This window comes from Streptomyces sirii (genome assembly GCF_045690365.1).
GTDB lineage: Bacteria > Actinomycetota > Actinomycetes > Streptomycetales > Streptomycetaceae > Streptomyces > Streptomyces sirii.
The window spans coordinates 7,072,166-7,300,876 of sequence record NZ_CP147982.1 but is presented as its reverse complement, the minus strand read 5'-3'; the positions used below and the strand labels follow the sequence as shown (position 1 = coordinate 7,300,876).

General features: G+C 72.2%; 196 protein-coding genes and 4 pseudogenes (2 of these 200 only partly in view). 93 read left to right on the top strand and 107 right to left on the bottom strand.

All coding sequences use genetic code 11. From position 1 onward, the window contains the following. The 3 genes from WAB15_RS32425 to WAB15_RS32415 all read right to left on the bottom strand — a co-directional run. Positions 1 to 339, bottom strand: the 5' end (the start) of a protein-coding gene (locus WAB15_RS32425) for a transporter substrate-binding domain-containing protein (protein ID WP_407288414.1). 489 nt of this gene lie to the left of the window's left edge; 339 of the gene's 828 nt are visible here — the first part of the coding sequence; its start codon is at positions 337 to 339; the stop codon falls past the left edge of the window. 208 nt (positions 340 to 547) lie between these two features. Then, positions 548 to 1,216, bottom strand: a complete 669-nt coding sequence (locus WAB15_RS32420; RefSeq protein ID WP_407288413.1) for a bifunctional 4-hydroxy-2-oxoglutarate aldolase/2-dehydro-3-deoxy-phosphogluconate aldolase — start codon at positions 1,214 to 1,216, stop codon at positions 548 to 550. A gap of 307 nt (positions 1,217 to 1,523) precedes the next feature. Continuing rightward, positions 1,524 to 1,973 (bottom strand): ribonuclease domain-containing protein, encoded by a 450-nt coding sequence (locus WAB15_RS32415; protein WP_399148810.1) that lies wholly within the window; start codon positions 1,971 to 1,973, stop codon positions 1,524 to 1,526. Positions 1,974 to 2,202: 229 nt separating this feature from the next. Between WAB15_RS32415 and WAB15_RS32410 the strand changes: the two genes are divergently transcribed. From WAB15_RS32410 to WAB15_RS32395, 4 genes are all read left to right on the top strand, one after another. Continuing rightward, complete coding sequence (locus tag WAB15_RS32410; protein WP_399148809.1) at positions 2,203 to 2,829, top strand: helix-turn-helix domain-containing protein; 627 nt, start codon at positions 2,203 to 2,205, stop codon at positions 2,827 to 2,829. A 20-nt stretch (positions 2,830 to 2,849) separates the two neighbouring features. Further along, entirely contained in the window at positions 2,850 to 3,044 is a 195-nt protein-coding gene (locus tag WAB15_RS32405; protein WP_407288412.1) for a DUF6126 family protein, read from the top strand. 146 nt (positions 3,045 to 3,190) lie between these two features. Then, positions 3,191 to 5,869 (top strand): beta-N-acetylglucosaminidase domain-containing protein, encoded by a 2,679-nt coding sequence (locus WAB15_RS32400; RefSeq protein ID WP_407288411.1) that lies wholly within the window; start codon positions 3,191 to 3,193, stop codon positions 5,867 to 5,869. A 112-nt stretch (positions 5,870 to 5,981) separates the two neighbouring features. Continuing rightward, positions 5,982 to 6,659, top strand: coding sequence for a transcriptional regulator (locus WAB15_RS32395; protein WP_399148806.1), 678 nt, complete (start codon positions 5,982 to 5,984; stop codon positions 6,657 to 6,659). 44 nt (positions 6,660 to 6,703) lie between these two features. On the opposite strand, the gene WAB15_RS32390 is transcribed toward WAB15_RS32395, so the two are convergent. From WAB15_RS32390 to WAB15_RS32370, 5 genes are all read right to left on the bottom strand, one after another. Then, positions 6,704 to 7,237: a GNAT family N-acetyltransferase gene (locus WAB15_RS32390; RefSeq protein WP_399148805.1), complete on the bottom strand. Its 534-nt coding sequence runs from the start codon at positions 7,235 to 7,237 to the stop codon at positions 6,704 to 6,706. Positions 7,238 to 7,295: 58 nt separating this feature from the next. Further along, positions 7,296 to 8,426, bottom strand: a complete 1,131-nt coding sequence (alc, locus tag WAB15_RS32385; RefSeq protein WP_407288410.1) for an allantoicase — start codon at positions 8,424 to 8,426, stop codon at positions 7,296 to 7,298. Beyond that, the gene (allB, locus tag WAB15_RS32380) at positions 8,423 to 9,763 is read right to left on the bottom strand and encodes an allantoinase AllB (RefSeq protein ID WP_407288409.1); all 1,341 of its coding nucleotides are present in this window, start codon (positions 9,761 to 9,763) and stop codon (positions 8,423 to 8,425) included. The genes alc and allB overlap by 4 nt, the downstream gene beginning before the upstream one ends. Before the next feature lie 177 nt (positions 9,764 to 9,940). After that, positions 9,941 to 11,491 (bottom strand): NCS1 family nucleobase:cation symporter-1, encoded by a 1,551-nt coding sequence (locus WAB15_RS32375; protein WP_407288408.1) that lies wholly within the window; start codon positions 11,489 to 11,491, stop codon positions 9,941 to 9,943. 42 nt (positions 11,492 to 11,533) lie between these two features. Continuing rightward, positions 11,534 to 12,328 (bottom strand): aspartate/glutamate racemase family protein, encoded by a 795-nt coding sequence (locus WAB15_RS32370; RefSeq protein ID WP_407288407.1) that lies wholly within the window; start codon positions 12,326 to 12,328, stop codon positions 11,534 to 11,536. Between the two features lie 268 nt (positions 12,329 to 12,596). Here WAB15_RS32370 and WAB15_RS32365 point away from each other — a divergent pair, with 268 nt between their 5' ends. Next, a complete protein-coding gene (locus tag WAB15_RS32365) occupies positions 12,597 to 13,400 on the top strand; it encodes an IclR family transcriptional regulator (RefSeq protein ID WP_399148800.1) in 804 nt (267 codons plus the stop codon). Between the two features lie 17 nt (positions 13,401 to 13,417). On the opposite strand, the gene WAB15_RS32360 is transcribed toward WAB15_RS32365, so the two are convergent. Together WAB15_RS32360 and WAB15_RS32355 are read right to left on the bottom strand one after the other, a co-directional pair. Further along, positions 13,418 to 13,753, bottom strand: coding sequence for a DUF5955 family protein (locus WAB15_RS32360; RefSeq protein WP_407288406.1), 336 nt, complete (start codon positions 13,751 to 13,753; stop codon positions 13,418 to 13,420). A 553-nt stretch (positions 13,754 to 14,306) separates the two neighbouring features. Then, positions 14,307 to 16,181, bottom strand: coding sequence for a serine/threonine-protein kinase (locus WAB15_RS32355; RefSeq protein ID WP_407288405.1), 1,875 nt, complete (start codon positions 16,179 to 16,181; stop codon positions 14,307 to 14,309). A 362-nt stretch (positions 16,182 to 16,543) separates the two neighbouring features. On the opposite strand from WAB15_RS32355, the gene WAB15_RS32350 reads away from it, so the two are divergent. From WAB15_RS32350 to WAB15_RS32330, 5 genes are all read left to right on the top strand, one after another. Further along, positions 16,544 to 16,768: a hypothetical protein gene (locus tag WAB15_RS32350; RefSeq protein WP_399148797.1), complete on the top strand. Its 225-nt coding sequence runs from the start codon at positions 16,544 to 16,546 to the stop codon at positions 16,766 to 16,768. A 142-nt stretch (positions 16,769 to 16,910) separates the two neighbouring features. After that, the gene (locus WAB15_RS32345; RefSeq protein WP_407288404.1) at positions 16,911 to 17,489 is read left to right on the top strand and encodes an NTP transferase domain-containing protein; all 579 of its coding nucleotides are present in this window, start codon (positions 16,911 to 16,913) and stop codon (positions 17,487 to 17,489) included. A gap of 325 nt (positions 17,490 to 17,814) precedes the next feature. Further along, a complete protein-coding gene (gene aceB / locus WAB15_RS32340) occupies positions 17,815 to 19,443 on the top strand; it encodes a malate synthase A (protein ID WP_407288403.1) in 1,629 nt (542 codons plus the stop codon). A gap of 184 nt (positions 19,444 to 19,627) precedes the next feature. Continuing rightward, entirely contained in the window at positions 19,628 to 20,206 is a 579-nt protein-coding gene (locus WAB15_RS32335) for a TetR/AcrR family transcriptional regulator (protein ID WP_407288402.1), read from the top strand. Positions 20,207 to 20,356: 150 nt separating this feature from the next. Continuing rightward, complete coding sequence (locus WAB15_RS32330) at positions 20,357 to 21,232, top strand: chitosanase (RefSeq protein WP_407288401.1); 876 nt, start codon at positions 20,357 to 20,359, stop codon at positions 21,230 to 21,232. A gap of 127 nt (positions 21,233 to 21,359) precedes the next feature. Here the strand turns inward: WAB15_RS32330 and WAB15_RS32325 are convergent, their stop codons facing one another. The 8 genes from WAB15_RS32325 to WAB15_RS32290 all read right to left on the bottom strand — a co-directional run bounded on the left by WAB15_RS32325 (position 21,360) and on the right by WAB15_RS32290 (position 28,788). Next, a complete protein-coding gene (locus WAB15_RS32325; protein WP_407288400.1) occupies positions 21,360 to 22,880 on the bottom strand; it encodes a nucleobase:cation symporter-2 family protein in 1,521 nt (506 codons plus the stop codon). Positions 22,881 to 23,178: 298 nt separating this feature from the next. Then, the gene (locus tag WAB15_RS32320) at positions 23,179 to 24,564 is read right to left on the bottom strand and encodes an 8-oxoguanine deaminase (protein WP_407288399.1); all 1,386 of its coding nucleotides are present in this window, start codon (positions 24,562 to 24,564) and stop codon (positions 23,179 to 23,181) included. Positions 24,565 to 24,648: 84 nt separating this feature from the next. After that, positions 24,649 to 26,025, bottom strand: a complete 1,377-nt coding sequence (locus WAB15_RS32315) for a nucleobase:cation symporter-2 family protein (RefSeq protein WP_399148791.1) — start codon at positions 26,023 to 26,025, stop codon at positions 24,649 to 24,651. 83 nt (positions 26,026 to 26,108) lie between these two features. Beyond that, the gene (gene pucL, locus WAB15_RS32310; protein ID WP_399148790.1) at positions 26,109 to 27,032 is read right to left on the bottom strand and encodes a factor-independent urate hydroxylase; all 924 of its coding nucleotides are present in this window, start codon (positions 27,030 to 27,032) and stop codon (positions 26,109 to 26,111) included. Between the two features lie 7 nt (positions 27,033 to 27,039). Beyond that, on the bottom strand, positions 27,040 to 27,453 hold the full coding sequence (uraH, locus tag WAB15_RS32305) for a hydroxyisourate hydrolase (RefSeq protein ID WP_399148789.1): 414 nt from the start codon (positions 27,451 to 27,453) through the stop codon (positions 27,040 to 27,042). Next, complete coding sequence (uraD, locus tag WAB15_RS32300; RefSeq protein ID WP_399148788.1) at positions 27,450 to 27,971, bottom strand: 2-oxo-4-hydroxy-4-carboxy-5-ureidoimidazoline decarboxylase; 522 nt, start codon at positions 27,969 to 27,971, stop codon at positions 27,450 to 27,452. Before uraD ends, uraH begins: the two co-directional genes overlap by 4 nt. Positions 27,972 to 28,141: 170 nt before the next feature. Continuing rightward, positions 28,142 to 28,522: a helix-turn-helix domain-containing protein gene (locus WAB15_RS32295; protein ID WP_399148787.1), complete on the bottom strand. Its 381-nt coding sequence runs from the start codon at positions 28,520 to 28,522 to the stop codon at positions 28,142 to 28,144. Continuing rightward, positions 28,519 to 28,788: a hypothetical protein gene (locus WAB15_RS32290; RefSeq protein ID WP_407288398.1), complete on the bottom strand. Its 270-nt coding sequence runs from the start codon at positions 28,786 to 28,788 to the stop codon at positions 28,519 to 28,521. Before WAB15_RS32290 ends, WAB15_RS32295 begins: the two co-directional genes overlap by 4 nt. 136 nt (positions 28,789 to 28,924) lie before the next feature. Here WAB15_RS32290 and WAB15_RS32285 point away from each other — a divergent pair, with 136 nt between their 5' ends. The 7 genes from WAB15_RS32285 to WAB15_RS32255 all read left to right on the top strand — a co-directional run bounded on the left by WAB15_RS32285 (position 28,925) and on the right by WAB15_RS32255 (position 35,827). Next, positions 28,925 to 29,776 (top strand): TIM barrel protein, encoded by an 852-nt coding sequence (locus tag WAB15_RS32285; RefSeq protein ID WP_407288397.1) that lies wholly within the window; start codon positions 28,925 to 28,927, stop codon positions 29,774 to 29,776. A gap of 51 nt (positions 29,777 to 29,827) precedes the next feature. Further along, entirely contained in the window at positions 29,828 to 30,724 is an 897-nt protein-coding gene (locus tag WAB15_RS32280) for a 2-hydroxy-3-oxopropionate reductase (protein ID WP_407288396.1), read from the top strand. 4 nt (positions 30,725 to 30,728) lie between these two features. Continuing rightward, positions 30,729 to 31,805: a thiamine pyrophosphate-binding protein gene (locus WAB15_RS32275; protein ID WP_407288395.1), complete on the top strand. Its 1,077-nt coding sequence runs from the start codon at positions 30,729 to 30,731 to the stop codon at positions 31,803 to 31,805. A 196-nt stretch (positions 31,806 to 32,001) separates the two neighbouring features. After that, on the top strand, positions 32,002 to 33,459 hold the full coding sequence (locus WAB15_RS32270) for a catalase (RefSeq protein WP_399146401.1): 1,458 nt from the start codon (positions 32,002 to 32,004) through the stop codon (positions 33,457 to 33,459). A gap of 553 nt (positions 33,460 to 34,012) precedes the next feature. After that, entirely contained in the window at positions 34,013 to 34,762 is a 750-nt protein-coding gene (locus WAB15_RS32265; RefSeq protein ID WP_407288394.1) for a hypothetical protein, read from the top strand. Positions 34,763 to 34,880: 118 nt separating this feature from the next. Further along, a complete protein-coding gene (locus WAB15_RS32260) occupies positions 34,881 to 35,405 on the top strand; it encodes a GNAT family N-acetyltransferase (protein WP_407288393.1) in 525 nt (174 codons plus the stop codon). Between the two features lie 41 nt (positions 35,406 to 35,446). Further along, a complete protein-coding gene (locus WAB15_RS32255; RefSeq protein WP_399146398.1) occupies positions 35,447 to 35,827 on the top strand; it encodes an MmcQ/YjbR family DNA-binding protein in 381 nt (126 codons plus the stop codon). An 82-nt stretch (positions 35,828 to 35,909) separates the two neighbouring features. On the opposite strand, the gene WAB15_RS32250 is transcribed toward WAB15_RS32255, so the two are convergent. Beyond that, positions 35,910 to 36,950: a hypothetical protein gene (locus WAB15_RS32250; protein WP_407288392.1), complete on the bottom strand. Its 1,041-nt coding sequence runs from the start codon at positions 36,948 to 36,950 to the stop codon at positions 35,910 to 35,912. Positions 36,951 to 37,094: 144 nt separating this feature from the next. Between WAB15_RS32250 and WAB15_RS32245 the strand changes: the two genes are divergently transcribed. Beyond that, complete coding sequence (locus WAB15_RS32245) at positions 37,095 to 37,616, top strand: NUDIX hydrolase (RefSeq protein ID WP_407288391.1); 522 nt, start codon at positions 37,095 to 37,097, stop codon at positions 37,614 to 37,616. 25 nt (positions 37,617 to 37,641) lie between these two features. On the opposite strand, the gene WAB15_RS32240 is transcribed toward WAB15_RS32245, so the two are convergent. The 7 genes from WAB15_RS32240 to WAB15_RS32210 all read right to left on the bottom strand — a co-directional run bounded on the left by WAB15_RS32240 (position 37,642) and on the right by WAB15_RS32210 (position 46,623). Then, on the bottom strand, positions 37,642 to 39,282 hold the full coding sequence (locus WAB15_RS32240) for an AMP-binding protein (RefSeq protein WP_407288390.1): 1,641 nt from the start codon (positions 39,280 to 39,282) through the stop codon (positions 37,642 to 37,644). Then, positions 39,279 to 39,488, bottom strand: coding sequence for a hypothetical protein (locus tag WAB15_RS32235; RefSeq protein WP_407289375.1), 210 nt, complete (start codon positions 39,486 to 39,488; stop codon positions 39,279 to 39,281). The genes WAB15_RS32240 and WAB15_RS32235 overlap by 4 nt, the downstream gene beginning before the upstream one ends. A gap of 282 nt (positions 39,489 to 39,770) precedes the next feature. After that, positions 39,771 to 40,898, bottom strand: a complete 1,128-nt coding sequence (locus WAB15_RS32230) for a tetratricopeptide repeat protein (protein WP_407288389.1) — start codon at positions 40,896 to 40,898, stop codon at positions 39,771 to 39,773. After that, complete coding sequence (locus tag WAB15_RS32225; RefSeq protein WP_407289331.1) at positions 40,895 to 42,283, bottom strand: AAA family ATPase; 1,389 nt, start codon at positions 42,281 to 42,283, stop codon at positions 40,895 to 40,897. Before WAB15_RS32225 ends, WAB15_RS32230 begins: the two co-directional genes overlap by 4 nt. Before the next feature lie 1,269 nt (positions 42,284 to 43,552). Next, a complete protein-coding gene (locus WAB15_RS32220; protein WP_407288388.1) occupies positions 43,553 to 45,094 on the bottom strand; it encodes an AMP-binding protein in 1,542 nt (513 codons plus the stop codon). Between the two features lie 242 nt (positions 45,095 to 45,336). Next, a complete protein-coding gene (gene dmpI, locus WAB15_RS32215) occupies positions 45,337 to 45,519 on the bottom strand; it encodes a 4-oxalocrotonate tautomerase DmpI (protein WP_393500510.1) in 183 nt (60 codons plus the stop codon). A gap of 180 nt (positions 45,520 to 45,699) precedes the next feature. Beyond that, positions 45,700 to 46,623: a LysR substrate-binding domain-containing protein gene (locus tag WAB15_RS32210; RefSeq protein WP_407288387.1), complete on the bottom strand. Its 924-nt coding sequence runs from the start codon at positions 46,621 to 46,623 to the stop codon at positions 45,700 to 45,702. Between the two features lie 78 nt (positions 46,624 to 46,701). On the opposite strand from WAB15_RS32210, the gene WAB15_RS32205 reads away from it, so the two are divergent. Beyond that, positions 46,702 to 47,250, top strand: a complete 549-nt coding sequence (locus WAB15_RS32205; RefSeq protein ID WP_407288386.1) for a GNAT family N-acetyltransferase — start codon at positions 46,702 to 46,704, stop codon at positions 47,248 to 47,250. Positions 47,251 to 47,562: 312 nt separating this feature from the next. Here WAB15_RS32205 and WAB15_RS32200 read toward each other — a convergent pair whose 3' ends face one another. The 7 genes from WAB15_RS32200 to WAB15_RS32170 all read right to left on the bottom strand — a co-directional run bounded on the left by WAB15_RS32200 (position 47,563) and on the right by WAB15_RS32170 (position 57,275). Continuing rightward, positions 47,563 to 48,825: a GNAT family N-acetyltransferase gene (locus WAB15_RS32200; protein ID WP_407288385.1), complete on the bottom strand. Its 1,263-nt coding sequence runs from the start codon at positions 48,823 to 48,825 to the stop codon at positions 47,563 to 47,565. Between the two features lie 234 nt (positions 48,826 to 49,059). Then, positions 49,060 to 50,184 (bottom strand): winged helix DNA-binding domain-containing protein, encoded by a 1,125-nt coding sequence (locus WAB15_RS32195; protein ID WP_407288384.1) that lies wholly within the window; start codon positions 50,182 to 50,184, stop codon positions 49,060 to 49,062. Between the two features lie 222 nt (positions 50,185 to 50,406). After that, on the bottom strand, positions 50,407 to 51,600 hold the full coding sequence (locus tag WAB15_RS32190; protein ID WP_399146385.1) for an XdhC family protein: 1,194 nt from the start codon (positions 51,598 to 51,600) through the stop codon (positions 50,407 to 50,409). 40 nt (positions 51,601 to 51,640) lie between these two features. Beyond that, positions 51,641 to 53,128, bottom strand: a complete 1,488-nt coding sequence (locus tag WAB15_RS32185; protein ID WP_399146384.1) for an NCS2 family permease — start codon at positions 53,126 to 53,128, stop codon at positions 51,641 to 51,643. Positions 53,129 to 53,374: 246 nt separating this feature from the next. Further along, complete coding sequence (locus WAB15_RS32180; protein ID WP_399146383.1) at positions 53,375 to 55,783, bottom strand: xanthine dehydrogenase family protein molybdopterin-binding subunit; 2,409 nt, start codon at positions 55,781 to 55,783, stop codon at positions 53,375 to 53,377. 2 nt (positions 55,784 to 55,785) lie between these two features. Next, positions 55,786 to 56,397 carry a (2Fe-2S)-binding protein gene (locus tag WAB15_RS32175; RefSeq protein WP_407288383.1) on the bottom strand — a complete coding sequence of 204 codons (612 nt, stop codon included), beginning with the start codon at positions 56,395 to 56,397 and terminating at the stop codon, positions 55,786 to 55,788. Next, positions 56,388 to 57,275: an FAD binding domain-containing protein gene (locus tag WAB15_RS32170; protein ID WP_399146381.1), complete on the bottom strand. Its 888-nt coding sequence runs from the start codon at positions 57,273 to 57,275 to the stop codon at positions 56,388 to 56,390. Before WAB15_RS32170 ends, WAB15_RS32175 begins: the two co-directional genes overlap by 10 nt. 261 nt (positions 57,276 to 57,536) lie before the next feature. On the opposite strand from WAB15_RS32170, the gene WAB15_RS32165 reads away from it, so the two are divergent. From WAB15_RS32165 to WAB15_RS32155, 3 genes are all read left to right on the top strand, one after another. Then, positions 57,537 to 59,198: a PucR family transcriptional regulator gene (locus tag WAB15_RS32165; RefSeq protein WP_399146380.1), complete on the top strand. Its 1,662-nt coding sequence runs from the start codon at positions 57,537 to 57,539 to the stop codon at positions 59,196 to 59,198. Positions 59,199 to 59,518: 320 nt separating this feature from the next. After that, complete coding sequence (locus WAB15_RS32160; protein WP_399146379.1) at positions 59,519 to 60,373, top strand: hypothetical protein; 855 nt, start codon at positions 59,519 to 59,521, stop codon at positions 60,371 to 60,373. Positions 60,374 to 60,768: 395 nt separating this feature from the next. Then, on the top strand, positions 60,769 to 61,644 hold the full coding sequence (locus WAB15_RS32155; protein WP_399146378.1) for a hypothetical protein: 876 nt from the start codon (positions 60,769 to 60,771) through the stop codon (positions 61,642 to 61,644). 112 nt (positions 61,645 to 61,756) lie between these two features. Here the strand turns inward: WAB15_RS32155 and WAB15_RS32150 are convergent, their stop codons facing one another. Further along, positions 61,757 to 62,455, bottom strand: coding sequence for a GntR family transcriptional regulator (locus WAB15_RS32150; protein ID WP_399146377.1), 699 nt, complete (start codon positions 62,453 to 62,455; stop codon positions 61,757 to 61,759). 174 nt (positions 62,456 to 62,629) lie between these two features. Between WAB15_RS32150 and WAB15_RS32145 the strand changes: the two genes are divergently transcribed. Both WAB15_RS32145 and WAB15_RS32140 read left to right on the top strand, forming a co-directional pair. Next, positions 62,630 to 63,469: a (2Fe-2S)-binding protein gene (locus tag WAB15_RS32145; protein ID WP_407288382.1), complete on the top strand. Its 840-nt coding sequence runs from the start codon at positions 62,630 to 62,632 to the stop codon at positions 63,467 to 63,469. 196 nt (positions 63,470 to 63,665) lie between these two features. Beyond that, positions 63,666 to 64,760 (top strand): DUF2637 domain-containing protein, encoded by a 1,095-nt coding sequence (locus WAB15_RS32140; RefSeq protein ID WP_399146375.1) that lies wholly within the window; start codon positions 63,666 to 63,668, stop codon positions 64,758 to 64,760. Positions 64,761 to 64,800: 40 nt separating this feature from the next. Here the strand turns inward: WAB15_RS32140 and WAB15_RS32135 are convergent, their stop codons facing one another. Beyond that, positions 64,801 to 65,160 (bottom strand): ATP-binding protein, encoded by a 360-nt coding sequence (locus tag WAB15_RS32135; protein ID WP_407288381.1) that lies wholly within the window; start codon positions 65,158 to 65,160, stop codon positions 64,801 to 64,803. A 335-nt stretch (positions 65,161 to 65,495) separates the two neighbouring features. On the opposite strand from WAB15_RS32135, the gene WAB15_RS32130 reads away from it, so the two are divergent. Continuing rightward, a complete protein-coding gene (locus WAB15_RS32130) occupies positions 65,496 to 68,630 on the top strand; it encodes an alpha-mannosidase (RefSeq protein ID WP_407288380.1) in 3,135 nt (1,044 codons plus the stop codon). Positions 68,631 to 68,632: 2 nt separating this feature from the next. On the opposite strand, the gene WAB15_RS32125 is transcribed toward WAB15_RS32130, so the two are convergent. After that, positions 68,633 to 70,375 (bottom strand): pyruvate dehydrogenase, encoded by a 1,743-nt coding sequence (locus WAB15_RS32125; protein WP_407288379.1) that lies wholly within the window; start codon positions 70,373 to 70,375, stop codon positions 68,633 to 68,635. 126 nt (positions 70,376 to 70,501) lie between these two features. After that, positions 70,502 to 71,641 (bottom strand): protein phosphatase 2C domain-containing protein, encoded by a 1,140-nt coding sequence (locus tag WAB15_RS32120; RefSeq protein WP_407288378.1) that lies wholly within the window; start codon positions 71,639 to 71,641, stop codon positions 70,502 to 70,504. A gap of 150 nt (positions 71,642 to 71,791) precedes the next feature. On the opposite strand from WAB15_RS32120, the gene WAB15_RS32115 reads away from it, so the two are divergent. Further along, the gene (locus WAB15_RS32115) at positions 71,792 to 72,274 is read left to right on the top strand and encodes a DUF456 domain-containing protein (RefSeq protein WP_399146370.1); all 483 of its coding nucleotides are present in this window, start codon (positions 71,792 to 71,794) and stop codon (positions 72,272 to 72,274) included. A 32-nt stretch (positions 72,275 to 72,306) separates the two neighbouring features. Here WAB15_RS32115 and WAB15_RS32110 read toward each other — a convergent pair whose 3' ends face one another. Next, complete coding sequence (locus WAB15_RS32110; protein ID WP_407289330.1) at positions 72,307 to 73,893, bottom strand: bifunctional transcriptional activator/DNA repair enzyme AdaA; 1,587 nt, start codon at positions 73,891 to 73,893, stop codon at positions 72,307 to 72,309. A 97-nt stretch (positions 73,894 to 73,990) separates the two neighbouring features. Further along, positions 73,991 to 75,118 (bottom strand): ribosome small subunit-dependent GTPase A, encoded by a 1,128-nt coding sequence (gene rsgA, locus WAB15_RS32105; protein WP_407288377.1) that lies wholly within the window; start codon positions 75,116 to 75,118, stop codon positions 73,991 to 73,993. A 474-nt stretch (positions 75,119 to 75,592) separates the two neighbouring features. Here rsgA and WAB15_RS32100 point away from each other — a divergent pair, with 474 nt between their 5' ends. The 4 genes from WAB15_RS32100 (at position 75,593) to WAB15_RS32085 (ending at position 80,260) form a co-directional block, all read left to right on the top strand. Next, positions 75,593 to 76,309: a Crp/Fnr family transcriptional regulator gene (locus WAB15_RS32100; protein ID WP_399146368.1), complete on the top strand. Its 717-nt coding sequence runs from the start codon at positions 75,593 to 75,595 to the stop codon at positions 76,307 to 76,309. A gap of 116 nt (positions 76,310 to 76,425) precedes the next feature. Then, positions 76,426 to 77,217, top strand: coding sequence for a hypothetical protein (locus WAB15_RS32095; protein ID WP_399146367.1), 792 nt, complete (start codon positions 76,426 to 76,428; stop codon positions 77,215 to 77,217). A gap of 14 nt (positions 77,218 to 77,231) precedes the next feature. Next, positions 77,232 to 79,385, top strand: coding sequence for a hypothetical protein (locus WAB15_RS32090; RefSeq protein WP_407288376.1), 2,154 nt, complete (start codon positions 77,232 to 77,234; stop codon positions 79,383 to 79,385). Then, positions 79,382 to 80,260 (top strand): hypothetical protein, encoded by an 879-nt coding sequence (locus tag WAB15_RS32085; protein WP_407288375.1) that lies wholly within the window; start codon positions 79,382 to 79,384, stop codon positions 80,258 to 80,260. The genes WAB15_RS32090 and WAB15_RS32085 overlap by 4 nt, the downstream gene beginning before the upstream one ends. Before the next feature lie 16 nt (positions 80,261 to 80,276). Here WAB15_RS32085 and WAB15_RS32080 read toward each other — a convergent pair whose 3' ends face one another. Beyond that, the gene (locus WAB15_RS32080) at positions 80,277 to 80,828 is read right to left on the bottom strand and encodes a hypothetical protein (protein WP_407288374.1); all 552 of its coding nucleotides are present in this window, start codon (positions 80,826 to 80,828) and stop codon (positions 80,277 to 80,279) included. A 106-nt stretch (positions 80,829 to 80,934) separates the two neighbouring features. Here WAB15_RS32080 and WAB15_RS32075 point away from each other — a divergent pair, with 106 nt between their 5' ends. Both WAB15_RS32075 and WAB15_RS32070 read left to right on the top strand, forming a co-directional pair. Further along, positions 80,935 to 82,215: an OmpA family protein gene (locus WAB15_RS32075; protein WP_407288373.1), complete on the top strand. Its 1,281-nt coding sequence runs from the start codon at positions 80,935 to 80,937 to the stop codon at positions 82,213 to 82,215. A gap of 62 nt (positions 82,216 to 82,277) precedes the next feature. Then, on the top strand, positions 82,278 to 83,537 hold the full coding sequence (locus WAB15_RS32070; protein ID WP_399146362.1) for a hypothetical protein: 1,260 nt from the start codon (positions 82,278 to 82,280) through the stop codon (positions 83,535 to 83,537). 15 nt (positions 83,538 to 83,552) lie between these two features. Here the strand turns inward: WAB15_RS32070 and WAB15_RS32065 are convergent, their stop codons facing one another. After that, positions 83,553 to 85,088 carry a long-chain-fatty-acid--CoA ligase gene (locus WAB15_RS32065; RefSeq protein WP_407288372.1) on the bottom strand — a complete coding sequence of 512 codons (1,536 nt, stop codon included), beginning with the start codon at positions 85,086 to 85,088 and terminating at the stop codon, positions 83,553 to 83,555. Between the two features lie 251 nt (positions 85,089 to 85,339). On the opposite strand from WAB15_RS32065, the gene WAB15_RS32060 reads away from it, so the two are divergent. Together WAB15_RS32060 and WAB15_RS32055 are read left to right on the top strand one after the other, a co-directional pair. Continuing rightward, a complete protein-coding gene (locus WAB15_RS32060) occupies positions 85,340 to 88,210 on the top strand; it encodes a SpoIIE family protein phosphatase (protein WP_399146360.1) in 2,871 nt (956 codons plus the stop codon). A gap of 108 nt (positions 88,211 to 88,318) precedes the next feature. Next, the gene (locus WAB15_RS32055) at positions 88,319 to 88,807 is read left to right on the top strand and encodes a hypothetical protein (protein ID WP_407288371.1); all 489 of its coding nucleotides are present in this window, start codon (positions 88,319 to 88,321) and stop codon (positions 88,805 to 88,807) included. A gap of 10 nt (positions 88,808 to 88,817) precedes the next feature. On the opposite strand, the gene WAB15_RS32050 is transcribed toward WAB15_RS32055, so the two are convergent. Beyond that, a complete protein-coding gene (locus WAB15_RS32050; protein WP_407288370.1) occupies positions 88,818 to 89,291 on the bottom strand; it encodes a DUF4118 domain-containing protein in 474 nt (157 codons plus the stop codon). Between the two features lie 264 nt (positions 89,292 to 89,555). On the opposite strand from WAB15_RS32050, the gene WAB15_RS32045 reads away from it, so the two are divergent. Beyond that, entirely contained in the window at positions 89,556 to 91,526 is a 1,971-nt protein-coding gene (locus tag WAB15_RS32045) for an amino acid transporter (protein WP_407288369.1), read from the top strand. 47 nt (positions 91,527 to 91,573) lie between these two features. On the opposite strand, the gene WAB15_RS32040 is transcribed toward WAB15_RS32045, so the two are convergent. Next, the gene (locus WAB15_RS32040) at positions 91,574 to 91,795 is read right to left on the bottom strand and encodes a hypothetical protein (RefSeq protein WP_399146356.1); all 222 of its coding nucleotides are present in this window, start codon (positions 91,793 to 91,795) and stop codon (positions 91,574 to 91,576) included. Between the two features lie 190 nt (positions 91,796 to 91,985). On the opposite strand from WAB15_RS32040, the gene WAB15_RS32035 reads away from it, so the two are divergent. After that, positions 91,986 to 92,813: a TetR/AcrR family transcriptional regulator gene (locus WAB15_RS32035; RefSeq protein ID WP_399146355.1), complete on the top strand. Its 828-nt coding sequence runs from the start codon at positions 91,986 to 91,988 to the stop codon at positions 92,811 to 92,813. Here WAB15_RS32035 and WAB15_RS32030 read toward each other — a convergent pair. After that, on the bottom strand, positions 92,789 to 93,976 hold the full coding sequence (locus WAB15_RS32030; RefSeq protein ID WP_407288368.1) for an acyltransferase family protein: 1,188 nt from the start codon (positions 93,974 to 93,976) through the stop codon (positions 92,789 to 92,791). The genes WAB15_RS32035 and WAB15_RS32030 overlap by 25 nt on opposite strands. After that, on the bottom strand, positions 93,973 to 96,381 hold the full coding sequence (locus WAB15_RS32025) for a glycosyltransferase (RefSeq protein ID WP_407288367.1): 2,409 nt from the start codon (positions 96,379 to 96,381) through the stop codon (positions 93,973 to 93,975). The genes WAB15_RS32030 and WAB15_RS32025 overlap by 4 nt, the downstream gene beginning before the upstream one ends. A 676-nt stretch (positions 96,382 to 97,057) precedes the next feature. Here WAB15_RS32025 and WAB15_RS32020 point away from each other — a divergent pair. Beyond that, positions 97,058 to 97,783, top strand: coding sequence for a transcriptional regulator (locus WAB15_RS32020; RefSeq protein ID WP_399146352.1), 726 nt, complete (start codon positions 97,058 to 97,060; stop codon positions 97,781 to 97,783). Positions 97,784 to 97,868: 85 nt separating this feature from the next. On the opposite strand, the gene WAB15_RS32015 is transcribed toward WAB15_RS32020, so the two are convergent. Next, positions 97,869 to 99,461 carry a solute carrier family 23 protein gene (locus WAB15_RS32015; protein ID WP_407288366.1) on the bottom strand — a complete coding sequence of 531 codons (1,593 nt, stop codon included), beginning with the start codon at positions 99,459 to 99,461 and terminating at the stop codon, positions 97,869 to 97,871. 387 nt (positions 99,462 to 99,848) lie between these two features. Here WAB15_RS32015 and WAB15_RS32010 point away from each other — a divergent pair, with 387 nt between their 5' ends. Genes WAB15_RS32010 through WAB15_RS32000 form a run of 3 tightly spaced genes read left to right on the top strand, consistent with a single transcriptional unit; the run spans position 99,849 to position 103,715 of the window. Next, positions 99,849 to 102,188 carry an FHA domain-containing protein gene (locus WAB15_RS32010; RefSeq protein ID WP_407288365.1) on the top strand — a complete coding sequence of 780 codons (2,340 nt, stop codon included), beginning with the start codon at positions 99,849 to 99,851 and terminating at the stop codon, positions 102,186 to 102,188. A 16-nt stretch (positions 102,189 to 102,204) separates the two neighbouring features. Further along, positions 102,205 to 102,765, top strand: a complete 561-nt coding sequence (locus WAB15_RS32005) for a hypothetical protein (protein WP_399146349.1) — start codon at positions 102,205 to 102,207, stop codon at positions 102,763 to 102,765. Further along, positions 102,762 to 103,715, top strand: coding sequence for a serine/threonine-protein kinase (locus WAB15_RS32000; protein WP_407288364.1), 954 nt, complete (start codon positions 102,762 to 102,764; stop codon positions 103,713 to 103,715). Before WAB15_RS32005 ends, WAB15_RS32000 begins: the two co-directional genes overlap by 4 nt. Before the next feature lie 18 nt (positions 103,716 to 103,733). Here the strand turns inward: WAB15_RS32000 and WAB15_RS31995 are convergent, their stop codons facing one another. Next, complete coding sequence (locus WAB15_RS31995; protein WP_399146347.1) at positions 103,734 to 105,038, bottom strand: streptophobe family protein; 1,305 nt, start codon at positions 105,036 to 105,038, stop codon at positions 103,734 to 103,736. A gap of 287 nt (positions 105,039 to 105,325) precedes the next feature. On the opposite strand from WAB15_RS31995, the gene WAB15_RS31990 reads away from it, so the two are divergent. Together WAB15_RS31990 and WAB15_RS31985 are read left to right on the top strand one after the other, a co-directional pair. After that, entirely contained in the window at positions 105,326 to 106,501 is a 1,176-nt protein-coding gene (locus WAB15_RS31990; RefSeq protein ID WP_407288363.1) for a DUF6777 domain-containing protein, read from the top strand. A 188-nt stretch (positions 106,502 to 106,689) separates the two neighbouring features. Then, the gene (locus WAB15_RS31985; protein ID WP_407288362.1) at positions 106,690 to 107,868 is read left to right on the top strand and encodes an Ig-like domain-containing protein; all 1,179 of its coding nucleotides are present in this window, start codon (positions 106,690 to 106,692) and stop codon (positions 107,866 to 107,868) included. Between the two features lie 91 nt (positions 107,869 to 107,959). Here WAB15_RS31985 and WAB15_RS31980 read toward each other — a convergent pair whose 3' ends face one another. The 4 genes from WAB15_RS31980 to WAB15_RS31965 form a co-directional block, all read right to left on the bottom strand. Then, positions 107,960 to 109,015, bottom strand: coding sequence for an aldo/keto reductase (locus WAB15_RS31980; RefSeq protein WP_399146344.1), 1,056 nt, complete (start codon positions 109,013 to 109,015; stop codon positions 107,960 to 107,962). 208 nt (positions 109,016 to 109,223) lie between these two features. Further along, a complete protein-coding gene (locus tag WAB15_RS31975) occupies positions 109,224 to 111,281 on the bottom strand; it encodes a phosphocholine-specific phospholipase C (protein ID WP_399146343.1) in 2,058 nt (685 codons plus the stop codon). Positions 111,282 to 111,539: 258 nt separating this feature from the next. Next, a complete protein-coding gene (locus WAB15_RS31970) occupies positions 111,540 to 112,829 on the bottom strand; it encodes an MFS transporter (protein WP_399146414.1) in 1,290 nt (429 codons plus the stop codon). A 5-nt stretch (positions 112,830 to 112,834) separates the two neighbouring features. Continuing rightward, the gene (locus tag WAB15_RS31965; protein ID WP_407288361.1) at positions 112,835 to 114,043 is read right to left on the bottom strand and encodes a PLP-dependent cysteine synthase family protein; all 1,209 of its coding nucleotides are present in this window, start codon (positions 114,041 to 114,043) and stop codon (positions 112,835 to 112,837) included. 314 nt (positions 114,044 to 114,357) lie between these two features. On the opposite strand from WAB15_RS31965, the gene WAB15_RS31960 reads away from it, so the two are divergent. After that, a complete protein-coding gene (locus WAB15_RS31960) occupies positions 114,358 to 114,540 on the top strand; it encodes a hypothetical protein (protein ID WP_407288360.1) in 183 nt (60 codons plus the stop codon). A gap of 200 nt (positions 114,541 to 114,740) precedes the next feature. On the opposite strand, the gene WAB15_RS31955 is transcribed toward WAB15_RS31960, so the two are convergent. The 6 genes from WAB15_RS31955 to WAB15_RS31930 all read right to left on the bottom strand — a co-directional run bounded on the left by WAB15_RS31955 (position 114,741) and on the right by WAB15_RS31930 (position 120,651). Continuing rightward, complete coding sequence (locus WAB15_RS31955) at positions 114,741 to 115,175, bottom strand: hypothetical protein (RefSeq protein ID WP_407288359.1); 435 nt, start codon at positions 115,173 to 115,175, stop codon at positions 114,741 to 114,743. A 193-nt stretch (positions 115,176 to 115,368) separates the two neighbouring features. Then, complete coding sequence (locus WAB15_RS31950; RefSeq protein ID WP_407288358.1) at positions 115,369 to 115,905, bottom strand: ATP-binding protein; 537 nt, start codon at positions 115,903 to 115,905, stop codon at positions 115,369 to 115,371. 177 nt (positions 115,906 to 116,082) lie between these two features. Next, positions 116,083 to 118,194 carry a xanthine dehydrogenase family protein molybdopterin-binding subunit gene (locus WAB15_RS31945; protein WP_399146338.1) on the bottom strand — a complete coding sequence of 704 codons (2,112 nt, stop codon included), beginning with the start codon at positions 118,192 to 118,194 and terminating at the stop codon, positions 116,083 to 116,085. 84 nt (positions 118,195 to 118,278) lie between these two features. Further along, positions 118,279 to 119,301, bottom strand: a complete 1,023-nt coding sequence (locus WAB15_RS31940; RefSeq protein ID WP_407288357.1) for an FAD binding domain-containing protein — start codon at positions 119,299 to 119,301, stop codon at positions 118,279 to 118,281. Then, positions 119,298 to 120,017, bottom strand: a complete 720-nt coding sequence (locus WAB15_RS31935) for a (2Fe-2S)-binding protein (protein ID WP_407288356.1) — start codon at positions 120,015 to 120,017, stop codon at positions 119,298 to 119,300. Before WAB15_RS31935 ends, WAB15_RS31940 begins: the two co-directional genes overlap by 4 nt. Positions 120,018 to 120,264: 247 nt before the next feature. Then, positions 120,265 to 120,651: a hypothetical protein gene (locus WAB15_RS31930; RefSeq protein ID WP_399146335.1), complete on the bottom strand. Its 387-nt coding sequence runs from the start codon at positions 120,649 to 120,651 to the stop codon at positions 120,265 to 120,267. A 333-nt stretch (positions 120,652 to 120,984) separates the two neighbouring features. On the opposite strand from WAB15_RS31930, the gene WAB15_RS31925 reads away from it, so the two are divergent. Further along, entirely contained in the window at positions 120,985 to 121,803 is an 819-nt protein-coding gene (locus tag WAB15_RS31925; protein WP_407288355.1) for a lipase family protein, read from the top strand. On the opposite strand, the gene WAB15_RS31920 is transcribed toward WAB15_RS31925, so the two are convergent. Then, positions 121,775 to 122,176: a VOC family protein gene (locus WAB15_RS31920; protein WP_399146333.1), complete on the bottom strand. Its 402-nt coding sequence runs from the start codon at positions 122,174 to 122,176 to the stop codon at positions 121,775 to 121,777. The two genes, WAB15_RS31925 and WAB15_RS31920, sit on opposite strands and share 29 nt — an antisense overlap. A 101-nt stretch (positions 122,177 to 122,277) precedes the next feature. Next, positions 122,278 to 123,006, bottom strand: coding sequence for an isochorismatase family protein (locus WAB15_RS31915; RefSeq protein ID WP_407288354.1), 729 nt, complete (start codon positions 123,004 to 123,006; stop codon positions 122,278 to 122,280). 347 nt (positions 123,007 to 123,353) lie between these two features. Between WAB15_RS31915 and WAB15_RS31910 the strand changes: the two genes are divergently transcribed. Further along, entirely contained in the window at positions 123,354 to 124,547 is a 1,194-nt protein-coding gene (locus tag WAB15_RS31910; protein WP_399146331.1) for a serine hydrolase domain-containing protein, read from the top strand. 15 nt (positions 124,548 to 124,562) lie between these two features. On the opposite strand, the gene WAB15_RS31905 is transcribed toward WAB15_RS31910, so the two are convergent. Next, positions 124,563 to 125,114: a MarR family winged helix-turn-helix transcriptional regulator gene (locus WAB15_RS31905; protein ID WP_407288353.1), complete on the bottom strand. Its 552-nt coding sequence runs from the start codon at positions 125,112 to 125,114 to the stop codon at positions 124,563 to 124,565. 174 nt (positions 125,115 to 125,288) lie between these two features. Here WAB15_RS31905 and WAB15_RS31900 point away from each other — a divergent pair, with 174 nt between their 5' ends. Beyond that, positions 125,289 to 125,540, top strand: coding sequence for a hypothetical protein (locus WAB15_RS31900; RefSeq protein ID WP_399146413.1), 252 nt, complete (start codon positions 125,289 to 125,291; stop codon positions 125,538 to 125,540). A gap of 84 nt (positions 125,541 to 125,624) precedes the next feature. On the opposite strand, the gene WAB15_RS31895 is transcribed toward WAB15_RS31900, so the two are convergent. After that, on the bottom strand, positions 125,625 to 127,070 hold the full coding sequence (locus WAB15_RS31895) for a hypothetical protein (protein WP_407288352.1): 1,446 nt from the start codon (positions 127,068 to 127,070) through the stop codon (positions 125,625 to 125,627). Positions 127,071 to 127,256: 186 nt separating this feature from the next. Here WAB15_RS31895 and WAB15_RS31890 point away from each other — a divergent pair, with 186 nt between their 5' ends. Both WAB15_RS31890 and WAB15_RS31885 read left to right on the top strand, forming a co-directional pair. Continuing rightward, positions 127,257 to 128,510: a molybdopterin-dependent oxidoreductase gene (locus tag WAB15_RS31890; protein ID WP_407288351.1), complete on the top strand. Its 1,254-nt coding sequence runs from the start codon at positions 127,257 to 127,259 to the stop codon at positions 128,508 to 128,510. A 116-nt stretch (positions 128,511 to 128,626) separates the two neighbouring features. Further along, positions 128,627 to 129,094: a hypothetical protein gene (locus tag WAB15_RS31885; protein WP_407289329.1), complete on the top strand. Its 468-nt coding sequence runs from the start codon at positions 128,627 to 128,629 to the stop codon at positions 129,092 to 129,094. Here the strand turns inward: WAB15_RS31885 and WAB15_RS31880 are convergent. The 4 genes and pseudogenes from WAB15_RS31880 to WAB15_RS31865 all read right to left on the bottom strand — a co-directional run. After that, on the bottom strand, positions 129,022 to 129,774 hold the full coding sequence (locus tag WAB15_RS31880; RefSeq protein ID WP_407288350.1) for a methyltransferase domain-containing protein: 753 nt from the start codon (positions 129,772 to 129,774) through the stop codon (positions 129,022 to 129,024). The two genes, WAB15_RS31885 and WAB15_RS31880, sit on opposite strands and share 73 nt — an antisense overlap. A gap of 8 nt (positions 129,775 to 129,782) precedes the next feature. Beyond that, positions 129,783 to 130,457, bottom strand: coding sequence for a DUF2064 domain-containing protein (locus tag WAB15_RS31875; RefSeq protein WP_407288349.1), 675 nt, complete (start codon positions 130,455 to 130,457; stop codon positions 129,783 to 129,785). Further along, on the bottom strand, positions 130,454 to 131,209 hold the full coding sequence (locus WAB15_RS31870) for a glycosyltransferase family 2 protein (protein ID WP_407289328.1): 756 nt from the start codon (positions 131,207 to 131,209) through the stop codon (positions 130,454 to 130,456). Before WAB15_RS31870 ends, WAB15_RS31875 begins: the two co-directional genes overlap by 4 nt. Then, positions 131,195 to 132,247 (bottom strand): annotated as a pseudogene (locus WAB15_RS31865) (NAD-dependent epimerase/dehydratase family protein); the annotation flags it as partial. The pseudogene WAB15_RS31865 and the gene WAB15_RS31870, both read right to left, overlap by 15 nt. 323 nt (positions 132,248 to 132,570) lie before the next feature. Here WAB15_RS31865 and WAB15_RS31860 point away from each other — a divergent pair. Then, complete coding sequence (locus WAB15_RS31860) at positions 132,571 to 133,575, top strand: PP2C family protein-serine/threonine phosphatase (protein ID WP_399146410.1); 1,005 nt, start codon at positions 132,571 to 132,573, stop codon at positions 133,573 to 133,575. 7 nt (positions 133,576 to 133,582) lie between these two features. Here WAB15_RS31860 and WAB15_RS31855 read toward each other — a convergent pair whose 3' ends face one another. The 4 genes from WAB15_RS31855 to WAB15_RS31840 all read right to left on the bottom strand — a co-directional run bounded on the left by WAB15_RS31855 (position 133,583) and on the right by WAB15_RS31840 (position 137,362). Further along, the gene (locus tag WAB15_RS31855; protein ID WP_407288348.1) at positions 133,583 to 134,770 is read right to left on the bottom strand and encodes a 4-hydroxybenzoate 3-monooxygenase; all 1,188 of its coding nucleotides are present in this window, start codon (positions 134,768 to 134,770) and stop codon (positions 133,583 to 133,585) included. Positions 134,771 to 134,836: 66 nt separating this feature from the next. Beyond that, the gene (pcaG, locus tag WAB15_RS31850; protein WP_407288347.1) at positions 134,837 to 135,490 is read right to left on the bottom strand and encodes a protocatechuate 3,4-dioxygenase subunit alpha; all 654 of its coding nucleotides are present in this window, start codon (positions 135,488 to 135,490) and stop codon (positions 134,837 to 134,839) included. Beyond that, positions 135,490 to 136,227, bottom strand: coding sequence for a protocatechuate 3,4-dioxygenase subunit beta (pcaH, locus tag WAB15_RS31845; RefSeq protein ID WP_407288346.1), 738 nt, complete (start codon positions 136,225 to 136,227; stop codon positions 135,490 to 135,492). Before pcaH ends, pcaG begins: the two co-directional genes overlap by 1 nt. Positions 136,228 to 136,330: 103 nt before the next feature. After that, positions 136,331 to 137,362 (bottom strand): YihY/virulence factor BrkB family protein, encoded by a 1,032-nt coding sequence (locus WAB15_RS31840; protein WP_399146322.1) that lies wholly within the window; start codon positions 137,360 to 137,362, stop codon positions 136,331 to 136,333. Positions 137,363 to 137,380: 18 nt separating this feature from the next. Here WAB15_RS31840 and WAB15_RS31835 point away from each other — a divergent pair, with 18 nt between their 5' ends. Further along, a complete protein-coding gene (locus WAB15_RS31835; protein WP_407288345.1) occupies positions 137,381 to 139,030 on the top strand; it encodes an acyl-CoA dehydrogenase family protein in 1,650 nt (549 codons plus the stop codon). A 154-nt stretch (positions 139,031 to 139,184) separates the two neighbouring features. Here WAB15_RS31835 and WAB15_RS31830 read toward each other — a convergent pair whose 3' ends face one another. Beyond that, on the bottom strand, positions 139,185 to 139,613 hold the full coding sequence (locus WAB15_RS31830) for a hypothetical protein (RefSeq protein WP_407288344.1): 429 nt from the start codon (positions 139,611 to 139,613) through the stop codon (positions 139,185 to 139,187). A gap of 268 nt (positions 139,614 to 139,881) precedes the next feature. Between WAB15_RS31830 and WAB15_RS31825 the strand changes: the two genes are divergently transcribed. The 14 genes from WAB15_RS31825 to WAB15_RS31760 all read left to right on the top strand — a co-directional run bounded on the left by WAB15_RS31825 (position 139,882) and on the right by WAB15_RS31760 (position 152,493). After that, positions 139,882 to 141,171, top strand: coding sequence for a GAF domain-containing protein (locus tag WAB15_RS31825; RefSeq protein WP_399146319.1), 1,290 nt, complete (start codon positions 139,882 to 139,884; stop codon positions 141,169 to 141,171). Positions 141,172 to 141,297: 126 nt separating this feature from the next. Beyond that, on the top strand, positions 141,298 to 141,972 hold the full coding sequence (locus WAB15_RS31820; protein WP_407288343.1) for a class F sortase: 675 nt from the start codon (positions 141,298 to 141,300) through the stop codon (positions 141,970 to 141,972). A gap of 159 nt (positions 141,973 to 142,131) precedes the next feature. Further along, positions 142,132 to 142,734: a GNAT family N-acetyltransferase gene (locus WAB15_RS31815; RefSeq protein ID WP_407288342.1), complete on the top strand. Its 603-nt coding sequence runs from the start codon at positions 142,132 to 142,134 to the stop codon at positions 142,732 to 142,734. A gap of 92 nt (positions 142,735 to 142,826) precedes the next feature. Then, positions 142,827 to 142,910, top strand: coding sequence for a putative leader peptide (locus WAB15_RS31810; RefSeq protein ID WP_350257049.1), 84 nt, complete (start codon positions 142,827 to 142,829; stop codon positions 142,908 to 142,910). Positions 142,911 to 143,125: 215 nt separating this feature from the next. After that, entirely contained in the window at positions 143,126 to 144,847 is a 1,722-nt protein-coding gene (locus WAB15_RS31805) for a nitrite/sulfite reductase (protein WP_407288341.1), read from the top strand. Next, complete coding sequence (locus WAB15_RS31800; protein WP_399146315.1) at positions 144,844 to 145,044, top strand: hypothetical protein; 201 nt, start codon at positions 144,844 to 144,846, stop codon at positions 145,042 to 145,044. Before WAB15_RS31805 ends, WAB15_RS31800 begins: the two co-directional genes overlap by 4 nt. Then, positions 145,041 to 145,730, top strand: coding sequence for a phosphoadenylyl-sulfate reductase (locus tag WAB15_RS31795; protein WP_407288340.1), 690 nt, complete (start codon positions 145,041 to 145,043; stop codon positions 145,728 to 145,730). The genes WAB15_RS31800 and WAB15_RS31795 overlap by 4 nt, the downstream gene beginning before the upstream one ends. Positions 145,731 to 145,753: 23 nt before the next feature. After that, a complete protein-coding gene (cysC, locus tag WAB15_RS31790) occupies positions 145,754 to 146,287 on the top strand; it encodes an adenylyl-sulfate kinase (protein ID WP_399146313.1) in 534 nt (177 codons plus the stop codon). Next, on the top strand, positions 146,284 to 147,234 hold the full coding sequence (cysD, locus tag WAB15_RS31785) for a sulfate adenylyltransferase subunit CysD (RefSeq protein ID WP_399146312.1): 951 nt from the start codon (positions 146,284 to 146,286) through the stop codon (positions 147,232 to 147,234). Before cysC ends, cysD begins: the two co-directional genes overlap by 4 nt. 2 nt (positions 147,235 to 147,236) lie before the next feature. After that, positions 147,237 to 148,580 (top strand): sulfate adenylyltransferase subunit 1, encoded by a 1,344-nt coding sequence (locus WAB15_RS31780; protein WP_407288339.1) that lies wholly within the window; start codon positions 147,237 to 147,239, stop codon positions 148,578 to 148,580. Positions 148,581 to 148,803: 223 nt separating this feature from the next. After that, positions 148,804 to 149,907 carry an aliphatic sulfonate ABC transporter substrate-binding protein gene (locus tag WAB15_RS31775; protein ID WP_407288338.1) on the top strand — a complete coding sequence of 368 codons (1,104 nt, stop codon included), beginning with the start codon at positions 148,804 to 148,806 and terminating at the stop codon, positions 149,905 to 149,907. 37 nt (positions 149,908 to 149,944) lie between these two features. Continuing rightward, entirely contained in the window at positions 149,945 to 150,772 is an 828-nt protein-coding gene (locus WAB15_RS31770) for an ABC transporter ATP-binding protein (RefSeq protein WP_407288337.1), read from the top strand. Next, positions 150,759 to 151,709: an ABC transporter permease gene (locus WAB15_RS31765; protein WP_407288336.1), complete on the top strand. Its 951-nt coding sequence runs from the start codon at positions 150,759 to 150,761 to the stop codon at positions 151,707 to 151,709. The genes WAB15_RS31770 and WAB15_RS31765 overlap by 14 nt, the downstream gene beginning before the upstream one ends. 4 nt (positions 151,710 to 151,713) lie before the next feature. Continuing rightward, positions 151,714 to 152,493, top strand: coding sequence for a sirohydrochlorin chelatase (locus tag WAB15_RS31760; RefSeq protein WP_407288335.1), 780 nt, complete (start codon positions 151,714 to 151,716; stop codon positions 152,491 to 152,493). A gap of 78 nt (positions 152,494 to 152,571) precedes the next feature. Here WAB15_RS31760 and WAB15_RS31755 read toward each other — a convergent pair whose 3' ends face one another. Next, positions 152,572 to 153,501 carry a LysR family transcriptional regulator gene (locus tag WAB15_RS31755; protein WP_407288334.1) on the bottom strand — a complete coding sequence of 310 codons (930 nt, stop codon included), beginning with the start codon at positions 153,499 to 153,501 and terminating at the stop codon, positions 152,572 to 152,574. A gap of 162 nt (positions 153,502 to 153,663) precedes the next feature. Here WAB15_RS31755 and WAB15_RS31750 point away from each other — a divergent pair, with 162 nt between their 5' ends. The 3 genes from WAB15_RS31750 (at position 153,664) to WAB15_RS31740 (ending at position 157,529) form a co-directional block, all read left to right on the top strand. After that, positions 153,664 to 154,908, top strand: a complete 1,245-nt coding sequence (locus WAB15_RS31750; protein ID WP_407288333.1) for an MFS transporter — start codon at positions 153,664 to 153,666, stop codon at positions 154,906 to 154,908. A 137-nt stretch (positions 154,909 to 155,045) separates the two neighbouring features. Next, positions 155,046 to 155,459 carry a hypothetical protein gene (locus WAB15_RS31745; RefSeq protein ID WP_399146304.1) on the top strand — a complete coding sequence of 138 codons (414 nt, stop codon included), beginning with the start codon at positions 155,046 to 155,048 and terminating at the stop codon, positions 155,457 to 155,459. Between the two features lie 216 nt (positions 155,460 to 155,675). Then, positions 155,676 to 157,529, top strand: a complete 1,854-nt coding sequence (locus tag WAB15_RS31740) for a glycoside hydrolase family 35 protein (RefSeq protein WP_407288332.1) — start codon at positions 155,676 to 155,678, stop codon at positions 157,527 to 157,529. 180 nt (positions 157,530 to 157,709) lie between these two features. Here the strand turns inward: WAB15_RS31740 and WAB15_RS31735 are convergent, their stop codons facing one another. After that, positions 157,710 to 158,387 carry a macro domain-containing protein gene (locus WAB15_RS31735; RefSeq protein ID WP_407288331.1) on the bottom strand — a complete coding sequence of 226 codons (678 nt, stop codon included), beginning with the start codon at positions 158,385 to 158,387 and terminating at the stop codon, positions 157,710 to 157,712. Positions 158,388 to 158,471: 84 nt separating this feature from the next. Here WAB15_RS31735 and WAB15_RS31730 point away from each other — a divergent pair, with 84 nt between their 5' ends. Then, positions 158,472 to 160,421, top strand: a complete 1,950-nt coding sequence (locus WAB15_RS31730; protein ID WP_407288330.1) for an ADP-ribosyltransferase domain-containing protein — start codon at positions 158,472 to 158,474, stop codon at positions 160,419 to 160,421. 46 nt (positions 160,422 to 160,467) lie between these two features. On the opposite strand, the gene WAB15_RS31725 is transcribed toward WAB15_RS31730, so the two are convergent. From WAB15_RS31725 to WAB15_RS31710, 4 genes are all read right to left on the bottom strand, one after another. Further along, entirely contained in the window at positions 160,468 to 161,565 is a 1,098-nt protein-coding gene (locus WAB15_RS31725) for a glycosyltransferase family 2 protein (RefSeq protein ID WP_407288329.1), read from the bottom strand. Between the two features lie 383 nt (positions 161,566 to 161,948). Beyond that, positions 161,949 to 162,947, bottom strand: a complete 999-nt coding sequence (gene gap, locus WAB15_RS31720; RefSeq protein WP_407288328.1) for a type I glyceraldehyde-3-phosphate dehydrogenase — start codon at positions 162,945 to 162,947, stop codon at positions 161,949 to 161,951. 108 nt (positions 162,948 to 163,055) lie between these two features. After that, positions 163,056 to 164,012 carry a GlxA family transcriptional regulator gene (locus WAB15_RS31715; protein WP_407288327.1) on the bottom strand — a complete coding sequence of 319 codons (957 nt, stop codon included), beginning with the start codon at positions 164,010 to 164,012 and terminating at the stop codon, positions 163,056 to 163,058. Positions 164,013 to 164,225: 213 nt separating this feature from the next. Further along, entirely contained in the window at positions 164,226 to 164,636 is a 411-nt protein-coding gene (locus WAB15_RS31710; RefSeq protein ID WP_407288326.1) for a MerR family transcriptional regulator, read from the bottom strand. Between the two features lie 71 nt (positions 164,637 to 164,707). Between WAB15_RS31710 and WAB15_RS31705 the strand changes: the two genes are divergently transcribed. Next, a complete protein-coding gene (locus tag WAB15_RS31705) occupies positions 164,708 to 165,847 on the top strand; it encodes an alkene reductase (protein WP_407288325.1) in 1,140 nt (379 codons plus the stop codon). Between the two features lie 261 nt (positions 165,848 to 166,108). Here the strand turns inward: WAB15_RS31705 and WAB15_RS31700 are convergent. Both WAB15_RS31700 and WAB15_RS31695 read right to left on the bottom strand, forming a co-directional pair. Further along, positions 166,109 to 166,431 (bottom strand): annotated as a pseudogene (locus WAB15_RS31700) (ISAzo13 family transposase); the annotation flags it as partial. Positions 166,432 to 166,491: 60 nt separating this feature from the next. Further along, on the bottom strand, positions 166,492 to 167,235 hold the full coding sequence (locus tag WAB15_RS31695; protein WP_407288324.1) for an SDR family oxidoreductase: 744 nt from the start codon (positions 167,233 to 167,235) through the stop codon (positions 166,492 to 166,494). 494 nt (positions 167,236 to 167,729) lie between these two features. Here WAB15_RS31695 and WAB15_RS31690 point away from each other — a divergent pair, with 494 nt between their 5' ends. The 3 genes from WAB15_RS31690 (at position 167,730) to WAB15_RS31680 (ending at position 172,475) form a co-directional block, all read left to right on the top strand. Continuing rightward, on the top strand, positions 167,730 to 170,240 hold the full coding sequence (locus WAB15_RS31690) for an SCO7613 C-terminal domain-containing membrane protein (RefSeq protein WP_407288323.1): 2,511 nt from the start codon (positions 167,730 to 167,732) through the stop codon (positions 170,238 to 170,240). 228 nt (positions 170,241 to 170,468) lie between these two features. Then, on the top strand, positions 170,469 to 171,128 hold the full coding sequence (locus WAB15_RS31685; protein ID WP_407288322.1) for a GPP34 family phosphoprotein: 660 nt from the start codon (positions 170,469 to 170,471) through the stop codon (positions 171,126 to 171,128). 252 nt (positions 171,129 to 171,380) lie between these two features. Beyond that, complete coding sequence (locus WAB15_RS31680) at positions 171,381 to 172,475, top strand: NAD(P)-dependent alcohol dehydrogenase (RefSeq protein ID WP_407288321.1); 1,095 nt, start codon at positions 171,381 to 171,383, stop codon at positions 172,473 to 172,475. 166 nt (positions 172,476 to 172,641) lie between these two features. Here the strand turns inward: WAB15_RS31680 and WAB15_RS31675 are convergent, their stop codons facing one another. Then, positions 172,642 to 173,388 (bottom strand): phosphotransferase family protein, encoded by a 747-nt coding sequence (locus WAB15_RS31675; protein WP_407288320.1) that lies wholly within the window; start codon positions 173,386 to 173,388, stop codon positions 172,642 to 172,644. 209 nt (positions 173,389 to 173,597) lie between these two features. Further along, a complete protein-coding gene (locus WAB15_RS31670) occupies positions 173,598 to 174,200 on the bottom strand; it encodes a TetR/AcrR family transcriptional regulator (RefSeq protein WP_407288319.1) in 603 nt (200 codons plus the stop codon). A 24-nt stretch (positions 174,201 to 174,224) separates the two neighbouring features. Here WAB15_RS31670 and WAB15_RS31665 point away from each other — a divergent pair. After that, positions 174,225 to 174,476, top strand: a pseudogene (locus WAB15_RS31665) (hypothetical protein); the annotation flags it as partial. On the opposite strand, the gene WAB15_RS31660 reads toward WAB15_RS31665, so the two are convergent. From WAB15_RS31660 to WAB15_RS31630, 7 genes are all read right to left on the bottom strand, one after another. Continuing rightward, complete coding sequence (locus WAB15_RS31660; RefSeq protein WP_407288318.1) at positions 174,462 to 175,877, bottom strand: MFS transporter; 1,416 nt, start codon at positions 175,875 to 175,877, stop codon at positions 174,462 to 174,464. The pseudogene WAB15_RS31665 and the gene WAB15_RS31660 sit on opposite strands and share 15 nt — an antisense overlap. Further along, on the bottom strand, positions 175,874 to 176,464 hold the full coding sequence (locus WAB15_RS31655; protein ID WP_407288317.1) for a TetR/AcrR family transcriptional regulator: 591 nt from the start codon (positions 176,462 to 176,464) through the stop codon (positions 175,874 to 175,876). Before WAB15_RS31655 ends, WAB15_RS31660 begins: the two co-directional genes overlap by 4 nt. Before the next feature lie 198 nt (positions 176,465 to 176,662). Further along, positions 176,663 to 177,874 carry a S8 family serine peptidase gene (locus tag WAB15_RS31650; protein WP_399146288.1) on the bottom strand — a complete coding sequence of 404 codons (1,212 nt, stop codon included), beginning with the start codon at positions 177,872 to 177,874 and terminating at the stop codon, positions 176,663 to 176,665. Between the two features lie 279 nt (positions 177,875 to 178,153). Next, a complete protein-coding gene (gene mgt, locus WAB15_RS31645; protein ID WP_407288316.1) occupies positions 178,154 to 179,365 on the bottom strand; it encodes a macrolide-inactivating glycosyltransferase in 1,212 nt (403 codons plus the stop codon). 200 nt (positions 179,366 to 179,565) lie between these two features. Then, positions 179,566 to 180,900, bottom strand: coding sequence for an extracellular solute-binding protein (locus tag WAB15_RS31640; protein WP_407288315.1), 1,335 nt, complete (start codon positions 180,898 to 180,900; stop codon positions 179,566 to 179,568). Next, on the bottom strand, positions 180,900 to 181,730 hold the full coding sequence (locus WAB15_RS31635) for a carbohydrate ABC transporter permease (RefSeq protein ID WP_407289327.1): 831 nt from the start codon (positions 181,728 to 181,730) through the stop codon (positions 180,900 to 180,902). Before WAB15_RS31635 ends, WAB15_RS31640 begins: the two co-directional genes overlap by 1 nt. A gap of 101 nt (positions 181,731 to 181,831) precedes the next feature. Next, positions 181,832 to 182,770 (bottom strand): carbohydrate ABC transporter permease, encoded by a 939-nt coding sequence (locus WAB15_RS31630; protein ID WP_399146285.1) that lies wholly within the window; start codon positions 182,768 to 182,770, stop codon positions 181,832 to 181,834. Positions 182,771 to 182,997: 227 nt separating this feature from the next. Between WAB15_RS31630 and WAB15_RS31625 the strand changes: the two genes are divergently transcribed. After that, the gene (locus WAB15_RS31625; protein WP_399146284.1) at positions 182,998 to 183,888 is read left to right on the top strand and encodes an aminoglycoside phosphotransferase family protein; all 891 of its coding nucleotides are present in this window, start codon (positions 182,998 to 183,000) and stop codon (positions 183,886 to 183,888) included. A gap of 90 nt (positions 183,889 to 183,978) precedes the next feature. On the opposite strand, the gene WAB15_RS31620 is transcribed toward WAB15_RS31625, so the two are convergent. After that, positions 183,979 to 184,704 (bottom strand): exonuclease domain-containing protein, encoded by a 726-nt coding sequence (locus WAB15_RS31620; RefSeq protein WP_407288314.1) that lies wholly within the window; start codon positions 184,702 to 184,704, stop codon positions 183,979 to 183,981. Between the two features lie 209 nt (positions 184,705 to 184,913). On the opposite strand from WAB15_RS31620, the gene WAB15_RS31615 reads away from it, so the two are divergent. After that, positions 184,914 to 185,741, top strand: a complete 828-nt coding sequence (locus tag WAB15_RS31615) for an SDR family NAD(P)-dependent oxidoreductase (RefSeq protein WP_407288313.1) — start codon at positions 184,914 to 184,916, stop codon at positions 185,739 to 185,741. 27 nt (positions 185,742 to 185,768) lie between these two features. Here WAB15_RS31615 and WAB15_RS31610 read toward each other — a convergent pair whose 3' ends face one another. The 4 genes from WAB15_RS31610 to WAB15_RS31595 form a co-directional block, all read right to left on the bottom strand. Continuing rightward, positions 185,769 to 189,113: an AfsR/SARP family transcriptional regulator gene (locus tag WAB15_RS31610; RefSeq protein WP_407288312.1), complete on the bottom strand. Its 3,345-nt coding sequence runs from the start codon at positions 189,111 to 189,113 to the stop codon at positions 185,769 to 185,771. A gap of 20 nt (positions 189,114 to 189,133) precedes the next feature. Further along, the gene (locus tag WAB15_RS31605) at positions 189,134 to 190,375 is read right to left on the bottom strand and encodes an SAV2148 family HEPN domain-containing protein (protein WP_399146280.1); all 1,242 of its coding nucleotides are present in this window, start codon (positions 190,373 to 190,375) and stop codon (positions 189,134 to 189,136) included. A gap of 100 nt (positions 190,376 to 190,475) precedes the next feature. Further along, a complete protein-coding gene (locus WAB15_RS31600) occupies positions 190,476 to 191,810 on the bottom strand; it encodes a copper amine oxidase (protein ID WP_407288311.1) in 1,335 nt (444 codons plus the stop codon). A 55-nt stretch (positions 191,811 to 191,865) separates the two neighbouring features. Beyond that, positions 191,866 to 192,675 carry a Tat pathway signal sequence domain protein gene (locus WAB15_RS31595; protein ID WP_407288310.1) on the bottom strand — a complete coding sequence of 270 codons (810 nt, stop codon included), beginning with the start codon at positions 192,673 to 192,675 and terminating at the stop codon, positions 191,866 to 191,868. A 241-nt stretch (positions 192,676 to 192,916) separates the two neighbouring features. Between WAB15_RS31595 and glgX the strand changes: the two genes are divergently transcribed. Then, positions 192,917 to 195,130 (top strand): glycogen debranching protein GlgX, encoded by a 2,214-nt coding sequence (gene glgX / locus WAB15_RS31590; RefSeq protein ID WP_407288309.1) that lies wholly within the window; start codon positions 192,917 to 192,919, stop codon positions 195,128 to 195,130. Positions 195,131 to 195,145: 15 nt separating this feature from the next. On the opposite strand, the gene WAB15_RS31585 is transcribed toward glgX, so the two are convergent. After that, on the bottom strand, positions 195,146 to 196,189 hold the full coding sequence (locus WAB15_RS31585) for a HEAT repeat domain-containing protein (RefSeq protein WP_399146276.1): 1,044 nt from the start codon (positions 196,187 to 196,189) through the stop codon (positions 195,146 to 195,148). 169 nt (positions 196,190 to 196,358) lie between these two features. Here WAB15_RS31585 and treY point away from each other — a divergent pair, with 169 nt between their 5' ends. After that, complete coding sequence (gene treY, locus WAB15_RS31580; RefSeq protein ID WP_407288308.1) at positions 196,359 to 198,908, top strand: malto-oligosyltrehalose synthase; 2,550 nt, start codon at positions 196,359 to 196,361, stop codon at positions 198,906 to 198,908. 7 nt (positions 198,909 to 198,915) lie between these two features. On the opposite strand, the gene WAB15_RS31575 is transcribed toward treY, so the two are convergent. Continuing rightward, positions 198,916 to 199,833: a LysR family transcriptional regulator gene (locus tag WAB15_RS31575; protein WP_407288307.1), complete on the bottom strand. Its 918-nt coding sequence runs from the start codon at positions 199,831 to 199,833 to the stop codon at positions 198,916 to 198,918. 120 nt (positions 199,834 to 199,953) lie between these two features. Here WAB15_RS31575 and lpdA point away from each other — a divergent pair, with 120 nt between their 5' ends. From lpdA to WAB15_RS31560, 3 genes are all read left to right on the top strand, one after another. Then, positions 199,954 to 201,390: a dihydrolipoyl dehydrogenase gene (gene lpdA, locus WAB15_RS31570; RefSeq protein WP_407288306.1), complete on the top strand. Its 1,437-nt coding sequence runs from the start codon at positions 199,954 to 199,956 to the stop codon at positions 201,388 to 201,390. Positions 201,391 to 201,566: 176 nt separating this feature from the next. Continuing rightward, positions 201,567 to 203,498 carry a tetracycline resistance ribosomal protection protein Otr(A) gene (gene otr(A), locus WAB15_RS31565; RefSeq protein ID WP_407288305.1) on the top strand — a complete coding sequence of 644 codons (1,932 nt, stop codon included), beginning with the start codon at positions 201,567 to 201,569 and terminating at the stop codon, positions 203,496 to 203,498. A gap of 223 nt (positions 203,499 to 203,721) precedes the next feature. Then, positions 203,722 to 204,315 (top strand): hypothetical protein, encoded by a 594-nt coding sequence (locus WAB15_RS31560; protein WP_407288304.1) that lies wholly within the window; start codon positions 203,722 to 203,724, stop codon positions 204,313 to 204,315. Positions 204,316 to 204,398: 83 nt separating this feature from the next. Here WAB15_RS31560 and WAB15_RS31555 read toward each other — a convergent pair whose 3' ends face one another. After that, positions 204,399 to 204,812 (bottom strand): winged helix-turn-helix transcriptional regulator, encoded by a 414-nt coding sequence (locus WAB15_RS31555; protein WP_407288303.1) that lies wholly within the window; start codon positions 204,810 to 204,812, stop codon positions 204,399 to 204,401. 85 nt (positions 204,813 to 204,897) lie between these two features. Between WAB15_RS31555 and WAB15_RS31550 the strand changes: the two genes are divergently transcribed. Beyond that, positions 204,898 to 205,710, top strand: a complete 813-nt coding sequence (locus WAB15_RS31550) for an NAD(P)H-binding protein (RefSeq protein ID WP_407288302.1) — start codon at positions 204,898 to 204,900, stop codon at positions 205,708 to 205,710. Between the two features lie 152 nt (positions 205,711 to 205,862). On the opposite strand, the gene WAB15_RS31545 is transcribed toward WAB15_RS31550, so the two are convergent. Continuing rightward, a complete protein-coding gene (locus WAB15_RS31545; protein ID WP_399146268.1) occupies positions 205,863 to 206,408 on the bottom strand; it encodes an FHA domain-containing protein in 546 nt (181 codons plus the stop codon). A gap of 199 nt (positions 206,409 to 206,607) precedes the next feature. Between WAB15_RS31545 and treZ the strand changes: the two genes are divergently transcribed. The 4 genes from treZ to WAB15_RS31525 all read left to right on the top strand — a co-directional run bounded on the left by treZ (position 206,608) and on the right by WAB15_RS31525 (position 211,745). Beyond that, positions 206,608 to 208,380: a malto-oligosyltrehalose trehalohydrolase gene (gene treZ, locus WAB15_RS31540; protein ID WP_399146267.1), complete on the top strand. Its 1,773-nt coding sequence runs from the start codon at positions 206,608 to 206,610 to the stop codon at positions 208,378 to 208,380. Positions 208,381 to 208,443: 63 nt separating this feature from the next. Beyond that, positions 208,444 to 210,075 carry a PucR family transcriptional regulator gene (locus WAB15_RS31535; protein ID WP_407288301.1) on the top strand — a complete coding sequence of 544 codons (1,632 nt, stop codon included), beginning with the start codon at positions 208,444 to 208,446 and terminating at the stop codon, positions 210,073 to 210,075. 63 nt (positions 210,076 to 210,138) lie between these two features. Further along, on the top strand, positions 210,139 to 211,089 hold the full coding sequence (locus WAB15_RS31530; protein ID WP_399146407.1) for a metallophosphoesterase family protein: 951 nt from the start codon (positions 210,139 to 210,141) through the stop codon (positions 211,087 to 211,089). Further along, positions 211,086 to 211,745 carry a 4'-phosphopantetheinyl transferase gene (locus WAB15_RS31525; RefSeq protein WP_393488802.1) on the top strand — a complete coding sequence of 220 codons (660 nt, stop codon included), beginning with the start codon at positions 211,086 to 211,088 and terminating at the stop codon, positions 211,743 to 211,745. The genes WAB15_RS31530 and WAB15_RS31525 overlap by 4 nt, the downstream gene beginning before the upstream one ends. A gap of 110 nt (positions 211,746 to 211,855) precedes the next feature. Here the strand turns inward: WAB15_RS31525 and msrB are convergent, their stop codons facing one another. From msrB to WAB15_RS31505, 4 genes are all read right to left on the bottom strand, one after another. Then, positions 211,856 to 212,266 (bottom strand): peptide-methionine (R)-S-oxide reductase MsrB, encoded by a 411-nt coding sequence (msrB, locus tag WAB15_RS31520; RefSeq protein WP_399146265.1) that lies wholly within the window; start codon positions 212,264 to 212,266, stop codon positions 211,856 to 211,858. A gap of 21 nt (positions 212,267 to 212,287) precedes the next feature. After that, a complete protein-coding gene (gene murC / locus WAB15_RS31515) occupies positions 212,288 to 213,691 on the bottom strand; it encodes a UDP-N-acetylmuramate--L-alanine ligase (protein WP_407288300.1) in 1,404 nt (467 codons plus the stop codon). A gap of 138 nt (positions 213,692 to 213,829) precedes the next feature. Beyond that, on the bottom strand, positions 213,830 to 214,507 hold the full coding sequence (locus WAB15_RS31510) for a response regulator (RefSeq protein WP_407288299.1): 678 nt from the start codon (positions 214,505 to 214,507) through the stop codon (positions 213,830 to 213,832). Next, the gene (locus WAB15_RS31505) at positions 214,504 to 215,739 is read right to left on the bottom strand and encodes a sensor histidine kinase (RefSeq protein WP_407288298.1); all 1,236 of its coding nucleotides are present in this window, start codon (positions 215,737 to 215,739) and stop codon (positions 214,504 to 214,506) included. Before WAB15_RS31505 ends, WAB15_RS31510 begins: the two co-directional genes overlap by 4 nt. A gap of 184 nt (positions 215,740 to 215,923) precedes the next feature. Here WAB15_RS31505 and WAB15_RS31500 point away from each other — a divergent pair, with 184 nt between their 5' ends. Together WAB15_RS31500 and WAB15_RS31495 are read left to right on the top strand one after the other, a co-directional pair. After that, positions 215,924 to 217,024, top strand: coding sequence for an ABC transporter permease (locus WAB15_RS31500; RefSeq protein WP_407288297.1), 1,101 nt, complete (start codon positions 215,924 to 215,926; stop codon positions 217,022 to 217,024). Next, positions 217,021 to 217,707: an ABC transporter ATP-binding protein gene (locus WAB15_RS31495; protein ID WP_407288296.1), complete on the top strand. Its 687-nt coding sequence runs from the start codon at positions 217,021 to 217,023 to the stop codon at positions 217,705 to 217,707. Before WAB15_RS31500 ends, WAB15_RS31495 begins: the two co-directional genes overlap by 4 nt. A 133-nt stretch (positions 217,708 to 217,840) precedes the next feature. Here the strand turns inward: WAB15_RS31495 and WAB15_RS31490 are convergent, their stop codons facing one another. Continuing rightward, complete coding sequence (locus tag WAB15_RS31490) at positions 217,841 to 218,314, bottom strand: indole-3-glycerol phosphate synthase (RefSeq protein ID WP_393488789.1); 474 nt, start codon at positions 218,312 to 218,314, stop codon at positions 217,841 to 217,843. 155 nt (positions 218,315 to 218,469) lie between these two features. Next, positions 218,470 to 219,294 (bottom strand): pyrimidine reductase family protein, encoded by an 825-nt coding sequence (locus WAB15_RS31485; RefSeq protein ID WP_407288295.1) that lies wholly within the window; start codon positions 219,292 to 219,294, stop codon positions 218,470 to 218,472. Positions 219,295 to 219,361: 67 nt separating this feature from the next. Here WAB15_RS31485 and zapE point away from each other — a divergent pair, with 67 nt between their 5' ends. Continuing rightward, positions 219,362 to 220,486, top strand: a complete 1,125-nt coding sequence (gene zapE / locus WAB15_RS31480) for a cell division protein ZapE (RefSeq protein ID WP_407288294.1) — start codon at positions 219,362 to 219,364, stop codon at positions 220,484 to 220,486. 39 nt (positions 220,487 to 220,525) lie between these two features. Here the strand turns inward: zapE and WAB15_RS31475 are convergent, their stop codons facing one another. Further along, positions 220,526 to 221,512 (bottom strand): hypothetical protein, encoded by a 987-nt coding sequence (locus tag WAB15_RS31475; protein ID WP_407288293.1) that lies wholly within the window; start codon positions 221,510 to 221,512, stop codon positions 220,526 to 220,528. Between the two features lie 52 nt (positions 221,513 to 221,564). On the opposite strand from WAB15_RS31475, the gene WAB15_RS31470 reads away from it, so the two are divergent. Then, the gene (locus WAB15_RS31470; protein WP_407288292.1) at positions 221,565 to 222,218 is read left to right on the top strand and encodes a TetR-like C-terminal domain-containing protein; all 654 of its coding nucleotides are present in this window, start codon (positions 221,565 to 221,567) and stop codon (positions 222,216 to 222,218) included. A gap of 88 nt (positions 222,219 to 222,306) precedes the next feature. Continuing rightward, the gene (locus tag WAB15_RS31465; RefSeq protein ID WP_407288291.1) at positions 222,307 to 223,683 is read left to right on the top strand and encodes an alkaline phosphatase PhoX; all 1,377 of its coding nucleotides are present in this window, start codon (positions 222,307 to 222,309) and stop codon (positions 223,681 to 223,683) included. Positions 223,684 to 223,776: 93 nt separating this feature from the next. On the opposite strand, the gene WAB15_RS31460 is transcribed toward WAB15_RS31465, so the two are convergent. The 3 genes from WAB15_RS31460 to WAB15_RS31450 all read right to left on the bottom strand — a co-directional run bounded on the left by WAB15_RS31460 (position 223,777) and on the right by WAB15_RS31450 (position 225,684). After that, positions 223,777 to 223,974: a hypothetical protein gene (locus tag WAB15_RS31460; protein WP_399146254.1), complete on the bottom strand. Its 198-nt coding sequence runs from the start codon at positions 223,972 to 223,974 to the stop codon at positions 223,777 to 223,779. 85 nt (positions 223,975 to 224,059) lie between these two features. Then, on the bottom strand, positions 224,060 to 224,728 hold the full coding sequence (locus tag WAB15_RS31455; protein WP_399146253.1) for an ABC transporter: 669 nt from the start codon (positions 224,726 to 224,728) through the stop codon (positions 224,060 to 224,062). A 14-nt stretch (positions 224,729 to 224,742) separates the two neighbouring features. Continuing rightward, the gene (locus tag WAB15_RS31450) at positions 224,743 to 225,684 is read right to left on the bottom strand and encodes an ATP-binding cassette domain-containing protein (RefSeq protein WP_407288290.1); all 942 of its coding nucleotides are present in this window, start codon (positions 225,682 to 225,684) and stop codon (positions 224,743 to 224,745) included. A gap of 255 nt (positions 225,685 to 225,939) precedes the next feature. Between WAB15_RS31450 and WAB15_RS31445 the strand changes: the two genes are divergently transcribed. Both WAB15_RS31445 and WAB15_RS31440 read left to right on the top strand, forming a co-directional pair. Then, positions 225,940 to 226,695, top strand: a complete 756-nt coding sequence (locus tag WAB15_RS31445; protein WP_407288289.1) for a peptidyl-tRNA hydrolase — start codon at positions 225,940 to 225,942, stop codon at positions 226,693 to 226,695. 139 nt (positions 226,696 to 226,834) lie between these two features. Continuing rightward, positions 226,835 to 227,218 (top strand): annotated as a pseudogene (locus WAB15_RS31440) (serine hydrolase); the annotation flags it as partial. A gap of 366 nt (positions 227,219 to 227,584) precedes the next feature. Here the strand turns inward: WAB15_RS31440 and WAB15_RS31435 are convergent. Further along, positions 227,585 to 227,932, bottom strand: a complete 348-nt coding sequence (locus WAB15_RS31435; RefSeq protein ID WP_407288288.1) for a DUF1330 domain-containing protein — start codon at positions 227,930 to 227,932, stop codon at positions 227,585 to 227,587. A 148-nt stretch (positions 227,933 to 228,080) separates the two neighbouring features. Between WAB15_RS31435 and WAB15_RS31430 the strand changes: the two genes are divergently transcribed. After that, positions 228,081 to 228,711: the 5' portion of a VOC family protein gene (locus tag WAB15_RS31430; protein WP_407288287.1), read on the top strand. Its footprint extends 110 nt past the window's final position; 631 of the gene's 741 nt are visible here — the first part of the coding sequence; the start codon lies at positions 228,081 to 228,083; its stop codon lies off the right edge, out of view.

Below are 228,711 nucleotides of genomic sequence, written 5' to 3'. Positions count from 1 at the left end.
GTCGCAGCGGCCGGCCGACAGGTCGGCGACGAGCCGGGACCAGGTCGTGGCGACGTAACGGGGCGTGGCGTCCAGGCTCTTGGCGAGGTCCTGGGCCATCTCGATGTCCACTCCGCGGTACCTGCCGGTGGTGGGGTCGAGGTGGGTGAAGGGGCGGTAGTCGCCGGTGGTGCAGACGCGCAGTACCCCGCGCCGCGGGACGGCGTTGAGGGCCGAGGCCTTCTTGCCGGCCCCGGACAGCGCTCCCTGGGACGCGGCGGGGGCCTCGGAGGCTGCCGGGGCGGCGGCGGTGACGGCGAGCAGACAGGCGAGGGCGGACAGGGTGGCGGCGCGCTTCATACGGGCTCCTGTGGCTGCTGGGGCTGCTGTGACTCCTGGTCGGGCGGTCACGCGCTCAGCCACTGTGCGCGCCGGGCGGGAGACGGCACGCACGGCGGCGTGATCACATGACCGAAGCGCTCAGCGTGGCAGAGCCGATGGCCGTGGTGTACCCCTCGGCCGGGCGGTGAGGCGGGGCCGCCACGGAGTCCTGGGCCGGGCGGGGCCGTCAGTCGTCGTAGAGGCCCGCGGTGGCGCTGCCGGACTCCTGGTGCGGAGTGGCATCGGCGAGGCGGGTGAGGAGTTCGGCGGCGCGCTTGGCGACGGTGTCACGGTCGCCTTCGGAGAGCGCCGAGCCCATGCCGACGGCGACGGCGCCGGCGGCTATCCACTCCGGCGCGCTGTCCAGCGTCACCCCGCCCGTCGGCAGCAGCGGCACCTGCGGCAGGGAGGCGCGGATGTCCTTGAGCCAGGACGGGTGGTGCGCCGAGGCGGGGAACAGTTTGAGGGCGTCGGCGCCCAGTTCGAGGGCACGGACCATCTCCGTCGGCGTCGACACTCCGGGGAAGACCGGGACGCCGTAGCGGTGGCCCGTGCGGATGACCTCGGCGTCCAGGATCGGTGAGACCAGATAGCGCGCGCCGGCGTCGACCGCCATCCGGGCCGACACCCCGTCAAGGACCGTGCCCGCGCCGATGACCGCGTCATCACCCAGCTCGCGGGTCAGCGTCGTGACCGCCTCCAGCGCGAAGGGGGTGGTCAGGGATATCTCCAGGCTCGTGATGCCGGCGGACAGCAGGGTGTCGGCGGTGGCGCTCGCCTCGTCATACGTCGTGCTGCGGACGATGGCGAAAACGCGCTGCGCCAGTGCGGCCCGGGTGATCTCCCAGCGATACACGGCAGTTCGCCGTCCTTCCTTTTCTCCAGCGCCTCATGCCGACTCGCCATGACCACGGCGGATACGGCCTTTACGGGGCGTGCCGCAGCAGCTGACCGCACATGGTCCCTTGTCCGCCGATGCCCGCCCGCTCCTCGTTTCTACCGAAACGCTACCGGGAACCACTGACAATCCTGCCTCGGGGGTGCGCCCCACGCGCCCCTTCTGCCAAGAAGGCGAGAATTGGCAGGTAAAAGGGGGCGCACAGCACGGCGGCGGCCGGGGTGCGTGTGCACCCCGGCCGCCGCGGGTAGTTGGCGGGCCGCTCTCAGCAGCCGCGGTCGACGAGGTCGAACGACTTGTAGTGGTCGGCGGTGTAGTAGTCCTCGTTCTGCTTCTCACCGGTCACGATGCGACGCGCACCGCGGTCCGGCGAGCCCGGTGTGACGACGGTGTACTCGTGGTAGTAGCCGGAGCTCTGGGCCGGGAGGATGCCCTCGCGGTTGGTGAACACCGTCCCGTCCTGCGGGTACGGGTAGGGCCCGCCCTTGTCGATCAGATCGAGGGTGTCATGGGCCTGCGCGGGCAGCTTGGAGTAGCAGATGTCTCCGACGGCCTGGACGTGCACGGCCGTGGCGTGCGCCGTCGCGGCGTACGGGGCGGCCGGGCGCGCGGTGGCGACGGAGGGCGTGGCGGCGACCGCGGTCCCGCCGAGGAGAAGGGCCGAGGCAAGGGCGCCGGCGGCGCCGATCCTGGTGATCCGTGGGGGGATTCTCATGCCTCCCAGAATGACGCGCGTAGACATGCCCCTGTCAATGCCAAACGGCGGAAGTTTCCCGGGAGTTCACAGGGGCACCCCGGTCCGCCACCCCGAAAGTCCGGATTCCGACCGGTGCGGCCCGGGGCCGCCGCGGAGAGGCGCCGCGAGCCGCTTCGCCCCTCGGGAGGGCATTTGCCTCTGAGGCAAAACTTTTGCCCGAGAGGCGAAGGATGGCTATACCGGGGATATGACCGAGCTCCCCGACGAGCCCGCCGGCGCGCTGCCGGAGGACCTCCCCACCGTCGCACCGCGCCTTCGTGACCTGCGACGACGCAGTGGTCTCACGCTGGAGACCGCGGCCCGGCTGGTGGGGCTCTCGCCCGCGCACCTGTCGCGGCTGGAGACCAACCGGCGCCAGCCCTCGCTGCCGATGCTGCTGGCGCTCGCGCGGACGTACGGCACCACGGTATCCGACCTGCTCGGCGAGACCGCCCCCGAGCGGGACCCGATCGTGCGGGCCGGCCGCGCGGAGCCGTCGGAGGCCGGCGGCTGGACGTACTGGACCGTGGGCGGCGCCGGGCGGGCGATGCAGGCGCTGCGGGTCCATGTGCCGCAGCGGGCGCAGGGCGAGCTGGTCCGGGTCCACCCCGGCGAGGAGTGGCTGTACGTCCTCAAGGGGCGGCTGCGGCTGACGCTCGGTGCGGCGGTGCAGGTGCTGGACCCGGGCGACGCCGCGCACTTCGACTCGCTGACCCCGCACCGTATCGCCGCCGCCTCCCGGGGCGGAACGGAGCTGTTGTTCGTCCACACGCTGCTGCAGAGCGGCGCCGCCGAACTGTGCCTGGGCGGCGACGTGCCGCGCCGTGGCCTGTGACCAGGGAAGGATCGTAGGCCGTGCCCGACCACTCCACTCCGCACCCGGCGGATCGCCCGGACGAGGCGATCCCCGCCGAGACACTCCCCACCCGCCGCTACGTCGAGAACAAGCCACCCCGCGGGGTGTATGTGCGGGTGTTCATCTACGTCGTGGCGACGCATGTGCTGCTGGCGTTCATGAGCCTGCTGGTGGTCGTCGCCAAGTCGCGCTAGCGGCAGGCCCGCGCGGCCCGTGGGGCCGTCCATCCGTCCGGTCCGAAAGTCCATTGCCCCGGCACGGCCACGGGGTGGAGCCTGCTGCCGCAAGGCGTTCGCAGCAGGCTCCACCCCGTATCCCGTCGCACGAGGAGGACCGAAGGATGCACCGTACGCGCACCGCGGCGGCCACCGCGCTGGCCCTGGCTCTCGCCGCGATCCCCCTGACGGGCATGTCGGGGCCGCCGGGCGCCGCCGGGCGCCAGGACCCCGCCCGGGAGGCCCGGGACAGACCCGCCGGGGCGATCTCCCCCGCCCCGCAGTCCGTCCGCCCCCGCTCCGACCGGGTCACCATCACCCCGGCCGTGACCGTCGTCGCCGACCCCAAGGCCGATGCCACGGCGCTGGCGGTGGTGTCGAAATCGCTCAGGGACGCCGGCGCGGACCGGGTCGTACGGGCCGAGCAGGCACCGGCCGGGCGGCGGCTGACGGTCTACGTCGACGGTGCGGGCGCGGCATCGGCGCTGCGGGACCTGGGCGCGCGGGGCACCGGCGGGCTGCCCGCCGAGGGCTATGCGCTCGCCGTCGGCGACGGCCGGATCGCGCTGGCCGGCAAGGACGCCACCGGCACGTACTACGCCGCGCAGTCGCTGCGGCAGTTGCTGCCGCGGCGCGACCGCCCCGGCGCCCAGGTGCGGGGCACCGCCGTACGCGACTGGCCGGCCACCGCGCTGCGCGGGGTCATCGAGGGCTTCTACGGCACCCCCTGGTCGCACCGGGCCCGCCTCGACCAGCTCGACTTCTACGGCGAGCACAAGATGAACCTCTACGTCTACTCGCCGAAGGACGACGCCTACCTACGGGAGAAGTGGCGCGACCCGTACCCCGCCGACCGCCTCGCGGAGCTCAAGGAGCTGGTGGACCGGGCGCGGCAGCGGCATGTGGAGTTCAGCTACGCGCTCTCTCCCGGGCTCTCCGTCTGCTACAGCTCCGAGGCCGATCTGCGGGCGCTGACCGCCAAGTTCCAGACGCTGTGGGACATCGGCGTACGGACCTTCGCCGTGCCGCTGGACGACATCAGCTACACGGACTGGAACTGCGCGGCGGACAAGGACCGGTTCGGCACCGGCGGCTGGGCGGCCGGGACCGCGCAGGCGCATCTGCTCAACCGCGTCAATCAGGAGTTCATCGCCCGGCATCCGGGCGCCCGGCCGCTGCAGATGGTGCCGACCGAGTACTACGACGTCGAGCCGTCCCCGTACAAGAAGGCGCTGGCCGCCCGGCTGGACGGCAATGTGCTGGTGGAGTGGACGGGCGTGGGGGTGATCGCGCCGACGATGACCGTCGCCCAGGCCCGGCGGGCCCGGGAGGTCTTCGGGCACCCGATCCTGACCTGGGACAACTATCCGGTCAACGACTATGTGACCAACCGGCTGCTGCTCGGGCCGTTCAGCGGCCGTGAGAAGGGGCTGCCCGGGCAGCTGGCGGGGATCACCGCGAACCCGATGATCCAGCCCGCGGCGTCCAAGCTCGCGCTGTACACGGTGGCCGACTACGCGTGGAACGACGCGGCCTATGACGCGCGGGCCTCCTGGGGCGCGGCGATCGAGGAGCTGGCCGGCGGCGACGCCCGTACGGCGCGGGCGCTGCGGGCCTTCGCCGACGCCAACTACTCCTCGGCGCTCAACCCCCGGCAGGCTACCGAACTCGCCGCCGCCATCGAGGAGTTCGACCACGACGGGGACGCACGGCGGCTGGACGCGGCGCTGCGGGACCTTCAGGACGCTCCGGCGGTGCTGCGCGAGCGGCTCGCCGACCGGGGCTTCGTCGAGGACGGTGCGCCCTGGCTGGACGCCGCGCACGCCTGGGGCGGCGCGGCGCGTACCGCCCTCCGGCTGATCGAGGCGACCAAGGCGGGCGACGGCGCGCGGGCCTGGGAACTGCGGCAGCGCATACCGGAGTTGGTGCGCACCGCCCGGTCGTTCGTGTATGTGGACATGACCGGCAGGAAGATTCCGGTGCTGGTGGCCGACGGAGTGCTGGACACCTTCGTCGAGGACGCCCTCGCCGCGCACGACGAGGCGCTGGGTGTCATCGGCCGCCCCAAGGCGTCGACGGATCTGCCGGTCCATCAGGACAACGCGGTCTCCCGGATGACCGACGGCGACGACGCCACGTACTTCTGGAGCGGCGCGGCACCGCGGGCCGGTTCGTATGTCGCGGTGGATCTGCACGCCGAGCGCCCGCTGGGCACCGTCACCCTGAGCATGGGAAGGAGCGGCAGCCCGGACGACTATCTGCACCACGGCGTGCTGGAGTACTCCTCGGACGACAAGACCTGGCGGCGGTTGGCCGCCTTCGACGCCACACCCGAAGTGCGCGTCACTCCACCGGCCGGCACCACCGCCCGGTATCTGCGCGCGCGGGCCGTGCAGGCGCAGGACAACTGGCTGGTGGTGCGGGAGTTCACGGTCGCCGGGGCCGATCGGGTGGCGGTGTCCGGTGGCCCGCCCGCCGCGCCGGGCAGCGCCCTGCGGTCGGCGGCGGACCAGGATCCGGCGACCGCCTACCGGGCTGCGCGGGCGGCCGAGCAGGGTGAGGCGCTGGAGTTCACACCGGACGCGCCCCGTTCGGCGCGGTCCGTGACGGTGCTGCGGCCGCAGGGCGCACCGGCCGGGGAGGCGAGCGTCGAGGTCCGCAGGGGCGGTGTCTGGCGCCCGCTCGGCACGCTGTCCGGTGCCTATACGCGCCTGGCGGCGGGCGACGGCGCGATCGAGGGCGTACGGCTGGTGTGGCGGGGCCGGGCGGCGGCGCCCGCGGTCAATGAGGTGATTCTGCGCTGAGCGGAGGTGCCGGGGCGCCGGGGCGCGGTTCGGTGCCCGCGCGGGCGGCGTCCCGGTGCCTAGTCTGGGCCCCCGGCACCGCCTCGCGCCCCGCACGGAGGAGACCCGTCCCATGCGACCCGATCCCGACGCCCCTCGGCCGACCGCGGCCGCCGTGCTCGACGACGCCGTACGCGAGCTCGCCCCGGACACCGGCGCCAACCGGCTGGTGTCGCGGATCGAGGCGGGCGAGGCCCCGCGCTCCGTCTTCGCCACCTTCGCCCTCGAACAGCACCAGGTCATCGCCGCCGACCGGCTCAGCTTCCAGCATCTGGCACGGCGGGCGGACGGCGACCCGCCCGTGGCCGACTTCTTCGACCTGCTCGCCCAGGGGGAGGCGCTGGCCCTCAAGCAGTTGGCCGGGCTGGCGGACGCCTGCGGGCTGACGGATCGGGACCTCGCCGGCTACCAGCCGCGGCCCGGCTGCCAGGCCTACCCGTCCTACGCGGCGCGGCTGGCCCTCGGCGCCGAGCCGACCGACGTGGCGATCGCGCTGACCGCCAACTTCGCCGCCTGGGGCGGCTACTGTCGCGTCGTCGAGGCCGCGATGCGCGACCACTACGCCTTCCCGGACGCGGCCCGCGCCTTCTTCGCCTTCTTCGCCGAACCGGCGCCGGCCGTCCACGAGCGGGCGCGGGCCGCGGTGCAGCACGGCCTCGACACCGGCCAGGCCCGGCCTGCCGCGGCACACCGCTACGGCCGGCTCCTCCAGGCGTATGAACTCATGTTCTGGAACTCGGTCGGCGACTGAACTCTTCGCCCGACGGCACCGGAGGGGCGCCCGCCAGGCGCGGCTCACATGGGCAGCGAGAGCAGCCGAACCGGCTCCGCAGGAGGCTGTACGCCCTCCCGCAGGGGCGTCCACATGGTCCGCAGCGGCATGACGACGGGGCCTTCGGGCTGCTCGACCTGTACGTCCCCGTGGAGGAGGTGGAAGCCGAGCCGCTGGTACAGAGCGACGAGCGGCGGGCGGCAGAAGAGCAGCCCGTGGCGCGGTCCCATCGTGCGGGCGTGCTCCACGGCGGCCGTGACGACCCGCCGTGCCAGCCCCTGTCCCCGCAGGTCGGACGCGACGGCCACCCCGCCGACGCCGATGAACCGCGTCTCCTCCCCGCCGACCGAGACCGGGATCGGCAGCAGACCCGCGTGCGCCACCAGCCGGCCGTCCTGCCGGACGGCGAAGTGCTCCTCCTTGGGCAGCCAGGTCAGGCCGACCTCCGCCACACCGAAGGGGTCGGCGCCGTCCCCGAGGATCTCGCTCTGGTCCGCGGGCGTGTACCGCGAGAGCCGTATCACCGCCGGCGCCGCGGAAGAGGTGTTCCCTGTCATCCCCTCATCATGCCCGGTGGCCCTGACGGGGCGGTCGGGGCCACCGGGTGAGACGGCGTCAGCCGGTCGACTCCCCGTAACGGGCGGTCAGTCGGCGCGCGCCGTCCTCGGTGAGCGAGCCGTGCAGCCGCAGGCGGGCGATGCCGCCGTCGGGGAAGATGTCGATCCGGGCGTGGGTGACGGCGGGGGCGTCGTCGAGCAGGAAGCGGTGGACGGTGTCCGGCTGCAGCCGCGTACGGGGCAGCAGTTCGATCCACTCGCCGCTTTCGCCGTCGCGGCCGAACAGGCCCGCCCAGCCCGCCGAGTTGCCCTTGAGGTAGCCGGTGTCGATCTCCACCGCCCGGATCACCGACTGCTCGGTGAGGCGGTAGCGCACCCAGTCGTTGCCGGTGCCGCGGCGGCGCCGGGTCTCCCAGCCGTCGTCCATCTTGCGGGAGCGGCCGGGCTGGATGGTGTGGGTAGGCGAGGAGTAGAAGCGGTCGGAGGCGTCCTCGACCTGGCCGCCGTTCTCCAGCGCGGCGACGTCGAAGGTGCCCAGCGCGGCGAGCCAGCCGGGCGCGGGGACGACCTCGCCGTGGACGCGGAGGCGGGCGACGCCGCCGTCGGGGTGCTGGTTGAGCCGCAGGTGGGTGAAGCGCCGCTCCGCCTGGACGGCGAAGCCGTTGGCGGCGTGTCCGCCGATGGCGGTGCGCGGGACGAGGGGGGTCCATACGACGTCGTCGGCGAGCAGTTCCGCGGGCGAGGGCGAGCCCTCGACGCAGGCGCCCTCGACGCTGACGGACTGGGGGTAGTTGCCGCGGAAGTGGGCGGTGTCGACGACGATGCCGCGGATCACGCCGGGTGCGCCGAGGCGTATCAGCGCCCAGTCGTGGTCCTCGTCCGCCGGGAACGGGTGGGCGCCGTCGGTGCCGCGCCGTCTGCGGGTCTCCCAGCCGTCCATGATCTTGCCCTTGTGGCCGAAGGCCTCGGGGTCGAAGTGGGCGGGCTCGGGCTTGAGGAGGTTCTCCCGCTCGGCGAAGAACTCGTCGTTGGCGGCGATCACGCCCGCGCCCAGCCGGCGGTCGGCGAGGTCGGGGAGGTGAGTGAAGGCGAATCCGGTGGCGCCGGGGGTGCGGTAGTCGGCGTAGGGGTCGCCGCCCTGGTAGGGGCTGGCGTCGCCGGTGTAGCGGGGGAGGTCGGCGGTGGTCATGCGCGCGGCCTTTCCAGGAGTTCGCCGGTGGGCTCGGCGAGGGTGGCGCCGTCGTTGATCTGACGGCCGCGCAGCCAGGTGGACCGTACGACGCCGTACAGGGTCCGGCCGGCGTATGCGGTGATCTTGTTGCGGTGCTGGAGGGCCTGCGGGTCGACGGTGAAGGTCTCCTCGGGGGCGAGGACGGCGAAGTCGGCGTCCCGGCCGGGCTCGATGGCGCCCTTCTGGTGGAGGCCGACCAGCGCGGCCGGGGCGGTGGCCATCCAGCGCACGACGTCGTCGAGGGAGTGGCCGCGTTCGCGGGCCTCGGTCCAGATGGCGGGCAGGCCCAGCTGGAGGGAGGAGATGCCGCCCCAGGCCGCGCCGAAGTCGGCGGTCTTGAGGTCGGCGGTGGACGGCGAGTGGTCGGAGACGATGCAGTCGATGGTGCCGTCGGCCAGGCCTTCCCACAGCGCGTCCTGGTTGGCGGCCTCGCGGATCGGCGGGCAGCACTTGAACTCCGTCGCGCCGTCCGGGACCTCCTCGGCGGTGAGCGTCAGGAAGTGCGGACAGGTCTCGACGGTGATCTTGACGCCCTCGCGCCTGGCGGCGGCGATCAGCGGCAGCGCGTCGCTGGAGGACAGATGCAGCACATGCACCCGGGCGTCGAGCCGCTGGGCGAGGACGATCAGCCCGGCGATGGCGTCGTTCTCGCAGATACGGGGGCGGGAGGCAAGGAAGTCGGCGTACTTGGGGCCGTGCGGCACGGGGGCCGCACCCAGATGGCCCGGGTCCTCGGCGTGCACGATGAGCAGCCCGTCGAAGCCGGCGATCTCCCCGAGGGCGGCGGCCAGTTGCTCCTGGTCGACCTCGGGGAACTCCTCCACGCCCGAGGGCGACAGGAAGCACTTGAAGCCGAAGACCCCGGCGTCGTGCAGCGGACGCAGGTCTTTGACGTTGCCCGGGATGGCGCCGCCCCAGAAGCCGACGTCGATATGGGCCTTGCTGCGGGCGACCTCGCGCTTGGTGTCGAGGTGGGCGGCGGTGGTGGTGGGCGGGAGGCTGTTGAGCGGCATGTCCACGAGGGTGGTGATCCCGCCGGCCGCGGCCGCGCGGGTGGCGGTCCAAAAGCCCTCCCACTCCGTGCGGCCGGGGTCGTTGACGTGGACGTGGGTGTCGACGAGGCCGGGCAGCAGGACGTCGTCGCCGAAGTCCCAGACCCGCACTCCGGCCGGTACCTCGGCGTCGTGCGGCAGCACCGCGTCGATCCTGCCGTCCTTGACGGTGACGGTCGCGGCGCGCGTCCCCTGCGGGGTGACGACGCGCGTGGAGCGCAGCACCAGCTCTCTTTCGGACACCCGGTCCCCTCCTCGTATCGTGTCTTCATCGTTGCCCGGCGGCGCGGGAGGCGCACGGCCACCGGGGCCGCGGCGCCCCGGGCGCACCTTCCGCACCGCACACGGGCATCGGAACGGAATGCGGAATTCGGAATTCAACAGTCTGTTGAATGAGTCTTCATGCCGGACCCCGGCCCGTCAAGACCCCTCCACGGGCACCGGCGCGGCAGCCACGCCGGACCCCCGCGCGATCCCGGGCTCCTCACCGGCAGCCGTCCTGACCTGCGACGGGATGATGTCCTCCGGGATCGGCCCGGCATCCGAAGCGACCCGGTCACCGCGACAGACCAGCGCGTAGAGCCCGCCGGCGAGCGCCATTCCGAAGATCCAGGAGAACGGCGCCACCACACCGAAGGCCGGGACCAGGGCGAGCGCGGCGGCGACCGCGGCGGCCGGCAGGAAGGCGATCACCGCCTTCGGGTTGTAGCCCCTGCGGTAGTAGTACGCGCCCCGGGCATCGGCCGAGAACAGCGCGTCCACATCGATCCTGCCGCGCCGCACCCGGTAGTAGTCGACGAGCAGAATCGCCACCAGGGGACCGAGGAAGGCGCCCAGCGCCCCCAGGAAGTACTGGATCACCAGCGCCGAGGAGTACAGCTTCCAGGGCATCACGACGACGGCCAGCACCGCGGTGATCATGCCGCCGCGCTTGAAGTCCAGATGCTTCGGCGCGAGGTTGGCGAAGTCGTAGGCGGGTGAGACGAAGTTGGCGACGACGTTGATGCCGATGGTGGCGACGATGAAGGACAGCGCGCCGATGACGGTGACCACCGGGTTGTCGATCTTCTGGATCACCTTCACCGGATCGTAGATCGCCTCACCGAAGACCGCGATGGTGCCCGCGGTGACCAGCACGGCGACCACCGCGAAGGCGGTGAAGTTCACCGGCAGCCCGATCAGGTTTCCGCGCCGGTAGGAGCGGTGGTCCGGCGTGAAGCGGGCGAAGTCGGCGTAGTTGAGGACCAGGGTCAGGAAGGTGGCCACGGTCAGGCTGACCGCGATCAGGCTCTGTTCGACCTGCTCGGAGCCGCTGAGGCCGTTGAGGCTGCGGGTCAGTGAGATATCACCGCCGGCCTTGACGACCAGGTACACCGCGAGCGCCAGCACCACGAGCCAGACCACCGGGCCGGTCGCGAAGTCCTGGACCTTGCGGATGAACTCCATCCCCCGGGTCAGCAGGACGGCCTGCAGCCCCCACATCAGCAGGAACGCGATCCAGCCCAGGGTGGACAGCCCCAGCACCGAGTTGTGGTGGTAGGCCTCCAGACCGGGCGCGATCTGCAGGGTCAGCAGGACGACGGCCGTCGAGGCCAGCCAGGTCTGGATGCCGTACCAGGCCACCGCCATGATCGCGCGCAGCAGGGCCGGGATGTTGGCGCCGTACACGCCCCAGCTGGCGCGGGCGAGCACCGGGTAGGGGACGCCGGTCCGGTGGCCCGCGTGCCCCATCCGGTTCATCAGCCAGTAGACGATCGAGATGCCGACCAGCAGCGCGAGGAACACCTCCCAGGCCGGCAGACCGAGCACGAACAGGCTCGCGGCGAAGGCGTAGTTGCTGATCGCGTGGGTGTCGGACATCCACAGCGCGAAGATGCTGTAGGTGCCCCATTTGCGCTCGGGGGCCGGCGCGAGGTCCTCGTTGAAGAGCCGCGGGTCCGGCCGCAGGGGCTGCGGTGACGGGGTTTTCACGTGTCCTCCCAGGCAGATTGGGTGGAGCTTAGGGGTCAGTTATCAGATGTCTGATGTCTGTACGGAAAATTCGGTGTTACGCAGAGCGCCCTCAGCGCGCCCCTGGTACGGCCGCAGGTGCGTGCTGAGCGGCCAGGATCCGATGGCCTTCGGGCGGGGCGGTGCGAAGCTGCGCCCCTTGCTGGTGGCCAGCCGCAGTCCGACGACCGCCTCGGCGAACTTCACCGCCGCGGCGACGCCGTCGACAACGGGCACCCCGAGCGCCGCCGCCACCTTCTCCTGGAGCCCGGCCATCCCGCCGCACCCCAGGCAGATCACCTCGGCGCCGGCCCGCACGGCCTCGCGGGCGGTCTCGACGATCACCGCCACGGTCCGCTCCGGATCCTCCTCCAGCTCCAGGACGCCGAGCCCGGTGCCGCGGACGGCGGCACAGCGCTGGAGCAGCCCGGCGGTCAGCAGCCGGTCCTGGATCTGCGGTACGGCGCGGTCGAGGGTGGTGACGACGCCGTAGGCGTGGCCGAGCATCATCGCCATCTGGGCGGCGCTCTCGGTGATGTCCAGTACGGGTACGTCCAGCAGCTCCTGGGCACCCTCCCGGCCCGGCTCGCCGAAACCGGCCATGACCAGCGCGTCGAAGGCGGTGTCGAGAGTGGCGAGCCGGTCCAGCACGGCCGCGGCGCTGAGATAACCCTCGAAGTGCCCCTCGATGGACTCCGGGCCCCACAGGGGTTCGGTGGCGATGATCTCGGTGCCCGGGGCGGCCGCCGCGGTGGCGGTGGCGCGGATCGAGTCGGTCATGGAAGCCGTGGTGTTCGGGTTCATGACGAGAATGCGCATGACGCTCCAGCAATTTGGAGGATTCCACAGAATGGACAGTAGGTTTCGCGCAGCAGAACGTAGCTACGGCCACTGGCACCGTCAAGGGATCGCGGCTAGGAGCTTGACCGACGTCTCGCGCCCTGGGACAAAGAGGGCCTGACCGGCGCGAACGAGTGTGCGAGAGACCGTGTGTCAACGTAGGGGGACCGGTAGGCTGCTCCGGTCGGGCCCGGCGCCCGCAAGCCCCAGCCGAGACCGATCCGCCCCGCCCCGAAAGGAACGCGCCGTGCCGCCGTCCAGCGCCAGCACCTCCGCCGCCGAAGCCAAGCCCGCAGGCGCCAGCGGCGGCGTCCAGTCCCTCGAGCGCGCCTTCGACCTGCTGGAGCGGATGGCCGACGCCGGCGGCGAGGTCGGCCTGAGCGAGCTGTCCGCCAGCAGCGGACTGCCGCTGCCTACCATCCACCGCCTGATGCGCACGCTCGTCGCCTGCGGCTACGTACGCCAGCAGCCCAACCGCCGCTATGCGCTCGGCCCGCGGCTGATCCGGCTCGGCGAGAGCGCCTCACGGCTGCTGGGGACCTGGGCCCGGCCGTATCTGGCCCGCCTGGTGGAGGAGACCGGCGAGACGGCCAATATGGCGCTTCTCGACGGCGACGAGATCGTGTACGTCGCCCAGGTGCCCTCCCGGCACGCGGTGCGGATGTTCACCGAGGTCGGCCGCCGGGTGCTGCCGCACTCCACCGGCGTCGGAAAGGCCCTGCTCGCCGACCACCCGCCGGAGGAGGTGCGCGCGCTGCTCGGCCGTACGGGCATGCCCGCCGCGACCGAGAAGACGATCACCGACCCGGAACACTTCCTGGAGGCGCTCTCCGACGTCCGCCGGCTCGGCTACGCCGTCGACGACAACGAGCAGGAGATCGGCGTCCGCTGCCTCGCGGTACCCGTGCCCAACTCCCCCACCTCGGCGGCGATCTCCATCTCCGGCCCGACGGGGCGCGTGACGGAGGCCGCCACGGACAAGATCGTGCCGATCCTGCAGGACGTCGCGGCGCAGCTGTCGGTGGCACTGGCGAACCAGACGCCGGCGTAGCCGCCGCGCGCTCCCGGTCACCGGGCGCGCGGCAGCTCCCCGAAGCAGTCGATGCGCTCGCGCACCTCGGTGAGCGCGGGCGACAGCGCGCTCACCGAGCCGACCGCCCCGGCGATCAGCAGCAGCGAACGGCGCAGCCGGGGCACCTCCGGCAGCCCGTGACTGACCATCGCATCCAGTGCGGCCAGCTCGTCATCGGCGGCCGCCCGGTCCGGCAACTCCGCCGGGAGCACGGCCAGTTGGCGGCGCAGCCGGGCCACCGCCCCGCGCAGCTCCTGGACCCGCGGGTCGCCGTCGACCCCGGTCACTCGTCGATACTTCTGCAGCTGTTCCACAACGACGGCGTCCTCCATGGCCGTTGCCCCTCCGCAATGCGGGACAGTTAACGCCACTCTGCGCTGCCCGCGCCATACGGAGAGCGAAAAAATCCGATCACCGGGTTGTTCCGGGGTGGGCCGCGGGATCGTCGGGGAGGCGGCCGCGGGGGCGCTGCGGGGCGAACCATCGGGTTGCTCCGGGGCGCGTGGACAGGTCGTTCCAGGGCGAACCGCCAGGTCATTCCGGGGGGAGCCGCCAGGCTGTTCCGGGGGGAACGGGGTCGTGGTGGGGGTTGGCTGTCGCGTGCCTCCCCTCTTGTTTTTTCCCTCCCGCCCACCCCCCTACGGGGGGTGGGCGGGTACATGTGCGCGGCACCCCCTAAGGGATGCGCCCCCGGCAGGCCGTATACGGCCTGCCGGGGGCGCATCCCTTAGGGAACTGGGGGGCTGGTGGTGTGCCGCAGGCGCGGCGGGGCGTATCGCCCTCGGCGCGCCCCGGGCTCAGCGCCCGCCCAGGGCCCACAGCCCCGCGCTCAGCACTCAGCACTCAGCACTCAGCACTCAGCACTCAGCACTCAACTCTCAACGCTCAGGAGTTCTCCTTGGGCTGCACCGCGTTGCGCCACACCCGTACGTCGACGGTCATGTAGCTGCTGGGGTCCGACTTCGGCGCGTAGCCCTTGAAGGTGATCAGGGCGACATGGCCGTAGTCGGTGGTCAGGCACATCTGCGCGCCCTTGGAGAGCTGCTTGGTCAGGATGGTCTCGGTGAACCGGGTCTCGCTGCGGCACGTTTCGAGCGAGCCCTCCTGGCCGGGGGTGAGCAGCACCAGCTTGCCGTTCTCGGTGGCGACCTGGTCGTCCGAGTAGCTGTTGTCGTCGTACGAGAAGTCGACGTCGGTGTCGGTGTCCGAGTTGCTCGGCTGCACCGGCTCGTCGGCCATCGACAGGTGGTACTCGTCGGGCAGGTTGATGCCCTTGTAGTCGACCGGAGTCGGGTCCTGCGCGGGGGCGGCGGGGGCGTTGCTCTCATCGCCGCCGGGGGTCGCCGTCGGGTCCCCCGCGGGCGTCGGCGACGCGGCGCTGTTCTTCCCCTTCTTGCCGTCGGCGGCCTGGTCGTTGGTCTTCTTGCCGTTGTCCTTCATGAAGGTGTAGACGACACCGCCGCCGGCGCCCGCGAAGGCCAGCAGGCCGACCAGCACCAGAGCGGTGATCAGCCCCTTGCGCTTCTTCTTCGGCGGCTCGGGGGCCGGCGCCACGGCGGCGGGGTAGGCCGCGGTGGGGCCGGTCGCCGTCGGGCCGGTGGCGGCCGCCGGGCCGGCGTTCATCGGCGCGCTCTGTGCGGTGGCGCCGACGGTCGGCGCGTAGGCCGCGGGCCCGAAGCCGGGCGGCGGGGTCTGCGGGTGGTTCAGCTCGGTGGCCACCGGCGGGACGGCCGGGGCGGACGGCGGCTGCACGGGCTGGGTGGGCGGCTGCGCGGGCGCGGTCGGCGGCTGGGCCGGTGCGCCCGCGGTGGGCGCCTCCAGCGGGGGCGGCGGCGTCTGCGCGGGCGCCGGCGCCGCGGCACGCGTGGTGATGTCCGCGGCCACGGCGGTGGGCAGCCACTCCTCGGGGCGGCGCAGCTGCGTCTGGCCGGAGGCCGCCCCGCACAGCTCGATGACCTCCGAGACGGACGGCCGCTCCGAGGCGTCCTTGGCCAGGCATCGGGTGACCAACTCCCGCAGCTCCTCGGGCAGTCCGGACAGATCCGGCTCCTCGTGGACGATGCGGTAGAGCACCCCGTGCGAGGTGCCCTCGCCGAACGCCGGGGTGCCGATGGCCGCGTACGCCGCGACCTGGCCGAGCGCGAAGACGTCGGTGGCGGGGGTGATGGTGCTGCCGGCGGCCTGCTCGGGCGCCATGAAGGTGGGGGTGCCCACGGTGACGCCACTGCTGGTCAGGGACGTGGCGTCGGCGGCGCGCGCGATGCCGAAGTCGATGACGCGCGGGCCGTCGGCGGCCAGCAGCACGTTGGACGGCTTCAGGTCGCGGTGCACGATGCCGGCGCCGTGGATGACCTGCAGCGCCTCGGCGATCCCGGCGACCAGCAGCAGCACGGTGGGGACCGGGAGCCGACCGTGCTCGGCGACCGCCGCGGCCAGCGAGGGACCGGGGACGTAGGCGGTGGCGAGCCAGGGGCTGGTGCCCTCGGCGTCGCTGTCGATGACCGGCGCGGTGAACAGTCCCTGCACCCGCTGCGCGGACTGCACTTCCTGCTTGAAGCGGCGCCGGAACTCGTTGTCCTCGCTGAACTCGGGGCGGATCACCTTGATGGCCACCGGGCGGCCGCCGGGCGTGTAGGAGAGATACACCTTGCCCATGCCGCCGGCGCCGAGCTTCGCCGTGAGACGGTAACCCGCGATCGACCGCGGGTCGTCGCCTTCCAGCGGCTGGAAAATCCCGGAAGAGCCCACACTGTTCACCACGACGTCCCCCGACTCAGAAGTACGGCTCCGCCCGCCAGATGGGCGGGGAGCCATGTTGTCCGCAACGGGGCAGAACCTTATCCGGCCAGGCGCCGCACCGTGACATCGCCGGTGGACGTACGTCACGCATGTCCGAAGAGCCGGTTTCGCGCCCGGATTTGACTGCCTTTCCGGGCCACCTCCCGACCACCGGCGCACGCCCCCGCGATGCCCGGGCGGTCGCCTGATCATGCGTCAGCACGTGCGTTCCCACCGGCACCCGTTGGCATGGGCGTACGGAAACCGATGCGTATGCGGGGGCAGAGTGGAGCATTCTTCACTCCAAGGAAAATATCCGGCATATCACTGAATCGGAGAACGCCATGGAGCCCGACACCGGCCCCGGCACCGGTCCCGACCGCCACGGCGTCAGCGTCGTACAGCTCATCTGCCGCGCGTACGGACTGTCCGATGCGTCGGAGATCACCTTGGAGCACATACACCGTTACGTCGCCGAGCGGGGCCGCGTGGAGGAGCGCACACATCATCTGCGGGAGCGGTTCCGGCCGAACATCCCCCGCCCGCGGGCGTCCGACGACGCGGCCTGACCAACGGGCCGCGCCACGCGGTGCCATGAGGTAAGCAGTCCTCATGGCACCGACACCACCCGCACCACCGACACCGCCGGCACCCCCGGGAGGAACAGGCGACCCGGGAGTCCCGGCAGCCTCGACGCGGCCCGAGGGGAGGGTGGCCGGCCTGCTGCTCGCCGCGGGCGGCGGGCGGCGCCTGGGGGGCCGGCCCAAAGCGTTGCTCGACCACCGGGGACGGCCGCTGGTCGAGCACGCCGCACGCGCCCTACGGGACGGCGGCTGCGACCCGGTGCACATCGTGCTGGGCGCGGCCGCCGATTCCGTACGCGCGCGAGCCGAGCTCTCGGTGTACGGCACCTCGGACAATCCGGACTGGGCGCAGGGCATGGGCTCCTCGCTCCGCGTGGGCCTCGCCGCGCTGGCCGATTCGGGCGCGGACGCGGTCGTGGTGTCCCTGGTGGACCAACCGGGCATCGGCGCCGCGGCGGTGGCACGGGTGCTGGCCGCGTACGAGGGCCGCGGCTCGCTCGCCTCCGCGGCATACGACGGCCGCCGCGGTCATCCGGCCCTCTTCGGCGCCGACCGCTGGCCGGCCATCGCGGCGAGCGCACAGGGCGATCGCGGCGCCCGCGCCTACCTCCAGGAGCACGCCGACGCCCTCACCCTGGTGGAGTGCGCCGACATCGCCGAGCCGTACGACATCGACACGCCGGAGGACCTGCACCGGTTGGAGTGACACCCGGCCGGGCCGACGGGGGGCGGACGCGGGGCCGGAACCGGCCCGACGCGAGGCCGGTCGGCGCCCCTGCGGCGACGGATCGGGCGTAATGGAGAGTGACCGAGGTGGCACCGAGAGCCAATCGATCACCACTTCTGTCGACCCAGAGAATCTCGACATCAACAAACCATTGAAGTTCCGCAATAAGGAAACTAGTCTCCACTGGTCAGAAGCGCCCTGAACCCAGACGGCGCCCGCGACCGTTTCTCGGAGCCCGCGGCACCCCGTGCCGCTCGACGCACCGGCGGCCGCCAGGCACCGCCGCTGAATGGAGTGACAGCTCATGTCCGCACCAGCGCCGTCCCCGCTGGCCATCGCCGAAGTCGACCCCGCCCACACCCCGGATCGGCAGGGCGAGGTCCTGACCGACGTCGCGCTCGCCTTCGTCGCCGAGCTGCACCGCCGGTTCACCCCTCGCCGGGACGAACTGCTCGCCCGCCGCGCCGAGCGCCGCGCCGAGATCGCCCGGACCAGCACGCTGGACTTCCTCCCGGAGACCGCGCGGATCCGCGCCGACGACAGCTGGCGGGTCGCCGAGGCGCCGGCTGCGCTCAACGACCGCCGGGTGGAGATCACCGGCCCCACCGACCGCAAGATGACCATCAACGCGCTCAATTCGGGTGCCAGGGTCTGGCTCGCCGACTTCGAGGACGCCTCCGCTCCCACCTGGGAGAACGTCGTCACGGGCCAGCTCAACCTGATCGACGCCTATGAGCGCCGGATCGACTTCACCGACCCCAGGTCCGGTAAGTCCTACGCCCTCAAGCCCGCCGAGGAGCTCGCGACCGTCGTGATGCGCCCGCGCGGCTGGCACCTGGAGGAGCGCCACCTGCAGTTCGAGGGCCGTCCGGTCCCCGGCGCCCTGGTCGACTTCGGCCTGTACTTCTTCCACAACGCCAAGCGTCTGCTCGCCCTCGGCAAGGGCCCGTACTTCTACCTCCCGAAGACCGAGTCGTACCTGGAGGCCCGCCTCTGGAACGACATCTTCGTCTTCGCGCAGGACTACGTCGGCATCCCGCAGGGCACCATCCGCGCCACGGTCCTGATCGAGACCATCACCGCGGCCTACGAGATGGAGGAGATCCTCTACGAGCTGCGCGACCACGCCTCGGGCCTGAACGCCGGCCGCTGGGACTACCTGTTCTCCATCGTCAAGAACTTCCGCGACGGCGGCGCCAAGTTCGTCCTGCCCGACCGCAACGCGGTGACGATGACGGCCCCGTTCATGCGCGCCTACACCGAACTCCTGGTCCGCACCTGCCACAAGCGCGGTGCACACGCGATCGGCGGTATGGCGGCCTTCATCCCCAACCGCCGGGACCCCGAGGCCAACGAGCAGGCCCTGGCCAAGGTCAAGAACGACAAGGACCGTGAGGCCGGCGACGGTTTCGACGGCTCCTGGGTCGCCCACCCCGACCTGGTCCCGATCGCCCGCGCCTCCTTCGACGCGGTCCTGGGCGACAAGCCGAACCAGAAGGACCGCCTGCGCGAGGACGTCTCGGTGGCCGCCGCCGACCTCATCGCCATCGACTCCCTGGACGCCAAGCCCACCTACCAGGGCCTGGTCGACGCCGTGCAGGTCGGCACCCGCTACATCGAGGCCTGGCTGCGCGGCCTGGGCGCCGTCGCCATCTTCGGCCTCATGGAGGACGCCGCCACCGCCGAGATCTCCCGCTCCCAGATCTGGCAGTGGGTGGACGCCGGCGTGGTCTTCGAGAACGGCGAGAAGGCCACCGCGGATCTGGTCCGCAAGGTCGCCGCGGAGGAACTGGCCGCGATCCGCACCGAGGCCGGCGCGGAGGCCTTCGCCGCCGGCAAGTGGCAGCAGGCCCACGACCTGCTGCTGAAGGTCTCCCTGGACGCGGACTACGCCGACTTCCTGACCCTCCCGGCGTACGAGCTGCTGGGCTGACGTCCGTCCATCGAGCCCGAAGGGCCCTTGCGTAGCGCCGGGTCGCGCTGCGGAGGGCCCTTCGGGCGTTTCGTCACGGGCGCGGTGGCGCGAGCCGGCCGGACGGCGCCGCACGGAACTGTGTTTACAGTGGGTCGGCACTATAAACGTAGTGCGAACGGGTGCGACGAGAGAGGCAGACGCAGTGGCACGACGGCGGGAGCAGGTCCTGGACGCGGCGATCCAGGTCCTGGGGGGCGAGGGCGCGCGGCGGTTGACCTATCAGGCCGTGGACGCCGCGGCCGGGGTCCCGACCGGCACCACGTCGAACTACTTCCGCAACCGGGCGGCACTGATCGACGGCCTCGTCGACCACCTCCAGGCGCTGGAGCGCCGCGACTGGGAGGCCTTCGCCGCGGAGGTCGCCCCCGCCGACATCGGTGAACTGGCCGATGCCGTCAGCCGGTTCCTGCGGTACGCGACCGGGCCCGAGCAGGCCAGGACCGCCGCCCGCTTCGCCCTCTACCTGGAGTCCACGGCCCGGCCCGAGCTCCGCCCGGCGCTCACCCGAGGTCGCGAGGGCGTCGTCGACTGGGGTGCGGACTGGCTGGAGCGCTTCGGTTCGCCGGTTCCGCGCCGGCACTGCGAGATTCTCTTCGACTACATGGACGGCGTGGTGTTCCACCAACTCGCCTTCCCCGTCCCGGACTTCGATCCGGGTCCGGGCATCCGTGAGCTGCTGGGCAGGCTGCTGGACCGAGCAACCGCGGTCCGGGACCGATGAGTTGGGCCGACTCGTGGCCCCGTCCCGCCCTGCCGACCGGCCCGCGCGGCCTCGGCCCGACGGGTATACGCCGCACCCGGAGTCTGGTAGGAAAGCTTCCTAACGATTGGGGAATCCCCCACGGCTCGCTCCGAACTGGAGGCTGACTCCATGCGCACCCGATCGATAGGCACGGCCCTGCCCAAGACCGCCACCCGCATCGCGCTGGGCCTGGCGCTGCTCGCCGTACCGGTCACCGCCGTCGCCGCCACGGCGGGCCCGGCGCAGCACCCGCGACCGGCCGCCACCGGCTCCGCGCCGCACACCCTGCGGGCCGCGACGGGCCTGGACGACCCGGCCAAGAAGGAGATCGCCATGCGGCTGGTCTCCAGTGCGGAGAACTCCTCGCTGGACTGGAAGGCCCAGTACAAGTACATCGAGGACATCGGCGACGGCCGCGGTTACACCGGCGGCATCATCGGCTTCTGCTCCGGCACCCACGACATGCTGGAGCTCGTCGAGCTCTACACCCAGCGCAAGCCCGGCAACGTCCTCGCCAAGTACCTCCCCGCGCTGCGCGAGGTGGACGGCGGCGACTCGCACGAGGGGCTGGACCCCGACTACCCCGAGGACTGGCGGAAGGCCGCCCAGGACCCCGCGTTCCAAAAGGCCCAGAACGACGAGCGGGACCGGGTCTACTTCAACCCCGCGGTCAAGCAGGGCAAGGCCGACGGCATCGGCGTGCTGGGCCAGTTCGCGTACTACGACGCGATCGTGATGCACGGCGACGGGGACGACAAGACCAGCTTCTCCGGCATCCGCAAGCGCGCCCTGGCCAAGGCGAAGCCGCCGGCCCAGGGCGGGGACGAGAAGACCTACCTCAACGCCTTCCTCGACGCCCGGGTCTGGGCGATGAAGCAGGAGGAGGCGCACAGCGACACCAGCCGGGTCGACACCGCGCAGCGGGTGTTCCTCAGGAACGGCAACCTGGATCTGCACACTCCGCTGGACTGGAAGGTCTACGGGGAGAGCTTCCACATCGACTGACCCGCCGCCCGCGCCCCGGCCACACCGGGCGCCGCATGCCCAACGGCCCGTACGGGAGCAGCAGTTGCGCTCCCCTACGGGCCGTTGCCAGGCGCAGGCGGTGTTCGTGCCTCAGTGCCTCCGTGCCTCAGTGGGCGGGGGTGGCCGCCGGCTCGCCGCTGTCGTCCACGGCGCCGCGGTCGGGCTGCTGGGGGATGTGCGGGTCGGCGGGGCCGTCGGCGGGCGTCGCCCCGGCCGTCTCCCCGTCGGCCGCCGGTCGGCCTTCCGCCGTACTCCCGTCAGCGGTCTCCCCGTCAGCCCCCTCCCCGGCCGCCTTTCCGCCGAAGTGGTTGAAGGCGAGGTTGAGGGCGATGGCGACCAGGCAGCCGGTGCTGATGCCGGAGTCCAGGACGACCAGCAGGTCCTTGGGGAGGTGGTGGTAGAAGTCCGGCGCGGCGATCGGGATCAGGCCGACGCCGACGGAGGCCGCGACGATCAGGGCGTTGTCGCCCTTCTCCATCGCGGCGGTGGCCAGCGTCTGGATGCCGCTGGCGGCCACCGAACCGAAGAGCACGATGCCGGCACCGCCCAGGACGGGCAGCGGGACCAGCGAGATGACCGAGGCGGCCACCGGGCACAGGCCCAGCACGATCAGGATCAGACCGCTGGTGGCCACGACGTAGCGGCTGCGGACCTTGGTCATCGCGACCAGGCCGATGTTCTGCGCGAAGGCGCTGTTGGCGAAGCCGTTGAACAGCGGACTGATGGCGGTGCCGAGGGTGTCGGCGCGCAGTCCGCCCTCGATCGTGCGCTCGTCTGCCGGCCGGTCGACGATCTTGCCGAGAGCGAGCATGTCGGCGGTCGACTCGGTCATGCAGACCAGCATCACGATGCACATGGAGACGATCGCGGCGATCTCGAACTGCGGGGCGCCGAAGTGGAAGGGCGTCGGGAAGCCGATCAGATCCGCCTCGGCGAGGGCGGAGAAGTGGGTGATGCCGACGGGGATCGCTATCAGGGTGCCGGCTATCAGGCCGAGCAGGATGGCGATCTGCTGGAGGAAGCCGCGCAGCACCCGGCGCAGCACCAGAACGATCAGAAAGGTCAGCGCGGCCATTCCGATGTTCGTCAGGGAACCGTAGTCGGGGGCTTGGGAGTTGCCTCCCTGGGACCAGTTGAACGCGACGGGCAGCAGCGAGACACCGATGAGGGTGATGACGGTGCCGGTGACCACCGGCGGGAAGAAGCGTACGAGCTTGGAGAAGTAGGGGGCGACGAAGAAGCCGAGCACACCGGCGACGATCACCGCACCGAAGATGATCGGCAGCGCGTTGTCGGGGCTCTGGGCCTTGCCGATGGCGACCATGGGGGTGACGCCGGCGAACGAGACGCCGTTGACGAAGGGGAGCTTCGCGCCGACCTTCCAGAAGCCGAGGGTCTGCAGGAGGGTGGCGATGCCCGCGGTGAACAGGCTCGCGCCCATCAGGAACGCGGTCTCGGTGGCGCTCAGCCCGCAGGCCGGCCCCACGATCATCGGCGGGGCCACCACACCCGCGTACATCGCGGCCACGTGCTGCAGGCCGCTGGTGAACATCTTGAAGGGCGGGAGGGTCTCGTCGACCGGATGCTTCCGGTCCTCCTCCAGGGTCTGCCCGGGAGTTGCGGCCACTGCGGGCCTCCTTCGATTTCTGCGTCACCGGGGGCCGGCGAGTGCGAGGCTGTCACGGAGGTCTTGCCATGTGGTGCGTGGTACGAGAAGACGCCTGGTGGGCGATGCTGCGGGAAGGCGCGCTTGTGGCGCGTGGACGACGGTGGGGAGGGCCGGCGGCCCGGGGGTACAGGATCGATCCCGCACCCCCGGGGTCCGGCGCTTGTGGATCCCGCTCGGATCCACAAGCCCGGCCGGGAGCCGTCCCTCCCGGCCGAGTCTGTGAGCTGCGTCGGCCGCGTGTGCCGCGCCGCGGGGGTCAGCCCTCGGCGGCGATACGGGCCAGACGCTGCGCCTCGGCCCGCGTGGTGCGGGCGATGGCGTCCTCGTCGGCGTGCAGCAGACGGCCGTTCTCGACGACCGGCTTGCCGTTGACGAGGGAGAGCGTGACCGGAGCCGCGGCCCCGAAGACGAGGGCGGTCACCGGATCGGCGATGGAGGCGTGGGCGAGCGTGTCCAGCTTCCACAGCACCAGGTCGGCGAGCTTGCCCGGCTCCAGGGAGCCGATCTGGGTGGCACGGCCGAGGACCTGCGCACCACCGTAGGTCCCCAGGCGCAGTGCCTGGCGGGCGTTGAGCGCGGCTTCGCGGTGCGCACCGAGGCGGTTGATCAGCAGCGCGTTGCGCAGCTCGGTGTGGAGTTCGCCGGACTCGTTGGAGGCGGTGCCGTCGACGCCGAGGCCGACCGGGACGCCGGCGGCGAGCATGTCGGGGACCCGGGCGATGCCGGCGGCCAGTCGCGCGTTGGACGACGGGCAGTGCGCGACACCGGTCTTCGTCCGGGCGAAGGCCGCGATGTCGGAGTCGTTCATGTGGACGCAGTGCGCCATCCACACGTCCTCGCCCAGCCAGCCGGTGGACTCGAAGTAGTCGGTCGGGCCCATGCCGAACAGCTCGTGGCAGAACTTCTCCTCCTCGACCGTCTCCGAGCCGTGCGTGTGCATCCGCACGCCGAGCCGGCGGGCGAGCTCCGCGCCCTGCCGGAGCAGCTCGGTGGAGATGGAGAAGGGCGAGCAGGGGGCGACGGCGACCTGGGTCATCGCGTCGAAGGAGGCGTCGTGGTGCTTGTTGACGGTCTCCTCGGTGCCGGCCAGCGCGCCTTCGAGGGTCTCCACGGCGAAGTCCGGCGGCAGACCGCCGTCCTTCTCGCTGCGGTCCATGGAGCCGCGGGCCAGGGTGAAGCGGACGCCCATGTCGGAGGCGGCCTTGATGATGGCGCCCGACAGGTCGCCGGAGCCCTTGGGGTAGACGTAGTGGTGGTCCATCGCGGTGGTGACACCGCCGCGGGCCATCATCGCCAGCGAGCCCTGCGCGGCCGAGTGCACCATCTGCTCGTCGATGCGCGCCCAGGTCGGGTAGAGCGCCACCAGCCAGTTGAAGAGGTTGTGGTCGGTGGCCAGCCCGCGGGTGATCCACTGGTAGAAGTGGTGGTGGGTGTTGACCAGACCCGGAGTCACCAGGTGGCCGGTGGCATCGATGCGACGTACCACGTTCTCCAGGCCCTCGGGGGCCTTGCCGGCGCCGATCGACTCGATCTTGTTGTCGGCGACGACGAGGTATCCGGAGGCGTACTCGGTGTCCTGGGCGTCGACGGTCGCGATCGCACAGTTCTCGATGACGACGCGCTGGGCTGCCGATGGTGCCATCGTGCTTCCTCTTCTCTGTGGTGGCGATGGGGCTCCCCCTTGCTCGAACGAGTCTGGGAGCTCGGGGGCGGGCACGGCAGGACCCTAGGAGGATTTGAGTGCCGGAACCGTCGAATGGCTCCGGGTGCCGAGATGGTGGAAGAACAGATTGAGCAGGACCGCGGCCAGGGCACCGGCACTGATCCCGGAGCCGAGTACGGTCTGCGCCCAGGCGGGGAAGTCCGCGTAGAAGGTCGGCGCGGCAAGCGGGATGATGCCGGCGCCGAGCGACACGGCCACCAGGATGATGTTGGAGCTGTCGTCGAGCCCGGCCTCGGCGAGCGTACGGATACCGCTGACCGCGATCGAGCCGAACAGGACGATACCCGCACCGCCGAGGACCGGCATCGGCACCAGCGAGACCACGGCGCCCAGGACGGGGAAGGCACCGAGGACCAGGAGCGTGCCGCCGGCGAGTGCGACGACATAGCGGCTGCGTACCCTCGTCAGCGAGACCACTCCGACGTTCTGCGCGAAGGCGCTGGTCGGGAAGCCGCCGAAGACGGGGCCGAGCAGGGTGGCCAGGCCGTCGGTGCGCAGTCCGCGGGTGATGGTGGCACTGGTGGTGGGGCGGTCGCAGATCTCACCGAGGGCGAGCATGCCGGCCGACGACTCCGTCATCAGCACCAGCATCACCAGGCACAGCGAGAGGATCGCGGCCGGCTGGAACTCCGGCGCGCCGAAGGAGAACGGGGTGGGCAGCGCGGCGACCGGGGCCGAGCGCAGCCCGTCGAAGCTCGCCATCCCGAAGGGGATCGCGGCGACGGTGCCGACGACCAGGCCGATCAGCAGGGCGATCTGCTTGACGAAGCCCTGGGTGAAGCGCTGGACGAGCAGGATCACCACGAGGGTGAAGGCGGCGAGCGCCAGGTTCGGCATGGCGCCGAAGTCGGCGGCGTGCTCGTCGCCGCCCTGCGCCCAACCGACCGGCACGGGCATCAGGGTGACCCCGATGAGGGTGATGACGACGCCGGTGACCAGCGGCGGGAAGTAGCGCAGCAGTCTCCCGAAGAACGGACCGATCGCGAGGCAGAAGACTCCGGCGACCATGACCGCCCCGTAGATGGCGGGGAGTTGATGGCCCTTCGCGGTGGTCTCGGCGATGGCGAGCATCGGGGTGATTCCGGCGGAGCTGGCCGCGTTGACGAACGGCAGCCGGTTGCCGGCGAAGCGACGGATGCCGAGCGTCTGCAGGAGCGTGGCGAGCCCGGCGACGAGCAGGCCGGCGGCGATCAGCCGGGTGCGGCCCGCGGCGTCCAGGCCGACGGCCTGGCCGATGATGAGCGGAGGGGTGACGACACCGGCGTACATCGCGGCGATGTGCTGGAGCGCGGCAGGGACGAGCCGCTTGGCCGCCGGCTTTTCGTCCACCGGGTGGACCGGGGACGGAAGGTGGTGCGGGTCGTGCGATGGCTGTGCCATGGGTCGTTCCCCTCAGGATCCGCGCCCCCTCCCCGCTGTCGGGTGAGGAGGGGACGCGAGGCACGGCGTGGCGTCAAAGGCGCTCAGAGGTTCGTCAGATCCACCGGGATCCGGGCTTCGACACCGTCGCGCAGGACAGTGGCTTCGATCAGGCCGTACGGGCGGTCCGCCGCGTAGTAGACCTCGTTGTCGTTCTTCAGCCCGAACGGCTCCAGGTCCACCAGGAAGTGGTGCTTGTTCGGGAGGGAGAACCGCACTTCGTCGATCTCGGAGCGGTTGTTGATGATGCGCGAACCCATTTGGTACAGGGTCTGCTGGAGGGAGAGGCTGTAGGTCTCGGCGAAGGCCTGCAGCATGTGCTTCTTCACCTGCTCGTACGAACGCTCCCAGTTGGGCATCCGCTGCTCGTCGTCGGTCCAGTTGAACCGCCAGCGGGCGGATACCTGCGTGGCGAGGATGCGGTCGTAGGCCTCCTTCAGCGTCGTGTACTTGTCCTTGATGTAGCCCCAGAACTCCGAGTTGGTGGAGTTCATCACCACGAGGTCCTTCAGACCGGAGATGACCTGCCACTGCTCACCGTCGTAGACGATCTCGGTGAGCCGGGTCTCCTGGCCCTGGCGGACGAAGGAGTGCTTGACCTCTTCGGCGCCGATGAAGCGGGAGTTGGCGTCGGAGGTCTCGATCCGCTCCCAGGCGTACTCCTCGATCCGGATCCGCGCCCGCTTGATCGGCTCCTGGCTGGTCACGAAGTGCCGGGCCAGGTGGATGCCGAACTGCTCGGCCGACTCGATCCCGTACTCCTTGGCGAAGGCGTACACGGTGTTCTTGGTCGTGTCGGTGGGCAGGCAGTGGGCGTTGGAGCCGGAGAGGTGGACCTCCTCCAGGTCGCCGGAGAGGGCGACGGAGACGTTCAGGTCCTTGATGTGGTGGGTGTCGCCATCGCGAACGATCTTGACGACGCGGTTTTCCGCTTTGCCGTACTGGTTCTGGCCGAGAATCGTGGGCATGTCGGTGCTAGCTCCCTCGGTATACGGAGTAGCCGAACGGGTTGAGCAGCAGCGGTACGTGGTAGTGCTCGCCCGGCTTGACGGCAAAGGTGATTGCCACCTCCGGGAAGAAAGCTCCGCTGTCCCTTACGCGGGGGGCGTCCTGCTGTTCCTCGGCTTGCTGGTGTGTGCTGTGCTCTTCTGCGACGAAGTACTCCTCGACGGCGAAGTCGAGGCGTACGTGGGTGGTGCCCTCCGGCAGCGCCGGCAGATCCTTGCAGCGCCCGTCCGCGTCGGTCTTGGACGCGCCGTGGGCGGTCCAGGCACCGTCGCCGCCGGAGCGCACCGAGAGCGTGAGGGCGACGCCCTCCGCGGGGCGGCCCACGCTGGTGTCCAGGATGTGCGTGGACACCGACGTCGGTGCAGCCGTCTCGCTGCTCATGCTGCGTCTCCTTCCGCGTGCTCCGCGATGCGGGTCAGGCGAATCCGGTTGATCTTGCCGAGCTCCACGCGAACGATCTCTCGTTCCTGTTCCGGCGTGTTGTCGATCCGGTTACGGACCGCATCGCGCATCTGCTCTCCGGTACGGCCGGAGGCACAGATCAGGAAGACATGGCCGAACTTCTCCTGGTAGGCCAGGTTGAGTTCGAGCATCTCCGCCTTGAGCTCGTCGGAGGCGCCGGCCATCCCGCTCTGCTCGCGGTTCGAGGTCGGGTCCCCCGGCTTCGGCCGGCCGATGGGCGGGTGCCCGGCCATCGCCTCGGCCAGGTCCTGTGCGGTCAGCTCGGCCATGGCGGCGTCGCTGGCGGCGAACAGGGCGTCGGTGGTGGCGTAGGGGCGCTGGGCGAGAACCTTGTTCCCCCATGCCCGGCTGGCACACACCTCGTGCAGTGCGGCCCGTGCCGCACTGTCGTCGGCGGTGTTGAACCGGGTGAGCCCCGGGGTCTTGCTCGAAGACACGGGAAGCCTCCGTGGCCTGGTGCTGGACAGCTCTGGTTGGCTGGAAACAGCTAAGACCTCCGGCAACATCACGTCAACACTTTGTTGAAAAGTCGGTGACACAAAAGCCGCCGTCCAGGTGATGCGGGACGGCGGCTTCGGCAGTCGGGGGACTCTTCGTCCGGATCGCCTCAGTCGGCGCCCTTCGCGGCATTCTCCCTGTTCAGATAGTTGTAGACGGTGAAGCGGCTGACGCCGAGGGCACCCGCGACCGTCTCGACGCCGTGCCGGACCGAGAAGGCCCCGCGGGCCTCCAGAATCCGCACCACCGACTGCTTGGTCTTGCGGTCCAGCTCGGCCAGCGGCATACCGTGCCGGCGCTCCAGCTCGGCCAAGATGTGGTCGAGCGAATCCGACAGATGCGGGAGCCGTACGGCGACCCGCTCCTGCCCCTCCCAGGCCAGCACGACATCGTCGCCCTGGGCCAGGTCCGGCGCGACCATCTGTCCACCCATGGCGTCCACCAGCGGCTTGACCGCCTGGACGAACGGGTGGTCGGCAGGCTCGGTCACGTCGCGTCCCCCTCGCCCCGCGCGGCCTCCCCGATCACGTTGACCTGCAGGGAGACCCGGGTGGCGCCCGCCCGCAGGGTTTCGCGCAGCAGCGCGGACACCGCACCGAGCACCTGATCGGCGTCGCCCTCGGCCGTATTGCCGAACGGACCGACATCGACGGCGTCCAGCTCGGCGCCGGTGACGATGTCGCGCGCCACCACCGCATGCGCCGGCGCCTCATCCAGGTCGAACGGCTCCGTCGTGAACTCAACTCTCAATCGCACGCCGCTCAACCTACGCGCGGTTCGGCCCGGCCACCAGAAATTGCCCCGGGGCCCCCTTGACAGCCTCGGAACCCGCCAGGCAATGTTCCATTAAGCAGAAAAACAGTTCCACTATCCGGAAGGAGCGCCGGCCTTTATGGGTTTCACGGACACGCGCTTCAACGTCAATCTGTCGATCCTGTTCACCGAGCTTCCGTTGCTGGAGCGGCCGGCGGCCGCGCGGGCGGCGGGGTTCACGGCGGTGGAGCTGTGGTGGCCGTGGGTGGACGCCCCGGTACCGGAGCAGGCGGAGCTGGATGCGTTGCGGGTCGCGCTCGAGGACGCCGGGGTGCAGCTGGTGGGGCTGAACTTCTACGCCGGTCGGCTGCCGGGCCCCGACCGCGGCGCACTGTCGGTGCCGGGTGAGGAGTCGGAGCGTTTCCGCGCCAATGTGCCGGTCGCGATCGCCTTCGCCACCTCGCTGGGCTGCACCACCTTCAACGCCCTGTACGGCAACCGCGTCGAGGGTGTGGACCCCGCGGAGCAGGACGAGCTGGCGCTGGCCAATCTCGCCTTCGCCGCGCGGGCGGTGGGCGAGGTCGACGGGACGCTGCTGATCGAGGCGCTCAACGCGCCCGAGTCGCCCCGGTGCCCGATCGTCTCGGCGCCCAGGGCCATCGAGGTGATCGACGCGGTCAACGCGGCGACCGGGCTGGACAACGCCCGGTTCCTGATGGACCTGTACCACCTGTCGATGAACGGCGAGGACCTCGACGAGGTCATCGACCGCTACACCGCCAAGACCGCGCATGTGCAGATCGCCGACAACCCCGGCCGCGGCGCCCCCGGCACCGGCGAACTCGACTTCGACGGCCTCATCGACCGCCTGAGGAAGGCCGGCTACGACGGCTTCATCGGCCTGGAGTACAAGCCCGGCGAGGGCCCCAGCGCCGGCGCCTTCGAATGGCTCCCCGCCCCCCTGCGCGCCGCCACCCCCACCACCTCCTGACCTATCAGCCGACCTGCCGGCTGACGCACCTGCTTGAAAGAGGCATTTCCAATGAGCAATCTCCCCAAGATCGCATGGGTCGGGCTGGGCATCATGGGCTCGCCCATGGCCGAGAACCTGATCAAGGCCGGCTACACCGTCACCGGCTACACCCTCGAAGCCGACAAGCTCCAGCGCCTCGCCAAGAACGGCGGCACCGCGGCCGGCTCCATCGCCGAAGCGGTCAAGGACGCCGACATCGTCATCACGATGGTCCCGGCCTCCCCGCAGGTCGAGGCCATCGCCTACGGCCCCGACGGCATCTTGGACAACGCCAAGCGCGGCGCCCTGCTGATCGACATGTCCTCGATCACCCCCCAGACCTCCATCGACCTGGCCAAGGCCGCCGCCGACAAGGGCATCCGCGTCCTGGACGCCCCCGTCTCCGGCGGCGAGGCCGGCGCCATCGAAGCCGTCCTGTCGATCATGGTCGGCGGCCAACAGGACGACTTCGACACCGCCCGCCCCGTCCTCGAAGCCCTCGGCAAGACCATCGTGCTCTGCGGCCCCCACGGCTCCGGCCAGACCGTCAAGGCCGCCAACCAGCTCATCGTCGCCATCAACATCCAAGCCTGCGCCGAAGCCGTGGTCTTCCTGGAGAAGTCCGGCGTCGACCTCGCCGCCGCCCTCGACGTCCTGGGCGGCGGCCTGGCCGGCTCCACCGTCCTGGCCCGCAAGACCGACAACTTCAAAAACCGCGACTTCAAGCCCGGCTTCCGCATCGACCTGCACCACAAGGACATGGGCATCGTCACCGACGCCGCCCGCACCGTCGGCGCGGCCCTCCCCGTCGGCACCGTCGTCGCCTCCCTCGTCGCCTCCCTGCGCGCCCAAGGAGACGGCGGCCTGGACCACTCCGCCCTCCTGCGCGGCGTCGAACGCCTCTCCGGACACACCACCGAAAGCTGAGTCCATGGCGGCGCAGCGGATCCCCGCCATACGGGCGGCAGTCCAGATCATGAAGGACGAGGGCGTCGACATCGCCTTCGGCTGCCCCGGCGCCGCCCTCCACCCGCTGTACGCGGCGATGGAGGAGGTCGGCGGTATCGGGCATCTGCCGGTGCGCCGCGAAGAGGCGGCCGCACACATGGCGTACGGCTGGACCCGTACCAACGAGCGGGCAGGCGTCGCCGCGGTGCCCGCGGGCCCGGGGGCGGCACGGCTGGTCACCGGCCTGTACGCGGCCCAGCAGGACGCCGTCCCCCTGGTCTGCATCACCGGCCGGGCGGAGACCGGCCCGCTGCGCCACACGGCCTTCCGGCCGCCGGATCTGATCCGGCTGGCCGGTCCGGTCACCAAGCGCGCCGAACGGATCGTGGATCCCGAGCGGATTCCGGGGGCCTTTCGCGAGGCCTTCCGCATCGCACGGGAGGGCCGCCCCGGACCGGTCCTGATCGATGTCCCGGCCGATCTGGCCGCGGCGGAGATCACGTATGACGCCGAGCGAGGCGTCGGGACCGGCCCGCGGCCCTCTGGGGCCGGATCCGTAAGCGGTACGGCGCCGCGACCGCCCGCCCCGGCGGACCTCGGCGGCCTCGACGGCCTGCGTGCCCCGGTGTCCGGGGCCCTGGCGGAGATCGCCGGACTCTTCGGACCGGACCCGTATGTCATCAGCGGCTCGGCGGGCGGCTACGCCCGCAGCGGCCCTCCCGGCTGGGAGGTGCCCGCCGCGATCGGCGTCCGCAAGGCGCTGGACTCCCGGGGCGAGCCGGATGCCGAGGTCGTGGCGGTCATCGACGGCCAGGCCCTGCCGTACATGGCCGAGGAACTGGCGGCCGCGGTGCGGCACGAGGTGCCGTTCGTACTGATCATGCTCACCCCACTCGACCACGAGGCCGACTTCACCGACCACGTGAAGCTCGCCGAGGCGTACGGCTGTGCGGGCCGCGACGTCCTCGATCCGGCGGAGCTCCGCTCGGCGGCCGAGTGGGCCCGCAAGGAAGCCGTCTCCACGCGGCGGCCGGTCCTCATCGAGGTCCGGGCCGCGTAGGGCTCTTCCCACCCGCTTCCGGGCGGTGGCCGCGCCGACACCTGTCCTGTCGCGCCCAGGCACGGCCGCCGTCCGGAATACCCACCCGCACACCCACCCCAGGTTTGTTTCAACAAACTGTTGACGTTTGGTCGGGGCTGTTCTTACGCTCCGACATGCGGAAGCCAACTTCCGCGCTCTCGTACGGAAGGTCACCATGTCGAAGCCCACGCTGACGACCGAGTCCGGCGCCCCGGTCGCCGACAACCAGAACTCCTCCACCGCCGGCGTCGGCGGCCCGATCATCCTCCAGGACCAGCACCTGCTGGAGAAGCTCGCGCGCTTCAACCGCGAGCGCATCCCGGAGCGTGTCGTGCACGCCCGTGGCTCCGGCGCGTACGGCTACTTCGAGGTGACCGACGACGTCACCGGCTTCACCCGGGCCGACTTCCTGAGCACCGTCGGCAAGCGGACCGAGACGTTCATCCGCTTCTCGACCGTCGCCGACAACCTCGGCGGCCCGGACGCGGCCCGCGACCCGCGCGGCTTCGCCCTGAAGTTCTACACCGAAGAGGGCAACTACGACCTCGTCGGCAACAACACCCCGGTGTTCTTCATCAAGGACCCGATCAAGTTCCCCGACTTCATCCACTCGCAGAAGCGCGACCCCTTCACGGGCAAGCAGGAGGCGGACAACGTCTGGGACTTCTGGGCGCACGCCCCCGAGGCCACCCACCAGATCACCTGGCTCATGGGCGACCGCGGCATCCCGGCGTCCTACCGCCACATGAACGGCTACGGCTCGCACACCTACCAGTGGACGAACGCCAAGGGCGAGGCCTTCTTCGTCAAGTACCACTTCAAGACGAACCAGGGCATCCGCAGCCTGAGCAGCGAGCAGGGCGCCGAGCTGGCGGGCAAGGACCCCAACAGCCACCAGACCGACCTGCTGCAGTCCATCGAGCGGGGCGTGTACCCCTCCTGGACCCTGTACGTGCAGATCATGCCGGCGGCCGAGGCGGCGAACTACCGCTTCAACCCGTTCGACCTGACGAAGGTGTGGCCGCACGCCGACTACCCGCTGCAGCGGGTCGGCCGCCTGGTCCTGGACCGCAACCCCGACAACGTCTTCGCCGAGGTGGAGCAGTCGGCGTTCTCGCCGAACAACTTCGTGCCCGGCATCGGCCCGTCCCCGGACAAGATGCTCCAGGGCCGGCTGTTCGCCTACGCCGACGCGCACCGCTACCGCCTGGGCGTCAACCACACCCAGCTGCCGGTGAACGCCCCCAAGGCGACTCAGGCCAACAACTACGGCCGGGACGGCCTCATGGCGGCCAACGGCTACGACCGGCACGCCAAGAACTACGAGCCGAACTCCTACAGCGGCCCGGTCCAGACGAACGAGGCGCTCTCCGCCCCGCTCGCCGTCACCGGCTACACCGGCACCCACGAGGCTCCGGCGCACACCAAGGACGACGACTTCTTCCAGGCCGGTGAGCTCTACCGCCTGATGTCACAGGACGAGAAGAAGCGCCTGGTGGACAACATCGCCGGCGGTCTCTCCCAGGTCAGCCGGGACGACGTGATCGAGAAGAACCTCGCGCACTTCCACGCCGCCGACCAGGACTACGGCAAGCGCGTCGAGGCCAAGGTCCGCGAGCTGCGCGAGGACTGATCCGCGCGCGGAAAAAGCTGCGCCAGGGCTGACGGGAGGTCAGTTCCCTTGCGCATCCGTGCCGGCCGGCCCGTTGAGGGGTGGTCGGCCGGCACGGAGAGGTAGCGCGGGCTCCGCGGTATGGGGAGATCCCAGTGCGGTGGCAGTGCTCGCCCAATAGGGAGGGCGAGCCATCTCCCCCACCGCGGAGCCCGCCTCCTCCCCCACAGACTCCGTCCGGCGGTGCGATGTCCTGTCGCGCCCAACCCTCGCGCTGTCGGACGGGAACCACTGCACAGGGCCTGGAATCCGTACGGTCACGGATTCCGGGCCCTGTGCGTCGTCGGGCCGGTGCGTCGTCGGGGACGCGGCCCGGCCCCCGGCGCGTCCGGGGTACCGGATGCCGGCGGCGTGCGCCTGCCATACGCCCCGCGTGCGCCCTGGCTCCCCTCACCTTTCTCTCTGCGACCTGGCGCTGTCAGCGGAATTCGTCCCCCGGCGGCCGACTTTGGAGAGACGATGGGTCCGCAGCAGAATCGACCCGTCTGCCGTCCCAACCCGCCAGGAGCCGACCATGGCCGACAGCGTGCCGGTGCGGTGCCCCACGTGCCGCCGCGAGAACGCCTTCACCCCGCCCACCTTCCCGTGTGCCTGCGGTGCGCCGTTGACCGTGCCCGTACTGCGCGGCGGGGTGCCCGTCGAGATACTCCACCGCACCTGGCAGTCCTCCTGGGTCGAGGTGCGCTGCGAGGTCTGCGGCCGGCAGGACGAGTGGCCGGCGCCGGAGTCCGGCTGTGCCTGCGGGACGGTCGTACGGGTCCCGGTGGTCCCGGCTCCGGCGCCGCCCCCGCCGAACTTCCCCTCGCCCGGCAGGACCGTGCCCCAGTCCGCAGCGCCGTGGGCCACCGACACCGACACCCCGCGCGCCGTCCTGCGGCCCGCCTTCCGCCCGGTCACGATCCGGACGGCCCGCGACTGCGTCACCGCCGCCGAGCAGTATCTGAAGTGGCTGGGCTACGCCGATGTCGCCCGGACCCAGGAGCGCACCGCCTCCGGCGTGGATCTGCGCGGTACCGGCGTCGTCGCCCAGGTCGACCCCTCGACCCGCTCCACCAAGCTCCGCGAGATCGAGTGCGTCTGGCTCAACGGCCTCAACGACTCGGCCATCGCGGTCTTCTTCTCCCTCGCCGGCTACGCACGCGACGCCCGGGCCCGCGCCGACGATCTGCACATCCCGCTGTTCGTCATGGACCTCACCGGCACTCCGCAGCCGGTCAACGACCCGGCCGACGAACTGATCAAGTACGGCGCGGCAGGTCGGTGAGGGCCGCCCACTGTCCCGCGTCGCACCGCCGCCGGTCCACGGAGCCCCGTTGCGCCCTCGCCGGGCCGGGCCGGGAAATCCGGTCGCCGCGCCGGGTGGAACCGGCGACACTGGCCCGGTGATCATCGACATACCGGCCCCCGCCGAGCTGCCCGTGCTGCGCGCCGTCGAACGGGCCGCCGGGGAGGCGTTCCGGGAACTGGGCATGGCATCCGTCGCGGACGACGAGCCACCCCCGTTGGCCCAGTTGGCCGAGTACCAGCGCGCCGGGCGGGTGCTGGCCGCATACGACGGCGGTCTGCCCGTCGCCTATCTGCTGTGGGAGCCGGTCGACGGCGCCACGCATATCGAGCAGGTCTCGGTGCATCCGGACCATGCCCGCCGCGGCATCGGCCGCCGGCTCATCGACCGGGCGGAGCGGGCCGGTGGTCCGTTCGCGCTGACGCTGACCACGTTCACCGAGGTGCCGTGGAACGCGCCGTACTACGAGCGGATCGGCTTCCGAAGGATGGCCGACGCCGAACTCACGCCCGGTCTGCGGGCCATTCGCTCCCAGGAGGCGGCACTCGGCCTGGATCGCTGGCCACGGGTGTGCATGCGGCGCACGGCCGTCCGGCCGGTGCGGGAGCCAGGGGCAATATGACGGGCAGTCAGGTCACCGGACGGGCCGCCTATATTGGCGGGATGATCAACGCGAGAGCGCTCCGTGCCGCCTGTCTGGACTTCAACGGCGCGACCGAGGAGTTCCCCTTCCCACGGCATCCGGACGTGTCGACCTTCAAGGTCGGCGGCAAGATCTTCGCGCTCTCCACACTGACGGATCTGCCGCTGACCGTGAGCCTCAAGTGCGAGCCCGAGTTGGCCGAACGGCTGCGCGCGGCGCACTCGGAGGTGGTGCCGGGCTATCACCTCAACAAGCGGCACTGGAACACGGTGTCCCTGGAGGGCTCCCTCACCGACCGGTTGGTCCTCGACATGATCGAGGATTCCTACGACCTCGTGGTGGCCTCGCTCCCCCGCGCCCAGCGGCTGCTGCTGGACTGGCCGGGCGAGCGGCAGCGCTGAGCGACGGGCCGGGGCGGCGGGGCCGCGGGCGAGCTGGGGCGGAAGGACCTGCGGGCGGGCCCCAGCCGGTCCTATCCGGCTCTCATCCGGTCTTCAGCCCCAGGCCGTAGAACGTGACGTGGTACCCGCCCATGTAGGTGGCCTCGCCACCGACTATCAGGTCGGCGGGTGTCCGCACCCCCGCGGCCCGTGCGGTGGCCACCAGCGTCTCGGCCAGCGCCCGGCCCTTGGGCTCACCGGGGCCGCCGGCGTCGATACGCCAACGCGGGTCATCGTCGTCGGGCCACAGCTCCCCGGTCCCGGGATGCTCGGCGACGGTGCCCCACCCCAGGGCCGCCGGGTCCACGGCGTCCGAGGCGAAGCAGCCCAGCGAGAGCCGGTCCTGGCAGGTGATGTCGAAGAGGATCGGGGCGCCGCCCTCGGCCAGCCGCCCGTAGACCGGCATGGCCAGGGACGTGCCGAGCGCGGTCGTCTCGGCGGGCAGGGTGTCCAGGAAGTCGGCGAGCGCCCTGGTCACCGTCTCCCAGCTCTGGGCGTACCAGCCGCCGGGGAAGCCCAGGCCCGCGTTGGACGCGTCGTTGCGGCTGCCGAAGAAGCCGGTGATGGAGTGCTCCTCGCCGACGCCCTGGCGCCAGAACCAGTTCTCCACCGGGTCGGTGGGCTGGAGGACCAGCTCGGGGCCGGTCTTTCCGGCGCGGAGTTCGAGGGTGTCGGGCCGGTCGCGCCAGCGCACGAACGGGGTGCCCCACAGCGGCCCGGAACCGTAGAACGGCCCCAGGTCGCCGTACACGCCCATGATCGACGGCTCGCCGAGGGCCGCGGTCAGCTCCTCGCGCACCGCGCGGAAGGCGGCGGCCTGACCGGCCGCGTCCGGCTCGGCGGGCCTTACCGGAACGGCGAGTTCGAGATAGCTCTGCCCGCCGGCGTAGCGTTCCTCGATCGAGCCGACCGGGCGCAGCCGGGCGTCGCCCTCGGCGCGCCCCGTGCCGACGACCGGCCCCGCACCGGAGTCCTGCCAGGTCCAGCCGAGCCCGGCGACCAGCGCCCGCGCCCCCTCCGGCGTCCAGCCGCCGGCGTCCGCGCTCCTGAGCCGCCGTGCCAGCTCCGCCACGCTCTCGGTCATGGTCTCGTCCCCGCTTCCCCGTGGTGCGTGCCCAGCGGCACTGTCCCGCTGTCCGTTCACCTTTTCATCTTGCCGGGTGGGTCTGACAATCGATCGAGGCGGCCCGGCGTCCGGCCGTCCGCGGGCGCGGCGTACCCTGCTGCGATGCGAACTCCCCGGCAGGCGGCGCGAGTCGCCGTCCTCGACCCCGACGGCGCGCTCTTCCTCTTCCGGTACGAGAACGAAGAGGTCGGCGTCCACTGGGCGATGCCCGGTGGCGGGCTGGAGCCCGGTGAGACACCCCGCGCGGGGGCCCTGCGCGAACTGCGGGAGGAGACCGGCTGGCGCGATCTCGCACCGGGCCCGCTGCTGTGCACCTGGGAGCACGACTTCACCCTGCCCCCGGCTGCCGGCTCCCCGACCGGCGTCCCCGTACGCCAGCACGAGCACATCTACCTCGCCCACGGGCCGCGCAGGGAACCGGCCGAGGGGGTGGCCGCGGCGCACGCGGACGACCGGATCCTGGAGTGGCGGTGGTGGGGCCCGGCCGAGCTGGCCGGGACCGCGGACGCCCTGTGGCCTCCCCGGCTGCCCGGCCTGCTGGCCCCGTGGCGCGGCACCGCCGACCGGACCGCGGTCCCCGAGCCGGTCGATCTGGGCTACGTGGCGAACCCGGCGGTGCGGTGAGCCCGCCCACCGCACCGCACTCGCCTCACTGCGGTACCCGCCCCAGTTCCTCGGCCAGCCGCTCGCGCAGCTCGACCTTGCGCACCTTGCCGCTGACGGTCATCGGGAACGCGTCGAGGATCTCCAGGTACCGCGGCACCTTGTAGTGGGCGAGCCGGGAGCGGCAGTAGCGGGCCAACTCGTCGCGGGTGAGGGAGTCTTCGGGGTCGCGGAGGATCACACAGGCGGCGATCTCCTCACCGTATTTGCCGTCGGGGACGCCGACGACCTGGACGTCGGCGATCTTGGGATGGGAGTAGAGGAACTCCTCGATCTCGCGCGGGTAGACGTTCTCGCCGCCCCTGATGATCATGTCCTTGATGCGGCCGACGATCCGGACGTAGCCGTCGTCGTTCATCACCGCGAGGTCGCCGGTGTGCATCCAGCGCGCGGCGTCGATGACCTCGGAGGTGCGCTCGGCCTCCTCCCAGTAGCCGAGCATCACGCTGTAGCCGCGGGTGCACAGCTCGCCGGGCGTGCCGCGGGGCACGGTCACCCCGCTCGCCGGGTCGACGACCTTGACCTCGATGTGCGGCAGCACCCGTCCGACCGTCGCGGTGCGGTGCTCCAGGTCGTCGTCGCGGCGGGTCTGGGTGGACACCGGCGAGGTCTCGGTCATGCCGTAGCAGATGGACACCTCGGCCATGTGCATCTCGGCGACCACCCGCTTCATCACCTCCTCCGGGCACGGTGAGCCCGCCATGATGCCCGTGCGGAGCGAGGAGAGGTCGTACGAGCCGAAGTCGGGGTGGTTGAGCTCGGCGATGAACATGGTGGGGACGCCGTAGAGGGAGGTGCAGCGTTCGTCCTGGACGGTCCGCAGGGTGATGGCGGCGTCGAAGGCCGGGGCCGGGATGACGATGCAGGCACCGTGCGAGGTGATGCCGAGGTTGCCCATCACCATGCCGAAGCAGTGGTAGAAGGGCACCGGCAGGCACACCCGGTCGTGCTCGGTGTAGGCGATGGTCTCGGCGACCCAGTAGCCGTTGTTGAGGATGTTGTGGTGCGAGAGGGTGGCGCCCTTGGGGAAGCCGGTGGTGCCCGAGGTGTACTGGATGTTGACCGGGTCGTCGGCGGTCAGGGCCCGTTCACACTCCGCGAGCCGGGTGTGCGGGACGGCCGCGCCGGCGGCCAGCAGTCCGCCCCAGGTCGGGTCGCCGATGTAGACCACGTCGCGCAGCGCCGGGCTCTCGGCGCGCACCTGCTCGATCATCCGGCGGTAGTCGCTGGTCTTGTGGTGGATCGCGGAGACCAGGACGGTGATGCCGGCCTGTTGGAGGACGTAGGCCAACTCATGCACCCGATATGCCGGGTTGACGTTGACGAGGATCGCGCCGATCTTGGCGGTGGCGTACTGCACGAGGACCCATTCGGCGCAGTTGGGCGCCCAGATACCGACCCGGTCGCCCTTGCCGACTCCTTTGGCGAGCAGGCCGAGGGCCACCTCGTCGACGGCGCGGCCCAGTTCGGTGTAGGTCCAGCGGCGACCGCTCGCCACCTCCACCAGCGCCTCGCGGTCGCCGAACCGGGCGATGGTGCGGGCCAGGTCGGCGCCGATGGTGTGCCCCAGCAGCGGCCGCTCGGCGGCCCCGCTGGCGTACGACAGCTCCTGGTGCGACGGGCTCATCGGTGGTTCTCCTCCAAGTACTCGGCGCCGCCGTCGCCCTGCGCGGTGCGCTCGCGCAGTTCGCTACGGCGGATCTTTCCGGAGACGGTCTTCGGCAGGTCGGCGAACTGACCCCGGGGGTCATCCCTCCCCCGAACCTCAAGGGGCGAAAGCGTCACTCCGCCATCCGGGAGCGACTCCCCCAGCACGTCGGTCAGTGTGTCCATGAGCTGCTCCCAGAAGCCCGTCTTCAGCCATCGCTGCCACACGCCGGCAAGGTTGCCGGGTGGAGATGAGAGGTCACTCCAGGGCAACCGGTACGTGCCTGGTGCAGCATGGCATCCAGCGTGCCCCGAGGATCCCTGGCGCGCCTACCCTTACGCCCTGCGAAGATCGGCTCGACTGTCGACCAGGCGTCATCCGTCAGCAGGGGAACGTGGTGTGCTCGCCTGCGGAACCACGCGCTTACGCCCGTTGAACCAGACCTCCCGGCCCCGGCTCGGTCCGTTTCACCGGGTCTTCTTCCGGTCGAACCAGATCGTGGCGAACGTCGGCGCGAGCCCTGCCCAGAACAGCACCTGCGGGAACAGGCGGTCCGTCCAGGGGATTTCGGCGATCAGCAGGGCACAGAGCATGGCCCAGGTCGCCTGGGCCAGCACTATGCGGGGCCACCGGCGGCGGCGTATCAGTGACCGCACGTTGAGCTGGACGCCGGCGCGCCGCCGCCGGTAGCGCAGCAGGGCGCCGACGAGCCAGATGGCGGTGGCCACCACGAGGAACCACAGGCGCTGGCCGAGTGGCAGCGGCAACTCCCGCTGCACCTTGCCCTCGACGGCGAACAGGTCCATCGCCGTCCCGGCGAAGGCGACACACAGCAGAGCGAGCCACCGTACGCCGCGCAGCATGCGGTACGTGGCCTGGTCGAGACCGCGCTGCAGCTCGGCGGAGTCCGGTACGGCGGCAAGCCCGGTGGCGTAGAGATCGGCAGCCTGGGCGGCCTTGACGCCCGGGGCCTGGGCAGCCTTCCGGGTCTGCGCGGCCAGCGCCTCGGCGTGGGTGGGGTCGAGTCGGAGGAGGGCGCGTTCGAGCTGGTCGGCGAGGGTGGTGTTGAGCGAGAAGGTCGCGATCTGGTGGGCGATTTCGTGGGCGTAGACCTCCTCGGGCCCCAGCCGCAGCGCCTCCGCCGCCAGGTCGGCCGCTTCGCGAAGCACATGGTCGCGCTCGTGGGGCGGGGGGAACGTGGAGCCGTGCGCCTGGACGTAACGCACAAGCGACATGCGGCATACGGCGTCCGCGAGCATCGCGTAGCCGTACCAGTGGTGCGGGTCGGCCCGGACCGCCGCGCGCAGTACGGGCTCGGCCGCGCGCCAGGCCCGGTCGGGTATGCGGGTCAGTGCCTTGGCATGCAGGATGAGCGCGAAGAAGTCCTCGGGAGCCAGTTTGAGCGCCTCGTCAGCCGCGTGAAGGGCTTGTTCCGGCTGCTCCGTGTACAGATGGCAGTAGCCGATCTTGATCCAGGCGGCCATGTCGCCGGGGTCCTCGGCGAGGTGCTGCGACAGCAGGGCTCGGGCCTGGTCGTAGCGTTGGAAATCGATGAGGGCCTGGGCCTGTTCGACGGCCGAGTTCAGTTGAGTCACAGCTTCCGCTTCTTCTTCAGGTAGGCCACCAGGTCGTCGTACATCCCGCCGTCGTTCGCGTACATCGCCACGTTGCGGGCGGACGCGAACCACGGCTCTGTCGAAGGCGTGATCTGTCCCGCCGCGGCCAGCAGGTCCTTCATCCCGATCAGGCGTACGGTCCCGGTGCGGGCCGAGTCCAGCAGTGCGTGCTCGGCCGCGGCCTCGCAGACATGCGCCAGATCGGCGCCGGACAGGCCGTCGGTGGCCTTGACGAGCTTGCCGAGGTCGATGTTCTCGATGGGCCGCTCCCGCAGGTGGTAGCGGAGAATCGCCTCCCGGGCCGGTGCGTCGGGCGGCAGCACCAGCAGGGTCCGGTCCAGCCGGCCGGGGCGGCGCAGGGCGAGGTCCACGTCCCAGGGCACATTGGTGGCGGCGAGCACGAACACGCCCTCGTTCGCGTCCGCCTCGACGCCGTCCAGCTCGGTCAGCAACTGGTTGACGGTGTTGCGCATGCCGCTGCTCTGAGTGCGGCTGCGCTTTCCGCCGAGCGCGTCCAGCTCGTCCAGGAAGACCACGCACGGGGCCTGGCGGCGGGCAGTCTGGAAGAGCTCGTGCATGTTGCGCTCGGAGTTGCCGATCCACATGTCCAGCACATCGTTGACCGACACGGACAGGAAGTTCGCCCCCAGCTCACCGGCGACGGCCCGCGCGATGAAGGTCTTGCCGCAGCCCGGCGGCCCATACAGCAGAAGCCCCCCACGCAGGCTCTTGCCGTACAGGCGGCGCAGCTCCGGATTGCGCAACGGCGCCAGAAAGGCGGCCTCCAGCCGCTCCTTGACCTCCTGCATGCCGCCCACATCAGCGAGGCGGACGGCTCCGGGACGCTCCACATCCCAGGCGGCAGCGTCCCCAGGATCACCGCTGCCGTCAACGGTGAGCGGCGCCTGAACGAACCGGGGCGGCACGACATCGCCGACCTGATCCTCGGCGGCAGTCCAGTCGAAGCCCGGGCCCGAGGCGGGGGCGGGCGCCGGGGAGAGCCCGGCCGCGGGGTCCTGCGACTGTTCGGCGGCAGCGGCCGGAGGCTGCTCGGGCACCGGAGCCATCGGCGGCACGGCGGAGGGGGCGGGAGGTTGGCCGGGCACCGGGACCTGTGGTGGCGCGGGCAGCGCGGCTTCGCCGGGCGCGGGTGCCGAAGTGCCTGTCAGGGCCCGGACCATCAACTCGCGTGCCTGGACATCACCGGGCGCGTGCTGCAACGCCACGGAAACCTCCCCCACCGCGGCGTCCCCGTGCCCCGCCGTCAGCAGCAACTCGGCGAGGTGCAGCCGCAGGGGCACGTCATCGGGCGCCGCCGCCACGGCCGTACGCATGCTCTGTATAAGGGGGGATTCCGCCGACATGGCCCACATTTTACGGAACCGACGTGAGTGACTTGCGGGTGCCCTCGATGTGCTCTGCGCACGCCCTGCCACAAGGAAGTCGCAAATCAGGCCCAGAGCGGCGCTTCCGATGGATTGTCTGAATTCATGACTGTGCCACCCGTAGCCAACTCCGGTGAACAGGACGTTAAGTCCGCTGGCAGCGAGGGAAGCGCATCCCGAGTACTTTGCGATGCCCGCGAAGACACCTGCGGGAAGCTCGGTACCAAACACGGCGAGCGTTCCGGCGATGAGGCCTGAACCAGCAGCGACGAATCCGGAGATTATGCTGATCTCATTGGTGAGGTCCGCCAGATCCCGGGCCGTCTGCTTCCACCAGGGAAGTTTTTTGGTCTCGTCGTTCTCCGGGGTGTCAGCAGGGTTCTTTCCGGATTCCTTGGCCTTATGGGATTCCTGAGCTGCTTTCTTGGCCGCCGCCTCGATTTCGGCCCTTCGCTTGGCCAGGGCGATATGGTGCGCCTCGGTTGCGGCTGCTGCCGCTGTTCGGGCGTCCTTGCCGGCCTGGAGAGCGGAAGCATGAGCGGAAGCGGCCGAGGACTCGGCCGAGTTGGCAGAAGCTACCGCGCGACGGGCGGCATCCACGGCGCGGTTGGCGGAGTAATTGGCTGAACGTGCCGCCAAGCGGGCGTTGGAGGCTGCCTGCTTGGCCTTGTTGGCCGAGGCTTGTGCGTCCTTGGCCGACCGTTCGGCTGCGTCCGCGTTCGCATTCGCCTGCTTCGCGTAATCGGCGGCCTGTTTTGCCGAATTCCTCGCCTTGTCCGCCCACTTCAGCGCATCAGCGGCGGCGTCACGGGCCTTCGCCGCCACTTCCTGCGCACGGGCGGCATCCTCCTGCGCCTTGTGCGCGACCTTTGCAGCACCGGCGATCGCACCCTGAACGGCGGCGATATGGGTGACGGAGTCGTAGTCGAGCTGCGCGGTCTTGTACTGAACGGAGTGACGAATTCCTCCACCCGGGCCCGGCAGCAATGCGGGGCCCGGGCAAACCGGAAGGGCGGACCAAAAGGGCCTGACGTCTCGACGCTTACCCGTCATCCCACCTATGGCCGCCACCGCCATGCTCCTCAGGCACAGCCGTTCACCTGCTCATGAACACATGAACGACATACAGCCTGCTCGCAGGTTCCTTGCCGTCTGTGGGCCTCTTTCGGATACGGAGCGCTTCTGACCAGAGCGCTCGGGAGTGACGTCAGGCCGGCTCGCCCGCAACCTCGCGCTTGGGTGCGGTGGTCAGTTGACTCCCCGGTCATGGTCGGCCCAGTACGGCTGGCGGAGCTTGAACTTCTGGATCTTGCCCGTGGCGGTGCGCGGGATCGTGTCGCGGAACTCGACCGACGTGGGTGCCTTGTAGCCGGCCATGTGCCGCTTGCAGTGGGCGATGATGTCGGACTCCTGAGCCGTCGCGCCCTCCGCGAGAACCACGAGAGCCTTGATGGTCTCGCCCCATTTCTCGTGCGGCACGCCGATGACGGCGACCTCGGCGACCGCCGGGTGGCTGAAGATCGCGTCTTCCACCTCGATGGACGACACGTTCTCACCGCCGGTAATGATCACGTCCTTCTTCCGGTCCGAGATCGTGAGGTGGCCGTCGGTCTCGTCGAGGGTGCCGCCGTCGCCGGTGTGGAACCAGCCGTCCTCAAGGGCCTCCGCGGTCTCCTCCGGCTTTTCCCAGTAACCGTTGAGCACCGTGTTCGAGCGGGCCAGGACCTCACCGGACTCGGAGACCTTCAGCTTCACCCCAAGGCCGGGCAGCCCCGCTCGGGACAGATTGCGCGCCCGTTCCTCCGCGGGAAGGCCCACATCAGCCGGTCGGGTGCGGTTGAAGGTGAGGAAAGGGGAGGTCTCGGTGAGGCCGTAGAGCTGGGTGAACTCCCAGCCGAGTTCCTCCTGCACGCGCTGGATCGTCCTGGTCGGTGGCGGAGCGCCCGCGCAGACGATCCGCACACGGTCGCGGCCCGGGATCTCGCCCGACCACGTCGCCGCCGCGTCGAGCACCATGTTCCACACGGCCGGCGCGCCGCACATGAGCGTGACGCCGTGCTCATCGACGCGCCGCAGGATCTCCGTACCGTCGACCTTGCGCAGCACCACCTGCTTCGCGCCCAGGCCCGCCATCACGTACGGCATCCCCCAGCCGTTGCAGTGGAACATCGGCAGCGTGTGCAGGTACACATCGCGCTCCCATGCGCGCGTGTGCAGGCCGAAGGTGAGGCCGTTGACCCAGATGTTGCGGTGGGTCAGCTGCACGCCCTTGGGCCGGGCGGTCGTGCCCGAGGTGTAGTTGATGGTCGCGGTGGCGTCCTCGTCCGGTTGGGACCAAGGACGCGGCTCGACGCCGAATCGCATCAGCTCGGTGTCGGTCTGCTCGCCGAGGACGAAGCGGTGGCGCGCCTTGATGCCGGAGAGGGCATCGTCCAGCTCGGGGTCCACGAGGAGGACCGAGGAGCCGCTCTGCTGGACCACGTACTCGACTTCTTCGGGCTTGAGGCGGAAGTTCACCGGCACGCAGATGCGGCCGCTCATGGGGACCGCGAACAGCAGCTCCAGCAGGCGCGCGGAGTTGTGGCTGACCACCGCCACTCGCTCGCCCTCCCCGATCCCGAGCGCATCCAGACCGGCCTGCCACGCACGGACTCGTTCTCCGAACCGCCCATACGTCGCCTCGGGGACCGACGGCGCGGGCTGACGCGGCTCGTCGACCACTCCCGGACTGTCGCGGAAGCCCAGTTCGGCCCTGTCGAGGAAGTCCGCGATCGTCATCGGTGTCCGCATGCTCTCTCCTGTACCCGGAACAACCTTGTCTGGAATCTGAAATGCGGAGTCTGCCAGTTGCCGCATCCGCCAGCGGGTGAAACACCGGCTTCCGCGTCGGCGGCGGTCAGAGGCCAGGCGGTCGAGCGTGAGTGGGGCGCCGGCGGAAGGCGGCGCGGGCCGCGCCGTAGTCCTCCCGGTGGGAGCGTTCGCCCCGCGTGCGGTGGGCCGGCCCTCCTCCAGGCCGGCCCCGCCGCTATGTCCTACTTGTCGGCGGTCAGCGTGCCCGCCGCGCCCCAGCTGTCGGTGGGCACCTCCTGGATCCAGACCTGCACGGTCTCGGCCGGAATCTTGTACGCGTCGACGAACGCGTCGGTGATCTGCTTGACCAGCTCCCGCTTCAGCTCGACGCTGCGCGGACCCTGCTGGACGGTGACGATCGGCATGGCTGAACTTCCTTTTCGGATAAGGACTTCCGGTGCTTGACCGGCATGTCCTCAGTCCATCGCGAACGCGGCGCGGGACCAAGAAGCGGATCGCGCACACAGCGATCACCGATCGAGATCGAGCGGGCGGGGCGGGTCCCGCGGCCCCGCGGACCGGCCCGGCCCCGGCTGATCCGGCCTTCAGGGGGCTCCCTGGCCGCGGTCCGTCGCCGCGCAGGCCCGCAGCAGCAGGTCCAGCCCGGCGGGCGGATCGCTGCGGCGCACCGCGAGATAGGTCGTGAGCTCCATGCCAGGGTTGCGGAACGGAAGGAAGGCGACCCGGGGGATGCTCAGCCGGGCGGCGTGCGAGGCGTACACGACGGTCCACAGGCCGTGCTCCGGGCCGCCGGGCGCGCCGATCGCGGTGAGGGTGTCGTCCAAGGAGCCGTAGCGGGGACCCGGTACGGGGACGAAGCCGGCCTCGTGGCAGGCGTTGACGACCAGGTCGACCAGGGCGCGGTTGTTGCGCCGCTCGGTCAGCACCAGCGGGACGGCCGCCAGGTCGGTGAGCGCGATCGTGCCGGGCCGGGCGGCGAGCGGGTGGCGGGCCGGGACGACCGCGACCAGCGGGTCCTGCCACAGCGGGACGAAGCTCAGGCCGTCGCGGCCGGCGCCGTCCGGATCGCCGCGCAGGAACGCCGCGTCCAACTCGCGGGCGGCCACCTGGTCGAGCCGCTGCTGGGCCCGTGCGGACACCAGCTCCACCCCGGTCTCCGGGGCGAGACCGGCCAGTGTGTCGAGCACCCGGTCCAGATGGGCGCCCAGGCCCGTGCTCGTCCCCAGGCGCAGGGTGCGGGCGCGGCCGGCGGACAGTTCCGCGACGACGGCACGGGCCCGCTCCTCGGCGGCCAGCAGCGCCCGCGCCTCGGGCAGGAACCGCTCGCCGACGGGCGTCAGCCGCACCTGGCGCGAGGACCGGTCGAACAGCTCGGTCTGCAACTCCCGCTCCAGCCGGCGGATCTGCTGGCTCACCGCCGACTGCACGATGTGCAGCCGCTCCGCCGCCCGCCCGAAGTGCAGTTCCTGTGCGACCGTGACGAAGTACCGCACCTGCCGCAGCTCCACGCCTTCCCCTTCCCGGCCGGTTCTGCCCAGCGGTCAATTCGGTTGCCGCAGGCCCCGCGGCCTCGCCATCATCCCCCCATGATCGATGCCAGCGCACTCTCCGAGAAGCCGGTCCTCATAGGTGACCGGATCCGGCTCACACCGCTCGCCCCTCGGCATGCGGCCGCCTTCCACGCCACCTTCCTGGACGCCGAGACCCGCCGGCTGACCGGCACGCACCACGACTGGACCCTGGCGGAGCTTCAGGCCTGGTGCACCGGGGCCGCGGAGCGCGCGGAGCGCCTCGACCTGGCCATCGAGGACCGGGAGACCGGTGCGTTCCTGGGCGACCTCGCGCTGAGCCAGATCGACCGGGACAACGCGCTCGGCAGCTTCCGTATCGCCCTCGCCGCGGAGGCCACCGGCCGCGGCCTCGGCAGCGAGGCGACCCGTCTGCTCCTGGACTACGCCTTCGAGCGCGTCGGCCTGCACCGCGTCCAGCTGGAGGTCTTCGCCTTCAACGCGCGGGCCCGGCGGGCGTACGAGAAGTGCGGCTTCGAGGTGGAGGGCCGAATGCGCGAGGCGCTCCACTGGGACGGCGAGTGGCACGACGTGCTGGTGATGGCGGCACTGGCGCCGCGGCCATAGTCGCGCCCCGTCGTCACAGGCGTGCCGCCGGTCTTCGAGATCGAGTACTCGATGGACTTGATCACCACTGATTGACGCTGCTTCAGGCAGTGATCGCCCCGGCGTCGCAGCGGCCTTAGGCCGAGGACGGGGGTGAGCCCGGCGCCGGCAGGCCCGCCTTGGACCTCCAGTAAGCCGGGGCGTGTTTCTTCTCGTCCTTGAGGCGGCCGATCCTCGCCGTGCGGCCGCTCGCCGGCAACCGGGTTCCCGGCGGGCGGCTGCACGGGCCTGACCTCGTACGACGCGAGCCTCGTACGGCGCGCCGTCGGCGGATCAGTAGTTCTCCCCCGTGAACGGCAGCCACGCGGTCTCCAGCGCCGCGTCCAGCCGGCGGACCGCGCCCGGGGTGTGCTCGGTGGCCAGACCGGCGTGCACGAACCGCCGCAGCGGGCTGCCGCCCAGGTAGCAGGCGGCCAACTCCCGTACGTCCAGGGCGAGATCGGGGGAGTCGGTGGTGGCGCTCCAGCTCGTGGTGCGGCCCGGCCCCGCGATCAGCCGGAAGCGGCCGGCGTTGGCGGGCAGCGCGGCGTCGCCGAGGTCGATGACGAGGTCCACAGGGGACGCCCAGGAGCGGGCGGCAAGGGCGGCGCGGACGTCCACCAGCCGGACCCACAGGGACGGTTCCTGGCCGGTGACGCGTACCTGGTCGCGGTCGGCGACGAGGTACAGCAGCGGGTCGTCGGCGGGGCGGGCGTCGATCTGCACCTTCGTGGTGAGGTCGATGGAGCACAGGTAGGACCACAGAGCCGCGGCGGCCGGTGCGCTCTCCGCTTCCAGTTCGTCGACACGGACCGCGCCGGGACGGTTGTCCCCCGGCCCGCGGGTGCGGTAGACCGCGTAGCCGCCGGGCACCTCGCCGGGCGCGCCCAGCACCACCACCCGCAGGGCGCCGAAGCCGTCCAGGTCCTCGGCGCTGCGGGCGCCGTCGAGGTCCAGCACCTCGTTGCGCCACCAGGCCCGGTCGCGGGTGAACCGGCCGGCGCGGTGGGGCAGGGTCGCGTCGTAGCGCGGTGCGAGCACCTCCGCCGCATCGGCCGGGTCGATCAGCCGCAGCGGGCGGGCGTCGGGCGCGAGGCGCAGCGCCAGCGGGCGGGACGAGTCGATCTCGACGGAGTACGCCTCGGTCGCGGCGCCGAAGCCGAAGCGGCCGTAGATGGCGCTCTCGGACGCCCAGAGGCAGGCGATCGGCCGGCCCTCGTCGGCGCAGCGGCGCCAGAGCCCGGCCAGCATCGAGGTGAGCACGCCGCGGCGGCGGTGCGTGGGCGCCACGGAGACGAAGTCGACCGCCGAGCAGGGGAGTCGACCGCCGGGGATGGAGAGGGTGAGGCGGTGGGCACCGACCATGCCGGCGAGCGACCCGCCGTCGTACGCCCCGACCCGGGCGCACTCCCGCAGCAGGTCGTGGTGGTGCCGGCGGGTCTTGTCGGCCGGCTTCAGGTGGAAGGCGAGGTAGGCCAGGTCCAGGGCTCGGTCGAGGTCGGACTCGGGGATGTCCCGGATGTCCGTGGTGGTGTGGGGGTGGTCGTCACTGGTCACCGGGGGACGCTAACCCGGCGCGGCGGGAGGTTCATCCGGTTTTTGACGCGCCTCCCCCGCTCCGGGCCACCTAGGCCGTCTCTTTCGGATCTTGCCTGACCCGTGGCGTCTGACACGGCACCTCGCCGCGTTGTCGGGTCGCCCGAGTACGTCCAGTACGCGGGCGACCCTCCGCCTTGCGATGCACCGCGCCAGACGCCACGGGCTTAACCGGCAAGATCCGAAAGAGACGGCCTAGCCGTAGCGGAGGTCGTGGGTGGCGTCCGGGGAGGTCATCCGCAGTACGCCGGCCGCCTCGTCCTCCACCGCGGCCCGCTCGGGGCGGGTCAGGGTGTCGAAGGGCTCGATGGTCAGCCATGCGGTGTCGCCCGCCGTGTCGATCCGCCACAGCCCGCGGATGGTGCCGTCGACGAGGAGGACGCGGTGGGCCACGTTGTTGTCCCAGGTGCGGCCCTGGTGCTCGGGCGCGAGGATGCGGGTGCGGTCGGCGTGCGAGAGCGCCACGTTGTCGAACTCCGGGAGGAAGCGGGCCGGCGCCTCGGTGTCCGGGTCCGGCAGCGGCGCGTCGGGCAGGTCGAGGAGTTCGACGCCGTGCTCGTCGCGGAAGGTGCGCAGTCGCGGCCGCAGCGGCTCGATCACCTCGCGGAGCCGGGTCAGTCCGCACCAGGTCTGGATGTCCTTGACGGACGCCGGACCGAATGCGGCGAGGTAGCGCAGGAGGACGGCGGGCAGGTCCCGTTGCGGGTCGGGCTCGGCGGGCGCCGTTGCCGGCGCGGCGGCCAGCCAGTGGTCGAGGGTGGTGTGCGCCGCCCGGCCGGGGTGCCCCCACAGGCCGCGCGGGGTGACCTGGACCAGGGGGAGCAGTTGGCGGGCGGCGGTGGCCAGCGACCGTCCCTCGTGCCCGGGCCACTCCTCCCGGAGCCGCTCCCCCAGCTCCTGGAACGTCAGCGGCTGCCGTTCGACGAGCGTGCGGGCGAGGGCGGCCAGCCGGTCCAGGTCGACGCCGACCAGCTGCCGGGCGAAGTTGCCGCGCAGGCCCCGGTCGTGCACCGGCTGGAGGAGCGGGCGCAGCAGCCGGGCGTCGCGGGCGCTGACCAGGTGGATGGTGGAGCGCATCGCGGAGATGCGGACGGCCTGCCGGCTCTCCAGGAGGTCGGACAGCTGCTGCGGCCGGAAGTCGGCCAGCCGGGCGGCGAGCGCGTGGTACGGCGGGCGCGGTGCCTGGGCCTGGAGTCCGAGCAGCCGCTCCACGGCGTCGAGTACCCCCATCTCGCTGCGTCGGAGCAGGAGTTGGCGGTCCCGGGTGGCCCGGCCGAGGGCGCGGGCGGTGAGCAGGGGGGAGGTGCGGCGCTGCGTCATGGCGACGACGGTAGCGGCCCTTGCGGACACGTTCCGTCCGCAAGGGCCCGGTCACCCCAGTGCCGCCGTCAGAGCCAGTCGTGGGACCGGGGCAGGTACCAGCTCTCATCCTTTGGCCAAGTTTCCGCATGCGGAGGGCGCGCCCGTCGGAAAACGACGGAGGGCGCCGCTCGCGGCGGCGCCCTCCGATGGCCCGGGGCTGTGGGAGATCCCTTGAGGCCCTCAGGCCACCGACCCGATCCGCCCCACCGGTCGGGTCGTGTCGTGATGGATGGGAGTGTGGGCACCGGTCAGCGGAGCTCCGGTGCCGCCGCGGCGGTTGGCGACGATCTCGGCGGCGATGGACAGGGCGGTCTCCTCGGGCGTGCGCGCGCCGAGGTCGAGGCCTATGGGCGAGCGCAGGCGGTTGACCTCCAGCTCGCTCAGGCCGATGTCGCGCAGCCGCTGCTGACGGTCCAGGTGGGTGCGGCGCGAGCCCATGGCGCCGACGTAGGCGACCGGGAGTCGCAGGGCGCGCTCCAGCAGGGGGACGTCGAACTTGGCGTCGTGGGTGAGCACGCACAGCACCGTGCGGGAGTCGAGTTCCTGCGAGTCCAGATAGCGGTGCGGCCAGTCGACGACGATCTCGTCGGCGTCCGGGAAGCGGGTCCGGGTGGCGAAGACGGGCCGGGCGTCGCAGACGGTGACGTGGTAGTTGAGGAACTTGCCGACCTTGACCAGGGCGGAGGCGAAGTCGATCGCCCCGAAAACGATCATGCGGGGCGCGGGCACGGAGGATTCGACGAGGAGGACGACCGGGCTGCCGCAGCGCGACCCCTCCGCGCCGATCTCCAGGGTGGCGGTGCGCCCGGCGTCGAGCAGGGCGCGGGTCTCCTCGACCACGGTGTGGTCGAGCCCCGGGTGGCCGCCGAGGGTGCCGGTGTGGCCGCCGTCGGGGCGGACGAGCAGGGCTCGGCCGAGAAGCTCGGCGGGGCCCTGGACGACCCGGGCGAGCGCCGCCGCCTCCCCCGACGTGGAGGCGGCCAGCGCCGCGGCGAGCGTGTCGGCGGTGCTGTCCACCGGCTTGCCCGCGCCACCGCTGTCGCCTGCGGGGCGCGGGACGCTCGTCCGTACCGGTTGGACGAGGATGTCGATGATGCCGCCGCAGGTCAGGCCGACGGCGAAGGCATCCTCGTCGCTGTACCCGAAGCGCTCCAGAACCGGCTCACCGGTCCGCAGCGCCTCCTGGCACAGTTCGTAGACCGCGCCCTCCACGCATCCTCCGGAGACCGACCCGATCGCCGTACCGTCGGCGTCGACGGCGAGGGCGGCTCCGGGCTGGCGGGGTGCGCTGCCGTTGGTGGCCACCACGGTGGCCACCGCGAACTCGCGGCCCTGCTCGACCCACCGGTGCAGCTCTTCGGCGATGTCCAGCATGTCGGTCTCCTTACGGATTACGGATGAGTGGAGGAGCGGGTCAGTGGTGCACTCCCAGCCAGCTCTCGATCGGGTTGAGCGAGAAGTAGGCCAGGAACACCAGGGAGAGCACCCACATCAGCCAGCCGGGCTCGCGCCACTTGCCCTGCACGGCCTTGATCGCGACATGCGCGATGACGCCGGCCGCGATGCCCGCGGTGATGGAGTACGTGAACGGCATCAGGACCGTCGTCAGGAACACCGGGATGGAGGTCGCCGGGTCGTCCCAGTTGATGTGCTTGGCGTTGGTCAGCATCATCGAGCCGATCACCACCAGGGCGGCGGCCGCCACCTGAGTGGGGATGACCTGCGCCAACGGGGTGAAGAACAGGCAGAGCGCGAAGCCCAGACCGGTGATGACGCTGGCGAAGCCGGTGCGCGCGCCGTCGCCGACGCCCGCGGTGGACTCGACGAACACGGTCTGGCCCGAGGCGCCGGTCAGACCGCCGACCATGCCGCCGGCACCGTCGATGGCCAGGGCCTTGTTCAGGCCCGGCATCTTGCCGTCCTTGTCGGCGAGGTTGGCCTGCTGGCCGATGCCGATGATCGTGCCCATGGCGTCGAAGAAACCGGCCAGCACGAGCGTGAAGACGATCACGCCGATGGTGATCCCGCCGACGTCGCCCAGGCCGCTGAAGGAGACATGGCCCAGCAGTCCGAAGTCGGGGGTGGAGACGACGGAACCGGAGATCACCGGTGCGTTGCGGCCGCCCCAGTCCTTGACGGTCAGCCCGGCGAACTGGTGGACGAGCGCGGCGAAGACCGTACCGCCGACGATGCCGATGAGGATCGCGCCGGGGACCTTGCGGACCTGCAGCAGGAAGATCAGCAGGACGGTGAAGGCGAAGCACAGCACGGGCCAGCCGGTGAGCATGTCGGCGCTGCCGAGCTGGATCGGCTTGGCACCGGCGAGGCCGCCCGGGCCGGGCATGGAGGTGACGAAGCCCGCCTGGACCAGGCCGATCAGGCAGACGAACAGGCCGATGCCCATGGTGATCGCGTGCTTGAGCGGCAACGGGATGGCGTTCATGATCAGTTCACGCAGGCCGGTGACGACCAGCAGCACGATCACGCCGCCGTAGATGATGCACATCGCCCAGGCGTTGTCCCAGGTCATCTGCGGGGCGACCTGGAACGACATCACCGCGGAGACGCTGAGGCCGGCGGCCAGCGCCAGGGGCACATTGCCCAGGACGCCCATGACGATCGTGGTGACGGCGGCGGCCAGCGCGGTCGCCGTGGTCACCTGGTCGGCGCTGAGCGTGGCGCCGGTGATGTCCTTGGTCGTGGTCAGGATGACCGGGTTGAGGAGGACGATGTACGCCATCGCCATGAAGGTGGTGACTCCGCCACGCACCTCGCGGCCGACGGTGGATCCTCTGTCGGAGATGTGGAAGTACCGGTCGAGCCAGGACCGGCCGGCGGGCTGACGCGAGCCGTCGCCCGCGTCTTCCGCCGTGGTCCTCGGCTCAGTGGACTGCTGGGTCATGGTGCCTAACTCCCAAGGTTCACAGGGGCACTCGCGAGGGGGAATGCGAGATTTGGGATGGATCTTCGGCTGCACGACCCGGGGGACGGCCCGAGACGAACGGGGTGCTGGCTGTGTGGGGACAGCAGCGACTGCGTGGTGCGGGGTTGGGCTCCGGGCGGTACACGGAGGAGGACGGACAGGGACACCCCTGACGCACACCGCCCGGAGGCCGTGGTCCGGGGGGATCGCCCCCCGGACAGCTCCTTATGTGCCGGTGAGGTGTTCGGGACGCACCGGCGTCTTGTTGAGCTCCAGCCCGGTCGCGTTCCGGATCGCCGCGAGGACGGCCGGGGTGGACGACAGGGTCGGGGCCTCGCCGATGCCGCGCAGCCCGTAGGGGGCGTGCTCGTCGGCGAGTTCGAGCACATCGACCGGGATGGTCGGGGTGTCGAGAATCGTGGGGATCAGGTAGTCCGTGAAGGAGGGGTTGCGCACCTTCGCGGTCTTGGGGTCGACGATGATCTCCTCCATGACCGCCACGCCCAGGCCCTGGGTGGTACCACCCTGGATCTGGCCGACGACGGACAGCGGGTTGAGCGCCTTGCCGACGTCCTGGGCGACGGCGAGCTCGATGACCTTGACCAGGCCGAGCTCGGTGTCCACCTCCACGACCGCGCGGTGGGCCGCGAAGGAGTACTGGACGTGGCCGTTGCCCTGGCCGGTGACCAGGTCGAAGGCCTCGGTGGGCCGGTGGCGCCACTCGGCCTCGATCTCGACGGTCTCCCCTTCGAGCACGTCCACGAGGTCGGCGAGGACCTCGCCGCCGTCGGTGACGACCTTGCCGCCCTCCAGGAGGAGTTCGGCGGTGGCCCACGCCGGGTGGTAGGTGCCCTTCTTGCGGCGGCCGATCTCCAGGACCTTCTCGCGGACCAGCTCGCAGGAGTGCTTGACGGCACCGCCGGTGACGTAGGTCTGGCGCGACGCGGACGTCGAACCGGCGCTGCCCACCTGGGTGTCGGCGGGGTGGATGGTCACCTGCGTGACGCCCAGCTCCGTGCGGGCGATCTGCGCGTGGACGGTGACACCGCCCTGGCCGACCTCCGCCATCGCGGTGTGCACGGTGGCGACCGGCTCGCCGCCGATGACCTCCATGCGCACCTTGGCGGTGGAGTAGTCGTCGAAGCCCTCGGAGAAGCCGACGTTCTTGATGCCGACCGCGTAGCCGACGCCGCGTACGACGCCCTCGCCGTGGGTGGTGTTGGACAGGCCGCCGGGCAGCTGGCGGACGTCGGCGCCCTCGCTGGACTCCCACTGGCGCTCGGGCGGCAGCGGGCGGGCCTTGATGCGGCGCAGGATCTCGGCGACCGGAGCCGGCGAGTCGACCGGCTGCCCGGTCGGCATGATCGTGCCCTGCTCCATGGCGTTGAGCTGGCGCAGCTCGACCGGGTCCATGCCCAGCTTGGCGGCCAGCTTGTCCATCTGCGCCTCGTAGGCGAAGCACGCCTGGACCGCGCCGAAGCCGCGCATCGCGCCGCAGGGCGGGTTGTTGGTGTAGAGCGCGACGGCCTCGATGTCGACGTCGTCGATCACGTACGGACCCACCGACAACGAGGCGGCGTTGCCGACCACGGCCGGGGACGCGGAGGCGTAGGCACCGCCGTCCAGCACGATCCGGCACTTCATGTGCGTGATCTTGCCGTCCTTGGTGGCGCCGTGCTCGTACCAGAGCTTCGCCGGGTGCCGGTGGACGTGCCCGAAGAAGGACTCGAACCGGTTGTAGACGATCTTGACCGGCTTGTTCGTGCGCAGCGCGAGCAGGCAGGCGTGGATCTGCATCGACAGGTCCTCGCGGCCGCCGAACGCACCGCCGACGCCGGAGAGCGTCATCCGCACCTTGTCCTCGGGCAGGCCGAGGACCGGGGCGATCTGGCGCAGGTCGGAGTGCAGCCACTGGGTGGCGACGTAGAGGTCCACCCCGCCGTCCTCGGAGGGCACCGCCAGGCCGGACTCCGGGCCGAGGAAGGCCTGGTCCTGCATGCCGAAGACATACTCGCCGGAGACGACGACATCGGCCTTCTTGGCGGCCTCGTCGGCGTTGCCGCGGATGATCGGCTGACGGTGGACGATGTTGGGGTGCGGGACGTGCCCGGCGTGGTGGTCGTCGCGGCCCTCGTGGAGCAGCGGCGCGCCCTCGGCGGTCGCGGAGGCCTCGTCGGTGACGACGGGCAGCTCCTTGTACTCGATCTTGATCTTGGCGGCCGCGCGGCGCGCCGTCTCCGGGTGGTCGGCCGCGACGAGGGCCACCGGCTCACCGTGGTGGCGGACCTTGCCGTGCGCGAGCACCGGGGTGTCCTGGATCTCCAGGCCGTAGTTCTTGATCGAGGTCGGCAGGTCGTCGTACGTCAGGACCGCGTAGACGCCGGACTGGGCGAGCGCCTCGGAGGTGTCGATGGAGACGATCTCGGCGTGCGCGACGGTGGAGCGGAGCGTGAAGCCCCACAGCATGTCCTCGTGCCACATGTCCGAGGAGTACGCGAACTCGCCGGTGACCTTCAGGGTGCCGTCGGGGCGCAGCGTCGACTCGCCGATGCCGCCCTTGGTCTGGGAGCCCTGGGTGATCTTGGTGGGAGTGCCGGTCGCCGGAGCGGTGGCGACCCGTGGATTCACAGCCATGGTCAGACCGCCTCTTCGTGACGGTCCTGGCGCGCGGCCGCGAGACGGACGGCGTCCAGGATCTTCTCGTAACCGGTGCAGCGGCAGAGGTTGCCGGACAGCGCCTCGCGGATGTCCGCGTCGGTGGGCTGCGGGTTGCGCTCCAGCATCTCGTCGGCCGCGACCAGCAGGCCCGGGGTGCAGAAGCCGCACTGGACGGCGCCCGCGTCGATGAACGCCTGCTGGATCGGGGAGAGTTCGGCGCCCTCGCCGGTCTGGGAGTCGGCTGCCCGCGGGCGATGGGACCCGTGCGCCGACCACTGCTGGGCGTCCTGGAGCGTGGTGCCGCACGCACCGGTGCCGCAGCCCCCGTGCTCCGCACGCTGCTTGGCGAAGTCCGCCAGACCCTCGACGGTCACCACCTCGCGACCCTCGACCTGGCCGGCGGCGACGAGGCAGGAGCACACCGGCACGCCGTCCAGGCGGACCGTACAAGAACCGCACTCGCCCTGCTCACAGGCGTTCTTCGAACCCGGCAGGCCCATCCGCTCGCGGAGGACGTACAGCAGGCTCTCGCCTTCCCAGACGTCGTCGGCCTCCTGGCGGCGGCCGTTGACGGTGAATGTCACGCGCACTGTGCGCTCCTCTCGTTTCCGCGGAAGGACTCCCAGGTCCAGCCGAGGGTGCGGCGCGCCATGATGCCGACCGCGTGCCGGCGGTACTTGGCGCTGCCGCGCACATCGTCGATCGGGTTGCAGGCGCCGGAGGCGAGCTGCGCGAACTGCTTGGCGACGGACGGCGGGATGGGGGCGCCGGACTCCCAGAAGCCGCCCTCCTCCAGCGCCGCGGCGAGGAAGTCCTCCGCCTCGCGGGCCCGCACGGGGGTGGGCGCGGCCGAGCCGATGCCGGTGCGCACCGTACGGGTCTCGGGGTGCAGCGCGATGCCGAACGCGCAGACCGCGATGACCATGGCGTTGCGGGTGCCGACCTTGGAGAACTGCTGCGGTCCGTCGGCCTTGGGCAGATGCACCGCGCGGATCAGCTCGTCGGACTCCAGCGCGTTGCGCTTGACGCCGAGGTAGAAGTCGTCGATCGGGATCATGCGGCGACCGCGTACGGACTCGACCTCGACCTCGCAGCCGGCGGCGAGCAGCGCGGGGTGCGCGTCGCCGGCCGGGGAGGCGGTGCCGAGGTTGCCGCCGACACCCCCGCGGTTGCGGATCTGCGGGGAGGCAACCGTGTGCGACGCCAGGGCCAGGCCCGGCAGCTCGGCCCGCAGGTTCTCCATGATCTGGGTGTAGGGAACGGAGGCGCCCAGGCGTACGGTCTTCTCTCCGACCTCCCACTCGCTCAGATCACCGATACGGTTCAGGTCGAGCAGGTACTCGGGGCGGCGGTGGTCGAAATTGATCTCGACCATCACGTCCGTGCCGCCCGCGATGGGCACAGCGGTGGGGTGCTCGGCCTTAGCGGCGAGCGCCTCCTCCCAGCTGGCGGGGCGAAGGAAGTCCATGGTTGGCCTCTTCTGCGAAATCGGTCATTCGTTGCTCGGGGAGCGGGCTCCGGGCCCTGGCCTCCGTCGAGCTGTTCATGTCTTGTTAACGCCGTTGGGCTTAGTGAACGCTCAGCGGCCCCACCCGGTGCAGTCACCGAAACCATGAAGCGGTTGGCTGGCCAAGCCACCTGTCTTGTAGATTCGAACGAAAGACGAGGCTCTGAAACCTCGCGGCATTCCACCGGCAACACCAGACAGCAAAGAACGGCGGGCGAGGTCATGCGGCTCCGCGCACTCCTGGACACCCACATTCTCGGCCTTCGGCTGCTCGGCGGCGAGGACGAACTGGACCGCACTGTGCGCGGCGTCATGACCACGGACCTGCGCGATCCCAGTCGCTACCTCTCCGGCGGGGAGCTGGTACTGACCGGCCTGGCCTGGCGCCGCGAGCCGGAGGACTCCGAGCGGTTCGTCCGCATCCTGGCCGCGGCCGGCGTCGCCGGGCTCGCGGCCGGCGAGGCCGAGCTGGGCGCGATCCCGGACGACCTCGTGCAGGCCTGCGCCCGGCACCGGCTGCCGCTGTTCTCGGTCGAGGAGGCGGTCTCGTTCGCCTCGATCACCGAGCACGTCGTACGCCAGGTCTCCAGCGAGCGGGCCGGAGACCTGGCCGCCGTGGTGGACCGCCACCGCCGTCTGATGACCTCGGGCCCCGCCGGCGGCGGCCCGGAGGTGGTGCTGGACCTGCTCGGCTCCGACCTGGACCTGCGGGCCTGGGTGCTCTCCCCCACGGGCCGGCAGATCGCCGGCTCCACCCTGGCGGACTCCGGTCCCGAGCTGTCGGGCGAACTGGCGGCCCGGCTCTCCGGCGAGCATCTGGCCGCCACCCGCACCGGCCGCCGCGGCCCCCACCGGGTCACCCTGGGCGGCTCCACCTTCTCGCTCTTCCCGATCCGCCACGAGGGCCGTGACCTGCGGCAGACGCTGCTGAGCGACTGGCTGCTGGCCGTCGAGGCGGACGCCGGGGACTGGCCCGAGGAGCGCCTCGACCTGCTGCACGGCGTCACCCAGCTGATCGCCGTGGAACGCGACCGGCGCGATGCGGCCCGTACGGTCCGCCGGCGGCTCGCCCAGGAGGTGCTGGAGCTGGTCCAGACCGGCGCGCCGCCCGCCGAGATCGCGGCCCGGCTGCGCGTGGCGGCCCCGGTGCTGCTGCCCGGTCTGGGCACCGCCCCGCACTGGCAGATCGTGGTCGCCCGGGTCGAGTGGGAGGGCGGCGACGTCCCCGGCGGGCCGGTGGCGCAGACGCTGCTGGAGGAGATGCTGGTCGACCCGGGGACCTTCGGTCCGGAGCCCTCCGACCGGATCGCCGTGGCGCACACCGGCGACGAGGCGGTGGCGCTGGTGCCGCTGCCCGTCCCGGACGAGTCCGGGGACTCCTCGGCGACCGGTCTGCGCGCCGGGGAGCTGCTCACCGTCGTCCAGGAGCCGCTGGGCCGGGGTCTGGACGGCGACGGCCGGCTGACGGTCGGCGTGAGCGCCTCGGTGCACTCGGCCGAGGGGCTGCGCGGCGCCCTGGAGGAGGCCAGGCACGCCCGCCGGGTCGCCGCCGCCCGTCCGGGCCGGGTCTGCGCCGCCGGGCACGAGGAGCTGGCCTCGCACGTCCTGCTGCTGCCGTTCGTGCCGGACGACGTCCGCCGGGCCTTCACCGCCCGCCTCCTGGACCCGCTGCGCGACTACGACCGCAGGCACCGCGCCGAGCTGATCCCCACACTGGAGGCGTTCTTGGACTGCGACGGCTCCTGGACCCGCTGCGCCACCCGTCTCCACCTGCACGTCAACACGCTCCGCTACCGGGTGGGCCGGATCGAGCAGCTCACCGGCCGCGATCTGTCCCGGCTGGAGGACAAGCTCGACTTCTTCCTCGCGCTGCGGATGAGCTGAGGCTCCGTAGGACGCCCGCCCGGCGTCCTACGGGCGAGCGGAGCGAGGCGGATCCCGTCGCCGGACGGCGGAGATCCGCCATTCGCGTTCATCCGATCGGGCGGCATCGCGTCAACGGCGCGTACGGGGGCACCCGGCGCGACGCGGTGCAGTACGGCCGATCAGCGCCGCGCGGGCGGCCGCGACGACCCCATGAGTGATTGTGAAAACATTCACCCACCCCCTTGGCCCCGCTGCGGAATTCGTGCTGAGATTCGCGCACGGCTTCCAATTTCCAGCTCAATGGCGCGCTCGGGGAGGGCAACGTGGCGGATACCGCCATGCCAGGATCCGCGGAATCCACGGATCCGGTCAGTTCTGCGGATCCGGTGCCGACGGTGGTTCCGGGACCGGCACCCGCACCGGAAGTAACGGCAGCCAGAACGGTCGAGGGGGACGATCCCCTCGACCGCGCCGTTTGGCGGCTGCGCTCCCGCGGCTGCTGGTGCGACGCGGCCGCACTCCTGGAACCGCACTCCGTCCGGCACGCCCCCTCCGCACTGCGCCGCGCCGCCCTCCTGGTGGAGCGCTGCATGTTCACGGCCACGGGCTGGGCGGAGGCCGAGGACGCACTGCGCACCGCCGAGGCGCTGGCCGGCGGCGACGACGAGCGGGGCGGCGCGGCCTGCGAGCGCGGCCACCTCGCGTACGCCGCCACGGTCCTGGGCGTACGGGACCGGGCCGACGAGGCCCGCTCGGCGCTCGGCCGGGCCGCCGCGCTGCTCGCCCCCACCGCGGCCGGCCGGCCGCTGCTGGACTTCCGCCGCGGGCTGATGGCCGAGCACGTCGCCGACAGCCCGGACTCGGCCCGCGCCGCCTACCGCCGCGCACACGCCGGCGCCACCGCGCAGGGCGACACCCTGCTGCTCTCGTTCACCTGGCGCCACCTGGCGGGACTCGCGCTGCGTGACGGGGAGCTGACGGAGGCCCGGCACGGCTTCGCCGAGTCGCTGCGGATCCGCGAGGAGCTGGGCTTCCTCGTCGGCACGGCACCGGCGCTGGCCGCGCTGGCCGACGCGGCGCCGGAGGGCGACGCGGTCCGGTTGCGCGCCGAGGCCGCCCGGCTCTTCCGCCTCATGGGCGGCGTCCCCACCTGGCTCGCGGACCATCTGTCCACGGCGGCGGCCGCGACCTGACGTCGCTGCCGACGGTCGCCGACCCCTACGGCCAACCGCTCCCGCGCCGGGGGTGGTTGGCCGCATCCGTTCGTTCTTGTCATGGCGCCCACACCTGCTCGCCGTCAACCCCCTGTAGTCGGCCATGCCATGTCATACGTCGATTGGCTGGAAAACGACGGTCCCCGCGACGGATCGGCCGGGGCACGACGGTCCCGCCGCCGCCCCGGGTTCGACGCGCCGAGCGAACCGGGAGGTGGGACGATGAGCGGAGGCCCGAGGGCAGTGCCGCCCCATTACGCCCCACAGGCCCCGAGAATGGCCGCAAGTCGCACTGTGACGCGACGGTGGGCACTGGATGCTGGTCCGGGACCAGCGGGACCTCCCCCTTCACAGATTCTGTATGGAGGCGATCCATGACCGCAGGAGTGACCAAGACGACCGCCGGAACCGACTGGGGCAAGGCGGATTTCGAGGCGATCTACAACTGCCCTGATCCCCGTCGGTACTTCAGCACACTGCAACCCCTGGACTACCAGATTCCGCACCACGGCCAGGCGGTGTTCCGCGCCGTGACCGAGATCCTGCAGCGGCACCGCAGCGACCGCCCGCCACTGAACGTGGTCGACCTGTGCTGCTCATACGGGGTCAACGCGGCCCTGCTCAACCACCGGCTGTCCCTCTCCGACCTCTACGGCCGCTACACGCGGTACCGCCCCGACGTCCCGACGACCCGCCAACTCATCGAAGCGGACCGTACGTTCTTCGCCACTCGGCGGCGCGACGAGGCAGTGCGGGTGACCGGCCTCGACGCGGCCGAGAACGCGGTCGACTACGCCAAGGCGGTCGGCCTGCTCGACCACGGCTTCGCGGAGAACCTCGAAATCGACGAGCCGAGCCCGGCACTGCGGCGTGCTCTGGCCGGCACCGATCTGATCACCGTCACCGGCGGCGTCGGATACATCACCGCCCGCACCTTCGGGCGGCTCTTCGACTGCATGAGCTCGCCTCCCTGGGTCGCCGCGTTCGTCCTGCGCGAGGTGTCCTACCGACCGGTCTCCGCGCTGCTGGCCCGCGCCGGCCTGGTGACGGAGAAGCTCACCACTCGTACGTTCCGCCAGCGGCGGTTCGCGGACGGCGATGAGCGCCGGGCGGCGTTCGAGGCGCTCGCCGGGCGCGGCCTGTCCGTCGCGGGCAAGGAAGCCGACGGCTACTACCACGCCGATCTGTACCTGTCCCGGCCCGCGGCCGAAGTGGCGGCGGTCCCCCTGGCGGAGCTGCTGCCGGACTGAGCCGCCGGGCCTCGTCGGCCACCCGTACGAGTTGCGCCGTACGGGTGGCTTCCGTGCTGTTGTGGCGGGGGGGGGAGCCGGCCGGCCGGGGCGGGCGGCCTTCCGGGCGGCGTCAGTGCGGGTGGCGCGCCGCCGAGACGTGCTCGCGGGCGATCCGCTCGGCCACCGCGTACTCCTGCGCGATGAGGGCGTCGAGCAGCGCCGTGTGCTCGGAGGCGTCGGCCAGCAGCTCGGCCGTACGCCGCCGGAGCCCGCCGGGCCCCGCCCAGTGCGTGCGCCGCAGCAGGTCGCCGGTGACCTCGGTGAGCCGCCGGTTTCCGGTGAGCGAGATCATCGCGTGGTGGAAGGAGTGGTCGGCCTCGGCGTAGCCCGCCCGGTCCCCGCGGGCGGCGGCCGCGACCCCGGCGGCGGCGAGCGGGCGCAGCTCCTCCCAGCGCTCCGGGGGCAGTGCCCGGGCCAGCCGGACGATCGCGGGCACCTCCAGCATGGCGCGGACCTCGGCCAGCTCGGCGAGGTCGCGGGGGCTGCGCTCGGCGACCCGGAAGCCGCGGTTGGGCACCACCTCGACGGCGCCCTCGCCGGCCAGCTGCTGCATCGCCTCGCGGACCGGGGTCGCGGAGACGCCGTAGCGCTCGGCGAGCGCGGGCGCGGAGTAGACCTCGCCGGGGAGCAGCTCCCCGCCGGCCAGCGCCTGGCGCAGCGCGGCCAGTACCTGGCCGCGGACGGAGTGCCGCCGGGGCACGGCGGAGCCGGGCTGCGCGGGCACCCAGGCCCGTGCGCGCGGCGGCTGTTCCGCTGTGCCCTGCTCCATGACGGTCCCTCCTGACGTTCCCAGCACCATAGGCGGCCTTGGCCTCAGTTCAAATCCGGGCGCGGGTACCCGAGCGCCGGCTGCCGGGCAGGACTGGCTCTCCGCGGGCGCGGGTAAAGTCTTCGGATAAGGTAAGCCTTACCTGCCAACGATCGCGATTCGGTGGTCTCCCGCATGACTCCTGCCCTCGCCGCGCCGCCCGCCGCCCACCCCGTCGCCGACGCCTACGCCCGGCTCTTTGAGGTCTTCCCCGGTATGCAGGTGACCACTTGGGACTCCGCCCCGCCCACCGGTGACGGCTGGGTCGGCGCGGCCGGGCTCGCGGCCGGCGGTGAGATCCTCGACACCTTCCTCGCCTGGGACGACGCACAGGTCCAGCGGGACTACGGACAGCGCGCCCGGACCGACGTGATCGCCAGCTTCGCGCTGCACCGCTACGCCTGGCCGGCCTGCCTGCTGATCACCGTCCCCTGGTTCCTGCACCGCCGGGTCCCGGTACTGCCCCCGCAGAACGTCTCCTTCCAGCGCGCGCTGGGCCGGATGGCGGTGCGCATCGACTCCTTCGGGTGCCTTCCGGACGATCCCGCGGCGGCGCTGCCCGGCGCCCGGGTCGTGGCGGACGAGGAGGCGCTGCGCGCGGAGGTGCGGGCCGCGGTGGCCGGGCACCTCGCACCCGTACTGGAGGGCTTTGGCACCCGGATGCGGCGCGGGCCGCGGGCACTGTGGGGCATGGCGACCGACGAGATCGTCGAGGGGCTCTGGTACCTGGGGCACCTGCTGGGCGAGGAGCCGCGCGCGATGGCCGAACTGGAGCTGCTGCTGCCGGGTGCCACCGCCCCGTACGTGCGCGGCGCCGGATTCCGCACGCTGACCGGCCCGAACGGCGAGGTGCTGCCGACCCGGGACCGCGCCAGCTGCTGCATGTTCTACACGCTGCGCCCCGAGGACACCTGCGTCACCTGTCCGCGCACCTGCGACGCGGATCGCCTCACCCGCCTCACGGCAACCGGCTGACCCCCACACCCCCCTTTCGGGGCACCGAATTCGAAATCAATTCGCCACTCCCGCAAGGGAGTTCGACGAGACACGCACGAACCGCCGGTCCCCGGACCTCCTTGGCGTTCTCTTGCTCCGAAACCCCCTGTACGAGGGGCCGACTCCGCCAGGATGTCGCGCGAAATCGCCTACCCCGAGGCAAGGGATCCCCACAATGAGAAACACGGACATATCGCTGGACTGGATGGTTCCCGGCGCGCTGGCGCTCGGTGCCGTCATGGCCGCCGCGGCCCTGGTCGTACGCGGCCGACGCGCCGCCGCCCAGGCCGGCGGCGACGACTCCTGGGAACGCAGCGAGGAGCGGCGCCGCCGCAAGGAGGCCGTCTTCGCCTCCGCCTCCTATCTGCTGCTCTTCTGCTGTGCCGCGGTCGCCGCCGCGCTGTCCTTCCACGGGCTGGTCGGCTTCGGTGTGCAAAACCTCAACCTCACCGGGGGCTGGGAGTATCTGGTGCCCTTCGGGCTCGACGGTGCGGCGATGTTCTGCTCCGTCCTGGCCGTACGGGAGGCCAGTCACGGCGACGCCGCGCTCGGCTCGCGCCTCTTGGTATGGACGTTCGCGGGCGCCGCGGCCTGGTTCAACTGGGTGCATGCGCCGCGCGGCCTGGACCACGCCGGCGCCCCGCAGTTCTTCGCCGGTATGTCGCTGTCCGCCGCGGTCCTCTTCGACCGGGCGCTCAAGCAGACCCGGCGGGCGGCGCTGCGCGAGCAGGGCCTGGTGCCCCGCCCGCTGCCGCAGATCCGGGTCGTGCGCTGGCTGCGCGCGCCCCGTGAGACCTTCGCCGCCTGGTCGCTGATGCTGCTGGAAGGCGTGCGGACGCTGGACGAGGCGGTCGAGGAGGTCCGCGAGGACCGACGGGAGAAGCACCTCGGCCGGCTGCGCAGACGCGAGCAGGGCAAGATCGACCGGGCCCGCATCAAGGCCATCAACCGGCAGCACCGGCACCGCTCCTGGAGCATCGGCCGGGGTGGCGGCCGCCAACTTGCAGTGACGTCCGCGTCGGCGGCCCCCGCGGAGGTCGCCGGCCCGGACTCCGCCATAGCCGGCGATCAGCCGCCACTACCCACCGTAGAACTGCCCGTGCGCTCCCGCCCGGCCCTCAAGGCGGTATCGGGCGCTGACGCCGATGCCGTCGACGGCTCGGCCGGCCCGCGCGCCGTGGACCTCACCGCCGAGGACGACACCCAGACGCTGCCCCGTCTGGACTCCCTCGAGGAGAAACTCGCCGAGATCGAACGGCAGTTCGGCTGACCGGTGGCGGACCGCGCCGACCGACACCCCCGCATTCGGGTCAGGCCGGTCCGCCGCCCAGCTCGAACCACACGCACTTGCCCAGACCCTCGGTGCGTATCCCCCAGGCGTCCGCCAGGGAGCGCACCAGCAGCAGCCCCCGGCCGGACGTCCCGTCCACCGTCGCCGCGCGTACCTCGGGGCGCCCGGACGCGCAGTCCCGCACCTCCACCCGCAGCCGGTCGCCGATCCTGGCCGTGACGACCGCTCCGCCCTCCGCGTGCACCAGGGCGTTGGTGACCAGTTCGCTGGTGAGCAGCGTCGCGACGTCCGCGAGTTCGCCGCCGCCGGCCCAGCGGCTCACTAACTGCCGCAGCTCCCGGCGCACCTCGCCGACCGCGCGCAGATCCGCATGCCGCACCTTGCGCTCCAATACACCCGGCGCTCGCGCGGCGGCTCCCCCGCTCCGGCCCCCCTCGGTCGTCCCCTGCCGTCTGTCGCGTTCCTCGCGCCGCACAGGCTGACGCATTCTCTCCCCCGCCCCCAACGAACATCGGCGCCCGGTCTCGAACAGCCTCACGGTCAGCATGCCCATCGGATCAGTCGCCATGCTTCCGCTCTCGCCCCCGCTCGCCGTACCTCGCGCGCCGGGTGCGCGGGGTGCGCCGGGCCGGGTTCCGGTGGGTATGCCTGATCTGAGCCTGCCGTCGGTCCGGCCGGGCCCGGATGCGTCCGCGACGAGCGTGAGGAGCCGCTGTGCACGACGACCGCCTGCTGGTGGAGGGGCGCCTGGAGCGGGCGCTGGGGCAGTTCATCCGGCCCGCGCAGTACGCCGCGCGGCTGCCGCTGCGGCTCGCCGTATGGCATGCGCCCGGAGAACCGGTGCCGGTGGAGGAGGCGTTGCGGGCCGGGTACGAGCCGTTCGCGGTCGGCGAAGCGTGGGGCCCGCCGTGGTCGACGAGCTGGTTCCGGCTGGCGGGCGAGGTGCCGGAGGGCTGGGCGGGGCGCCGGGTGGAGGCCGTCATCGACCCCGGCTTCAGCGGCGACGGGCCGGGCTTCCAGGCCGAGGGCCTGGTGTACGACGCCGACGGGGTGCCCCTCAAGGGCATCCATCCGCGCAACCGCCATGTCCCCGTCGGCTCCCCGGCCCGCGGCGGCGAGGAGGTCCGGCTGCTGCTGGAGGCCGCCGCGAACCCGACGGTGCTGCGCGACTTTCGCCCCACCGACCTCGGCGATGTGCGCACCGCCCCCGACCGCCCGCTGTACCGCTTCGCCTCGGCGGATCTCGCGGTACTCGACGAAGAGGTCTGGCATCTGCTGCTCGACATCGAGGTGCTGTCGGAGCTGATGCACGAGCTGCCCACCGACCGTCCCCGCCGGCACGAGATCCTGCGGGCGCTGGAGGACCTGCTGGACGCGCTGGACCTGCACGATGTCGGCGGCACCGCGGCCGCCGGCCGGGCCGCGCTCGGCGACGTACTGAGCCGGCCGGCCGCCGCCAGCGCCCACCGGGTGTCGGCCACCGGACACGCCCATATCGACTCCGCCTGGCTCTGGCCGCTGCGCGAGACCGTGCGCAAGGCCTCCCGCACCTTCGCCAATGTCACCCAACTCACCAAGGAGTACCCGGAGTTGCTGTTCTCCTGTTCCCAGGCGCAGCAGTACGCCTGGGTCCGGGACCACCAGCCGCACATCTGGGAGCGCATCAAGGAGGCCGTGACCGCGGGCAACTGGGCGCCGGTCGGCTCGATGTGGGTGGAGTCCGACGCCAACATGCCCGGCGGCGAGGCGCTGGCCCGGCAGCTCGTCCACGGCAAGCGCTTCTTCCTGGAGGAGCTGGGGGTGGAGACCGAGGAGATCTGGCTGCCGGACTCCTTCGGCTACACCGCCGCCTTCCCCCAGCTTGCCCGGCTGGCCGGCGCGAAGTGGTTCCTCACCCAGAAGCTGTCGTGGAACCAGACCGACCGGATGCCGCACCACACCTTCTGGTGGGAGGGCATCGACGGCACCCGCGTCTTCACCCACTTCCCGCCGGTCGACACCTACAACGCCCAGTTCCACGCCCGTGAACTCGCCCACGCCGAGCGGAACTTCGCCGACAAGGGCCGCGCCACCCGGTCCCTGGTCCCCTTCGGCTGGGGCGACGGCGGCGGCGGCCCGACCCGCGAGATGCTGGAGCGGGCCCGCCGGCTGCGCTCCCTGGAGGGCTCGCCCCGCGTCGAGATCGAAGCGCCGGCCCGGTTCTTCGCGTCCGCCCACGAGGAGTACGGGGCGGCGGCGCCGGTCTGGTCGGGCGAGCTGTATCTGCAGTTCCACCGCGGTACGTACACCTCCCAGGCGAAGACCAAGCAGGGCAACCGGCGGTGCGAACACCTGCTGCGGGAGGCCGAGTTGTGGGCGGCGACGGCGGCGGTGCGCACCGGCCACCCGTACCCGTACGACGCCCTCGACCGCCTGTGGAAGACCGTTCTGCTGCACCAGTTCCACGACATCCTGCCGGGCTCGTCCATCGCCTGGGTGCACCGCGAGGCCCGCGACACCTACGCGGCGGTCGAGGCGGAGCTGACCGGGATCACCGAGGCCGCGATCGCGGCGCTGGGGCCGGGCGGCCCCGAGGAGGCGACCCGGCCGCCGACGGTGTTCAACGCCTCGCCCTACGACCGGGACGAGATCGTCGAACTGCCGGCCGGGGCAGCCGGCCCGGGGCCGCCCGGGCCCACCGCCGTCGCGGTCCACGTACCCGCCCTCGGATCCGCTCCGCTGCACCCGCCCGGCGCCGGCTCCCCCACCCCGGCACCCCCTGTCGTCCGGGCGAGCACCGACACCACCGGCACCATCACCCTCGACAACACCCTCCTCCGGGTCCGCATCGACACCGACGGACTGCTGGTCTCCGTACGCGATCTGCACGCCGGGCGGGAGGTCCTGGCACCCGGCGCGCGCGGCAATCTGCTGCAGCTGCACCCCGACCACCCCAACCAGTACGACGCCTGGGACCTCGACCGGCACTACCGCAACCAGCACACCGACCTGACCGACGCCGAGTCCGTCGAGCTGCTGGAATCCGGGCCGCTGTCCGCCACGGTCCGGGTGACCAGGGCGTTCGGCGCGTCGCGCGGCACCCAGGAGCTGACCCTGCGGGCCGGCTCGCGCCGCCTGGACATCCGCACCGACATCGACTGGCACGAGTCGGAGAAGGTCCTCAAGGCCGCGTTCCCCCTCGATGTGCACGCCGAACGGTCCACCGCCGAGATCCAGTTCGGGCATGTCCACCGCCCCACCCACGCCAACACCAGCTGGGACGCCGCACGTTTCGAGATCTGCGCCCACCGCTGGCTGGCCGTCGCCGAGCCCGGCTACGGCGTCGCGCTGCTCAACGACTCGACGTACGGCCATGACGTCACCCGCACCCCGCACCCCGACGGCCTGGGCACCACCGTCCGGCTGACCCTGCTGCGCGCGCCGCGCAGCCCCGACCCCGAGACCGACCAGGGAACCCACCGCTTCACCTACGCGCTGCTGCCGGGCGCCGGGGCCGGCGAGGCGGTCGCCGAGGGCCTGGCCCTCAACCTCCCCCTCCGCACCGCCACCACCGCACCGCCGGTCCCCCCGCTGATCCGCGTCGACCACCCGGCCCTCACCGTCGAGTCGGTCAAGCTCGCCGAGGACCGCAGCGGGGACGTCGTGGTGCGGCTGTACGAGTCCCGTGGCGGCCGCGCCAACGGCACGCCCTCCCCCGGATTCCCGATCGAACGCGCCACCGTGACCGACCTGTTGGAGCGCCCCCTGCACGACGAGGAGGAGGGACCGACCTCGGATGTGACGCTCGCCCTGCGCCCCTTCCAGATCCTGACGCTGCGGCTCCGCCCCCAGCGGCCCGCCCGCGAATGAACCTACAGCCGGGGAATGTTGCGCAGGTTGGACCGGGCCATCTGCAGCATCCGGCCGACCCCGCCGGCCAGCACCATCTTCCCGGCCGACAGCGCGAAGCCGGACACCATCTCCGCACTGATCTTCGGGGGGATGGACAGCGCATGCGGATCGGTGACGACGTCGACCAGCGCCGGCCCCTTGTGCGCGAAGGCCTCGCGCAGCGCACCGCGCAGCTGCTTGGGCTTCTCCACCCGTACGCCGTGCGCGCCGGCCGCGCGGGCGATGGCCGCGAAGTCGGGGTTGCGGTTGGTCGTGCCGTACGACGGCAGGCCGGAGACCAGCATCTCCAACTCCACCATGGCCAGTGCGGAGTTGTTGAAGAGCACCACCTTCACCGGCAGGTCGTACTGGACGAGGGTGAGGAAGTCGCCCATCAGCATGGCGAATCCGCCGTCGCCGGACATCGAGACGACCTGCCGTCCGCGGTCGAGGAACTGGGCGCCGATCGCCTGCGGCAGGGCGTTGGCCATCGAGCCGTGGCTGAACGAGCCGATCACCCGGCGGCGCCCGTTGGGGGTGAGGTAGCGGGCCGCCCAGACGTTGCACATGCCCGTGTCGACGGTGAAGACCGCGTCGTCGGCGGCCTCCTCGTCCAGGACGGCGGCGACGAACTCGGGGTGGATCGGGGTGCGCTTCTCGACCTTGCGGGTGTAGGCCTTGACCACGCCCTCCAGCGCGTCCGCGTGCTTCTTCAGCATCCGGTCCAGGAATCTGCGGTCGGTCTTCAGCCGGACCCTGGGGATCAGACAGCGCAGCGTCTCGCGGACGTCGCCCCACACGGCGAGGTCGAGCTGGGAGCGGCGGCCCAGGTGTTCGGGGCGGACATCGACCTGGACGATCTCGACGTCGTCGGGCAGGAACGCGTTGTACGGGAAGTCCGTGCCGAGCAGGATCAGCAGATCGCATTCGTGGGTGGCCTCGTAGGCCGCGCCGTAGCCCAGCAGCCCGCTCATGCCGACGTCGTAGGGGTTGTCGTACTGGATCCACTCCTTGCCGCGCAGCGCGTGCCCGACCGGGGACTTCACCCGCTCGGCGAACTCCATCACCTCGGAGTGCGCACCCGCCGTGCCGCTGCCGCAGAAGAGCGTGACCTTGCCCGCCTCGTCGATCATGCGGGCCAGCTTGTCGATCTCGTCGTCTCCGGGACGTACCGAGGGGCGCGCGGTGACCAGGGCGTGCTCGATGGCGCGCTCGGGAGCCTGCTCGGCGGCGATGTCGCCGGGGAGGGAGACCACCGCGACGCCGCTTTGCCCGATGGCGTGCTGGATCGCGGTCTGCAGCACCCGCGGCATCTGCTTGGTGCTGGAGATCAGTTCGCTGTAGTGGCTGCACTCGGTGAACAGCCGGTCGGGGTGGGTCTCCTGGAAGAAGCTCGTGCCGATCTCGCTGGAGGGGATGTGCGAGGCCAGGGCGAGGACCGGGGCCATGGAGCGGTGCGCGTCGAAGAGGCCGTTGATCAGGTGGAGATTGCCCGGGCCGCAGGAACCGGCGCAGGCCGCGAGCGTACCGGTGAGCTGCGCCTCCGCGCCGGCGGCGAAGGCCGCGACCTCCTCGTGCCGGACCTGGATCCAGTCGATCGCGGAGTGCCGGCGGACGGCGTCCACCACCGGGTTCAGGCTGTCTCCGACGACCCCGTAGAGCCGCCGCACCCCCGCGCGCGACAGGATGTCCACGAACTGCTCGGCCACGGTCTGCTTCGCCATGTCGCGCTCGCTCCTTCGGCGGGGTGCGGGTTCGGGCGGGGTCGGAGCTCGGCACCCGAGCCCCTCCCATGAACCCACGCGGAGCCGGGGTGCGCCTCCGGGGCGGTCCGTGTCGACGGCCCGGCGCTACGACTCCCAGACCCCGACCGCTGTCCGGTCCTTCGTATGGCCCTGGGCGCGTAGTTGTGCGGTGGTGGTGAGGAACGGCACCAGGCCCGGGGGTTCGGGGGCGGACCACTGGGCGGCCAGGCGGGCGGCGAAGTCGGGCTCCTGCTGGAGGGGTTCTGCCAGGCCGGTGCTGCACAGCAGCAGGGTGTCCCCCGGACGGCCGCACTCCGCGCGGAAGCGGAAGGGCTCCGGCTGATGGGTCGCGGCCGGCTCCAGGTCCTGCCAGGCGCCGTCGCGCAACCGGAAGAGTCCGCCCGCGCCGACGCCGAAGAACACCCGGGTACGGCAGTCCGGGTCGGCGGGCAGCAGGAGGCACCGCAGCGCCGCCGTGTAGTTCTCCGGCGCGGCCCCCCGGTCCAGCGCCCGGGCGCGCAGCTTGCCGTAGGTGCGGTCGGTGAGCCGCTGCAGGCCGGAGACGAGGGCGTCGCGATGGTCCGTACGGATGTCCTGGGCCAGTCGGGTGCAACTGCGGCCGACCGCGCCGCCGATCCAGGCGCAGGCGTCCTGTGCGGCGCGGTGGGCGCCCTCGACGGCCGGCAGACCGGTGGCGACGGCCACCAGGATCAGGGTGTGCCGGCCGGTGCCGAAGCGGGCGGTGAGCAGCGCGTCCCGGCGGGCCTCACCGCGGTAGCGGGCGGAGGCGCCGCGCTGCGAGGCGGCGCGCAGGGTCAGCGAGCCGTATCGGGCGCCGTCCAGCACCGTGTCGGGCACCAACTCGTCGAGCGCGTCGGGGTCGGCCGCGGGCAGCGCGACCGGCTCGGCGGCGGGCGAGGACGGCATGCCCCAGGTGGGGGCGGGTGGGCGCGATCCCGGGCCGGTGGCCCGGAGCGGGATCGGCGCGGCGGGCTCGGGCGGCGGCGGGAGCTTCCTTGCGGGCGGTTCGGCCCGCGCGGGCGGGACCGCCCACTCCGGTGCGCCGACCGCCCGCAGCGCCGACTCCACCCGGTCGTCGAGGGTGTCCGAGGCGTCGGCCGGACCGGCATCGCGCACGGCGCCGCGCTCCGGGGCATCGCCGACCGCGGCCTCCCCGCCGCCCTCCCCGTACAACTGCCGCCACCAGTCGTCCTCCTGGCCGCGTCGTGCCCCCTGCTGATTCATGGGCCGTATTGTTCCTGCGCGGTGGTCGCCGAAACAGGGCGCGCATGAGCGTGCGTGCCCCCTCCGGCAAGCGCTTCGGGGCCGCTTCCGGCAGGCTTGGGCCATGAGAGAGCGCAATGTACGGGCCGTCACGGGGGGTGCGGCCGGCGCATGAGTGCGTGGCAGCTGGTCGCGGTGGGGGCGGTCATGCTGCTCGGACTCTTCGGCGTGCTGGTGCCCGGCATCCCGGGGCCGCTGATCGTATGGGCCGGTGTGCTGTGGTGGGCACTGACCGAGACGTCCGCCGCGGCCTGGGCGGTGCTGTTCGGCGCCACCGCCGTCCTGCTCCTCAACCAGGCGGTGAAATGGCTGCTGCCGACCCGCGATCTGCGGGCCGCGGGCACGCCGTACCGCACGCTGTTCCTGGCGGGCACGGCCGGCATCGTGGGCTTCTTCGTGATCCCGGTCATCGGCGGTCCGCTGGGCGCGATCGGCGGCCTCTACCTGCTGGAACGGGTCCGGCTCGGCAGCCATGGCGACGCCTGGGCCTCGACGCGTACGGCCATGCGCGCCATCGGGCTGAGCGTGCTGATCGAGCTGTTCTCCTGTCTGCTGGTGGTCGGGGCGTGGACCGGAGTGGTGATCGCGGGCTGAGGGACGCGGCCCGGAAGGCCGGCGGCGAGGGGTCACCCGGCCCGGACTGCCGCGGCGTACCCGGCCGGTTCGGGCACCCCGTCCAGCTCCGCGCCTCCTGATGTCCCGCCCCCGGGCAGCTCACCCACCGGGAGCAACCCGGCGCTCCACAGATGGTGCAGGGCGTACGCGCCCCAGGGCCGCCACGCCGCGGCCGCCCCCACCCCCACCCGTTCCTGCGCCGCCCCGGTCCCCACATCCGGGTCCCCCAGCGCCCGCATCCTGATGTACGCGGCCGCCCGCGGGCCGACCCCGGGCAGTGCGGCCAGCGCCCGCTCGGCCGCCTCCCGGTCGGCGCCCGCGTCCAGCACGACCGCCCCGTCGGCGAGCGCCGCGCAGAGCGTCCGCACCGGCTCCGCGACCTCCCCGCCTGTCAGCTCCGCGGGCGCCGGGAAGAGGTGGGTGAGCCCGCCGTCCGCCGCGTCCAGCGGCTTTCCGTACGCCCGCACCAGAGCGGCGGCGCGCGTCGGCGGCCCGCCGAGCACGATCCGTACGGCCAGCTCCTCGGGGTCCGCGGCACCGGGCGCACGCAGCCCCGGGCGCGCGGCCACCAGCGGCCCGAGCAGCGGGTGTGTGCCGAGCCGCTCGGCGACGGCGTACGGGTCGGCGTCCAGGTCGAACAGCCGGCGCATCCGCTGCACGGCCGTCGGCAGGTCCCGCAGATCGCTCAGCCGCAACCGGCACTCCAGCCACCCGCCGTCCGTCCCCCGCGCGGCCGGGCACACCAGGCCGGCCGGCGGCCGGCGCCGGCCGGGTGGCCCGGCGGGCTCGTCGACCTCGGCGATCCCACTGCCGTGGTCGAGCCGCAGCGTGCGGCGGTACGTACGCGCGCCGCGTTCGCCGCGTATCTCCTCGACCCCCGGTACCGCCCGTAGCTGCAGGAAGTCGAAGACCTCGGCCGCCGCGTACGGCCCGCGGTGGGCGAGCCGCAGCGGGATGCCGCCGAGTGCCGCCGAACTCCCGGGCTCTTCTCCGGCCCCGGCCTCGGCCCTGGCATCGGCTCCTCGCCCGCCGCCGCGCCCACGCCCGACCGCGGCCCGCAGTTCGCTCGGCGTCCCCGCGTAGATCTCCCGCATCGTGTCGTTGAACTGGCGGATGCTGGCGAATCCGGCCGCGAACGCCAGCTCGGTGACCGGCAGCTTCGTGGTCTGCAGCAGCACCCGCGCGGTGTACGCCCGGCGGGCCCGGGCCAGCGCGACCGGTCCGGCGCCCAGCTCGGCCGTCAGCTGCCGCTGCACCTGGCGGGGGCTGTAGCCCAGCCGCCGGGCCAGCCCGCCGACGCCCTCCCGGTCGACCACGCCGTCCCCGATGAACCGCATGGCCCGGCCCACCAGATCGGCCCGCACATTCCACTCCGCCGAACCGGGCACGGCGTCCGGCCGGCACCGCCGGCAGGCCCGGAAGCCCGCCGACTGCGCGGCGGCGGCCGACGGGAAGAACCGCACGTTCACCCGCTTGGGCGTGACCGCCGGGCAACTCGGCCGGCAGTAGATGCCGGTCGTCACCACCGCGAAGAAGAACTCCCCGTCGAACCGCCCATCCCGGCTCGACACCGCTTCGTACCTGGCCTCATCGTCCATCACACCCCCAGTGTCCGCCGCGCCCGGCGCCGTGACCGGCGGGAATCGGACATGGCGTTCGGGGGCCGGCCGGGCCGACCCCCGAAGGCCTCTCACCTCACTCCCGCGCGCCCCGCTTCCGCTCGGCCAGGTGCCGCCCCAGCGCCTGCTTCTGCTTCCAGTCCCGCCGGATCTCGGCGCGCAGCCGGGCGTCCGTCTTCGCCACGATGCGCTGGTTCTCACGCAGCAGTTTCCGGTAGCTCTCCAGGCGCCGAACGGGCAACTCCCCGTACTCCACCGCCTCCAGTACGGCGCAGCCGGGCTCGGCCTCATGCGCGCAGTCCTGGAAGCGGCACTCCTCGGCCAGCGCCTCGACGTCCGCGAAGGTCCGGGCGAGCCCGCCCTCCGCGTCCCACATCCCGACGCCGCGCAGGCCGGGCGTATCGATCAGCACCCCGCCACCGGGCAGCACATGCAGATCCCGTGTGGTCGTGGTGTGCCGCCCCTTGCCGTCCCGGTCGCGGATCGCCTGGACGACCTGCACGTCCGCGCCGACCAGGGCGTTGGCCAGTGTGGACTTGCCCGCGCCGGACTGCCCCAGCAGCACCGACGTCCCCCCGGCGAGCACGGCGGACAGCACGTCCACCCCCTCGCCGGTCGCCGAACTGACCGCCAGCACCTGCACACCGGGCGCCACCGACTCGGCATCCGCCACGAGGTGCGCCAGTCCGTCCGGCTCCCCGACCAGATCCGCCTTGGTCAGCGCCACGAGCGGCTCGGCACCGCTCTCCCAGGCCAGCGAGACGAACCGTTCGATTCGCCCGAGGTCCAGCGCATCGGCCAGCGACACCGCTACCACCGCGTGGTCGACGTTCGCGGCCAGGATCTGCCCGTCGGAACGCTTGGACGAGGCCGACCGCACAAACGACGTGCGCCGCGGCAGCAACGCCCGCACCACACCGTCGATATGGTCGCCCACCCGGCCGTTCTCCAGGTCGATGACGGCCCAGTCGCCGGTGCACGGCACCCGCAGCGGGTCGCTGGTCGCCACCAGCGCGGTGTCGGCGAGCACGGTCCGGACACCGGCCCCGTCGGCCACGACGGCGTCCACCCGCCCGCGGTCCACGCGGACGATCCGGCCGGGCACGAACCCCTGCCCGGCGAAGGGGGTGAAGCTCTCCGCGAACCCCTCGTCCCAGCCGTAGCCGGTCAGCGGGTGCGCAGCGGAAAGGTTGAACTCGAACAACGGGATGACCCTTCGAGAAGAAGCGGCCCCGGCTACCCGCGCAACGTACGCATATCGCGCAACGCGCGGAGAAAAAGAGTGAGGTGACGTGAAGTCAGCCGGAGACCGCGGGGATGAGAGTGATGGTCTTCTGAATGCGGGCAGCGCCCACCGCAATGACAGTCACCAGTACTCACCTCCGGGCTTCCTCAACGGCCGAACAACGGCAGCTCCGGGCCACCGTCAAGAACGTCTCCGAGCCTAGAACAGCAGCGCGCGGCAACGCCAACCCTTTTTTCAGGGAACGCCCAGCGCCCCGGGGTGGGTCGGCAACCGGCGCTTGCGTGATCCGCTGTGCGCCCCAGCGTGCGCCCAGCGCATCAAGTCGGCCCTGCGCACTCTCTGCCCTGGTGCGCTCCCAACTGCTCTTCTGTGTCACATGATTCGTACGGATCGGACGAATCGCGGCGGCAGCTGAGGAGAAAAGGAACGCCCTTGACCACACAGTCCGAAACCCAGGGCCGGGAGGACTGGCCCGTCCGCAGCTTCCTCGGCGGTATGTCGGAGTCCGTGCGTACCGAGCTGCTCCGGCTCGGTACGCGCTGCCGCTATCTGCCGCAGGAGATCCTGATACGCGAGGGCGACCGCTCCCACCATGTCGTGCTGCTGCGCTCCGGTTTCGTGAAGGTCACCGCGCGCTTGGACAACGGTCATGAGGCGCTGCTCGCCATCCGCGTGGGCGGCGACATCGTCGGCGAGATGGCGGCCATGGACGACGCCCCGAGGTCGGCCACGGTCACCGCCTGCGGCGAGGTGGTCGCCAGCATCGTCCGCGAGTCCGACCTGCGGTTCTTCCTCGGTACCCATCCCGAGGCGGCGATGACCATCGCCGGGATCGTGGCCCAGCGGCTGCGCTGGGCGAACCGCCGGCGCATCGAGTTCGGCGGGTATCCGGTCAAGGTCCGGCTCGCCCGGGTCCTCGCGGAACTGGCGGGCTCCTACGGCCATCCGGTGCCGCGCGGACGGGTCATCGGCGTCGACCTCACCCAGCCGGAGCTGGCCGCGCTCACCGGCTCCGCGGAGGTCACGATCCACAAGGCGCTCGCCGAACTGCGCAAGGACGGCCTGATCACCACGGGGTACCGGCGCACCACCGTGCTCGACCTGAGCCGGCTGCGGGAGGTCGCCCGGATGGGCCCCACTGTCTCGTAACGCCCGCCACTACGGCCGAAAACCGTATTTCTACGACCCACTCGGTGTTTCCCGCCTCTGGCCGCACAGTTGACGCCCGACCCCGGTCAACTACGGCAGACAGGTGGCGAAAGCCCATGACATCGCAGCCCCCGGCTCAGTCCCAACCACAGCCGCACGCACAGGAGATCATCACCCGCCATCTGTGCATGGCGGCCGATGTGGAGAAGTACAGCCGCCTCGACACTTTGAGCCAGGAGGTCATCCAGGCCGACCTGGTCCAGGTGCTGGAGGAGGCGGCCGTGCTCAGCGGCCTCGACCGTACGACCTGGTCCCGCCAGCCTCAGGGGGACCAGGAGTTCGCCGTACTGCCTCCGGACACCCCGGAGGCGGTGGTGCTGGGCGACTTCGTACGGCATCTGGCCGTCCGGCTGGGCGAGCGCAACGCCAACCGCGCCGAAGGGGACCGGATGCGGCTCCGCCTGGCGATCGACATCGGCGTGGCCCGCACCGCCGCCCTCGGATACTCCGGCCCCGCCCCGATAGCCGTGGCCCGCTATCTGAACGCGCCCCAGCTGAAGCGGGTGCTGGAGGTCATGGACTCGACCGACCTCGTGGTCATCGTCTCCGACCGGCTCTACCAGGACGTCGTACGGCTGCGGGGCCAGGGCCTGGATCCGCAGCGGTACGTCAGGGCGCACATCCGGCAGAAGGAGTTCAACGGCTACGGCTGGATCCACGTACCGGAGCACGGCCCGGAGGAGGTGCGGCCGCTGGTCGACACCCCCGAACCGGAGGGTGCGGCGGGCGGCACCGGACCCGCGGCCGGGCCCACCACCACCAACACCGTGAGCCGGATCGACGGCGGCGTCGTCCACTTCGGAAGCGGTGACGCGGCCAACACCATCCACAAGAAGTACTACGGGTGATGGAGCGTCAGGCGGTGGACGACACCACTGGCTCCGCCGACGAGCCCATGGACGACCTGATGGACGACGGGTCCGCGGATCCGCCCGGCGAACTCGACGACAAGGAGAGCCGGCAGCCGCAGGACCAGACGGAGGAGGAACTCGCCGAGCAGGCCGACCACATCCGCCGACTGCGCCGGCAGGGCCTGCGCGCACCGTTCATGTCGGGCGGCGTCGCCGGCTTCGGCGCCGGGGACGCCGCCGGAACGATCAACAAGAACTACTACGGCACCGCACCGGAGGCCGTCCCGGTCGACGGACGGGTCCCGGGAGCCGACCTCGACCGGCTGCGGGAGCTGTACGTGGAGCCCCGCTCCCACGGCGAGCTGCGCAAACTGCTCACCCTCCACGGTGTCGCGGTGCTGCGCGGGGCGCCCGGATCCGGGCGCTACACCACGGCGCTGCTCACCGCGCAGGAGGTGATGGACGCCGACGTCGTCTACCTGGACCCGGAGGCCGACCTCAAGCGGCTGCTGAACAAGGACGCCCGGCCCGGCGGCCTCCAGCCGGGCCGGGGCCATGTCGTCGAGGGCGACGGCCGGCCCTGGGCGTCCACGCTGCGCGGGCAGCTCCTCAACCGCCTGCGTGCGGAGACCTACCGGCGCTCCCCGCTGGTGATCATCGTCGACGATCAGGTGCCGTTCGACGGGCTGGACGACCATGTCGTCGAGCACCCGAACACCGAGGACCTGCGGTTCGAGGTGCTGGCGCGGCATCTGACGGTCCTGCTCGACGACCGGCCGGAGGGCTGCCGCAAGCTGCTGGAGCACGAGGCCCTGGGCGAGGAGCTGCGCGGACGCACGTCCATGGCGGAGATCGCGCGCCTGGCCCGCCAGTTGGCGCGGGGCGAGCGGGAGGGTCACGACACCGACCGGATCGTCCAGGGGCTGAAGGCCCGGCTGCGCTCCAGGGCGGAGCGGCTGCTCCGTCCGCCGGCGCCGGCGGGGGACGGCGGCGCGGGGAGGGTACCGGTCTCCCTGTGGTCGCGGGCGTTCCTGCTGGCCTGTGTGGTGCTCGACGGGACGCCGCTGAGCCGGGTCAGCCGGGAGTCCCATCGGCTGGCGGAACTGCTGCACGGTGTGCGCTCGCCGTCCTCCGTACCGGAGATGCCGCTCTTCCAGGAGAGCCTGAAGGACTGGCTGGACGACTCCGACGTGGAGTTCACCGACCGTGAGGGCAACCCCGTCGGGGCCCGGCATCCGGAGTGCCGGGTGCGGGTCAGTCAGCGCGGTCTCGGCGAGGCCGTGCTGGAGGTGCTGTGGCACGACCACAGCGGGGCGCGCGGGCCGCTGCTGGAGTGGCTGGACGGCCTGGTGGTCCGGGGCGAGGAGGACATCCGGGTGGCGGCGGCCCAGGCCGTCGGCCTACTGGCCACCTTCGACTGGACCTACATCCAGGAGGAGCCGCTGGTCCGCTGGGCGACCGACAAGGGGGAGCACGCCGCCCGGCGGCGGTTCGCCGCGGCCTGGGCGCTGGAACGGGCGGCGCACGACGACATGCTTGCGCCCCGGGTACGGCGGCTGCTGCGGAACTGGTCCCGCAGGCGCGACTACCAGGCGTGCGCCGAGGCGGCGTACGGCACCCGGATCGGTGTGCTGTTCCCCGCGGAGGCGCTGGGCAATCTGGAGAAGATCGCGCAGACGCAGATGAAGAGCGTACGGGCCGCCATCCACGAGATCTACGCCGCGGGGTCGCGGACCCAGACCCTGGAGCGGCTGGCGGACTGGTCGCTCTCACCGCACTACCGGCTGCGCGACGACGCCGCCATGTGCCTTCAGCAGCTCAGCCGGTTCCGCGGCGAGCTGGCGATCACCGGCTTCCTCAAGGATCCGGTCCCGCGCGGGCATCTGCTGCGGCTGACCCGGAACGTGCTGCTCAGCCGCGATCTGGCCATCTGGCGGCGGGGCTGGGACACCCTGCGGCTGTGGGTGGAGCGGGCCGCGGACGAGCCGGGGCTGGACACCGCGCTGGCGGAGTTCATGGCCGAGCTGCCGCCCGACGCGGGCGACCCGTCGGACCGCCTGCGCGAGCGCTTCCTGTTCTATCTGCGGCTGTGGGAGCACCAGGGCGTCGGTGTCGACGCGGCCGCGCACATCACTTCTCTTGTGACCGAAAGGTGGTCGAAATGACCGGCACCACGCGTCGCGGCCCGCTCACCTGGGTGCGCGCCCTCCTCGGGCGCGGGCCGCAGGCGGCCGCCCCGCTCTTCGAATCCCCTGAGGTGAACGTTCCGGAGCTGACGGCGGTGCACGCAGAATCCACCGTGGCGTTCGAAACCCCCGCCGGCGGTGGAGGGTTCGACTTCCAGGTCGAGATCCGCTGCGACTGGTGCGCCGAGGGTCGGCTGGACCAGGGCACGCTGAGCCGCGCCATCGACGGCTACCGCGCGTCCATGCCGCAGCTGCTCACCGAGCGGGTCCGCGACATCGCCGGCCGGTACGCGCCGTTCCGTGTGCAGGAGGCGGAGCGCGCCGTCAACGACGCCCTGCGCGAGGGTGAGTGCTTCGAGAACGGACTGGTCAGGTGCCGCACCACGGCGTTTCTCCGGCCCCCGCCCGAGGTGCTGGAGCAGCAGCGCAGGGCGGCGCTGGAGATGCAGGAGATCGAGCACCGCTACGCCAAGTCGGCGCTTCAGGTGCGGCTGCTGAGCGAGGTCGCCGAGCAGTGGCGGGAGTTCCTGGCCGGCGGTCTGGCCGGGGTGCGGCACGACGACGAGACGAGTTCCTGGCTCACGCCCTGGGCAGTGCTGCTGGCGGAGCAGCCGGACAAGGCCGCCACCGAGGTCGGCAGCATGTTCCGGCTGCGCCAGGAGCAGTTCGACCGGTACGTCAAGCTCCTGGGGCGGCAGCACAAGGAGTACGAGGCGCGCGATCTGTTCGAGTTCGTCGCGAAGAACGAGCAGCAACTCGGCCATGCGATGCGGGTCTTCGGACTGTCCCTGCCGGGCGAGGACGACTCCGGCGACGGTCCGGCCGAGCCGCTGCCGCGGCCGGCCCGGACCTGAGCGGCCGCCGAGCGGCTCAGGCCAACAGCGGACCGGCGAGGAAGGAGAGCCCCGCGGCCACGGCCATCAGCCCCGTCCAGACCACCCCCCGGGCGATGTACCGGTGCTTGGCCATCACCACCCGGGCCAGTACCGGTATCAGCTGCCAGATCTCCGCCCGCTCGCCGGCCTCGTCCGGCGGCGGGGGACTGCCGTCGGCGGCGGCCAGCAGCGGCAGGCTGAACCGGTTCGGGGCGGGGGGCGGCCCCAGCCGGGGGCGGAGCGCCTGGACGACGCAGTACACGGCCGGCAGGAACGCGGCCACATGCAGCACGAGCAGGGCGACGGCGACCCCGGCCCCGAGGCCGCCGCGCCCCCAGGCCTCGCGTACCACGCCGCCCTGCGGGACGGCGGTGGCCGCGAGCGCCACCTGGACGGCCCCGAGGATGCCGACCTTCGTGTCGGCGAACTGGGCCGACGCCTGGAGCGAGGTGTAGACGGCCAGCCCCGACCGGAGGCCGACGGCGCCGCCCTCGTCCGCGCCGGAACCTCCGGCGGTGCGGGGGGCTGGGGGAACGGAGCTGGACACGGAGAACCTCCTGGCGCCGGGTGGTCGAAGGCTCCCAGTAACTCCCCTCGCGTTGCCCGACAACAGTCATAAATGCGGATTCCCCTCACCTTTGGAGAGCCCAGCGATGCCCCTGACACGCATATCCCCCCGCCGCTTCGTCGCCCTGGCCCTGACCCTGACCGCCGTCATGGCGAGCAGCGGCTGCGGCGCCTTCGACATGCCCACGGCCCGGCCCTGCACCTGGCTGACGAGTGCCTCCGACGACGCGGGCGGCACCCGCAGGCGGACCGTCGTACTCGTGGACCGCAGCTCCTCCACCCGGCCGGACAAGGCCGCCGCGCCGACGGCCCGGGTACCGGACTGGCCGGCCACCCTGCTGGCAGCCCCGGGGCTCGCGCTGCCGGAGCTGGAGGGCCAGCTGCTCTCCGTCGCCGGCTTCGACGGCACCCGGGCCACCGTGGACTGGCAGGTGGACCGGGTGCCCGTCACACCGGCGAAGGGCAACGAGACGCTCAAGCAGGACCGGCGCGACGCCCGGCGCGGCTGCCTGGAGAAGCGGCTGCGGCAGCTGTCCGCCACGGAGCCGAGCACCGACCGCACGGATGTGCTCGGCGCCCTCGCCGCGGCTGCCGAGCAGCTCGCCCCGGGCGGGGGCCGCCGCCGGATCGTCGTGGCGACCGACGGACTGGCGAACACCGGCTGCGCCGATCTGCGCTCCGCCGGATTCGACGGCGTACCGGAGATCGAGGCCATCGTGCGGCGCTGCCGCACGGCGGGCGAACTCCCCGATCTCAAGGGCGCCGAGGTGAGCCTGGTCGGCATCGGCCGCACCGCCCGGGGTCGGGCCCCGTCGTCCCCGCAGACCGCCTGGCTCACCTCGCTGTGGACCCGGCTGTGCGAGGCCTCGGGTGCCGCGCGCTGCAAGGTGGCCGCCACCGCCCGGTCCCACGCGGCCGGAAAGCACACCGGGTCCGGGAAGAAGGCCGGGAAGACCGAACCCGAGGTGGCCTTCCCCGCCGTCTCGGAGCGGCCGGCCGGCCGGGTCACCACCCTCACCCTCCCCGGCTCGGTCCTGTTCGCGACCGACAGCGCGGAGCTGTCCGCGACGGCCCGCGGCACGCTCGACGACGTCGCACGCCGGGTCGGGGAGCTGCACCCGCTCTCCGTCGCCGTCTTCGGGCACACCGACTCGCGCGGCAGCGAACAGCACGGCCGGCAGCTCTCCCTGGCCCGCGCCAAGGCCGTCCGGTCCGCTCTCGTCCAGCGCCAGATCGCCGTCGCCACTGTGCGCGGCTACTCCGACGACCGGCCCAGCTGCACCCCCGAATACCGCGACGGCGCACCGGACTACGCGGCCATGGCCTGCAACCGCCGGGTCGAGGTCGCCGTGACGGTGCGCCGCTGACCGGCTCCCGGCCCTCCGCCCGACTCCCCGACGTACACAGCTCTGAAGCAAAGGACTCGGCCATGTCCCACAAGCACCGAGGCACCCCCTGTCACCACGGGTGCGGATGCGACATCCGGCACCTGGTGAAGGGCGCCGAGCAGGGCCCCGAACGGGAGCCCGAGCACCTGGACAACGGTGAGATGCGGATGCTGCTGCGCGCGGCCCGCGAGGTCGCCGAGCTCGTCGGCCAGAACCGCGACCAACTCGCCGCCGCACGCGCCCGTACCATCACCGCCCACGCCAGAACCGAGGAGACCATCCAGTCCCTGGCCCGTTTCGAGGCCGCCGCCTCCCTCCGGACGGCCCGGACGACCCAAGAGGGGGTCGAGGCCCGCCATGTCGAGGACGGGGCCCACGACCGGCGCCGCCGGGAGATGTGGATCCGGGTGCTGCGCTGGCCGGTCGTCGCAGCGATGGCCGTGTTCGACGCGTGGTACTTCATGCGGGTCTTCCAGTACCTCACCGTCAGCGAGGAATCGGTCTCGCTGATCGAGCAGACGGTCTCCTTCCTGCCGGGTGTCGTGCTGGCCCTGGCCCTGATGCTGTCCGGGCACGCCATCGCGGCCCCGCTGCACCGGATACGCGAACGGCTGCACGCGCTCCGCGAGCGCCGCCCCGCCCTCGCGCTGCTCGGCTCGCTCGCTCTGCCCGCCCTCTACCTGGCCGCCGTGCTGTTCACCGTCACCGTGTGGGCGGTGCTGCGGGCCCGCGACACCGCGGTGGAGGAGGGGGCGATCGAGGGCGCCCGGTACGCGCCCGGCTGGGTCGCGGTGCTGATGCTGGTGCTCGCGATCACCGCCGTGGCCATGAAGGTCGTCGCGCACAACCCGTACGCGGACAGCGCCGCCGAGGCCCGTCGCGGTCTGCTGCGCGCCCGGATGACCTACGCCTGGCTGGTGGGGCGGGCCGGCGAGGCTCTACGGGAACACGAGCAGGCCTGGAGCGACCTGTGCGCGCTGCGGGACGAACTGGCCTCCCATGTCCGGCTGGAGAGCATGCGCGTCTGGGAGGCGGCCATCCTCACCGCCCGCATGCTCCACGGCCAGGCCGGTCCGATGCCGCCGACCCCCGCCCTCCCGGGCGACGAGCCGGTGCAGGCGCCGACGGCGGCCTGGATGGCGCCGCTCTTCACCGGTGTGGTCGAGCCGCCCCCGGAGCTCGGCCCGCTGGTCGAGGCGCACCGTATCGCCCTCACCTGCGCCCCGGCCGAACTGCGGCTCCGCCGCGCCGAACTGATCGGCCGTATCGACCGCCAGCTCGGCCCGGCGCAGGCGGCGTGACGCGACGCGCCGAAGTCATGGGCGCGACAGGCCGGCGCGCAGCTCCTTCTTGAGGATCTTTCCCGTGGGCCCCTTGGGCAGCGCGTCGACGATCCGGATCTCGCGCGGGTATTTGTAGGCGGCCAGCTGCTGCCGGCAGTGCGCGGTGAGGTCCTCGGGGGTGGTGTGCGCACCGGGTGCGAGGCTGACGACGGCGACGACCTCCTCGCCGAGCCGGTCGTCGGGGCGGCCCACGACCGCGGCCTCGGCGACCGCGGGATGGGTGTGCAGGACCTCCTCGACCTCGCGCGGGTAGACGTTGTAGCCGCCGCGGATGACCAGGTCCTTCTTGCGGTCGACGACGAAGAAGTAGCCGTCGTGGTCCTGGTGGCCGAGGTCTCCGGTGTGCAGCCAGCCGCCGCGCAGCGCCTCGGCGGTCTCCTCGGGCCTCTGGTGGTAGCCCTTCATGACGTTGTGGCCGCGGACGAGGATCTCGCCGACCTGGTCGGGGCCCGGCGGCAGTACGGCGCCGGTGTCGTCGACGATGCGGACCTCCACGCCCCAGATCGGCTTGCCGATCGAGAGCACCCTGCGCTGCTCGGTGCTGATGTTGAAGGTCGTGGTGCTGGCCGTCTCCGACAGGCCGTAGCCCTCCAGGATGGCCACGCCGGCGAACTTCGCCTCGAAGGCGCGGAGGATGTCGCCGGGCAGCGGCGCGCCGCCGCAGACGCCGACCCGCAGCGCGCCGAGGTCCCGGCCGGCGATGTCGGCCTGGAGCAGGGCGGTGTACATGGTGGGGACGCCGGCGAAGATCGTGCAGCGGTGCCGTTCGAGGGCGTCGAGGACCGCGGCGGTCTCGAAGCGCGGTACGAGGGCGAGCGTCCCCCCGTGGCGTACGGCCATGTTGAGGACGCCGGAGAGGCCGAAGACATGGAAGAGCGGCAGGACGGCGAGGGCGACGTCGTCGGGGCGGTAGCCGAACACCTCGCCGGTGACGGTGCAGTTCATATAGAGCTGGAAGTGGGTCAGCTCGGCGCCCTTGGGGCGGCCGGTGGTCCCGCTGGTGTAGAGCAGGACGGCGGTGTCGTCGGAGCCGGTCGGCGCGATCTCGCCGGTGTCGTTCGCGGCGTACAGCTCCTCGTAGGGGCGGGTGCCGGGGAACGTCCGGTCGCTGCCGGGCAGCGGGACGACGTAGGTGGCGACGCCGTCGGCGAGCTCGGCGCCCTTGACGGCCTGGTCCGCGAACTCCTCGAAGGTGATGAGGAGTTGGGCGTCGGCGTCGTGGAGCTGGTAGGCGATCTCGGGGGCCTTCAGCAGCGGGTTGAGCGGGACCATGACCAATCCGGCCTTGAGGATGCCGAAGTAGGCGAACAGGAACTGCGGCACATTGGGCAGTTGGACGGCGACCCTGGCGCCGGGCCCGAGGCCCAGGGCCCGCAGCGTGGCCGCGATACGGCCGGACGCCCGGTCGGCCTGGGCGTAGGTGACGGTCAGCTCCCCGATGTGGCACAGGGGCTTGTCCGGGTGGGATCGGCGGGATTCACGCAGAGCGGTCGCGAGATTGAAGCTCATCCGGGCTCCTGGCGGGCTGCGGCTCGTATCACGCGGTGCATCGACGGACGGTGCATCGAGGGCTGCCGAGCATAGGGAGCCGCTAAGCATCGCTCAATAGGGCCTGCGCCACCCAGGGCAGCCGGACGTCGAGCAAGGGGTGGAATCCGGCCGGAATCATGGGGAATCGACCGGCGGCCGCCCCCGAAGCGGCGGCACAACGCCGCCGCAGCTGATCACCTCACAGTGCGTCAGAATGCTAAATATGGGGCATGACGGAAAAATTCCGGCGAGAGGGTGACGCCCCGAAGGGGTCGTCGCCCTCCCCCCGGCAGCCCCTCCGCTCGCTGCTGAAGGCGCACAGCGTCGCCGGCCAGGTGTTCGTGTTGCAGCTCGCCCTTGTGGTGCTGCTGGTCGTCGCGGCCATGCTGGCCCTGGTCTTCCAGGCCCGGGGCGCGCTCGCGCAGGAGGCCCGTCAGCGCTCGGTCGTCGGGGCCGAGATCTTCGCGCACGCGCCGGGCATCCTCGCCGCCATGAAGTCCACCGACCCCAGCGCGGTGTTGCAGCCCCAGGCGGAGGCGGCCCGGAAGGGCTCCGGCGTGGACTACATCGTCGTGTTCCGTCCCGACGGCATCCGCTGGACCCACCCGAACCCGCGCCTGATCGGCAAGCGTGTCGTCGGCGGCTCCTACCGGCCGGCCCTGCGCGGCCGGGCGTTCACCTCCACCCTCCCCTCGGCCCTCGGCCCCGCGGTGAACACCGTGGTCCCGGTCGTCGACCGGAACCGCTCGATCGCCGGGCTGGTGTCCGTCGGCATCCGCATCCAGAGCACCGACGAGCGGGTGGTCGACCAGCTGCCGCTGCTGCTCGGCTTCGCGGTCGCGGCGCTGCTGCTGGTCACCGTCGGGGCGGTGCTGATCAACCGTCGGCTGCGGCGGCAGACGCACGGGTTGTATCCGGCGGAGATGCGCCGGATGTACGACCACCACGACGCGGTGCTGCACGCCGTACGCGAGGGCGTGCTGATCATCGGCAGTGACGGGCGGCTGCTGCTGGCCAACGACGAGGCACGGCGGCTGCTCGACCTGCCCGACAGCGCGGTGGCGGACCGGCTCCCGGTCGCCGACCTGGGCCTGGAGCCGCGGCTGGGCGCACTGCTGACCGCCGGCGGGGAGGTGACCGACGAGGTGCACCTGGCGGGCGACCGGCTGCTCGCCGTCAACGTCCGCCCGACCGCCCCCCACGGCGGCCCGACCGGGTGCGCGGTGACGCTGCGGGACACCACCGAACTGCGGGCGGTCTCCGGCGCGGCGGAGGTGGCCCAGGAGCGGCTGAAACTGATCTACGACGCGGGGCTGGGCATCGGCACCACGCTGGATGTGTCGCAGACGTCCCAGGAACTGGCCGATGTCGCGGTCCCCCGCTTCGCCGACGTCGTCACCGTCGAGCTGCTGGAGCCGGTGCTGCGCGGGGACGAGCCGGAGAGCGGGTCGGGCACCGATCTGCGGCGGATGGCGGTCCGCGGCGTCACCGAGGACTCGCCCGTCTACCAGGTCGGCGAGGTGCTCCGATTCCCGCCCGGCACGCCGATGGCGTCGAGTCTGGAGAGCGGCTACCCGGTCCTCGTGGACGATATGAGCAGCTCGAACGAGTGGCGGGGACAGGATCCGACGGCCACCCAGCAGATCCTGGACGTCGGCATCCGCTCGGTGATCGCCGTCCCGCTCCAGGCGCGGGGGGTGGTGCTGGGACTGGCCAACTTCTGGCGGTCCGCGGCCTCCGGTGGCTTCACGGAGGACGATCTGTCCTTCGCCGAGGAACTGGCCGCGCGGGCCGCGGTCTCGATCGACAACGCCCGCCGCTACACCCGCGAGCACACCCTCGCCGTCACCCTGCAGCGCAGCCTGCTGCCGCAGGCCCTGCCCGCGCAGTCCGCCCTGGAGGTGGCGCACCGCTATATGCCCGCGCAGGCCGGCGTCGGCGGCGACTGGTTCGACGTCATTCCGCTGCCCGGCGCCCGGGTCGCGCTGGTCGTCGGCGATGTCGTCGGACACGGTCTGCACGCCGCCGCCACCATGGGCCGGCTGCGTACCGCGGTGCACAACTTCTCCGCGCTCGACCTGCCGCCCGACGAGCTGGTCAACCACCTCGACGAACTGGTCAGCCATATCGACACCGACGAGGCGCGGGCGGCCGGCGGGGCCGCGGGCGAGGGCAACCCGGCGGACGACGAGGCCGTCTGGCCGGGCGTCAGCAGCGAGGCCGACGCCGTCCGCCCGGAGGGCGGCCGTACCGGGATCACCGGCGCGACCTGCCTGTACGCCATCTACGACCCGGTCGGGGGCCGGGCCACCGTGGCCAGGGCGGGCCATCCGGGACCGGCCCTCATCGGCCCCGACGGGAGTGTCGTCTTCCCCGAGGTGCCGGTCTCGCCGCCCCTGGGCCTGGGCGGCAGTGTGCCGGTGGAGACCGCGGAGCTCACCCTGACCGAGGGCTCCCGGCTGGTGCTGTACACCAACGGGCTGGTCGAGCACCGCGACCGCGATATCGACACCGGTCTGGAGCTGCTGCGCACCGCCCTGGCGTCCGGCGCGGAGCGCACCCCGGAGCAGACCTGTACGGCGGTCCTCGACGCGATGCTGCCCGAGCATCCCAGCGACGACATCGCCCTGCTGGTGGCCCGCACCCGGTTGCTGGACCCCGCTCGGGTCGCCGAATGGGAGGTGCCCTCGGACCCGGCGGCCGTCGCCCGCATCCGGTCCGCCTGCCTGGGAAAACTGGAGTCCTGGGGGCTGGAGTCGATCGCGTTCACCACCGAGCTGATCCTCAGCGAGCTGATCACCAACGCCATCCGCTACGGCGCCCAGCCCATCCGGGTCCGACTGCTGCACGACCGCGCCCTGATCTGCGAGGTCTCCGACGGCACCAGCGCCTCACCGCATCTGCGCCGGGCCGCGACCACCGACGAGGGCGGCCGCGGCCTGTTCCTCGTCGCCCAGTTCGCCCAGCGCTGGGGCACCCGCTACGCCCCGGGCGGCAAGGTCATCTGGACCGAGCAGTCCCTGGACGGCGAGAGGCCGGAACCCGGTCCGGAGTCGGTGGACGACATCCTCGACCAGTGGGACGACGTGCCCACGATGTGAGATGCCCGGGGCCGGTGGCCGGGCCGCTTGTGGTGGATCAGCCCGAGCGGATCCACCGCGGTGGCTCTAGCCTCGGTGAAGGGGCCGACGACCCGATCTGGAGGCTCGATGGTGCCGCTGCCCCAAGCCCGTGATGTGGCCCCGCGACTGGCCACCGGTGCGTTCATCCTGAACACCGGGCTGATGAAGCTGCGGGCGGATCAGGACACCGCCGAGGGCCTGCACGCGATGGCCCGTACGGCGTATCCGTTCCTGGAGAGGATTCCGGCCGAGCGGTTCACCCGGCTGCTGGCGTGCACCGAGGTCGCGGTCGGGAGCGCGCTGCTCGCGCCGTTCGTGCCGACCCGGCTGGCCGGGCTGGCGCTGACCGGGTTCGCCGGCGGGCTGGTCGGCCTGTATCTGCGGGTCCCCGGGATGCGGGAGCCGGGCAGTCTGCGGCCGACCCCGGACGGCGTTCCGATGGCCAAGGACGCGTGGATGCTGGGGATCGGGCTGGGGTTCCTGGGCGCGTCGGGCAGAGCGCGCCGGGCCGCCCGCCGCCGGCGGTGCGCCGCCGGGCAGCGGCACCACCACCGGTGCCGCTGCCACTGCCACTGACCTCCTTGCTTCAGCGGCCGGTGCCGGGGCCGGCCGCCGTCTGCCGGCGGAGCGCGCGAACGGCGGCCGCGCAGCCCGCGCCCGCAAGGCCGGCCAGGAGCAGCACCAGCAGGCTCGTCCGGTCGGGCTGCCGGAAGGCCAGGTCCGAGCGCTGGTTGAGCACGAACCCGTCGTAGAACAGCCAGCACACCAGGGCGACGGCGGGCACCAGCAGCGGTCTGGCCAGCGCGCAGACGGCCAGGGTCAGCGCGGTGAAGACGGCGAGCGCGACGGCGGTGTGCGGAGTCTGGCCGGTCAGCAGCAGGGCGGTCGCCAGCAGCGCCGCGCCGACGCCGCCGAGCGGCACGGCGAGGTCGCCGGCGAGGGTGCGGGTGGGCGGCGCCCGGTGGGCGACGCGCGGCGGGCGCGGCACGGCGCGCGGAAAACCGGCGATATGCACCATGCGCGGGCGCCGGAGCGGCGTCGGGGGGTGAAGCGCAGCCATGGGAAGCACCTCCTGCCATGGGCCTTGAGCCCTGCCGTCAGTCTGCGCGTCCCGGCGGTGCCCGAGCACCGCGGAGGCGTCTGTTGACGCGGTACGTACGGACTGCGGCCGGTTTCTGACACGGCCTTGACGCCGGGGCCCGGCGCGGCCGATGTCGCCGGGCGCGGGGCGGGCCGGATCGCCGGGCGCACGGTGTTGCATACTCGCTCCTCGTTGCCGAAAGCAGCCCGAACCCATGACCGACGAACGGCAGGACGCATCCGCATGACCACCCCCACACAGGCGGACCCCGCGCCGGCCGCCCCCGCCGCCCAGCGGTGGCGCGGCTGGCTGCTGGACGGACTGAGCAGTCGCACCGCCCGTCACCCCGGGCCGCACGGCACCCCGCCGGCCGAGCACAAGGGGCACTCCTGGTGGCGCGTCATGTGCCTCACGGGCGTCGACTACTTCTCGACCCTGGGCTACCAGCCGGGCATCGCGGCGCTGGCGGCCGGACTGCTCTCGCCGTTCGCCACCCTCGTACTGATCGCACTGACCCTGCTCGGCGCCCTGCCCGTCTACCGCAGGGTCGCCAAGGAGAGCCCCAACGGTGAGGGCTCGATCGCCATGCTGGAGCGGCTGCTGCCCTGGTGGGCGGGGAAGCTACTGGTCCTGGTGCTGCTGGGGTTCGCCGCCACGGACTTCGTGATCACCATGACGCTGTCGGCGGCGGACGCCTCGGCGCATGTGGTGGAGAACCCGTTCGCCCCGCAGGCGCTGCACGGCGCGAACCTGTGGATCACGCTGGTGCTGCTGGCGGCCCTGGGCGCGGTCTTCCTCAAGGGATTCCGGGAGGCGATCGGCATCGCCGTCGGACTCGTCGGGACCTACCTGGTGCTCAACGTCGTGGTGCTGGCCACCTCGGCCTGGCAGGTCGTCTCGCACCCCGTGGTGGTCGGCGACTGGTGGAGCGCGATGAGCGCCCAGCACTCCTCGCCGCTGGCGATCGTCGGGGTGGCGCTGCTGGTCTTCCCCAAGCTGGCGCTGGGCATGTCCGGCTTCGAGACCGGTGTCGCCGTGATGCCGCAGATCCGGGGCGAGGCCACCGACACCGACGCGCGGCCGGCGGGCCGGATCCGCGGCACGCGGCGGCTGCTGACCACCGCGGCCCTGATCATGAGCTGCTTCCTGCTGCTGTCGAGCCTGGCCACCACCCTGCTGATACCGCAGAAGGAGTTCGGGACCGGCGGCTCGGCGAACGGCCGCGCCCTGGCCTATCTGGCGCACGAGCAGCTCGGCGAGGCCTTCGGCACCGTCTACGACATCTCCACCATCGCCATCCTCTGGTTCGCCGGCGCCTCGGCGATGGCGGGGCTGCTGAACCTCGTACCGCGCTATCTGCCGCGTTACGGCATGGCCCCGGAGTGGACCCAGGCGGTGCGCCCGCTGGTGCTGATCTTCCTGGCGATCGCCTTCGGCGTCACCTTCGTCTTCGACGCCAGCGTCGACGAGCAGAGCGGGGCGTATGCGACCGGCGTGCTGGTGCTGATGCTCTCGGCCTCCTTCGCCTCCACCGTCGCCGCCCGCCACCGCCGGCTGCGTGCGGCCACCGTCGGATTCGGCGCCATCACCCTGGTGTTCGGCTACACCTTGATCACCAATGTCATCGAGCGGCCCGACGGCTTGAAGATCGCGCTGCTGTTCATCCTCGGCATCCTGCTGACCTCCTTCGCCTCCCGCGTCCACCGCGCCTTCGAACTGCGCGCCATACAGGTCGACTTCGACGAGACCGCGGTGCGCCTGATCGACGCCGCGACGGCGGCCGGGCCGCTGCGGGTGATCGCCAACGAGCCCGACGAGCGGGACGCGGCGGAGTACCGGGAGAAGGAGTACAGCCAGCGCGAGGAGACCCATATCCCCGACGGCCGTCCGGTGCTGTTCCTGGAGGTGACCGTCCGGGATTCCTCGGACTTCACCAGCGATCTGCACGTCCAGGGCGAGGAGCGGTACGGGGCGCAGATCCTTCGGGTGGAGGGCGCCGGTGTGGCCAACACCATCGCCGCGGTGCTGATGCAGCTGCGCGAGCACACCGGGCAGGTCCCGCACGCCTACTTCAACTGGACCGAGGGTCACCCGTTCAGCCATCTGCTGCGGTTCCTGGTCTTCGGCGACGGCGAGGTCGCGCCGGTCACCCGCGAGGTCCTGCGCCGCGCGGAGCCCGACCCGGCCCGGCGCCCGCGCGTCCACGTCGGCTGACGGCCGAAACGCCCCCTGAACCCGCCCGGCCGGCCCGCCGGGCGGGTTCAGCCGCGTCGGCCGAGCGCCTTGGCCTTGTCGTGCGACCAGCCGGTCAGCAGCACACCCAGGGCGACCAGCGCCAGATGCGCGGTGAGCGCGACGCCGAAGCCACCGCCGAGCCAGCCGAGGAGGCCGGTGTTGCCGTGGTCGACGAGCAGCCGGATGGCGCCCTGCGCGAAGAGCACCATCACCACGGCGCCGATGCCCTGCAGGATGTCGTACTTCATCGGTGTCCCCAAAGTCCCCTCGTAGAGTTCCGCGCCGCATTGCGCGTCGGATTTCCTGTCGCATTGCGCGTCGGTTATTGCGCGCCCCCAGGACGTTACGAACGTATCATTGGGAAAGTGACGACCAGCGGCTAATTCACTGGTGAATTCGCTTTTCGTCACACAATTTCAGGTGTGGGAAAGGGGAAATATGCGTGACGAAAAGGAGCCGGCGGCCGGGCCGGTGTGCCGGATGTGCCGTGCGGCGCTCGCCCCTCCCCTTCGCGGCCGGCCGGCCCTCTACTGCTCGCGCAGCTGCCAGGCGAAGGCCTACCGGCGGCGCAAGCAGACGCCGGCTCCGGCCGCCGAGCGACCGGCGACGACCGGCGCCCAGGCCCGCCGGCGCCGTCAGGTGGCCGAGGCGCTGTGGCGGATCGCCGCCGAGCGGGGACTGCACGCCGCGAGCCTGCGGGAGGTGGCGGCCGAGGCCGGGGTGTCGCTGCGCGCGGTGCAGTACCACTTCGAGAGCAAGCACCAACTCCTGGTCGCCGCGCTGCACATGCTCCACGAGGAGAACGAGCGCATCGCCCGCACCCGGGTCCCGCACGATCCCGCCGACCCGCGCGCCCTGCTGCGCGCGGTGCTGGAGGAGTTCCTTCCCGTGGACGCCCAACGCGCCACCGCGCTAAGGGTGTTCGCCGCCTACTACGCCCGGAGCCTGACCGATCCCGCGCTGGCCGAGGTGTTCCTCGCCGCCGAAGCGCCCCTGGAGCGGCTGGTGGCGGACCTCATCGGGGCGGCGCAGGCCGCCGGGCGGACCGCGCCCGGCCTCGACGCCTGGCACGAGGCCGATCTGCTGGTCTCCGGGGCGGTCGGGCTGGGCGGCGATGTGCTGCACCAGCGCCGCACGCTGGACGACGTGCGTCGCACCCTCGACTACCACCTCGACAAGATCTTCGCCGGGGACCCGGCGCACACCGCGCGGGTCCCCGGCGAAGGGGCGGGCGAGGACGGTCAGCGGGTGGCGGGCTCCGGATAGAACTCGCGCGGCCGGCCGCGATGGTCCTTGAGGCGGCCGAGCAGGCTCGCCGGGTATTCGACGAGCCAGTAGCTCGCCGCCGCCACGGGCAGCGCCACCGCGAAGACGATCAGCATGGCCAACGGGAAGCCCGACTGGCCGACGGGCAGCAGCCCGGCCTTGTGGAGCTGGAGCATCACCGGCTCGTGCCAGATGAACAGGGAGTAGCTGATCAGCCCGACGGTGGTGAGCCAACGGGCCGTCAGCATCCGTTGCCAAAAAGTCTGTTGCCGTACGTGGACGGTGCCGAAGACCAGTCCGGCCCAGAGCAGCGAGGCGAGCGGGTGGTAGAAGGTGAAGGTGAAGTTCTCCGGTCCGGAGTCCAGGGAGAGGGCGAACAGCCCGGCCAGCCCCACCCCGGCCAGCGGCAGCGCGGTGCGCGGGCCGAGCCGGCCCCGGTCGCCGAGCGCGACCACCGCCACGGCCAGCCCCATCCCGGCCGCGAAACCGCCGAACCGGGCCTGCGGGCCGAAGTACACCACCCAGTCGGTGTGCGGCACACCGAACACGTAGTGGGCGACGGCGATCCAGGCGAGCGGCGCGGCGAACAGCGCCGCACACCCCGCCGCGCACACCGCCACCCGGCTGCCGCGCCGTCGCAGCGGCCGGCAGGCGCGGACCGCCAGCGGCCCCAGCGCCACCAGCAGCAGGTAGAACAGCACCTCCAGCGAGAGCGACCAGGTGGGGCCCAGGGTGTAGAAGATCCGCTGCCGGTCGAAGACATGGGTGAAGGTGAGGTGCTCGACCAGGTCCCGCCAGTCGCCCGGCAGGGTCGGGTTGCGCATCGCCCAGACGACCAGCACCGCCAGGACGTACAGCGGCAGGATCCGGATCGTGCGCCGGAAGAGGAACAGCCGGGCGGGTTTCGTCGAGCGCCCGTCGATCGCGGCCCGCGCGTACGACAGCGTCAGCAGATACGCGGACAGCACGAAGAACAGGTCGATCACTTCGAGGGACAGCACCGCGCCGAGCGCCGGGTCGTCGACCGGCGGGTGGGCGCCCTCGGCGTCGTAGCGGAAGTACTGCTGCCAGACGTGGAAGGCGACGGTGCTCAGCGCGGCGAGCCCGCGGAAGCCGTCGATGGCGCTCGCCCGGTTGCGGGCGGGGGCGGCCTCGGCGCTCATCGGCGGGCCACCGCCTTGGTGGCGGCCCGGGGCGTGACCCGCCACTGCCGGTCGCCCAACGCCTCCTTCAGATGGGCCTGCCGGGCCACCATGTTCTTGAAGTGGCTGTAGAAGAACGTCGAGACGAGGAAGTACGACCAGAACCACCGGCGGCGGGCGCGCAGTTCGGGGACCGCCAGCCGCCAGGCGAAGAGCGCCTGCACGGGACCGGCCGCCATGGTGAACAGCACGGCCAGTACGCACACCGGCACGGCCCAGTCCAGCCGGTGCAGGCCGCCGGCCCGCCAGGCCGAGTACAGCAGGATCGGCAGGATCTGCAGCGTCAGCCAGGGCTGCACCTCGCGCCAGCCCAGCAGGACGAACAGGCCGAGCTTCTGACGTGCCGTGAAAACCGGTGAGCGCAGACCGCGCCACAGGTGTTTGAGGGAGACCTGCAGCCACCCCTGCGCCCAGCGGGAGCGCTGGTTCCACAAGGCCTTCAAGGTGGTGGGCGCCAGTTCGCGGGAGATCAGGGTGCGGTCGACGGCGAATCGGGCGCCCTCGCCCAGCGCGCGCAGCGTGGAGTCGATGTCCTCGGTCAGCATCGAGCCGTGCATCCGGGTGCGGGCGAGCAGGTCGGTGCGCCAGAAGCCGTTCGAGCCTCCGAAGACGCCGAATCCGTAGAGCCGGGTGCGGCCCGGGTGGCTGACCGCGTAGATCGCCTCGAACTCCACCGCGACCAGTTCGGCGACCCGGGAGCTCTCGCCGTTGCGTATCACGCAGTGGCCCTGGACGACGTCGTAGCCGTTGGACAGCCAGTGCCAGGCGTCCTTGAAGGCGGTCGGGGCGGGGTGGTGGTCGGCGTCGAAGATGCCGACGAACTCGCCGCGGACGCGGGTGACCGCCGCGTTGATGTTCTGCGCCTTGGAGGTGGAGCCGGCGACCGGCAGCAGCACCAGCCGCGGGTCGCGGGCGGCGATCTCGCGCAGGGTGTCCTCGACGGGCAGCGGATGCGGCGTGTTGTACGCCAGCACGATCTCCAACTCGTCGGGGTAGTCCAGCCGCAGGAACGACTCGACGGTGTCGACGATGGTCGCGGCCTCATTGGGCAGATAGGCGGCGATGACGGCGCTGGCCGGTGGGTACGGCGCCCCGGGGCGCTCGGGGCGGCTCCCGGCGTCGAGCGAGAAGAGGCACTCCAGCACGATCAGCAGCGCGGACAGCACCAGTCCGGCCACCACCACCCAGTACATGGCCGAGCCCAGGTCCCAGCCCAGCGCATACGTCTGCTGGTAGAGCAGGAACGGCGCGGCGACCCCGATCAGCAGCGCCAGGACCGGGGAGAGCGCCGAGAGGGCGGGACGCAGCAGCGCGCTCAGCGGCCGGTGGCGGTGCGGTGCGCCGCGCATCCAGGGCGCGTACCGCACCGGCCGCAGATCCCGGTGGCGCAGCGCCTCCTGTACGGCGTCCCGGGCCTGGTCGACGGCCTCGGTGCCGTCGGTGTGTCCGGTCAGCGGCAGCCAGCCGATGGCCGGGGTGAGGCGGACGTTCTCGTCGGCGACGATGAAGCGGGTGCCGGCCACGTTGGCGGCGAACCGCTCCAGGCCCCGGCGGGCGGTCTCCTCGTCGACGCCGGGCAGCAGCATCAGCAGACGGCCGTCGTCGTCCCAGCCGAGCCGGTCGCAGAAGCTGCCGAGCCCTCCCCAAGCTCTCGACTCCGCTCGAGCAGGGGATACCCCATTGACCAGGCCGGCCAGCCGCTCGGCGACCTCCCGGCGCACCCGCTGCCCGAGCCGGGCCTCCAGTGTGGCCATCTCGGCCACCGAGACCACGGCGAGCACACCGCCGTGCCGGGCGGCTTCGGGGCGCCGCAGCTCGCGGTCGAGCTCGTCCAGGAAGTGTGGATGGGAGTAGAGCCCGGTGCGCGGATCGCGCGGCAGGCTCTCGACCGGTACGGGCACCCGGCGGAGTTTGGCCTCGATGCGGGCGGACAGCTCCCCCGGATCGAAGGCCTCGGGTATGCAGTCGTCGGCGCCGTGGCGCAGCATGTCCACCACGCCGGCCGGCTCCGGGGTGGCGGTGACCATGAGCAGCGGCAGCGCCCGCCCCGCGGACGCGGCACGGACCTCACGGATCACCGCGAGGCCGCTGTTGAGGTGTGCGCCGTGTTCGTCGAGGGCGACGACGGCGTCCGGGTGGGCCTGCCGCATGCGCCGGTCGACCTCGCCGGGCGGGGCGTGGCTGACCTCGTGGCCGGTGGCGCGCAGGGTCCGGGTGAGCCGCTCCAGGCGCGGTCCCGGAGCGCCGACGACCAGTACGTGCCCGCCGTCGCGGGCGTGGGCGGCGGCGTCGTGCGGGGCGCGGTCCCCGTCGTCGAGCAGGGCCAGGGGTGAGCCCTGGGAGTTGCCGTGGTGCGAAGTGAGCACCTGGGAATGTCCTTTCGTGCAAGGAGACATGCGAAAGCGGATCCGGTCGCCGGGTATGCGGCGGTTTCCGGACCTTCGGCCGTCAGCCGGCCGCCGGCCGCATGGCCGTCAGCTGCATGGCGGGCGCGACGCCCCGGTCGCTCTCGGCGTCCGTCTCTCCGCGGGACGGACGAGGAGGCAGGGGCACAGGGCCGCTAAGGCGGGCTCCAAGCTGGGGAACGCGCAGGCGCGTTCCGGCACTGATCGCATATGAGGGGTCCCATCCTGATCGGATTTGTGGGGGGAGGACCGGATGTCGGGTGCGTTGCCGGCCGGCTCCGCGGGGCGGGGTCGGTCGGCAACGCAACGTCAGCCTCGTGGATCACTGTGACACCACTCCCTCATCCACGTAACGCTCTGATTACAGACCGCCGTCCGGCCGATCTCACGCCGGTCTACCGCCCGGTAAGCACCGAGGCATCGGCTATACCCAGTAAGCGAGTTGATGAGCGAAATCGGACAGATAGTGCACATCTCTCGCGCCCGCCCATCCGTCGGCACCGGAACCTTCGACTCCAAGGGAACTGGAGCTTCGTACGTATGGACCATCTGTTAATCTGCCCGCCCCTGGAGGTTCCTCCAGCCCCCCGCCCCCCAAGCGCCCCTCGATCGAAGGGTGCAGCGAGGTGTCCCGTACGTGTACAGCACTCCCTTCTCTCCCGCAGAGGCCAGATCCGCGCGGGCCCGGGTGGGCCTGAGTACGGCTCAGGTCGCCCAGGCCATGACGGCGTGCGGCGCGCCGGTCCGTCCTGAGCTGATCGAGGCCTGGGAGTACGGCTCCCAGATTCCGACCGAGCCGCAGCTGTTCGTGCTCGCCGACGTCCTGTGGTGCCCGCCGACCGCGCTGATGGGCGTCGAGCCGCGGACGCTCGCCGAGCACCGGATGGCCCGCCAGCTGAGCGTGGAGCGGCTGGCGCAGCTGATCGGCATGGACCCGGCCCGGTACTGGGCCGCCGAGTCGGCGCAGCAGTGGAGCGGCGACTACCGGCAGACCAAGGCGCTGGTGGAGGCCCTGGGGCTGTCGCTGCGCAAGCTGATCGGGGTGATGGGCCGGGACGACGAACTGGCCGGGCACATCCGGGCGGCCATCGACGGGCGCTGGAAGGCGCATGTCGGACCGGTCACCGAGATCACCACACTGAACAAGACCCGGGTGAGCGACGCGCTGCGCGCGATGCACGCCGAGTTCGCGGAGTTCTCCGAGCGCTACATGGGGCATGTGGTGGCACGCAACGACGACTCCCGGCTCAAGGAGGTCGCGGCCGAGCGCTCGGCGTATCTGCGCAGGTTGGCCGACCACTTCTGGGAGCTGATCGGCGAGGCGGGCGAGGCGCCGCCGTTCAACACCGTGACCACGCACTGACGGCACCCGGGGGGGACGGCGGCGGGCAGGCGGGCGGGGAGGGGCCGGAATCCGGTTCCCTCCCCGCCCGCGGCCGTTGGCGGACTCAGTGGGCGGAGGTCCCCCAGGGCGGCCCCTGCGGGTCGTGCGGGGCCGGCATGCCCTGCGTGGTCTGCGGGTTGTAGCCGCCCTGCGGGTGCTGCGGTGCCGGCGGGCTGTAGGCGTCCCGCGGGTGCGGCGGGCCCGGCCGGCCGTACGGGTCCGCCGGCTCGTGCGCGGCGGCCGGCTGGTGCGCGTCCGCCGGCTCGTCGTCCTCGATCTCGTCCCAGTCGATCTCCATCGACTTGCGGCCGGTGAAGACGTTGAAGAACAGGTTCAGCAGGACGGCGCTCAGGCTGCCCAGTGTGATGCCGCTGTTGAGGACCGCACGGACGTCCTCCGGCATCCGCTCGAAGAACGGCGCGACCGCGCCCGGCAGCAGTGCGGCGGCGAGGCTGACCGCCAGGATCAGGGCGTTGCGCTCCTCGCGCAGATCCACCTTGCCCAGGATCTGGATGCCGACCGCGGCGACCATGCCGAACATCGCGATCGCGGCACCGCCGAGCACCGGGTGCGGAATCGCGGCCACCACGCTGCCCGCCTTGGGCAGCAGCCCCATGACGATCATGAAACCGCCGGCCGCGACCACCACGAAGCGGCTCATCACCTTCGACATCCGCACCAGGCCGATGTTCTCGGCGAAGGCCACGTAGGGGAAGGAGTTGAAGACACCGCCGAGGACGGTGGCGACACCGTCGGCGCGCAGCGCGTTGGCGACGGTGGCGTTGTCGACCTTCTTCCCCGTGATCTCCCCGATGGCGTAGACGTCTCCGGTGGTCTCCACCATCGTGATCAGCATGACGACGACCATGGCGATGATCGGGAACACCTCGAACTTGGGCATTCCGTAATGGAACGGCGTGCTGACGCCGAACCAGTCGGCGCTGCCCACCGCGCTGAAGTCCGCGTCGCCGAGAAGCCAGGCGACCCCGGTGCCGACGACCAGACCGAGCAGGACGGCGAGGCTGCTCAGGTACGACTTCCCGAGCCGGACGACGAGCAGGATGAACAGCAGGGTGCCCAGCGCGTACAGGAGGTTCTTGGTGTCGCCGTACTCGGGGTGGCCCTTCAACTGCGCGCCGCCGGCCGCGTCCTGCAGGCCCTGCGGGATGAGGGTGAGGCCGATGACGGTGAGGATCGTACCGATGACGATCGGCGGGAAGTACTTCACCAGCTTGCTGAAGAAGGGCGCGAAGAGGAAGGTCGCTATGCCGGCGGTGATCACCGCGCCGTAGACGACGAGCAGTCCGGCGGTGCCGCCGCCCGCCCCCAGGCCGATGGCGATCATCGGCGAGACCGCGGTGAAGGTCACACCCTGGACCAGAGGCAGCCTGGCGCCGATCTTCCAGACGCCGAGGGCCTGGATGATCGAGGCGATACCGCAGGTCAGCAGGTCGGCATTGATCAGATAGACGAGCTCCGCACGGGAGAGGCCCAGAGCGTTCCCGAGGACGATCGGGACGATCACCGCACCCGCGTAGAAGGCGAGGACGTGCTGGAAGCCGTAGAGCGTGAGTTTGCCGACGGGAAGCACCTCGTCGACGGGGTGCGCCCGCTGGCCGGGGAACTGCGGGGGGTCTTGTCGGGAGACTCGTGCCATCTCTGCCTTGCCTTCTAGAGGTAGGTGAATAAGAAGGGACCGGCACCGTCGTGTCCGGCATGACAGACGAGCCGGCTGGGTCCTACAAAGCCGACGTTTAGCGGTGTTGCCGACACCACGTAGCCCTGTTCTGCACTTTGCGTCCTGGTTCGACAGGACTTCCTTCGATCAGCACGGCAAATTCCGGCATTTCCATGGAATTTACAGGTTGGGCTAATCGAATTGCTCACCTTAGTTGACCTGCGCCCTTTCTCGCGAGTAACCGGTCGTATTCGCTCGCATAAGGGGCGGTCATACCCCGAAATGCCGTTTTGGGTAGGGACTTTGCGTGCTGCGGCGCGGGTGCGCGAACAGGCGGGGCGGGGCCGGGCGCCGTAAAATCCTGGTATGGCTGAGCGGCCGGACGCGTCCACCGCGCCTGAACTCGTCGTCGAGTCCGACGGCGGCACCCAGGTGATGAGCCCCGGGCGCGTCTATCACGTGGGGCGGGACCCGCGGAGCGAGGTCGTACTGGACGATGCCAGGGTCTCCTGGCACCACGCGGTCCTGCGGGCCGAGGCCGGCCACTGGATGGTGCACGACGAGAACAGCACGAACGGCACCTTCGCCGACGGGCGGCGCATCCAGGAGACCGGGGTCGGACCGGGCAGCGTGATCCGTTTCGGCAATCCCGCCGACGGGCCGTGCGCGGTGCTCTCCGGGGTGCCGCGGCCGAGCCGGGTCGACCGGCCGTCCGCCGTCTCCCACCCCGCCGGCACCCGCACCTTCCGCCACCCCACCTCCATCCGGCCGATCCCGGCCGCCCGGACCACCCGGATCGGCCGCTCGCCCGACAACGACCTGGTCATCGACGACCTCTCGGTCTCCCGCCGGCACGCCGAACTGCGGGCGGGCCCCGAGGGCTTCGAGATCGTCGACCTGGGCAGCCACAACGGCACCTACCTCAACGGCCAGCCGGTGGAGCGGGCCCCGATGGCCCCCGGCGACATCGTCGGCATCGGCCACTCCGCGTTCGCCCTCGTCGGCGACGAGCTACAGGAGTTCATCGACACCGGTGAGGTGTCACTGGACGTCCAGGACATGAGCGTCCGGGTGGACAAGGGCAACAAGACGCTGCTGAACCGGGTGTCCTTCCCGGTGGGTGAGAAGTCGCTGCTCGCCGTGGTCGGCCCCAGCGGCGCGGGCAAGTCGACGCTGCTCAACGCGCTGACCGGGCTGCGCCCCGCGGACGAGGGCACGGTGCTCTACGACGGCCGCGACCTCTACCGCGACTACGCCGAGCTGCGCCAGCGCATCGGACTCGTACCGCAGGACGACATCCTGCATCTGCAGCTCACCGTGCGGCGCGCCCTCGGCTACGCCGCGCAGCTGCGCTTCCCGGAGGACACCGCGAAGGCCGAGCGGCAGGCGCGGGTCGACGAGGTGATCCACGAACTGGGCCTCGACGAGCGGGTCGACCAGCCCATCCACAGCCTCTCCGGCGGCCAGCGCAAGCGGGTGAGCGTGGCACTGGAACTGCTGACGAAGCCCTCGCTGCTCTTCCTCGACGAACCGACCTCCGGCCTCGATCCCGGTATGGACCGCTCGGTGATGCATATGCTGCGCGGCCTGGCGGACGACGGCCGCACCGTCATCGTCGTCACCCACAGCGTGCTGAGCCTGGACGTCTGCGACCGGCTGCTGGTGCTGGCGCCCGGCGGGACGATCGCCTACTACGGACCGCCCGAAGAGGCGCTGCCCTACTTCGGCTACGCGCACTGGCCGGAGGCCTTCGAAGCCTTCGAGAACGACCGGGGCCGGGCCTGGGCGGACGAGTACCGTGCCTCGCCGCAGCACCGGCGCTATATCGCCATGGACTCCCACCAGCCCCCGCGCGCGCCCGAGGCGCCGACGGGCCCGGTGGAGGCGCACAAGGCGCAGAGCTGGGGCGCGCAGCTGAGCACCCTGGTCCGCAGGTATGCGGCGGCACTGACCGCCGACCGGACCTTCCTGATCATCATGGTCGCGCTGCCGTTCGTGATGGGTGCGATGGCGCACGCGCTGGCCGGGTCCGCGCTCACCGGCGACTCGGCGATCAACGCCCTGCTGATCCTGTGCGTCGGAGCGGTGCTGACCGGCGCCGCCAACGCGGTACGGGAGCTGGTCAAGGAGCGGACGATCTACCAGCGGGAGAGAGCCGTCGGCCTGTCCCGCTCGGCGTATCTGATGTCCAAGGTGCTGGTCCTGGGCCTGATCACGGTCGTCCAGGCCGTGGTGCTGACCTTGGTGGCGCTGATCGGCGTCAAGCTGAACGCGCCCGGCGGCAAAGGCGTGTTGCTGCCGCCACTGATCGAAATCACCCTTGCGGTGGCGCTGTTGGCGTTCACCGCCATGATGCTCGGCCTGTTCGTGTCCGCGCTGGTGCGCAAGGAGGAGGTCACCATGCCGCTGCTGGTCCTCCTCGCGATCGTCCAGGTCGTGTTCTGCGGTGCGCTGCTGGAGCTGAACGGCGTACCGGTGCTGGAGCAGCTGGCATGGCTGGTGCCGTCCCGATGGGCGCTCGGCGCCATGGCGGGCACCATCGATCTGCACCGCCTGATGCCGCAGGGGACCTCGGATCCGCTGTTCCAGCACACGCCGGGGGTCTGGCTGCTCAACATGGGCATGATGCTCGTGCTCTCGCTGGTCCTCGGCTTCGTGGTGACCAAGCTGCTGCGGCGGCACGAGCCCGAGATCATGCGCACTTAGCGCCGAGGAGCGGCCTGTGACCTCACCTGTGACCTCACCGGAGTTCCTCCCCAGCCATGTCGTCCCGCCGGAGGGCATGGCGACCTGGTCCGCCCCGGACTCGACCCTGCCCAGCTCACCGCTCGACCCGCTGCTGCCCGTCCAGATCATCGACCGGCGCGGCGACTGGGCGCTGGCGCTGTGCTCCAACGGCTGGTCGGCCTGGGTCGACGGCCGGCTGCTGCTGACCGTGCCGCGCGAGCCGCCGACCGCCGCGCAGCCGGCCGCCCGGACCGCGGACCCCCGGTCGCTGCTGGGCGCGGCGGAGGACGAACTGGGCAGGTACCGGCGGCTGATCGAGGAGCTGGCCGCCGGGCAGCTCGACCGCGAATCCTTCGCCGAGCGGACCCGCGGCACCCGGCTGGGCGTGGTCGTGGACGGCGAGGCGGTCTGGCTCTACGACGCCCGGCACGAGCGGTGGTGCTACTGCGACGGGCTGTCGATGCAGACGTGCGCGGTGACTTCGGGACCGTCGTCGAGGGACTCCGGTCAGCGGCCGGGACCCACGTCCGGTCAGGAGTACCCGGAGTCACCGTGAACGGCGAGCCGGCCGACCGCAACCGGGAGCGCTCCACCGCCCCGGACTCCTCCGGGCTGCGCGGGCACCGGATCGCCGGATACGAGCTGCAGGACGAGATCGGCCGGGGCGGGATGGGCGTGGTCTACCGGGCGCAGGACCTGCGGCTCGGTCGCATCGTCGCGATCAAGCTGCTGGCGCCGGAGCGGGCCCGGGACGACACCTTCCGCAAGCGCTTCGAGCGCGAGTCGCAGGTCGCCGCCTCCCTGGAGCACCCGCACATCGTGCCGGTCTTCGACGCCGGGGAGGCCGAGGGGCTGCTCTACATCGCGATGCGGTACGTCGAGGGGCTGGATCTGGCGGCGCTGCTCGATCGCGACGGCACGCTCCCCATGGAGACCGCCTGCCGGATCGCCCTCCAGGTGGCCTCGGCGCTGGACGCCGCCCATGCGCACGGCCTGGTGCACCGGGACGTCAAGCCGGGCAACATCCTGATCGCCCAGGGCACCGACTACGACAGTCCGGAGCACGCCTACCTGACCGACTTCGGGCTGACGAAGCGGGCGATGTCGCTGTCCGGGGTCACCACCATCGGGCAGGTCGTCGGCACGCCGGAGTATGTGGCGCCCGAGCAGGTCTCGGGCGGTCCGGTGGACGGCCGCTGCGACATCTACAGCCTGGCCTGTGTGCAGTTCGAGATGCTGACCGGGTCGCCGCCGTTCCGGTGCGACGACATCCTGGCCCTGCTCTGGGCGCATCAGAACCGCCAGCCGCCGTCCCTGACCGACCGGCGCCCCGATCTGCCGCCGGCCTGCGACGCGGTGTTCGCCAAGTCCCTGGCCAAGGCGCCGGAAGACCGCTACGAGACCTGTCGGGATTTCGTGGCGGCGCTGCGGGAGGCCGCCCGGGTGACCGGCCCGCCGCGCCCGCCGGCCTGGGCGGCCCCGGTGTTCGGCGGCGGCAGGCCGTAGCCGCCGGCCGGCGGCTCCTCAGCGTTCCCCCACCTCGCCCGGATGCCGTACGCCCCGCGCCAGCAGGCTGCCGAGGAAGCCGGTGACCAGCCCCCAGGCGACGCCCACCCCCATCAGCCGCCAGAGTTGCGGATACACGGTGACCTCGCCGCCCAGGTTGCCGCCGAGGTCACCGACCCCGATCAGGGAGAGCCCGTAGTGGGCGTCGATCCGGGTGAGCAGTCCGACGACGAGCAGGGTCAGGGCCAGTGCCACGGCCAGCTCGACGGCGTGCCGCCAGGCCGGCAGCCGGGCCGGGGAGCGGACCGCCGCGGAGAAGGCGGCGGCCAGCAGCACCACGGCCGCCAGCGCCACCAGCAGCCAGGCGCGTCCGTCGTACTGGGCGAGCGTGCCGACGTCGAGGGTCCGCTGCCCCCGGGCGCGCAGCACCTGGTCCACGGCGTGCGGCATCGGCAGGCCGATGGCCTTGTCGACATGCCCCACCCAGCCGCCGCCGGCCCCCAGGCCCAACGCCATCCAGGTCAGGTTCGGCAGCCCGAGGAGGAGCACCGCGAGGGTCTCGGCCGGACGGTCCTTGGTGATCAGCTCGACGATGCCGATGATCAGCCCGATCGCCACGTAGATCAGCAGCGTCAGCAGCATCGCGAAGGCCGGCGGCCGTACGGAGTCCTGGAAGTGCAGCAGCCGGGAGGAGAGCGGCGCCCGGCGCGAGACGAGGAAGGTCAGCACGAGCACCGCCAGCACCCACAGCAGCCCGAAGCCGAGCGTCGCCGGCACATCGGCGGCGAAGCCGACGGTGGGGGTGCTGCCCAGCTCGGCGCCGATCTGGTCGACGAGGTCGCTGCCCACCGAGATCTGGAAGTCGTGCCGGGCGGCGAGGCCGAGCAGCAGCAGGAGCACCAGCCAGCACACCGCCGTGCGAGCGATCCGGCCGAGCAGCTCCCGGGTGCCGGCGACCGCTCGATGGCGCAGCGGCAGCAGGAAGACGGCGCCGGTCACCAGCGCACCGGCCAGGGTGACCGACAGCGGTACGACGTCGAGGGTGGCCTGCGCCTCGCCGATGATCCCGGCGTCGCCGGCCAGGGTGACCGAGCCGCCGGCGGCGCTCAGGACCGTCGCCGCGACCACCGACGGGAACGCCCCGCCGGGCAGGTCCGCCGCGCCGGCCGCCCACAGGCCGAGTGCGGCGACCACGAGCATGGCGGCGATGCCCGCGACGGCCGCGCCGAGCGCCTCGCCCCAGGCGCGCACGGCGGGCGGTACGCCAGGGGTGTGCACCGGGCCGGGGGGAACGGTGGACGCGGGGCCTTTCGGCTGGCTCACGCTGGCTCCTGACCTTTCGCTGCGGATGCCGCGACCACGGCGTGTGGCGCAGGCACCCACCACCGTAAGCACGCCGTGTACCGCCCCGCTTGCGGAGAGTGCCGGAACCGAGCACACAATGTCCTAGACACCGACAAACCAGGGCAATTCACTTGGCCACTTGGCCGGATGGCCCGTACGCGCCGGAAGAGGGACCCGTGACACCGCCTTCGTCGCCCGACAGTCGCCCGACAGGCCCCCCGGCCGGCCCGCTCACGCCGTCCGACACCCCGCACGAGCCGACACGGGTGGACACGCCGCAGCCGCGGACCGAGGCCGGGGGCCCGACTCCCCCGCCCCGCGGTCCCGGCAAGGGTGGCGGCGGCGGTGGCGGCGGTGGCGGCGGCGAGTCCGGTGGCGGCGGCCCCTGGTGGCGGTCCGCGCCGCGGGTCGCGATCATCGCGGCCGCCGTGGTCGCGGCCGTCATCCTGACCATCGTCCTCACCCGTCCGAACGGCGCCAGCGCCAACGAGGTCTTCGCCGAACCGGCCGGCTACACCGGCCGCGACCCCGTCACGGAGTCGACGGCGACCGAGTCCACCCCCGCCCCGTCCGCGACCCCCAGAAAGCCGGTGAAGGGCACCAACAGCAATTTCGCCGGTGAGACGCCCGGCCTCTACGGCGGCACCCAGAACAGCGCGAGCTGCGACATCGAGAAGCAGATCCGGTTCCTGGGCAGCGTCCCCGCGAAGAACCGGGCGTTCGCCGCCGCCGTGGGCCAGGCCCCGGAGAACATCCCGGCCTATCTGCGGTCGCTGACGCCCGTACAACTGCGCTACGACACCCGGGTCACCAACCACGGCTACAAGGACGGCAAGGCCTACCCCTTCCAGTCGGTGATGCAGGCCGGCACCGCGGTCCTGGTCGACGCGTACGGAGTGCCGCGGGTGCGCTGCAAGTGCGGGAACCCGCTGACCAAGCCCCAGGCGCTGAGCGGGGCGAAGACGGTCGGTGAGCCGTGGCCCGGCTACCGGCCCTCCCACGCGGTCGTCGTGAAGCCCTCGAAGAAGACGGTCCGCGCGTTCACCCTGTGCGACCCGAAGACGGGCAAGTGGTTCAAGCGCCCCAAGGGCGCCGAGGGCCCCACCGAGGACCGCCCGACCGCCCCGCCCACCGAGACCCCCAGCGGCCCCGCCACCGGGTCCCCGTCGACCGGGTCGTCGCCCCCGACCGGCGAGAGCACCACCGGGGAGACCGGCACCTCGACGTCGGAACCCGGTACGCCGGACACCGGCCCCGGGACGGAGACCACCGGAGGGACCGGCACCACCGGCGGGACGACCGAGCCGCCCACCGGCGGAACCACCGGCGGAACCACCGGCGACTCCTCGCCCCACGTCGAGCAACCGGGCGAGGGGACCACCGGCAGCGACGGGTCACCCGGCAGCGTGCCGCACTCCGAGGGGACGGCGCCGGCCACCTGACGCCCCGCCCGGCGCCCCGCGCCGCACACCGATACCGAACCGTGTCCTGAATATTCGGTGCACCGGACAACCACCACAGCGGACAGACCCTCTGCATATGCGGCGGGTGCATTGGCAGCCTTTGACGGTTACGCCCTCACAGGGCCGGGCCCCGCCGATGCCAGTCGTTCTGCTTTGGAGGGACCCCCGTGCACGCCGCACCCCGTCGCCACCCCGCTCGGTTGATACCCGCCCTGATAGCGGCGGCCGGCCTGCTGACCGCGTGCGGGGCGGGTGCCGATTCGTCGAAGGCGTCCGCGCCGGAGGCCAAGGTGTCCGTCACCCCGGCCGCGGGCACCAAGTCGGCCAAGCTCGGCTCGCCGATATCCGTCCGGGCCGACCGCGGAAAGCTCACCTCGGTCGAGGTCAAGGACGACAAGGGCGGCGAGGTCACCGGACGGCTGGCCGGTGACGGCACGTCATGGACGTCCAACGGCAAGGTCAGGCCGCAGACCACCTACACCGTGAAGACCAAGGCGAAGTCTGCGGAGGGCAAGGAGTCCGCCGCCACCTCGGTCTTCACCACCGAGCAGGCCGACAAGGTCAACAAGCTCACCAACACCCCGGGCGGCGGGCAGACCGTCGGCACCGGAATGCCGATATCGATCCTCTTCGACCACCCGGTGGCCGAGAACAAGCGCGCCGAGATCGAGAAGGCGCTGAAGGTCTCCACCCAGCCGAAGGTCGAGGGCTCCTGGGGCTGGGTCAAGGACTGGAGCGGCAAGAACCGGATCGACTGGCGCCCCAAGGACTACTGGCCGACCGGCACCAAGGTCTCCGTCAAGGGCACGCTGGGCGGTATCGACTCCGGCTCCGACGGCGGCTGGTTCGCCCGGGACTACAACTTCGGATTCACCGTCGGCGCCGATCACAAGGCCGTCATCGACGTTCCCTCGCACACCCTGACGATGTACGAGAACGGCAAGAACGTCGGCACCATCTCCGGCTCCGCGGGCTCCCCGCAGGACCCGACCCGCGGCGGGGTGCACACCGTACGCAGCAAGAACGCGGCCGAGACGATGGACTCGTCCACCATCGGCCACGGCGACGAGTGGATGCTGGACTCCAAGTGGGTCACCCACCTCACCGCCTCCGGGACCTTCCTGCACTCCGCCCCGTGGAACAAGCAGATCGGTGTGGTCAACAACAGCCACGGCTGCTTCGGCATGACCACCGAGGACGCCAAGAAGGTCTTCGACTTCCTGTCGATCGGCTCCACGGTCGAGGTGAAGGGCACCAGCAACCCCAACAGGACCGATGTCGGCAACGGCCTGGAGGTCTGGCAGGAGACCTGGCAGCAGTGGCAGCAGCGCAGCGCGCTGAAGTAGCCCCGCCTCCCTCCTCCCCCCGCACACGCCGCCGCCCGGACCACCGGGCGGCGGCGTGTGCCGTGTGCGACCCCCGGCACACGGCCTGCGGTCAACGGACCTCGACCGTCGTCCGGCGGTACGTGGAGCGCCGGTCCTCGATGTCGGCCCAGCGGTCGCCGTAGACGTTCTCGACGATGCCCGGTTCCCGCAGGAAGTCGTGCGGGAAGCCCAGCGGCACCGCGCTCACCGCGTCGAGCCGCGCCAGCGCGTCGGCATCCAGCCGCACGTCGACACTCGCCAGATTGTCGGCGAGCTGGCTCTCCTTGGTGGCGCCGATGACGGGGACGACGTTGCCGGGACGGCTGCGCAGCCACGCCAGCGCCACCTGCGCCGGGCTCCAGCCGCCCCGCTCGGCGATCTCCAGCACCGCGGTGAGGGTCTCCTCCGCGTTGTGGTCCTGCGCGGCGCTCTCGACGGTGTCCAGCCGGCCCGTCCCGCCGCCGCGGTACTTGCCGGTGAGCCGGCCGGCCGCGAGCGGCGCCCAGGCCAGCACGGCCAGGTCGAAGGCGCGGGCCTGCGGCAGCAGTTCCCGCTCCGGCGTGCGCTCCAGCAGGTTGTAGCGCAGCTGCGAGCCCGCGAACGCGGTCCAGCCGCGCAGTTCGGCCAGGGTGTTGGCCTGCGCGATCTCCCAGGCCGGCCAGTCGGAGACACCGACGTAGCTCACCTTGCCGGAGCGCACCAGGTCGTCGAGGGCCCGCATGACCTCCTCGACCGGGGTGAAGTTGTCCCGGGCGTGCACCCACAGCACGTCGAGGTGGTCGGTGCGCAGCCGGGCGAGGCTCTCCTCCACCGAACGGACCAGGTTCTTGCGGTGGTTGCCCGCGGAGTTGACCTCGCCCTTGCGGGTCGCGCAGGTGTACTTGGACGCCAGCACGAAGCTGTCCCGGCGGCCTTCGAGCAGCTCCCCCAGCATCCGCTCGGCCGTGCCGTCGGTGTAGTTGTTGGCGGTGTCGACGAAGTTGCCGCCGGCGTCCGCGTAGGCGTCCAGGATGCGGCGGCTGGTGTCCTTGGCGGCACCCCACCCCCACTCCTCGCCGAAGGTCATGGTCCCCAGGCACAGCTCGCTCACCCGCAGACCGGTCCTGCCGAACAGTGTGTAGCGCACGGTTCTCCCCTCGTCTCCTCGCTCGACGTGTGGCTTCACGCTAGGAGCTGGAGCGCGCTTGAAGGCAAGTCGTGCGCGACCGCGGGTGCGCGTTCACGAGTGCGGGCGAGTCGGGTCACCACACGGGCCCCGGCCCCGCGCCCCTGGGAACGCCGTTCGAGCGGCGTGCTTTCAGGGAGCGGGGCCGGGGCCCGGGGCTGGCGGTGCGTCAGCCGGTGATGATCGCCGGGTCGCTCACGCCGACCGCGCCGTTCTCCACGTGCCCCGCGAGGCGCCGCAGGAACGTGCGGTCGGTGTCGGACACCACGGTCAGGTCGTACCAGCGCTTGCTCGCGCGCAGGTCCACGGTGTGCTCGACGGTGGCACCGGCGCGCACCTTGAACGTCTCCTTGGCGCCGCCGTAGGCGTTGGTGACGGTGAGGTTGCAGTCGGCGCCGCCGGCGTTCTTCAGGGTCAGCTTGAGGTTGCCGCTCGCCTTGTCGTGGCGCGCCGTCACCTCGGGGCCGGCGGTCTTGCCGGGGCCCTGGAAGGTCCGCAGGAAGCCGTTCGGGCCGAACACCGACAGGTCGTAGGCGTCCTTGGAGTACTTGGTGTTCCAGGTGTCGGAGAGCTGCTTGCCCTTCTCCGTGGTGTACGTCCAGGGCCCGTCGGTGCGGTTGCCCGACCGGACGTGGAAGCACGCGCCGGCCGCGTCACCCGCGCTGAAGGTGAGGGTGAACTTCCCGGCCGCCGGGTCCGCGGCGCCGTCCACCAGCGGGGCGTAGGGCAGCGGCCGCGTGGGGCGCGAGCCGGCCTCCTGCTTGGGCAGGGCGGGGTCGGCGGGCGGCTTGGGGAGGTAGTCGGGGTGCCGCTCGTGGTCCGGCGGCTGGTAGCCGTCGGTGTCCGGGAGCCGCGCGGGGTCGGTGTCCTTGCCGCCGAAGTCGAAGGCGGAGGTGAGGTCGCCGCAGATGGCGCGCCGCCACGGCGAGATGTTCGGCTCCCGCACGCCGAACCGCCGCTCCATGAACCGGATGATCGACGTGTGGTCGAAGACCTCGGAGTTCACGAAGCCGCCGGTGCTCCACGGCGAGACGACGAGCATCGGCACGCGCTGGCCCAGGCCGTAGTGCCCGGCGGAGTACGACGCGTTGCCCGGGAAGTAGTCCAGGGCGGTGTCCACGGTGGACAGGCCCTGCGCCGCGGAGGACGGCACGTACGGCGGAACGATGTGGTCGAAGTAGCCGTCGTTCTCGTCGTAGGTGATGAACAGGGCGGTCTTGCTCCACACCTCGGGGTTGGACGTCAGCGCGTCCAGGACCTGCGAGATGTACCAGGCGCCGTAGTTCACCGGCCAGTTGGGGTGCTCCGAGAAGGCCTCGGGGGCGGCTATCCAGGAGACCTGCGGCAGCTTGCCGGCCTTCACATCGGCCTTGAGCAGGTCGAAGTAGCCGTCGCCGGCCTTGGCGTTGGTGCCGGTGCGCGCCTTGTCGAAGAGCGGTTCGCCGGGCTTGGCGTTGCGGTACTTGTTGAAGAACAGCAGCGAGTTGTCGCCGTAGTTGCCACGGTAGGCGTCTTCGATCCAACCCCACTTGCCGGCCGCGTCCAGGCCGTCACCGATGTCCTGGTAGACCTTCCAGGAGATCCCGGCCCCTTCGAGGCGCTCGGCGTAGGTCGTCCAGTCGTACCCGAGTTCCTGGTTCCCCAGGACCGGCCCGCCGCCCTTGCCGTCGTTGCCCACGTGCCCCGACAGCATGTAGTAGCGGTTGGGGTCGGTGGCACCCATGAACGAGCAGTGGTAGGAGTCGCAGATGGTGAAGGCGTCGGCGAGCGCGTAGTGGAACGGGATGTCCTGCCGGTTGAGGTACGCCATGGTGCGGTCGCTCTTGGCCGGCACCCACTGGTCGTAGGCGCCGTCGTGGAACGCCTTGTGGCCGCCCGCCCAGTCGTGGTCGAGGCCGGCGATGAACTGCATGCCGAGGTCCTCGGCATCCGGGTGGAAGGGCAGCACCTCCTTGCCGCCGTCGGGCTGGTTCCAGACCGGCTTGCCGCTGGGCAGCGTCACCGGGCGCGGATCGCCGAAGCCGCGTACGCCCTTCATCGAGCCGAAGTAGTGATCGAAGGAACGGTTCTCCTGCATCAGCACCACGACATGCTCGATGTCGTTGATGGAGCCGGAGCGGCGCTTGGCGGGGATGGCTGCGGCGCGGGCGATGCTGCTCGACAGCGCGGAGGCACCCGCGGTGGCGCCGGCGATCTGGAGGAAACGCCGCCGATTGAGTTCAGGCATGAGTCCTAGGACCTCTTCGGGTGTGTGGGGAAGCTCGCGATATTGGGGAACGCTGCTGTGCCGTCTTGTGAGGGGCCGTGGAGAAACAACGATCAGCAGAGTGTTCCAAGAGGATCGAGTGTCAGGGAAGGGGGGGTGTCGCACATGTGACACATCGGGGTACGCGCGCCGAACTCGCCGACCGTGAGCGTGAGGCGACGGTTGGTGCGGCGGTGGTGGTCCCGTGCCGTCGCGCACCGGGACCACCACCGCCCGTACTCATCGGGCCGGCGCCACCTCCAGCCCGACGGCCCGGGTCAGCCGGCCCGTGCGGTGCAGTCCGTACAGGGCGGCGCCGCAGGCCGCCCCGAGTGCGGGCAGGACGAGCCAGGGCAGGGCGGGCAGCCCGGCCGACCTGGAGGCGTCCAGCGCGGCTCCGGTGAGCAGATTGCCGAGGGTGATGCCGATCCCGCAGATGGTGTTGTAGAGCCCGTAGTGGGTGGCGACCAGGCGGTCACCGGAGAGCCTGACGATGGTGTCCATCTCGAACGGGTAGGTGATCATCGTGCCGAGGGCGAGCAGCAGCGCGCAGAGCGCCGGCGGAACGGCCGCCAGCGCCCAGCGGCCCGGCCCCTGGGCCGGCACCGGCAGTGCGGTGGCCGCCAGCAGCGGCAGGAACGCCAGCCCCATGGTCAACAGCCCCCAGGTGAGGGCGCGTCCGGCCGGCATCCGGGCCTTGCACCAGCGGGTCACCCGGGTCTGGCCCAGGATCGTGCTCAGCCCCGACACCGCGAACAGCACGGCCACCGCCGCGGTACCCGACTCCCCCTCGCCGGCCAGCCGCCGTACCTCCAGCGGCAGCGCCAGATAGACCTGGAACGACAGCACATACGAGCCGATCATGGCTCCCGAGAACAGCAGGAACGGCCGGTTGGCCAGCACCCCCCGCCACTGGGACAGCACGCCCTGGTGCCGGCCGGCGCCGTCGGCCCGCGCGGACTCGCCGTCCCAGGACGGCAGCGCGCGGATCTGCACCGCGCTCAGCACCGCGAAGATCCCCGCCGACACCAGGCAGGTGACCCGGAAGTCGACGCCGGTCAGCACCATGCCCACCAACGGGCCGAGCAGGATCCCCGCCTGGTAGAAGACGTTGAACAGCGCGAACGCCTCCAGCCTGCGCTCCCCCGCCGCGGCGGCCAGATACGCCCGTACCGCCGGATTGAACAGCGCCCCGGCCAGGCCGGTGGCCGCGGACGCCGCCAGCAGCGCGGTCAGCGAGTCCACCAGCCCGAGCGTGGCGAAGCCGACCGTACGCAGCACACAGCCGGCCACGATCAGCGGCTTGTAGCCGAACCGGTCGGCCAGTGTGCCGCCGACCAGGAACATGCCCTGCTGGCTGAAGTTGCGTACGCCCAGCACCAGGCCGACCAGCCAGCCGGCCAGGCCGAGGGTGCCGGACAGATGCCCGGCCAGATACGGCATCAGCATGTAGAAGCCGAGATTGATGGTGAACTGATTGGCCATCAGCAACTGGACGCTGCGGTCGTAGGAACGCACCTGCGCGAGCATGCCGGTCACCGGACCACCTCCCGCAGCGCGTCGGCGGGCAGGCGACCGGCACCGTCGGGCCGCCCCGGAACCGACGGTCCGGGCGGGGCGAGCGGATCCACCACATTCGCGCACCGGCTCCAGGCGGTGACCTCCCGCTCGTCCGGGCGGCCAAGCGTCTGCGGCGCGTCCGCCGGCGGGGTGTCCAGCAGGCCGTTGGCGGCACAGTACTCGTCGTCGTACACCGTGCTCAGATACCGCTGCGGTCCGTCCGGGAAGACCGCCGCGATACGGGTACCGGCCGGCTGGACGCGGCTTTGCCAGGCGGCGACCAGCGCGACCGCGCCGACGCTCCAGCCGCCGGTGGCGTAGTGCGAGGAGGCCAACCGGCGGCAGGTCCACACCGCTTCGCCCGGCGCGACCCAGTGCACCTCGCTGAACTGGTCGTAGGCGACGTTGCGCGGATAGATGCTCGACCCCAGCCCGCGCATGAGCCGGGGGCGGGCGGGCTGACCGAAGATCGTCGAGCCGATGGTGTCGACCCCGACGAGCCGCAGCTCCGGGTAGAGCTGGCGCAGCACCCGCGACACCCCGGCGGAGTGCCCGCCGGTGCCCACGCTGCACACCAGGACGTCGATATGGCCCAGCTGGGAGGCGAGTTCGAGGGCCAGCGGCAGATAGGCGGTGGTGTTGTCGGGGTTGTTGTACTGGTCGGGGCACCACGATCCGGGGTGCGCGGCGAGCAGTTCGGTCACCCGGTCGCGGCGGGCCTGCTGCCAGCCGCCGGAGGGATGCGGTTCGCCGACCAGCTCGACCTGTGCGCCGTAGGCGGTCAGCAGCCGGGTCATCGAGGGCTCCAGGCCGGGGTCGGTGACCAGGCTGACCGGATGGCCGTGGACCATCCCGGCCAGCGCCAGGCCGAGCCCGAGGGTTCCGCTGGTGGATTCGATGATCCGGGCGCCGGGCCGCAGTTCACCGCGGGCGCGGGCGCGTTCGACCATGTGGAGGCCCGGTCGGTCCTTGATGCCGCCCGGGTTGCGGCCCTCCAGCTTCGCCCAGAAGCCGCGGCCGGGCGGGGTGAGCGGTTCGGAGATGTGCAGTACGGGGGTGTTGCCGACCAGGCCGGGGATGCCCGCGGCGGGGCCCGGGGGGCCCGGGTCGGGGGAGACGCCGGGGGTCGGGAGGTCCGGGATCCCGAAGGGGCCGGAGCCGGCTGCCGTGGAAACAGAGTGCATGATTCGCTCTCGCTACGGTGTGGGGAGTGACAGGGACGCTCGTCTGGCGTCGCCCGCGGTGGGGCTCGACGGCGCCACCGCGCGGCGGGACGCGGCCGCGGCTCCTATATCCGGCACCGACAGAGGGCGGCGAGTGTGGACCGGCCGTCGCGCACCGGTCTGCGGGACCCGCCGGCGCTCCGGGGCGCCGGCCGCCGCACGGCGATGGCGGATGCGGCCGCCCCCAGGACCGCGGGCGCGGCGCCCTGCGACTCCGGGGCCGTCCGGCCCTGCGTGACGTGGCCCAGTGCGCCGGGCCCGCACTCGGAGGCGGAGTGCCCGTCGTCCGTTGCGGCGGGCACTGCGGCCGCGGGCTCGGACTGCGCCGACGCCACGGCCGCCGGTACGGCCACATGGTGGTGCCCGTCCACACCGTCGGCACACGGCAGCAGCACGGACAGCAGCCCGACGGCGAGGAGGAGAAGGAACGTCAGCCGGACGGTCCGGCGGAGGACTGAACGAAACGGTGATCGGGGCGCGGGGCGGAGCGCGGGACGGGGCGTTGCGGCAAGTGGAACGCGATACGGCGTGGGGGCGGGCACGGGTCCTCCGAGGGGCTGCCGCCGCCGCGTCGCAGTGGAGCAGGGCGAACGCGCACACGGGCAGGCGAAGTCAGCAGGGCGTGAACCGGAATTGGCCGGAAACCGGACCTGCTGCTCTACACCTGCTGAACGACGGAGCCCGTAGCACCGTTCAAGGGCGGAGGCGCGGCGGCGGCGCGCGGGGGCGGACCGGAGCGGCCCTGCGTCGGCGCGTGCCAGGCGGAGCCCGTCAGGGGCTTGGCGCAGGGATGCGCCACCGAAGTGCCCTGCTGCGGCGGCGCCGACACACACAGCTCGTGGGAGTGCTGACCCGGGTCTCCGGGGTGGCCCGGGTGCTCGGAGTGGCCGCCGTCCTCGGGGGCGAGCCAGGCGCCGGATTCCGCGGCGGCCGCGATCGGCACGGCGCTCACCAGGTGCCCTTCGGCGCTCTCCGCCCGCGCACCGTGCGCGACCAGCACGCTGATCAGCAACGCGGCCAGCCACAGCAGACGAAACGGAACCGCCGAACCGCGGTCCCGCACCCTGCCGTTGAACGAACGGGCCGTTGCCATGCCACGATCGTAACCGGGGCGGGCGACCGTCGCCGGTAAGCCGGTGCCCGCCAGACGGTTATCGGCCTGCCGGCGAGGCGTGCCGGCGGTGACCGCCCACGCCCCGCCTCCTCATCTCACCGAGGGCTCATCGGCCGCACCGAGGGCTCGTCGGTCCCACCGCGGGCACACACCACTCACCGATGAGGGCGCATCAGGCGAACGACACCGCGGGCGAGGCCGCCGGGGCCGGCCCGTCGGCGGTGGCCCCGGCGCCCGGGTCGGCCGGCGGCTCTACCGGGACGGCCGGCTGCCCCTTCGCGTCGGGCACGCTGCGCAGCGGAGCCTGACTCGTCAGCCGGACCTTGCGGGTCTCCTCGACCCGTCGGGTGAACCAGATGACCTTGCCGTCCGCGGTCCCGCAGGTGCCCCAGCTGTCGCTCAGTGCCGCCACCGTCGACAGTCCGCCGCCACCGGCGCTGCGCAGCTTCGGCAGCCGTGGGCCCTGGTCCGCGACGGAGGCCGTCAGATGGCGTCCGGACCAGCGGAGTTCGACGACGCAGCGGGCGTCCGGGCCGATATGGCGATGGACGTTGGTCAGGAGTTCCGCCACTCCCCGGCATACGGGCGGAATATGCAGCTCAAGATTCCAGTACCGCAGGTGCGCGGCCAGAATCCGCTGGATCTGCGGCACACGCTCCGCCGAGGCATGCAGTTCGACCGTGTAGTGCCGGTCGCTGGGAAGTGTCATGTCGTGGCTCCTCACCGCGAGGCTCACGCCCTCACCTCGTTGGACCAACGAACCCCGAACACGAAGAGTGAGCATTAATCACGTATGGGTCATTTGTCATGGTGGCCCGACAGCGAGGCTTCCGCAACAGATCTTGGGCCACCGGAGTCCCACCCCGCCCTCATCCGCCCTGCCGCCTCACAGGTGCGGCAGGAGCTTGTCGGGCGTGAGCGGCAGATCGCGCAAGCGGACGCCGGTGGCGTGCCGTACGGCGTTGGCGATGGCCGCGGCGGTGCCGACGATGCCGATCTCCCCGATGCCCTTGCTGCCCATGGGGTTGAGATGCGGATCCTCCTCGTCGAGCCAGTACGCCTCGATCCGCGGGACATCGGCGCAGGCCGGCACGTGGTACGAGGCCAGATCGCACTCCGCGAAGTCGCCGAAGGCGGGGTCCAGACCGCTGCCCTCCATGAGAGCCATCCCGAGCCCCATGGTCATACCGCCGATGAACTGCGAGCGCGCCGTACGGGAGTTGAGGATCCGCCCGGCCGCGAACACGCCCAGCAGCCGGCGCACCCGGACCTCCCCGGTGACGGTGTCGACCTGGACCTCCGCGAAGGTGGCGCCGAAGGAGTGCCGGGCATACGGGGACCGCTCGGCCGTCTCCTGGCGGGTGTCCGCGGTGACCGTGAACCCGTCGGACGGGAGCGGCCCGACATGGTCGCGCAGCCGGGCCCGCAGCCCCGTACACGCCTTGTGCACGGCCCAGCCCCAGGACCCGGTGCCCGCCGAGCCGCCGGCCAGCAGCGCGGGCGGCAGATCGCTGCTGCCGATCTCGATACCGACCCGGTCCTCCGGCACGCCCAGTGCTGCGGCGGCGACCTGCGCGAGGACGGTGCGGGCGCCGGTGCCGATATCGGTGGCGTTCAGGCGGATGCGGAAACCGCCGTCCGCGTCCGCGTGCGCCTCGGCCTCGGAGGCCGCCTGGAAGACGGGGTAGGTGGCCGAGGCGACGCCGGTGCCCAGCAGCAGGCGGCCTTCCGGCCGTACGGCCGGCCGCGGATCGCGCGGCTGCCAGCCGAAGCGCTGGGCGCCTTCCCGGAGACAGCCCACGAGGTGCCGGCTGCTGAAGGCGCGGTCGCTGTCCGGCTCGGTGTCCGGTTCGTTGCGCATCCGCAGTTCGACGGGGTCGATGTCCAGGAGGACGGCGAGTTCGTCGACGGCCGACTCCAGGGCGTACATGCCGGGGGCCTCGCCCGGTGCGCGCATCCACGAGGGGCTCGGCACGTCGAGCGGGACGACGCGGTGCACGGTGCGGCTGTTGGGCGAGGTGTACATGACGCGTCCCGGGACCGCGGCCTGCTCCACGAACTCCTTGACGGTGGAGGTGTGGGTGGCGACCTCGTGCGCGAGGGCGGTGATGACACCGTCCTCGCCGGCCCCGATGCGCACCCGCTGGACGGTCGGTGCGCGATGCCCGACGACGGCCGGCATCTGGCGGCGCGGCAGGGACAGTTTGACCGGCCGCCCCGTGTGCCGGGCGGCCATCGCGGCGAGTACGACCTGCGGGCGCGGCGTGCCCTTGGAGCCGAAGCCGCCGCCGACGTGCTCGGAGACGACGGTGACGTCGCTCTTGTCCAGTGTGAACAGCGCGGCGAGGTCCTCGCACACCTTGGTGGAGCCCTGGCTGGAGTCATGGACCGTCAGATGGCCGTCGTCCCAGTGGGCGGTGGAGGCGTGCGGTTCCATGGGGTGGTTGTGCAGCGGGGGCACGGTGTAGGTGGCGTCGACGGTGACCGGAGCGGCCGCGAAGGCCGCGTCGAAGTCGCCGCGCTCCCTGGTCCCCGGATAGCCGCCGTTGGCCGTCTCCGGCGCGTACAGGCCCGGATGCCCGGCGCTCAGCCGCACGTCATGCGTGTCGGACTCGTAGGTGACGCGTACCGCCTCGGCGGCGGCGCGGGCGGCTTCGAGGCTGTCCGCGACGGCCAGCGCGACATACCAGCCGCGGTGCGGCACCCGGTCCTCCTGGAGCACCGACAGCGTCGGATCGTCGGCGGCCGCGAGACGAGGCGCGTTCTCATGCGTCAGCACCGCGCACACCCCCGGTAGCGCGAGCGCCCGCGCGGTGTCCACCGCGGTGACCCGGCCGCGGGCGACGGTCGCCGCCACCGGCCAGGCGTAGGCGCAGCCCGGCGGGGTGTGTTCGGCCGCGTAACGGGCGGCGCCGGTGACCTTCAGCCGGCCCTCCCGACGGACGAGGGGCGCGCCCAGGGGATAGGGGGGTGGACCTGACGGGAACTGGGGGGTCATGGCGAGGGTCCTTGGGGGTGGGGGCGGTGAGGAGTGCGGTGGGTGGCCTCGGGGGTGACGGTGCCCGCCGGTCCGCCGGTGTCGTCAACCGGCCGCGGGCGGGTTCGGTGGGTCCGCCGGGTCTGCCGACTCCGCCAGGTCCGACAGCACTCCGACGGCGAGATTGCGGGCCAGGGGGACCTTGTAGCCGTTGTCGCGCAGGGGCTGGGCGGCGCCGAGTTCGGCGTCGGCGGCGCGCTGGAAGGTCTCCTCGGTGGCCGGCGCGCCCCGCAGCACCTCCTCGGCCGCGCGGGCGCGCCACGGCCGGTGCGCGAGCCCGCCGAACGCCAACGATGCGCGCCGTACGACGCCGTCCCGCACCTCCAGTACGGCGCCGACGGAGACCAGCGCGAAGGCGAACGAGGCGCGGTCGCGGGCCTTGCGGTAGCGCGAGCGCGCGCCGGGGCTCGCGGGCGGGAGCTCGACGGCGGTGATCAGCTCGCCGGGCCGGATCACGGTGTCCTGCTCCGGCTGCTCGCCGGGCAGCCGGTGGAAGTCGGTCGCCGGCACACTGCGTTCGCCGTCGGGGCCGTGCAGGTGCACGGTGGCGTCGAGGGCGGCCAGCGCGACCGCCATGTCCGACGGCTGGGTGGCGACGCAGTGTTCGGAGTGGCCCAGTACGGCGAGGTCGCGATGTGCGCCCTCACGGGCCGGGCAGCCGCTTCCCGGGGCGCGCTTGTTGCAGGGCTTGGAGGTGTCCTGGAAGTACAGGCAGCGGGTGCGCTGCAGCAGATTGCCGCCGGTGGTCGCGGTGTTGCGCAGCTGCCCGGAGGCACCGGCCAGCAGCGCCTGCGACAGGACCGGGTAGCGGTCGCGCACGGGGACGGCCGCGGCGAGATCGCTGTTGCGGACCATCGCACCGATGCGCAGGCCGCCGTCCGGAAGCTCCTCGATACGGTCGAGCGGCAACCGGGTGACGTCGATGAGCAGCCGCGGTGTCTCCACGCCCAGCTTCATCAGGTCGACGAGGTTGGTGCCCCCGCCGAGGAACCGGGCGCCGGGCCGGCCGTCGGCTGCCCGTACGGCCTCGTCGACGCCGGCCACACGGACGTATCCGAAGGGCTTCACGAGGCCACCCCCCGACCGGCCGCCGCGTCCTTGGCGCTGACGTCCCCGACCGCTTCGACGATCCGGGGATACGCGCCGCAGCGGCACAGATTTCCGCTCATCCGCTCGCGGATCTCGTCCTCGCCGAGTTCCACCGGAGCCCCGGGGGACGCGGTGGCCGGGGTGACATGGGACGGAAAGCCGTCGGCCGCCTCCGCCAGCACCCCGACGGCCGAACAGATCTGGCCAGGGGTGCAGTAGCCGCACTGCAGGGCGTCCCGCTCCAGGAAGGCCTCCTGGAGCGGGTGCAGCCGCTCCCCCTCGGCCAGTCCCTCGACGGTGGTGATCTGCCGGCCGTCCTGTGCCACCGCCAGCAGCAGGCAGCTGTTGGCGCGCCGCCCGTCGACGAGCACCGTGCAGGCGCCGCACTGCCCGTGGTCGCACCCCTTCTTGGCACCGGTGAGACCGAGGTGCTCACGGAGCGCGTCCAGGAGCGTCGTCCGGTGGTCCAGGGTCAGCGAGTGCGCCCGGTTGTTGACATGAAGCACCGACTCGGACGCCTGGCCGGACTCCGGCCAGGCGCCGTCGGAGTCGTCTGGGGCGCTGTCGTCCGTGACTGCCGGGACGCTGCCGCGGGCGGCCGGCGGGGCGCCGTCGCCGGTAGCTGGTGGCGCGTCGCGGTCGGCCAGTGGTGGGGTGTTGTCGCCGGCGGCTGGCGGATCGTTGGTGGGCTCCACTCGGTCATACCTTCCGGGGTGGGGTGGGGGCGGGGCGGGGCGGGGTGTGGCGTGGCGTATTTGTTTTTCCCCGCCGCCCACCCCCCTTACGGGGGGTGGGCGGGTGTAGTAACGCGGATGCCCACCCTCAAGGGTGGGGGTGGGGGTGGGGGTGGCGGTGGGGCGGAGGTGGGGGACGACGGTCGCGGACGGACAGGAGTCGGAACGGGCAGTCGGACGACGCCGGGGCCGGCCCCGGCGTCGTCCGTCAGCGGGTTTCCAGGCGGAGTTCGACTTCCTTTTCCTGGTCGCCGGCGGCCATGCCGAGGATCTGTACCGCGAACGCCGGCTTCAGGCCCTTGACCAGCTGGTCGACTGCCCAATAGCCCCCCTGGAGGCTGACGATGACGGGCGCGGTCAGCCGCCGGGGCTCGGCCTCGGCCTTGCGCTCGCTCACGTCGAAGGTCGAGGTCCACACGGTCGCGCCTGGCCCCGCCATCTCCTCGGGCACGTCATCGGCGGCCCGGTCTGAGCTGAACGAGGTACGCAGCGCGCTGAAGACGGCATGCGCGTCCTGCGCGGCACAGCTCTCCAGCTCCACCACCACCTCGGCCGATACGTGTTCCGCGTGTGATGCCTGATCCGCGCTGTTCACTGTGGGGCCTTCCTCTGCGGGCCTTCCTCCGGGGCCGAACGCTTCCAGGCTCGCGCCACGGCCCGGTGTGTGCGACCTGAGGCTCGAACGAGTGGTTTGAACGGCGCAACGTTGCGACGCGAGGCGTGAATGTTACGCTCTGTAGTCGATGGATGCGCTCTGTAACCGAGCTGAGTGTCGCGCTTGCACCGGCGGTACTGCGTGAGCGTGTGGCGCACGTGCCTCACACGCCTCACACACGTATCGCAGGACAGCTCGCGCATCGCAGGACAGCCGCAGCCATCAGCAGTGATCAGCAGTCAGTGCCCACCTTGACCCCACGAGGAGCCGACTTTGACCAGCACCGTCATCGATCAGAAGGTCACCAGCTACACCGTCCGCCATGCGCTCTGTATGGCGCGCGCCGCCGACCTCGCGTACAAGGACGAGAGGACCGTCGAGGCCACCGCCCATGATTGGGGCTTCGACCGGGTGCGCCACCATCTCACCGAGTTCCGTCCGCCCTTCCCGCTGGAGGACACCCAGGCGTACACCCTCGGCGGCGAGAGCATGATCATCACCGCCTTCCGGGGGACGGAGCCGGCAGAACTTCGCGACTGGCTCTCCGACTCCACCACGCCGCCGTGGCCCGGCCCCGGCGGCAAGGGGTACATCCACTACGGCTTCGGCGAGGCGCTGGCGGGCATCTGGCCGCAGGTCCGCGCCGCCGTCGACGAGTTCCGCGACAACAACCAGACCGTGTGGTTCACCGGCCACAGCCTCGGCGGCGCGCTGGCGATGCTGGCCGGCGCCCGCCTGCACTTCGAAGAGCCGCATGTGACGGCCACCGGCGTCTACACCTTCGGGCAGCCGCGGACCTGCGACCGGCTGCTGTCACAGGCGTTCAGCGCGGCGTTCACGGACCGCATGTACCGCTTCGTCAACAACAACGACATCGTGCCGCAGCTCCCCCCGGAGCCCGCCTTCCACCACGTCTCCGCGCTGCGCTACATCGATTCCCAGGGCACCATCCACAGCACCATGCCGGTGATCAGCGGCCTGTTCGACCGCGCGAAGGGGCTCACCGCCGATGCGTTCGCGCCCGCCTCCGACGGCGTCCGCGACCACTTCATGAACGCGTACATCAACGCATTGGAGAAGAACCAGAACTGACCGGCTGGGTGAGGTTGACGGCGTTGCCGTCCGGGTCCTGGATGTGGGCCACCCGCTGGCCCCACGGCATGTCATTGGCCGGGCCGCGCACCGTGCCACCAAGGGGCGCGACCCGGTCCAGGAGGTGGTCCACGTCCTCGACCGCGAAGCTGAGCAGGATGCGGGTCGGAGTGCCGGTCTCGACGTCCTTGTCCGCCACGATGCCCAGCTCCGAACCGCCGAGCCGCAGCCCGACGAAGAAGACCGGCCCCTCTTCGGGCACACGGGTGAACTCCTCGGCGCCGAGGAGTTCGCGGTAGAAGCTCCGCAGCCGGTCGACGTCGGGGGTGACGATCACGGGCTGGATGGCGGCGGGGGGCGTGGTGTCAGGCACGGGGTCCTCCTGTTGCGAGGTGTGGGGCGACTACGAGTCCCCGGGGTCCGGGGAGGTGGGCCGCTGGGTTTGGGGAGGTAGACCGCGCCCGAGGCGCAGATTCATCGGTCGGGGTGGGACGCGGTGGACGTGGTGCGGGCGAAGGTGACGTCGGCGGAATGGGCGACGATCTCCACCTCGTCGCCCAGGGCCCATTCCGCGGCGCGGGAGGACATGGCCGCCGGGACGACATCGCTGATGCCCGGTGCCGCGGGGATGTCGTAGGTGGCATGTGCGTCGTGCGGCAGAACGACCCGGAAGTCGCGGTCCAGGGCCGTCCGGGCGGTCGCGGCGACGCACATCTCGGAGAGGACCCCGCAGACGGCGAGCGCCTGGACGTCGGCGTCGGCGAGCAGGGTGCCCAGCTCGGTGCCCTCGAAGCCGTCGTCCTCGGTCTTGCGGACGACGACCTCACGGGGACCCGGCTCGACGGGCAGATGGAGTTCCCAGCCGGGCGTGTGCGGCTCGTCGACGGTTCCGGGCTCGCCGTCGTTCTGCAGATGAACGACGAGGGCGCCGGCGGCGCGGGCCCCGGCGAGCAGGTCGCGGCTCCGATCGAGCACCCGCGCGGCCTCGGGCACCGCCTCGTCGCCCGCGACAAAGGCCGACTGCAGGTCGATGAGGAGGAGGGCGTCGACGGGGGGAAGGGGGCCGGCGGAGTGAATCGGGGCGCCGGTCGCGGCAACGGCATGCGCCTCGGGCCCCGTCCCCCCGGGCTGCGTCTCGGACCCGATCCCGGGCCGCGTATCGGTCCCGGCGTGCGTCCCGGTCGTGGTGCTGGTCGTGGTCATGGTGGCCATGGTGCGTCGCGCGGTCGGGCGGTGATCACCGAATGCGGCGGGATCCGGCCAGGGACTTCACGCGGTGGAGGGTCAAGGACGTCACATGGCCGGAGGTCACGCAGGCCCGGCGGCGGCACGTCGGCCTGTCCGGACACGCACCGCTGAGCCGTCCGGGCTCACCTCGTTGCCATGGGCATCGACCGGGCGGATCATCCGGTCGAGCACACCGTACGCGAGTACGCGCCACAGGTACTCGCCGCACGTACTCGGCGCTTGCACTCGCCCGACGCACCAGCCCTGTACTCGCCGTACGGACTCACGGGATGACGCACAAGGACGACGCGAGGAGAGCCACCGTGGGACCAGCCACCGTCAATGGCTACTGCGCACCGGAGTTCGCCGGCGTACGGGAAGCGTTCGAGCGGAACTTCGGCGAGCACGGCGACGTCGGCGCGGCGGTCGCGGTGACCGTGGACGGCGCGGCGGTGGTCGACCTGTGGGGCGGCCACGCGGACGCCGACCGGACCCGCGTCTGGGAGCGCGACACCCTGGTGAATGTCTACTCGACGTCCAAGGGGATGACCGCGCTGTGCGCCCATCTCCTCGCGGACCGGGGCGAGTTGGACCTCGACGCGCCGGTCGCCCGCTACTGGCCGGAGTTCGCGCAGGCCGGCAAACAGGACATACCCGTCCGCTGGCTGCTCAGCCATCGCGCCGGGCTGATCGCGCCCAGTGAGCCGCTGCCCCCGGGGCGCGCCTACGACTGGGAGCGGGTGTGCGCCGACCTGGCGGCCACCGCACCGTGGTGGGAGCCGGGCACCGCTCAGGGCTACCACGCGGTGACCTTCGGCTACCTCGTCGGCGAGGTGGTTCGGCGGATCACCGGGCAATCCCTCGGCGCGTTCCTGCGCAGCGAGATCACCGGGCCGCTGGGCGCGCGGGTGTTCATCGGGACCCCCGTCGAGGAGCACGCCTCCTGCGCGGACATGATCGGGCAGCTGGACGAGGCGCGGCTCGGGGAACGGTTGCCCGGCGTGCCGAAGCCGCCGTTCCGGTCGATCACCGATCATCCGTTGACGGCCGTGCTGCTGGCGCTGACCTATATCCCCACCGGCGACGTCAACAGCGCCGCCTACCGCTCGGCCGAGATCCCCGCGGGCAACGGGCACGCCACCGCGCACGGGCTGGCGACGGTGTACGGCGCACTCGCGTGCGGCACGCTCGTCGGTCCGGCGACCCTGGAGGAGATGCGCCGGTCGCAGAGCCTGCCCGGCGAGCACGACCTGGCGCTCGGCGCGCTCGCCCCGGCGGGCTTCGAGCACCGCTGGGGACTCGGCTACCTGCTCAACCACCACGGCCTGGCGGGCCCCAATCCGCGGGCCTTCGGGCACGGCGGGGTGGGCGGCTCGTACGCCTTCGCCGATCCGGAGAACGGGGTGTCGTACGCCTACGTCATGAACAAGTGCGGCGGCGGCACGACCGGTGACGACCCGCGCAACCTCGGCCTGATCGCGGCGGTCTACGCGGCCTTGGAGGGGGTGCGGGGCTGACGCCCCCGGCTGGTTCTAGGGGGTCGCCGATTCGTGCGGCGGCGCGGGCCTCGGAGCGACGGGCGGTTCGCCGGCGGCATCGGTGAGCGCGCGCAGGGAGCCCACGAGCCCGGCGCGCCGGTCCACCGGCAGCCGGGCCACGATCGCGGCGATCTCCGCATGCCGGTGGGCCAGTACGCGCTCGACGAGCTCGCGGCCCTGCGCCGTCAGGCTCAGTACCACCTCCCGGCGGTTACCGGGATTGGCCTGCCGGCTGACGCTGCCGGCCGCCGCCAGCCGGTCGACCATCCGCATCGCGGTCGACGGATTGACGCCCAGCGCGGCGGCCAGCGTGGCGAGCTTGACCGGGCCCTGGCCGTCCAGCACCACGAGGGCCCGCAGCTGGGGCAGCGTGAGCGAGGGACCCATCCGGGCGAGCGCACGGGCCGAGATCCCGACCAGCAGCCGGGAGGCGGTCAGCACCGCGGCGATGACCTCCTCGACGTCATGATCGAGATCGGCGTCTCGGCCGGGATCGGCGGCCGGGCCGGGATCGTCGTCGTGGCCGGAATCATCGTCGTGCCCCATGGCTGCCTTTATACCGCTGACGGCATCGCACCTGGTGACAGGCCCCTTCGGGCGCTGCCGACGACCGGTGAATCCGCACCGGCGATCGCGGTTGCACGGCGCAATAATGGGAGGTGCGGCAAGTATCCGGCCCCGGCGCGAGCGCGGTGGGCCCGGGGAGAGGGCGTGGTGACCATGGAACGGGACACCGAGACGGTTCACGAGGCGTATTCGTTCGTCTGTCTGCACTGCGGGCACGGCTGGGAGGAGGAGTACGAGATCCGGCACACCACGGACCTGGCCGGGCATCGGCGCGCCGACTACTTCACCCGCGGCGTCCGGGTCGCCTCCCCGCTGACCCGCAACGACTGCCCGTCCTGCAACCTCGGCCCGATCCGGATCCTGCGCCCCGGCCGGGTGAACACGGCTCGTACGTACCTCGCCTGAGGCCGGTGCCCGTCCGTACGGACCTGGCGGGCGCACCGATCGCCGCTCACGCGACGGCTCGCCCCAGCCCTCGCCGACGCACCGTCACCACCCCGTGTACAGCAGATGGTTGACCCCCATCGCCAGTACCGCCTGCGCCGTCAGCCAGTGGCGGTGCCGGGCGGCGGGCAGCAGGGCGCAGGCCGGCAGGAGCCAGACGGCGAAGGGGAGCCAGATACGCTCGGTCTCGGCCTTGCTCATGCCGGAGAGGTCGGCGACCAGCAGGGCGAGCAGCGCGGCCAGGACGAGGATCACCAGCCGGTCGACGGGGCGGTGCAGGGGGCCGACTCCGGCCCGTCCGGTGGCGGGAAGGGTCCGCGCGCGGAGCTGCCGTACGGCGGTGGGGGCGGTCGCGAGCACCCGGCGCAGACCGGCGGCCGTCGCCAGACCGGTGATCAGGACGGTGCAGGCGAGGTTGCCCCAGACCCAGTAGGCGTACGGGCGAACCGCAGCGGCGCCCTGGTAGTAGCGCTCCACCAGCAGGCGGTAGCCCTCCCACCAGTCGAAACCGGCGAGGGTGAAGACCGCCGCCACGGCGGCGACCCCGGCGGCCAGGAGGGGCAGCGGCCGCGCGGTACGGGCGAGCAGCAGCACCGCGGCGGCGATCGGCGCGATGAGGGTGAGGCCGTAGGAGAGGTAGCAGGTCAGGCCGAGGAGGAGCCCGGCGGCCAGGGCGGCGGCCGCGGGGTGGCGGGCGCGGCGGGTGGCGGCGAGGGCGAGCAGTGCCGACGACCAGGCGGCGACGGCGGCGAAGTAGCCGTCCGCGGAGGTGCCCACCCACACCGCGGCCGGGGCCAGCGCGAGGAACGGCGCGGCCCGGCGCGCGGTGGGCTCGTCGGTGAGGGCGCGCAGCGCGACGAGGACCGCGGCCGCGGCGGAGGCACCGACGGTGATGCACCAGGCGCCGGCCCAGGCCCCGCCGCCCAGGCCGATGCGGTCCAGGCCGACGAAGGTGAGCACCGCGGCCGGAGGGTGCCCGGCGACATGGGCGGGCCAGTGGTCGGGCGCGGTGTTGAGGATGTGAGAGGTGAAGTCGCGCAGTGCCGGGCCGAGATCGTCGAAGCGGCGGATGACGGTCAGGTACTCGTACTCGGTGGTCAGGCGGCGGGCGACGCCGGTCTGCCAGCCGTCGACCAGGGCCAGCGACCACGTCCAGGCCAGGGAGGCCGCCCAGCCCGTGAGGACCAGCCGGCGCCAGGGCAGCCGGTCGGCGAGCGGCGGCCCGTAGGCGACCACGAGGACGGCGACCGCGAGTGCGGCGGGGGTGCCGGGGCCCAGGTGCCAGAACCATGAGGCGTACAGCGGCGGCACGTTGACGTGCAGGCTGCCGTTGGCGCGCTGGATGAGGGCGCCGATGACGGCGGCCAGCACGACGAGCAGGGCGCCGGCCGCGGCGGCCAGCAGATCGGCACGGCGCGCGGCGCGTTCCTCCGGAGTCCGGCGGACAGCGGCCGCGTCGGCGCGTTCTTGAGAAGTCGGGCGGGGGGTCACACCGGCACGCTAGGGCGCCGGCGGTGTGACCGGGGCCCGCCGTTCCGCCGACGTCAGGGTTTCGTCATGCGTCGCTGCCCCTGGGGGCCCGGGTGGCGGCATACCGTCGGAGCGGACCTGCTCGTCCGGGCGGTGGGGCGCCGTCGTGCCGACCGCCGAGGGCTCATCGATCGCCGAGGACTCATCATGGGTGCCCACCGCCGTCCCGTTCCCCCCACGTCGCCGTCGTTCTGGCGCAGCCCGCTGCGCGGCCCCCGGCTGACCGCGCTGCTCGGTGTGGTGCTGCTGGCCGGGATCACGCTGCTGTTCGTCACCGGCCTGCTCTCGTACGCCGCGTACAACCCGGACCTGGCCGGCGGTGTCAACGACCAGACCCCCGGAAAGGGGCTGCTGGGCTTCTACCTCTTCAGCTGGCCGACCGATCCGCACTGGCTCTACCGGCTCACCCAGGGGGTGCATGTCACGCTCGGCGTCGCGCTGGTGCCGATCCTGCTGGCGAAGCTCTGGTCGGTGATCCCCAAGCTGTTCACGCTGCCGCCGGCCCGGTCCGTCGGGCACGCGCTGGAGCGGGTCTCGCTGCTGCTGTTGGTCGGCGGTGCGCTGTTCGAGTTCGTGACCGGCATCCTCAACATCCAGTTGGAGTACCTCTTTCCGGGGTCGTTCTATCCGCTGCACTTCTACGGCGCGTGGGTGTTCATCGGCGCCTTCCTCGCCCATGTGGTGCTGCGGCTGCCGCGGACCGTACGGGCGCTGCGGGAGCGCACGGACCCGGCGGCGGACGCCGATGACACCGGGCTGGTGGCGGTCCGGCCGGACCGGCCGACGGTGTCCCGGCGCGGTGCGCTGGGGCTGGTCGGCGCCGGATCGCTGCTGCTGCTCGCGACGACCGCCGGGCAGAGCGTCGGGGGCTGGTGGCGGCGGACGGCCCTGCTGGCGCCGCACGGTGGCCGCGATCCGGGCAGTGGACCCAACGGCTTCCAGATCAACAAGACGGCCGCGTTCGCCGGGATCAGGCCGCAGGACACCGGCGGCGACTGGCGGCTGACGGTCGAGGGGGGCGGGCGGCGGGTGCGGCTGGACCGCGCCGCGCTGCTGGGGCTGCCGCAGCACGAGTCGGCGCTGCCGATCGCCTGTGTGGAGGGCTGGTCGACGGACGACCAGTTGTGGAGCGGGGTGCGGCTGCGCGATCTCGCCGCGTTGGTGGGGCTCGGCGCGCAGCCGCCCGGCCTGCTGGTGGAGTCGCTCCAGTTGCACGGCGCGTTCCGCCGGGCCGCGCTGCGCGACAACCAGGTGCGCGATCCGCGGTCGCTGCTCGCGCTGCGGGTGGGCGGTGCGGAGCTGTCCGCGGACCACGGCCATCCGGCGCGGATCATCGTTCCGGCGGCGCCCGGGGTGCTCAACACCAAGTGGGTGTCGCGGCTGACGTTCGGGGAGTGGTGACGATGCGACGCAAGTGGCGGGAGCGGGCGGGCGGTTGGCGGGCGCGGGCGGTCCGGGCGCTGGGGGCGCCGCGGCGTCACCACTGGTACGGGGAAGGGCCGCTGCATCTGCTGCTGATGCTCGCCTCGTTCGCGCTCACCGGCTACGCGGGGGTGCGGCTGCTGAGCGGCGGGGACTGGCCGCTGGTGATCGTGTGGTTCGTCGGGGCGGCGCTGCTGCACGATCTGGTGCTGCTGCCGCTGTACGCGTGCGCCGACCGCGCGGTGGCGGCGTACACGGCGCGGACCGCCCGGCACCCGGTCTGGACCGGGTACGTCAGGGTCCCCGCCGCGCTGTCCGGGCTGTTGCTGCTGGTGTGGTTCCCGCTGATCGCGGGCTCGGCGGGGAGCGGCTCGGCGGCACACTTCGAGACCGCCACCGGGCTGTCCGGCCAGGGGTTCCTGACCCGCTGGCTGCTGATCACCGCGGGGCTGTTCGCGGCCTCGGCCCTGTGGCTGTTGTGCCGTACGGTTCAGCCGCGCCGGGCCGGCAGGGACCGGCGCAGGCGCAGGGAGACGAAGCAGCGGCCGGCCGCCGGGGACTGACCGGGCCGCGCGAAGGTCCACCGCTCGGCGGGCGTCCAGCCGGTGGCGGCCGCGTACCGCAGCAGCGCACGGGTGCCGACCCGGGCCCAGGGGAACGGGGCGCCCGGTGCGCGGCATTCGTCGTCGTGGCCGTGGCCGTGGCCGAGGAAGGCGTACCGCCCGTTGTCGACCCGGACCTCGACGCGTTCGTCGAGGTCCGCCGGGGCGGTCTCGACTATGAGCAGGCCGGACGGGGCGAGGAGTTCGGCCGTCCGGGCGAGCAGGGCGCGCGGGTCGCCACCGATGCCGATATTGCCGTCCAGGAGCAGTGCGGTACCCCAACTCCCCTCGTCGGGCAGGGGGTCGAAGACGGAGCGGTGCAGCGCGGCACCGCCGGTCGCGGCGGTGCGGGCGACCGCGGCCCGGCTGACGTCGATGCCGAGCACCGGCCGGCCCTGTGCGGCGAGTTCGGCGACCAGCCTTCCGGGGCCGCAGCCGATGTCGAGGACGGCGCCCTCGCAGCGGCCGAGCGCCGACAGGTCGGCGGCGTCCGCCCTCGCGCACCAGCGCTCGACCTCCAGCGGCAGCAGCCAGCCGTCGGTACGGCGCAGGAAGAGCGGGCCGCGGCCGCTGCGCAGGGCGTCGGCGTACGGGTCCGCTCCCCAGGAGGCGGTGCCGGGCGGGGCGGTGGCCGGTGGCACGGCGGGGCTCATCGCCCGCCGGCCCGGGTCAGCCGGGCGAGGGTGGCGGCGAACCGTCCGCCGGGTGCCGCGGCCGCGACCCGCTCGGCGTCGGCCGCGGTGTCGACGTCGCACAGCGGCGGCAACTCCGCCACCCGGAGTCCGGCGGCGGTCAGCCGGGCCCGCTGGGCAGCGCCGGTGCGGTCGGTGGACATGGGGACGCCGCGCAGCAGCCGGGGGTCGGGCACGGCCAGGCCGAGCGCCCAGAATCCGCCGTCCTCGGCCGCGCCGAACCAGGCGTCGCAGTCGTCCCACGCGCCGAAGTCCGTTGCAGGGGCGAGGAGTCGGGGGGTGACCTGCGGGGTGTCCATGCCGATCAGCAGGGTCGGTCCGGTGCTGTCGGCGAAGGCCCGGGCGAGCCGCTCGTCGAGGCCGCCGATGCCCTGCGGCCGTACGTCGAAGCCGGCGGGCAGCCAGCTTCCCGGCCGGCCGTCGAGCACCAGGACCCGCCGCCGGGCGGGCATGGCGCGTACGGCCCGGAGGGTGTCGTACAGCGCGGCCTCGGCCAACTGGGCCGCCTCGGCGGGGGTGTACGGCGGGGTGAGCCGGGTCTTGACCCGGCCGGGCACCGGCTCCTTGGCGATGACCAGGACCGTGGTCGGCCCGCGGCCCGGCAGCGGCTCCGGGCCGTCGTGCGCGGTCATCGGGCCGCCTCCTTCGTACGGGGCGTCAGCGGCGGCTGGTGCAGGACGCCGCGCATGTCGCGGACCGCGTGCCAGGTGCCGCGCCAGGTGCCGGTGACCTTCGAGCGGCCGGTGCGCGGCAGGTAGGGCACCTCGCGCTCCTCGATGCGCCAGCCGGCGTCGGCGGCCCGGACGACCATCTGCAGGGGGTAGCCGCTGCGGCGGTCGGTGAGGCCGAGGTCGAGCAGCGCGGTGCGCCGGGCGGCGCGCAGCGGGCCGAGGTCGTGCAACCGCAGCCCGGTGCGGCGGCGCAGCATCCGGGCCAGCGCGAGGTTGCCGGCCCGGGCGTGCGGCGGCCAGGCGCCGCGCCCTTGGGGGCGTCGGCGGCCCAGCACCAGATCGCTGTCACCGTCGCGGACGGCGGCCACGAACGGGGCGAGCAGCGCCGGGTCGAGGGAGGCGTCGCAGTCGCAGAAGCAGACGATGTCCGCCTCGGCGGCCAGCAGTCCGGCGTGGCAGGCGGCGCCGAAGCCGCGGCGCGGTTCGTGGACGACGGTGGCGCCCAGGTCGCGGGCGATCTCGGCGGAGCCGTCGGTGGAGCCGTTGTCCACGACGATCGCCCGCCAGCCGGCCGGGATGCGCGCCAGTACCCAGGGCAGCGCGGCGGCCTCGTCGAGGCAGGGCAGCACGACGTCCACCAGGGCGGGGCGGGCGGCGCCCGCCGCGGCACCGGTCACCCCGGTCACCCCGGTCACCCCGGCAGCCGGGCGCATCTCCTCCCGGGCGAACTCCGCCATCCCTTCGGCGAATCCGATCTCCGCCCGCCAGCCGAGGTCCTCGGCGATCCGCCGCGACGACGCCGTGATGTGCCGTACGTCGCCCAGCCGGTACTCGCCCGTCACCACCGGCGCCGGCCCGCCGTGGGCCTCGGCCAGGGCGTGCGCCATCTCGCCGACGGTGTGCGGCCGCGAGCTGCCCGTGTTGTACGCGGTCAGGGTGTCCGGCGCCCGCTCCGGCAGGGCCTCCAGCGCCACCACGTTGGCCGCCGCGATGTCCCGAACGTGGACGAAGTCCCGCCGCTGGCCCCCGTCCTCGTAGACGGTCGGTGCCTCGCCGCGGGCCAGTGCCGAGCGGAAGAATGAGGCGACGCCGGCGTACGGGGTGTCGCGTGGCATTCCGGGCCCGTAGACGTTGTGATAGCGCAGCGAGACGGCCCGGCCGCCGGTCGCCCGCGCCCAGGAGGCGGCCAGATGCTCCTGGGCGAGCTTGGTGGCGGCGTAGACGTTGCGCGGATCGGTGGGCGCGTCCTCGCCGACCAGCCCCGGTCTCAGTTGTTCACCGCACTGCGGGCAGCGCGGCTCGAACCGCCCGGCGGCCAGCTCGTCGACGCCGCGTGGTCCGGGCCGCACCACACCGTGTGCGGGGCAGGTGTAGCGCCCCTCCCCGTAGACCACCATCGATCCGGCGAGCACCAGCCGGTGCACGCCCGCGTCGGCCATCGCGGCCAGCAGCACGGCCGTCCCCAGGTCGTTGCAGCCGACGTAGCCGGGCGCGTCGGCGAAGTCCTTGCCCAGGCCCACCATCGCCGCCTGGTGGCAGACCGCATCGATGCCCCGCAGGGCCACCTCGACGGCCGCCCGGTCGCGTACGTCCGCGACGATGCGGCGCTCCTGCGGGCGGGGCGGCGGGGGCTCGGGGTGTGCCGAGGGCAGCAGCGCGTCGAACACCACGGGCTCGTGGCCGCGGACGATGAGCGAGGCGACGACCTGCGATCCGATGAATCCGGCGCCTCCGGTGACCAGTACTCGCATGCCGGTCACGCTAAGCGCGATCGAGCCTTCCGGCGCGCACCACGACCGCCGCGTCACGGGTCCGTAAGATCCGGCGGCCGCTCCGCGGTGCGCCCCGGGCCACTGCGATTCGGTAACAGGCGCATTCGAGGTATTTCGGTACGGCATGGGTTGCATATGCTCAGGCCGGGGGTTGGGGGGCCGTTTTCGGACACTCCGACGGCCGACGGCCCGCCCCCGTAGCCCGATCACCGGACACGACACCGTCGGAGAACACCTTGGCCGTGGAGAACGGGGAGCTGTGCACCGGCTCCCGTGTGCTGTCCGTACTCCCCTACACGGTGATGGCCGTGGTCAGCGTCGTCGACCTCACCGCGGGCCCGGAAGTGGGCTTTCTGCCTCTGGTGTCCCTGGGGCCCGCGTTCGCCGGGCTGGTGGGCGGCTGGCGTCGCACCGCCCTCGTCGGACTCACGGCGTTCGTCCTCTGCCTCGGCCTGGGCGTCTACAACGGCCTGTTCGAGAGCCGGCGCGGGCTGACCGCGCTGCTGTCGGTGACCGGGGTGACCGCGGCCGGTGTGGTCGCCGCGGTGATGCGGCAGCGCCGCGAGGCGGAGCTGGCCAGCGTCCGTTCGATCGCCGAGGTCGCCCAGCGGGTGCTGCTGCGCCCCGTGCCGCGCAGCGCGGGCCCGCTGCGGATCGCGGTCTCCTACACCTCTGCGGTGGCCGAGGCCCGGATAGGCGGCGATCTGTACGAGGTGGTGACTTCGCCGGCCGGGGTGCGGATCATCGTCGGCGACGTCCAGGGCAAGGGCCTGGAGGCCGTGGAGAGCGCGGCGGTGGTGCTGGGCGCCTTCCGGGAGGCCGCGCACGACGAGCCGGATCTGCCGGCCGTCGGCGAGCGCGTCGAACGGGCCCTGAACCGCCATCTGTCCGGCGAACGGTTCGTCACGGCGGTGCTCGCCGAGATCGGTGAGGGGCCGCAGGCGACGCTGCTCAACTACGGCCACCCGGCCCCGCTCGTCGTCCGCCCCGCCGGCACGGTCGCCTTCGCCGCACCGCCCGACCGGGCCCTGCCGCTCGGCCTCACGCTGACCGGCTCCGATGCCCCGCTCCCCTACGAGGTGCCGTTCACCCCCGGCGACCAGCTGCTGTTCTACACCGACGGGGTCACCGAGGCCCGCGACGCGACGGGCCGCTTCTACCCCCTCGACGAGCGCTCCGCGCTGCTGAAGGACCCCGACCCGGAGGCCGCGCTGCGCTCCGTCCGCGAGGACGTGGTCGAGCACGCCGAGGGGCCGCTGCACGATGACGCGGCGATGCTGCTGGTGCGCTACCGAGAGGGCCGCTGAACCGGCGTCACTCCAGGGGCAGCCCCGTGTAGTTCTCCGCCAGTTCCGCCGCCGCGTGCGCGGAGGCGGCGATCCGGTCGAGCTGGGAGAGCTGCAGCCGGGTGTCGAACGGGCTCTGGTCCGGGGCGGTGTGGAGGGTCGTCGTCATGAAGTGCGAGAAGTGCTCGGCGCGCCAGACCCGGCGCAGACAGGTGTCGGAGTAGGCGTCGAGCAGCTCCGTCGAGCCGGTTCGGTGCGCCTGGGCCAGGGCGCGGGCCAGTACGGTGACGTCCGCGACGGCGAGGTTGAGGCCCTTGGCCCCGGTGGGCGGCACGATGTGCGCCGCGTCGCCCGCCAGCAGGAGCCGCCCGAACCGCATCGGTTCGGTGACCGAGCTGTGCAGGGGCAGTACGGCCTTGGCGGTGAGCGGACCGCGCGCCAGTTTCCCGGGGGTGTCGAGCGCCGTGCGGGCCTGGAGTTCGTCCCAGATGCGGTCGTCGGGCCAGTCGGCCGGGTCGGTGCCGTTGGGGACCTGGAGGTAGAGCCGGCTGACGGTGGGCGTGCGCATGCTGAGCAGGGCGAAGCCGCGCGCGGAGTGGGCATAGACCAACTCGTCGCCGGAGGGCGGGACGTCGGCGAGGACGCCGAGCCAGGAGTAGGGGTAGCCGCGCGCGTAGGTGCGCCGCTCGGACTCCGGGACGGCCTGCCGGGACACGCCGTGGGAGCCGTCGCAGCCGATGACGTAGTCGCAGTTCAGGGTGTGTGCGCGGCCCTGGTGCCGATAGCGGATGAGCGGCCGGGTGGTGTGTGCGCCCTCGACGGCGGTGGCGCGCGCACCGAACAGCAGGGGCGCGCCGTCGTCGAGTTGCCGCGCTATCAGGTCCTTCACCACCTCGGTCTGCGCATAGACCATGACCCGGCGGCCACCGGTCAGCGCCGGGAAGTCGAGGCGGTGGACCTGCCCGTCGTAACGCAGCTCGATGCCGTCGTGGACCATGCCCTCCCGGTCCATCCGCTCCCCCGCCCCGCAGGCGCGCAGCACGTCCACCGTGCCCTGTTCGAGGATGCCGGCGCGCTGGCGCTGTTCGACGTAGTCGCGCTCGCGGCTCTCCAGGACGGCGCAGTCGATACCGGAGCGGTGCAGCAGGCGGGCGAGCAGCAGGCCGGCGGGACCGGCGCCGATGATGCCGACGGTGGTGCGGCGGGGATGCGTCACTGCGCGGGTCCTCTTGCGGGGTGCGGGGTCGGGGGTGCGGGCGGGTCGGGGCGCTCGCCGGGGCGGTCAGCGGTGGGCAAGGAAGACCGTCTCCTCGTGCGCGCCGTCCGCGGAGTGCTGCAGCCGTACGTCGAAGCGGTACCGGCCGGGCCCGTCCGGGCGGGCGAGCAGGGTGCGCGCACGGGCGGCCGGCAGCCGCGCCAGCAGCGGGTCGGCGGCGTGGGCGGTCCGGTGCTCGGGGAAGTAGACGCGGGTGAAGAGGTGCTGGATCAGTCCCCGGGCGAAGAGGCACACGGCGAGGTACGGCGCGGCGTCCGGGCGGCCGGCGGGGGCGGCCGCGGGCAGGGTGCGCAGGGCGTAGCGCCCGTCGGCGTCGGTGGGGACGCGGCCGAAGCCGGTGAAGTCCACGCCGTCGCGGCCGAGGAGCGCGCCGGTGGCCGGGTCGTGGCGCAGCGAGCCGGGCGCGCCGGTCAGGCCGCCGTCCGGTGCCGCCTGCCAGAACTCCAGTAACGCGTCGGGCACCGGGGCGCCGGCTCCGTCCCGTACGCGGCCGTGCACGGTGATCGTGTCGGGGTGGCCGGCCGGCGCGACCTGCTCGCCGCCGGGGAACGGGAGCGCAGTGCCGTAGAACGGGCCGATGGTCTGCGCGGGGGTCGGGGCGAGCGGCGAGGGAGCCTCGGGCGCCGTGCCGGAGTCCGGCCGGGTGGTGGCGCGGGGCATCAGCGGCCCTCCTCGATCCAGGTGGCGGACGGGCCGTCCAGGACGATGTCCCAGCGGTAGCCCAGGGACCGTTCGGGGTCGGACAGTGCGTGGTCGTAGGTGGCCACCAGGCGGGCGCGGGCGGCGGGGTCGGTGACCGAGCCGAGGACCGGGTCGTACGGCAGGAGCGGGTCGCCGGGGAAGTACATCTGGGCGATCAGCCGCTGGGTGAACGCCGATCCGAAGAGCGAGAAGTGGATATGGGCCGGGCGCCAGGCGTGGTCGTGGTTGTCCAGCGGATAGGCGCCGGGCTTGATGGTGGTGAAGGCGTAGCGGCCGTCGTCGTCGGTCAACGCGCGGCCGGTGCCGGTGAAGTTCGGGTCCAGCGGGGCCGGGTGCCGATCGCCCCGATGGGCGTACCGGCCGGAGGCGTTGGCCTGCCAGATCTCGACGAGCTGGCCGCGTACGGGGCGGCCGGTGCGGTCCAGGACGCGGCCGGTGACGGTGATGCGCTCGCCGAGGGGTTCGCCGGTGTGCCGGCGGGTGAGGTCGGCGTCGAGCGCGCCGACGTCCGTGACGCCGAAGACGGGCCCGTGAAGCTCCACGGCCTCCGGGTCGGCGCGGTGGTCGATCTCGACCAACGGCCGGTGGGGTTGGCGGAGTGTGCTGCTGCGGTACGGGATGTGCTCGGGGTCAGGGGCGGGGTGCTCGGGGGTGCGGGGGCCAGTGAGGGGGGTGGGCTGCGGGGTCAGGGCCATGTGCCGTCTCCCTGCGGTCGAGGCCGGGCGTGGGCGGACGCGTACGTGGCCACTGAAGCAGCCCCTGCCACCGGAGCAACAGGCGATACCAGGACGATCACGCTCAGCCGGCGCGCTCCTCGCCGTTGCCGTCCCCGTCCGCATCGCCGTCTCCGTCCCCGTCCTCGTCGCCGTCCCGCTCCGCCGCGCGGCGCGCGTTCTCCTCGCGCGCCGCGGCGGTGGCGACCGACGGCCACACCCGGTCGAGTGAGGCGTTCATCGCGGCGCCGACCAGCACCGCGAAGGCGGACACCCCGATCCACAGCAGTACCGCGACCGGTGCGGCCAACGACCCGTAGATCGTGGGGCCCTCCACCGTCGAGGTGAGGTAGAGCCGCAGCAGGAAGCTGCCGAGCACCCAGATGCCGAGGGCGACCACCGCCCCCGGGATGTCCTCCCGCCAGGGCGACCGGACCGGTACGGACAGGTGGTAGAGCGTGGTGAGGAAGGCGATGGACACCAGCAGGACGAACGGCCAGTACAGCCCCCGGATGATCTGCTCGCCGGCCGGCAGCCAGCTCACGACGGTGTCGGGCCCGGCCACCATCAGCGGCAGCGCGACGGCGCCGACGACCAGCCCGCCCAGGTAGAGCGCGAACGCCAGCAGCCGGGTCTTGACGATGCCGCGCCGCCCGTCGAGCCCGTACATGATGGTGATGGTGTCGACGAAGACGTTCAGCGCCCGGGAGCCGGACCACAGGGCGATGGCGAAGCCGAGGGAGATGACGTCGGGGCGGCGACCGGTGAAGACGTCGTTCAGCAGGGGGCGGGCGATCTGGTCCACGCCCTTGCCGGACAGCACGGTGCCGGCGGCGCCGAGGATGCGCTCGCGGACGGCGTCGATCGTGTCGTGCCCGATCCACGCCTGCGTGTAGCCGAGCACGCCGAGGAGTCCGAGGATCAGCGGCGGCAGCGACAGCAGGCACCAGAACGCGGCCTCGGCGGCCAGCCCGGTGACGCGGTAGGTCATGCAGGAGTGGACGATGTCCTTGAGCAGCAGCCAGGCCAGCCGGCGCTTGGAGACATTGCGGTACAGCACACGGGCCCTGGTCAGACGCCCCGCGGGCCGCTCGGTTGGTTCGTTTGCCGGCTGCACCTCCTTACCGTATCCGGCATGGCAGCCACCACTCACACGGTCACCAACCAGCCCCCGCCGCTGGTCGGCTACGACGTCTTCGGCAGCGACCCGGCCCTCACCGAGGGCGTCGCCCGGTACCTCGACGGCGCCCGGCTCGCGGAGGTATGGGCGGAACTGAGCCTGCTGGGGAAGGCGGCCGGCTCGGCGCACGCCCAGCGCTGGGGCGAGCAGGCCAACGCCCATCCGCCGGTTCTGCGCACCCACGACCGGTTCGGCCACCGCATCGACGAGGTGGAGTTCCACCCGGCCTGGCACCGGCTGCTCGGCCACGCCGTCTCGGCGGGCCTGACCGACGCCTGGTCCCGGCCCGACGGCCACCTTCGCCGCACCGCCGGCTTCCTGGTGTGGACCCAGGCCGAGGCCGGACACGGCTGCCCGCTGTCGATGACCCATGCGGCGGTGCCCGCGCTGCGCGCCGAGCCGGAACTGGCGGCCGTATGGGAGCCGCTGCTCACCTCGCACATCTACGCGCACGAGCTGCGGCCGGTCACCGAGAAGGGCGGTGCGCTGGCGGGCATGGCCATGACGGAGAAGCAGGGCGGCAGCGACGTACGGGCCAACACCACGCGCGCCGAGCCGCTGGCCGCGCCCGGCGAGTATGTGCTGACCGGGCACAAGTGGTTCTGCTCGGCGCCGATGTCGGATGCCTTCCTGGTGCTGGCACAGGCGCCCGGCGGGCTCACCTGCTTCCTGCTGCCGCGGGTGCTGCCGGACGGCGGCCGCAACGCGTTTTGCATCCAGCGGCTCAAGGACAAGCTCGGCAACCGCTCGAACGCCTCGGCGGAGGTCGAGTTCGACGGGCGGAGCTGGGCGCGCCGGGTCGGTGAGGAGGGGCGCGGGGTGGCGACGATCATCGAGATGGTCGCGGCGACCCGGCTGGACTGTGTGACCGCTTCCGCCGCGGTGATGCGGCAGGCGGTGGCGCAGGCGCTGCACCACACGGCGTACCGGGAGGCGTTCGGCGACCGGCTGATCGACAAGCCGCTGATGCGCAATGTGCTGGCCGACCTGGCGCTGGAGTCGGAGGCGGCGAGCACGCTCGCCCTGCGGCTGGCGGCCGCCTACGACGGCGGCGGCGAGCAGGACCGGCAGCTGCTGCGGCTCGCGGTCCCGGCGGCGAAGTACTGGGTGACCAAGCGGTGCACACCGGTGGTCGCGGAGGCGCTGGAGTGCCTGGGCGGCAACGGCTACGTCGAGGAGTCGGGGCTGCCGCGGCTGCTGCGCGAGGCACCGCTGAACTCGATCTGGGAGGGCTCCGGCAACGTCCAGGCGCTGGACGTGCTGCGGGCCCTGCGACGCGACCCCGAGCCGCTGCACGCCTTCCTGACCGAGATCGGCACCGCGCGGGGCGCGGACCACCGGCTGGACCGGGCGATCCGGGGGCTGCTCACCGAACTCGCCGACCTGGAAGGCATCGAGGCCCGGGCCCGGCGTCTGGTGGAGCGGATGGCGCTGGTGCTCCAGGGCTCGCTGCTGGTGCGGTACGCACCGCCCGAGGTCGCGGACGCGTTCTGCGCCTCCCGTCTGGGCGGCGACGCGGGCGCCGCCTTCGGGACGCTGCCGCACACGCTGGATCTCGCCTCGATCGTGGCGCGGGCGCGGCCGGTCCCGGACGACGCGCCCTGAGCGGTGTCGGCTCGTGAAGCCGGCGGCGCGGCGGCGGTTCCCCGTCACCTCCGGGCCGTTGCCTCGCAGGGGACGGGGACAGGGGGTTACCGCCGCCGCGCCTGTCGGGGAGCGGTGCCGCGCCGACTCGGCACCGCTCCCGGTCTTGGGGCCGCTAGGGCGGCTCCGGCGGGTCGTCGGGCGGGTCCACCGCGGTGCGCCCGCGCAGCGCCGCGTCGACGGCCATGATGATCTCGCCGTCCGGTGTGCCCGGCGGGAAGGCCGCCAGCACCCCGCGCGCCTCGTAGTACCGCAGGACCCGGCAGGCCTCACCCGTGCCGTTCCACTCGGCACCGTGCAGCACCACGACGAGGTCGGCGAAGGCCAGCGCGGGCAGCAGACCGCCGACACCGGCCACCCGGTCGAGCAGTCGGGGGGCGCCGTCGATGACATAGCCGTCGACGGGCAGCGGCTGACGTCTGATCAGGACGTCGACGGCGGGCAACCGGGCGACTTTGTAGTGGCCGGCGAGCCGGGCGGCGCGCGTGCTCCGCACCCCCTCGCTCGCTCCGATCACCACGACGCGCGGAGCAGCGGCCACCATGGTGAGCCCCCCTCGCACCGTGCCGACGTCGCGCCGCGGCCGATGGATTCCCGACGTCGCCGGTGGGTTCACCGACGGGTGACCGGCGAACCTCGCGGCGGCGAGAAGCCATCGGCCGCTCGGATCAGCGTCCCGGTTACGCGTCATAGGCCACAACGGTTGCAATGCGTTGCAGTGCGCACCCGCGGATCTGGACAATGGCGCCGCCCGGACGGCCTGGTGACGGCACGATGGGCACCGCCCGGTGGACCGCACAACGGAGAACAGCGTGAGCGACAGATCGATCCACAGCGCCATCTGGTCGGCCCAGGACATCCGCTCGACCACCCGCCGCCTCGCCACCGTGCACGAGGTCGCGCTCACGGGCGAGGCGTTACCCGGCGCACCGCTGGAGTCGCCCCGCGCGGTCATCGGGGAGTCCTGGCGCCGGGTGCTGGGCTCCGGCGTGGACCCCGACCGTGATCAGCCCCAACTCCTGCTGTCCGTCGCGGAGTTGGAACACCGTAGGCAGAAGTCGCAGCTGGCGACGGTGCTGCCGGTGCTCAACGAGGGGCTGCTGGCGACGGCCGACGCGGCCCAGCAGATCATGGTCGTCACCGACGCCGAGGGCCGGGTGCTGTGGCGGGAGGGCAGCGCGCCGGTCCGGCGGATGGCCGACCGGCTGGGCTTCGACAAGGGCGCCGACTGGACGGAGGGCGTCGTCGGCACCAACGCCATCGGCACCGCGCTGGTGGCCCGCCGTCCGGTGCTGGTGCACTCCGCCGAGCACTTCGTGCGCAGCCACCAGCAGTGGACCTGTGCCGCGGCACCGCTGCACGACCCGCGCGACGGTCGTCTGCTGGGCACCGTGGACATCAGCGGACCGGCGCACACCTTCCACCCCACGACGCTGTCCCTGGTGTCGGCGGTCGCCCGGCTCGCGGAGGGCGAGCTGCGCACCCGCCACCACACGTCCCTGGAGCGGCTGCGGTCGAGTGCGGCGCCGGTGCTGGCGAGGCTCGGCGGGCGGGCGCTGGCCGTCGACCCGAACGGCTGGGTCGTCGGCGTGACGGGCCTGACACCCCCGGAGCGGGTGGCACTGCCCAAGGCACCCGAGGCCGGGCCGCTGTGGCTGCCGCGCTACGGCATGTGCGCCCTGGAGCCGCTGCCCGGCGGCTGGCTGATCCGCGTCGGCCGGCCGGAGCCGGAGGCCGGGCCGAGCCGGGCGGTGCTGGACGTCAGCGGACGCGACGGTGCCACGGTCACGGTCAGCGGGCCGGCCGGCAGTTGGTCGCACGCGCTGACCCCGCGCCACGCCGAGCTGCTGTTCGTCCTCGCCGCGCATCCGCGGGGGCGCAGCGCCGCCGAACTGGCCGAGGACCTGTTCGGCGACGGGAGCCGTACGGTCACGGTGCGGGCCGAGCTGTCCCGCCTGCGCCGCCACCTCGGGGGCGTGCTGGCGCACCGGCCGTACCGCTTCGCCGACGGCGTGGCGGTGGAGCTGCTGCTGCCGCCCCGGCCGGCAGCGCTGCTGCCGCAGTCGACGGCGCCGGCGGTGGTGGCGGCGCGGCGGGGGTGAGGGCGCTCGGCCGCCGCGGTCCGCCGCCACCCGTTCGACGGGCTGCGCTCGCCGCCGCCCCGGCGGCGTCCTAGCGTGCCGACCGGGGCCGCGCACTCCCCGGCGCGCGGCCGCGGGAGGTGAGCGATGGGCGCGGCAGGCTCGCCGAGGACACCGGAAGCGACCCCGGGGCAGCCGGCGGCCGGGCGGCGGCCCCGGTGGGGCGCGCTGGTGCTGGTCGGTCTCGTCGGGTTCGGCATGCTGCGCCAGGGGCTGTCCGGCGAGGCGGACGGCCCGCCGCAGCCGGACGCCGCCACCTCCCTCTTCGGTGACGCGCCGCCCGGTGGCCCCGCCCCGCCGCCGCTGCCCCGTTCCGCCCCTTCACGGGTGGCGATCCCGTCGATCGGGGTGTCCGCCCCGGTGCTGCCGCTGGGGCTGGACGAGGACGGCTGGATCGCGGCGCCGCCGGCGTCGGACGCCCAGCTGGCGGGCTGGTACAAGGCGGCGCCGTCTCCCGGGGAGCGCGGTACCGCCGTGCTGGTCGGCCATGTCGACAGCGCCGGCGGGCCGGCGGTCTTCTACGGGCTGGGCGCCCTGGAGAAGGGAAGGACCATCCGGGTGACCCGTGAGGACGGGCGGATCGCGGTCTTCGAGGTCTACGGCGTCCGGGTCTTCGGCAAGCGCGGCTTCCCCGCCCGGAAGGTCTACGGCGACACCGGGCATCCCGAGCTGCGCGTGCTGACCTGCGGTGGGGCGTACTCGGCGGGCTCGGGCTACACGGGCAACGTGGTGGTTTTCGCCAGGATGGTGAAGTCGGGGTAGCGGCGCCGGGCGGGCAGCGCAACGCACCACCGCGCCGTCCACACGGTGAGCCGATGTCTCACCATCCGGATGGTGCACCGCCGCGCGGTACGGCGGCGCCCCCGCAGCGGCCCACGGCCCGGAGCCGGCCGCCGCGGACCGGTGTGATGTGCTGGCCGCATGAGCCTCTCGGTCACCACCTGGTACCTCGAACAGACCGCACGCGCGGACCTGCCCCCCACACAGGAGCCGCCGACCGGGCAAGGCGTCCGCATCGTCCGGTCCGAGCGACCGTCGCCCGAATTCAGCCGGTTCCTCTATACGGCGGTCGGCGGGGACGTCGCCTGGACCGACCGGCTCGCATGGCCGTACGCACGGTGGGCGGAGTACCTGGCGCGGCCGGGCGTGGAGACCTGGGTGGCGTACGAGCGGGGGACGCCCGCCGGGTTCATCGAGCTGGAGGCGGGCCGGGACGGATCCGTGGAGATCGTCTACTTCGGGCTCATCCCGGCCTTCCGGGGGCGCAGGATCGGCGGGCACCTGCTGGCGTACGGGATCGAGCGGGCCTGGGACCTGGCCGAGCGGTGGCCGGGGCAGGTCCCGACGAAGCGGGTGTGGCTGCACACCTGCTCCCTGGACGGCGCGCACGCGATGGCGAACTACCAGCGGCGGGGCTTCCGGCTGTACGACACCACCGTGACCGAGGAGCCCGACGCGCCGGCCCCGGGACCCTGGCCGGGCGCGGGCCCGCTCGTCGCACCGCACACCCCCTCCGGGGCGTGATCAACACCACATCGTCCCGGCATGCGAGACGTCCATGTCCATATTCTGGATAACGGTGGACTGGCCGGAGAACGGCGTGCCACGCTTCCGTCATGTCTCGAGCTGGAATTGCCTTGGTGAGTCGGCGGCACGTCGACCTCGGCCGCATGTCCAGCGCCATTTGTCGGGCGGGCTGAGGCTGTCCCCACCTGGGGCGATTGGCCCCGGACAGCACCCAGCACCACCGCACACCCCGCCGTCCCCATCGTCGCGGACGCGCTGAGACCCCACGATCCGCAGTACCACCGCCGACGCGTCCACACGCGCCGCACTTCGGTGTGTCCGCGCAGGTCACCGTGGGCGCCCGGCGCCGGTCCCGATCACTTGAGCCCGCCCAGAAGGACGTACGCCCATGGCCGCCACCCCAGATGCCCCCCAGCCTTCGGCCGGGGGTGCCCGCACCGCAGCCACGACCCGCCGCAAGGCCGGACGCCACCGCGGCGAGGGCCAGTGGGCAGTGGGTCACTTCACGCCGCTGAACGGCAACGAGCAGTTCAAGAAGGACGATGACGGTCTCAATGTGCGGACACGCATTGAGACGATCTACTCCAAGGCCGGATTCGACTCGATCGACCCCAACGACCTGTGCGGGCGGATGCGCTGGTGGGGCCTGTACACCCAGCGCAAGCCCGGGATCGACGGCGGCAAGACCGCGATCCTGGAGCCGGAGGAGCTGGACGACAAGTACTTCATGCTGCGGGTCCGCATCGACGGCGGCCGGCTGACCACCGAGCAGCTGCGCGTCATCGGCGAGATCTCGCAGGAGTTCGCCCGCGGCACCGCGGACCTCACGGACCGGCAGAACGTCCAGTACCACTGGATCCGTATCGAGGACGTGCCGGAGATCTGGCAGCGGCTGGAGGCCGTCGGCCTGTCCACCACCGAGGCGTGCGGTGACACTCCCCGTGTCATCCTCGGCTCGCCGGTCGCCGGTATCGCCGAGGACGAGATCATCGACGGCACCCCGGTGATCGAGGAGATCCAGCGCCGGATCATCGGCAACCCCGCGTTCTCCAACCTGCCGCGCAAGTTCAAGTCCGCGGTCTCCGGCTCGCCGCTGCTGGACGTCGCGCACGAGATCAACGACATCTCGTTCGTCGGCGTCGAGCACCCCGAGCACGGTCCGGGCTTCGATGTGTGGGTCGGCGGCGGGCTGTCCACCAACCCCAAGCTCGGTGTCCGGCTCGGTGCGTGGGTCTCGCGCGAGGAGGCCGCCGACGTCTACGAGGGCGTCATCTCGATCTTCCGCGACTACGGCTACCGCCGGCTGCGCACCCGCGCCCGGCTGAAGTTCCTGGTCGCCGACTGGGGCGCGGAGAAGTTCCGGCAGGTGCTGGAGGACGAGTACCTCAAGCGGAAGCTGTCCGACGGCCCCGCCCCGGCGCAGCCCGTCCAGCAGTGGCGCGACCACGTCGGTGTGCACAAGCAGAAGGACGGCCGCTACTACGTGGGCTTCGCGCCGCGCGTCGGCCGGGTCGACGGCGCCACCCTCACCAAGATCGCCGCCGTCGCCGCGGAGCACGGCTCGGGTCGGCTGCGGACCACCGCCGAGCAGAAGATGATCGTGCTGGACATCGACGAGTCGCAGGTCGACTCGCTGGTCGCCGGTCTGGAGGCGCTCGACCTGCGGGTCAAGCCCTCCCCGTTCCGGCGCGGCACGATGGCCTGCACCGGCATCGAGTTCTGCAAGCTGGCGATCGTCGAGACCAAGGGCCGCGGCGCCTCGCTGATCGACGAACTGGAGCGTCGCCTCCCCGAGTTCGACGAGCCGATCACCATCAACATCAACGGCTGCCCGAACGCCTGCGCCCGCATCCAGGTCGCGGACATCGGCCTCAAGGGCCAGCTGGTCCTGGACGACGACGGCAACCAGGTCGAGGGCTACCAGGTGCACCTGGGCGGTGCGCTCGGGCTGGAGGCCGGTTTCGGCCGCAAGGTCCGTGGCCTGAAGGTCACCTCCGATGAACTCCCCGACTACATCGAGCGGGTGGTGCGCAACTTCCAGGAGCAGCGCACCGACGGCGAGCGGTTCGCCCAGTGGGCGGCCCGTGCGGAAGAGGGTGCGCTGAAGTGAGCGAACGTGCCGCCCCGTTCTACTGCCCGTACTGCGGCGACGAGGACCTTCGGCCCTCCGAGGAGGGCTCGGTCCGCGGCGAGGGCGCGGCCTGGGAATGCCGGGCGTGCAGCAGGGCGTTCCGGCTGAAGTTCCTCGGCCTGCTCGCCCCTGGTCGGTCCACTGCCGCTTCGCCTTCCGACGGAGGTACGTCGTGACCACCGCTACCGACCTTCAGCAGCTCGCCGAGCAGGCGGGCCGCGACCTGGAGGACGCGCCCGCCCTGGAGATCCTCAAGTGGGCCGCCGAGACCTTCGGTCCGCGCTTCTGCGTGACCTCCTCGATGGAGGACGCGGTCGTCGCGCACCTGGCCTCGCGGGCCTTCCCGGGTGTGGACGTGGTCTTCCTGGACACCGGCTACCACTTCCCCGAGACCATCGGGACCCGGGACGCGGTCGCCGAGGTGATGGACGTCAACGTCATCACCCTGACGCCGCGGCGGACGGTGGCCGAGCAGGACGCCGAGTACGGCCCGAAGCTGCACGACCGCGACCCGGACCTGTGCTGCGCGCTGCGCAAGGTCAAGCCCCTCGAAGAGGGCCTGACCGGGTACGACGCATGGGCGACGGGCCTGCGCCGGGACGAGTCGCCGACCCGGGCGAACACCCCGGTCGTCGGCTGGGACCCCAAGCGGCAGAAGGTGAAGGTCTCGCCGATCGCCCGCTGGACGCAGGCCGACGTGGACGCGTACATGGCCGAGCACGGCGTGCTCACCAACCCGCTGCTGATGGACGGCTACGCCTCCGTCGGCTGCGCGCCCTGCACCCGCCGGGTGCTGGCGGGCGAGGACGCCAGGGCCGGCCGCTGGGCCGGGAGCAACAAGACCGAGTGCGGGCTGCACTGATGACAGAGCATCAGGAGATATCCATGACGGGCGCCACGATCTGGCTGACCGGACTGCCGAGCGCGGGCAAGACGACCATCGCGCGCGAGCTGGCCGACCGGCTGCGCGGCGAGGGCCACCGCGTCGAGGTGCTCGACGGCGACGAGATCCGCGAGTTCCTCTCCGCGGGCCTCGGTTTCACCCGCGAGGACCGGCACACCAACGTCCAGCGCATCGGCTTCGTGGCCGAGCTGCTGGCGAGCAACGGCGTCAAGGCGCTGGTGCCGGTGATCGCGCCGTACGCGGACAGCCGCGAGGCGGTGCGGGGGCGCCACCAGAAGGAGGGCACCGCGTATCTGGAGGTGCACGTCGCGACGCCCGTCGAGGTGTGCTCCGAGCGTGATGTGAAGGGGCTGTACGCCAAGCAGGCGGCCGGCGAGATCTCCGGTCTGACCGGCGTGGACGACCCCTACGAGCAGCCCGAATCACCTGATCTGCGCATCGAGTCGCACACCCAGACCGTGCAGGAGTCCGCGGCGGCGCTGCATGCGCTGCTGGCCGAAAGAGGACTGGCGTGACCACCGCGACCGTTCGTACCGAGACCGGCGGCGAGCCCGGAGGCGACAACCCGTACGCGCTGTCGCACCTGGACGCCCTGGAGTCCGAGGCGGTGCACATCTTCCGCGAGGTGGCGGGCGAGTTCGAGCGGCCGGTGATCCTGTTCTCCGGCGGCAAGGACTCCATCGTCATGCTGCACCTGGCGCTCAAGGCGTTCGCGCCGGCGGCGATCCCGTTCTCCCTGCTGCACGTCGACACCGGGCACAACTTCCCCGAGGTCCTGGACTACCGCGACCGCACGGTGGAGCGGCACGGCCTGCGGCTGCACGTCGCCTCCGTGCAGGACTTCATCGACCGCGGCGAGCTGCGCGAGCGCCCCGACGGCACCCGCAACCCGCTGCAGACCGTCCCGCTGCTGGACGCCATCGACAACAACCGCTTCGACGCGGTCTTCGGCGGCGGCCGCCGGGACGAGGAGAAGGCGCGCGCCAAGGAGCGGGTCTTCTCGCTGCGCGACGAGTTCGGCGGCTGGGACCCGCGCCGGCAGCGCCCCGAGCTGTGGCAGCTCTACAACGGCAAGCACTCGCCCGGTGAGCACGTCCGGGTGTTCCCGCTGTCCAACTGGACCGAGCTGGACGTGTGGCAGTACATCGCCCGCGAGAAGATCGAACTGCCCGCCATCTACTACGCCCACGAGCGCGAGGTGTTCGCCCGCAGCGGTATGTGGCTGGCGCCCGGCGAGTGGGGCGGCCCCAAGGACGGCGAGAGCCTTCAGACCCGGCAGGTGCGCTACCGCACCGTCGGCGACATGTCCTGCACCGGTGCCGTCGACTCCGACGCCGACACCATCGAGGCCGTGATCGCGGAGATCGCCGCGTCCCGGCTGACCGAGCGGGGCGCGACGAGGGCCGACGACAAGATGTCCGAGGCCGCCATGGAGGACCGTAAGCGCGAGGGGTACTTCTAACCATGAGCACGATCAACACCGTGGACGCGGGTGCCACCTCACTGCTGCGCTTCGCCACCGCCGGCTCCGTCGACGACGGCAAGTCCACCCTGGTGGGGCGGCTGCTGCACGACTCCAAGTCGGTGCTCTCCGACCAGCTGGAGGCCGTCGAGCGGGCCTCTCTGGGCCGTGGGCAGGAGGCGCCCGACCTGGCGCTGCTGACCGACGGGCTGCGCGCCGAGCGCGAGCAGGGCATCACCATCGACGTCGCCTACCGCTACTTCGCCACCCCCCGGCGCCGCTTCATCCTCGCCGACACCCCCGGGCATGTGCAGTACACCCGCAACATGGTCACCGGCGCCTCCACCGCCGAGCTCGCCGTGGTGCTGGTCGACGCCCGCAACGGCGTGGTCGAGCAGACCCGACGGCACGCCGCGGTCGCCGCCCTCCTGCGCGTCCCGCATGTCGTCCTCGCGGTCAACAAGATGGACCTGGTCGACTACGCCGAGCCGGTCTTCGCCGCCATCGCCGAGGAGTTCACGACGTACGCGGCCTCGCTGGGCGTCCCGGAGATCACCGCGATCCCGATCTCGGCACTGGCCGGCGACAACGTCGTGTCGCCGTCGGCCAACATGGACTGGTACGGCGGCCCGACCGTGCTGGAGCACCTGGAGACGGTGCCGGTCGTCGCCGACCCCTCGGACGACCCCGGCCGCTTCCCGGTCCAGTACGTGATCCGCCCGCAGACCGCCGAGCACCCCGACTACCGCGGCTACGCGGGCCAGATCGCCTCCGGCGTGCTGCGCGTCGGCGACGCCGTCACCGTGCTGCCCTCGGGCCGTACGACCACCATCGAGGCGATCGACGCGCTGGGCCAGGCCGTGGACGTCGCCTGGGCGCCGCAGTCGGTGACCGTCCGGCTCACCGACGACATCGACGTCTCGCGCGGCGACCTGATCGCGCCGACCGCCGCGGCCCCGGCCGTCTCCCAGGACGTCGAGGCGACGGTCTGCCATGTGGCGGACCGGCCGCTGACCGTCGGCCAGCGGGTGCTGCTCAAGCACACCACCCGTACGGTCAAGGCGATCGTGAAGGACATCCCGTCCCGGCTGACGCTGGACGACCTCTCCCAGCACCCGGCGCCCGGCGAGCTGGCCGCCAACGACATCGGGCGGGTGGTGGTCCGTACGGCCGAGCCGCTGGCCCTGGACGCCTACGCCGACTCCCGCCGCACCGGCTCGTTCCTGCTGATCGACCCGGCGGACGGGACGACGCTCACCGCGGGGATGGCGGGCACCGCCTTCGCGGAGGCGGCCGCGGAGGCCGCACCGGCGCCGGCGGCGGACGACGAGGGATGGGACTTCTGATCATGACGGAAACGACCCAGGACATCTTCTCGACCTTCGCGAAGGAGGGCGGCCGCATCGGCAGCGGCGCCCTAGGGAGCGGACAGGGCGGAGTCGGCCGATGTGTGTGCTGACGATGCATGACTCCGTACCCCCCACGCCCCCCTTCCGAAGATCCATAGCTCCGCCGGGCGCGCCCTAGTACGGGCGCGGCTGCCCCGGCCCTCCGAGAGGAACTCCTCCCGTGTCTGCCGTTCGTCACCGCCTGTTGGCGGCCGCCGCCACCGTCCCGCTCCTGATCGGCGCGCTGGGCGCCTGCGGCTACGGCTCCGAGGCCAAGAAGGAAACGTCCGCCGGCGTCGCCCCCAAGGGCGCCAAGATCGACGGACTCGATCAGGTCAAGGTCGGGTTCTTCGGCAACACCACGCACGCCACCCCCCTGATCGGCCTCCAGAAGGGCCTGTTCCAGAAGGAACTGGGCGGCACGGCGATCAAGCCCGCCACCTTCAACGCGGGCCCCGCGGAGATCGAGGCGCTCAACTCGGGCGCCATCGACATCGGCTGGATCGGCCCCTCCCCCGCGATCAACGGCTTCACCAAGTCGCAGGGCAAGAGCCTCAAGATCATCTCGGGCTCGGCCTCCGGCGGTGTCTCGCTCGTCGTCGACCCCAAGAAGATCAAGGGTCTCAACGACCTCAAGGGCAAGACGATCGCGACCCCCCAGCTGGGCAACACCCAGGACGTGGCGCTGCTGAACTTCCTGGCCGGCAAGGGCTACAAGGTCGACGCCACCACCGGCAAGGGCGACGTCACCGTCCAGCGCACCGACAACAAGGTGACGCCGACCGCCTTCGAGCAGGGCTCCATCGACGGTGCCTGGGTACCCGAGCCCACCGCGTCCAAGCTGATCGCCGCGGGCGGCAAGACGATCCTGGACGAGAAGAAGCTGTGGAAGGACGGCAAGTTCGTCATCACGAACGTGATCGTCTCGCAGAAGTTCCTCAAGGAGCACCCGAAGGCCGTCGAGGCCGTGCTGCGCGCCTCGGTGAAGACCAACGCCTGGATCCGGTCGCACCCGGCCGACGCGAAGAAGGCGCTCAACGACAAGCTGGCGGAGGTCGCCGGCAAGCCGCTGCCCAACGACGTCCTCGACCCGGCGTTCAAGAACGTCGACGTCACCGACGACCCGCTGGCCGCCACCCTCCAGCAGGAGGCCGATCACGCCGTCAAGGCGGGTCTGCTGCAGAAGCCCGACCTCAAGGGCATCTACGACCTCACGCTGCTGAACAAGGTGCTCAAGTCCGAGGGCAAGCAGCCGGTCGACGACGCCGGCCTCGGCAGCAAGTAGCCCGCACAGCACCGCACTCCCCCAGGAGGTGACACCGATGACGACCACCACGCTCACCAAGCAGCAGCCCGCCACGGCGGACACGGGCACCACCGTGCCGTACGCGGCTCGCATCGACCATGTCTCGAAGTCGTTCGGCCGCACCGGCGCACAGCAGCATGTGCTGGACGACATCAGCATCGATGTGGCACCCGGCGAGTTCGTCTGCCTCCTGGGGGCCTCGGGCTGCGGCAAGTCCACCCTGCTCAACCTCGTGGCCGGCCTCGACGCGCCGTCCGCCGGCACCATCGAGACGCCCGGCGGCCGGCCGGCCCTGATGTTCCAGGAGCACGCGCTGTTCCCGTGGCTGACCGCGGGCCGCAACATCGAACTGGCGCTGCGGCTGCGCGGGGTGCCGCGCGCCGAGCGCCGCGACGAGGCCGAGCGGCTGCTCGAACTCGTCCGCCTCAAGGGCGCGTACGGCAAGCGGGTGCACGAGCTCTCCGGCGGTATGCGCCAGCGCGTCGCGATGGCCCGGGCGCTCGCCCAGGACAGCCAACTGCTGCTGATGGACGAGCCGTTCGCCGCGCTGGACGCGATCACCCGCGATGTCCTGCACGACGAGCTGACCCGCATCTGGCAGGAGCAGAACGACAGCGGCTCCGCCGGCAACCTCTCGGTGCTGTTCGTCACCCACAACGTCCGCGAGGCCGTACGGCTGGCCGAGCGGGTGGTGCTGCTGTCCTCCCGACCGGGCCGGATCGCACGCGAGTGGCGGGTGGACATCCCGCAGCCGCGCCGCATCGAGGACGCCGCGGTCGCCGACCTTTCCATCGAGATCACCGAACAGCTCCGTGGGGAGATCCGCCGCCATGGCCAGCACTGAGACCTCGGCCGAGTCCGCCGCCGCACCGACCGGCGACGCCTCGGCCGCCGACACCGCCGTCGCGAAGAAGCGCGACGCCTCCGGCGATATCGCCGGTCTGGAGGCCGGCCTCGACGCACTGGAGTCCACGGTCGTCGCCCGGCAGCCGTGGCTGCGCACCACCGTCTCCAAGGCGCTGCCTCCGCTCGTCGCCATCGCGATCGTGCTGGGGCTGTGGCAGCTCGCCTACCACTTCGAGCTCAAGGCGCACTACCTGCTGCCGAGTCCCGTGGACGTCGCCCGCTCGCTGCAGCAGAAGTGGCTTGAGGGCACTCTGCTGAACTTCGTGTGGACCAGCGTCTCCCGCGGCGCCCTGGGCTTCCTGGCCTCGGTCGCCCTGGGGACGGTACTCGGCCTGATCGTCGCCAAGGTCAAGGTCGTACGGGCCGCGATCGGCCCGATCCTGAGCGGTCTGCAGTCGCTGCCCTCGGTGGCCTGGGTCCCGGCGGCGATCATCTGGTTCGGGCTGAGCGACGCCACCATCTACGCGGTGGTGCTGCTGGGCGCCGTACCCTCCATCGCCAACGGCCTGGTGGCGGGCGTCGACCAGATATCCCCGCTCTATCTGCGGGCGGGCCGCACCATCGGCGCGACCGGTCTGGCCGGGGTGCGGCATGTGCTGCTGCCGGCCGCGCTGCCCGGCTACATCGCCGGCCTCAAGCAGGGCTGGGCGTTCTCCTGGCGCTCGCTGATGGCCGCCGAACTGATCGTCAACGCGCCCGATCTGGGCACCGGTCTGGGGCAGCTGCTGGAGCAGGGGCGCGAGCTGCAGGACATGTCCTGGGTGCTGGGCGCGATCCTGCTGATCCTGATCGTCGGCATCGGCATCGAGCTGCTGATCTTCGCACCGATCGAGCGACGGGTGCTGCGCAGCCGCGGCCTGCTGGTGAAGAGCTAAAGCCATGGACATCCGCCCCGCCTCCCCCACGCTCGTCGTCGTCGCCCACGGCAGCCGCGACCCGCGGCACGCGGCGACCGTCTCCGCGCTCTGCGCGCGGGTACGGGCGCTGCGGCCGGGGCTGCGCGTCGAGGTCGGCCATCTCGACTTCAACGCGCCCCGGGTGCCGCGGGTGCTGGAGCGCCTGTCGGCCGAGGGGGTAGGGGATGTGGTGGCGCTGCCGCTCCTGCTCACCCGCGCGTTCCACGCGAAGGCCGACATCCCGTCGGTGCTGCGCGAGGCCGCCGCGCGACTGCCCCTGCTGACCGTCCGACAGGCCGAGGTGCTCGGCCCGTCCCCCCTCTTGACCGGTGCGCTGGAGCGCCGGCTGGCCGAGGCCGGGCTGCGGCCCGGCGACCGCCGCTCGACCGGGGTCGTGCTGGCCTCGGCGGGCTCTTCGGACCCGGAGGCGATCGCAGTGATCGCTGAAATCGCGCGGGAGTGGCGGCGCACCGCTGGTTGGTGTGCCGTGCGACCTGCGTTCGCCTCCGCATCTCTTCCCCGCACGGCCGACGCCGTACGGGCGCTGCGCGCCGAGGGCGTGCACCGAGTGGCCGTCGCCCCGTACGTCATCGCCCCCGGCCGCCTCCCGGACCGGATCGCCGCCGGTGCCCGCGAGGCCCGCGCCGACGTCCTCGCCCCCGTCCTCGGTGCCGCTCCCGAACTGGCCCGGCTGATGCTGCGCCGCTACGACCAGTCGGTCCTGGCCGGCGCCCGCGGTGAGGTGCCGGCGCTGATCGCCTGAGAGCGCTGCGCTCGGGCGCCGGGACTTCGGCCTCCAGCCCCAGCCACGGTGCGGGAGTCGGACCGGTGCCGGTGTGGGTCACTGCGCCCATTCCGGCCGCCACGTCCCGGCGTCGTGCGGGCCGGGCCGCCTGGCAGTGAGGTAGTCGCGGAGCGTGCGCAGCGCGGGGTGCGGGTTGTCGCCGCGCCAGATCAGCGAGTGGGGATAGACCGGTGTCGGGTCGCGCAGGTCGATGCGCCGCAGGTCGCAGTCGGCGGGCCAGACGAGGCGGGTCTGCTCGCCGACGAAGGTGGCCAGCACCGCCGAGTCGGCGATCGTGTCGAGCAGCGGCTCGGTGCCGAAGTCGGGGCCGGTCACCTCGATGGTGAGCCCGAACGCGGCGGCGAGGTCGTCGTAGTAGACGGCCCACTCGGTCCCGGTGACGATGCCGGGCATCCAGATCCGGTGGCCGGCGAGCTGAGCGGGGGCGACCGAACCGGCGGCGGCGAATCGGTGGGCCGGTCCGGTGAGGAGCTGGATCGGCTCATGCAGGACCCGGGCGGCCTCGATGCCGTCGGGCAGCTGCCGCACGGGCAGGGTGACGGCGCGGAAGGACGCGTCGATCGTGCCGGACCGGACGGCGGCGAGGGCCGCGTCGGCGTCGAAGAGCGTCACGACGTCGAGCGCGGTCCCGGGATGCGCGCGGTGGAAGTCGCGCAGCAGCGCCGCGGGGGCCAGCTGCCGGCCGATCACATCGACGCGCAGCGCGCGACTGCCGGGGCGCACGGAGGCGGCGGCCCGCTCCACGGCCCGCAGCAGATCGCGGGCGTGCGGCAGAAACGCCTGCCCGTCGATGGTGAGCCGGGCCCCGCGCGCGGTACGGGTGAACAGCCGCACCCCGAGGTCCCGCTCCAGCGTGGAGACCCGCTTGGAGACGGCCTGCTGGGTGATCGACAGTTGGGCGGCGGCCTCCTGGAACTGCCCCGCGTCCGCGACGGCGACGAAGGTGCGCACGGCATCGAGATTCACGTCGACCACCCTAGGCGGCGGCTCCACCTCTGCGTACAACGCGTGGTTGTACCCCACCACGCACAGCGGTTGTTTGCTCGGCGGGCCTGCCACTGGCTTGGATACGTCACGGCAACGCGAGGTTGTCCGGGTTGGGTGAGGGCGACGGCCAGGGGGCTGGGCATGGGGGCAAAGAGGTCGCTGGGGCGGAGTTTCGGGTGGCTGTGGGCGGCGTACGCGGTCAGCGCGTTCGGCACCCGGCTCGCGTTCGACGCGTTCCCCATGATCGCGATCCTGGTGCTGCACGCCGGGCCGGCGGAGGTGTCGGTGCTGGCCGCCGCGGGGCTGGCGGTGGGGGCGGTGGTGGCGGTGCCGCTCGGGCCGTGGGTGGAGTTCCGCCGCAAGCGGCCGGTGATGGTGGCGATGGACCTGGCCCGGTTCGTGGCGCTGATGTCCCTACCCGCCGCGTACGCGCTCGGCCGGCTCGGCTTCGCCCAGCTCGTGGTGGTGTCGGTCATCGTGGCCGCGGCCGACATCGCCTTCAGGGCGGCCAGCGGGGCGTACCTGAAGTCGCTCGTGCCGCCGCGGGACCTCCTCGTCGCGAACGGGCGGTTCGAGAGCACGACGTGGACCACCACCCTGATCGGACCGCCGCTCGGCACGACCGCGATCGGATTGCTCGGCCCCATGGTGACCGTGGTGGCCGATGCCGTCAGCTATCTGCTCTCGGCGGCCGGGATCCGCGCGATCGGCGGCGGCGAGCCACGCCCCGCGCGCACCGCCGCGCCACGCCTCAGGGCGGGCGGCCTGCTCGAAGGCTGGCGATACCTGCTCGCCCACCCGACGCTGCGTCCGCTGCTGTTCAACACGGTCCTGGTCAATGCCCTCATCATGGCGCCCGCGCCACTGCTCGCCGTCCTCATGCTCGGCCGCCTCGGTTTCGCCCCCTGGCAGTACGGCCTCGCGTTCGCGGTGCCCTGCGTCGGCGGCATGATCGGCTCACGGCTGGCCGGGCCGCTCGTCGCGCGGTTCGGGCAGCGCAAGGTGATGCTGGCCTCGGGCACGCTGCGCGCCTGCTGGCCGCTCGGATTGGCCTTCGTCGGCCCCGGAGTCGCCGGGATGGTGCTCGTCATGGCCGTCGAACTCGGGCTGATCACCTGTATCGGCGTGTTCAACACGGTGTACGCCACCTATCGGCTGGAGCACACCGCGACGGACCAGGTGGCCCGCGCCTTGTCCGCGTGGACGGTCACCGCCAAGGCCGCCACCGCGGCACTGACCGGACTGTGGGGCCTGCTGGCCGGCATCACCGGCCCCCGCACCGCGATCGCCCTCGCCGGTCTGTTCCTGCTGGCCACGCCGTTCCTCCTCCCCCGACACGACAACGCACCGAGTCGGGAACGGAAGCCGGCACCGGTCGCCACCTGACCCCGGCACCCCGGCATTAGGCCCACGACGCCCTGACACCCCGCCACCCCGGCATCGCGGAAACCTATAGAAAACATGATCTACGGCCGGTATTCTGCCAATGTTGATCATGACCAATCACAAGGGGGAACGACCACATGAGTCGTCGTATTTCGCTGACTGTCGCCGCCTGTATCGCCGCCGGCACTTCGCTCCTCGCCGCTCCCGCCCACGCGGCCGAGCGTGACGCCTCGCCTCAGGCCTCGAAGCTGGTCGCGGCGTCGGGCAGCGACCGGGTCAAGTGCACCCGCATGAGCAACGGTCAGCTCTGCATCTCGCTGAACACCAGCCCGTCGCGCATCGAGGTCTTCTACACAAAGAAGGCCGGCTCGACGATCAAGGCGCACCTCGGCTTCCGCGCCAACGGTACGACCTGGGGCCCGCAGAAGACCATCAGCAAGAACGAGCGCGCCAACAGCACCTGGAACATGAGCTACCCCTGCGGCCGGAACTACGTCGGCCTGATCAAGGTCGGCGGCGACACTTTCGAGACGCCCCCGGCCACCTGCTGACACACTCCTCCGCACGCGGACCCGAGAGCGCGTGAGGCAACCGACACCGGTTGCCTCACGCGCTTTTGCGTGAGATGAACCGGCCACTGCACTGCGCTCCACCACGAACCCTTGTGTTCCTTTCTGTTCTACACAACACTCTCAATGCACAGAAACGCGCACCGCTGAACATGTTCGAACCTTGGGCGACGACCGATCGAGTCGAGGAGAGCAGAGATGACGCAGTTCAGCCGACGGAGATTCGTGAGCGCGGCCATGGTGGGAGCCGCGTCCGTGGGCGTCGCCCTGGGCAGCGGCCGCAGCACCCTCGCCCAGGCCGAAAGCCCGCGCGGGCTGACCCTCCGCGGCAACGAATTCCTGCTGGACGGCGAGCCGTTCCGCATCCTCTCGGGCGCCTTCCACTACTTCAGGACGCACCCCAAGGACTGGCGAGACCGGCTGCTGCGGATGCGGGCCATGGGCCTGAACACCGTGGAGACCTATGTCGCCTGGAACTTCCACCAACCGTACGAGAAGAAGGCCGACTTCACCGGATGGCGCGACGTCGCCGCCTTCGTACGGACCGCGGACGAAGCCGGGCTCAAGGTGATCGTGCGACCGGGGCCGTACATCTGCGCGGAATGGGACTTCGGCGGCCTGCCCGCCTGGCTCCTGAAGAACAAGGACGCGCCCCTGCGCCGCTCCGACCCCGCCTACGAACGAGCGGTCGACACCTGGTTCGCCGAACTGCTGCCGCGCTTCGTCGATCTGCAGGCCACCCGCGGCGGGCCCGTCATCGCCATGCAAGTAGAGAACGAGTACGGCAGCTACGACGACGACCACGCACACCTGGAGCATCTGCGCGACACCATGCGGGCGCAGGGCATAGACAGCCTCCTGTTCTGCTCCAACGGAGCCTCCCAGGAAGCGCTCGAGGCCGGCAGCCTCCCCGACCTCCTCTCCACCGTCAACTTCGCCGGGGACCCCACCGGACCCTTCGCGGAACTGCGTAAATTCCAGCCGGACAAGCCCCTGTTCTGCACGGAGTTCTGGGACGGCTGGTTTGACCACTGGGGAGAGCGGCACCACACCACCGACCCGGCGCAGACCGCCGCCGACGTGCGAAAGATTCTCGAAGCGGGAGCTTCGATCAACTTCTATATGGCGGTGGGCGGAACGAACTTCGGCTGGGACGCCGGGGCCAACCTGCACGGCAGCGCCTACCAGCCCACCGTCACCAGCTACGACTACGACTCCCCGATCAGCGAATCCGGCGAACTCACCGAGAAGTTCCACAAGGTGCGCGAGGTGCTCGCCGAATACACCACCCTCCCGAACACTCCCCTGCCGGCCACACCACGCCGGATGCCGGCCCAGAAGATCACCGTCCGCGAGTCGCTACCGCTGATGAAATCCCTCGACGTACTGAGCGGCGCTCCGGTGCACCATACAAACCCCGTCCACATGGAGGCCCTCGGGCAGCCGCACGGACTGATCCACTACCGCACCCGGGTGCGCGGGCCGCAGGGGACCAGGCGCCTGCGGATCACGGGGCTCGGCGACCGTGCGCTGGTGTACGGCGACGGCTGGCGCATCGGCACCTTCGACCGCAACCAGCCGTCCCACACCGTCGACTTCACCGTTTCCGGCGCCTCCAGCACCCTCGACCTGCTGGTCGACCCCACCGGGCGGGTCAACTTCGGCCAGGGCCTCAACGACCCCAAGGGAATCAGCGGACAGGTCCTCCTCGACGACGCGGAACTGCGCGACTGGGAGATCCGCCGACTGCCCCTGGACGACCTCTCGGCCCTGAAGTTCGGCAGCGGAAGCACACCGACCGGCCCCGCGTTCCACCGAGCCCGGATCCATGTCGACACCCCCGCCGACGGCTTCCTCGCCTTCCCCGGCTGGGACAAGGGCATGGTCTGGCTCAACGGGTTCGCGCTCGGCCGCTACTGGTCCCTGGGACCGCAGGTCACCCTCTACGCACCGAGCCATCTGTGGCGGAGGGGCCGGAACGAGCTCGTCGTACTGGAGATGGAGCGGACCGGCGACGGGATCGAAGTGCGGTCGGCGCCCGATATCGGCTAGGCCGTCTCTTTCGGATCTTGCCGGTTAAGCCCGTGGCGTCTGGCGCGGTGCATCGCAAGGCGGAGGGTCGCCCGCGTACTGGACGTACTCGGGCGACCCGACAACGCGGCGAGGTGCCGTGTCAGACGCCACGGGTCAGGCAAGATCCGAAAGAGACGGCCTAGGAGCCCCGGACGCCCGTCAGCGGCGGGAGGCGGGGCGCTGGGGCGGGGCGATGCGTACCCGCCTTTCGTCGGGTGCGTTCTCGATGTCGTCGAGCTGCGCGGTGATCGTGCCGCGCAGCTCGTCGTAGTCCTCGAAGTGGAAGTCGTTGAACAGCGTGTAGCCCGTCCACATCAGGTTGGCGCAGACCTGTGCCGGCACCCGGCCGGTATGGGCGCCCATGCCGACCAGCGCCACCGACTCGATGCTTCCGGGCGCCTCCTTGTTCTGCCGGTGGATCGCCTGGAACGCGGCGGCGCATGCGAGGGCCACATTCAGCGTCTCGCTCACGTTCTGACAGGAGGCTTCCATCGTCGGCGTCGATATCAGGAACTTCGGATTGACCGCCCCGGACCGCACGCACACCGCGCTGCCCACCGGCAGCCTTCCCGCGAACTGATCGCGGATCGCCCGCTGCACGCGCAGTTGGACGCCCGCCCCGATATGCCGCTTGATGACCGCGTCGACGCCGCCGTCCATCAGGCCCCGGGAGTTGGTCGGATTGACCCAGGCATCGACCTTCTCATCGAGTATCGAGCCCTTGCGGATCTCGATCGCGGGGGTGTCGGCGAACGCCGCCCGCCAGGCCTCCACCACCTTCGTGTTGATGTCGGTCAACACCACCCTAAGCGGCGACTGAGCGCGGTTAACGGTCATAATCCACTCCCCTTGAGAGACGGTCCTTCCACCGCTCACGACGCTACCCTGACCCACTGACAACGCCGCTGTCAGCAGCAGTTGGTGACCTCTCGTCACGATTGCCAGCCCACCGACCCGGTGCTAGCCTGCCGCCAGATTTCCGCCGGTCAGGGCCTGGATTCCCCCACCCTCGACGAGCGTCGACGCCTGCCCGAATGCACGCCATTTGAGGCTCTCCAGCATCACATCCAGCACTCTGCAAGGAAATCGACTTTCACTGCTTCACCACCCTGCCCCACCAACCTTCCTCACCAACCCACCCATCAATTCACCTCCCCAATTCACCTCCCCAATTCACCTCCCCAATTCACCTCGCCAATTCACCTCGTCGATCATGCCCTCAAGTACGGTTTGATAATTCGGAGTTCCGCCACAATGAGCGATGCCCACACCCCTGCCACGCCCGACCCGAATGACCCGCTGGCCCTCGCCGAACTGTTCAAGGGCGGCGGTGAACCGTGGCTTCCCCTGCTGAAGCCGGCCATCGAGGCGCAGCCGGACGCGGCCACGTTCATGGGGCCGGGCCGCGGACCGGAGGTCGTCCCCGTCCGTGAATTGACCTTCCAGGCTCTCAAGCCTCATCCACCCCACAAGTGGAAGGTCGTCGTCTTCGGCCAGAACCCGTATCCGCGGCCGGAAAGCGCCACGGGTATCGCCATGTTCGACAACGCCTTCCATAACTGGAAGGACAGCCAGTTCGGCAGGGTCGTCAGCATCCGCTGCATCATCAAGGCCGCGGCGATGTGGAAGTACGGCATACCCAAGAAGACCCCTATTGCCGACATTCGCGCGCTGCTGAAGGAGCAGGACACCGTCCAACCACCGGAGTGGTTCCAGGCGATGCTCACGCAGGGTGTGCTGCTGCTGAACGCGGCACTCACCGCCAGCAGTGACGGGACGACGGGTCCCGACCGGCACACCGCGTTCTGGCGTCCGGTCGCCGAGCGGATCGTCGAAGAGATCCTCAAGGCCAAACAGAACGCCGACGAGGAGGACCGTGGTGTCGTCTTCGCCTGGTGGGGAGCGCACGCGCGCAATCTGAAAAAGGTCGTCCTCCGACTCCAGGAGAAGTACCCCGAGGTCGAGGTCCGCCATATCGACCACCCCAATCCCGCGGCGCAGGGCGACATCTTCTGCGAAGGCGACCATTTCGGCACGGTGAACGCGGCCCTCGCATCGTTGGGCGCCGATGAGATCGACTGGCTGCCGAGCACAGGATGGAACGAGCTCGCGGCGGAGGCCGACGGGACGAACGGCGACCTCGCCGAACGCATGGGCGCGTTCATCGCGTCCACGATGGAGCTTCATCAGCTCTACCTCGAACGGCTCGCCGGCGTAAAGGACGAGGGGCTCGTCCTCCCCGCGATCACCGGTGTCTTCGACACGCCGCTCATGGACTTCCGCGACGCCGTCGGCCCGGTCGCCAAACTGCTGTCCGGGCTCGATCGGCACGTCGAGCTGTCGCATGAATTCGGCAAGAGGCGGGCGGACGAGGTGACCGGCAGCCTGCCCGCCGACGCGATCGCCGCCCTCTACCTCTATACCTGCGAGTCCGCGTTCTACCGGGAGATCAACGCCATCCTGCGCTCTCCGGACCGGACCAGAATCGTTCCGTACCTCCCTTATCTCCGGCTGCTGTTCTCGGCGATGTCGCAGCTTCCCGCCCGCACGGAGTCGTTGTGGCGCGGGGTGTCCCTGGACCTGCGTGCGCAGTACCCGCTCGGACGGACCGTGACCTGGTGGGGCGTTTCCTCCTGTACGTCGAAGATCGGCGTGGCCCGGGCGTTTCTCGGCAACCGCGGCAAGCGGACGCTCTTCGAGGTGCGCCCCGTCCGGGCCGTGGGAATCCACAGCTTCTCCGCGTTCACCGACGAGGAGGAGTTCATCCTCTCGCCGGGCACGCAGCTCAAGGTGACGGACGTAACGGCCGAGCGCGGCGGCCTGTGCACCGTAAAGCTGACCGAGCTGGAGGAGCAGACCCTGGTGTCCTGAACAGCCCCTCGTATCCAGGGCAGAGCCGGCCTCGCTGCGCTCATACTCACCCCGCTCCCGCTCCCGCCACTGCCGTTCGGCCGGACGAGGTGTCGGCTCGCCCCTTCTCGTACACCGTCAGGCCTCGCGCCAAATGGAGTGGCACCAGGAGCAGTTCCACGACGAGGGCCTTCCAGGCGTAGACGAGATTGACGGCCTTGGTGGCGTAGACGCAGGGGAGGTTCAACAGGACGCCGGTCAGGGGGAGTTTGCGGCGGTGGGCGGCGTAGATCAGGGGTGGGGCGGTGAGGAGGAGTTCGGCTCCGGCCCACCAGGTGACGGTCAGCGGGAGCGGCTGACCGGTGGTGGCGGCGGCCAGGAACGGCGTTGCCCACCACAGGGGGGCGGTGAGGATCTCGAAGAGGGCGAGAAGCACCCAGAGCGCCAGGAGAGGTTTGCGCAGGATCAGCCGGCCCAGGTGGAGTCGGACGTTCTGGCAGAAGCCGGCCATCCAGCGCCAGACCTGTTTGCGGAGGTAGGTGAGGTCCTCCGGGTCGGCGGCCAGGGCGACGGCGTCGGGGACGTAGACCGCACGTCTGCCGGCGAGTTGCTGGGACCAGGTGTAGTCCATGTCCTCGACGATGGTGCGTTCGGGGAAGCCGCCGAAGGACATCAGGTCGTCGCGGCGGAAGACGGAGCAGCAGCCGGAGCAGACCATGGGGCTGTTGGCGCGGGCCTGAATGGGGCGGTGCCAGTGGAAGCCGAAGAGATATTCGGTGGAGCGTCCGCGTTCCCAGATCGTGCGGGTGTGGCGGGTGCGGACCATGCCCGCCGCGATGGAGACGGCTGGGTCGTCGAAAACGGGGACGACGGTCTCGATGTAGTCCGGGGCGAGGACGGTGTCCGCGTCGACGGCCAGGACCAGGTCGGTGGTGCAGTGCGGAAGGGCGTAGTTCTGAGCTTTGGCCTTGCTGCCGAGGTTGCGCGGCGGACGGAGCACCGTCACGCCGTGTGATGAGGCCACCTCGCCCGTGCGGTCCGTGGAGGCGTCGTCCACGACCAGGATGCGGTCAGGCCGGAGCGTTTGGCAGGCGAGGGACTCCAGCGTGGAGGGTAACCCCTCCTCCTCGTTGTGAGCTGGCACGATGACGGTGATGGTGTGCATGACGAGCTCCCCCCGTGGTACGGATCGCGCCGACCGCGGCGGCGATCAGGCCGATCAGGCCGTAGATGATGGTGCTGATGCCGATGAACGGCAGTCCTCCGTGCATGTCACCGACAGTAGCGAAGTCGGGCTGGGCGCGCTTTCAGCGGTCAACTCCTGTGGATAACTTTCGGGAGCTGCGGCCGAGTTGGTCGTCCGACGCGAGGGGAGTTCGCGGGCTCATCACGGCCGGCGGAAGTACCCGCATGCTCCCGCCCCCTCCCTAGGCCGGGCGGACCCGCTTCGGTGACTGGGCGCTCTGGTTGCCCGACTGGTCAACCAGAGCGCCCGAAGGAAGTGCTGGCCGGCGCGGTCGCAGGAGGCGGGTACCACCCGGCGTCCGGTCAGTGGGTGGCGAGGAGTTCGAGCGTGTCGATCACGCGGTTCGAGAAGCCCCACTCGTTGTCGTACCAGGCGACCACCTTGACGTGGCGGCCGTCGACGCGGGTGAGGGCCGAGTCGAAGATCGATGATGCGGGATTGCCCGTGATGTCGGACGACACGAGCGGGTCCTCCGAGTACTCGAGGATGCCGGCGAGCGGTCCCTCCGCTGCGGTGCGGTACGCCGCCAGCACGTCCTCGCGCGTCACGTCGCGGGCGACGGTCGTGTTGAGTTCGACGATCGAGCCCACCGGCACCGGTACGCGGATCGAGTCGCCCGACAGCTTGCCGTCGAGGTTCGGCAGCACCAGGCCGATCGCCTTGGCGGCGCCGGTCGTGGTCGGGACGATGTTGACGCCGGCGGCACGGGCGCGGCGGGCGTCGCGGTGCGGGCCGTCCTGGAGGTTCTGCTCCTGCGTGTAGGCGTGCACCGTCGTCATGAACCCGTGCTCGATGCCGGCGAGGTCGTCCAGGACCTTGGCCAGCGGCGCGAGTGCGTTGGTGGTGCAGGACGCGTTCGAGACGATCGTGTGCACGGCCGGGTCGTAGGCGTCGGTGTTGACCCCGAACGCGAGGGTGACGTCGGCGCCGTCCGACGGCGCGCTGACGAGTACCTTCTTCGCGCCCGCGTCGAGGTGCGAGCGGGCTGCCTTCGCCGAGGTGAAGCGGCCGGTGGCTTCCAGGACGATGCCGACGCCGAGTTCGGCCCACGGCAGCTGCGCCGGTTCGCGCTCGGCCAGCACCGTGATCCGACGGCCGTCGACGACGAGGGCGTTCCCGTCGGCGGTCACCGGGCGCCCGAGCCGGCCGGCCGTGCTGTCGTAGGCGAGCAGCCGGGCGAGCGTGGCGGGCTCCGTCAGGTCGTTGACGGCGACGATCTCCAGGGCGCTGTCGCGTTCGAGCAGTGCGCGCAGCACATTGCGTCCGATGCGGCCGAATCCGTTGATGGCGATGCGAGTCATGAGTGGTGTCCCTTCCCTTCGCCACCAGGCTCGCCCGCGGCCGGCGCCGCCGACAGTGGCGGTATCGCCACGGTTCAAAAGGATCCCGCCACGCGGTACCGGGCAGGGTTACTCGCCCCGGGTGAAGGTGCGCCGGTACTCGCTCGGTGTGGTGCCGAGGATGCGCTGGAAGTGCAGCCGCAGGTTCGCGCCGGTGCCGAGCCCGACGTCGGCGGCGATCTGTTCGACGCTGCGCTGCGAGCGCTCGAGCAGTTCGCGGGCCAGGTCGATGCGGGCGCGCATCACCCACTGCATCGGCGTGTAGCCGGTCTCCTCGACGAAGCGGCGGGAGAACGTGCGCGGCGAGACCTCGGCCTGCCGCGCCAGCATGTCGAGGGTGAGGGGCTCGCCGAGTCGGTGCAGCGCCCACTCTCGGGTGGCGGCGAACCGCTCGCCGAGCGGCTCGGGGACACTGCGCGGCACGTACTGGGCCTGGCCGCCGCTGCGGTAGGGGGCCGCGACCAGACGCCGGGCCGCGTGGTTGGACGCGGCCACTCCGAGGTCACCGCGCAGGATGTGCAGGCACAGGTCGATGCCGGAGGCGGCGCCGGCCGAGGTGAGCACGCTGCCCTCGTCGACGAACAGTACGTTCTCGTCGACCTGGACGAGCGGGTGCCTGGCCACGAGTGCCCGTGTGTAGTGCCAGTGCGTCGTGGCGCGCCTGCCGTCGAGCAGGCCCGTGGCGGCGAGCGCGAAGGCGCCCGTCGAGATGGCGGCGAGCCGCGCGCCCCGGTCGTGGGCGGCGATCAGTGCGTCGATGACGGCCTGCGGCGGGTCGTCGCGGTCCGGGAACCGGTAGCCGGGGACGAAGACGATGTCGGCCCATGCAAGGGCGTCGAGGCCATGGTCGACGTAGTACGCCAGGCCATCGCCGCCGGTCACGAGACCGGGGCTCGCCCCGCACACCCGCACCTCGTACGGCATGCTCGCGCGGGTCGTGAAAACCTGCGCGGGAATTCCGACATCGAGCGGCTTCGCACCCTCGAGCACGAGGACGGCGACGCGATGCAGGCGGGAGGCTGACACAGGAAGAGGGTACGTGGGGCGTGACTTCGATACGCCCACAGCGCGAACCGGACGGACGACGACACACCGGCCGGGCTGTCTTCCACCTTGCAGTCCACCGCCCGCCCCAGCCTTCGCCCGCCTCCAGCCGATCCGAGACCAACCCCGCGCTCGAGAGGAACCTCTACCCTCCACGCTCTCCACCCTCGCGCACAGCCTCTGACGATTGGCCCACTATCCGCGATTGGCTCCAGCCGTGTCAGCGCGGGAGATCGTGGAGGCGTGTACGCCGGCCGAGGCAGTGGCGATGACTTCGTCCAGGACGTCGCGGGAGCGGACGAGGTCGGTGATCATTCGATTGATGCGATCTCGTTCCGCAGTGAGGTCGTTGACCAGCCGTGGCGTGGCGTTCTCGCTGGGGGCCCCGTCCACGTCCCGCATGCAGGGGAGCAGCTGCGCGATCTTCTTGCTGTTCAACCCCGCGGCGTAGAGGGCCTGAATGCGGATGACCCGGTCGACCGCCCACTCGCCGTAATGCCGTTGGCCTCCCGGAGTACGCTCGCCCCTCAGCAGCCCCTGCGTCTCGTAGTAGCGCAGCGAACGCGCGCTCACGCCACTGTGCCGAGCCAGTTCACCGATCCGCATTCCCCACCTCGCATGCCGCCCCAGGGCTTGGGCTTGAACCTGACACCAGTGTCAACTCCTACCGTACCGGCATGACGAACACACCGGTTGCCTCCAGCCTCTTCGAGCCCACCCGCCTCGGCGCCCTGCGCATGCCGAACCGTTTGGTGATGGCACCAATGACCCGCAACCGCGCCGGCGCCGACGGCGTCCCGCAACCGATCATGGCCACCTACTACGCCCAGCGTGCCTCAGCGGGGCTGATCATCGCCGAGGCATCCACTCCGAACGCCGTGGGGCAGACCTACCCCGACATCACCGCGATCTACAACGAGGCACATGTGGCCGGTTGGCGACGCGTCACCAACGCCGTGCACGCTGCGGGCGGCCGGATGTTCTTGCAGCTTCAGCACGGTGGCCGGGTCGGCCACCCCGACACCAGCGGGTTGGCCCCGGTTGCGCCCTCTCCGGTCCCGCTTCCGGACACGATCTTCACTCCCAGCGGGCACCAGAACGCCGTCGTGCCCCGTGAGATGACGGTCGGCGAGATCCACTCCACCGTGACCGACTTCGCCGCTGCCGCCCGCAACGCCGTCGACGCCGGCTTTGCCGGTGTGGAGGTGCACGCCGCCAACGGCTACCTTCTGCACCAGTTCCTGGCGAAGGGAACCAACCACCGCACTGACGCCTACGGTGGATCGGTGGCCGACCGCATTCGGTTCACGGTCGAGGTGGTCCAGGCCGTCGCCGAAGCGATCGGCCCCGAGCGGGTGGGCGTGCGGATCGCGCCCGGACTCACCGTCAACGGCATAGACGAGGGCGATACCGAGGACATCTACCCGGCGCTCATCACTGCCCTGGCCGATGTCGGCCTCGCCTACCTGCACATCGTCTTCGCGGATCCGGACCAGCCCCTCTTCCAGGAGATCCGTAAGACCTGGCCGGGCACGCTGATCGCCAACCCGGTCCTCGGGTGGGGGAAGCCGTTGCCGGCCGACGGCGGAAAGCACGAAGGCGAGCGGCTTCTCGCGGCAGGAGCCGACCTGATCTCACTCGGCCGCCCCTTCCTCGCCAACCCTGACCTGGTCGAACGACTGCGCACCGGTGCGCCGATCAACCAGGTACGAGACCAGGGCCTGATGTACACGGGCGGTGAGACCGGGTACACCGACTATCCCGTGCTGACCGCCGCCCAGAACCGAGCCGAGACGCCCGAACCCGTCGGATCGTGACCACCTCGAGCCAGGGCCGCCCGTACTGCCGGGGCCCCTCTGTCGCATCCCACCTCGAGCTCATCGAGGACGTGACCTGCCGTGAACCGCGGCTGATGGTCGAACGGGTGATGGACACAGGACGCCCCACGCGCCCTGCCCCCCCCTGGGCCACCCGCCCCCCCGGAAGCTCGCAGGACCAACCAGCGCCGCGACTGCCCGCCGGCCGCCGATCTCACCCCGGCCGACACCGAGTTCGACAACAACGTCCTGGCCGGCTCGCCGAGCCGGAGAAACCCAGCGCCCAACGTCCGAGGGCCTGGCGAGCGGGGGCGGGCGCAGCCCGGGATCACCTCGGTGGCCTTCTTCCGCCCGCCGCCGGGACGCCTCACCCGCCCGAGCGGCGCTTCACCCGATTCCAGCTCGTACACGCCTTTGCGAACTGTGGCCTCGCTCATCCCGGACGCCGACGCGACAGCCCGGATCCCGCCATGCCCCAGAATCCGGGTCTCGGTCCCAGCTAGCAGACGCCGCTGCCGCTCATCCAGGTGGCGAAACAACACCTCAAACTTCGCAGCGAGTTGGTCCTTGACCTCACTTGCTATGCCCGTACCAGGTCAACGATCGGCAGGGCAGGAAGCCACACGGTGTTCTCCTGCGAGCTCTTAGTTCGGCTGGCCGATCGGCCGGACCACCAGCGTGTTCACGTCCACGCCGCGTGGCTGGGAGATCGCCCACACGACGGTGTCCACCAGGTGCTCGGCGGAGATCATCGCGCCCGCCGCGTCGGCGCCGCCGGGGCGGTCGTCCCAGAACGGCGTCAGCACCCGGCCCGGCGCGATCAGCGTCGTACCGACCCCGTACCCGGTCGTCAGCATGCGGACGTTCTCCGCCAGCCCGGTCACCGCGAACTTCGTCATCGAGTAGAGGTTGCCGGGCGTGTTCTTGAACCCCGCGACGCTCCCGATCAGCACGATCCGACCCTGCGACGCCTTGAGCGCCGGGAGCGCCGCCCGCACCAGCAGTGCGGGGCCCAGGACGTTGGTGAGCACCATGCCCCGCCACTCCTCGGGGTCGCCGGTCTCGACGGTGCCGTTGGTCGCGTACCCGGCGTTGGCGATCGCGTAGTCCAGGCGCCCGAACACGCGCACGGTCTCCTCAATCGCCGACGACACCTGCCCCCAGTCCGCCGCGTCCCCCTCGAACGTCAGCAGCCGGTCGCCCGCGCCCGCCTGTGCCGCGGCCTCGGCCAGTACGGCCAGCTTCTTCGTGCTGCGCCCGGTCGCCGCGACCCGATGGCCGAGGGCCAGCAGGCGGCGCACGGTCTCCGCCCCGATCCCGCTCGACCCGCCGGTGATGAAAGTGACGGGCGCTTCGGTGCTCTCGATGGACGTGTTCCCGTTGGACATGGTCTCCCCGTGTGCTGGTGCGGTGCGCGCGGAAGTGCGGCGTCATCGCCGCCCCGACGCTAAGTCGTGCCGGGCCCCCGCGTCCACGCCATTGCCGATCACGGCGCTGAAGGCGTCTCCCAGCGCTTCACCCGAAGCGGCGCCGCCGCCACGAAGGGGGCAGATCCGGCGCCCCCGTTGCACGCCCAGAAGCCCCGCCCTCCCCATCTCCTCCAGGCTGTCACCACGCGCCCCACGGCCGCACACCCCTCCGCGGCCCACACTCGCCAGCTCCATGACGCGCGATGAAGTTTGCGGACGGGCACCGACATTGAGTACGCGTACTCAAGCCCATGGCTGACAGGGCTACGCATACTCGCGCCATGCGCATGGAATCTCCGGGGTGCCCGGACTGCGGAATGCCTCTGTGGTCGCCTCCACCCGCTCAGTGCACCCGTTGCCGACTGCCCCTGACCGGGCCGGATGCCTTCGCGTTGTGGCAGGTCACAGGAGAGTTGAGCGCGCTGGACGCACGCAGGCAGTGGCTGGCGCAGCGGCACAACGAGTTGCTGGCCGCGCTGCGGGCACGCCGAGACGCACCCCCAGGAATGCCGTTGAGCGCTCCCGTGGCCGGCGGCGGTGCTGCAGGCGCCTCGGGGCGGGAGATCTCCACGCCGTCGGCCCGTACAGCGCTGCTGGTCGTCGGCGGAGTGCTGGTGGTCGTGGCCGCGCTGGTGTTCACGGTGGTGAGCTGGGGACGGCTGGGTATCGGCGGGCGGGCCGCTGTACTGCTCGCGCTGACCGCGTGCGCGCTCGCGCTGCCCCGTCCGCTGCGGCGGCGGCAGCTCACGGCCACCGCCGAGGCGTCGGCCGCGGTGGGACTCGCCCTGGTGCTCCTGGACGGCTACGCAGCCCGGCAGGCCGGACTTGGCGGTCTGGACCGCGTCGGGACGGCGGGCTACTGGGCGGTGCTCACCACGCTGACAGCGGTGGGAGCGGTGGTCTACGGATGGTGGCAGCGGCTCCGGCTCCCGCTGCCCGTGGGGTTCTTGATGGCACGACTGCCCGGTCTCCTGGGCACTGCCGCCTTGGGCGGAACGGCCGAGGACTACGCGACCGCAATGATCGCCACGGCCGCGGTGGACTTCGCGGTTCTGTACGCGCTCACGGCACGAGCCGCCGGCGGGCACACCGGGCTCCGCGACCGGCTGGGCGGCGAACGAGCTGCCACCACCCTGGTCACGGCGGCCGGGGCGGTGGGCGGCGGATGGGCGTTGCTGGGCGGGGTGCTCGCTGCAGGGCACGCGGTGGTTGCGCCGTCGCCGGCAGAGGTGGTGCGGTCCTGGGTACCGCTGGGGCTGCTGGTGCTGCTCGGCATGGCGCTGTGCCGCGGCTTTCGCAGTCTGCCGTTCGCACTGCGCTCCGGTGGCGAGGGCGTGGCCGTCCTGGCGCTGATCGTGGCCGTCGGCGCCGGTTTGCGGTACGCCACGCCGGCGGGATGGGCTGTGGCCGGATATGCGGCGCCGGCGGCGTTCATCGCCGTGTGGGCGGCGGTGTCCTGTGCACGGAGCGGCCGGTGGGCCAAGACCACGACGGGTGGGCCGTTCGCACCGCCGCCCGAAGCTGCGGCTGCGGTGGGAGAGCTGGTCGCCGCCTCCACCATCCTGCTGTCGTCCTGTGTTGTGGTGCTGCCGGACCTCGCGCAGGCCCTTGTCCAGCCCGTCGCCCACGGCGTGGCGCTCTGGGGCTACGGTCACCCGCCGCAGTGGAGCTGGCGGCTCGCGACCGCGCCGCTGGTCGTGCTCTGGTTGTTCGCCTCCGTCCTGGCCGCCATGGCCGTAGTGCGTACCCGTGCCGTCGGCGACCGGCACACGGACCGACTGGCGAACGCGCTGCACAACACCGCAGCACTGGCTGCCGTACCCGCGCTGCTCCTGCTGCCGGTGGCGCTGGGGCTGCCGTACGGGTGGGTGCCGGCGGTCGCCGCTGTGGCGGCCGTCGCCGTAGCGGTGGACGTCGTGCGCCGGCGGGGGGCCACACTCGTACCGCGGCTCCTGGCGCTGGCCGCCACCGGCGCTCTCGCCTTGCTGTGGTCATCGCCCGATCGGACTGCCGTGCTCGCGGTGTGCGGGACCTTCGCCGCATCGGCCGCTGTACTCGCCCACGTCCTCTCGGCGCCGACCGCCCGGCCCACCGAGCGCGCGACGGCGCGTGTGGCGGGTGCCTTCTCCGTCCTGGCCCTGGGCGTCGAGGCGGTCGCGTCCGGGCTCACCGCCGGCCTGCCCGCGCACGTCACAGCGTTCGTGGTACTCGCGGTCGCTGTCGCCTCCGCCTGTGCCGCGGCGGCCTGGCACCGCGTCCCAGGGCGCGATCAGGTCTCCACAGCCGTCGAAGGCACGGGGTACGCCCTTGCGGCAACCGCCCTCGCCCTGACGGCCCCTCACCCCGGTGCGCTGAGCCTCGCCCTCGCCGTGACGGGGATCGCGGGCCTGGCCATCGCGCTGCGCCCGGACCGCCGCCGCGCCGCACTCGTCGGAACCGCCCTTCTCATCGCCTCCTCCTGGGTGCGCCTCGCCCTGGCCGACGTCTCCTTCCCCGAGGCGTACACGCTCCCGGTCACAGCAGCCGCACTGGTCATCGGCCACCGCCGTCGTACGAGCACCCCGGGGACGGGCTCCTGGCCCGCCTACGGGGCGGCGCTGGGCGCGACCATGCTCCCCAGCCTCGCCGCCGTGTGGAGCGACGAGAACTGGGTGCGCCCGCTACTCCTGGGCGGGGCGGCCCTGCTCGCCACCGTTGTCGGGGTACGGACGCGCCTGCAGGCACCGCTGGTCGTCGGCGGCGCCGTACTCGTTCTGGTCGGACTGCACGAACTCGCCCCGGCCGTGGTCCAGGTGCTCGGCCTCCTGCCCCGCTGGGTGCCGCTGGCCGCAGCCGGACTGCTCCTGCTGCTGCTCGGGGCCACCTACGAGAAGCGGATCGGCGAGGCCCGGCGCGTGCGTGACACGATGCGCAGCATGAGGTGAGCCTTCGACGCCGCCCCTGCGAGGGCAAGATCGCCACCTCATCGGTCGGCGCCGACGCGTCCCGCCCGCCCGCACTCTCAACTGGCCGACTGCGACGCTGAGCGGCCAACCAAGGGCCTGCCGGATGGGTGCCGGCTTCACCAGGCGGGCACCAAGGCAACCGCCTGGTGAACCCGGGCGTCTGACCAGCTGACTGCAATGATCACGAGACGTATCGGGGGACCGAGCATGGCCATCACGCTGGCCGAGGAGATCATGCTGCTCTCCCTGGACGATGAGTCCGGGGCGCCGGAGCAGCGGCATGCGGCGGGCTGGGCCGTCGCGGGCGGGATCCTGCTGGAACTCGTCCTCGCCGGGAGGGCAACCGTCGAGGGCAAGCACCTCAAACTGATAGACAGGACGCCGACCGGTGAGCGATTGCTCGATGACCGAATGGCGCTGATCGACGCCTGGCTGCGCAGCCGCGAAAGGCGCCGAGTGACGGAGTGGCTGACGAAGGACCAGGGCAAGGCCGCCAACGCGGCTGTGGAAGGCCTATGTGCGCGCGGCGTGGTCGTCGAGCAGCAGCACAGGACCCTCGGCCTGTTCCCGACGCGCCGCTACCCCGAGGCCGACAGCGCGCCCGAGAGGGAACTGCGTCAGCGGCTCCAGGCGGTCGTCCTGGACGGCGCCGCCCCGGACGAGCGCACAGCGGGCCTCATCGCCCTGATCCACGCTGCCAAGCTGCACCGCCTGGCATTCCCCAATGTCCCGCATAAGCAGGTGGCCGACCGGATGGCAGGGATCGCGGCCGGCCAGTGGGCAGCCGAGAGCGTGCGTACGGCGATCCGCGACATGCAGGCGGCCATGGCGGTTTTCGCTGTCGCCGCTGCCACGGCCGCAAGCTAGGCCCGTCACCCGACCCACCGGACAACACACCCAGGCGGTGCTCAGCAGGAGGGGCGCCAGCGGCCAAAGCGGGCAACGGCCGCGGTGTCCTGGATGCTGGTCGCCACTTCTACTTCCTCCTGGAACAGGAGCAGAGCTGACCTGCTCCACCGACACGGCTACAGTCCCGCGGCTGATGGCGCCTTGGCGCGTCGGCCAGTTACTCACCTCGATTGCACACGCGACCGATAGTTCTGGGGGGAAGCTCAACTCATGCGCATACAGGCAGCTCTGGTGGAGTCCACCGGTGGCCCGTTCACCGTTCACGACGTCCACATCGAGGAGCCGCGGCCGGACGAGATCCTGGTTCGGATCACCGCGGCCGGCATCTGCAACACCGACCTCAGCACCCGGCAGATCTGGCCCCAGCCGCGCCTACCCATGGTCTTCGGTCATGAAGGCGCCGGCGTCGTCGAAGCCGTCGGTACCGCCGTGACCACCGTCGTCCCCGGCGACACCGTATGCCTTAGCTACCGCAGCTGTGGCGCGTGCGGAAATTGCACATCGGCCCGGTCCGCGTACTGCGAGGCAGGCATCAACGCTCTCAACGCGACCGGCACCCGCAGCGACGGGAGCACCCCCCTCTCCCGTGACGGCGAACCGGTCTTCGGCAACTTCTTCGGCCAGAGCAGCTTCGCCTCGTACGCCATCGCCTACGAGAGCAACTGCGTCAAGATTCCCGCCGACCTCGCCCCTGTCCTTGCCGCCCCGCTCGGCTGCGGAGTGCAGACCGGCGCCGGCACGGTCCTCAACGTCCTACAGCCGGCTGCAGGTTCGTCGCTCGTTGTGTTCGGCGCCGGCGGAGTCGGGCTGAGCGCGGTCATGGCCGCGGTGTCCGAGGGTTGCTCGGTGGTCGCCGTTGATCCGGTCGCGTCCCGCCGTGCGGTAGCGCGAGACCTCGGCGCCGTCGCAGCCCTCGACCCAAGGGACGTTGACGATGTGGCGGCAGCAGTCCGGGACATCACCTCCGGCGGCCCGCACCACGCCATCGACACCACCGGCCAGCCGATCGTGATCTCCCAGGCCATCGCGGCCCTGCGGCACCGCGGCGCGCTGGCGCTGGTCGGCATCGGGAAGTCGGCCGAGATCGACATCATGACGGTGATAAGGAAGGGGATCCAGCTGCGAGGCGTGATCGAGGGAGACGCGGTCCCCCACGAGTTCATCCCCCGCCTCATCACGCTCCACGAGCAGGGCAAGCTCCCTCTGGAGAAGTTGATCACCCCGTACCCCTTCAGCGAGATTGAGGCGGCCGCGCGGGCAGCAGCCGCCGGTGAGGTCATCAAGCCCGTCCTCACCTTCAGCTGACCGCTCGCCCCCGCGCGCGGTCGGCTTCGACGAGCGCGCACGTGGGGTGCGTACAGGTACCAGCCGGGTTCAGCGTGGGCGCGGTGGATAAGCCGGGAGGCGAGGACATTGCCCTGGCCGGCCGCGATCATCGCGGTGTGGTCCAGACAGTCGGGCCCGCGCAGCCTCACATCCGGGATCTCAGCACGTCGACCTCACAGCCCGGCGCGAACGGGTCGAAGCCGTGCTCGATCAGCCAGCGAACTGCCAGCAGGCTTCGCAACGACCACCACGCGTGGATCACGTCGAGGTCGATGTCGGTGCCATAGCCGGCGAGGACGTCGTCGAGGTGCTCCTCGTGTCCGAGCGTGAAGGTGGCGAGGTCGTACAAGGCATCACCCTGGCCCGCCTCGGACCAGTCGATGATGCCCGTGACCTCGTCGCCGTCGACGAAGACGTGCGCGATCTGCAGGTCGCCGTGCGTGAACGCCGGAGTCCACGGCCGGAGTGCGGCCTCGGCGACTTGGCGGTTGTGGGTGACCAGGTCAGCGGGCAGGAGGCCGTTCGTCACGAGCAACTCGCACTCGTCGTCGAGTTCCGCCGCCAGCGCGACGATGCTCCGGCCGGCCCGGCCGGGCAGGGGCGGCAGCGGCGCGTCGTGCATCTTCCGGATGGCGGCGCCCGCCGCGGCCCACGCCGCCGACGACCCGGTCGACGGTCCGCCGAGGCGCCCAAGCGTCGTCCCCGGGAGTGCGGCTATCGCGAGCACGGGCGGCTTGCGCCACAGGACCTCCGGGGTCGGGACCGGCGCGAGGGACATCGCCTCGACCTCGACGTCGATGCGCGCCTGATCGGCGTCCACCTTCAGGAACACGTCGCCGACGCGCAGGGTCGCGCGCTCGGAATGGGCGACAACGACTTCGACCTCATCCATGGGCGACCAGTATCCCGGGGATGATCGCCGACGTCGCCGAGTTTATCGCGTGCGATCACGCGGCTGACCATGTCCCGCTACCCGGCGGCCTCGTGCACGACACCGACCTCTGACCAGGTCAAGTCCACCACGCCACCAGCCCTTTTCCCACCGAGAGCAGCCGCACCACCTATGAGCTCTTTGAGTCAGCGCGGCACTCGCTCATGTTTCTACGTGCCAGCTTCCTGGCCTTCGACGATGGAAGTCAGCCCGTCGAGGAGTGCCTTGAGGCCGAATTCGAAGAGCGCGTCGAGACGCAGGTCGTAGCCGTCCTCGAAGGCTCCGACCACCTTGGCGAAGGTCGGGAAGCGGCCGGATTCCACCAGTTCTTGGAGGGCGGGGGCGCGGCTGTCCATCCACTGGTCTTCCGACTGGCCCGTGGCGGCTTCGGCGTGCGCCTCCCTCTCCAGGTGCACCGCCAGGCCCTGGACATGGCTGTAGAGCAGGACGTGGATGTCGAACAGCGTCGTGGGGTCGAGGCCGTGGCCGTCGAGGGCGCCCAGCACCCACTCGCCGTGGACCATCAGATTGGGCACGAGCAACGGCCGTGTGAGGGAGCCGAGTTGGGCCAGCCACGGGTGCTTCCGGTACAGGCTCCACAGGGTCCGGGCGCCCAGCTCGATGCGCATACGCCAATCCTCGGGGGCGTCCGCGCGATAGGACTTCTCGCCGAACGCGGCGTCGGCCATGTGCAGGACAAGGTCTTCCTTGCTCGGGACGTACCGGTAGGTCGACATCGCCGCGACGCCGAGGCGGGCCGCGATGCCGCGCATGGAGAGCGCCGAGAGCCCTTCGGCGTCGGCGCCGCCGGCTACTGCCCTTCCCCCCTCTCGGGGCAGGGCACCAGCCTGGCCCTCGTGGGCGCCCACGTGCTGGCCGACTGCCTTGCCCGGGCCAACGGCGACCACCGCACGGCGTGTGCCCGCTACGAGCGGCGGATGCGCCCCTTCGTCACCCTCAACCAGGCCCTGGCCACCGAGAATCCCGGCGGACCCGCCTCGGAGGAATCCGTCGCGCACGCCAAGAACGCTCTCTCACTGGACAGCTGATCCCCTGGGCTGCTGCTCAGCTACGTACCTACCGCGCCCCGTCCTGCGAGGTCTCACATGCGAGGGCAGCTTGCGGGCGGCCAGGGCGCCGAGTGCGGCGATGACCGACAGGACCATGAGTGTGCGGCTCGTCGTGGCGGTGAGGCCGGTCAGCATGGTCGCGGTGGCTACGCCGAGCGTGGGGCCGATGTTCATCGCGGTCTGCTGGAGCCCACCGGCCACGCCGGCCTCTCCCACGGACGCGTGCCGCACGATGACGGCGGTCGCGGTGACCATCACGGTGCCGAAGCCGGCGCCGAGCAGGAGGCAGCCCGTACCGATCGTCAACGCCGTTGAACTGCGGTCGAGTTGGGCGAGGAGGAGGATGCCGGCGGTCACCAGGGCCATCGCGGCGGCGGAGGTGCGGCGAGGGCCGTACCGGCGTTGCAGCACGGCCGCGGCGGGTGCGCTCAGCACCATCATCACGGCCAGCGGAAGTACCCGCAGACCGCACTGGAGCGGGTCCAACCCGAGGACGTCCTGGAGGAAGTAGGTGGCGACGAAGAGGGTGCCGAACAGGGCGGCGGAGGCGGACAGGAGAATCGCGAGCGCGGCGGCAATGGTGCTTGAACCCAGCACACTTGGCGGGATCAGGGGGCACGTCGTACGCCGCTCGTGGCGGATGAACGCGGCGCCGGCGACCGCCGCCGCGACCGGTCCCAGCACGACGGTCGTCGTCCACCCCGACTCCGGCAGGGCGACGAGGGTGTGGACCAGGCACACCAGGGTGAGCGCGAGCAGGCCGGCACCGGGCAGGTCGAGCCGGGTGACGGCGGCGCGCCCCGGCGCCTGTGGGGTCGCCTCGGGCAGGCGTACGGTGAGCGCCAGTAGCCCGGCCAGCACCGCCGGTGCCACGTTGAGGAAGAAGACGGCCCGCCAGCCCAGGTGGGCGACGAGTGCGCCGCCGACGACCGGGCCGGCGGCGGCCGCCAGTCCGATGGCACTGGTGCGCAGTGCGAGGGGCATACCGAGCCGGTCGGGCGGGTACGCGGCGCGCAGCATGCCCAGTGTGGCCGGTTGCAGCAGTGCGCCGAAGACTCCTTGGGCGACGCGCAGGCCGATCACCCAGCCGACGCCGGGCGCCAGACCGATGGCCGCCGAAGCGGCGCCGAAGCCCAGGATCCCGGTGGCGAAGACCTTTTGGTGGCCGTATCGGTCGCCGAGGCGGCCTGCGAAGACGAGCAGGCCGGCCACGGCGATGAGGTATCCGGTGCTGGTCCACTGGACCTGTACGAACGAGGCGTGCAGGTCCCGTTGCAGGGTGGGCTGTGCGACGGTCAGCACGGTGCCGTCGAGGGCGACGATCGCGGCTCCGGTGATGCTGCCGGCGAGGGTGAGGCGCCGCTGGCGTAGGGAGGTCATCGGTCCTCCGGCCCGAGGTGCGCGTCCAGTGCGGCGCGCAGCAGCGGTTCGACGTCGTCGGCGTCCGTCGCGAGCTGGAGGCTGCCCCATCCCCACAGCTGGGCGATGCCGTGCAGATTCGCCCACAGCGCGCCCGCGATCACTGGTGGCGCCTGGTCGGCGGACGGCCGCGCTCGGGCGACGAGGTCCACGAGCACGCGGAACAGCGGCAGGCTGGTCTCCCGCAGTCCGTGCTGGTTGCTCTCCAGGAGGTCGTGTCGGAACATCAGCTCGTACATTCCGCGGCGGGTCCGTGCGAAGTCGAGGTAGCACCTGCCCAGCGCCGTGAGCTGCGATCGCGGGTCCGTTCCTGCGCTGTCGAGCGCTTCGGCGGCCGTGGCGGCCAGCTCGGTGAAGCCCTGCCGCGCGATCGCGGACAGCAGGGCCAGGTGGGTCGGGAAGTACCGGCGCGGGGCTCCGTGCGAGACCCCGGCCCGGCGGGCGATCTCCCGTAGCGACAGGGCTTGTGCGCCCTGGCTGTTCACCAGGTCGACACCGGCCTCGACCAGACGGGCACGCAGGCCCGCGTCCTGCACAGGTTCATTCATAGACACTGTCTACCAGAGCGGGTAGACAGTGTCTACGCCAACGGGGCGACGGTCCCCCACACCCCGTCAGACAGCTGAGCCCCGCACGCCGTCAACGGTGAAGCGGTGACGGGGTGCGGGGCTCGCGGGCATACAACGACGCCGGCCGCCGCGCCCCGTGGGGGCGAGCGCGACGGCCGGCGCAGGGAGCTGAGGCGACTACTCGACGACCTTCAGCAGCTTGTTGGGCGTGCCCTCGCTCGGGTTGGAGATCTTGTCGGGCGTGGCACCTTCGGTCAGGGCCTTCTCCACGTCCGCGGGCTTGGCGTCCTTGTGACCGGCCAGGTAGACCGCGGCGGCACCGACGACGTGCGGGGTCGCCATGGAGGTGCCGGAGATGGTGTTGGTGGCGTCGTCACCGGTGTTCCAGTCCGAGGTGATGTCGGAGCCGGGGGCGTAGAGGTCCACCACGCTGCCGAAGTTGGAGAAGTCGGACTGCTCGTCCTTGTCGGTGCTGGAGGCCACCGTGATGGCTTCCTTCACGCGCGCCGGGGAGCCCTGGCCCGCGTCGGCGGACTCGTTGCCCGCCGCGACAGCGAAGGTGACACCGGAGTCGATGGCCTTCTTCACGGCCGCGTCGAGGGCCTCGTCCGCGCCGCCACCGAGGGACATGTTGGCGACCGAGGGGCCCTTGTGGTTCTTGGTGACCCAGTCGATGCCCGCGACGACCTGCTCGGTGCTGCCGGAGCCCTGGTCGTCGAGCACGCGGACGGCGACGATCTTCGCCTTCTTGGCCACACCGTGCGCCTCGCCGGCGATGGTGCCCGCGACGTGCGTGCCGTGGCCGTTGCCGTCGTCGGCGTTGTCGTCGTTGTCGATCGCGTCGAAGCCGGAGCTGGCGCGGCCGCCGAAGTCCTTGTGGCTGATGCGGACACCGGTGTCGATGACGTACGCGGTGACGCCCTCACCGGCGCTGTCGGGGTAGTTGTACTTCTTGTCGCCCTCGGTGTCCGCCTGGTCGATGCGGTCCAGGCCCCACGACGGCGGGTTGTCCTGGGTGGCGTCGATGTGGAACTTCTTGTTCTGGACGACCTTGTCGACGGCCGGGTCGGCGGCGAGGCGCTTGGCCTCCTCCTCGTTCAGACCGGTCGTCGAGAAGCCGCCGACGGAGGAGAAGTTCCGCTTGACCTTGCCACCGTACTTGGAGGCCAGGTCGCCGCTCTGCGCGGTGCGGACCGACTTCTTCATCATGACGATGTAGCTGCCGTTCACGGCACCCTTGGCCTCGGCTCCGTAGATCTTGCCTTCGGCCGGGGTCGGGGCCGGGGATGCGCCCGCGGTGACGGCGGTGACCGCGGCGACACCCGTCGCGGCGACCGCGGCGGCTATCGACGTGATGAGCCGCTTCTTGCTGGAACGCTTGTGAGCCATTGCGAGGGTTCTCCTCGTTCGTGGTGTGGGGGGAAGCGTTGCGTCAACAGCCCGTGCACACAGGAAGATCTGCGTTCGGGCTGGCTCGAAACCCTGTCTGATTGACGAGTCCAATTCAAGGGGGACCCGGCCGTGTGAGATAAGCAACAAGCCTGCAAAAGGATCAAACAGCCCTATAACTGTGCAAAAGATGTTGCGACTTGAAGCATTCAGGCACAACTCTGTTTACTTTCCCGCAACAGAGGGCAGGTTCGGGCCTATTTGATGACTGTTCCGGACTCATTCGGGCAACGCGGACTCGATGAGGTCCGCCGCCCGACGGGTGCCGCCCTCACTCGCCCCCTGGCGGCGCAACCGCTCGGCCCGCGCGGCGACTTCGGGGTCGTTCACCAGGGACAGCACCGCCTCGCGCAGCGCCTGCGCGGTGGCCTCCTCCTTCGGCAGATGCCTGCCGACACCGAGCGCCTGGAGCATGTCGGCGTTGCCGAACTGGTCCACGGCCTGCGGTACGCACACCATGGGCACCCCGTTCGCCAGGCCCTCCTGACTGCCGCCCATCCCGGCGTGGGTGATGAAGGCGTCCGCCTGGCGCAGGACGGCGAGCTGCGGCACCCAGTGGTGCACCTCGATGTTGTCCGGGACCTCCCCGAGTTGCGACGGGTCGACGAACTTCCCTATCTGCAGCACCACATGCCAGTCCCGCAGCCCGCCGAACGCCTCGACGCACTCCCGGTAGAAGGCCGGTTCGTCGGTGAACGCCGAGCCGAGGGAGACCAGCAGCACCTTGGCGTCGGACGGCAGATGCGCCGGCCGCCGCCAGTCGCCCTGGTGGGAGCGATCGCCCTGGCAGGAGCCGACAAAGGTGAACACGGACGCGTCGACCCGGTCGGCGTGCGGCTGCATGGCCTGGGGGATGAGGACCAGGCAGCGGTCGGGCTGCGCGGCGAGGCGGTCGGGGTCGGTACGGGTGGCCATGTCGTGCTCGTCGAGCCAGGCCTGGAAGCGCGCGTAGTACGCCCGGCCGCGCTCGGTGGCCCGCAGTTCGGCCCGCACTCCGGCGACCTCCGCCTCGTACCCCTCCCAGGCGACCATGTTCGGCGAGAGCTGGATGGCGGGGACCTGCCATCGGTGCGCGAGCAGCGGCGCCGGGTAGGCGGTGATGTCGTAGAGGACGAGGTCCGGCTCATCGCCCTCGTAGGCCGCGAGCAGCTGCGGCAGTGCCTGGACGGCGTCGTCGAGGAACGGCTCGATGTTGTCGATGAGTTCGGTGCCCCAGGCCTCCGGCTTGTCGTCGGTGGGCAGGGTCGAGTTCCACAGCAGGGGCTCGGCCCCGGTGCCGGCGATCAGGTCGGCGAAGGAGGGCGGGATGGCGTAGGTGACGCGGTGGCCGCGGGCGACGAGCTCCCGTATGACCTCCAGGCTGGGGTTGACGTGACCGTGGGCCGCGATGCTGAACATCGCGATATGGGCGGGCCTTTGGGCGCGGGGCATACGAGAACTCCTTGGCGAGGGCGCGCGGAGGCGGTGGACGGGACACCCGGACAGGGATTCCAGGGCCGGGACGCCACATCAGACTAGACGAGACGGCTCGTCTCGCACAATCTGCGGCGATGCCCGCCCGCGTACGGCGATGGCCCCCGCGGACCGTTCACCCGCTCGCCCGCTCGGCGCGCCGACTCCCGCCGTCTCCTTCAGCGCTGATACCGCGCCAGCACCACGTTGCCGTCCTCGACCAGTCGCTCCCGCAAGGTGCTCAGGCCGATGGCGCCGCTGTAGTACTCCTGCAGACCGGGGGTCGCGATCTTGTCCTTCCACTCCGGGTAGCCGCGAACGGACTGCGCGGGGGCGGAACGCAACGATCCGGCCAGTGCGGTACCCGTGGCCCACTCGTACCTCCGCACCCGCAGCGCCGGGTCCGCCAGCGCCTCCCGACCGGTCGGCAGCAGCCAGTCGCCCAGGGCGAGCCGGACCATGTTCGCCGGCCTGAGGAGGAAGTCGATGAAGGCCATCGCCTCCTCCTTGAACGGGCAGTCCTCGGCGATCGACAGCGTCTGCGGGCTGACGCCCTGGTCGAGCGCGGTGCCCCGGGGAGCGGGCAGCACCGTCCAGTCGAAGCCCCGGGGAGCCTGCTGGGCGATCTGCTGACGGTAGGAGAAGCCGAGCGGCACCATCGCGTAGCGGCCGGCGAAGAATCCCGGGAGGGTGTCGGAACCGCCCATGCCCAGGGTCGCGCGGGAGGCGCTGCGGTCGACGTTCAGCTGGTCGTGGACGGTGCGGGGCACCACCTGGTCGACGGCGTCGAAGCGGACCTCCACCTTGCCGTCGGGGTGGCGGTGGAAGACCCGGCCGCCCGTGGACAGGGCGAGGTTGAGGGTGGCCGAAACGGGTTCCTTCAGCGGCCAGGCGACCCCGTAGTCGGTGCCGCGGGTCAGCCGCTGGGCGACCTCGGCGAACTCCTGCCAGGTCCAGGGGTGTTCGGGAGTGGGGATCCGTACGCGGGAGCGCCGCAGCTTGCCGCGGTCGGCGATCAGCACCCGGGGTTCCTGGAGGAACGGGACACCGTAGATCCGGCCGTTGAAGGTGCCGGTCTCCCAGCTCCGGCGCGGGATGTCCTGCTTCAGGCGCGGCGGCAGGAGGTCGGTGAGGTCGGCGAGATCACCGCCGTAGGCGAAGTCCGCGAGGTCGTCGGAGGCGTCGTGGATGATGTCCGGGGCCTCGCCGCCCTCGAAGGAGGTCAGCAGCTGGTCGTGGACGGTGGACCAGGCGCCCTGCACATACTGCACCTGGACCTTGGGGTGCCGGCTGTTCCACTCCGCGACCAGCTGCTTGTTGGCCTTGAGGGAGTCCTGCTGCCAGGCGAGCGACTGGAAGCGCAGCGTGATGCGGCCGCCGGCCCCGCGGCGGCGCCGGCCGTCCGCGCAGCCCGGCAGCAGGGCCGCGGCGGGCAGTGCGGCGGCGGCCGCGGCCGCGAGCAGCCTGCGACGGGCGAGAGGGGCGGCCGTCGTCGTCTCGTCGCCGGCCCGCATCAGTGCTTCACCGCCCCGGCGAGCATCCCGCCCGTGATCCGCCGTTGGATCACGGCGAACAGCAGCAGGCTGGGGAGGGTGGCCAGTAGCGCCGCGGCGGCGAGCGGGCCGAGGTCGGCGACGCCCTCCGTCCCGAGGAAGTGGGTCAGCACGACCGGCAGGGTCTGCTTCCCGGGCGACTTGAGCAGGACCAGGGCGAAGAAGAACTCGTTCCAGGCGGTGATGAAGGCGAACAGCCCGGTGGCCACGATGCCCGGCGCGAGCAGCGGCGCGGTCACCGAGACGAGCGTACGGACCCGGCCCGCACCGTCCACGGCGGCCGCCTCCTCCAACTCGGGCGGCACCGCCCGGACGTAGCCGGTCAGCATCCACAGGGCGAACGGCAGCGACCAGACCACATAGACCATGATCAGGCCGATCCGGGAGTCCACCAGATGCAGGCCCTTCAGGACCAGGAACAGCGGGATGATCACCAGCACCAGCGGGAAGGCCTGGCTGATCACGACCCAGCCCGTGGCGGCCCGCGAGAGCCGGTTGCGGTAGCGCGCCAGGACGTACGCCATCGGGGTCGCCAGCACGATCGCGATCAGTGCGGAGACCGCGGCGGCCAGCAGGCTGTTGCCCGCGGCGGCCAGCAGCGGCTGCTGTTCGAAGGCCTGCCGGAAGTTCTCCAGGGTCGGCGCCTTCGGTGTCCAGGTGGGGTGGATACTGCCCAGCTCGCGCGGTGGCTTGAACGCGGTGGAGAGCAGCCAGAGGAAGGGCAGGGCGAGGAAGAGGAGGTAGGCCAGGAGCGCGGTGTACTGGCCGGTGCGGGTGGCGGTGCGCCGCACGGCGCCGGCGCCCGCCGTCCGCCGCGGGGCTCCGCGCTCCGTCCGGCTCGTCGCCGCCGTGGCGCTCGTCCGCGGTGCCTCGCTCGTCCGCCGCGCACCGTTCACCGGTCGTCCTCCCCCTTCAGCCGGCCGACCAGATAGCAGGCCAGGAGCACCGAGATCACCGCGACCATCGCCAGGCCCATCGTGGCGGCGTACCCGAACTGCCCGTAACGGAAGGCCTCTTCGTACGCGAAGAGCATCGGCAGCCTGGTGCGGCCGCCGGGTCCGCCGTCGGTCAGCACATAGACCAGGGCGAAGGAGTTGAAGTTCCAGATGAAGTTGAGGGCGGTGACGGCGAGCGCGATGGGCCTGATGGCCGGCCAGGTCACCGTACGGAAGCGGCGCCAGGCCCCCGCACCGTCCATGGCCGCGGCCTCGTGCAGCTCGTGCGGAACGTTCTGCAGACCGGCCAGGAGGGTGACGGTGGTCTGCGGCATCCCGGCCCAGACGCCGACGAGGATGACCGCGGGCAGGGCGGTGGCCAGCCCGCTCAGCCAGTCGCGGCCATCCGCTCCCGAAAGGCCGAGGTCGCGCAGCGTCTCGTTCAGGACACCGGCGTCCGGGTGGTAGACCAGCCGCCACATGATGCCGACGACGACCTCGGGCATCGCCCACGGAATGATCGCCAGCGCCCGGGTCAGCCAGCGCAGCCGCAGGTTCAGATGGAGCAGCAGGGCGAGGCCGAGGGCCAGGAAGAACTGCGGGACGGTGACGCCGAAGGCCCATAACAGGCCGATTCGGAACGAATCCCAGAACAGGGAGTCCTGGAAGAGGTCGGAGAAGTTCAGCAGTCCCACGAACCGGGTGGCCTGGACCCGGCCCGACTGGGCGTCGGTGAACGCCAGCCCGATGCCGTACAGCAGGGGCCCCACGCTCAGCACCAGGATCGGGAGCAGCGCGGGCAGCACGAGGAACCACGCGCCGTGGTCGCGCCGCGCGCTCCCGGCGCGACCGGCCTCCGCCGCGGTGGACCGCCGGGGCGCGGTCGCGAGGGTCACCGCGGGGACTCCCCGCCGTGTGTGCCCGCCTTCGGCGCTGTTGCCATCGCGCTCCCCCGTCCCCCGTTGCTCGACGTCGTGTCCCCGGTCGGCCGCCGTCATCGTCGTGAGGGCCGCCACCGCAGTCAAGGTCCCGGTCGCGATCCATGGCGGAACTCCCCGCGGGATGAGTGCCGGGAGGTGCCCTGCGACACTGGTCGCGATCGCGCACCGCAGGAGGCATCACCATGACCGAACCGAGCCCCGCCGCCTTCACCGAGGCACGCGCCCGGGACGTACTGGCCGCGGCCGGGCGGCCGGACGCGGCGGCCGACGCCCGGCTGCTCGCGCTCGGTGAGAACGCCGTCTTCGCCCTCGGCGACGGCGGTCCGGTGGTACGGGTGGGCCGCAGCGCCGAACTCCTGGAGCGCGCCGAGCGGGAACTGGACGTGGCGCAGTGGCTGGCCACAGCGGGCGTACCGGCGGTGCGGGCCGCGGAGCCGGTGGCCACGCTCGTCGACGGGCACCCCGTGACGTACTGGGAGCGGCTGCCGGAGGCCGTCCGCCCCGCCGGGCCGCAGGATCTCGCCGCGCTGCTGAAGCTGGTCCACGCCCTGCCGGAGCCGCCGTTCGCGCTGCCCCGGCGCGAGCTGCTGGGCGGCGTCGAACGCTGGCTGCGGCTGGCGGGCGACGCCGTGTCCGCGCCGGACGCGGAGTATCTGCGCGGCCGACGCGATGCGTTCGCGGCCGCCGCCACGGCGCTGGAGCCGCATCTGCCGCGCGGTCCGATCCACGGCGACGCGCTGACCCGCAACGTCCATGTCGGACCCGACGGTCCGGTGCTGGTGGACCTGGAGACCTTCTCCTGCGATCTGCGCGAACACGATCTGGTCGTGATGGCGCTGAGCCGGGACCGCTACGGCCTGGGCCCGGACGCCTACGACACCTTCGTGTCCGTCTACGGCTGGGACGTACGGGACTGGGAGGGCTGCGCCGTGCTGCGCGGGTCCCGGGAGACGGCGAGCTGCGCCTGGGTCTCGCAGCACGCACCCGGAAACCCGGCGGCGCTCAAGGAGTTCCGGCGCCGGATCGCCTCACTGCGGGAGAAGGACGCGACGGTGCGGTGGTATCCGTTCTGAGGCGGGGAGCGGTGTAGGCGTCCGTGCCGGGACGGCCGGGCCCCGTACGAAGACGGACGGGGCACGCTGCGGCGGGCGGCCGCGCCGGCGCTACCGGGCCGGCCCGGCCTGGTACGGAATCAGCGGCCAGGCCGGCTCGACGATCGCCCGGGGGTCGCCGGAGCGCCGCAAGTACGCCTGGAACGAGGCCGCTTGCTCGGCGGCCGCCTGCTCCTGGAGGTCGTGCAGAGCCCGGGGCGAGGGGATGGCGACGGCCGGGTACTTCTCCCCTATGCGGCGAGCGACTCCGGCGGCGGCCGCCGCGTCCGCGCCCGCTTCGTGTGCGTCCTCCAGCCGGACTCCGTAATGGCCGCACAGCGCCTGCAGCGCACGCTTGCCCTTGCGGTAGCGGTCCACATGCTTGTCGAGGACGAGCGGGTCGATGACCGGGGCGGGGCCCTGGCCCAGCCGGTCGGTCAAGGTCCGCAGGCCGTGGCGCCGGCATTCGCGGTCCAGGAGGGAGAGGTCATAGCGGGCGTTCATCACCACCAGGGGGATCTCCGCGCGCAGGGCCTCGGCCAGCGCCTCGGTGATCTCCTCTACGGCCGTCGCCGGCGACTGCCCGTGCTCTTGGACATATGCGGTTGAAATGCCGTGTATGGCCGCGGCTTCATCGGGAATCGGCACGCCCGGATCCAGCAGCCAGGTCCGCTTCGCGGCCGCCCGGCCGTCCCCCTCCAGCCGGACCAGGGCAGCGGTGACGATGCGGTCCTGCTCCACGTCCGTGCCCGTCGTCTCCAGGTCGAAGCCGACCAGCAGCTCCTGATGCCAGCTCATGCCGAAACCTCGCTTCGCTCGGCCTCGCACTCGCGCGGCGCGCACCCGCGTTCCACACGTTCCCTGCGCTCGCTGCCCTCGCTCATGCGGCCTCCTTCGGTGGTACTTCCCCCGTTGCTCGCCCACTCTCCCACGCACCACTGACAATCCACCGGCCGCCCGTCGCGGCACGGGCGCCCCTCGCGAGAGACGGCCCTAGGCTGACCGCCATGGACCTACGGCTGGCAGGACACGGCGCGCTGGTGACGGGCAGCAGTTCGGGGATCGGCGCGACCATCGCCGAGACGCTGGCGGACGAGGGGTGCGAGGTGCTGGTCCACGGGCGGAACGCCGGGGCCGCGGCGGCCGTCGCCGAGCGGATCGCGCGCCGTGGGGTACGGGCCGAGGTGGTGCTCGGCGACCTGACCGAACCCGGTGTCGCCGAGCAGGTCGCCCTCACCGCACGCGACTTCGGGGCGCACATCCTGGTCAACAACGCCGGTCCGTTCACCGAGCACGACTGGGAGAGCTCTCGGCCCGCCGACTGGCGCGCGGCCTTCGAGGGCAATGTGCTGCCGACGGTGCGGGTCAGTCAGACGCTGCTGCCCTCGCTGCGCGCGCACGGCTGGGGCCGGGTGATCACCATCGGCAGCCGGGCCGTCCGCACACCGCTGCCCAACATGGTGACGTACTCGGCGGCCAAGGCGGCCGTGGTGAACATGACCACGAGCCTGGCCAGGCATCTCGCGGGGAGCGGGGTGACCGCGAACTGCGTGAGCCCGGGAGTGATCGTCACCCCGTCGATGTACCGGATGTGGCAGGAACGGACCGCGGCCGACGACGGGCGCGGCAACGGGTCGGACGCGGCGGGCGAGCCTGGGGAACCGGGCGAGCCGGACGAGGCGGGCATCGTCGCGCAGTACGCGCCGAATCCGGTCGGGCGTCTGGGACGCCCGGAGGACATCGCGTCCGCGGTGGCCTATCTGGCGAGCCCGCGCGCCGATTACGTCAACGGAATCGAGCTGCGGGTCGACGGGGGCATCACGGGGACACCGTAGGAGGCCGCCGTCGCCGCCACGTCTCCCCTACCGTGTGCCCTCCCTCACCGTCCGCGCCTTGCTCTCCCCCACCGCCTCCGCCCCCTCGCCCGCCTCCGTCGGCGTGCTCACCTCCGCCACCAGCACGTCCGGTGCCGTTTCCGCGCCGCTCGCGCACGCCGCCGCGAAGGCCTCCGCGCCCAGGCCCCGGCGCGCCGCTGCCGTGCTGCGCGCGACGTCACCGCGCTCCGCGACGGGCTGCGGCGCCCCGGCCGCCGCGCGGAGCGTGCCGGCGCCGCCCAACAGCCGGGCCGTGGAGGCGAAGCGGCCGACCAGTGCCTGGGCACCGGCCAGGCCTTCCAGTGCCAGCGCGACGGCACGCGGGTCGGCGGTGGCGCGGGCCGCCGCGAAGCCGTCCAGGTGGCGGCGGCGGGCGGTCGGCGCATCGCCCCGCAGCTCCGCCACGAAACCCAGCTCGGCCAGGACGAAGGCGGTACCGGGGTCGCCGTCCCGGTCGCGGCACCACTCCAGCCAGGGCAGCAGCTGCGCCTCGGCGTCGTCGAGGCGGCCCTCCCTTCTGGCGCCGAGCGCGAGTCCGGTCTCGGCGAACATCTCGCCGCGCCGGTGCGCGTGTTCGGCGGCCAGCCGCCGGCCCCGCTCGTGGAGGTCCCGGGCACCGGCCGTATCACCGGTCAGCAGCGCGATCCGGCCCAGGCCGGAGAGCTGGTACGAGGCCTGGATCCCCAGGCCGAGCTCCTCGGCGATCCGCAGCCCGTCCTGATGGAGCCCGGCCGCCCGGGCGTAGTCGCCGGTGATCTCCGCGATCGCGCCGAGCGCGTCGGCCGCCTGCAACTGCCCCCAGCGATCGCCCAGTTCGCCGAAGAGCGCGGCGCTCTCCTCGGCGTCACGGCGGCGCGCGGCCGGCTCCTTGCCGCCGGCCAGCCGGGCGCGGCCGCTCAGCGCCGCGGCGGTGCCCCAGCGGTCGCCCAGCGCCCGGAAGGCGGTCAGCGCGTCCGACACCCGCCGCGCCGCCACCGCACTGTCGCCGAGGCCCACCTGGGCGTACCCCAGGAACCACTGGGCCCAGGCCCGGTCCCGCGGCTCCTCGCGCTCCTCGTAGCGCCGCAGCACGGCGGCCGCCCGCCCCACGGGGTCGGCGTCGCCGCCCGCCAGCGACGCCATCCCGACCTGCCAGGCGGCCACCCGCAGCCGGCGCCCCGCGGAGGCCGTGGTGCCGTCCCCCTCGGGGTCCGCACCGGGCGACGCGAGGACCGCGAGTGCCGCCGCCAGCGAGCGGCCCGCCTCCGCGAGCCGGCCGCGCAGGAACCAGTACCAGGCCAACGCGTCGACCAGGCGCAGCGCACGGTCGGCCGCGCCGCCGCGGACCCAGCCGTCCAGCGCCGCCCGCAGATTCGCGGCCTCCTGGTCGAGCCGCTCCAGCCACTGCCGCTGCTGGGCCCCGTACAGCAACGGCGCGGCGCGCTCGGCCAGTTCGGTGTAGTAGTCGTGGTGGCGGCGGCGTACCCCGCTCAGCTCACCGGCTTCCCGCAGGCGTTCGAGGCAGTACGCCCCCACCGTCTCCAGCAGGCGGTAGCGGACTCCGTACGGCGTGGGAGCCACCGCGACCAGAGAGCGGTCCACAAGACGGACCAGCAGATCCAGTACCTCGTCCCGTCGTATGCCGTCGCCCGCGCAGACCGTCTCGGCGGCCTCCAGGGTGCAGCCGTCCGCCTGTACCGCCAGCCTGCGCAGCACGGTGCGTTCGGGGCGGGACAGCAGCTCCCAGCTCCAGTCGATCATCGCGCGCAGCGTCTGCTGCCGGGCGGGCGCACCGCGTCGGCCGGCCGCCGGCAGCCGGAACCGGTCGTCCAGCCGGGCGCTCAACTCGCCTACGCCCAGCGCGCGTACGCGGGTGGCGGCCAACTCCAGGGCGAGCGGGATGCCGTCCAGGCGGCGACAGATCTCCGCCACGGCGGGTGCGGTGTCCGCGTCCAGCACGAAGCCGGGGTCGGAAGCGCTCGCGCGGGCGGCGAACAGCGCGCGGGCGCCGGCCGGCTCCAGCGGCGGTACGGTCCACACCACCTCGCCCGCCAGGCCCAGCGGTTCCCGGCCGGTCACCAGCGCCCGGACCTCCGGCGCGGCGGCGAGCAGCGCGGCGGTGACCTCGGCGGCCGCCTCGACGACATGCTCGCAGTTGTCCAGGACGAGCAGCAGGCGCTTGCCCCGTACCGCGCCGACGAGCCGCTCCGCCACCGGGCCGGCCGCGGCGCCCTCCCGGATGCCGAGCACGGCCAGCACGGCCTCGGCGATCTCGGCGGCGGTGCACTTGCCCGCGCGCTCGCCCGTGGCGTCGTCCGGGCGGCTCAGCGCGGCCAGTTCCACGAGCCAGACACCGTCCGGGAAGGCGTCGGACGACCGGCCGGCGGTCTCCAGGGCGAGCCGGGTCTTGCCCACGCCACCGGGGCCGGTGAGCGTCACCAGGCGGTCGGCCGCGAGGAGCCGGCCGACCCGGTGGACGGCGTCCTGGCGACCGAGGAGTTCGGTGAGGGGGGTGGGGAGGTTGGTGCGCGGGCGCGAGGCGGGGCCGGCGGCCGCCCCCGTCGCGCCCCCGGTGGTCACGGTGCGTCCGGCGTCCGCGCCGCTCGCCTCCCAGGGCTCCTGCCGCAGGATCGCCTGATGGACCGCGGTCAGCTCGGGACCGGGGTCCACCCCCAGTTCCTCGGCCAGTTGTGCGCGTACGGCGCCGTACGCGGCCAGCGCCTCGCTCTGCCGTCCGTCCCGATACAGGGCGGTCAGCTGCAGCGCACGCAACCGTTCGCGGAGCGGGTACCGGGCCGCCAGGGCGGCCAGCTCGCCGGTCAGCGCGGTGTGCTCGCCCAGCTCCAGGCGTGCCGCGGCCCGCTCCTCCAGGGCGGTCAGCCGCTGCTCCTCCAGGTCCTCGGCCACCGGGCGCACCAGGTCGTCGTCGGCGAATCCGGCGAAGGCGGGCCCGTGCCACAGGGCCAGGGCTTCGCCGAGCAGTCCGGCCCGCTCCCGTGCGGTGGCGGCCGCCTGGGCACGGGCCGTCAAGGCGGTGAAGCGGCCGGCGTCCAGGGCGTCGGCCGGGATGTCCAGCCGGTATCCGGGCGGGGTCGCCGTCACCAGTTTCCGGGCGCCGGGCTCCGCGGCGTCCAGGGCACGGCGCAGCTGGGAGACCTTGCTCTGGAGGGAGGCGGTCGGGTTCGCGGGCGGCCGCCGGCCCCAGAGGTGGTCGATGAGTCGGGTCGCGGAGACCGGGTGGCCACGGTGCGCGAGGAGCGCGGCGAGCAACGCCCGTACCTTCTTCTCCGGGACGGGGGCGCGACGGCCGTCGGCGGTCCGCACGTCCAGCGGGGCCAGTACGCGGAATTGCATGCGTCAACCGTACGAGGCGGTCAGGAGACCGGCCGCGAATCCGCCCAGATGCTCTCGAATTCCTCCCGGTAGGTCTCGAAGAGGCCGTGGTCGCCGTCGCGGGCGTCCTGGCGGACGACCTCGCGGGCTCCGCCGCGCAGCACCAGGACGGGCGACTCCATGCCCCGGCTCTTGCGGAGGTAGGGCTGGACGACGGCCAGGCCGTCGGCGCCGTCGCCGTCGACGAGGTAGGCGGTGAAGCGCGGGGTCTCGTCGAAGACCTGGATCTCGAAGGCGCCGGGGTCCCGCAGCCGGGCGCGCACCCGTCGCATATGGAGGATGTTCATCTCGATGGAGCGGCTCATCTCGCCCTTCTTCAGGCCGATTTCGCGCTCCCGGCGACGCACCGCGCTGCTCGCGGGGTTGAGGAAGAGCAGCCGGACCCGGCAGCCGGATTCGGCGAGCCGGACCAGGCGGCGGCCGGAGTAGTTCTGGACGAGGAGGTTCAGTCCTATGCCGACGGCGTCGAGGCGGCGGGCGCCGCCGAAGAGGTCCTCGGCGGGCAGCTGCCGCTGGAGGCGGACCCGGTCGGGGTGCACGCCGACGACATCGGCGTAGCGGTCGCCGACCAGGTCCTCCACGGCGTCGATCGGCAGCCGGCCGGAGATCCGGGTGCCGGTGCCGGAACCGAGGATGTCCAGGAGCCGGGCGGAGGCGCGCTCGGCCTGGGCGAGGACGGTCTGCGACAGCGCGCGGTTGCGGGAGACGATGTTGCGGGCGACCTCCAGTTCGTCGAGGGCCAGCTCGACCTCGCGGCGGTCGTCGAAGTACGGCTCGAAGCAGGGCCAGTGCTGGACCATCAGTTCGCGGAGTTGCGGCAGCGTCAGAAAGCTGACGATGTTGTCGTCCGCGGGGTCGAGGAGGTAGCCCTTGCGGCGGCTGACCTCGCGGACGGCGACCGCGCGCTGCACCCACTCCTGCCCGGCGGGGCCGGCCGCGGCGACGACCCATTCGTCGCCGTGCACCGGTTCGTAGATGGGCCGCAGGACCGCCGCGACCACGGCCCGCAGCCGCTGCTCCACGAGATTCAGCCAGATGTAGGCACGACCGGCCCGGCGGGCCCGGGTACGCACCTCGCTCCAGGCGTCGGCGCCCCAGTCCAGCTCCGCCCCGATCTCCAGCGGTCGTGCCAGGGACACCGCGCCGGGCGGTGCGTCGACGGAGCCGCCTTCTTGAGCCTCGTGACTCTCGTCACCAGGGGGCAACTCCAGCCCGCCGCTCACCTGCCACCGCCTCCCGAACCCCCGTGCCAACGATCAAGGCAGACTACTGCGGTGCGGGAGACGGTGCAGCAGGATGAGTCGAGTCGGCTGTCAACTCCCCTTATTCATAGTGCCCGTTGTGACCGGACAGCGCGGGCGGAGTGAGCGGATTCATAGCGGTGACGTCGCGCGGAGCCAGCTGGAAGCCCTGCCAGTGGACGGGCATCGGCTCCTGGTCCTCATCCCTGGCGATGTGGTGGAACCCGATGTTGACCCACGCGATGGGGTGTTTCAGCGGCTGGCCGTTGACCCAGGCGTCGATGCTCTTGCCGCCGCGGGCGCCGCAGTTGGCCAGGTTGTTGCTGGCGAACTGCTCACATTTTTTGTAGTCGGTGAAATAGATGTCGTGCTTGGTGTAACTGCGGCCGGTGTACTTGCTGGTGTGCCCCGGCACGATCTCGTACGAGCGCGGATGGCCGTCCTTGTTCTTGCCGGTGGCGCTCACCACGCGCCACCAGCGCATCGGGCCCGCGTCCCCGGCCAGCTCCTTGGTGACGGGGGTGCGGGTGGTGCGGATGGTGGGGGTGCGGCCGCCAGGGCGGGTGGTGGTGGCGGAGTCGAACTGCTCGACCTTGTTGCCGGAGGAGCCGTCCAGGCCGAAGTTCAGCCGCCAGAAGACATTGTGGCTGTGGCTGGTGGCGTAGTCCTTGGCGCCCTTGCCGATCGGCATACCGCGGCCGTCGCCGGCGTCGTAGTCGCCCGGTGAGACCGTGCCGGTGGCGCCGACCTGCATGGTCATGGTGCCGTCGCCGGCGAACCGCCATTCGGTGATGTACTCGTACCAGCCGACCTTGTTGACGGTGTAGAGCAGCAGGTCGTTGCCCTGGAGCTGGTAGGTCTTGGTGTTCTCGCCGGGGTAGGTGCCCAGCCGGTAGGCGTGGCCGCGGGCCCGGGTGGTGGCGCACAGGCCGCCGACCTCCGGGTGCGCGGGGTCCCAGGCGCCGGGCACCTTGACGGTCTTGATGGTGCCGCCGGGGCATTCGGCGGGGGCGAGTTTCTGCAGGCCCTGGGCGAAGCCCTGGCCGGTGAGGTCGTCGTACTCGTTCGTGCCGTCGTCGTAGGGGACGTGGATCTGGGCGAGCTTGGCGGTGGTGAGCACCTTGATCGGGGCGCTTTCGCCCTTGGGCTGGTAGGAGATGTCGTCCAGGACCAGGCCGGCGTTGCCCTCGTAGTGCCAGCACATCCGCCAGACCGTGCCGCCGTCGAGCGCCTGGGTGATGCGGTAGGAGGCGCTGCACTGGGGGGCGGGGGCGGGCGCGGCGGGGGCCTCGGGGGCGGCCTGGGCGGCCGGACCGGTCAGCAGGGCGGTCGCGGCGAGCAGCGGGGCCGCGGCGAGGGCGGCGGTGCGCCGGTACGGGCGGTGGGTCGAAGTGCCGGTGGTGCGTCTTAGGCGCATGGTGGCGGCTCCTGTGCGAAGGAGTGGACGTCGATGGCGGGCTCGCTCGGCACGGTCAGCCCAGGCGGCCGACGGTGCGGGCGCTGAGGTCGATGACGAAGCGGCGGGTGTCGATCCACTGACCGTTTTTGACCTTGGTGAAGAGGCGGATGCAGCGGTGCTCCCCGCAGTCGGCGAGGGCGCCGGGCGCGTCGCCCTCCGCGCGCCCCCGGTAGACGAAGCCGGTCACGGCGAGCGGACCGGGGCCGGTGAGGTCGCGCCCGGTCGCGTCGCGGTAGTCCTGGCGCAGCCCGGAGCCGAGCGGGGCGGCGATCAGCAGCCGCGCCGCCTCGACGGCCTCGTCGTGGCTGGGCGGCGGCTGGACACCGCGCTGGGTGTCGGTCGACTCCACCTTCGAGGTGGTGAGGTTGACGGTCTTGGTGATGTAGCGGTCGCTCGCGTAGTCGTAGTACGAGACGTTCGCCCGGCGCGGCGGGTCGGCGAGCCCCACCTCCGACGGGCCGAGTTCGGCCAGGTCGGTGGTGAGCGGCTCGGGCCCCGGTTTGCCGGTGACGTCCTTGGCGACGCCGCGCACGGGGCGCGGCAGCGCCAGCTCCCGGGCGCGGCGCAGTTCGTCGTCGGTGAGCGGGTCGCGTCCCTGGCCGCGCTCCCCCTGGGCGCGGACCTGCTCGACGACACCGGGCGGCGGCTGCCCCGGGTCGCGCCCCGGTGCGGCCGCGCCGGCCGCGGCGGGCCGGGCGCTGCTCGCGTCGTCCGCGCCGGCGCCGGCGGGCAGGGTGACCGCCACCATGACGGCGGTGCCCGTCAGCGCGATGGCGGCGCCTGCGACGACCTTGCCGAGGTGGCGATGCATCAGTTGGTGCACGGTTCCCCCCTGCTGTCACATTCCGTGACACGCATTCTCGGATCCCCCGTCAGTCCTCCTGTAGGACGTCCAATAGGACGAACCGACATCGCGACAGGTTGCCCACTATTCAGCCGAGATCCCAGGAAAAGACCGCCGTGTACGACAAGTTGCGACTGCCTGCGGAAGATTTTGCTTCGGTCCGCGGGCGTGTGTCGTGGAGTCGCCGCAGGGCCCGACGAGAAAGTGGAAGAGTCTACGCATGCAGGTCTGGCCGGGACAGATGTATCCACTGGGTGCCACCTATGACGGGGCGGGCACCAATTTCGCGGTGTTCTCCGAGGCCGCGAAGCGCATCGAACTGTGTCTGCTGCACGACGACGGTTCGGAGACCGCCGTCGAGCTGCGCGAGAGCGACGCCTTTGTGCGGCACGCGTACCTTCCGGGGGTGATGCCGGGGCAGCGCTACGGCTTCCGGGTGCACGGCCCCTACGAGCCGCAGCGGGGGCAGCGCTGCAACTCGGCGAAGTTACTCCTCGACCCGTACGCACGGGCCATGAGCGGCCGGATCGACTGGGACGAGGCGGTCTACGGCTACCACTTCGGGCGCCCCGAGGTGCGCAACGACCTGGACTCGGCGCCGCACACCATGGCGTCGGTGGTGGTCAATCCCTACTTCGACTGGGGTGACGACCGCCCGCCGCGCACCGCCTACCACGAGACGGTGCTCTATGAGGCCCATGTGAAGGGCCTGACGATGCTCCACCCGGACCTGCCCGACGAGCTGCGCGGCACCTATGCGGCGCTGGCGCACCCGGCGATCATCGACCATCTGACGGGGCTGGGGGTGACCGCCCTGGAGCTGATGCCGGTGCATCAGTTCGTCCAGGACCACCGGCTGGTGGACGCGGGGCTGACGAACTACTGGGGCTACAACACCATCGGCTTCTTCGCCCCGCACAACGCCTACGCGTCCTGGGGCGACCGCGGGCAACAGGTGCTGGAGTTCAAGACCGCGGTGCGGGCGCTGCACCAGGCCGGCATCGAGGTGATCCTCGACGTGGTCTACAACCACACGGCCGAGGGCAGCCATCTCGGTCCGACGCTGTCGTTCCGGGGGCTGGACAACGCCTCCTACTACCGGCTGTCGGACGACCGGCAGTACTACATGGACACCACCGGCACCGGGAACTCGCTGCTGATGCGCAGCCCGCATGTGCTCCAGTTGGTGATGGACTCGCTGCGCTACTGGGTGCAGGAGATGCGGGTGGACGGCTTCCGCTTCGATCTGGCGGCGACGCTGGCCCGGCAGTTCCACGAGGTCGACCGGCTGTCGTCGTTCTTCGACCTGGTGCACCAGGACCCGGTCGTCAGTCAGGTGAAGCTGATCGCCGAGCCGTGGGACGTCGGCGAGGGCGGCTATCAGGTGGGAAACTTCCCGCCGCTGTGGACCGAGTGGAACGGCAAGTACCGCGACACCGTGCGGGATCTGTGGCGGGGCGAACCGCGCACGCTGGCGGAGTTCGGGTCCCGGCTGACGGGTTCGTCGGACCTCTACCAGGAGGACGGGCGGCGGCCGCTGGCCTCGGTGAACTTCGTGACCTGCCACGACGGCTTCACGCTGGGCGACCTGGTCTCGTACAACGACAAGCACAACGAGGCCAACGGCGAGGACAACCGCGACGGCGAGCGCTACAACCGGTCCTGGAACTGCGGCGCCGAGGGCCCGACCGACGATCCCTCGGTGCGGCGGCTGCGGTCCCGGCAGATGCGGAACTTCCTCGCCACGCTGATGCTGTCGCAGGGCGTGCCGATGCTCAGCCACGGCGACGAGTTCGGGCGCAGCCAGCACGGCAACAACAACGCCTACTGCCAGGACAACGAGCTGTCGTGGGTGCACTGGCCGCAGGGCGGGCCGGGCGCGGGCGCCGAACCGCGGGCGACCGACGCCCCGGACGGGGCGGATGAGGCGGATGAGGCGGCCGGGCCGCAGGAGGCAGCGGAGGCGGACGGGGAGCAGCGGGCGCTGCTGGCGTTCGTCCGGCAGATGGTGTGGCTGCGGCGCGACCACCCGGTCTTCCGGCGCCGGCGGTTCTTCCAGGGCCACCCCATGGAGGGCACCCACGACGAGCTGTCGGACATCGCGTGGTTCACGGCCGGCGGCGGGGAGATGGGGCCGCGCGACTGGCAGTCGGTGCACGCCAAGTCGCTGACCGTCTTCCTCAACGGCAGTTCGATCTCCGAGCCGGGTCCGCGCGGTGAGCCGATCACCGACGACTCGTTCCTGCTGATGTTCAACGCCCACGACCAGGAGAAGGAGTTCGTCATCCCCGAGCACCTCGGCCGGCAGTGGCAGGTCGTGGTCGACACCGACCGGCCGGAGGGGGTGGCCGACGGCGACGGTGCCAAGGTCAAGGCCGGCGACCGGCTGACGCTGATCGGCCGGAGCCTGCTGGTGCTGCAACGGCCGGCGTAGCCGCGGGGCGTCCGGTCAGAGGGATTCCAGCCGCCAGGCGGCCATCGAGCGGACCGACCGGTCGGGGTCGGCGAGCAGCGGTGCGAGGTCCTGCTCGGTGAGCACGCCGGAGTCGTCCAGAACCCGGGCGGCCGTATGGCGCACCTCCGGGGAGGGGTCGGCGAGCAGGGCGCGGGCCCGGGCGTACCAGGCGGTGCCCCGGCGGGACAGCACGGAGAGCGCGACGCCACGGGTAGCGGCGTGGGCGTCCGACAGGGCCCGGATGAGCGCGGGCTCGTCGGCGGGGTCCGGGCGACGGCCCAGCGCGATGACGGCCGCCTCGCGCACCTCGGCGGCCGCGTCGGCGACGGCGGCGGCCCGGAGCGCCGATCTGACGGCGGGTACGGGCCCCGGGTAGCGGCCCAGTGTCCAGGCGGCCGCATACCGCCGCCGGGGGTCCGGCGCGTCGCGCAGTACGGACACCAGCACCGGCTGGTCGAACGGCAGCGAGCGGTCGAAGCCGGAAGTGTCCATTCCGTCGAGGGTCTCGTCGAGCCACCTCTCGTACCAGGCGAGGAAGTCGGTGTCGTGGCAGAAGTCGGGCGGCCGCAGCTCGACGCAGACGTTGACGACGCGTCCGCGGGCGGGGCCGGAGACCACGAGGGCGGTGTACAGGGAGCAGCCGCTGCCGGTGAGCGTGATCAGGCCGGGGTAGGGCTCGGCGTCGTCGTCGCCCGGCACCTCGTGCCAGTCCGGGTCCGGGGGGTCGGTGGGCGAGAGGGGGAAGGGGGCGGCGAGGTGACCGGGCGGGATCCGGCCGAGGACGAGGTGGTCCCAGTCGTCCAGGGGCGCCAGGCCGTGGTGCGGTCCGGCGCCGGCGTGGCCGATCGTGGTGAGGAAGCCGCGGTAGCTCTCGGGCAGCCGGATGCCGTGCTCGCGCTCGAAGTCCGCTATCCGGGACTCGGGCAGGGGCGGGCCGAGCCGGAAGCGGTGCGTCTCCTCCCCCATGGAGCGTGCCCGGCCCGGCAGTTTGCGGACGAGCGCCAGCTTCGCCGCGATCCCGGGCAGCCGTTCGTCCACGCCGTATCACTTCTTCGCGGTTCCGTCGGAGTGCGTGGATCGAAGACTAGTTCACCCCCCGTCGCCGCATGGACCGGTCGGGCCGGGGCCGGCAGGCGGAAGCGCTCGGGTGATGACAATGCCGGAAGGAGATGACACATCGGGCTCCGGGCGGGGTACGGGTGTTCCCATGACGCAGCCATCGAGTCCGTCGCCGACCGCCACCTACCGGCTGCAGCTCCAGCCGGACTTCCCGTTCGCCGCCGCCGAGCGGGCCGTCCCCCATCTGGCCTCGCTGGGCGTCTCCCATCTGCATCTCTCCCCGGTGCTGGAGTCGGTGCCGGGGTCCACACACGGCTACGACGTGGTCGACCACTCGGCGGTACGGGCCGAGCTGGGCGGTGAGCGGGGGCTGCGGGCGCTGGCGGCGACGGCCCGTGCGCACGGGCTCGGGCTGGTCGTCGACATCGTGCCGAACCATATGTCCGTGCCGGAGCCGGTGGCGCTGAACGGCCCGCTGTGGGAGGTGCTGCGCGACGGGCCGGCGTCCCCGTACGCGCGGTGGTTCGACATCGACTGGGACGGCGGGCACGGCGGGCGCCTGCTGCTGCCGGTGCTCCACGGGCCGCTCGGCGACGAGGCGCGGCACTTCCGCGTCGACGCCGAGGACGGGGTGCTGCGCTATCACGCGCACGCCTTCCCGCTGCGTCCCGGTACCGAGGACCTGCCGCTGCCGCGCCTGCTGGTGGCGCAGTGGTACCGCCTCGCCTGGTGGCGGCTGGGCCGCAGCGAGCTCAACTACCGCCGCTTCTTCACCATTTCGGAGCTCATCGGGGTGCGGGTCGAGGATCCCGAGGTCTTCGCGGCCACCCATGACACGGCGCTGCGGCTGGTCCGTGACGGCGTCATCGACGGGCTGCGGATCGACCACCCGGACGGCCTGGTGGACCCCAGCGGCTATCTGGACCGGCTGCACAAGGCGACCGACGGCCGCTGGACCGTCGTCGAGAAGATCCTCAGCGGCGACGAGCGGCTGCCCGCGAGCTGGGCCTGCGCCGGCACGACGGGCTATGACGCGCTGCGGCACATCGACGGGCTCTTCGTCTGCCCGCAGGGCTCCGGGCGGCTCTTCTCCCACTACCGGGACTTCGTCACCCCCCTGGCCGACGAGGGGGGCGACTGGGAGGAGACCGTGCGCCGGGCCGCGTACGAGGTCGTCACCCACGATCTGGCCGCGGAGGTCGAGCGGCTGGTGCGGACCGCCGCGCGGATCAGCGCGCGCGACCCGCGGCCCGGTGACCACGCGCCCTGGGCGCTGCGGCAGGCGATCCGGGAGCTGCTGGTGCGGCTGCCGGTCTACCGGCCGTACGCCGCCGACGCGACGCAGGCGGTGCCGGACGCGGCGATGCTGGGGCGGGCGGCGGTGCGGGCGCGCGGCGCGTTCCGGGTGCCCGAGGAGGCGCGCGCGGTGGACCTGGTCCACGATCTGGCGCTGGGCCGCCGGCCGGACGAGGCGGAGCGGGAAGCGCAGGCCGTCGGGTCGGAGGGGGCCGCCCCGGAAGGAGGCACTCCGGAGCGGCACGAAGCGGACCGCGCCGACTTCGCCGCCCGCTTCGCCCAGACCGCGTCCGCGCTGCGCGCCAAGTCCGTCGAGGACACCGCCTTCTACCGCTACCCGGTGCTGCTGTCGGCCTGTGAGGTCGGCGGCGACCCCGGGGAGCCGGCGCGGAGCCCTGCGGCCTTCCACGCCTACTGCGCCCGGATCCAGCGGGACTGGCCGGCGACGGCCACGGTGCTCTCCACGCACGACACCAAGCGCAGCGCCGATGTGCGGGCGCGGATCGCGGTGCTGTCGGAGTGCCCGGACCGGTGGCGGGACGCGCTCGGCGCGATGGGTGAGGCGGCGGTGTGCGGGGCCGCGGCAGGTTCGATGGACGGTGCGGGCCCGGCTGACCCGATGGTGTCCTGGCTCGCCTGGCAGACCGCGTTCGGCCTGGGCGTGCCCGCCGAGGAGCCCGCGGCGATGGGGGCGCCTCCCGGCGACGGCTGGGGGAGGGTCGCGGACGCGGTCCTGAAGTCCGTACGGGAGGCCGGGCTGCGCACCTCGTGGACCGAGCGGAACGCGGACTACGAGGAGGCGGTGGCGGAGTTCGTCCTGGGCGGGCCCTGCGGTCCCCCGGCCGCCCCGCTCGCCGCGCTGGGCGAGGAGCTGGCCCCGTTCATCCGTGCCAACGTGCTGGGTGCGACGCTGCTGCACCTGACCATGCCCGGCGTCCCCGACCTCTACCAGGGCACCGAGCTGGGCTACGCCGCGCTGGTCGACCCGGACAACCGGCGGCCCGCCCGGTTCCGTCCGGAGCTGCTCGCCGAGCTGGACGGCGGGGCCGCGCCGCGCGATCTGGACGGCGAGAAGCTGCGGCTGACGGCCGCGGCGCTGCGGCTGCGGCGCGAGCACCCCGAGTGGTTCGGCGCCGCCGCGGACTACGAGCCGGCGGAGGCCGAGGGGCCGGCCGCCGAGCACTGTGTGGCGTTCTGCCGTGGCGGGCGGGTGCTGACGGCTGTGACCCGGCTGTCGCTGCGCCTGGTGGAGACCGGTGGCTGGTGGGACACCGGGCTCCGACTGCCCTCCGGGGGAACGTGGCGCGAGCTGCTGAGCGGACGGGAGCTGCCGGGCGGCGCGGTGGTGGGGCTGAGCGAGCTGCTGGAGGAGTCGCCGGTGGCACTGCTCGTGCGCGAGTGACGTCCCGTCAGCCGGGGTGCGGCCCCGTCCGGTCGGGTCGGCGGCCCTCGCCCCCGGCCGCGTCGGCCGAGCGCAGCAGCTCGGTGAACTCCGCGGCGGCACCGGTCAGTTCGACGCGCGAGAAGACGGTGATCTCGCGCCGCCACGGCGGATCGGTGGGCACCGACGCGCAGTCCAGGCCGCGCAGTTCATGGGCCGCGGTGAGCAGCACGCCGACGCCCGCCGACGCCATCCGCACGGCGGTCGAGCTGTGCTGGGTGCGGACGGCGGTACGCGGGGTGAAGCCCACCCGCTCGCACTCCAGGTCCAGCCAGCGCCGGCCCTCGATCATCGGCTCCAGGCTGCACCGCACCCAGGGCCGGTCGGCCAGCTCGGCCAGCCGTACCGACTCGCGGGCGGCGAGCGGATCGCCGCGCGGCACGACCAGGACCATCCGCTCCCGCCCCACGACGGTGACCGGACCCTGCCAGTCCTTGGGGCCCGGCCCGAGCGCCATGTCGGCGACGCCGCGCGCCATGTGCTCCTCCAACTCCTCGGTGGTGGCGTACTCGTGGAGCACCAGGCGCACACCGGGGCGCTCGCGGGTCCAGCGTGCGCAGACCTCCGGCAGCACCCCGATCGCCTGCGCGTGCACCGTCGCGATATGCAGTTCGCCGCTCTGTGCACCGTTCGCGGCCAGCGCGGCGCGGCGGGCCTGCCGGGCGCTGCGGACGGCGAGTTCGGCGTGCGGGAAGTAGGCCCGTCCCATCGCCGTCAGCCGCACCCCGCGGGGCATCCGCTCCAAGAGCGGGCCGCCGACCTCCCGCTCCAGCGCCTTGATCTGGTGCGAGAGCGCGGACTGGGTGACGTGCAGCGCCTCGGCGGCGCGGGTGAAGGACTCCTCCTCGATGACCGCCACCAGATACTCCATCTGCCGCAGGCTCATCGCCCCGCCCCTCCCCGCCGTACGCCCGGCCTTCCATGAAGACCCTTCATCACCACCATAGAAACATTGCCTTGGACTCATCGCCGCAGGTGGGCGGAGCCTGAACCCATGCCTGATCGCATGAGTGAGACAGACTCCAACACCACAGACGTCATCGTCATCGGCGGCGGCACGGGCGGCTACAGCACCGCTCTGCGCGCCGCGTCCCTGGGCCTGCGGGTGGTCCTGGCCGAGCGCGACCTGATCGGCGGCACCTGCCTGCACCGCGGCTGCATCCCCAGCAAGGCCATGCTGCACGCCGCCGAGCTGGTGGACGGCATCGCCGAGGCCCGCGAGCGGTGGGGCGTCAAGGCCACCGTCGACGGCCTGGACTGGCCGGCGCTGGTGGCCACCCGCGACACCATCGTCGCCCGCAACCACCAGGGCGTGGCGGGACACCTGTCGACGGCCCGGGTGCGGGTCGTCGAGGGCTCGGCGCGGCTGACCGGTCCGCGTACGGTCCACATCGAGGGCGCCGGGGACATCACCGCCCGGCGCGGCATCGTCCTGGCCACCGGCTCCCGGCCGCGTCTGCTCCCCGGCCTGGTAGCGGACGGCCGACGGGTCGTGACCAGCGACGACGCCCTTTTCGCGGCCGAACTCCCGGCGTCCGTGCTGGTCCTGGGCGGTGGCGCGATCGGCGTCGAGTACGCCTCGTTCCACCGCTCCATGGGCGCCGAGGTCACGCTCGTCGAGGCAGCACAGCGGCTGCTCCCGCTGGAGGACGAGGACGTCGGCCGCCACCTGGCGCGCGGTCTGAAGAAGCGCGGGATCGCCATCCGTACGGGCGCCACCCTCACCGGCACCGAGCTGCTGCCGGACGGCGTGCGGGCCACCGTGACCACCGCCGGGGGCGAGGAGCTGGTGGTCGAGGCGGAGCGGCTGCTGGTCGCGGTGGGGCGCGCCCCGGTGAGCGACGGGCTCGACCTGGAGGCCGCCGGACTGTCCACGGACGCCCGGGGGTTCGTCGTGCCGGCGGACTGGTCGCGGCTGGAGACCGCCGTACCGGGCATCCACGTGGTCGGCGACCTGCTGCCGCCGCCGTCGCTGGGGCTGGCCCACGCCTCCTTCGAGGAGGGCCTGTTGGTGGCCGAGACGCTGGCGGGCGTCCCCACCCGGCCGGTGGACTACGCGACCGTCCCGCGGGTGACGTACTCCTCGCCGCAGACCGCGTCGGTCGGTCTGACCGAGGCCGAGGCGCGTGCCCGCGGTCTGGAGATCAAGGTCAACTCGATGCCGCTGGCCGCCACCGCCAAGGGCATGGTGCACGGTCAGGGCGGCATGGTGAAGGTGATCGCGGCGGCCGACGGTGCGGGCGGCGAGGCCACCGGTGTGGTGCTCGGCGTCCATCTCGTCGGGCCGCACGTCTCGGAGATGATCTCGGAGAGTCAGCTGATCGTGGCCTGGGACGCCGAACCCTCCGACGTCGCCCGGCACGTCCACGCGCACCCGACCCTGTCGGAGGCGGTCGGCGAGGCCTTCCTGACGCTGGCGGGCCGCGGTCTGCACCAGCACTGAGCGGACGGGGGTGCCCCCGCGGACCGGACGATCAATTCGGTTGCGCGGGAGCGCCCCGATGGTCAACATGGCCCGGTCGGCACGACCATCCCTGAAGCAGGAGCACGGAATGCGCGGATTCCTCGGAACGACCCATCGCCCCGTCCGGACGACCGTTCTTGAGGAATCCACCTTCCATGCTTCCCCCACACACCCTGAACATCGGGATTCTCGCCCACGTCGACGCAGGTAAGACCAGCCTCACCGAGCGGCTGCTGTTCGACACCGGCGCCATCGACCGGCTCGGCAGCGTCGACGCCGGCAGCACCCGTACCGACACCGGCGAGCTGGAGCGGCAGCGCGGCATCACCATCCGCTCGGCCGTCGCCTCCTTCACCGTCGGCGAGGTCCAGATCAACCTCATCGACACCCCCGGGCACTCGGACTTCATCGCGGAGGTCGAGCGCGCCCTGGGGGTGCTCGACGGCGCCGTGCTGCTGCTGTCCGCGGTGGAGGGCGTCCAGGCCCGGACCCGGGTGCTGATGAGGACACTGCGGCGGCTGCGGCTACCCACGCTGCTCTTCGTCAACAAGATCGACCGGGTCGGCGCCCGGGGCGAGGCGCTGCTCGCGGACATCCGCCGCCTGCTGACGCCGGTCGCCGTCCCCATGACCGCGGTGACCGGCCTCGGCACCCCGAGGGCGCGCTCGGTGCCGTACGCCTTGCAGGACCCGGGGGTCCGCGAGCGGATCGCCGAGGCGGTGGCCGAGGCGGACGAATCCGTGCTGGCCCAGCTGGTCGAGGGCCCGCCGCCCACCGCGGAGGGGCTGCGCGCCGCCCTCGCCGCGCGCACGGCCGACGGTTCGCTCCATCCGGTGTACTTCGGTTCGGCGCTCGGCGGCCAGGGCGTCGGCACGCTCATCGACGGCATGGTCCGGCTGATCCCACCGGCCCCCGTGGTCACGGGCACCGCACCCCGCGGCACGGTCTTCGCCGTCCACCAGTCGCCGCGGGGCGAGCGCACGGCCCATGTCCGGCTCTACGAGGGCGAGTTGCGGCCCCGGCAGCGGATCGAGCTGCACCGTCCGGGCGCGCCGGACGACGCCGGCGGCCCGCTGACCGGACGGATCACCTCCCTCGACGTCGTCGGGCGCCCACCCGGCGACGACGGGCCGCTGACCCCGGGCAACATCGCGGTGCTCCGCGGGCTGCCGGGCGTCCGGACCGGCGACCGCCTCGGGCCGCCCACCGGTGCTCCCACCGAGGCCGGCCTCTTCCCCTCCCCCACCCTCGAAACCCTCGTCCGGGCCGGCGATCCGGCGCGCGCCGCGGCGTTGCGCGCCGCGCTGCTGGCGCTCGCCGACCAGGACCCGCTGCTACAGGTCCGCCCGGCGCCCGACGGCGCCACGTCGGTACTGCTGCACGGCGAGGTGCAGAAGGAGATCATCGCGGCCACCCTGCGGCAGGAGTACGGCATCGAGGCCGCGTTCGCACCGAGCCGGGTGGTGTGCGTGGAGCGGCCGTGCGGCGTCGGCGAGGCGCTCCACGAGATCGCCCGGCGCGGCCACACCGGGCCCTGGGCCACGGTCGGACTGCGCGTCGAACCGGGCGCCCCCGGCTCCGGCCCGGTCTTCGCCTACGAGACCGAACTGGGCGCGCTTCCGCACGGCTTCCACCAGGCCGTCGAGGAGACCGTACTGGCGACCCTGCGGCGGGGCCCGCACGGCCTGGCGGTCACGGACTGCCGGGCGGTGCTGACCCGCTCCGGCTTCATCGGCCCGGTCAGCACGGCCGGGCACTTCCGCGCGGTGACGCCCGGCGTGCTGCTGCGGGCCCTGGAGCGGGCCGGCACGCGGGTGTACGAGCCGTACCACGCCTTCGAGGCCGAGGTCCCGCTCGCCGCGCTCGCACCCGTGAACGCCCGGCTGGCCGCGCTGGGCGCGGAGCTCGGCGAGCCCTCCGGCAGCCGGCGCTCCTGGCTGCTCACCGGCGCCCTGCCGGCCCGCCATGTCCAGGAGGTCGAGGGGCTGTTGCCGGGGCTGACGCACGGCGAAGGGGTGTGGATGTCCTATCCGTCGGGCGACCGCCCGCTACGGCGGGACGTGGCGCCGGTCGGGGACAGGGGTTAGGGGGTGTTCGGCGAGCCCGGGACCGACGTCACGGCACTCGTGGACCCGGCCCACGTCGGTGCCCCCGCCGAGTTCCGGCCGTGAGCTGTCCGGCGCCCTGACCGACGCAAGGGTGGGGGCCTCCGAGCGGGAGCCGTAGTGCGGTCGGCTCCCGACCGGAGGGCCCCTCGGCGACCCGTCGGATTCGGCCGCGAGGAAGCCCGGCGGCTGACAGGATCAGCCCATGTCGAACATGTCATCGATGACGTACGTGGGTGTGGGGTCGGTCCTTGAGGAGATCGGCATGGTGCCGCCGGAGAAGGTGCGGAGCGTTCTCGAGGAGTGCGCCAATTACGCGCACGAGGCGCTGGATTCCTACGACACCGCGCGAGCGCTGGAGGATTTCGGCGTGGCGGTCTCGGTTCACGTCGGCGACATCGACAACCTGGAGCAGGACTACGCCAGCCTCCTGGAAGACGCGGCCGCACTCACCGGTGGCGCGGTCACCGTCACCGACGTCACGCTCCACGAGGGCGAAGAGATCGGCGGATCCCGCGACGACGTCCTGGAGTTCGCACGAAACGGCCGGCGCGTCCGCGTCTCGGCCGAGCACTTCGGGGACGGCTACGACTACTTCGACCAAGCGGCGGCCTGCGAGGCCATTGCCGCACTGTGCCCCGATGGCGACTTTGACGACGACTCCGGCGACGACTCCCGCGCGTTCCGCTACGTGGACTTCATACGGGAGGAGAACGAGAGCTACGACAGCATCATGGCCCTCACCACACCCGCGCAGGCCAAGGCACTGGCGAGCGGCCTCGGGTTGACCATCGAGTAACGCGCCCGGTGCGCCACAGGCGCGTGCCCGGTGAACTTCAAGCCCGTGCCCGGTGCGCTACAAGCGCGCCCGGTGCCGTTTGTTCAGCGGATTCCGGAGTCGGGATGTTCGGCATCCCATTCTTGGCGTGCTCGAGCGATGACGTCGCGGTGTTCTGCCGACCAGTCGGCGAGGGCTTTCACCAGATGTGTGAGGCTGTGGCCCATCGCTGTGAGCTCGTACTCGACCTGCGGAGGCACGGTCGGATACACAGTCCGGGTGACAAGCCCGTCCCGTTCCAGCCGACGCACGGTGAGCGTCAGCATCCGCTGCGAGATACCGGGTACGGCGCGTTGTAGCTGCCGGAAACGGCGTACGCCCTGGGCCAGTTCGACCACCACCAGGACCGACCATTTGTCCCCGATCCGGTCGAGCACCTCGCGGATCCCGCAGTCCTCGTGCGCGCCGCCGCAGCTGACGACGGGCTCGGTGGTTACCTCCGTGTGCCCCACTGACATTGAAGTGCCTCCTTACATGCCCTGACACAAACCCGCAGGATGATCCCGGTTACCGAAGAGAACCTACCGGAACGGGAAGACCTTCATGATCCTGGTTACTGGAGCCACGGGCGCCCTGGGCACACTGATCGCCAAACGGCTGGCCGACCGCGACGACACCGTCCTTGGAACGCGCGAACCTCGGCGATTCGAGGCTCCGCTGCCTGTCCGCCGCATCGACTTCGACGATCCCGACACGCTGATCACGGGCTTCCAAGGCGTGGACGTGCTGCTGATGATCTCGGCAGGCTACGGCGAGGACGACACCGTCATAGCCCGGCACGGCAGTGCCATCGACGCGGCTCAGAAGGCCGGTGTGAGGCATGTCGTCTATACGAGCTTGACCGCCGATGGCGACCACCTTCCCTACGCGCTGCCGCACCGCTGGACCGAGCGTCGTCTCCAGCAGAGCGCCATGGGCTGGACGATCCTGCGCAATGGCCTCTATGCAGAGTTGTTGGCCTGGCTGGCGGCGCCGTCGGAGGATGGGCGGATCACTGCCCCACTCGGCAAGGGCCGACTGGCGGCCGTGGCACGCGCGGATCTGGCCGACGCCGCGGTACGGGTGACGGTGGAAGCTGCCGCTCATGCGGGGCACATCTACGAACTCGTCGGTGAGCAGGCCATCGGCGGCACTGATCTGGCGCACGCCCACGGGCCGCACGTCGCCTACGAGCCGGAGACACTCGCCCAGGCCCGCTCCCGCATCGCCGCTTCCGGCGCCAAGCCGTTCCAGGTGCCGATGCTGGTGGGCACCTACTCCGCCATCGCTGCCGGATTCATGTCCCGCACCGGCGGCGACCTGCGACAACTGCTGGGCCGCGAGCCGCGTTCCGCGCTCGCAGCGGCCCTTGCGTAGTTCCCGGAGCAAAGAGCCCGCGCGGCCAGGAAAGTCCCATGCCGGCCAACGCCGCGATCGCACGTGAGCTGAAGGTCAGCGTCAACACGCCGCGCAGGTGGCGGGGACGGCCTTCGCCGCGATCTCGCCACGCGAACTTGTGCGGGGCGGCACTACCGCTCCGTCAGCACGTAGTCCACCCTGCCGAAGGTGATGTGGTCGCCGGGACCGACGGGGACCTCGCCGACCACCCGGCGGCCGTTGACGCAGGTGCCGTTCGTGGAGCCGAGGTCGCGCAGCACCCAGCCCTTGCTTGCGCTGCGGAGTTCGGCGTGGGCGCGGGAGACCGTCTCGTGGTTCAGGCGCAGGCCCGCCCCCGGGGCACGCCCTATGAGCAGGGGGAACGGTCCCGGTTCCGGCAGCAGGAGCTTGGGCAGCCGCTCCGTGCGCCAGGCCCTGCGCACCCTGATGTGGAAGGCGGACACCCGGCCGACCATCCGCAGCAGCGTGCCCTGGATCTTGCCGCGGCTCTCCAAGTCGGCGGTGGCCAGGTCGAGTTCGGAGTGCTGTTGGGCGGTGAGGACGAGTTCCAGGCGCCGCAGAAAGGTGTCCTGGGACAACCGTCCCTGCGCCGCGCCGTCGCGCAGCAGATCGAGGGCGCGTTCCCGGTCGGCATCCGACGGGCGCGCGGGACGCGCGGGGAACTCGAGCGAAGTCATGCCGTGATTGTCCGGCCACCGCGAGCCGCTGTCCAGGCGATGTAGGCGCGCGGGGCGGACGACCCGGTCACGTCGGCCGACTCCCCGGAACGGCCCAGCGCGTTGGCGCATTGTCGGCCCGGCCCGCCCCGCCGGGCTGTCCGGTGGGGCGACGGCATGCTTGGCTCGTGGGAACCGCCGCGATCGAAGGAGGACGGCCGTGCTGTTCGAGGTATGGGCGCCGAGGGCCGGGCAGGTCGTTCTCCAGTGGGCGGGGGACCGGGCCGGGGAACCGCCGGTCGCGATGGAGCGGGACGGCGACCGCGCGGGCTGGTGGCACGCCGAGGCACCGGCCCGCGACGGCGACCGCTACGCCTTCCGGCTCGACGGCGGGCCGCCGCGCCCCGATCCGCGCGCCGCGCGGCTGCCGGACGGCCCCGGCGGGCCCGGCGCGGTCGTCGAGCACGACCGGTTCGGCTGGCGGCATCCGTGGTCCGGTCGCCCGCTGCCCGGCGCGGTCCTCTACGAGCTGCATGTCGGGACGTACACCCCCGAGGGCACCTTCGACGCCGCGGCCGCGCGGCTGCGGCACCTCGCCGATCTGGGGATCAGCCATGTCTCGCTGATGCCGGTCTGCCCGTTTCCGGGCACCCACGGGTGGGGGTACGACGGGGTCGCGCCCTGGGCGGTGCACGAGCCGTACGGCGGGCCGGACGGGTTCAAGCGGTTCGTGGACGCCGCGCACGGCCTCGGCCTGGGAGTCGTCCTCGACGTGGTGCACAACCACCTCGGCCCGTCGGGCAACCATCTCCCGGAGTTCGGGCCGTACTTCACCGAGACCCACCACACGCCGTGGGGAGCGGCGGTCAACCTCGACGCGCCCGGCTCCGACGAGGTGCGCGGCTACCTCATCGGCAGTGCGCTCTCCTGGCTGCGCGACTACCGGCTCGACGGGCTGCGGCTGGACGCCGTCCACGCGCTGCACGACGACCGGACCCCGCACTTCCTGGCCAAGCTGTCCGCCGCCGTGGACGGGCTGGCCGGCCGCCTGGGGCGCCCGCTGTTCCTGGTCGCCGAGTCCGACCTCAACGATCCGCACACCACCGCGCCCCGGGAGCGCGGCGGCCAGGGCCTGCACGCCCAGTGGAACGACGACTTCCACCACGCCCTGCACACCGCGCTCACCGGCGAATCCCAGGGCTACTACGCCGACTTCGCGCGCGCCCCGCTCACCGCCCTCGCCAAGGCGCTGACCGGCGGCTTCTTCCACGACGGTACGTACTCCAGCTTCCGCGGCCGGGTGCACGGCGCACCGCTGGACCTGCACCGCACGCCCGCGTACCGGCTGCTGGCCTACGCCCAGACGCACGACCAGGTCGGCAACCGCGCGCTCGGCGACCGGCTCGCCGCGGGCGTGCCCCCCGGCCTGCTCGCCTGTGCCGCCGCGCTGGTGCTGTGCTCGCCGTTCACCCCGATGCTGTTCATGGGCGAGGAGTGGGGGGCGACCACCCCCTGGCAGTACTTCACCGACCACACGGATCCGGAGCTGGCGGAGGCGGTACGGGCCGGCCGGCGGCGCGAGTTCGCCGCGCACGAGTGGGCGGGCGACAGCGGCGACTGGCCCGACCCCCAGGACCCGGCCACCCGCGACCGCTGCGTCCTGGACTGGTCCGAGCCCACCCGCGCACCCCACGCCCGCCTGCTGGCCTGGCACCGTACGCTGCTGACGCTGCGCCACGAGCTGCCCGCGCTGACCGACCCCGATCCGCGCCACACCGACGTCCGCTTCGACGAGGACGCCCGCTGGCTGCTGCTGCGGCGCGGGCCGCTGCGGGTGGCGGTCAACCTGGGGCGGGACACGACGGCGGAGATCCCGGTGGCGGAGGGGGACACCGGTCTGCAGGCACTGGCGGGCTGGCCCGCGGCCCGGCTCCCCGACCCGGACGGGGTGCTGCGGCTGCCGCCGGAGTCGGTGGTGGTCCTGAGTCCCTAAGGGCTGGTGGTGGTCCCGGGCCCGTAGCGCCCACAGCGCCCGTAGGTGAGGGACACTGGGGGTGTGCCCCTGCGTATCTCCGACCTTCTGGCCAGGCCCGATCTCCGTCTGTCGGTCACCTACGAGGTGCCGCCGCGGCTGCTGGAGCGCACGATCGAGGCGGCGACCGTCTCGGATCTGCTGACGCCGGGCAAGTGGCTGCAGGGCGGTGAACTGCTGATGACCATCGGCCTGTTGCTGCCGATGGAGCCGGCCGCCTGCCGGACCTACGTCCGGGACGTCGCCGAGGGCGGGGCCGCGTGCCTGGCGCTCGGGCTGGGGCAGGGACTGCCGTACCAGGAGGCGCCGGACGTACTGGTGGCGGCGGCCGAGGAGACGGGCCTGCCGCTGCTGACGGTGCCGGACGAGGTGCCGTTCATCGCCGTCACCAAGGCGGTCTTCGACGCCCGGGCCGATGAGCAGCGGGCGGCGCTGCACCGGGCGTTCGCGACCCAGCGGCGGCTGACGGCCGCCGCGGCGGCCGGCGACGGGCTGCGGCCGATGCTGGCGGAGTGGACGGCCGCCACCGGGGTCGGCGCCGCGGTGCTCGACCCGCTGGGGCGCCTGCTGGCGGCGGGTGGGCGCGAGCAGCACCCACCGCCCGCGCAGGCGCGCGAGCTGATCGAGCGGGTCGCCACGCGCGGGCTGCGCGGCAGCGCGTCCAGTACGGCCGCGGGACAGCAGCTGGAGGTGCAGCCGCTGGGTGCGCGGCGGCTGCGCGGGCTGCTGCTGCTCACCGGCCGCCCGGACGAGGCCGCCCGTTCGGTCGTCCCCGGGCTGGTCTCGCTGCTGTCCCTGGAGCTGGAGCGCCGGCATCTGCGCGATGAGCCGGAGCGCCGCCGCAGGTCGGCGCTGCTCTCGGAGCTGCTGGCCGACGAGGATCCGTCCGCCGACCGGGCCCGGGACATGCTGCACTCGGTGGGGCTGACCGCCGAGCGGGTGCGGGGGGTCGTGGTGGAGCCGGTGAGCGGGGACGGTGCGGCCGGTGCCGGACGGCATCCTGGGGACGAGACCGCCGACGCCGCCCAGGAGACGGCCGCCGATCTGGCGCTGGCGATGCCCGGCGGCCTGGTCCGGATCACCGACGCGGCGCCGGGCGGCGCGCCGGGGCGGCTCATCGAGGCGGTGGTCGGCGAGGAACTGGACATCCGCGATGTGCTCGCCCGCTTCGCGCCGCACTGCCCGGCGGGCATCGGCCCGGCCACCGCCCCCGAAGCCGTACGGGTGTCGCTGCGTCAGGCCGCCGGTCTGCTCGCCGTCAGCCGGTCCAGCGGCGAGCCGGAGGAGGCCCGGCAGAGCCGGTCCAGCCGGCTGCTGCTCGACCTCGGTGACCGCCGTACGCTGCACGGCTACGCCGACTCGGTGCTGGGTCCGCTCGATCTCGCGGACAACGGCGAGGAGCTGATCGCCACTCTGGCGGCCTGGCTGGAGACCGGCGGCGCCTGGGACGCCACCAGCCGCCGCCTCGGCGTCCACCGGCACACCGTGCGCAACCGCCTTGACAAGGCCATGGACCTCACCGGCCGCCGCCTCGACGATCCCGACGACCGCTTCGATCTGTGGCTGGCCACCCGCATCCGGCGCGGCGGCGCGCCGTCCGCGCACGCCGCCTCCCGACCCGCTCCCCCGCCGCCCCCGACACCACCAGCCCGGTGACGGATGCCACTGCGCGCCCGCCCCGCCTTTCGTTCTGCCCTCCACACCGTCTTTACTTCGATGGTGACCTATGAGATCCGCACCCTAGAACCCGGCGCCGCCGGCCCAGCCCCCACCGCTCCCGCTTTCGGCTCCGTACGGGGCGGCGGGCGCGGCACCCTGGTGGCCGTCAGCGATCTGCACATCCGCTACAAGGAGAACCGCGAGATCGTCGAGCGGTTAAGACCGCAGTCCGAGGACGACTGGCTGCTGGTCGCCGGCGACGTCGGCGAGTACGTCTCCGACATCCGCTGGGCGCTCGGCCTGCTCAGCGACCGGTTCGCCAAAGTGGTGTGGGTGCCGGGCAACCACGAGCTGTGGACGCCCCCGGACGACCCGGTGCAGCTGCGCGGCGTGGCGCGCTATGAGCATCTGGTGGACATCTGCCGGCAGTTGGGCGTCCTGACGCCGGAGGACCCCTATCCGATCTGGGAGGGCGTCGGCGGGCCCGCGGTCATCGCCCCCCTCTTCCTCCTCTACGACTACACCTTCCGCAAGCCGGGGCTGACGACCAAGCAGGAGGCGCTCGCCCAGGCCGAGGAGGCCGGGGTGGTGTGCACCGACGAGTTCCATCTGCACCCGGATCCCTATCCGACGCGGGAGGCCTGGTGCCAGGCGCGGGTGGCGGCCACCGAGGCCCGGCTCGCCGCCGTCCCGGAGGACCTGCCGACCGTCCTGATCAACCACTGGCCCGTGGTGCGCGAACCCACCCGGCCGCTGTGGTACCCGGAGTTCGCGCTGTGGTGCGGTACGGAGGCGACCGCCGACTGGCCGCGCCGGTTCCGGGCCGCCACCGTCGTCTACGGCCATCTGCACATCCCCCGGCTGCTGATGTGCGACGGCATCCCCCATCAGGAGGTGTCGCTCGGCTATCCGCGGGAATGGCAGCGCCGCTCCGGCGAACCGGGCCGCCCGGTCCAGATCCTGCCCGCCCCGGCCACGGTCGCGCCCGGCGTCACCGGGAGCCACGCATGATCGACAAGTTGCTGCCCGCGCCGATCGTGACCGCCGAGGCCTTTCAGGACGCCCCCCTGTCCGAGATGTTCCCCGAGGAACAGGCGCTGGTGGCCAAGGCCGTGCCCAAGCGCCAGCTGGAGTTCGGCACCGTACGCAGCTGCGCCCGCAGTGCGCTGTCCCGGCTGGGCTTCGCGCCCGCGCCGCTGCTGCCCGGCCGCGACCGGGCGCCGCAGTGGCCGGCCGGCGTCGTCGGCGCGATGACGCACTGCGCCGGCTACCGCGCGGCCGCGGTGGCCCGTCGGCGGGACATAGTGACCGTCGGCCTGGACGCGGAGCCCAATCTGCCCGTGGACGACCCCGGTGTCATCGATCTGGTCACCCTGCCCGAGGAACGCGCCCAGCTCCGCCATCTGGCGGACCTGGAACCGGACGTCAGCTGGGACCGGCTGATCTTCAGCGCCAAGGAGAGCGTCTACAAGGCCTGGTACCCCCTCGCCCAGCGCTGGCTGGGCTTCGAGGACGCCCTGCTGACCCTCGACCCGACGGACGCCACCTTCACCGCCCGTCTCCTCGTCCCCGGCCCCGTCGTCGACGGCAAGGAGCTGACGGAGTTCACCGGGGGGTGGCTGGTCGAGTCCGGGTTCGTGGTGACGGCCATCGCCATGACGGCGTGAGGCGGGGCTGACGGCCCACGGCTGACGGCGACGGGGCCGGCGGCGGGCGGGGGATCCGCCCCGTCCGCCGCCGGCCCCGTGTCGCGTCCGTCAGCCGTCTCTATCGGCTGTCAGGCGTCCTCGTCCGCCGTCAGCCGCAGCGAGATGCTGTTGATGCAGTACCGCTGGTCCGTCGGGGTCGGGTAGCCCTCGCCGGCGAAGACGTGCCCCAGGTGCGAGCCGCACTTCGCGCAGCGGACCTCCGTCCGCACCATGCCGTGGGATCGGTCCTCGATGAGCTCGACCGCCTCGGAGTCCTTGGGGTCGTAGAAGGACGGCCAGCCGCAGTGGCTTTCGAACTTGGTGTCGGAGCGGAAGAGCTCGGCGTCGCAGGCACGGCAGGAGTAGACACCGGCGGTCTTGGTGTCGGTGTACTCGCCGACGAAGGCGGGCTCGGTGCCGGCCTGGCGGAGCACCTGATACTCGGCGGCGGTCAGCTCGGTGCGCCACTGCTCATCGGGCTTGTCGATCTCGTACGGCATCTGGGGTGCCTCCTCCTCAGCTCAGCTGCCCAGGCGGGTCAGGATGGCGGGGCCGAGGTCGGTCACATCGCCCGCGCCCATGGTGAGAACAAGGTCACCGGGCCGGACCATTCCGGCGATCACGTCCGGGACGGCGGCCTGGTCGCTCTCGGCGGTGACAACGGCGCCGGCGGCGCGCGCGGCGTCGATGATCAGGGAGCTGGTGATGCCGGGGATCGGGTCCTCGCGGGCCGGATAGACGTCCAGGACGACGGAGGCGTCGGCGAGGGCCAGGGCCTGGCCCATCTCCACGCCCAGCTCCTGGGTGCGGGAGAAGAGGTGCGGCTGGAAGACGACGAGGATGCGGCTGTCCGAGCCCTCCGTGGCGCCGCGGATGGCCTCCAGGTCGGCGGTCATCTCCGTGGGGTGGTGGGCGTAGGAGTCGATGACCTGGACGCCGGCGGCCTCGCCCTTGAGCTGGAGGCGGCGCTTGACGCCGGTGTACTTGCCGAGGGCGGAGGCGAGGTTGTGCGGCGGCAGGTCCAGGGCGACGCCGGCGGCCAGGGCGGCGACGGCGTTGTGGGCGTAGTGCCGGCCGGGGACGGCGACGGTGAAGGTCAGGATCTTGCCGCTGGTCAGGGTGACGGTGACGTCGCTGGTCAGGCCGCGGGGGTTGACCTTGAGGATGCGGACGTCGGCGTCCGGCGACTCGCCGTAGGTGACGACCTCGATGTCGTAGCGGCCGGAGATCTTGGCGGTCAGCTCGCGGGCGCCGGGGTGGTCGGCGGCGATGACCAGGGTGCCGCCCGGGCGGATGCGGCCGACGAAGGTCTCGAAGGACTCGTAGATCTCGTCCATCGAGGCGTAGTTGGCGTGGTGGTCCAGCTCGACGTTGAGGACGATGGCGACCTCGGGGGCGTACTTGTGGAAGCTGCGGTCGCTCTCGTCGGCCTCGGCGACGAAGATCTCGCCGGCGCCGTGCTCGGCGTTGGAGCCGGGGGCGTCGAGGTCGCCGCCGATGGCGTAGGACGGCTTGAGGCCGAGGGCGCCGAGGGAGACGGCGAGCATGGAGGTCGTCGTCGTCTTGCCGTGGGTGCCCGCCACCGCGATGGGGCGCAGGCCGTCCATGAGGGAGGCGAGGGCGTCGGAGCGGTGCACGACGGGGATGCCGCGCTCATGGGCGGCGGCCAGCTCGGGGTTGTCGGGGCGGATCGCGGAGGAGACCACGACGCTGGTGGCGTCGGCGGCGAGATGCCCGGCGGCATGGCCGATGTGGACCGTGGCGCCGAGGTCGCGCAGGGCCCGGGCGGTCGCGGAGTCCTTGGCGTCGCTGCCCGCCACCTGGGCGCCGCGCTGCGCGAGGATCTTGGCGATGCCCGACATGCCGGCTCCACCGATTCCGATGAAGTGCGGCCGTTCCATCGAGGCTGGGATGGCGGGTGCCATGGTGCGTCTCCCTGATCGTCGATCATCGCGAGCGGTGCTGCTGTCGTTCTTCGTGCTGCCGACGATTCTCGCACCCGGCACCGACAGCGCCGGTCCGCGGACCCCGGCCGGCGACGGCCGGGCGCCGCGGGCCGCTGTTCAGCGGCGGATCAGGCCCTGGGCGGTGGCGGCGGCGACCGCGGACGTGCGCGAGTCCACGCCCAGCTTGGCGTAGATGTGAACAAGGTGTGATTTGACGGTCGCCTGGCTGAGGAAGAGCCGCTTGCTGATCGCGGCGTTGGACAGGCCGTCGGCGACGAGCTGGAGGACCTCGGTCTCCCGGCGGGAGAGCGCGGTGGCCGGGGTCCGCATCCGGTCCATCAGGCGCAGCGCGATGGTGGGCGCGAGCGCGGACTTGCCGGCGGCGGCGGTGCGCACGGCGGCGGCCAGTTCCTCCGGCGGGGCGTCCTTGAGGAGGTAGCCGGTGGCGCCGGCCTCGATGGCGGCGAGGATGTCGGCGTCGGTGTCGTACGTGGTCAGCACCAGGACCCGCGGGGCATCGGGGCGGGCGGTGATCGCGGCGGTGGCCTGGGAGCCGAGCATCCGGCCGCCGAACTGGAGGTCCATGAGGACCACGTCGAGGTCGCGCCCCGCGGCGAGCTCGACGGCCTGCTCGGCGGTGGCGACGTCGGCGACGACCTCGAAGTCCGGTTCGGTCTCCAGGACGGCGCGCAGCCCGGCGCGTACGACGGGGTGGTCGTCGGCGAGCAGCAGCCGGATGACGTCGGCCCCGTCCTGCGGCGGAGCCGGCGTCCCGGGAGAGTCCGTGGTGGTCACGAGGCGGCCTCCGGGGTGGCGGGTGCTGCGGTGCAGGGCAGGGTGACGGCGATGGCGGTGCCCTCTCCGGGGGCGGACTCGACGGCGAGGGTGCCCTGGAGGGCGCGGGCTCTGGCGCGCATCGCGGCGAGGCCGAAGCCGGTGCCGGAGGCCGCCGCGGAGCCCGGTGCGGGCACCTCCGCGGGGACGAATCCGGCGCCGTCGTCGACGACGTCCAGGGCGACCTCGGTGTCCATGTAGCTGAGGGTCAGCTCGACACGGTCGGCGGCGGCGTGCTGCACGGTGTTGGCGAGCGCGGACTGGGCGATGCGCAGCAGGGCGACCTCATGCGGGGTGGGCAGGGCGGTGGGGGCGCCGGAGACCTGGCAGTGCACGGCGAGTCCGGACGTACGGGCGGTGGTGGCGCAGAGCCGTTCCAGGGCGGCGGGCAGCGTCCCCGCCTCCAGGTCGGGCGGGCTCAGCGCGCGTACGAAGCGGCGCGCCTCGGCGAGGTTGTCGACCGCGGCGGTACGGGCCTGCCGGACATGCCCCAGGGCCGTGCCGGGCCGCTCCGGCAGGGCGCGTTCGGCGGCCCGCAGCAGCAGCTGGATGCTGGACAGGCCCTGGGCGAGGGTGTCGTGGATCTCGCGGGCCAGCCGTTCGCGCTCGGCGAGCACACCGGCGGCGTGTTCCGCCGCGGCGAGTTCGCTGCGGGCCGCGGTCAGCTCCTCGATGAGGCGGCGGCGCTGTTCGCTCTCCCGGTAGAGGGCCTGATAGCCGAGGACGACGGCAACGGCGACGGCGGCGCCCAGGGCGGGTCCGAGCACCGTGCCGACGCTCAGGGTGTGGGTGTGCCAGCCGAATCCGGCGATGGCACAGACGGTGGTGGCCGCGACGGCGGGCAGCGCCCAGCGCAGCGGCAGCAGATGCAGCTGGACGAAGAAGAGCGGGAAGGCCAGCCAGACGCCGTCCGGGGTCAGCGCGAGCAGCAGCAGCCAGAGGAGGCCGACGGCGCCGAGCCAGAGGGCGGCGGCGCCCGTGGAGCTGCGGAGCCGGGGCAGCCTGGGGCCGATCGCGTAGACGGCGAACAGCGCGACGGCGGTGGGGATGACGGCCGGGGCGTCCGGCGCGTGGTCGGCGACCGCGCGTACGGCGGCGAGCCCGAGCAGCGCGGCCACCATCAGATGCAGGCAGCTGCGCAGGACCCGCAGGACGGGGGTGAGGGAGTGATCGGTCACGGCTTCTTCGGTCACGGCCTCTTCAGGCTAAGGGCCGCCTTCACCTGCGGCATCAATCGAAGGGTTGATCCCGGGGCGCACCTTTCGACGCCGGTGAACCACTCCGCGGCGCGATGTCGGGGCCCTACCCGGGAGGCGACGGTGGACACCAGCCGCCGGGCAGTGCGTCCGGCGCCCGGATCCGAGGAGAGCAGAGCCGGTGTTCGTCGCCTGGAGAGACCTGAGATTCGCCAAGGGGCGGTTCGCCCTGATGGGCACCGTCATCGTGCTGATCACGGTGCTGGTGGGTCTGCTGTCCGGCCTGACCGCGGGCCTGGGCCGGGAGAACACCTCGGCGATCACCGCGCTGCCCGCCGACCACCTGGTGTTCTCCGCACCCGCCGGGGACGACGAGGTCGCCTTCACCGATTCTCGGCTGCCGGAGCGGACCGTACGGCAGTGGGCCCGGGTGCCGGGCGTACGGTCCGCCGAACCACTGGGGATCGCCACGGCGAAGGCCGGTGCGCACGGGCGGACGGCCGCGGTGTCGGTGTTCGGAATCCGCCCGGGTTCGCGGCTGGGCCCGGACACCGGGCAGGTCGGCGAGGGTGCGGTGGTGCTGTCCGAGAAGGCCGCCGAGTCGCTCGGTGTGCGGGCCGGAGGGTCGTTGACGCTGGGCGGCCGTACGTTGCGCGTCGCGGCGGTGTCGAGCTCGGCGATGTACAGCCACACACCGGTGGTCTGGACGGCGCTCGGTGACTGGGCGAGGCTGTCGGGCGCCAACGGGAGCCGGGGCCGCGGCTCCGCTCCCGCCACGGAGGCGACCGTGCTGGCCCTGTCCACCACCGGGAGCGCCGATCTGGCGGCCGCCGACAAGAGGCTGGGCACCCGGACCGTCACGACCGACGACGCGCTGCGGGCGATCGGCTCGTACTCCGCCGAGAACGGCTCGCTGCAGCTGATGCGGGGCTTTCTGTTCGCCATCTCCGCGCTGGTCATCGGGGCGTTCTTCACGGTGTGGACGATCCAGCGCAGCGGCGATGTCGCCGTGCTGAAGGCGCTGGGCGCCTCGACCCGCTATCTGCTGCGGGACGCGCTCGGCCAGGCCGTCGTCCTGCTGGTGATCGGTACGGGCCTGGGTACCGCCGTGGCGGCGGGGGTGGGTGCCGGGATCGGCGGCACGGTGCCGTTCGTGCTCGATCCGTCCACCGTGCTGATCCCCGCCCTGATCATGATCGCGCTGGGTGCCGTGGGCGCCGCGCTGTCCATCCGCCGCATCACGTCCGTAGACCCGCTGACCGCCCTGGGAAGTGCCCGATGAGCCTCGAACTGACCGATGTGACCCTCAGCTACCCCGACGGCGGGGCCCGGCTGACCGCGCTGGACGAGGTCTCGCTGTCCGTGCCCGCCGGGTGTCTGACCGCCGTGATCGGGCCGTCCGGGTCCGGGAAGTCCAGTCTGCTCGCGGTCGCCGCGACGCTGATCGGCCCGGACAGCGGACGGGTGGTGATCGACGGCACGGACACCGCGGGCCTCGGCCGCGGCGAGCTGACGGCGCTGCGCCGCACCACGATCGGCACGGTCTTCCAGCAGCCGAATCTGCTGCCTTCCCTGACCGCCGTCGAGCAGCTACAGGTGATGGCCCATCTCGACGGCCGCTCGCCCCGTAGGGCACGAACCCGGGCGCTGGAGCTGCTGGCGGCGGTCGGGCTGGACGGGCAGGCCCATCGGCGCCCGCACCAGCTGTCGGGCGGACAGCGGCAGCGGATCAACATCGCCCGGGCGCTGATGAACGAGCCCGCCGTGCTGCTGGTGGACGAGCCGACCAGCGCACTGGACCACGAACGCGGCGCCGCGGTCCTGGATCTGCTGCTCGCCCTCACCCATCAGCGCGCCACCGCGACGGTGCTGGTCACCCACGACCCCGCGCACCTGGGCGCGGCCCACGAGATCGCGGAGGTACGCGACGGGCGGCTGCGTCCAGGGGTCGGCGCCCCTTCCTGACGGCCACTGCGGCACAGTTCCCGACGGCCCCTGGGGGGTGCATCCCGCCCCGTACACCCGCGCGGGGTGCGGGTACGCCAACCGGGTGGCGTACCCGCACCCCGCACGCGAGGTTCGGACCGCGCACGCGAAGTCAGGCAGACCCCTGGGGCTGGTCGTCCGCGGCGTGCGAGAAGAGCTTGAGCACCGGGACGCCGACCTTGTGGCGGGCGCGGGAGGCCCAGTCGCGGTGGAAGAACTCCTCGACGAAGTGCGGGGTGGTCAGCACGATCACCTCGTCCGCCCCGGTCTCGTCGACGACGGAGCGCAGCAGGTCCAGCGGATGGGCCTCGACCACCTGTCCGATGGCCTCCGCGCCCGCGTCGCGCAGCGCTTGCAGGGTGTGGGACAGGGCGAGGTCGGCGGGGGCGTCCGCCGCTCTGCCTCCCGGTTCCTCCCCCTCCCGTACGGCGTCGTCGAACTCGCCGAGGGCCACGTCGTCGATGGCCCGCAGCAGTACGTCCTGCTTGCCGCGCGGCTGCATCAGGACGACGAACGACATCGGGTCGTCGCCGTGCAGGGTCGTCACAAACTCCACGTCGGCGGGCGTCAGTGGCTTCTCGATCATCAATACGCTCGTGAACACGACGGACGCCCTTCTTGGCTTAGGGGCACTGCGGCACGCGGTACCCGACAGAAACCATCCTGCCCCGTCGCCACACAGGGCTGCTGGCTTTTAGTGTGCCCAAAGGAAGCTAAGCGGAACAGATAATTCCGCTGTTTTCAGGACCGACGGTAGCGAGTGAACAGAAACCCGGCCTCCTCCAATACGGACGCCAGGGCGAACCGCTCGGGAACCGGGACCGCAGGTCCGTTCATGATCCTCGGCGCTGCGCCCACGGCGACCACCGGAGCCAGCGTCAGACACATCTCGTCCAGCGCTCCGGCCGCCGCGAACTGACCCAGCAGCCGCGGCCCGCCCTCCGTGAGCAGCCGGGTGTGTCCCCGCCCGGCCAGCACCCCGGCCACCCGGGCCGGATCGACGCCCAGCCCCTCACCGGCGAAGAGCACCTCGACCCCCGCCTCCCGGGCCTTCGCCACCCGGTCCGCCGGCGCGCCCGCACCGGTCAGTACGAGGGTGGGGGCCAGCGGCTCGGTGAACAGGGGCAGGCCGAAGTCCAACCCGAGACCGGCGGTGACCACGGCGATGGCGGGGGCCGGGCCCTGGCCCGCGGCGGCCCGGCGGGCGGCGAACGCCTCCCGGGCGCGGGCCGGCCGGTAGCCCTCCTGCCGTACCGTTTCTGCCCCTACCACCACGACATCCGCGAGCGCCCGCAGCACCCCGAAGATCCGCATGTCGGCGTCGCCGGAGAGCGGCTGCGAGCGGCCCTCGTGATGCGCCGCGCCGTCCATCGACGACACCATGTTGGCGCGCAGCCATCCGCCCCGCCGCGCGTACGCCGGGTCGTCCGGCGCCGGATACGCGTAGGCCTCGGCCAGCTCGTCCAGGGTCCACTCCCGGTCGGTGGGACCGGGCGGCGGCGCCGCGGCGTCCGTGCCGTCGGGGGAGGTCGCGGACGGGGCGGGGAGGGGGAACAGGCGTCGCATGGCGGCAGTGTGACATGCCTCGCTCGGCGGACCGGCCGATACCGCCGAGGAGATAGGCTGGACGGCTGTGTCACCTTCCCAGCCCTCTTCCCCGCAGCCCGACCCGATCGCCGGACCGCCGGCTGACGGGGACGACATGGCGCCCACCGCGCTCACCTCCCGCGCCCCGCACGTCCCGGCCGACCGCCTGGTCGCCGAGATGGTGCCGCCGCCGCGCTTCCAGGACGCCCGCTTCGACACCTACATCCCGGACGCCCGGCAGCCCAGCCAGGCCGAGGCCGTCCAGGTCCTGAGCGACTTCGCGGACGGCATCGACGCCGGGGCCGGCGCGGGCACCGCCAAGCGGCGCTGGTTCGCCAGGAAGCCGGCGGCCCCCAAGGGCCCGCGCGGCGTCTATCTGGACGGCGGCTACGGCGTCGGCAAGACCCACCTGCTCGCCTCCCTGTGGCACGCCACCCCCGCCCCGGCCGAACGCAAGGCCTTCGGCACCTTCGTCGAGCTGACCAACCTCGTCGGCGCGCTCGGCTTCCAGCAGACCGTCCGCACGCTCGGCGACCACAAGCTGCTGTGCATCGACGAGTTCGAGCTGGACGACCCCGGCGACACGGTCCTGGTCTCCACCCTGCTCGGCAAGCTGGTGGACGCCGGCGTGGCGCTGGCCGCCACGTCCAACACCCTGCCCGGCAAGCTCGGCGAGGGCCGGTTCGCCGCCGCCGACTTCCTGCGCGAGATCCAGGGCCTGAGCGCCCACTTCCGCCCGCTGCGGATCGACGGCGAGGACTACCGCCACCGCGGTCTGCCCGAGGCCCCCGCCCCGTACGACACCGAGACCGTCACCCGCACCGCCTATCGCACGCCCGGTGCCTCGCTCGACGACTTCCCCTCCCTGCTGGACCACCTGTCGAAGGTGCACCCCAGCCGCTACGGCGCGATGTGCGACGGCGTCGAGGCGGTCTGCCTCACCGATGTCCAGGCGGTCCCCGACCAGTCCACCGCGCTGCGCCTGGTGGTCCTCGCCGACCGGCTCTACGACCGCGAGGTGCCCGTACTGACCTCCGGCAAGGCCTTCGACGAGCTGTTCAGCGACGAGATGCTGCGCGGCGGCTACCGCAAGAAGTACTTCCGGGCGATCTCCCGCCTGACGGCCCTGGCCCGCGACGCCAAGCCGCTGGTCGCCGGCGAGGCGGCGTAGGGGTTCCCCGGGCCCTGCCCGGCCGATCCGCCGGGAGGGCTACCTCTTCCCGTAGTGCCGGGCCAGGGCGTGGAACGCCTCCTTGGGCTCCCAGTCGCCGCGCTCCCCGTCCAGCACCTTGACGATGCCGTACGACCCCAGGTCCACGTCCCGGAGCGGATCCTCGCGGTGCGGCAGGGCGTAGCAGGCGAAGCTGAACCAGAAGGTCGTGTCGATCCCCTCCTCCTCGAAGAGCGGCAGCAAGTCGTCCATGTAGCGGACCTGTTCGGTCTCGTCCCGCACGGTCCCCGGGGTGACGGTGTCGTCCGGCTGGACGACGAGCCAGCCGGCCGCACCCATGTCCCCGGCTCCGCGGTAGGCACAGCAGCCGACCTCGGTGACCACGACCGGCTTGCCGTGCGCGAAGTCCGCCCGCAGGTCCTCGCGGTAGGTGGCGGCGTTGCGGCCGCTGCGGTACGCGTCGACGCCGACGATGTCGAACGGCGTCCAGTCGATGTGCTCGATGGGGATCGACGCGTAGCTGAGCGGGCCGCCGAACCGCGGCCGGACGGCCCCGGCCACCTCGGCGAGGAAGGCGTTGACCCGCTCCGGGATCGCGGCGAGCGCCCGCTCACGCACCTCCGGTGCGGCGCGCAGCGGCTCCATACGGTCGTTGAAGGTATCGCCGGGCAGGTAGCCGCGGTTGAAGATGCTGATCTCGCAGCCGGTGGCCAGCACGACATCGGCCCCTTGGCGCCGCAGTTCCTCGGCGCGGTCCGCGCACTCGACGAAGTACGGCAGGAGCTGATCCTCCGTCATTTCGCAGGGGAACGGCGAGTACCAGACCGCGAGCCCGGCCTCCGCCGCGGCCTCGGCCGCCGCGCTGATGCGCCCGGGGTCGCCACCGGTGATGCGCACGGTGTTGCAGTGCAGATCCTCGGCGATGACCCGCATGTCGCGCGCCGCGAGGTCGGGGGTGAATCGGGGGTTCGTGTTGTCGCCGTTCGGAAACGTTCCGGTGTCGTACTGCACGCCCTTGCCGCGCATGGCACTCCTTAAGGTTCGTCGCGTATCTTACCTACGGCGTAAGATACACACCGTGCCTAAAGCTGTAAACGGTGAGACACCGCCCCCGGGGCGCCGGCGCAGGGGTGCCGCGCTGGAAGCCGCCCTGCTGGACGCCGCCTGGGAGGAACTCCTCGCCGTCGGCTACCACGACCTGACGTACGAGGGCGTGGCGGGCCGCGCCCGCACCAGCCGGACGGTGCTCTACCGGCGCTGGCCCGAGCGCCGCGACCTGGCCCTGGCCGCCCTGCGGCACCGCACGCCGCCGCTGCCTCCGCCGCCACCGGACACCGGCGCGCTGCGCACCGACGTCCTCGCGCTGCTCGACCAGATCACCACCCGCCTGTCGGCGATCACCCCCGTCCTGGAGGTGCTCACCGACAGCCGGACCCGCGGCACCGACCTGGGCGATTTCCTGGCGGAGCGCTCACGCGAGGCCGACGGGGGCGCGATGGCGGAGGTGCTCGGCCGCGCGGCCCGGCGCGGTGAGCTCGATCCGTCCCGGATCCCCGCCCGGGTCGCCGCCCTTCCGATCACCCTCGTGGCCAGCGGGATGCTGATCACCCATCACGCCCCCCCGGAGGCCGAAGTCGCCGCGATGGTCGACGAGATGTTCCTCCCGCTGATCGCGCACTACGGCCGGGGCGGCACCCGGACCGCGGACTCCGCGGTGGATCGGGAAGAGTGACCGTCCCGCGCAGCCTGGTTCCCGGGGGCGCGGGTGCGTGGTACACACAAGCGGGTTACGTCACCTGTCCGCCAACAGGGAGTTGCCCATGTCTGCGACACGACGTCAGATGCTGACGAGAGCCGGTGCGTTGGGGGTTTCCCTCGCCTTCTCCGGGAACGTCACCGAGGTCTTCGCCGGGACCGCGACCGCCCAGGGCATGGGGCGGCGCGGCTACGGCCCGCTGGTCCCGGATCCGGCCGGTCTGCTCGATCTGCCCAAGGGCTTCCGGTACAAGGTCCTCTCCAAGGAGGGCGACCCGCTGCCCTCCGGGGAGGGCAGGGTGCCGAGCAACTGCGACGGTATGGCTGCCTTCCCCGGTTCTCCCGGCAGCCACGGCGGCACCTATCTGGTCCGCAACCACGAGAACCGAACCGGCTCCCGCTCCGCCGTCCCCCGGGTCCCCGACCTGACGTACGACCCCGGTGGCGAGGGCGGCTGCACGGCACTGGAGCTCGACCGGAACAACACCGTGCGCTCCGAACGGGTCGCCATCGCCGGTACCTCCACCAACTGCGCGGGCGGCCACACCCCGTGGAACACCTGGCTGACCTGCGAGGAGACCGAGTTCCGGGCCGGCGATGAGAACTACACCAAGGACCACGGCTTCATCTTCGAGGTCGATCCGTACGACCCCCGGCGCACCGGAGCCGTCCCGCTGACCGCCATGGGGCGCTTCCAGCACGAGGCGATCGCCGTGGACCCCGGCACCGGCACGGTCTACGAGACCGAGGACGCCTTCGAGAAGCCGTTCGGGCTCTTCTACCGCTTTCTGCCGAAGAAGCCGATGGGCGGGCGCGGTTCGCTCCGGGCCGGCGGCCGGCTGCAGGCGCTGCGCGTCCCAGGAGTGCCGGACCTGTCCACCATCCAGGAGCCCGGCACCACCTTCGACCGCGTCGAGTGGGTGGACGTCCCCGACCCGCTCGCCCGCGAAACCCCCATCCGCTTCCAGGACTTCGGCCCCCAGGGCATCACCCACGCCCAGAAGCTGGAGGGCTGCTACTGGGGCGGCTGCTGCGTCTACTTCGTCTCCAGCTTCGCCCACCGCGCCGACGGTTCGGCGGCGGACCACTACGGCCAGGTCTGGAAGTACGACCCGAAGCGGCGGCGCCTGACCCAGGTCGTCGTCTTCGGGCCGGACACCGATCTGCAGCTCCCCGGCGAGTCCCCCGACAACATCTGCCTGGCGCCCAGCGGCGGCCTGATGGTCTGTGAGGACGGCGAGGGCGCCCAGCACGTCTTCGGCCTCACCCGGCACGGCGAGGTCTACGCGATGGCGCGCGGCCGGCAGAACATCGGCACCCCGCAGAAGCCGGAGTGGGGCGAATTCGCCGGCGTGACCTTCTCCCCCGACCACCGCACGATGTACGTCAACTGCTACACACCGGGAACGACGTTCGCGGTGACCGGGCCCTGGCAGCACTGACGCGGCGGGACGCCCCCGACAGGGCGACACCCGGCCGACCACGGGGTGGCCGGTCGCGTCGCGGCGTCCTTGTGGCGACCGCGCGGCGCCCGGTCACCCCGAGCAGGCGGAGCGCTGGGCCTCCTGCCATTCGCACACCGGGCAGAGCACGATGCCGGGGCGGTCGACCGGATACTCGGTGGGACGGCCGCAGTGCAGGCAGTCGGCTCGGGGCGCGGGGGCGGTCGTGTCCTCGGCGGCGCTCGTGGTCGTGCCCGCGGTGGTGGTCGGGTGGTCGTCGGTGCCTGGCATGGTGCCGAGCGTACGCCTGCGCCTCCCCGGCCGGGCAAGCCCGTAGGGAGCGGCAGCGGCCGTTGCGGCGCGGGCCCCGTGCGGGTCAGTTGCGGCGGGAGCTGAGGGCGCAGGCGGCGGCCGTGGCAGCGGCCGCGATCAGGAAGGTGAGGGCGAGCGGGAGCCAGGGGGTGCTGATCGTGCCGTGGACGGAGCCGGTGACCAGACCGGTGACGGCGGCGTTGGCGGGCGAGGCGCCCAGGACGAGCAGGAGCAGTGCGGCGGTGAGACCCGCCGGGATGCTCCAGGCGGGGCTGCGCAGGACCGGCCAGTTGCACAGTGCGCCGATCGCGGTGCCCATCAGCAGGCAGGCCAGCGCGGCGAGCAGCCCCGCGGCGGCCGCGGGCAGGACCGGGACGGCCACGTGGTGGTCGGTGGAGCGCGGGTCGGACAGCAGCACGGCCGCCGCCGTACCCAGCAGCGCGAGCAGCGTCCCGGCACCGGCCGCGGTGAGGACACAGGCCAGGTGCACCCGGCCGGGTCCGGCGGCGGCCGCGGCGCAGTTCCGGGCGGCCGGCGGCTCGTTGGTGACACAGATCCGGGTGAGCCAGACCGCCACGGGCAGCAGGCCGCCCGCGGCGTAGCCGAACGCGTCCAGGATCGGGCCGCCGCTCTGGACGCCGATGGCCAGGAAGGCGGCGTAGCAGATGACCGGCGGCAGCCAGCGGTGCGAGCCGATGAGCAGCGCGGCCTGGTAGCGGAGGAGCGCGATCACAGGGAAGGGCCTCTTCAGGGAGTCGGGGCGGACGGGGCGGGGGTCTCGGCCGGGCCCGGGGCCGGGGTGACCGAGCGGATGTGCCAGGGCGGACGGTCGGAGAGCAGGGCCCGCAGCAGGGCGTCGGAGTGGGCGGCCGCGACCGTCAGCCGGATCGTGCCGTCCGGTCCCGGAGCGATCTCCGGTCCGCCGGGAAGCCGTGCCGGCCCACCGGGCTGCCCGGATCCTCCACCGGGCAGCGCCGCCGCCCCCTCAGGCGTCGGCACGCTCCCCGGTGGGCCCGCCACGTCGATGACCACCCGCCGACCGCTCGCCGCCGCCGCGCCGGCGGCGGGCCCACCGCTCTCCTCCTGGGGCAGCAGCCGCCCCTCCACGACCCGATAGCGGGCGTCGGCCGCGCCGGCCCACCGGTGCGGGTCGTGGTCGACGAAGACGACGGTGCCGCCGGCCGCGACCCGCTCGGCGACGGCGCGGTCGAGAACCTCGCGTGCGCCGCGGTCCAGGCCGGTCCATGCCTCGTCCAGGACGAGGAGTTCGGGCTCGCCGAGCAGCGCCTGGGCGACCGCGACCTTCTGGCTGGTCCCCTTGGACAGCTCGGCCAGCCGCGTATGCGCGTGCCCGGCGGCGCCGAAGCGTTCGAGCCACTCGGTGGCACGGCGGACCGCTTCCGAGCCGGGTACGCCGTGGATACGGCCGAGGTGGGTGAGGTACCCGACGGCGGTGAAGGGCATGGCGGCCGGAAAGCGCTCGGGGACGTAGGCGCTGCGCGGCCGGCCGGTGATCCGCCCGGTACTGGGGCGGTCGATACCGGCGAACAGCCGCAGCAGGGTGGACTTTCCGCTGCCGTTGGTCCCCTCGACGCGCAGCAGCGCTCCCACGGGCACGTCGAGATCGACATCCTTCAGCACCCAGGGGCCACGCACCCCGTAGCGCCGCCCCACCCCGTCCAGCCTCATCCGCTCCGCCGCCTTCCCCCGCCGCCGGCTTCCCCCGCCGCCGGCTACCTCCGCCGCCGTGCCGTCCCGACGGTAGCCGGAGCGGCCGCCCGGTGCGCCTGCGGGTACGCGCCGGGCTCAGCCGCGTACGGCGTCAACCCGGGGCCCGTGGGGCGCAGTTGGCCGCCGCCCAGTACGGACGGCCCGCCCCGTACCGGCCTCACCGGCCGCGAGGCCCGCGCCGGCGTTGTCGGTGGCGGCTGGCAGACTGGTCGGGTGACCAGCACCGAGACCGCCGGGCAGTCCGGCAGCAGCTCCAGCAGCCCGTTCCAGCAGACAAAGACCGACCGGGACGCGGCGCCGCAGTTCGTGCTGCCGCTGGTCGCGCGGATCGAGCGGGCCGAGCCGCCGGCGCGTACGGACGCGCTGGAGACGGCCGCGCGGGCGGTGCTGATGCTGCTGTCGGACGAGCGGTCGGCCGGGGACGGCGAGTGGGCCGAGGCGGTGCGGGCCTGGCAGGACGCCCGGATCCGGAAGGTGGTGCGGCGGGCGCGCGGCGCGGAGTGGCGGCGGGCCGAGGCGCTGCCGGGCATCACGGTCAGCGGCGACCGCGCCGAGGTGCGGGTCTATCCGCCGGTGCCGCTGGACGGCTGGCCGAAGGACCTGGCGCGGCTCCAGGTCTCGGGCACGGAGCTGGACGACCCGAAGCCGCCGGAGGCGCCGGCTGAGGGGCTGCCGGTGCTGTGGCTCAACCCCGAGCTGCAGATGTCGGCGGGCAAGGAGATGGCGCAGGTCGGGCATGGCGCCCAGCTGGCATGGTGGGAGCTGTCCGAGGAGGAGCGGGCGTCCTGGCGCGCGGCGGGGTTCCCGCTGGCCGTACGGTCCGCGGACCGTACGCACTGGGAGGCGCTGACCCGCAGCGGCCTGCCCGTGGTGCACGATGCGGGCTTCACGGAGATCGCCCCCGGGAAGACCGTTGCAGCCGAAGGGGGCAGCCGTTTTTGCCCTCTCCCAGGCGGACGACGGCCGTAGGGACCAACGGGCGAGCGTACGTGGGGGTAGCCCTACCCGGAGCCGGGTGGTCAGCAGGATCGCCCCGCGCGACCGCGTCCGGAAACGTTGGGCCTGGCACACACCGCAGGTCTCCCAACGATTCCACAGGAGTTGACCCGTGCGAGCGCAGTTACGGCAGAGGTTCCGCTCCTCCGGACGGCAGCGGGGCGGTCGGCGCAGAGCCGCGCCGGTCGCGGTCGCGGTGGCCGGCGGCATCATGACGATGGGTGCCCTGGCGCCGCCCGCGGCGTCCGCCGCCGCCAGACCGGACACCGTCCAGCAGGGCCTGAACGCGCTGGTGCACACCGACGGCCTGCCCGCCGCGCTGGCGAGCGTCAAGAACCACGACGGCCACGCCCGTACCTACACCGCAGGGGTCGGCGACCTGGCCACCGGCTCGAAGGTGCCCAGGGACGGCCAGGTGCGGATCGGCAGCAACACCAAGACCTTCACCGCGGTGGTCGTACTGCAGCTGGTCGGTGCGGCCGGCGTGACCGACGACGGCCGCGCCGCCAACGTCGCGGTGACCATCCAGCCACCCAGGAAGACGACCATGAGGCGCGTGGAGAGTGTCGTGGACACGGCCCTGTGCCGCTGAAACCACGCCTTCAATACACCTTGGTCACAGACGCGGCCGGGGTACGGAGGCAGGGGTGCGGAGGTAGCGGTGGTCGCGTGTGCCGACAGCGCCGATCGGACCGGCGGCTCGGAGGATGACGTCGAGGGCGGGGGTCATGGGCACCGATCATGCCGGAGGGCCGGTAGGCACCCCACCGAATATCGGAGCCGGCCCCACCGGCCCACCCGAAGCGACCTCGTCCCCCGGCCCCAGGGTGCGGGTCCCGGCCCGCGTCCCGGGACTGGAGACCTACTCGGCCGACATGGCCTCCCGCATCGCCTGCGCGGTGGTGTTCGGGTCGTAGCCCTCGGGGACGCCGTCGACCAGGATGATGTCGCCCTTGATGTGCCGCGAGCGCAGCGGTGCGATCTCCTGGTACGCGGGCGAGTCCCACCAGCCCCGCGCCTCGGCGATCCCGGGGAAGCCGATCAGCACGACGTGCCCGGGCCAGCCGCCCTCCTTCACTTCGTGCTGCGACGCGTGCACGAGGAAGCGGCCGCCGTACGGCTCGAAGGTCGCGGTGATGCGCTCGATGTACTCGGCGATCTCCGGGTGCGGAGCGGCCTCCTGCAGATGAGCTATGGCGTAGGCGGGCATGGCGTCCTTCCGTTCGGTCCGGTTCGGTTGGGCTCCGTTACGCCGACGATCATGGCACGCGGCCGCATCCGCGGCGGTGGCTTCGCACGAGTCGCCGTTCGGCGACGGTGCGGCTGCCGTTGCCGAGCGGGTACATAGGATCGCCGGCATGGCACTGCGACCTGTTCAGGTGAACATCAAGGCTCTCGACGGCTCGGCGGTCGGCCGGTTCTGGGCGGAGGCGCTCGGCTGGAGTGCCTACAACCCCGGCGTGACCACCTACGTCGGACCCGCCGGCGGTCCCGTTTGGCCGGACCCGGTCGCCGTCTGCATCGACATCGTTCCCGTCCCGGAAGCCAAGACGACGACGAAGAACCGTGTGCACCTCGATCTCGCCACCACCTCTGCGGCCCATCAGGCGGAGCTGGTCGCACGCCTGAAGGCGCACGGTGCGACGCCCGTCGACGTGGGCCAGGGCGACGTGCCGTGGACGGTCCTCGCCGACCCCGAGGGCAACGAGTTCTGCGTACTGGAGCCTCGGGAGATCTACCGGGACACCGGGCCGATCGCCGCGGTGGTGGTCGACTGCGTGGATCCGCGGGCCATGGCCCGGTTCTGGGGCGAGGCGATGGACTGGACCCTGCACGAGGTGACCGACGACCAGGCGGTGTTGCGCTCCGCCAAGGGCGTCGGTCCGTATCTGGAGTTCCTCCGCACGCCCGGCGTGAAGACCGTGCCGGACCGGGTCCATCTCGACCTGCTGCCGTACCCCGGTGACGACAAAGCGGCGGAGGTGGACC

Excerpts from the sequence above, each read along its gene's own strand:
- WAB15_RS32165 (WP_399146380.1), top strand. The coding sequence starts at position 57,537 with ATGCGGCTCCGCGCACTCCTGGACACCCACATTCTCGGCCTTCGGCTG.
- WAB15_RS32085 (WP_407288375.1), top strand. The coding sequence starts at position 79,382 with ATGACCGGCACCACGCGTCGCGGCCCGCTCACCTGGGTGCGCGCCCTC.
- WAB15_RS32400 (WP_407288411.1), top strand. The coding sequence starts at position 3,191 with ATGCACCGTACGCGCACCGCGGCGGCCACCGCGCTGGCCCTGGCTCTC.
- WAB15_RS32095 (WP_399146367.1), top strand. The coding sequence starts at position 76,426 with ATGACATCGCAGCCCCCGGCTCAGTCCCAACCACAGCCGCACGCACAG.
- WAB15_RS31830 (WP_407288344.1), bottom strand. The coding sequence starts at position 139,613 with ATGGTGGCCGCTGCTCCGCGCGTCGTGGTGATCGGAGCGAGCGAGGGG.
- WAB15_RS31675 (WP_407288320.1), bottom strand. The coding sequence starts at position 173,388 with ATGGATGAGGTCGAAGTCGTTGTCGCCCATTCCGAGCGCGCGACCCTG.
- WAB15_RS32395 (WP_399148806.1), top strand. The coding sequence starts at position 5,982 with ATGCGACCCGATCCCGACGCCCCTCGGCCGACCGCGGCCGCCGTGCTC.
- WAB15_RS32370 (WP_407288407.1), bottom strand. The coding sequence starts at position 12,328 with ATGCGCATTCTCGTCATGAACCCGAACACCACGGCTTCCATGACCGAC.
- WAB15_RS32330 (WP_407288401.1), top strand. The coding sequence starts at position 20,357 with ATGCGCACCCGATCGATAGGCACGGCCCTGCCCAAGACCGCCACCCGC.
- WAB15_RS32055 (WP_407288371.1), top strand. The coding sequence starts at position 88,319 with ATGGTGCCGCTGCCCCAAGCCCGTGATGTGGCCCCGCGACTGGCCACC.
- WAB15_RS31905 (WP_407288353.1), bottom strand. The coding sequence starts at position 125,114 with ATGGGGCACGACGATGATTCCGGCCACGACGACGATCCCGGCCCGGCC.
- WAB15_RS32180 (WP_399146383.1), bottom strand. The coding sequence starts at position 55,783 with ATGGCTGTGAATCCACGGGTCGCCACCGCTCCGGCGACCGGCACTCCC.
- WAB15_RS32205 (WP_407288386.1), top strand. The coding sequence starts at position 46,702 with ATGATCGATGCCAGCGCACTCTCCGAGAAGCCGGTCCTCATAGGTGAC.
- WAB15_RS32015 (WP_407288366.1), bottom strand. The coding sequence starts at position 99,461 with ATGGCACGAGTCTCCCGACAAGACCCCCCGCAGTTCCCCGGCCAGCGG.
- WAB15_RS31955 (WP_407288359.1), bottom strand. The coding sequence starts at position 115,175 with ATGGCAACGGCCCGTTCGTTCAACGGCAGGGTGCGGGACCGCGGTTCG.
- WAB15_RS31495 (WP_407288296.1), top strand. The coding sequence starts at position 217,021 with ATGAGCCTCGAACTGACCGATGTGACCCTCAGCTACCCCGACGGCGGG.
- msrB (WP_399146265.1), bottom strand. The coding sequence starts at position 212,266 with ATGCCGTACGAGATCGACAAGCCCGATGAGCAGTGGCGCACCGAGCTG.
- WAB15_RS31640 (WP_407288315.1), bottom strand. The coding sequence starts at position 180,900 with ATGCGGGCCGGCGACGAGACGACGACGGCCGCCCCTCTCGCCCGTCGC.
- lpdA (WP_407288306.1), top strand. The coding sequence starts at position 199,954 with ATGAGTGAGACAGACTCCAACACCACAGACGTCATCGTCATCGGCGGC.
- WAB15_RS32285 (WP_407288397.1), top strand. The coding sequence starts at position 28,925 with ATGGGTTTCACGGACACGCGCTTCAACGTCAATCTGTCGATCCTGTTC.
- WAB15_RS31670 (WP_407288319.1), bottom strand. The coding sequence starts at position 174,200 with ATGCGCGGCATCGCGGCCCGCCTCGGCGTCGCGGCGATGTCGACCTAC.
- WAB15_RS32065 (WP_407288372.1), bottom strand. The coding sequence starts at position 85,088 with ATGAGCTTCAATCTCGCGACCGCTCTGCGTGAATCCCGCCGATCCCAC.
- WAB15_RS31575 (WP_407288307.1), bottom strand. The coding sequence starts at position 199,833 with ATGAGCCTGCGGCAGATGGAGTATCTGGTGGCGGTCATCGAGGAGGAG.
- WAB15_RS31740 (WP_407288332.1), top strand. The coding sequence starts at position 155,676 with ATGACGCAGTTCAGCCGACGGAGATTCGTGAGCGCGGCCATGGTGGGA.
- WAB15_RS32195 (WP_407288384.1), bottom strand. The coding sequence starts at position 50,184 with ATGACGCAGCGCCGCACCTCCCCCCTGCTCACCGCCCGCGCCCTCGGC.
- WAB15_RS31475 (WP_407288293.1), bottom strand. The coding sequence starts at position 221,512 with ATGCGCGGCAAGGGCGTGCAGTACGACACCGGAACGTTTCCGAACGGC.
- WAB15_RS32140 (WP_399146375.1), top strand. The coding sequence starts at position 63,666 with ATGAGAAACACGGACATATCGCTGGACTGGATGGTTCCCGGCGCGCTG.
- pcaH (WP_407288346.1), bottom strand. The coding sequence starts at position 136,227 with ATGGCCCTGACCCCGCAGCCCACCCCCCTCACTGGCCCCCGCACCCCC.
- WAB15_RS31525 (WP_393488802.1), top strand. The coding sequence starts at position 211,086 with ATGATCGACAAGTTGCTGCCCGCGCCGATCGTGACCGCCGAGGCCTTT.
- WAB15_RS31760 (WP_407288335.1), top strand. The coding sequence starts at position 151,714 with ATGGACATCCGCCCCGCCTCCCCCACGCTCGTCGTCGTCGCCCACGGC.
- WAB15_RS31860 (WP_399146410.1), top strand. The coding sequence starts at position 132,571 with ATGGCCGTGGTCAGCGTCGTCGACCTCACCGCGGGCCCGGAAGTGGGC.
- WAB15_RS31820 (WP_407288343.1), top strand. The coding sequence starts at position 141,298 with ATGGGCGCGGCAGGCTCGCCGAGGACACCGGAAGCGACCCCGGGGCAG.
- gap (WP_407288328.1), bottom strand. The coding sequence starts at position 162,947 with ATGACTCGCATCGCCATCAACGGATTCGGCCGCATCGGACGCAATGTG.
- WAB15_RS31685 (WP_407288322.1), top strand. The coding sequence starts at position 170,469 with ATGGCCATCACGCTGGCCGAGGAGATCATGCTGCTCTCCCTGGACGAT.
- WAB15_RS32190 (WP_399146385.1), bottom strand. The coding sequence starts at position 51,600 with ATGCTGGACATCGCCGAAGAGCTGCACCGGTGGGTCGAGCAGGGCCGC.
- WAB15_RS32360 (WP_407288406.1), bottom strand. The coding sequence starts at position 13,753 with ATGGAGGACGCCGTCGTTGTGGAACAGCTGCAGAAGTATCGACGAGTG.
- WAB15_RS32220 (WP_407288388.1), bottom strand. The coding sequence starts at position 45,094 with ATGCGGACACCGATGACGATCGCGGACTTCCTCGACAGGGCCGAACTG.
- WAB15_RS32010 (WP_407288365.1), top strand. The coding sequence starts at position 99,849 with ATGGCTGAGCGGCCGGACGCGTCCACCGCGCCTGAACTCGTCGTCGAG.
- WAB15_RS32060 (WP_399146360.1), top strand. The coding sequence starts at position 85,340 with ATGACGGAAAAATTCCGGCGAGAGGGTGACGCCCCGAAGGGGTCGTCG.
- WAB15_RS31710 (WP_407288326.1), bottom strand. The coding sequence starts at position 164,636 with ATGCGGATCGGTGAACTGGCTCGGCACAGTGGCGTGAGCGCGCGTTCG.
- WAB15_RS31610 (WP_407288312.1), bottom strand. The coding sequence starts at position 189,113 with ATGCAATTCCGCGTACTGGCCCCGCTGGACGTGCGGACCGCCGACGGC.
- WAB15_RS32275 (WP_407288395.1), top strand. The coding sequence starts at position 30,729 with ATGGCGGCGCAGCGGATCCCCGCCATACGGGCGGCAGTCCAGATCATG.
- WAB15_RS32240 (WP_407288390.1), bottom strand. The coding sequence starts at position 39,282 with ATGAGCCCGTCGCACCAGGAGCTGTCGTACGCCAGCGGGGCCGCCGAG.
- WAB15_RS31695 (WP_407288324.1), bottom strand. The coding sequence starts at position 167,235 with ATGTCCAACGGGAACACGTCCATCGAGAGCACCGAAGCGCCCGTCACT.
- WAB15_RS31770 (WP_407288337.1), top strand. The coding sequence starts at position 149,945 with ATGACGACCACCACGCTCACCAAGCAGCAGCCCGCCACGGCGGACACG.
- WAB15_RS31460 (WP_399146254.1), bottom strand. The coding sequence starts at position 223,974 with ATGCCAGGCACCGACGACCACCCGACCACCACCGCGGGCACGACCACG.
- WAB15_RS31945 (WP_399146338.1), bottom strand. The coding sequence starts at position 118,194 with ATGACCCCCCAGTTCCCGTCAGGTCCACCCCCCTATCCCCTGGGCGCG.
- WAB15_RS31915 (WP_407288354.1), bottom strand. The coding sequence starts at position 123,006 with ATGACCACGACCAGCACCACGACCGGGACGCACGCCGGGACCGATACG.
- WAB15_RS32160 (WP_399146379.1), top strand. The coding sequence starts at position 59,519 with ATGCCAGGATCCGCGGAATCCACGGATCCGGTCAGTTCTGCGGATCCG.
- WAB15_RS32035 (WP_399146355.1), top strand. The coding sequence starts at position 91,986 with ATGCGTGACGAAAAGGAGCCGGCGGCCGGGCCGGTGTGCCGGATGTGC.
- WAB15_RS32280 (WP_407288396.1), top strand. The coding sequence starts at position 29,828 with ATGAGCAATCTCCCCAAGATCGCATGGGTCGGGCTGGGCATCATGGGC.
- WAB15_RS32245 (WP_407288391.1), top strand. The coding sequence starts at position 37,095 with ATGCGAACTCCCCGGCAGGCGGCGCGAGTCGCCGTCCTCGACCCCGAC.
- WAB15_RS32250 (WP_407288392.1), bottom strand. The coding sequence starts at position 36,950 with ATGACCGAGAGCGTGGCGGAGCTGGCACGGCGGCTCAGGAGCGCGGAC.
- WAB15_RS31625 (WP_399146284.1), top strand. The coding sequence starts at position 182,998 with ATGACCGAACCGAGCCCCGCCGCCTTCACCGAGGCACGCGCCCGGGAC.
- WAB15_RS32235 (WP_407289375.1), bottom strand. The coding sequence starts at position 39,488 with ATGGACACACTGACCGACGTGCTGGGGGAGTCGCTCCCGGATGGCGGA.
- WAB15_RS31965 (WP_407288361.1), bottom strand. The coding sequence starts at position 114,043 with ATGCACTCTGTTTCCACGGCAGCCGGCTCCGGCCCCTTCGGGATCCCG.
- WAB15_RS32075 (WP_407288373.1), top strand. The coding sequence starts at position 80,935 with ATGCCCCTGACACGCATATCCCCCCGCCGCTTCGTCGCCCTGGCCCTG.
- WAB15_RS31650 (WP_399146288.1), bottom strand. The coding sequence starts at position 177,874 with ATGGCTCACAAGCGTTCCAGCAAGAAGCGGCTCATCACGTCGATAGCC.
- mgt (WP_407288316.1), bottom strand. The coding sequence starts at position 179,365 with ATGCCCCGCGCCCAAAGGCCCGCCCATATCGCGATGTTCAGCATCGCG.
- WAB15_RS31900 (WP_399146413.1), top strand. The coding sequence starts at position 125,289 with ATGGAACGGGACACCGAGACGGTTCACGAGGCGTATTCGTTCGTCTGT.
- WAB15_RS31805 (WP_407288341.1), top strand. The coding sequence starts at position 143,126 with ATGGCCGCCACCCCAGATGCCCCCCAGCCTTCGGCCGGGGGTGCCCGC.
- WAB15_RS32320 (WP_407288399.1), bottom strand. The coding sequence starts at position 24,564 with ATGGCACCATCGGCAGCCCAGCGCGTCGTCATCGAGAACTGTGCGATC.
- alc (WP_407288410.1), bottom strand. The coding sequence starts at position 8,426 with ATGACCACCGCCGACCTCCCCCGCTACACCGGCGACGCCAGCCCCTAC.
- WAB15_RS31745 (WP_399146304.1), top strand. The coding sequence starts at position 155,046 with ATGAGTCGTCGTATTTCGCTGACTGTCGCCGCCTGTATCGCCGCCGGC.
- WAB15_RS31465 (WP_407288291.1), top strand. The coding sequence starts at position 222,307 with ATGTCTGCGACACGACGTCAGATGCTGACGAGAGCCGGTGCGTTGGGG.
- WAB15_RS31550 (WP_407288302.1), top strand. The coding sequence starts at position 204,898 with ATGATCCTGGTTACTGGAGCCACGGGCGCCCTGGGCACACTGATCGCC.
- WAB15_RS31750 (WP_407288333.1), top strand. The coding sequence starts at position 153,664 with ATGGGGGCAAAGAGGTCGCTGGGGCGGAGTTTCGGGTGGCTGTGGGCG.
- WAB15_RS31615 (WP_407288313.1), top strand. The coding sequence starts at position 184,914 with ATGGACCTACGGCTGGCAGGACACGGCGCGCTGGTGACGGGCAGCAGT.
- WAB15_RS31725 (WP_407288329.1), bottom strand. The coding sequence starts at position 161,565 with ATGCACACCATCACCGTCATCGTGCCAGCTCACAACGAGGAGGAGGGG.
- WAB15_RS32225 (WP_407289331.1), bottom strand. The coding sequence starts at position 42,283 with ATGTCGGCGGAATCCCCCCTTATACAGAGCATGCGTACGGCCGTGGCG.
- WAB15_RS32390 (WP_399148805.1), bottom strand. The coding sequence starts at position 7,237 with ATGACAGGGAACACCTCTTCCGCGGCGCCGGCGGTGATACGGCTCTCG.
- WAB15_RS32050 (WP_407288370.1), bottom strand. The coding sequence starts at position 89,291 with ATGGCTGCGCTTCACCCCCCGACGCCGCTCCGGCGCCCGCGCATGGTG.
- WAB15_RS31835 (WP_407288345.1), top strand. The coding sequence starts at position 137,381 with ATGGCAGCCACCACTCACACGGTCACCAACCAGCCCCCGCCGCTGGTC.
- WAB15_RS31815 (WP_407288342.1), top strand. The coding sequence starts at position 142,132 with ATGAGCCTCTCGGTCACCACCTGGTACCTCGAACAGACCGCACGCGCG.
- WAB15_RS31705 (WP_407288325.1), top strand. The coding sequence starts at position 164,708 with ATGACGAACACACCGGTTGCCTCCAGCCTCTTCGAGCCCACCCGCCTC.
- glgX (WP_407288309.1), top strand. The coding sequence starts at position 192,917 with ATGCAGGTCTGGCCGGGACAGATGTATCCACTGGGTGCCACCTATGAC.
- WAB15_RS32150 (WP_399146377.1), bottom strand. The coding sequence starts at position 62,455 with ATGGAGCAGGGCACAGCGGAACAGCCGCCGCGCGCACGGGCCTGGGTG.
- WAB15_RS32170 (WP_399146381.1), bottom strand. The coding sequence starts at position 57,275 with ATGGACTTCCTTCGCCCCGCCAGCTGGGAGGAGGCGCTCGCCGCTAAG.
- aceB (WP_407288403.1), top strand. The coding sequence starts at position 17,815 with ATGTCCGCACCAGCGCCGTCCCCGCTGGCCATCGCCGAAGTCGACCCC.
- WAB15_RS31890 (WP_407288351.1), top strand. The coding sequence starts at position 127,257 with ATGGGTGCCCACCGCCGTCCCGTTCCCCCCACGTCGCCGTCGTTCTGG.
- WAB15_RS31435 (WP_407288288.1), bottom strand. The coding sequence starts at position 227,932 with ATGCCCGCCTACGCCATAGCTCATCTGCAGGAGGCCGCTCCGCACCCG.
- dmpI (WP_393500510.1), bottom strand. The coding sequence starts at position 45,519 with ATGCCGATCGTCACCGTCCAGCAGGGTCCGCGCAGCGTCGAGCTGAAG.
- WAB15_RS31885 (WP_407289329.1), top strand. The coding sequence starts at position 128,627 with ATGCTCGCCTCGTTCGCGCTCACCGGCTACGCGGGGGTGCGGCTGCTG.
- WAB15_RS32040 (WP_399146356.1), bottom strand. The coding sequence starts at position 91,795 with ATGAAGTACGACATCCTGCAGGGCATCGGCGCCGTGGTGATGGTGCTC.
- WAB15_RS32115 (WP_399146370.1), top strand. The coding sequence starts at position 71,792 with ATGAGTGCGTGGCAGCTGGTCGCGGTGGGGGCGGTCATGCTGCTCGGA.
- WAB15_RS32185 (WP_399146384.1), bottom strand. The coding sequence starts at position 53,128 with ATGACCCAGCAGTCCACTGAGCCGAGGACCACGGCGGAAGACGCGGGC.
- WAB15_RS31875 (WP_407288349.1), bottom strand. The coding sequence starts at position 130,457 with ATGACCGCGCACGACGGCCCGGAGCCGCTGCCGGGCCGCGGGCCGACC.
- WAB15_RS32410 (WP_399148809.1), top strand. The coding sequence starts at position 2,203 with ATGACCGAGCTCCCCGACGAGCCCGCCGGCGCGCTGCCGGAGGACCTC.
- pcaG (WP_407288347.1), bottom strand. The coding sequence starts at position 135,490 with ATGCCCCGCGCCACCACCCGGCCGGACTCCGGCACGGCGCCCGAGGCT.
- WAB15_RS32110 (WP_407289330.1), bottom strand. The coding sequence starts at position 73,893 with ATGGACGATGAGGCCAGGTACGAAGCGGTGTCGAGCCGGGATGGGCGG.
- WAB15_RS32270 (WP_399146401.1), top strand. The coding sequence starts at position 32,002 with ATGTCGAAGCCCACGCTGACGACCGAGTCCGGCGCCCCGGTCGCCGAC.
- pucL (WP_399148790.1), bottom strand. The coding sequence starts at position 27,032 with ATGCCCACGATTCTCGGCCAGAACCAGTACGGCAAAGCGGAAAACCGC.
- WAB15_RS31810 (WP_350257049.1), top strand. The coding sequence starts at position 142,827 with ATGTCTCGAGCTGGAATTGCCTTGGTGAGTCGGCGGCACGTCGACCTC.
- WAB15_RS31620 (WP_407288314.1), bottom strand. The coding sequence starts at position 184,704 with ATGAGCTGGCATCAGGAGCTGCTGGTCGGCTTCGACCTGGAGACGACG.
- WAB15_RS32265 (WP_407288394.1), top strand. The coding sequence starts at position 34,013 with ATGGCCGACAGCGTGCCGGTGCGGTGCCCCACGTGCCGCCGCGAGAAC.
- WAB15_RS31780 (WP_407288339.1), top strand. The coding sequence starts at position 147,237 with ATGAGCACGATCAACACCGTGGACGCGGGTGCCACCTCACTGCTGCGC.
- WAB15_RS31735 (WP_407288331.1), bottom strand. The coding sequence starts at position 158,387 with ATGACCGTTAACCGCGCTCAGTCGCCGCTTAGGGTGGTGTTGACCGAC.
- WAB15_RS31450 (WP_407288290.1), bottom strand. The coding sequence starts at position 225,684 with ATGAGGCTGGACGGGGTGGGGCGGCGCTACGGGGTGCGTGGCCCCTGG.
- WAB15_RS32045 (WP_407288369.1), top strand. The coding sequence starts at position 89,556 with ATGACCACCCCCACACAGGCGGACCCCGCGCCGGCCGCCCCCGCCGCC.
- WAB15_RS32120 (WP_407288378.1), bottom strand. The coding sequence starts at position 71,641 with ATGAATCAGCAGGGGGCACGACGCGGCCAGGAGGACGACTGGTGGCGG.
- WAB15_RS31555 (WP_407288303.1), bottom strand. The coding sequence starts at position 204,812 with ATGTCAGTGGGGCACACGGAGGTAACCACCGAGCCCGTCGTCAGCTGC.
- WAB15_RS32155 (WP_399146378.1), top strand. The coding sequence starts at position 60,769 with ATGACCGCAGGAGTGACCAAGACGACCGCCGGAACCGACTGGGGCAAG.
- WAB15_RS31765 (WP_407288336.1), top strand. The coding sequence starts at position 150,759 with ATGGCCAGCACTGAGACCTCGGCCGAGTCCGCCGCCGCACCGACCGGC.
- WAB15_RS31680 (WP_407288321.1), top strand. The coding sequence starts at position 171,381 with ATGCGCATACAGGCAGCTCTGGTGGAGTCCACCGGTGGCCCGTTCACC.
- WAB15_RS31490 (WP_393488789.1), bottom strand. The coding sequence starts at position 218,314 with ATGATCGAGAAGCCACTGACGCCCGCCGACGTGGAGTTTGTGACGACC.
- WAB15_RS31870 (WP_407289328.1), bottom strand. The coding sequence starts at position 131,209 with ATGCGCCCGGCTGCCGGGGTGACCGGGGTGACCGGGGTGACCGGTGCC.
- WAB15_RS32145 (WP_407288382.1), top strand. The coding sequence starts at position 62,630 with ATGACTCCTGCCCTCGCCGCGCCGCCCGCCGCCCACCCCGTCGCCGAC.
- WAB15_RS31545 (WP_399146268.1), bottom strand. The coding sequence starts at position 206,408 with ATGACTTCGCTCGAGTTCCCCGCGCGTCCCGCGCGCCCGTCGGATGCC.
- murC (WP_407288300.1), bottom strand. The coding sequence starts at position 213,691 with ATGGCACCCGCCATCCCAGCCTCGATGGAACGGCCGCACTTCATCGGA.
- WAB15_RS31950 (WP_407288358.1), bottom strand. The coding sequence starts at position 115,905 with ATGACACTTCCCAGCGACCGGCACTACACGGTCGAACTGCATGCCTCG.
- WAB15_RS31975 (WP_399146343.1), bottom strand. The coding sequence starts at position 111,281 with ATGCCTGAACTCAATCGGCGGCGTTTCCTCCAGATCGCCGGCGCCACC.
- WAB15_RS32415 (WP_399148810.1), bottom strand. The coding sequence starts at position 1,973 with ATGAGAATCCCCCCACGGATCACCAGGATCGGCGCCGCCGGCGCCCTT.
- treY (WP_407288308.1), top strand. The coding sequence starts at position 196,359 with ATGACGCAGCCATCGAGTCCGTCGCCGACCGCCACCTACCGGCTGCAG.
- WAB15_RS31600 (WP_407288311.1), bottom strand. The coding sequence starts at position 191,810 with ATGCGCCTAAGACGCACCACCGGCACTTCGACCCACCGCCCGTACCGG.
- WAB15_RS32350 (WP_399148797.1), top strand. The coding sequence starts at position 16,544 with ATGGAGCCCGACACCGGCCCCGGCACCGGTCCCGACCGCCACGGCGTC.
- WAB15_RS31655 (WP_407288317.1), bottom strand. The coding sequence starts at position 176,464 with ATGAATGAACCTGTGCAGGACGCGGGCCTGCGTGCCCGTCTGGTCGAG.
- WAB15_RS32255 (WP_399146398.1), top strand. The coding sequence starts at position 35,447 with ATGATCAACGCGAGAGCGCTCCGTGCCGCCTGTCTGGACTTCAACGGC.
- WAB15_RS32030 (WP_407288368.1), bottom strand. The coding sequence starts at position 93,976 with ATGAGCGCCGAGGCCGCCCCCGCCCGCAACCGGGCGAGCGCCATCGAC.
- WAB15_RS31560 (WP_407288304.1), top strand. The coding sequence starts at position 203,722 with ATGTCGAACATGTCATCGATGACGTACGTGGGTGTGGGGTCGGTCCTT.
- cysC (WP_399146313.1), top strand. The coding sequence starts at position 145,754 with ATGACGGGCGCCACGATCTGGCTGACCGGACTGCCGAGCGCGGGCAAG.
- WAB15_RS31660 (WP_407288318.1), bottom strand. The coding sequence starts at position 175,877 with ATGACCTCCCTACGCCAGCGGCGCCTCACCCTCGCCGGCAGCATCACC.
- WAB15_RS32315 (WP_399148791.1), bottom strand. The coding sequence starts at position 26,025 with ATGGCACAGCCATCGCACGACCCGCACCACCTTCCGTCCCCGGTCCAC.
- WAB15_RS31485 (WP_407288295.1), bottom strand. The coding sequence starts at position 219,294 with ATGCGACGCCTGTTCCCCCTCCCCGCCCCGTCCGCGACCTCCCCCGAC.
- WAB15_RS32070 (WP_399146362.1), top strand. The coding sequence starts at position 82,278 with ATGTCCCACAAGCACCGAGGCACCCCCTGTCACCACGGGTGCGGATGC.
- uraH (WP_399148789.1), bottom strand. The coding sequence starts at position 27,453 with ATGAGCAGCGAGACGGCTGCACCGACGTCGGTGTCCACGCACATCCTG.
- WAB15_RS31970 (WP_399146414.1), bottom strand. The coding sequence starts at position 112,829 with ATGCTCGCGCAGGTGCGTTCCTACGACCGCAGCGTCCAGTTGCTGATG.
- WAB15_RS32125 (WP_407288379.1), bottom strand. The coding sequence starts at position 70,375 with ATGGCGAAGCAGACCGTGGCCGAGCAGTTCGTGGACATCCTGTCGCGC.